Raw genomic sequence first — 227,725 nt, 5'->3', positions numbered from 1 at the left:
CGTCTGGTCGTATGAACTCAGGAGTGGAATACTTGCCTTTCGGCCAACCGGACCGTGCGCATTACTGGCCAATACTGTGGTATTTCGCACAGTCGCCCCCAGAAGGCGGCCATAGGGTTTCCAGGCGCAGCGTCCCGTGCAGGCCTTATCAGACGCGCCCAACTAGGACCATAGTCCTTGAACTTGAGGCGACGACACGAGGCCAAGCCGGGAAAGCGCCGAAACAAAGGCTGATCGAAGCCAATGGAACAGTGTCATGAATCCGTCCGAGTCAAACCACTGGCCCTGCGGGCAAAGTATGCTATTAACCCTCTGCGAATGAAGCGAAGATAATTTTTCCAAGAGTTTTCAGGCATCCTGAACCCGGGCTCTTTGCGAATTCGTAACAACTATAGTGAAGCTTTGGGATTGATCGTTCTTGGAGTGAGAACAGTGGGCCGGCACGCCACCGCAGCCCATTGCTCAGCGCCGCGAGGCGAGCAAGCCAAAGCGCCGGAACGGACAAGGTTGACGGGGGAACAGTAGTCACAGCATGGCCGCCCGCGATGACACGACGGCAAAGCGCAAGGCTCCCCCCAGCGGTTTGAAGTCCGGTAAGGGTGCGGCCGGTTCCGAGGCTTGGCCACCGGACCCGGACCTGACCTTCGGACGCGAGAATCCGGCCACCGAGCCGGACCTGAAGACCGGCGTCTGCCCCTCCAAGGGGGAGAAGGACGCCAGAGAGCCGGACCTGAAGCTGCCGCCGACTTCGGCGGACGTGGATCCGGCAGCGCCTGCACAGGATGCCGAAGCCCCGGAGCCCTCCGAGGACGGCAGCACGAGTTTGATCAAGGGTGTGCAGTCCGACGAAGGAACTGCCGAGAGCAAGGATACAGCTGACGTGAGTGAGGCACTTAATAAGGATCGCGGCGCCCCCGAGGGCGACAGTCTTGCCGAATCCGAAGCTGCGGCACAGGAAGACATCAAGGGCGCCGGCCTTGGCGTGACGCTGCGAGCCAAGGACGTGATCGAAGATGCGTCCGACAAGGACTGGGCGATCGCACCGTCCTCGGTCGACTTCGAGGATCCGCTGGTCCGCTCGCTTTCCCTTCTCGCCGGCCTCCTGCAGCGGCCGATTTCCGTTGAGGCCCTGAAAGCGGGGCTGCCCCATGCCCAGGAGGCCTTCACGCCGGAACTGGCGGTCCGCTCCGCCGAACGCGCCGGCCTCTCCGCCCGGGTGGTGCGTCGGCCCCAGCTCTCGAAGATCCTGCCCGTAACCCTGCCGTGCATCCTTCTGCTGAAAGGCGGGAACTGCTGCGTGCTGATCGAACTCGCCAACGGCCAGGCAGACGTGCTGCTGCCCGAGGCCGGGGGCACCTCGAAGTCTTTGGATATGCGTGCACTGCAGGAGCAGTTCACCGGCTACGCCATCTTCGCGCGCACCGAGGCGCGCTTCGACGAGCGGGCGCCGGAACGCAAGCTGTCGGAGCCGCGGGCCTGGTTCTGGGGAACACTGGCCCAGTTCTGGCCGATCTACAGCCACGTGGTTCTGGCTTCGCTGCTGATCAACTGCTTCGCCATCGCCAGCCCGCTCTTCATTATGAATGTTTACGACCGCGTGGTGCCCAACCAGGCGATCGAAACGCTCTGGGTGCTGGCAATCGGCGTGCTCACGGTCTTCGGCTTCGAATTCGTGATGCGCAACCTGCGCACCTACTTCGTCGACATCGCCGGCAAGAACGCAGACGTCATCATCGCCAGCCGGCTGCTGGAACAGTTGATGTCGACCCGGCTCGACTCCAAGCCGGCATCGACCGGAGCGATGGCCAACAACTTGCGGGAATTCGAATCGCTGCGCGAGTTCTTCACCTCGGGAACGCTGGTGGCGCTGGTCGACCTGCCCTTCATCTTCCTGTTCATCGGTGTGATCTATATCGTCGCCGGCCCGGTCGCCTTCGTCCCGCTGGCCATGGTGCCGCTGGTTATCTGCGTCGGGCTGTTCCTGCAGTTCCCCCTGCGCAACGTGATGGAGAAGAGCCAGCGCGAAGCGAGCCAGAAGCACGCCCTTCTGGTCGAGACCATCGACGGCCTGGAAACCATCAAGGCCACCGCCGCCGAGGGCCGCGTCCAGCGCTCTTGGGAGCGCTTCGTGGGGCTCTCCGCCGAATCTTCGGGCCAGGCACGTTTTATCTCCGGCCTGGCCACCACCTTCGCCCAGATCGCCATTCAGATGTCGACAGTGATCGTGATTGTCTTCGGCGTGTACCAGATCGCCGAGGGCAACATCACCATGGGCGCGTTGATCGCCGCCACCATCCTGACCGGCCGCGCGCTGGCCCCCCTGGGTGCGGTGGCGGCCATGCTGACGCGCCTGCAGCAGTCCAGGGTCGCCCTGCGGTCACTCGACGATGTGATGAAGGCGCCGGCGGAGCGCGCGCAAAACAAGCGCTTCCTGCACCGTCCGCGGCTGAGCGGCCAGATCGAGTTCAAGCAGGTGACCTTCAGCTATCCGGGCCAGGAGACAAAGGCGCTCGACAGCCTCTCCTTCAAGATCAAACCCGGTGAGAGGGTCGGCATGCTCGGCCGCATCGGCTCCGGCAAGAGCACGGTTTCGCGCATGATGGTCGGCCTCTATGAGCCGATGGACGGCGCGATCCTCATGGACGGGACCGACATCCGGCAGGTCGATCCGGCCGACCTGCGCCGCAACGTCGGTTATGTCTCGCAGGACAACTACCTGTTCTTCGGCTCGGTGCGCGACAACATCTGCTTCGGCGCCCCTCATGTGGACGACGAAACGATCCTGCGCGCGGCCGAACTCGCCGGGGTGAGCGACTTCCTGCGCACCCACCCGCTGGGCTTTGACCTGCCGGTGGGCGAGCGTGGCATGGCGCTTTCAGGCGGTCAGCGCCAGTCCGTCGCCATCGCGCGCTCCATGCTTCTGGACCCGCCGATCATCCTGCTGGACGAGCCGACGAGCCATATGGACAACTCCTCGGAGGCCGCCTTCAAACGGCGCCTGGAGGGCATGCTGCCGGGCAAGACTCTTTTCCTGGTAACACACCGCAGCTCCCTGCTGACCCTGGTCGACCGCCTGTTGATCATCGACAACGGCAAAATCGTCGCGGACGGCCCGAAAGACGAGGTACTGCGGGCGCTGCGCCAGGGCCAGATCCGGGCCAGCAGCAGCTGAGCGGGCATCAGGCGTCGCGGCACAGCCCCGACCGATCGATGGTCCGACCCAGATCAATGACAAGGCCGTGCATTTGGGCCAAGCTTAGAAGATCCTGGCGCATCTCTTCCGAACCATCGGGGAGGGCTGGGGTCCGGAAACCAAGGACTGAGTGAAAATGAGCTCTCAAGGCGTCTTCGATCGTGACGATCTCGACTTCATGCCGGATGTCCATGCCGCCGCCCGGGACCGCGGGCGGCGCTTCGCCTACATCCTGACGGTCATCTCGGTTATCTTCTTCATCGTCATGGGCGTCTGGGCCCACTATGCGGTTCTGGACGAGGTCACCCGCGGCGAGGGGACCATCATCCCCTCCTCCAAGACCCAGGTCATCCAGAACCTGGAAGGCGGCATCCTCTCGGAAATCCTGGTCCGCGAGGGCGATATCGTAGAGGCCGGCGACGTTCTGGTGCGGATCGAGAACACCATCGCCACCGCGAACCTGGAAGACGCCCGGTCCCAGTACCTCAGCCTGCAGGCGACCGAGGCCCGTCTGATCGCCGAGCTCGAGCAGCAGGAAGCGGTCGAGTTCCCGCAGTCGGTCTCCGACGAGGCGCCCATCGTGGTTGCCGACCAGAGGCGCCTCTTCAACGCGCGCAAGCGTCAGCTCGCCGCCCAGGTTTCGGTGCTCGAATCCCAGGCCAGCCAGCGCAAGCAGGAAGTCGCCGAGATGGGCAGCCGCCGCCGCCAGCTGGAGCAGAGCCTGCGCCTGGCGCGGGAGGAACAGGCCATCACCGCGCCGCTGGTGCAGAAGGGCATCATGCCCCGCATCGAGCTGATCCGCATCGACCGCCAGGTCGCCGACCTGGAGGGCGAGATCCGCACCATCCGAACCGCCATTCCGCGCCTGCAGTCGGCCCAGAAAGAGGCCGAGCAGCGCATCGACGAGATGGTCCTGACGACGCAGACGGAAACCTCCGACGAGTTGAACCGGATCCGTGCCGAACTGAAGTCGATCTCCCAGTCGCTCTTCGCCGGCCAGGACCGGGTCACCCGAACCGCCGTGCGGTCGCGCGTGCGCGGCACGGTCAAGAACCTGAAGCGCACAACGGTCGGCGGCGTCATCCAGCCGGGCGAGGACATCATGGAGATCGTGCCGCTTGACGACACGCTTCTGGTCGAGGCCCAGGTTCGCCCGGCCGATATCGCGTTCCTGCGTCCGGGACAGGAATCCATCATCAAGGTCTCGGCCTACGATTTCTCCATCTATGGCGGACTGACCGCCAGCCTGGAACGGATCTCCGCCGATACCATCAAGGACGAACAGGGCGAGAGCTTCTACCGTGTCTATCTGCGCACCGAGGAAAGCCACCTGGAGCGCAACGGCGAGACCCTGCCGATCATTCCCGGCATGACCGTGACGGCAGAGATCCTGACCGGAGAGAAGTCCGTTCTGGATTACCTCATGAAGCCCATTCTCAAGGCCCAGGGCTCGGCGCTCCGCGAACGCTAGACCCGGCTTAGGCTTCCGGCCCGGCTCAAGTTTTCGGCCCGGCTCAAGTTTTCGGCTCGGCGCCGCCGCCGCTCCGGTGGCGGCGCTTTTTGCTGCGTTTACCATTCCGCCCGACCGGATAGCCCGCATTTGCGGCAAAAACGCCCGGTATCCGCCTCACCGGGCCGTGACTCGCGTAAACCATCTTTCGAAAACTTCCCTTAAACCAAAGCAGCGATCCTCAAAGGGCAAGGCTTTGAAGCGGCTTCAAAGCCCACGACACCTGTGCATCTGACACCCGTGCGTCCGCGCGGGTCACAGACCCCGAGGGAGCCTGCAGTTGGATCGCCGCGCCTTCCTTCGTTCGTCCGCAGTCGTGCTCGGCACCGCCCTCGGCGGCGCCGCGATCGAGGCCGTGGCGAACCCGGCGGCGGCGCAGTCCCTGGGTGATTTTCTGAAGTCCAGCCGCAACCGCGGCAAAGGCCTCTTCGGCTCCACCGAGATTTCTTCGGCCAATCTGAAGGCGCTGCCGCAATGGGCCCGGGTGCTCTCGAAAATGGAGCAGGAGCGCAGCAGCTTCCATGCCTGCCTGAACAGCGCGGCCGCCTGTACCTCGGCCGGCCTGAAATCCTGGCGGGAGGTTGCCACCGCCGCCAAGGGCCGGCCCCGCCTGGAGATGCTGAAGACCGTCAATCAATACTTCAACCGCTGGCCCTACAAGATCGACCAGGAGCTCTATGGCGTCAGCGAGTTCTGGGCGAGCCCCAAGGAGTTCATGAAGCGCTCCGGGGACTGCGAGGACTATTCCATCGCGAAGTTCTTCGTGCTGCGGGACCTCGGCCTTTCCAACGAGGAATTGCGGGTGGTCATTCTGATGGACCGGATCCGGCGTATCGGCCATGCGGTTCTGGCGGTCTACCAGCCCGATGACATCCTGGTCCTGGACAGCCTCAGCGACCTGATCTTCTCCCACAAGAAGTACCGGCACTACCTGCCCCAGTACTCCATGAACGAGACCACGCGCTGGGCGCACTTCTACGACAAGAAACGCACCGCCGCTTTGTAAATATTCGTTAATTCCTCTATGAGATAAGCCGTTTATGACGAATTCAGGTCCTGAAACGGCTGATCCGCTGGAATTCCCGGCGCTCGATGCCAGACCGGCGCCTCCGGGTCGGTGGCGCATGCTGCTCTGGGGCGGCATTGTGCTGGCAGTTTTCGTTGTGGCGGCCATCCTGGTGCCGCGCCTGACCATAGAGGCCAAGCGGGACCAGCTTATCGAACAGGTGGCCGAGCGCCTGCAGCTGACCGCCGGCGGCCAGGCCGAGGTGCTTTCCACCTGGCTTCAGGGAACCCGGCGCCTCGCCCAGCCGGTCGTCGAAAGCGAGCTCATCCGGCTTTTTTCCGCCGAGATGGACCTGGCCGACGGCGACATGTCGCGCATGGTCGCCCCGCAGAGCGGCGAAGACGGCGGGCTCGGTGTACCGCTGGTCGAACAACTCCCCTTCATCGAACGGGTGATCAGCGACTTCGCGGCAAACGCCGACTTCCTGGCCGCCTACCTGGTCGGCCGCAACGGCGATGCCTTTGTCGCTTCCAGCGGCTCGGCGAGCTTTGGCGCCGAACAGCGCGCGCTGGCGCTGCAGAGCTTCGAGCGCGGACAGACGGTTTTCGGGCCGGCCCGGAGCTTGCCGGCGGGCCTCGTGCTCGACATGGTCATGCCGGTCTTCGCCGCACAGGTAGAACCCGGCGAAGCCAGGCCCGTTGCCGCCCTGGTGCTGGTCGTGCCGCTGACCGCCGGGCTGTCGGACATCCTCTCCGTCGACCCGCTCGCCAGCCCGGGCACGCGGCGCGTGCTCATCCAGTTGGACGACGGCGCCTTGGCCCGCATCGCCCCCGGCGCCGCCGAGCCGGTCAAGGCGGTAACCTTGGACGGCTTCGACCTGGCGGCCGGCGAGGTGCCTTTCGCGGAGCGTCCTTCCCTCACCAAACCGATTCAGGTCTATTCCGCAGGCGCCATGGTCTCCGGCCCCATATGGTGGATTGTGGAGGAACTGGAGGTCACCGTCGCCGAGCGGCCCCTTGCCACCTTCTCCATCGCGGCCGTCCTGGTTGCCGGCCTGGTGGTCCTCGTGGCCGCTGCTGCCTTCGGCGCTTTTTGGTGGCGTCTGTCGAGCCATCACAACGAGACGCTGGCCGTGCAGTATCGCGACCTTGCCGGGCGCATTCAGGCCCAGAAGCAGCTCATGGAAAGCATCAACGGTACGATCTCGGAGCACATTGCTCTGAAGGCACCCGACGGGACCTACCGCTATGTGAACCCGGCCTTCGCCTCGGCGGCGGGCCGCAGTCAGCAAAGCATGATCGGACTGGACGATGCCGCGGTTTTCGGACGCGGTACCGCCAAGCGGCTGGCGCTTACCGACCGGCGCGCCCTCGATGAAGACACGGCCGTCACCACAAACGAAGAGATCTACCTCGACTCGACGAAGCGCTATCTGCAGATCTCAAAGGTACCCTTCCGCGATGCCGAGGGCGCTGCTCCGGGCCTTGTGTCGGTGTCACGCGATGTCACCGAACTGGTCGAGCAGCAAGAGAAGAAGGAACGTGCCATCCAGCAGATGGTCACCGCCCTGGTGCGCGCGATCGAGCTGCGCGACCCCTACCTGGCCGGGCACTCCCGGCGCGTCGCGGACTTCGCGGTGGCCGTCGGCAAACAGCTCGGCTGCAGCGAGGACGACCTGACGACGCTGGAGCTCGCGGCCAATCTCTCCCAGATCGGCAAGCTCGCCGTCCCGGAGGAACTGCTGACCAAACCGGCCCGTCTGACGGAGGAGGAAATCCGCCAGATGGAAACCCATGTCGAGCATGCGGTTCAGCTTCTCGGCGGGATCGATTTCGAGCTGCCGGTCGTTGAAACCATTGCCCAAATGCACGAGCGCCTTGATGGCAAGGGCTACCCAAAAGGGTTAGCCGGCGAGGCAATCCGTCGAACCGCCCGAATTCTGGGGACTTGCGATGTCTTCTGCGCAAGGGTGGAGCCGCGGTCCTACCGCGCGGGCCTTGCACCCGACGCGGTGCTGGATATTCTGCAGGAGAATTCCAGCCGCTATGACCCCACAGTGATCGAGGCGTTGAGACAGGTGACTTCGACTATCTCCGGTGAAAAGCTGATCGCCAGCATCGCGGCCGGCTGATCCTCCATGGTGACTCCCTTCGCGGACCTGCGGGCCGCTGCCAAGTCCATCGGGTTCGTCATTCTGCTCTGTCTGACGGCGGGTCAGGCCTTCGCGCTCGACGGCACTATCCGCACTGCCGGGCGGGTCGAAATCAATGCAATGGAATACCCCTGGAGTGCCGTCGGTCGCGTCAACGCAGGGGGACGCGGTCACTGCACGGGATTTCTGGTGAGCGAGCGGCATGTTATCACCGCTGCCCACTGCCTCTTCGACCCCCGGGCCGGGCGGTGGCGCGGCCCCATCGAGCTGCACTTCATCGCTGGCTATCAGCGCGACCGCTTCATCCTGCATTCCAAGGTGGCCAGCTACCGCCGGGCCGAAAACTACGAGTATGCCAATCCAGTTAGTGCTCGTGCCGCACTGCACGACTGGGCAATCCTCACTCTTGAGAAGCCGATCGGACGCAAGGCCGGCTGGCTCGGCATGAAGAAGCTGGACAGCCTCATGATGTCGCGGATCAAGGCCGGCGATGCCCTGCTCATACAAGCGGGCTACCGCCGCGACCGGGCCCATGTCATGTCGGCCGGCTGGGGCTGCACCTTCCGGGGCTTCATTCAGCGAGGCCGGCTGATCACCCATGACTGCAATGTCATCCAGGGCGACTCGGGTTCGCCGCTCATCCTCTTCGCCGACAGCGACTTCTACGCGATCGGGCTGCATGCCATCGACCTGCGTTCCGACAAGGATGGACCGCTGGCCGGAGTGCTCTCCTTCAGCCTCTTCCATCCCGACGGCGGACGCCGCGACGCGGCTTCGGCTCTCTCCGGCACCTCCGCGCGCTGGGCCCAGGGAATGCCGCCCGGCCAGGGCAGCGAGGCGGCGATGGTGCCCCTGCGCACCATCGACAGCCTTCTGGTCAGCCTGGGCTACCTCCAGCGCAGAGCGGAGCAACAGAGCCAGGAAGCGCGTGTTCAGGCGCTCAAACGCTTTCAGGGAGACCGCGGCCTGCCGAAAGACGGGCGTGCGTCTTTGGACATCCTGGGCAAGCTCCTGCTCGCTGCCACGCGTTAGGCGTTCGCGGCACAACGCCTGAGGGCGCTGGATCGAAGGCCGCAAGCCTGCTATCCACATCGGTCGGCGGGGGCGGTGCCCATCGGGCCGGCGGAGAATCCGCTGCGGCAGCCGCCATTTTCTTCACGCGACCGGCACGGCGCGACTTAGTGCGATTGATAGAAGGAAAGCATATTCATGACCGAATTGTTCGCTGATGGGACAGGCTCCATCGTCGTTTCCAATGGCGTGGTTCGTATCGAGCTGGTGCAACTTCGTAGAAAAGACGACAAGGCAGAGCTTGAGTCGCACACCAGCGGTCACCTGCTGATGCCGGTCGGCTCCCTGAAGCAGCTGACCCTGCAACTGGCCAAGGCCTTGGAGCAGATCCAGGCCCGCGTCGCCGAGAAGGACAGGCTCGACAACGCGCCGAAGGGTGACGATTTGGACGACGCCCTCTCAAATCTTTGACCGGGCCGCGGCCTGCGGCCGCGAAGGTCGGATTGCGTCGTCGGGGCGGTGCCCGCGCAGCCGGCGCGCAACGCGCCAATTGGCCGGGCGCCGCCGCCGCTGCAGAGGCGGCAGCCGGGACCGGGTCCGTTCCGGCCGTTTTTGCCGGCTCCTGGCCGGCGCGGCGCCTTTACGCAAAATTGAGCATCTTGGCCGAATCTGGCGGGGATCCGTATAGAGTGACTGCGCCGCCCCCAAGACCGGGCAACGGGAAGGCCCCAAGCTATGAAATACCTCTTCGTCCATCAGAACATGCCTGGGCAGTACAAGCACATCTGCCAGCGGCTCGCCGCCGACAAAGACAATACCGTGGTGTTCATTACCAAGCGGGAAGGTATCGAGCTTTCGAACATCCACAAGGTGCTCTACAAGCCCAACCGAGAGCCCGCCGCCTCGACCCATCGCTACATCCGAGACGCTGAGCGTGGCATCCTCCACGGACAGGAGGTCGCCCGCAAGGCGCTGGAACTGAAGAGCAAGGGCTTCGTACCCGACATCATCATCGGTCATCCCGGCTGGGGCGAGACGCTGTACCTGAAGGACGTGTTTCCCGACACACCGCTCTTGGGGTTCTTCGAGTTCTACTACCACGCCGTCGGCGCCGACGTTGGTTTCGATCCGGAGAATCCGGCCAGTCTCGACACGCACTGCCGCATCCGGACCAAGAACATCATCCAGTTCATGGGGCTGGAGTCCGCCGATGCCGGAATGACCCCGACCCTCTGGCAGTTCGAGCAGTATCCCGCCGAGTTCCGGCACAAGATCTCTGTTGTTCACGATGGCATCGACACCGCCGTCTGCAAGCGCAACCCCGATGCCTCCATCGAGATCAAGAATACCGACGGCGAGGTCACGACGCTGCGCCAGGGGGAAGAGGTCATCACCTACGTGGTGCGCAACCTGGAACCCTATCGCGGCTTTCCGCAGTTCATGCGCGCAGCCGAGATCATCCTGAGGCGAAGGCCGAAGGCCCGCATCATCATCATTGGCGGCGACGAGGTGAGCTACGGGCGGCCGCTGCCCGACGGCGAGACCTACCGCAAGAAGGCCCTGGAAGAGGTCGATCTCGATCTCAGCCGTGTGTTCTTTCTGGGCCGGGTTCCCTACTCCACCTACCTGAACGTCATTCAGGTCTCCGGCGTGCATGTCTATCTGACGTTCCCCTTCGTGCTCTCGTGGTCCGTTCTGGAAAGCATGGCGGCCGAATGCCTCCTGGTGGCCTCCGCAACGCCGCCGGTTCAGGAAGTCATCAAGGATGGAAGCAACGGCCTTCTCTTCGACTTCTTCGACCACGAGGCCATCGCCAACCGCGTCGACGAGGTGCTGGACCACAAGGACCGCATGGCGGCCATCCGCAAAAAGGCCCGGACGACGGTTCTGCAGAACTACGACCTTGAAAAGTGCATGAAGGAGCAGCTCAAGCTGATCGACAATCTGGTGGCCGGGAAACGCCCACAGCCGGGCGGCAAACCCGGCAAGCCGAGCTTCCGTCTGCCCTCGGGCAGCCGTGGAACGAAGCCTGCGGCGAAGAAAGCCTCGGGCGGGTCCTCGAAGACCGCATCGAACGGCAAGACCAAGGCGGCCGCCAAATCCGGCGGCACCCGCTCGACCGCGCGCAAGAGCAAGGCCAAGAAAGCGCCCGCGAAAAAGGCTTCGAGGGCTAAACCCTCCGGTAAGCCTGCAGGGCGCTAGAAGCCAGGCGGGAGAGCGCCTTTCCGGCGGTCCGGCGAACCACGGGCGCAGCAGGGTCTCGATAGCTTCGGCAAATGGCATACTCCGGATTCCGGGTTGCGAGACCCGATTGGAACGCTTTATCAACCGCCTTGTAGGACGCAACAGGGGACTGGTACCCGGATCGAGGTCCCGGCCCAGCGGCAAGGACTGAACCTTGGCAAGAGTACTCGTTGGATACGAACGCGGTGACAGTGTGGGGCACTACCGCCGGCTGCTGCCGGTGGCGGAGGCCCTGGCCGCGCGGGGGCATCAGGTCACTTTCTTCCTGCGTAACCCCTATGACTGCAGGGCGCAGATCACCAAGAACCCCTTCCCTTTCATTCCGACACCCGACCTCGTGCCGCCCAACCCTGCGGAGCGCGAACCCAAGCGGATGGGCAGCTACAGCGATATCATGGTCTACTGCGGTTTCGGCCGGCTGGAGACGCTGTTCACGGCGACACTGGCCTGGCGGACCCTGTTCGATCAGCTGCGCCCGGATCTCATCGTCTGCGACCATAGCCCGGTGACCTGCTTTGCCGCCTACGGCCGCATCCCGGTGGTGCAGATCGGCGATGGGTTCACCATTCCGCCGGCGCAGGACGACGTCTTCCCGCCGTTTCGCGCGAAGAAAAAGGTCACGGTCGATCCCGACCAACTGGTCTCGGTTATGAACGATGTGCAGGGACGACTGGGCGGCCCCAGGGTGCCCTGCGTGACCGCGCCGCTGCGCACCGCGGGACGACTGATCTGCACCCTGATGGGGCTGGACCCCTACAAGGACCTCCGCGAGGATCCGGTGATCGGTCCGACCGAGGGCCTGCAGCCCCCCACACCGATGCCAAAGACCCAATCGCTCTTTGTCTACCTGGGCATCGATCAAAGGATAACCCCCCGGTTCCTGGAAGTCTTGAAGGCGTCGAAGCTGCCGGCGCGGGCGTACATCCGCGGCATGACCGAGGAAGCCGCCGAGACCTACGCCCGCCCGGGCCTGACCTTCTACAAAGCGCCGCAGCCCATCGATGAAATGCTGCGCGACGCTACCATGACCGTTCATCACGGCGGCAGCGGCATGTGCCTGGCGTCGTGCAGTGCTGGCCGCATTCAACTGGCCCTGCCCATCCATGAGGAAACGCTCTTGAATGCCCGCGCCCTGGGGCGCATCGGCGTGGGCCGCATGGCCACCGGCAAGGAACTCGAGGAGAGCGGCCAGGAGATCCTGGACGAAACCGTCGCCGACCCGAGAAAGGCCGAGCGCGCGCGGATCATTGCCGAAGAGATCAGAGACGTGGGGCCGTTTCGCCCGATGGAGCGGATCATCGAGACCTGCGAGAGTGTCCTGGGCGGTCGCTGAGAGCCGGATGCTGCCGCAGTCTCAACAAAGGCGCTAGGGGAAGATGGCAAAGATTCTCGTCGGCTACGAACTGGGGGCGGGGCATGGGCACGTGCACCGCCTGATGCCGCTTGTGAGAGCGCTGGAAGCCCGCGGCCATGAGGCCGTCTTTTTCCTGCGCAACATCAAGGAGAACGCCGTCCTGCTGGCAAGGGAGAAGCGCCCGATTCTTCCGGTGCCCGACATGGTCGGGCGCATCGCCGGCGCCCCCAAACCCGCGCGCCTCGGCAGCTACCTCGACATCATGTGTCACTCCGGGTTTTTCCGCCGCCAAAGCCTCCATGCCGGCATGCTGGCATGGCGCGGCCTGCTGGAACAGGTGCGCCCCGACCTGGTGATCTGCGACCACAGCCCGATCTGCGTTCTCGCATGTTTTCAGGAATGGCCCGTTGTCCAGGTGGCAGACGGCTTTACCCTGCCGCCCGCGCAGGACGATCACTTTCCGCCCTTCCGCCCGGGCCGCAAGCCCATGGTCGACCCGCAGCACGTGCTGAACGTGATGCAGTACGTTCAGGAGCACAATCGCCGGCCAGTACCCCGCAGCGTGACCGAACCTTTCCGGACGGCGGGTCGGATGGTCTGCACACTGCCGGAACTGGACCCCTACGCCGCGCATCGCCGGGACCCGGTGATCGGCCCTGTCGAGGGCTTGCAGGAACCACGGCCCCTGCCCGCCAATCCGCACTTCTTTGCCTACGTCAGTCTTGAACACAAAAAGACCAAGCCCTTTCTGCGTGGTCTTCGCGCCAGCAGGTTACCGGGTGAGATCTTCGCCCGCGGCATGACCGACGACATCGCCAACTCCCTCAGCCGGCCGGGCCTTACCGTGCATCGCGAGCCCCAGCCCATGGCCGAGGTGCTCCAGCGGGCCAGCCTGATCATCCACCACGGCGGCAACGGCACCTGCTGCGCGGCGCTGAGTGGCGGGCGGCCCCAGGTAACGTTACCGACCCATATGGAGGCACGCCTCAGCAGCGACGCCCTTGTCGATCTTGGCGTCGGGCGGTTGCTCCAGAACAAGGACCTGGACGATGCCCTGCCGGCGATACTGGAGCAGACAGCCGCCGACAACGACATGGCCGAGCGCGCCCAGGCCCTGGCCGCCGACATCAAGGCCCGTGAGACCTACAGGCCCGTGGATCGGATCCTCGAAGCCTGCCTGAAGATCCTCGATGACGCCGCCCCCACGACCGCTTGAGATCGCAAAAAGGTGGCAGCCGGCGTTCCTGTCGGATACAAGCGCCTACCTGCCGCCGGTCACCCTGGAGAAGACGTTCGGCGACGGACTGAGATCGCCGTGGAGAACCTCAAAGTCCGCAGGCAGGACGAGGCCGGAGCGTCTTCGGCAAGCCACCTTGCGCGGGCTCCTGAGAACACCCAGGCTGGCGGGGGAGAGGTTGGCCGCAAAGGTGTCGATGGCCGTCTCACCTGCGGTGTCTGAGTGAAGGACGAGGTTGACCGCCAGCTTTGCGGAAACGTCCGCACCAAGTTCCCACGGAACCGTGCCCGGATACCGAAACTGACCCAGAAGCGCTCCGTCTGTATCCAGAAACGCGCCGGTTACAATCGCGACCAGCGCGCTGCCGACTTCGATCGATTGCTCATAGAGCATCAGAAATCCCCCTGGCGGAATCTGGTGGTCGCCGGGGATCGCTATCTCGATGACTTTCCCGCCCGGGTTCAGCAACTCAACGGTAAGGTCTGCGGAACCGATGGGGACGTCGGACTGATTGTGGAGTTGAAGCACGTTGAGGCGTGGCTGTTCCGGCAGACCGTTGAACGCAGATCCGGCAAGAACGCCGGGGAGCGCAGGACTGGAAACGCCAAGCCCGATCTCGCTGATGATCAGGCGGGGCGGCGCCAGTGGATCCGGACGATCGGCCGGACGGGACCGGGCCGGTCGTGTCCTGCGCCCGGCGGAACCGAAGCTTGATCTGTTGGTTAATGACTCGGCAGAGGGCTCGCCCCCTCTTTGCCCGGTCGTCCTGACCGAGGGTGACGGCGTTTCCGACATGCGGCTTCACTCCAGGGTTCCTCGAGTGCCTTCACTGAGCACTCGCGCCGCGTCTCCCTACGCGCCGGCGATTGACCCCTGGATCTGCAATTCAGTCGAATCACAGAAGACGATGGTTCACCTGTAAGAACGCTCCAGGCCACTGACCCAGCAAACCCACTGAATCAAAACACAAGGTTGTGGCCTCTTCTTCTGATGTTCCTAATTATCCATATAAATCAGATAGTTAATACGCCGGCACGCTCTCGAACGACTACGGCGAAGCGAAGCCCTGCCTGTGCCGGGCCGCACCCCTTCGGCGCTTTCGCGGATGGGGCTTTCAGGTCGTTTGCCAACCCTCCGGTTGCAGCAGGCCGGCGGTGCGGGGGTGCGCCGCGCGGGCGCGCCGGCCTGCGACGCCTTCTCGCAGCAGAGATCGCGCAGCGGCCGGGCCGATGGGTTGGACTGGGAGACTTTCAGTGGCGGGCCGGAAACGCATGCCTCGGTCGCCCTGACCGAAATCGACAAATCGCTCCGCATCGCAACGCTCCAAGGTTTGGCCGAGGTCCCACTTCAGACCTCCGCGTCGCGTATCCCAACGCGACCGTAATCCACCCCTGGATTTGCAGTGCTGTCGAGACTACGCAGCCGCGAATTCAAGTCAATGAAAAAGCGTCGAGAAGAGTGATCCCTTCACAACGGTTCTCGGTGACCGCGCCGGTCTCGCCCGGCTCAGGTTCTCCTCAAGTACCGTCCATACAGGGATACTCCCAAACGCTGGTACTCCTTTTTGCTTTTCCGATCGCCGATTACCAGGGCGCGCGCTCATACCCCTGAAAAGATGCCACGCCGTGTCGGCTTCAGGTCACCACGATGATCTGGGTGGACGGGTCGTTCACCAGATCCTCGACCGAGGTCACGGAGCCTGTGCCCACACCCAGGAACGTGACCGAGGCTCCGTTCGTCAGCGAAACCGTCACATCGTTTCCGGCACCCGCGTCGACAACCGAGGCAATGGCGTTCAGAAGGTCGTCAAGATCGATGTCTGTGTCGCTGTCCTGGTCCGTGACACCCGAAAAAATCAGGCGGTCTTCGGAAGCAGCAAAGTCGGTGACGGTATCGTTGCCCTCGCCCGCCGGGTCTTCGACACGACCGAACAGAAAACTGTCGGCACCGGCCCCGCCGGTCAGCGTATCGTCGCCGAACCCACCGCCGAGCGTGTCGTCGTCTTCGCCCCCAAGCAACAGGTCATCGCCCGAGTCGCCGGCGAGAAGGTCGGCGCCCGCATCGCCATAGATCGTATCGTCACCACCGAGAGAGTCGTCACCGGAGGAGTCGCCAAAGACCGTGTCGGCTCCTCCACCACCCCGGATCAGATCGTCTCCCCCGTCCGACACCTGTGCCACACCGCCGTCCAAGGCCAGGGCATCGCCGCTGATAAGGTCATCCCCCGCGCCGCCGTCGATGGTGTCATCGCCACCCCCGGTGACGGATGCCGTGCCGCCGTCGCTCAAGGCATCTCCGGCGATGCTGTCACGCGACCCACCGCTGCTGATACTGTCATCGCCCGCCGCGGGGCCGTCGTTCATCACCTCCGCAGTTCCCCCGTCAAGCGCCAGCGCATCGCCGGAGATAACGTCCTGGCCCTGTGCGCTGATGATGACGTCGCTGCCGGCCAGGGCGGCCACCGCGACCGAAGTGTTCGTAACCCTTGCTGCGCCGCCGCCCCGCGCCAGCGCATCGCCGGCAATGGTGTCGCGGCCATCGCCGGAAACCAGATTGTCACTGCCCGCCACGCCATCGGCCTGGGCGGTGTTCTCGGCCTCTGCGGAACCGCCCGCCCCCCCATCGGCAAGGGCATCGCCGGCAATCAGGTTGTTGCCCCCCTGCCCGGACATCACGTCGCTGCCCGCCGAACCCTCGGCGGCCGTGTTTTCCGCGCGGGCCTCGGGCGTGCCGGCGGACGCAAGGGCCATGGCATCGCCCGACAGAACGTCGGCCGCACCGTCTCCAGTGATGGTGTCGTCCCCGGCCGCGCCGCCGTCGGTCGCATCGGCACTTGCGGAAGCGCTGGCCGTCGCGCCGCCGCGCGCAAGCGAGTCGCCCGCGATGCTGTCGAAGCCGTCCAGGCCACGGATGCTGTCGTTTCCGGCCGCCGAGCCGCCGCCCTCGGCGAGATTGGTGCCGGTGGCCGTGGCATCGGACCCGCTGATCGCCAGGGCGCCGCCGGACACCAGATCGGCGCCCGATCCGGCGAGGATCGTGTTGCCGCCCGCAATGCCGCCAAGCGCGCTGTTTTCACCCTCCGCCAACGCCGCCCCTCCGGCTGTAACCGCCATGGTATCGCCGGCGACCGTGTCGGCACCGGCGCCGCCGCTGACGGTATCCGCCCCGGCACTGCCGCCCCCTTCGCCAGTGTTGGCTGCGGTCGCCGCCGCTCCCTCCCGGCCGCTCGCAAGGGCATCGCCGGAGGTACGGTCTCCACCGCCGCCGTCCGAAATGCGATCATCGCCGGCCCGCCCCTCGGCGCCGAGCGCTGCGTTGACTGCATCCGCCACTGCAAAACGCGAGACCCCCAGGGCGTCGCCTGCAATGACATCCCTTCCGGACCCACTGCCGATGGTGTCGCCGCCGGAGCTTCCCTGGTCGGCTTGGTTGTACGCCAGGCGGTTGCCGACGAAGCGGGTCGCGTCCAGTCCCGCGAAATCGCCCGAGATCTGGTTGTTGCCGTCACCACCGCGGATCAGGTCATTGCCGGCGGATCCGCCGTCTTCCGACAGGTTTTCCACCGTGCTGTCGAAGCTGGGACCTCTAAAGGACAATAGTTCGCCTGCAAGCGTATCGTTGCCCTCCGTAGCGGTGATCGTGTCGTTGCCGGCCGACGCGGTCGGCCCCAGCGCGTCGTTCGTGGTTACCGCAGCGGGAATGCGGCCGCCGCCCTGAATGCCTTCACCGGCAATGACGTTGTAACCGCTGTCGCCGTCCAGGCTGTCGTTGCCCGCAGCGCCATCGGTCGCCCGGTTCACCACGTCCAGAGCGCTGGAGTCACCACTGGCCGACGAGAAAGCCTCTCCGGCAATGACATCACGGGCGCCCAGGCCGCGGATCGTATCATTGCCGACCTCGCGGCCCTGGTCGGCCGCGTTCTCGACGATCGCCGCTGCGTTGCCGCTTCCGGCATCGGCCAGCGCCTCGCCGGCAATGGTGTCAAAGCCGTCAAAGCCTTCGATGGCGTCGTTGCCGGTGGGACCGGATGGGCCCTCGGCATCGCTGTTCAACACCGACGCGCCCACCAGACCGTTGCCTGCCGCGAGGGCCTCCCCCGCGATCAGATCATCGCCAAGGCCGCCGTCAATGGTGTCGTCCCCGCCGCCGTTGCGCTGCGTGGCCGAAATGGACGCTCCACCATCCGGGTCGGGAAGCCCCAGCGCATCGCCTGCAATGAGATCCGCCTCGGTGCTGCGCCCCAGCCCCGGGTCGAAGTCGTCATCCACGCCGCCGACCGGCGCGACGTAGCCGAACAGCCGGTCGTTGCCAGTGCCGCCTTCGAGTGAGTCCTGCCCGGCGCCGCCGACCAGGTAATCGCCGCCGGAGCCGCCGAAAAGGCGGTCCGCCCCGGCATCGCCGCTGAGAAAGTCGTTGTGGTCCTGCGCATCGAAGACACCGCCGACCAGGGCAGCATCGCTCTGTTGGTCGGCGAGATCCTGGGTGCCGCCATAGAGGCTGTCGTCGCCGGCTGCACCGAAAAGAAAGTCCGGGCCCGCGCCGCCTTCCAGCAATTCCCCCGCCGCCGCGGCAGCCAGGACCGTCTGCCCCGCCAAGGGGTCCGGGTGGGCCTGGCCGGGGTCAAGATTGTCCCGCAGAGGGTCGGCAGGATTGGGGTCGCGGTCGGCCCCATCACCACCGTACAGCGTGTTCAGGGCCCCGTCGGTCGGAATGGTATTGGTCGTCCAGTCGGCTTCGCTGTCACTGTCGATGGGCGCCCCGGAAGCTTCGTCGCGCTCGTCGAAAACCCTCGAGAAGACCTGATGGTCGCCGGTAAAGCGGCTGTTGAAGGTGTCGAGTGAAAGATCCAGGTTATCCGGAACCAGCGGGTTGGGCGTCCAGACGGGGCCGGTCAGCACGCCGAGTTCGGCGGTGGTGAGTCTGGCCGCGAAGGTGTCGAGAGCATCACCATCTCCTGAGATCAGGTTCACTGCGATGGGCGCCGTGGTGTCGTCCCCCAGCAACCAGGGCGCGGCATCGGCAATCTCGAAGCCGTCCACCACGGCCCCGGAAGCATCGAAGACGCGGCCGACGACGGTGGCATCGCCCCCCTCGCCCGCCGCGGCGTCCTGGTAAAGTCCCAGGAATCCGCCGACAGGAATAACGATGCCGTCGGGCAGATCCAGGATCACGACCGCGCCTGCAGGGTTCAGGATCTCGAGCGTGGTGTCGAAGGTCTGGGTGTCGGCGTCCGTGTTGTTGAACAGCTCCACGAAGTCGTAGAGCATGGCGACGTCGGCCAGGACCACCGGCGCGGGGCCGCCGGTGCTGCCGTCATCTTCGGAAAACGGCGGCACGTCCAGCGCGGCGGAGACCCCGACCTCGTTGATCAGCAGGGTTGGCGGCACCCCGACGCCCGGCCCCACCTCCGCAGCAGCCAGCAGCAGCGTCTCCTCATCGACAATCTCGACCTCGGGAATTGCCGGCGCAGCCAGCTCCGGTGCCGTGGCGCCAATCACGTCCTGACCCAGCAGCAGTTCGATGATCGATCCGAGGTTGTCATCATAGACCGAAGCGCCGGAGCCTTGCGCGCCGGGCCCGGCGGCCACCACAAGTTCAAGGTCCGGATCGTTGAGCGCCAGCGCCTGCCCGTAGATCAACTGACCGGCCAGGGTCTGGCCGCCGATCTGAAAGCTCGGCCCTCCGCCCTGGCCGATGGCGTCGGCAAAGTCGCTGAAGACAATGCGCCCGCCGCCGTCCTGGCCGAAATCCAGGATCAGGTCGCGGCCCTCGGTGCTGACGCGGGCGGCGGTCGGGTCGAATTCAACGACATAGCTGTCGCCGGGACGGGACGGAATCGAGATCACCTGGCCGGCGCCCGGCTCGGTGAGCACCTGGGCCGCGCCGGCCTGGCCGAGGACGATGACGGCACCCTGGCCGCCCGCAGTCTCTTCACCGGCCGGCGGCCCGGCGCTGAGCGCCACCTCAGGCCTTGCGGAGACCGGCTCCGCGGGCGGAATGATCAGCGGCGGGGCGACACTGTCTGCGTTCTCCCGCTCGTTCCAGCCTGGAGTTCCGGAATCGGCTGTGCCGCCGGATCGCGGCTCCTGTACATCCATGGCTCCATCTCCCATCGCCAAGACCTCGTCCGCGGCGGTTCGGGACGGACTCCATCACGTCGAGGCGCGCCCTCCCCAGAGCGCCCCACGACCGGCCGCACCGCACCGCTGACGCGAAAATCTCAGGCCGGCGGGCCGAAAAATCGAGAAACCTAAATGGGGCAAGTACGGGGATATGTGTGTGTTCGGACAGTCGCTAAGCCGCCGATTGCATGGCGGCGGCAGCCGTCCGCTTATGAAGCGACGGACGGGCGGAGCACTACACTCCCGCGCGAACGCGCCGGCAGCCCGGGCAATCCGAGGATACCCCGCACGCGAATCCGTAGCGTTTGAGAAGCCGCGGCCGGGCGAGCGCCGGCAAAGAAAAGGGCCCGGCGGCTTCCCGCCGGGCCCATCAAAACTGAGCAAAGATCGCTGAGATAAAGGGTGTCCGTTAACCGTCCACGACAATCTGGGTCAGTTCGTCGAGATCGGCCAAGGTCACACCGTTCAGGGTTACGACGAGTTCCGAGTTAAAGGTACCGCCCCCGGACCCGTCCAGATCGACGGAGACCTCAAGGTTACCCGCCACCTCGTTAAGCGTGACATATCCTTGGGCGATGGCATCGGCGATACCCGTATCGCCAAAGTCGCCCTCGTTGAGTAGATCCGCCAAGTCCAAAATATCTACATTGCCGACACCATCATCGAAGTCTGTGATGGTATCTGCATCAGCTCCGAACCCAGCACTTCCATCGAAAACAAAGGTGTCGGTGTCCGTGAGGCTACCACTGGTCAAGGTATCGGCTCCAGCGCCACCGTTGATGATGTCGTTACCCAACCCACCGTCGATGGTGTCATTGCCGGCCCCGCCGTAGATGGTGTCATTACCCGAACCACCATCGATAAAGTCGTCGCCGGCTCCGCCGTAGATGAGGTCGTTGCCGCTGCCACCATAGATGACATCATCTCCGCCGATCGTATCGTTGACGTCCGAGGAGTCACCGTAAATGACATCGTGGCCTGACCCGCCGTCGATGGTGTCGTCGCCGGCGTTATCGATCAGGATCGCCGTACCGCCGCCAAGCGCCAGCACATCGCCGGAGATCGTGTCGTTGCCAGACCCACCCTCGATCGAGTCATCGCCGCCGTTCGTCGCCGAAGCATTGCCACCGCCGATGGCGAGAGCATCACCGGCGATTACGTCGTTGCCGCCGCCACCAAGGATGGTGTCTTCGCTCACCTTCGCGGTGTTTTCCGCAACCAGATCGTTGAGCACCGTGGCATCGCCGCCGTCGGTGGCCAAGGCGTCACCGGAGATCCAATCCCAGCCGTTGCCGGCTTCGATGAAATCGCTGCCGACAATCACACCGGCTGCGGCGGTGGCAACGGTGTTCTGGACCCTAGCGTTGCCATTCTCGCCTGTGGCCAAAGCATCGCCGGCGATAGACTTATAGCGCCAATCAGATGACTTGATGGTGTCGTTACCGGCCTGACGCTGCCCTCCAAGGGCCTCGTCATCCACCAGAGCCTGATTCAGCACCAGCGCATGACCATACTCACCAGTGGTGAGGGCATCGCCCGCCACATCGGAGTAGCCGCCGACATAGATATCATCGTTACCGGCGGAGGAGCCATTCCCGAAGGCACTGTTCTCGACGACGGCCATGTAGAAGCTGTCATCGTCCGCCAAGCCATCTCCATGAGCGTAGGCGTCACCGGCAATGCTGTGCTCACCTTTACCACCGGAGACGATCTTGTCATTACCGGCAGAAGCGGTGTTCCCATCGCCGTTCCCGTCGTTCACCCGTGCAGTATTCTCCGCCTTCGCGACCGCTTTGTGATTGAGGGTCAAGGCGTCACCGGCGATCTTCTCGTTGCTGTCGAAAGAGCCTGAGTAGATCTTGTCGTTGCCGGCCTCGGCCGTCGCCCCGGAGGCGCCGCTGTGCACGGTCGCTGTGTTGGTCGCCGTGGCGTCGCCACTGTCGTGACCCGTCATGGCGTCGCCGGAGATCGTATCGGAGCCAAAGCGACCAGTGATCCAGTCATTGCCGACCTCGGCCGTAGCGTGGTCGTGAGCATTGGCCGTGTTCTTGGCCGTGGCCTCACCATCCTTACCGGTCGCCAAAGCATCGCCGGCAATCTTGTCACCGATATCGTACAACTCCGGACCACCATAGATTTTGTCGTTGCCGACGTAGACCTCGGAGCTGCCTCTCGCCACGCCCTTGTTGACCGTCTTGGCATCGCTGCCATCGCCGGTCGCCAGGGCGCCACCGGAGATCTGGTCAAAGTCGGAACCACCGTGGATGGTGTCGTTGCCGACCTTCACCGTAGCGTCGTTCCTGCCCTTGCCGGTGTTTTCCGCCTTCGCCAGGGCATCTTCGCCGGTCACCAGGGCCTCACCCGCCAGCTTGCCGCGATCCTTGCCGCCGGTGATGTAGTCGTTGTCGACCTCCACCTTGGCATGGTTGCGGCCCTTGCCGTCGTTATCGGCATAGGCCGTAGCCTCGTCGCCGGTGGCCAGAGCAGCGCCGGAAACCGCGTCGCTGTCGTCGCCGGCATGGATGGTGTCGCTGCCGACCTTGGCGAACGCGCTACCCCTGGCTTCACCGTCGTTGTCCGCCAGCGCCGTCGTACCGTCACCACGGGTCAGGGCATCGCCGGCGATTAGGTCTCTTTCATCACTGAGCCCATCATAGCGCTCATGGCTCCGCGTCTCGATGTAATCGTTGCCAGCCAAGGCTTCGTTGCCATGCTCGCCCTTGGCCTCGGCAAAGTTCGTCGCGGTGGCGTTCCCGCCGTCCTCGGCGGTGCTGGCCGCATCGCCGCCAATGACGTTGTTGTCGCCGTCACCATAGATGTGATCGTTGCCCGCGTAGGCATCGCTCAACCTGTCACCATCCACCTTTGCGGTGTTCTGGGCAATGGCAACCCCATCCTTGGCGGTCGCCAGGGCGTCGCCGCCGATGTAATCGTCGCCGTCGCCGGCGCCGCCGGCATCGCCTTCATCGGCCTTGATGGTGTCGTTGCCGGCAAAGGCGTCCTTGGTGCCCGCCAGGGCCATGGCCATATTCACCGCCAGCGCGGTGGCGCCGACGCCTGCGGCCAGGGCATCGCCGGAGATCCGGTCTTTCCCGTTCTCGCCACTGGCGACGATGTAATCGTTGCCCGCGGAAGAGTTGGCCGTATTGCTGCCGTTCACCTTCGCCGTGTTCTTGGCCGTGGCATCGCCGCTGTCGCTGCCGAAGGACCCGGCATCGCCGCTCAGCCAATCCTCACCAACAACGCCGTTGATGGTGTCGTTGCCGGCCGTGCCGCCGCCGTAGTCGCCGGTGTTGTGTGCCTCCGACTTGGAGCCCGCACCGAAGGCCGCGGCGTCACCGGCAGCCATGTCGTTGCCACCGCCGGTCACGATGTCGTCGCTGCCGGCCGTGGCATTGCCATCGTCCGCCTGGTTGACGACCTTGGCGAGGCCGTTGGCCCCGGTAACCAGGGCGTCACCTGCGATCTTGTCGGAGCCGTGACCCGTGCCGATCCAGTCGTTGCCGGCACCGGCGTGATCGCCATTGGCGGTATTGTTCGCGTACGCCCGGGCGCCGTCATCAGCCGTCTCCAGGGCCTCGCCGGCCACGACATTGTGACCTTCCCCGCCATCGATCATGTCGTTGCCGGCCCCGCTGCCCGCAAAGGCATTGTTGTTGGCCGTCGCCGTGCCGCCGGTCACCACGAGGGAACCGGATTCGCCGGAGATGGTATCGCTGCCGGCACCGCCTTCGATGGAGTCGTCACCAGCCACGCCGCCGTTCAGCGCCATGTTGGTGGTCGTCGCCGAACCCGTGTCACCCATTGCGAGGGAGCCGCCGGCAATGATGTCGGCATCGTCGCCACCGAAGATGGTGTCGTTGCCGGCCAGGTTGCCCGCACCGTTGGCGGTATTTTTGCTCTCCGCCTCGGCATAATCACCGGCGATGGCCTGGGCGTCGCCCGCCAGCTTGTTCAGGCCGTTACCGGCATCGATGTGATCGTTGCCGGCCTGGTTGCCTTCGCCCAGAGCAGTATTGGTGGCGGTCGCCTTCGCATCGTCGTCGGCAATGGCCTGGGCGTCGCCCGAGACCTTGTCGTTGTGCTGACCGGTGACGATCTTGTCGTTGCCGGCCTGGTTGTCCGCCGTGTTGTCGGGCTCGTTATCGTTGCTGTCCGCGTGGTTCGCCGAAACCGCCGTCGCCTCGTCGCCGGCCAGGGCCTGGGCATCGCCCGCGACCTTGTTATCGCCGTCGTAGGCATAGATCTCGTCGTTGCCCGCGCGGTTGTCGTCATCCAGATTGCCGGTGCCGGCGTCGTTCATCTGCTCGGCATAAGCATCGTCGTAGGCAATCGCCTGGGCGCCGCCCGAGATGGTCTCGCTCTGATGGCCGCCATGGATGGTGTCGTTGCCGGCATAGTTGCCGTCAGCACTGCCATCGTCGGCCGCCTCGTTCTTGCCGTAGGCTTTGGCGTCGTCGTAGTACGAAATCGCCTGGGCATCGCCGGCAACCTTGTTGTGGCCGCCATTGACGGTGATCTTGTCGTTGCCGGCACGGTTGCCGCTTTCGTTGTCTCCGCCGGCGCCGGCCAGGTTGGTCTGCTTGGCATAGGCATCGCCGTAGGCAATCGCCTGGGCGCCACCGGAAACCGTGTCGGAGCCGTTGCCCGCAGTGATGGTGTCGTTGCCGGCAGAATTGTCACGATCAGCATCGTCGAAGCCGGCGGTGTTGGTGCCATAGGCCCAGGCCTTGTAACCAGAGATCGCCTGGGCATCGCCGGCAACCTTGTTGTGGCCGCCACCGGCATCGATGTGATCGTTGCCCGCCAGGTTGCCGTCGCCCAGCGCCTTGTTCTCAGACGTGGCCGTCGCGTACTTGTCGGCAATGGCCTGGGCGTCGCCGGAGACCTTGTCGTCATCCTTGCCGGTCACGATCTTGTCGTCGCCGGCCTGGTTGTTGGCGGCCTCCTCGTCCTCGCCCTGGGCGTGGTTGTGCGCCTTTGCCTCGGCGACAGAATGGTCGTTCTTGCCGATGGCCTGGGCATCGCCCGCAACGACGTTCTTGCCATCGTAGGCATAGATCTTGTCGTTGCCGGCCTTGTTGCGGTCGTCGGTCGCGGACTCGCCGGCATGGTTGTTCTGCTCGGCGTAGGCGTTATTGCCTGCAATCGCCTGCGAACCGCCGGAGATGGTGTCGCTGCCCCAGCCCGCATAGATGGTGTCGTTACCGGCCGTGTTGTCGTCGCCGTACTTGGCATTGTTGTTGCCGAAGGCCTTGGCGATGTTCTTGGCGATCGCCTGGGCGTCGCCGGCAACCTTGTTCCACCAGCCGCCGCCGACATCGATGTAGTCGTTGCCCGCGGAGGAGCCGTGACCCGTGGCCAGATTGTCGGTATCCGCCTTCGCAACATCCTTGGCCCGCGCCTGCGTGCCGCCGGAGACCACGTCCTCGTCGGAACCGCCGTAGATATCGTCGTTGCCGGCCTCGGCACCACCCGTCGCCGTGTTGTCGGCATAGGCCTCGGCGTCATCGCCGGTGTTCACCGCCATGGCCTCACCGGCGACATAGTTGTCGCCGTCGCCGGCCTTGATGGTGTCGTTACCGGCATCACCGGTGCGGCCGTCCGCGGTGTTTTCGGAGACCGCAACGGCGTCGTTGTAACCCCAGCCCTTGGAGCGGGCCATGGCGTCGCCGGCTACCTCGTCATCGTCGTCAGGATGCTCGTCGGACCCGATCCAGTCGTTGCCCGCGTCGCCCTTGTCGGCGGCGTTCACCTGTTTGGCGAAGGCCGCCGCAGCTGCAACCGCCATGGCACCACCGGAGATGGTGTCCTTGTCGTTGCCGGACTTGATCGTGTCGTTGCCGGCATCGTTGCCGCTGCCGTCATTGGCGGTGTTCTCGCCATACGCAGTGGCACTGCCGTGCGAGGAGATCGCCTGGGAGTCGCCGGCGATCAGATTGTCACCGTGGCTGGCATCGATGTAGTCGTTGCCGGCCTCGTTGTCGTCGTCACCTTCCGCCTTGTTCTCGGAGGTCGACAGGGCCTTGTCCTTCGCGATCGCCTGGGCGTCGCCAGAAACGCGGTCGCCGCCGTTCTCGCTTATGATCTTGTCGTTGCCGGCCCGGTTGTCTTCATCGTCCTTGGCATGGTTGTGGGAATACGCCGTGGCGTCGTCGTGCGAGGAGTAGGCCTGGGCGTCACCGGCCAGGACGTTGTGGCCCCGGCCCGCGTAAATTTCATCGTTACCGGCGTCGTTGTTATCGTCGTCGCCCTTGCTGCCGCCGGCGTGGTTGATCTGCTGGGCATAGGCATCATCCTTGGCGATCGCCTGGGCACCACCCGAGATGGTGTCGCTGCCGTTACCGGCATGGATGGTGTCGTTGCCGGCATCGTTGTAGTCGCCGTCCTTGGCGTCGTTCCTGCCGTAGGCCTTGGCGTCGTCGTAGTACGAAATCGCCTGCGCGTCGCCGGCCACCTTGTTGTGGCCGTGACCGACATCGATGTAGTCGTTGCCGGCATCGCTGTACTTGCCGAATGCCTTGTTATGAGACGTTGCCTTGGCATCGTATTCGGCGATGGCCTGGGCGTCGCCGGACACCTTGTCGTTTTGGTGGCCAGCATGGATCTCGTCGTTGCCCGCATCGGCTTTGTAGCCGTCGGCGGTGTTGTACGCCTGGGCCACGGCATTGTTGTACGCCCTCTCCTGGGCGTCGCCGGCCACAACATTGTTGCCGCTGCCGGCGTCGATGTAGTCGTTACCAGCCGCGCTGTAGCTGCCAGCTGTGTTGTTGGCCGTCGCCGTACCGCCTTCCACCACGACCGAGCCGGAATCACCGGAGATGGTGTCGCCGCCGGCGCCGCCTTCGATGGAATCCTCGCCGGCCACGCCGCCGTCATTGGCGACGTTGTTCGTAACCGCCGAACCGGTATCACCAGTGGCGAGGGAGCCGCCGGCAATCAGGTCGGCATCGTTGCCGCCGAAAATGGTGTCGTTGCCGGCCGTGTTACCGGCCCCATTTGCCGTGTTGTTGCTCTCAGCGTCGGCATTGCCGTTCTCGGAGTCCGCCTGCGCATCGCCGGCCACTTCGTTCATGCCGTTCCCGGCATCGATGTAGTCGTTACCGGCCTGGTTGCCTTCACCAAGGGCCGTGTTGGTGGCAGTCGCCTTTGCTTCGTCATCGGCGATGGCCTGAGCGTCGCCGGAGACGGAGTCATTGTGCTGACCGGTGTAGATCTTGTCGTTACCGGCCTGGTTGTCCGCCGTATTGTCGTTCTCGTTATCGGTGCTGTCCGCGTGGTTCACCGACACCGCCGTCGCGTCATCGCCAGCCAGGGCCTGGGCATCGCCCGCGACCTTGTTGTGGCCGTCGTAAGCGTGGATCTCGTCGTTACCGGCACGGTTGTCGTCATCCCGATCGCCGGTACCGGCATCGTTCCTCTGAGACGCATAGGCATCGTTATGGGCGATCGCCTGGGCGCCGCCAGAAATGCTGTCGCTCTGATCGCCGGCATAGATGGTGTCGTTACCGGCATAGTTGCCGTCAGCACTGCCGTCGTCCGCCGCCTCGTTCTTGCCGTAGGCATCGGCATTGCCGAAATACGAGATCGCCTGGGCATCGCCGGCCACCTTGTTGTGGCCACCGTTGACGGTGATCTTGTCGTTGCCGGCACGGTTGCCGCTTTCGTTGTCTCCGCCGGCGCCGGCCAGGTTGGTCTGCTTGGCATAGGCATAGACACCGGCCAAAGCCTGGGCACCGCCGGACACCGTATCGGAGCCATTGCCCGCAGTGATGGTGTCGTTGCCAGCGGCATTGTCGCGGTCGGCATCGTCGAAGCCGGCGGTGTTGGTGCCATAGGCCTTGGCAATGCCACCCGCGATCGCCTGGGCGTCGCCGGCGACCTTGTTGTCGCCGCCACCGGCCTCGATGTGATCGTTGCCCGCCAGGTTGCCGTCGCCGAGTGCCTTGTTCTCAGACCTGGCCTCCGCATACTTCACGGCAATCGCCTGGGCGTCGCCCGAGACCTTGTCGTCATCCTTGCCGGTATAGATCTTGTCGTCGCCGGCCTGGTTGTTGGCGGCCTCCTCGTCATCGCCCTGGGCATGGTTGTGGGATTTCGCCTTGGCAACCGACAGGAAGTTCTCGCCGATGGCCTGGGCATCACCCGCCACGACGTTCTTGCCGTCGTAAGCATGGATTTCGTCGTTGCCCGCCCTGTTGTCGTCATCGGTCGCCCACGCACCGGCATGGTTGTTCTGCTCGGCGTAGGCATTATTGCCTGCAATCGCCTGCGAACCACCGGAGATGGTGTCGCTGCCCCAACCCGCATAGATGGTGTCGTTGCCCGCGTCGTTGTCGTCGCCGTACTTGGCATCGTTGTTACCGAAGGCCTTGGCGATGTTCTTGGCAATCGCCTGGGCGTCGCCGGCAACCTTGTTCCACCAGCCGCCGCCGACATCGATGTAGTCGTTGCCGGCAGAGGACTTGTAGCCCGTCGCCAGGTTGTCGGTGTCCGCCTTGGCGAAGTCCTTGGCCCGCGCCTGCGTGCCGCCGGAGACCACGTCGTTATGATTGCCGGTGTAGATCTTGTCGTTGCCAGCCTCGGCACCGTTGGTGGCCGTGTTGTCGGCATAGGCCTTGGCATCGTCGCCGGTGTTCACCGCCATGGCCTCGCCGGCGACATAGTTGTTGCCGCCGCCGGCCTTGATGGTGTCGTTGCCGGCATCACCGGTCCAGCCGTTCGCCGTGTTGATGGAGACTGCAACGGCATCGTTCTTGTCATCGCCCAGAGAGCGGGCCATGGCGTCGCCGGCTACCTCGTCGTGATCGTCCGGCGATCCCAGATCGGACTCGATCGAGTCGTTGCCGGCATCGCCCTTGTCGGCGTAATTGATCTGGTTGGCATAGGCAAAGCCTGCAGCCACCGCCATGGAACCACCGGAGATGGTGTCCTTGTCGTTGCCGGACTTGATCGTATCGTTGCCGGCATTGTTGTCGTCGTCTTCAACAGCCGTGTTCTTGCCGAAGGCCTTGGCCGTCCCGTGCGAGGAGATCGCCTGGGAGTCGCCGGCGATCAGATTGTCGCCGTGGCTGGCATCGATGTAGTCGTTGCCGGCATTGTTGTAGCTGCCGCCTTCCGCCTTGTTCTCGGAGATCGACCAGGCAAGATCTTTCGCGATTGCCTGGGCATCGCCGGAGACCCGGTCCTTGCCGTTGCCGCTTTCGATCTTGTCGTCGCCGGCGCGATTTTTGTCATCGTCGTTGGCATGGTTGTGGGAATAGGCCTTGGCGTCGTTGTGGGACGAGATCGCCTGGGCGTCGCCGGCGAGGACGTTGTCGCCGCGGCCCGCGTAGATCTTGTCGTTGCCCGCGTCGTTGTAGTCGTCGCCGGACCTGTTGCTGCCGGCGTGATTCTTCTGTTCGGCGTAGGCCCAGTCCTTGGCCAGCGCCTGCGCGCCACCGGAGATCGTGTCGCTGTCGTTGCCGGCATGGATGGTGTCGTTGCCGGCATTGTTGCCGTCACCGTCCAGCGCCCGGTTGTCGCCATAGGCATAGGCGTCGTCATGGTACGAAATCGCCTGGGCGTCGCCGGCTACCCTGTTGTGGCCCCGACCGACATCGATGTAGTCGTTGCCGGCGTCGTTGCCGTCGCCTTCCGCCTTGTTGGTGGACCACGCCTTGGCGTCATAGCCTGCTATCGCCTGGGCGTCGCCGGAAACCTTGTCGCTTTGGTGGCCGGCATGGATGGTGTCATTGCCGGCCGAATTGTTCGCGGCCTTGTTGTCGTCGCCCTCGGTGTGGTTATGCGACTTTGCCGTGGCCGTCGAGTAGTAACCCGTGCCGATGGCCTGGGCGTCGCCCGCGACGGTGTTTTCGCCGTTGTAGGCATAGATCTTGTCGTTGCCGGCATTGTTGTCATCGTCCGCGGAGTTTTCGCCGCCGGCATGGTTGCTCTGCTTTGCAAAGGCGGTGTGGCCCGCAATCGCCTGGGAACCGCCGGAGATGTGGTCGGCACCCCAGACCGAACCATGGATGGTATCGTTGCCGGCATTGTTGCCGTCATCGCTGCCGCCGTCGCCGGCAGTGTTTTCGCCATAGGCCGAAGCGCTGCCGTACTCGGCGATCGCCTGCGAATCACCGGCGACCTTGTTTTCGCCACCGCCCGCGTTGATGTAATCGTTGCCGGCTGAGCCCTCGTCGCCATCGACGGCCGTGTTGAAGGCCTTGGACGTCGCAGTGTACTTGCCGAAGGCCGCGGCATCGCCGCCGATGGAGTCGTTGCCACCGGTATAGCCTTCCCCGCCGTCGCCATAGACGGCGTCGCCATAAATCGTGTCGTTGCCGGCCGTGGATGAGCGACCTTCCGCCGTGTTGTAGGCCTTGGCGGTGGCATGATCACCCATGGCCGCGGCGTCGCCGCCGATCCGGTCATTGCCGCCGTACTCGGAGCTGAACTCGGAACCGGAACCGGAGCCGTAGTCGCCGTCGCCCGTGATGTAATCGTTGCCGGCATCGCCCCCGTCTTCGGCGGCGTTGTAGGAAATCGCGTAGGCCGCGCCGCTGCCGCCCTCGCCGCCATCGCCGCCACCGGCAACCGCCAGGGCGTCGCCGCCGATGACGTCGTCGTCATCACCGCCGTCGATGGAGTCGCTGCCGACATCGGCCTTGGATGCGCCGAAGATCGCCAGGTTCTTGGCCACCGCGACCGCCAGACCGCCATAGTCACCGCCGCTGGTGATGGCCGCGGCGTCGCCGCCGATGGAGTCCGCGCCTTCGTCGCCGGAAATGACGTCGTTGCCGAAACCGCTGTCCTCGTTGCCGAAACCGTCTTCCGGACGCTTGATGGAGTCGTCGGAATAGGAGAGCGCCAGCGCCACGTCTTCGCCGGTGGCCAGCGCGTCGCCGGAGACCTTGTCGTCGCCATTGCCGGCGACGATGGTGTCGTTGCCGCCGAGAATGGCGAGCGCCGCACCGATATCAATGTCTTCAGGGATACTGACGACCTGGTCGACCTCTGCGAGCATCATCGACGCCAAAGCAACTTCGGTCTCGCCGTCGTCCTCTTCTTCCTCTTCTTCCTCTTGCTCGTCTTCGGCGAAGAGTGCGCTCACGTTATTCAGCGCGTCACCGGCAATGACGTCGTGGCCTTCGTGGTTCTGGTCGTCGTCCGGCAGTCCGTCCGTGCCTTCCGAGCCATCGCCGTCGATATCACCTGCCCCGTCGCCGTAAATCTGGTCGTCGCCGGTGCCGCCGTCCAGGGAGTCGTCGCCCTGGCCGCCGATCATGAAATCGCCGCCGGAGCCGCCATACATCTCGTCGTCGCCGGCTTCGCCGAACAGGAAGTCGTTGTGGTCGTTGAAGAAGGGCTTGTGATTCAGGCCCGCCGCCCCTTCGAAGCCGTCGCCGTTCAGCGCGTCCTCAAGAAGGTCGATGCCCTGCTCCAGCACCTTCTCCGACTGCTCGAGATAGTCCTCTTCAGAACCGCCGTAGAGGGAGTCAGCGCCCTGGGCGCCGAACAGGAAGTCGGGTCCGCCGCGGCCCTCAAGCTGCTCGCCCTCCGGATCGGTGGCCTGGATGAAGTTCTGGCCCGCCAGCGGATCGTCATTGACCTGACCGGGGTTCAGATCGTCGTTCAGCGGATCCCAGGGGTTCTCGTCGATGCCGACCTGCTGGATCGCCAGGGACTCGAAGCTGAAGCCTGTGGGCAGACCAACAGTGGAGAGGTTGACCGAGGTATCCGGGATCTCGGCGCCGGTGGCCGGATCGACCTGAAAGGCGCGCTCGTTGTTCTCGTCGATCGCCCAGAGCCGGCCAAACGCGTCGAAGGAGAGCCCGAATTCGTCGTCGCCGGAATTCTCGGTGATGACACCTGGCAATTCGGTCACCGTGCCGGTCGATACACTGATGGTGAAGAGTTTGACCGTGCCCCCGCCATCAAGGCCCATCGCATAAAGAATGTCCGGATCGTTGGGGTCTGCCGCCAGGCTCGTCAGTTCGAAACCAGTTCCAAGATTCGCCGCGGTCACCAGTGAAAGGGAGAAGGTGCCATCGCCAGCCAGATTGACTTCAAAAACGCCCTCACCCTGGCCGATGACGTAAAGCTTTCCATCAGACGCGAAGGTGAAGCCCGGCCGATCAATTGCCACGCCTTCGCCATCAAGGGTCCAGACTTCCAGAACTTCGGCAGTCTCCGGATCAAGCTTGACGATGCGGTCATTGTCATCCTCGTAGCCGAAGAGGAAGCAAGCGTCTTCGCCCTGCCCGAAGGTCAGGCCTGCGATGTCAAGGATTTCACCCTCAAAGGTGATGTCGCCGACGGCCGTTGTCTCGCCAGTCTTGAGATCGACCCGCACCAGCCCGGACCCCGGCTCTTCGCCACCGGTGCCCCCACCCGCGGAAAAGGCAACCAGTTCCAGCAGATTGGTGTTGTTCAACAGGCCGTCCGTCGGCGTGTTGTTGGTCGTCCAGTCGCTCTGGCTGTCGGTATCGTCCAGGTCCACCCGCGAGAAGATGTGGTGGTTGCCGGTGAACTGGCCGTTGAAGGTCTCGAAGTTCAGATCAATGAGCGGCGAGCCGAAATCGCTGGGCGCGCCGGCGAAGCTGGGATCGGTCAGGCCGCCCAGTTCGGCCTGGGTGAGATTGGCCGCGAAGGTGTCGGCGGACTCAGCCACACCGTCCTCGTTCTCGAAGACCAGGTTCACCGCGATCGGATCGGTGGTGTCCTCGCCCAGGGCCCAGAAGTCCGCGCCCTCCACGTCGGCGCCGCCGACCACGTTGCCCTCTGCATCGAAGATGCGAACGAAGACGGTCTCACCGTCCGCATCCGGATCGATGGAGGACTGGTAGAACACCACGAAACCGTTGGCCGGCACCACGGTGCCTCCGGGCAGCGTGAAGGTCACGACCTCCCCGGCCGGATTCAGGATCTCGAGAGTCAGACCGCTGGCGTCGAAAGCCTCGCCGGAGGTGTTGACCAGCTCAACGAAGTTGTACTCCCGCGGCTCTTCCTCGCTGTCTTCGCTGGCAACCGAAAAGAGCTGCTCGTCGCCATAATCGCCGGGGGTGCCCGGATCCTCGGTGCCCGGCAGATCCGGCACCTCCATGCGCACGGAGACGCCGATCTCGTTGATCAGCAGCGGCACCTCGACCTCTTCGACCTCGGCGAGAAGGATCTCGTCGGGTTCCACACCGATCAGGCCGAACTCGAGCAAGGTGGGGTCGATCACGCCCAGCGCATCCAGAAGGGTGATGGTTTCGTTGAAATCGTCGCTGTACTGGGTCGCACCCGTGCCCTGCGGCCCCTGGCCGGCCGCGGTCTCCAGCGTCGCGTCGTCCTGACCGGCGAGCGCAAGAGCCTGGTTGAGGAGAACGTCAGCACCCACTTCGGTCCCGGCCACCGTGAAGGTCGGAGCATCACCCGCCTCGACGACCGTCACCAGATCGAGGAAGACAATCTGGCTGTCCGGCGTGCCGTCACCGTTGTCATCGAAAGCAAGGATGAAGTTCTCACCCTGAACCTGAACCTGCGCGCCGCCCGGCGGGAAGGTCAGGTTGTACACCTGGCCGGGCGCGGCCTGGACCTCGACGGTCTGTCCCGGCGCCGGGCGCGCCACGTTGACCGGGGCGGCCGCCTGGCCGACCACGGCCGCGCTGCCTTCGCTGCCGGAGATAAACGTTGTTTCGGGGGTATTCTCGGCGGACTCGGCCGTGATGTCGTCCTGACCCTCATAGCCGCGGGTGAGATCGTCCGTCATTTTCTTCCTCCGTTATGACCAGGCGGGGAGTTCGCACACGCAAAAACGGCGGCGCAGCACTCCCGGGTGCTGATTAATCCAGTTGCTCGCAGTGTCTTTGAACGCTGTGGCAATAACAAGAAAACTTCTGTTAAATACGACAGTGTTATGTATGAGGTTATTGAAACAAACCACGCGATGTCCCACAAAGGGTTAAGGAAATGCCCCAAAAGGGTTAAATCAGACCCGCTCGGGGTGCCCAATGTCCCAAAATTGCCTCGCCCCTCCCGAGCCCGGTTTCCTACTGAAAATGATTAATTTTTACTCGTTAAACGAAACTAGAATCCTCTAAAATAAATCTATAGGGGTATTTCCGGCAGCGTTTTTCCCGGCTGATGACGTCCGGTGCCCCCACCGTCGAGCGGCGCCCTGAACAGGGACGACCACGCCCTTGGGCGCGGTTGTGGCTGGTAGGTGGGTTGTGTCTGGAAAAGGGGTGTTTCCGGGGCCCAGAAGCGGCCGAGGCCATGGCTGATACCGAAAGCCCTTTGGCGGGGTCCCGAGGGGGTAAGGACCAAGGTGCCTGCCGCGGTGATGCCCGAGCCCGCGGAATAGAGGACCCACAGCCGCTCACATGGGCGGCCCCGCAGGCAGATACCCGCGGGGCCAAGTGCGAAGGGGATCAGCCTCAAGCCTCGGCAGCCATCGGGATCCCCGGTCAGGATGCCCGATGTCGCTGTCGGGATCCCGACTATGAAACGACGATGTTGTGCTCCGTCGTATCAAGGATGACCGTTATCGTGTCGCCCTGGATAACGCCGTCGAGGAAGGCGACATCCGTGAACGGGAGCGCACCATCCGTGCTGATCTTCAATGTCGTGCCCGCTCCATCCTGAACCGCCGAGAAGAAGTCGGCGATGGCGTCGCTGCCGTCGCTGAAACTGACAAGATCGCTGATGTCCAGAACATCGCCCTCGTCTCGGTCATAGTCGGTCACGACGTCGAAGTCCGTGCCCACCACGTGATCGGTGAAGACGAAGCTATCCGCACCATCGCCGCCGGTAAGAGTATCTGAGCCCGAGCCACCCACGAGAATGTCATCGCCGGCGCGGCCAAAGAGCGCATCGTCTCCGGCTTCGCCGAAGAGGCTGTCCGCGGCCGCTTCAGCCACGGTGGTCTGCGCAATACCGGTCGAGTCATCGCTATTGCCATCCCGGACGAAGGTTCCCACAGAGGTCGAGCCGTCGGACCACGTGACCGTGAAAGTAACGCCCCCATCCCCGAAGTCGTCACCGTCATTACCACTCAGATCGTCGACGTCGATGTTGAAGCCGAAGCCGTCGCCCGCTGTGAAGCTGTTGGCGTTAAAATCGATCTGCAGCGTAGAGCTGGTGCTGTCAGTCGGCGAGAAGCTGATGTCACCGGCAGCCAGGCCGTTCAGAGTGCCCAGGGTCGGGCCGTAGTCGCTGCTACCGGGGGATCCCGCCGGATCAAAGCGTGCGTCCGAGTCGCCGCCGGCCCTAAGGTCGATAACGATCCGGGTCACGTATTCGCCTGACGCGGCGATCGGCAGGGCGAACTGCAGGAAGTTCGTGTTGCCGGACCCGCCCTCCCCGACGGCACGGCCCACCACCCTGCGGGAGACCACATCGACGGTGTCCCGGCCGATGAGGATCTCATCGTCGGCACCGCCGGTGACGCTGTCGCCGCTCACCCGGATGACGTCAACGTTGGCGTTGCTGGAACTGAGCCCGTCGTTTTCCAGCTTGTAGGTGAAGCTGCGGTCGCCCGTGCCGGACGTCGCCGGATCGAAAACGATATCGCCTCCGGACTGGCCGACCGTGTCGCCACCGCTGGCCTGAAGATCGGTGAAGCTCGGGTCCGGATCGGATGTGTCATTATGGAGCAAGGCACTCTTGGCGACCGGCAAGGGATCGCCGGAGGTGTCATTGGTGATCACGGTGTCGGCTACGGCAATCGGCGGAGCCACGATATCGATGACCAGCGTCGCGGTATCGGTGTCGCCGTCGCCATCGACAACGGTATAGGTGAACGTCTCCTGGTCTGCCGTAGCAACCAGGGGGTCGATGCTGTAGTCGAACGCGCCGGTGGCCAGATTGACGATCAGCGTCCCGCCGGCGGCGGTCGTGAACTCGACCATGCCGTCGTCGGCACCGCCGCCGCTGGTATCGGTGTAGACGATCCCGTTGTGCTCGATCTGGACGATCGGCTCCGGTGCGCCGAAGCCGTCGGAGCCGCCAATGTCGTTGCTCAGCAGATTGCCGATGGCCACGGCGTCGGAGACCAGGCCCTCGATCAAGGTGTCCGCCAGGTCGTCGAAGTCGGTGGCCGTCAGCACATCGTCTTCACTCGCTACAATGTCAGCAGTGAAGAAGGTGACGAAATTGGACGGCGTGACACCGTCGCCGATCGCAACCGGCACCAGATCAATGTCGTTATCAAGGATGTTGTCTTTGTTGGCTGTTGTTATGCCGGCCGGGCCGGAGGTCACATTGCCGTCGCTCAGGAAGAAGATCCGGTCGGCGTGGCCCGGCAAGTCAGCGACATCGTTGCTCAGGAAGTCTGAGCCGCTGCTGAACAGGGTATCAAGCGCCGCATTGAAGTTCGTGGATCCATTGGTGTTGGAGATACCCGACGTCGTCAGCAGGTCGTCGAGGTTCTCGCTGCCGCCAATCTCGTCAAAGTCGTCGAGCCCGCTCCCGGTGCCGTCATAAAGATAGGTCCCGAAATTGGTCGCGCTGCCGGAGAAGGCAACGACGGTAAAGGCCAGATTGCCGGGATTGCCCTGGTCGATCAGCGTCTGGATGAAGGTCCGCACCGCAGCAAGCTCTTGCGCGTACTCGGTGTTGTCGATGGACCCGCTGCGGTCGATGACGATCGCAATGTTCTGCGGCCTTGCCGAGGCCTCGGCCACGGCGGTCGCCGTGTCGTCCACTGCGTCCGGCACCCCGTCCTGGATCTTGATCACAAGATCGGCACTGGACGTGTCGCCGTCGCCGTCGCTGACGACGTAGGTGAAAGTGTCCTCGACCGTCTCGTCGGTTGGCGACCCCGGCGCGCCGTGCTGCACCGACACATCCGGCGTGTAGGTGTAGTCGCCCGCGCTGCTGCCGTTGTGGCTCTCGATCTGGATTTCCAACCGGCCGAGATCGGTCTCGATGGTCAGCAGTTTGGTCGCGTTATCGTAGCTGCCTGTGGCGCTGCTTGGGGTTCCTGACACATCCAAAGTGCCGTCGTCGAGAACCGTGAAGACTTCACCGTTGACTTCGATCGATTCGATCCGTCCAAGGCCATCGGCTCCAAGGATGTCTTCACCCGCGTCGTTGGTGTCCGGCGTGTTGTCCGCACCATCCAGCACATTCCCCGAAACACTGACCGGCGGCGGCACCGTGCCCACAAGCGCATTCGCCAGGTCGGCAAAGTCGGTGACGATCACCGGCGTGTCCGGGTAGGCGACGGCCTGCAGATCCGGGTCGGTTCCGCTGATGCCGGTGCCGACACCGACGGCAATGGCGTTTGCGCCCTTGGAGTCCAGGAATGCCTCCCAAGCGGCCACCTCGCCGGGGGTCAGGCTGCTGCCGGAACCGCCACCGTCATTGACACCGTCGTTGGTCCGGGTCGTCGGCTCGCCATCGGACAGGAAATAGACCGTATTGATGTCGGTCGGCCCTGAGGCGCCCGGTGCGTAATTGGCCTGCGCCTCCGCCAGCGCGTCCTCGTAGTTGGTTGAGGCCGAGTCCGGGTTGGGATTGTTTACGATGTCCTGAACAGCGGCCTTCGCGGCGGCTGCCGTCGTGAAGACCCCTTCGACCGGCACCGCAGTCCCTGCGAAGGTCAGCAGTTGGATCGAGACATCGTTGCTGATGGCGAAGTAGGCGTCGATCAGCTCCTTCAGCGCCTCGCCGGCTGCCTGCAAACGGGTCTGCCCGCTGATTCCGGAGTCATTGTTCATGCTGCCGGAGTTATCCAGAACGAACATCAGATCGTAGCTGATCGGGGTGTTTTCCTGGACCTCCACGCAGTCGTCCATGGCCTGCGGCACGTCATCGACGACGGTGACATCAAAGCTGCCGTTTGCCGGGTCGCCGTCACTGTCGGTAACCGTGAAGTTGGCAGTGAAGTCGAAAGCGCTTTCGAGGTCGTCGCCGATCTGGTGGTCCATCTCCTCCAGCAGGGTGACCTTGTAGTTGTAGGTCACATTGCCGCTGTTTTCGACCGCTCCGGTGATTTCGACCTTGATGATGTCGACACCGCCGATGCTGGCCGTCAGGCTCTGACCGCCGTCCATGGGCGTGTAGGTGATCGTCTCGCCATTGGGCCCGGTCCCCGCGCTGATGCCGCCGGTAAACGCAAAGGCGGCCATCAGGTCGGCCGTGTCCGGCTGATCGCCGAAGAAGTCGACCGTGATGCTGCCCGTGTCCATCGGGCTGCCAGACTGGTCGCTGCCCTCCGGCACCAGATCGTCTTCATCCACCTGGCTTTTCGTCGCCGCGACGACTTCCGGTGTCGAGTCGTTGACCGTCACCGTGAAGGGGTAGACGTCCACGTCGACGTTGTCGCTCTCGTCGCACTCCTCGCCGGAGGCCCCGTTCGCGCCGCCTTCCGTCGCAGCCTCCGCCGTCGTCGTCTCGACCGTCACGGTGATCTCGCCGTCGAAACCCGCCGGCGGCGTCACGCTCAGGCTCTCCACCAGCGCCTGGACCTCTTCAAGCGAGGCCCCGGAGGTGTCGAAGGTCCAGGGACCGGTTCCCGACACGGTGATCGGTGCGGTCGGCGTCCAGCCCAGCTCGCCCGCCGAAAGCGTCACCACGACCTGGGTGATCGACTCCGAGCCGTCCGTGTCCGTCCCGCCCTGCGTCGCCGGCTGGTCCAGGTCCGGGTTCGTCGTTCCGGTCAGGCTCGTGCTGTCGCCGCCGAGGTCGATCTCCAGCTTCAGGGCGATCGGTGCATTGTCGCTGCCGGACACAGGACCGTCCTGCGTCACCTCGGAACCGTCAACAACCGCGTCCACCGGGATCGTCGCCGGCACAGGCGTCGAGGTCGAGGAACTTGACCCGTCCGTTGCCGTCGCCTGGATCGTCAGGTTCGCGTCGACGTCGCTGTTCAGGTTCGGCGTCACATCCACCGTGCCCGTCACCGCGCCAGCCGGCGGGTTGGTGATCGTCACCGTCAGAACGCCCGTCACCGCGTCGTAGGACGCCGAGAAGTCGCCTGGAGACGTCAGACCTGACAGCTCCACAGAGTCTTCGTCAACCGTCCAGGCAACCGCATCAACCGGGAAACCATCGATCACGATCTTCGTGATCCTGTCATCGCCCTCCGGCGTCGCGGAGAACGCCAGCGCACCTTCGGTGTCCTCCTTCAGGCAACCGCCGCCCTCGACACCCAGCGTCGTCTCCGGCGGCTCCGTCGTCGGATTGACCGTCACCGTGAAGGGGTAGACGTCCACATCGACGTTGTCGCTCTCGTCGCACTCCTTGTCCGAGCCGGGGTTCGGCCCGCCCTCCGTCGCAGCCTCCGCCGTCGTCGTCTCCACCGTCACGGCGATCTCGCCGTCGAAACCCGCCGGCGGCGTCACGCTCAGGCTCTTCACCAGCGCCTGGACCTCCTCAAGCGGGGCCCCGGAGGTGTCGAAGGTCCAGGTCCCGGCCGGCCCCACGACAGGCGCCGCGATGTCGCCCGAAACCGGTAGGGTCCAGCCCAGCTCGCCCTCGGAAAGCGTCACCACGACCTGGGTGATCGACTCCGAGCCATCCGTGTCCGTCCCGCCCTGCGTCGCCGGCTGGTCCGTATCCGGGTCTGCTCCGGCCAGGCTCGTGCTGTCGCCGCCGAGATCGATCGCCAGCTCCAGGGCGATCGTCGTGTCCTCGTCACCGGACGCGGGGCCCGTCTGCGTCACCTCGGAACCGTCTACAACCGCATCCACATCGACGTCGATCGTCACCGGGCCGGCCGGCGCGGACACCAGGACACCGTCCTTTGCCGTCGCCGAGACCGAAAGGTCGTCCCCGAGTTCGCTGCGCACGTCGACATCGCTGTTCGCCGGCGGCGTCAGTGTCACCGTGAACACCACGTTCTGGTCGGTTCCATCACCCGTGTAGCCGAAGTCAGGCGCAAAGATGCCGCCTGCACCGTTGTCGGAGACATCGACGCCCCAGCCCGCGTCTTGCAGCGCCTGGAATTGGGTGAAAGTGACCGTATCGACAACGTCGTCGTCCTGCGTCGACACCGTGATGCCGAACACCAGGGAGCCGTCCTCCTTGATGCAGGCCGCGTTGCCCTCAAGGTCCACGTCGATCTCAGGCGGCGTCACCGTCGGATTGACCGTCACCGTGAAGGGGTAGACGTCCACATCGACGTTGTCGGTCTCGTCGCACTCTTCGCCGGAGGTCCCGTTCGCGCCGCCCTCCGTCGCAGCCTCCGCCGTCGTCGTCTCCACCGTCACGGCGATCTCGCCGTCGAAACCCGCCGGCGGCGTCACGCTCAGGCTCTTCACCAGCGCCTGGACCTCCTCAAGCGGGGCCCCGGAGGTGTCGAAGGTCCAGGTCCCGGCCGGCCCCACGACAGGCGCCGCGATGTCGCCCGAAACCGGTAGGGTCCAGCCCAGCTCGCCCTCGGAAAGCGTCACCACGACCTGGGTGATCGACTCCGAGCCATCCGTGTCCGTCCCGCCCTGCGTCGCCGGCTGGTCCGTATCCGGGTCTGCTCCGGCCAGGCTCGTGCTGTCGCCGCCGAGATCGATCGCCAGCTCCAGGGCGATCGTCGTGTCCTCGTCACCGGACGCGGGGCCCGTCTGCGTCACCTCGGAACCGTCTACAACCGCATCCACATCGACGTCGATCGTCACCGGGCCGGCCGGCGCGGACACCAGGACACCGTCCTTTGCCGTCGCCGAGACCGAAAGGTCGTCCCCGAGTTCGCTGCGCACGTCGACATCGCTGTTCGCCGGCGGCGTCAGTGTCACCGTGAACACCACGTTCTGGTCGGTTCCATCACCCGTGTAGCCGAAGTCAGGCGCAAAGATGCCGCCTGCACCGTTGTCGGAGACATCGACGCCCCAGCCCGCGTCCTGCAACGCCTGGAATTGGGTGAAAGTGACCGTATCGACAACGTCGTCGTCCTGAGTCGACACCGTGATGTCGAACACCAGGGAGCCGTCCTCCTTGATGCAGGCCGCGTTGCCCTCGAGGTCCACGTCGATCTCAGGCGGCGTCACCGTCGGATTGACCGTCACCGTGAAGGGGTAGACGTCCACATCGACGTTGTCGGTCTCGTCGCACTCTTCGCCGGAGGTCCCGTTCGCGCCGCCCTCCGTCGCAGCCTCCGCCGTCGTCGTCTCCACCGTCACGGCGATCTCGCCGTCGAAACCCGCCGGCGGCGTCACGCTCAGGCTCTTCACCAGCGCCTGGACCTCCTCAAGCGGGGCCCCGGAGGTGTCGAAGGTCCAGGTCCCGGCCGGCCCCACGACAGGCGCCGCGATGTCGCCCGAAACCGGTAGGGTCCAGCCCAGCTCGCCCTCGGAAAGCGTCACCACGACCTGGGTGATCGACTCCGAGCCATCCGTGTCCGTCCCGCCCTGCGTCGCCGGCTGGTCCGTATCCGGGTCTGCTCCGGCCAGGCTCGTGCTGTCGCCGCCGAGATCGATCGCCAGCTCCAGGGCGATCGTCGTGTCCTCGTCACCGGACGCGGGGCCCGTCTGCGTCACCTCGGAACCGTCTACAACCGCATCCACATCGACGTCGATCGTCACCGGGCCGGCCGGCGCGGACACCAGGACACCGTCCTTTGCCGTCGCCGAGACCGAAAGGTCGTCCCCGAGTTCGCTGCGCACGTCGACATCGCTGTTCGCCGGCGGCGTCAGTGTCACCGTGAACACCACGTTCTGGTCGGTTCCATCACCCGTGTAGCCGAAGTCAGGCGCAAAGATGCCGCCTGCACCGTTGTCGGAGACATCGACGCCCCAGCCCGCGTCTTGCAGCGCCTGGAATTGGGTGAAAGTGACCGTATCGACAACGTCGTCGTCCTGCGTCGACACCGTGATGCCGAACACCAGGGAGCCGTCCTCCTTGATGCAGGCCGCGTTGCCCTCAAGGTCCACGTCGATCTCAGGCGGCGTCACCGTCGGATTGACCGTCACCGTGAAGGGGTAGACGTCCACGTCGACGTTGTCGGTCTCGTCGCACTCCTCGCCGGAGGTCCCGTTCGCGCCGCCCTCCGTCGCAGCCTCCGCCGTCGTCGTCTCCACCGTCACGGCGATCTCGCCGTCGAAACCCGCCGGCGGCGTCACGCTCAGGCTCTCCACCAGCGCCTGGACCTCCTCAAGCGAGGCCCCGGAGGTGTCGAAGGTCCAGGGGCCGGTTCCCGACACGGTGATCGGCGCGGTCGGCGTCCAGCCCAGCTCGCCCTCGGAAAGCGTCACCACGACCTGGGTGATCGACTCCGAGCCGTCCGTGTCCGTCCCGCCCTGCGTCGCCGGCTGGTCCAGGTCCGGGTCTGCTCCGGTCAGGCTCGTGCTGTCGCCGCCGAGGTCGATCTCCAGCTCCAGGGCGATCGTCGTGTCCTCGTCACCGGACGCGGGGCCCGACTGCGTCACCTCGGAACCGTCGACAACCGCGTCCACATCGACGTCGATCGTCACCGGATCGCTGGGCGCCGTATCGCCGCTCTGCGGGTCCTTCGCTGTCGCAGAGACCGAAAGATCGCTGCCCACCACATTCGCCACATCGACATCGCTGTTCGCCGGCGGCGTCAGTGTCACCGTGAAGACCACGTTCTGGTCGGTTCCATCACCCGTGTAGCCGAAGTCAGGGGCAAAGCTGCCGCCTGCGCCGTTGTCGGAGACATCGACGCCCCAGCCCGCGTCTTGCAACGCCTGGAATTGAGTGAAAGTGACCGTATCGACAACATCGTCACCCTGGGCGTCCACCGTCACCGTGAACTGGCCCTCGCCGTCCTCCTTGATGCACAGCGGCTGGCCCTCGAGGCTCACCGAAACCACCGGCGGCAGGGCCGGATCCAGCGTCACCGTGTCGGTCGCCTGCTCCGTAGCCTCGTTGTCACCCGTGTCCTTCTCCTGATCCGGCGCCGGCGTGTTGGTCTCGACCGCCTTGGCCTCCGCAGACCAGGTCACGGGCTGTTCAACCGTCAGCGGATCGTCCGCCTCAACCTGCAGGCTCGCCTCAAGCGTCCCGCCCGTCACCGTCCAGGTGATGGTGTCGCCGACCTGCGTGCCGCCGTCGAAGCCCGTCACCGTGAAGCCCAGGGGGACCGTCACCGTCACCGTGTGCGTCTCCGAACCATCGGTGAAGTCGCCGAAGGTCGCGTTCACCTTCACCGTACCCGCCTCGCCCGGCGCGAAGGCCTTGTCACCGCTGGCGCTCTCGGCATCGATGAAAACCGACACCGCATCGGCAACCGCGTCCACATCGACATCAATCGTCACCGGATCGCTGGGCGCCGTATCGCCGCTCTGCAGGTCCCTCGCTGTCGCAGAGACCGAAAGGTCGCTGCCCAGCACACTCGCCACATCGACGTCGCTGTCCGCCGGCGGGGTCAGCGTCACCGTGAAAACCACCGACTGATCGGTACCATCGCCCGTGTAGCCGAAGTCAGGCGCAAAGCTGCCGCCTGCGCCGTTGTCGGAGACATCGACGCCCCAGCCCGCGTCTTGCAACGCCTGGAATTGAGTGAAAGTGACCGTATCGACGACATCGTCACCCTGGGCGTCCACCGTCACCGTGAACTGGCCCTCGCCGTCCTCCTTGATGCACAGCGGCTGGCCCTCGAGGCTCACCGAAACCACCGGCGGCAGCGCCGGGTCCAGTGTCACGTCATCCTCGGCCGTCGCAACGGCCTCGTTGTTCCGGGTGGTGCACTCGGCATCGCCGGCGTCATGGTCGGTGTTTTCGTTCTGCTCGACGGCTTTCGCCTCGGCTTTCCAGACCACAGTCTCGTCGACGGTCAGGTCGTCGTTGGCGACAACGCCGAGCTGCGCCTCGAAGGTGCCGCCGGTCACCGTCCAACTGATGGTGTCGTCGACCAGATTTCCGCCAGCGAAGTCCGTCACCGTGAAGCCGAAGGGGACCTTCACCGTCACCGTGTGGACCTCGGAACCGTCGGTGAAGTCGCCGAAGGTCGCGTTCACCTTCACCGTGCCCGCCTCGCCCGGCGCAAAGGCCTCGTCGCCACTGGCGCTGACGGCATCGACGCTGACCGTCACCGGATCGGCCACCGCGTCGAGCACTACGTTGATGACAGCGTCGGTGACGTAGGTGTCGACCAGGGCCCCGAAGCCGTCGTCATCGTATTCGGTGGTGGTGGTCTGGATGGCAATCGAGAAATCGTCGTCGCTGTCCTGCGGCACCTTTACGAAGATGCCGGAGACATCCACGGACTCCGGGGCCGGCTCCGCGAAGGTCAGGACCAGCCGGTCGTCGTCAAAGGAGATCACGCCGCCGGAGACCATAGCGTCGACCGCAAGCGGGTCGCCCTCGGCGTCGACGAACATCGTGCCCTCGGCGGCGCCGTCCAGGCTGAAGGTGATCTTCGTGATCCTCTCGGAACCGTCGAAGTCCTGGGCGGCCGCCGAGAACAGGACCGGCACGCTCAGCGGCCCGGCTTCGCCCTGCCCATCGACCGAGCCCGCACCGTCCTCGAAGAGCTTCAGGGTCAGGCTGTTGCCGTCGCCCTGCGGCGTCTCCTCATCGCTGCAGGCCAGCGGACAGCCGTCAAGCTCACTGTAATCACCGAAGGTCACCGCGGCCGGGCCGGCCACGCCCTGCACCTGCACGTCGAAGCTGGTCTCGGTGGTCTTCGAATAGAGGGTGACTCCCCCTTCGGCATTCACCTCGGCGGTGGTCACCGCGAAGTTGACGGTGAAGTCGCTGCTGTCGTCGACCGGCAGCTTCACCCCGATCAGGCCGGAGAGATCCAGGTCCAGCCCCGCCTCAGGCGGATCGAAGGTCAGGGTCAGCACCGGCCCAACGATGGAGACATCGGCGGTGACAGTGCCGTCGCCGACGGGGATATCCAAAGTGTCGACCAGCAGATTGCCCTCTGCGTCGACGAACATCGCCGCTTCGTCGGCGCCTTCGAGCGACAGCACGATCTTGGTGATGGCCTCGGAGCCGTCCTTGTCGATCAGAGCCGCGCCGAGGCTGGAGAGGGGAATCGTCAGCGGCGTTTCACCTGTGTCCTCGCCGTGATTGGCCGGATCGGTTTCATCATCCTCGGCAAAAACCAGAGGCTCGTCCGGAACGGTCAGCTCGGCGCCGTCGGCAATCGCCTTCACTTCGACGTTCAGCACTGCCTGATGCGTGGCTTCGTTGTTCTCGAGGGTCAGCTCGCCGTCGATGTCGAACTCGACCGCCGTCACCTCCAGGTTCAGCTGGAAGTCGTCGTCGCTGTGCTGCGGCAGGCGCACCTGGAACGGGGTCTCGGACTCGCCGGACAGGTCTACGGACTGCACCCGCAATGCCGGATCGAAGGACAGCGTGAGAACACCGTCGACAATCTCGATGGTCGCGGTGGCAGGGCCGCTCGTGCCGTCGGCGAACTCTGCGGAGACCATGACGGTATCGCCGTGGACCAGCACCTGTGCGCCGATCATGAAGTTGGTCGCTGTTGCGTCGGCGACAGCGGACAGCCCAACCGCGAGGCCCTCGGGATCGTCGCCCGGGGAACCGTCTTCGGTGGTCGTCGCCACGGTCAGCTTCGTCAGGCTCTCCGAGCCGTCTTCATCGGTCACCGCCGCAACGAAGCCGGCGCCGAAAATCGGCTCCCGGTCGAGGTAGCAGTCGGCCTCGTCCTTCTGGTCGCGGTCCTGGGAATCGTCGGGGTATTCGTGGTCGCCCCCGACCGGAACACCGTTGTCCTCGTCGTAGGTCAGCGTGGCGGAGGGAACCTTGCAGTCGTCGCCTTCGTGGCCGCCGCCCTCGCCGCCGCCGTAGTCGCCGCCGTAGTCGCCGCCGTAGTCGCCCTGGTAGCCGTCCTGGTAGTCGAGGTAGTCCGGCCCGTCCTCCGCGTCGCCGTCCAGCATGAACTCGGGATTGTCCGCGACGGAGTCGATGATCGCCGTCGCCGAGCCGCTGATCTCGGCAGTCAGGCCGCTGTCGGGGTCGATGATGGTCGCAGTCACCGTCAGCGGAATATCGTCGCCGCTGTCGGGCGGCGGCAGCAGAAAGAGGCCGGAGGCCAGGTCGGCCGGAGTCAGGAGCGGCGAGGACCCGCCCACCACGGGAACTTCATCGGTAATGTCAGGGCCACCGACGAACAGCCGCGCGCCTTCGGGAATGCCGGACAGCGTCAGCGACTGCAGTTCTTCGTTGTCGGCGGGCGTGAAGCCGATGATGACCTCCATGGGCAAGGTCTCGCCCTTGCAGTCATCCTGATTGGGCTGCCAGTCCTCGAAGCCGCCCTCGAAGGTCTCGATGGAGCCTTCGCCGCCATCGGTCCGGAAGGTGAGCGTCAGCGCGCCTTCGGCCTCGTCCAGAATGGTCGGATCGTCGTCCAGGGCGATCAGGCCGAACTCGAGGGCGGTGGGCGGGATGACGCCCTGTGCGGCCAGCAGATCGATGATGCTGCCCAGGTTGTCGACGTACTGGGTCGCGCCACCGCCGATCGCCTGTGCGCCCGCCGCGGTCTCCAGCGTGGTGTCGTCCGTACCGGCCAGGGCCAGGGCCTGGTTGACGAGCGTTCCGGCGGCAATGTCGATGCCGGCGACCTGAAAGCTGGTGCCTTCCGTCGCTGCGTCGGAGGCCAGATCCTCGAAGACAATGCGGCTGTCCGGAACGCCGTCGCCATTATCGTCGAAGCCCAGCACCAGATCGTCGCCGACCAGCAGGACCTGAGCGGCGGCCGGATCGAAGTCCAGCACGAAGGTCTGGCCGGCGGGCTCGGTGATGACAAGGGTGTCGCCCGGCGCGGGTCGGCTCAGCGATTGCGGCGCCTGCGCCTGACCAACGGCCTCTCCGGCCGCTGCGTTAACCAGGCTTTCATCGGCCTCGGCCGTCTCCCCGCCCTGATCGATTCCGCCAAGACGCTCCAGATCTTCGTTGGACATCACCCATCTCCCACCGTTTTAGGCGTCAAAGAGAGGGGCGCACCGAACGCGCCGTTCGGTGCGGTTAACTATGCCTTCGCGTCAGGCGCGAGCACCCCTGCCTTTGAGCGCGAGGAGTTTGTGGCATTAATAAGTTATTTACAAGAAAACTTGGTGCTAATACTATGTATTATTGTATGTGTTTCTCGCGAGACGTGGTTAATCCTGCGTTAGTGCTCGCGAGGCTCGAGATTTCTTCGCTTCTCAGTTAATTCAATCGCTTACAGTTTAGGACTGCCCAGGCTCCAGGCGTCACCCTGGCGGCGGAATCCTGGGATTGTCACAGGATCGGACAGTCCGAGCGGCCGACAACGGCCCCTGCCAGCGCGTCTGCCGAGGTCCGCGGTCGCCGTGATCGCCTTAACCATATTCGCGCCAGGATTGCAGCCACCAGACCTGCAAGGCGATGCCCCTATGCCGGGCCCTTTGCCGGTCTATGAATTGTTGAGGCTCCTTCTTCGGGGAAATCCGGGCGAGTAGGCCGGAAGAGGCAGACCGGAATTTGAGGGGGAGGCAGCGAAGGCGGTCCGTCGACCCACCGATGCCGCTGGAACGCCTGGCATGAGCGCAGGATCGCATGCCACGCGAAACCGCCACATGCGTCCGCCACAGAGGATCGCCACAAGGGGCCGGACCCGGGCATGGACTTCCGTCATGGAACCCCGGCGCCATGGAACCCCGGCATAGAAAAAGCCCCTGCGAAACGCGTCTCGCAGGGGCCTTGTCTGATCGAGCCCGGTCGGCGCTCGCATGAGCGCCAACCGGGACATCGGGTCGTCAGTTCAACTCGATTACGACCGCGCGGTTGCCTTCCTCGCGGACGCCGTCGCCGGTCGGGATCAGCAGCTGGGTTTCACCCACGCCGCGGCCTGAAACGCGGATCGCATCCACGCCGCCGGAAACCAGCTCGTCGATGACGCGGTTGGCGCGCCGCTCGGAGAGGGTCTGGTTATACGCGACCGCGCCCGAGCTGTCGGCGTGGCCGGTGATGTCAACGGAGGCGTTCGGGTTGGCCAGAGCTGCGCGCAGAGCTTCCGAAACGATGGTGGAATTACCCGGCGCGTAGTTGGTGCTGTCGAAATCGAAGAGAACGATGAACTGATCGGCCGTCGGGGTTGCGGCCACCACGGCCGGAGCCGGGGTCTCGTAGTTGATGTCGGAGAGCGCGAAGTTGGCCTGCGCTTCCACCGCGGCCATGGCCGATTCGAATTCGGCGCGGCAGCCCTCGGCATCGCCGGTGCGGCCGTCTTCGGTCGCCTCGATCCAGCAGTCGTACTTGACCTGGGCGAAGGATGCGTCCGCCGGCGCGAGATAACGCGCCCCGCGGTCGAAGCCACTGCGCAGCCGCTCAAGCGCCGTCTGGAAGGTCTCCGCCTGCTCCTCGGTCAACTCCCGATCCATCGGCGCCTCCGGCAGAACCAGCGAGTTCTTGGCTGCCGTGCGGGCCTTGTGATTGAAGTGCTCACCGTCAGCGAAGTCCCAGTCGGCCCCCAGCCAAGCATCCGAGCGCTCCTCGGACAGCTCCGCATAGCCGGCCTGGAGCCCCTGGTTAAAGGCAATCCCGTTGGATTCCAGATCAAGCCCGCTGCGCGTGTCGAACACGCTGCCGAACGGATGATCCCAAAAATCGGTGCCGGGAACGTTGAACGGCGTAATCGCGTAGGCCGGCGCAGCCATCGACACTGCGACCGCCAAGCTGGCGCCAACGAAAAATCCCTTCGCCTTCATATCGGCTTTCCCCTTTAGATAAATCCCCTGCATGCGGCACCCTGCATGGAACGCAGAGCGCCTGACAGAATACATGATTAACACATCGGCTAGCGGTATAGCCAGATTCTCAGAAAGGTGCAAGCAAAGGTCTTGCAAGAGATTGAATTACCATGGATTTGCAAAATTGCGGTCACGGGCCGCGCAACCTCTCGCCTCACGGTCAGTTCACAGCCGACCCACAACCTATAGGATAAAATCAGTTTGCCGGGTTCACCAGGCCGCGGCGCACGAGCCCATCGAGCCTGCCTTTGGCCTGACGGTCCCCCTGTGCGACCGCCAGGCGATACCATTTCGCAGCCTCCTGCGGGTCGGCCGCGACGCCCTGCCCCGTTTCGTAGAGCAGACCGAGGTTGTACTGGGCCTGCTGCAGGCCCTGCGCCGCCGCTTCGCGCCACCACCGGGCAGCCTGGGCCGGGTCCCGCCGCACCCCCTCGCCGTTCATGTAGTAGAAGCCCAGATTCGACTGCGCGCGCGCCTCGCCTTGCTGCGCCGCCATCTCGGTCCAGCGAACGGCCTCCTCGAGGTCCCGGGCTACGCCCTGGCCACGGTAGTACCGAAGCCCGAGGCTTGCCTGGGCCAGCGGGTCGCCGCCCTCGGCGATGCGCCGCAGCCGGTCGAGTTCGCTCTCTCCCGGCAGAGACGCCTGCTGTTCGACCGCCGGAGCCGTGACGGTCCGCTGCTCGGCAACCGCGCGGGCACGGGCCGCGGCCTCCTGGGCGGCCTGCCGCTCGGCGGCCAGACGCTGCTCCTCGGCCGCGCGGGCCGCAGCCTCTGCCGCGGCGCGCTCCGCCGCCTGCGCTTCGGCTTCGGCGCGCGGCCCCGCCGCTTCCTCCGCCAGACCCTCGCGCTCCGCATCGCTCAGGTAGCCGGTCACGTCCAGTCCGGCAACCTGCTGATAGCGTTCGATTCCCGCACGCGTGCCGGGCCCGAAGCTGCCGTCGATCCCGCCGCGATAATGACCCAGAGCCTGAAGGTCCCGCTGAATGTCGCGTTTCTGCTCCCGGCTCAGCTGTGCTTCGGCTGCCTGTAGGGCCAGGAGGCGCAGTTCCACGGCAGAGGGTTGGGGGGGCTGGGGCTCGGCGGGCGCCTCCACATCCTCCTCCGGCGCGCCGGGCTCGGGCAGTGCCGCCACCTGGTCCGCCTCGGTTTCCTCCGCTGCCGCAGCTTCACCGCCGGCTTCGGATGCCGCCACCGTATCCGGGGCTGTCGCTTCGGGGGCTGTCGCTTCTGGAGCCGTTGCTTCGGCAATCGGTGCTTCGGGGATCGCTGCGGGCTCTTCGGCGCCCTCGGGCGCGGCGGCTGCAGTCCGTTGCTCGGCGGGGCCGTCCTCGCCGGAACTGTCCTCTCCGGAACTGTCCTCGCCGGCCTCCGGCGGCGGCCCGCCGGCAGGCGACACTTCCGCAACCTCGTCATTCACCGCTTCCGGCGAGGCAGATGGCTCGGACAGTGGCGCATCGCTGCTCTCCGCCTGGGAGACGGAAACCGGCGGGACGGGCTGAGCCTCGGCCGTCGCAGCTGCCGGTGTCATGACCTCGGCCGCCGGGGTCTCGGGTGTCGGGGTCTCGGGTGTCGGGGTCTCGGGTGCCGGGGTCTCGGCGATCGTGGCTTCCGCGCCCTCGGTTGCGGGAGTCTCCGCCGCACTGCCGGCGGCGTCTGCCGCCGTCTCGCCCGTGTCGGCTTGGCCCGCTTCCGTCGGCGAGGTCGTTGCGCGCTCCTGCGCAACAGCTTCAGCCGTATCGGCCGGCCGGGGCGGTGTTTGCAGACCCGGCTCCGCGGCCTCTTCTGCCGGATCCTCGGGAGAGGAAGCGGCCGTGGTCGCGGGCACTTCGTCCTGCACGGTTGACGCCTCTTCCCCGGCAGGTACAGGCTCAGGGGGCGCAGGCTCGGCGACTTCAGCCGTCTGGGCCGGTGCGGCGGCAGGTTCGGGCTCAGGCTCGGCAACGGTCGGTTCGGGCCCGGCGCTGTCGACTTCCGCGGTGGCCTCCTCGCCTTCCGCGACCGCCGGAGCGTCGGCGCTCTCCGCCGCTGTTACAGCGGTCTCACCCGGTGCAGGCGGTTCGCCCGCGTCGGTCACCAGATCAGCGATACCGCTATCGGCCTCAGCAATCGCTTGCGGTTGATCCCCCTGCTGGGTGGACTGCCAGGCGAAATAGCCGCCGCCGGCGGCCAGGATCACACCGGCTGCCAGGGCCGGCCACAGCCAGGGGCGGTCCGCAGAAGCGGCAGAGGCTGCACGCACCGGCGGGTCCGCAGCCAGCGGTGCGGCTTCGGCCGCAGCCGGTGGGGCCGAAGCCGCGGCGGCCTCGGCTTCGGCCTCCCGGGCCGCCAGGTTCCTATCCAGGCCGATGACTTCCCGCATGCTCTGCGGCCGGTCCGCCGGGTCCGGCTGCAGCATCGCGCCCAGTTCGTTGCGCAGGATTTCGGGGACGGAGGTGAAGTCGGGTATCTGCTTGCGCGCCTCGATCACAGAGACCAGGGATTCGTTGATCTCGCCCATGTTGAGCGCACGGCCGGTGCCCGCAGTCGCCAGCACCAGGCCCAGGCTGTAAATGTCGGAGCGCGCATCGACCTGCCCGCCATAAAGGCCGATCTGTTCCGGCGAGGCGTAGGCGTAGCGGCCGGCGAAGTCGTCGCCGATGATGGTGGTTGCCGAGGAATCCGCCAGCTTGGCGATACCGAAGTCGATGATCTTGGCCTGGGACAGCTCACCTTGGCCGAGGATGATGTTGTCCGGCGACATATCGCGATGAATGACGCCCTTGTCATGGGCTGCCGCCAAGCCATGGGCCAAGCGGTCCCTGAGCGCCCGCACCTCCTCCGGCGAGAGGATACGGTCCGACAGGTATTCGGTGAGCGAAGGCCCGTCGACGAACTCCATCACCAGATAGACCCGGCCCTCTTCGTCCCGCAGCACGCCGTCGTAGCCTACGATGGCGTCATCGCGCACGGTGCGGAGCACCGACGCCTCGCGGCGGAAGAGCTCCATGATCTTCTCGTTGTTGGCGAGGTCGGGCCGGACGATCTTGATCGCGTGCTGGGTGCCGATTTCCGTATGGGTGGTGCGATAGACCTCGCCCATGCCGCCGCGCGCCAGCAGAGCCTCGACCCGGTAGGTATAGCTGATCAGGGTACCGACTTCGAAGATCCCGGGAAGACCGGGGTCGCCGCGCCCGGACGAGCGGCCCCGCGATCCTCCACCCCTCGAATCGTCGCTCATCGACCCTGTCCTCCTGACCAGGCTGAATTACCGCCGGACATGTCTTTGCACCCCTGGGCCCTTCATCCGCAACCCCTCATGCCGCAGTCCCTCATGCCGCAGTCCGGGAGGGCGCCCCGATCAGCACCACTGTGACGTTGTCGTTGCCGCCATGATCCAATGCCATGGCCACCAGCTTGTCGACGGCGCGCTGCCCGCCGGCCTCAGCGGACGGCCCCCCCGTCATCTCGCCGGACAACACCTGCGCGATGTCCTGATCCTCCACCTCCGAGGTCAGTCCGTCGCTGCACAGCAGAATGCCCTCACCCGGGCGCAGCGACCCGGTCACCTGATCGGGAGCGGCGGCGGTGCCGTCCGGCCCGCCCAAAACCCGGGTGATGACGCTGCGGCGCGGGTGGCTGCGGGCTTCCTGCTCCGTAATCAGGCCGGCGTCAACGAGTTCCTGTACGCGCGAATGATCGTGGGACAGACGCTGCAGCCCGTCGCCCCAGAGATAGGCCCGCGCATCGCCAACCCAGGCAACGCTGTAATCGCTGCCGGAAACCTGTGCCGCCACGACCGTGGATCCCATCCCCCGCTTTCCCTCGCCCGACCTGACCGCATCCAGAATCGAGCGGTTGGCCTCGGCAATGGCCTCTTCCAGAGCCAAGCCGCGCTCGACAGAGCGGGTCATTACATCGACGACGATGGAACTGGCCTTGTCCCCGGCGGCGGCGCCGCCCATGCCGTCGGCAACGACCCAGAGGCCCAGGTCTTCCCGCAGGGCATAGCTGTCCTCATTGTGGCGGCGGACCCGGCCCACGTCGCTGAGGTGCCCCAGGGTGGCCGCTGCCGGCCCGCCGGCGGCCGGTCCCGCCATCGCGCCGGCTCTGCTGTCTTGTCTACCGTCTTGCGGCATCGTCCTCTGGCCCGTCAAAGCGGCCCGGCAGGCCTTGCAGGATGCGCGGCACCATCGCGCAAGCCCTCCGCACCACGTCCGCGGTTCGGCCTTCGCTCAACGGCGTTGCCCGCAGTGACAAAACCCACCCCCTGTCTCTCCCAAAGCGATTATGGAACAGCGACTTGCCGTGGTAAAGCCGCCGCTCGGCACGCGCAGTCGCCGCCATCGTCGCGTCGCTCCGCCCGGCGAAGCGAAACGGCAGGGCGCCAGCGGCGAGGCGACCCGCTTCAGATCGGAGTCTTGGTTCAGTGGCCGGGACAAGGCCGGATCAGGGCAGGTTGAATCGGATCTCATCGTCGCCGGCGAGCTCCGGCTCCCGCCCCAGGAAGATGCCGCCGCGGCCGACGAGTTGCACCATCTCGCGCTTCACGTAGGCGACATCGCCGGTCTCGCTGCGCACATAGGTGCCGTTGGTGCTGTGATCCTTGAGGAAGACCTTGCCGCGCACGGCCTGGATCGTGGCATGGCGGCGCGATGCATAGGAACTATCGACCGTCAGATCGCAGCTGTCCTGGCGCCCGACGACGAACTCCGCCATGGGCTCCTCCAGGCTGAAGGTCTCACCGCGGTAGGCCAGATCCAGGCGCAGCCTGTCGCTCTCGGCGGCCAGCAGCGGTCCGCTGATCACCGTGGCGTTTTCGTCTTCGGTGACCACCTCGTAGATCGCGACAGGATCTCTCTTGCCCTTCATCGCCGCCTTGTCGATCCAGCGGGTCGAACTGCGGAAGGGCGGCGAAAGGCGCACCACCGTGTCCTCCGTCACCAGGATCTCGCCCGCCTTGGCGAGGTCCGTCACACGGGCGGCCACGTTGACCGTGTCGCCGTAAAAATCTCCCGAATCCTCGATGACGGGGCCGAAATGGAAGCCGGCATGGATCGACACCTGCCCATGCTTATGGGCGTCGCGCATGAGGGTGGCGGCGCGAAAGGCCTCGTCAGGGGTCGCAAAAACGCACATGACGCCATCGCCGGAGGTCTTCACCACGCGCCCGCCGGCCATCCCGGCCTTGGCGTCGAGCACGGTCAGGCATTCCGCAGTCAGACGATGTGCGGTTTCGTCGCCATAGACCTCGTAAAGCTTGGTGCTGCCGTCGATATCGGCAAACAGCACGGCGAGAGTCTGGCCGTCCTTGTCGGAACCGTCCGAAGACCCGTCATTCATGAAACACTGCAAATCCTTCTTTAAGGAGCGGCGACAGGCGACTGTCTAGCAAAACCCCTTGGCGCTGTGGACCTTTTTTCGCAGATGCAAAATGGATCCGCGCCGACCCCGATGGCTTCCAATCTACCAGCCGCCCCGCTCAAGCCAAAGCGCCACTTGGTCGAGACGGTCATGGCCCCAGAAGGTTTCCCCGTCAACAATAATAAGGGGGGAGCCGAAGACACCTTTGGCTATAGCTCCATCCACTTCCTCGCGCACCCGTTGCTTGAGCGCCGGGTCAGTGAGCGCCGCGGCCAGTTCCTCCGCATCGACGCCGGCACGGGCACAGACTGCCGTCACCTTCGCCGCAGAATTGATGTCCCTGCCCTGTCCGAACGCTTCGCGGAACAGGGTCTTTGCCAGGTCCACCGCCTTGGCCCGGTCGCGATCCAGCATCCAATAGTAGGCGCGCGCCGCTGCGATCGACAGGAAGGGAAAGCTGTCCGGGATGACAAAGGGAACGCCGATCAGCCGGGCAGAGCGCTCGAGATCGTGGCGCGCGTAGTCGCCCTTCATCGGGATGTTCAGCAGCGGCTCGCCGCGTGTCTCCTGGAAGACCGCCCCCAGTAGAAAGGGCCGCCACGCGACGCGGCGCCCGGCGCGCTCGCCGAGCGAGTCGATGGTTTCGGCCGCCAGGTAGCCGTAGGGGCTGGAAAAATCGAAATAGAACTCGATGGGTTCGGGCATTGGCTTTCTTGTCTCCCTTTTCGCTCCCGTCGCAGCAAAGCGCCGGATCGGAGGAGTCAGTCCGTGACGATCTGGCGGGCAATGATGAGCCGCTGGATGTCTGAAGTGCCTTCGTAGATCTGGCAGACACGCACATCACGGTAGATACGCTCCACAGGAAAGTCGGCGAGATAGCCGTAGCCGCCGTGGATCTGCAGCGCGTCGGAGCAAACCCTTTCCGCCATTTCGGAGGCCTGCAGCTTGGCCATGGCCGCCTCCTTCAGGCAAGGGCGGCCGGCATCGCGCAGGGCGGCGGCCTCCAGAACCATCAACTCCGACGCATGGATCTGCGTGGCCATGTCGGCCAGGCGAAAGGCGACCGCCTGATGCTCCATGATCGGCTTGCCGAAGGACTGGCGTTCGCGGGCGTAGCCGAGGGCCGCCTCGTAAGCCGCACGCGCCATGCCGACCGACTGGGCGGCGATGCCGATACGCCCGCCTTCCAGGTTGGCCAGTGCAATCTTGTAGCCCTCCCCCTCTGTACCCAGCAGCAGGTCAGGCGTCAGGCGGCAGTCCTCCAAAACGATCTGGCAGGTGTCGGAGGCCTTCTGCCCCAGCTTCTTTTCCACCGAGGCGACCCTGTAGCCGGGCGTGTCGGTCGGCACCAGAAAGGCGCTGATGCCGCGCTTGCCTTGATCGGGGTCGGTCACGGCGAAGACGACCGCCAGGTCGCCGTTTTTGCCCGAGGTGATGAACTGCTTCACGCCGTTCAGCACATAGTGGTTGCCGTCGCGCTCGGCGCGGGTCCTGATCGCCGCCGCGTCGGAGCCGGCCTGCGGCTCGGTCAGACAAAAGGCGCCGAGCATGGCACCCTGCGCCATGGGTTTCAGAAAGCGTTCCTTCTGGTCCGCCGAACCGAACTTCAGGATCGGCATGCAGCCGACGGAGTTGTGGACCGACATGATGGTTGAGCAGGAGCCGTCGCCGGCAGCGACCTCCATCAAAGCCAGCGCATAGGACACATGGTCGGCGCCAGCGCCCTCCCACTCCGGAGGTACAAGCATGCCCATGAAGCCGAGTTCGCCCATGGCGGCGATGGCCTGCTTCGGAAAGCGGGACTCGCGGTCCCAGGTCGCCGCATAGGGCGCCAACTGATCGCGCGCGAAATCGCGCGCCGTATCGCGGATCAGACTTTGCTCTTCGTTCAGAATCATTTCTTGTCTCGTCGGCTATCCGGCTCGGCACGCCGAACAAAACGGGCGCTGATTATCATGCACAGTGAGCGGCATCGGGCGACCATCTGTGGATTGTCGTCGTCTCCTGCCGTGCCAGACGGCTGCGCGCCGCGTCCCACATCTGCCGCCATGCATCCGGATCGCGCAGAACCGTTTCGGGCGCCCGGGCACTGCGGGCGACGAAAGACGGAAACATCGGCCGGCCGGTCGGTTCGCCGGTCACGTTGTAGCGGATGTCAAAGCTCCAGCGCACGCCTCGAGAGCGGTTCGACAGGGAGCCGTGGATGGTCAGGGGGTGGAACAGCACCACGCCGCCGGCACCGACCGGCAGCGCCTGTGCCTGGCGCCCGGCCATCCTGTCAGCCGGAATGCCCACCTGCCCGGCTTCGGGGCAGTGCGGGATCATCGCGCCCCTGTGGCTGCCGGGAATAACCTGAAGACAGCCGTTCTCCACCGTGGCATCGCTCACCGCCACCCAGGCCGTCACCATCCGGGTCTCGTCGGCCTCCTCCAGTGTCACCGCGCGGTCCTGGTGCCAGTCCGTGGCGGCGATATGCGCACGCAGCTCGTCTTTCCGCAGGTCGACCGCGGGCGGCTTGATGCGGACATGCTGAATGGGGTTGGAGGTGATCTCCGGCCCGATGATCGCTTCGACCACGTCCAGCAGCCTGTCGTCGGTCATCATCGCGAAGACCGCCGGGCCGGCATGAAAGGGTGTCTCCTCGGTGATGCTGCCGGGCGGCAGGGAGATGTCCATGGGCTGGAAGTACTCCAGCCCGGCGGTGTAGGCCGTGACGATACGCTCATCGAAACCTTCGCGGGCATCTCCAGGGTCCAGCGCGCCGGCGTCCACCCAGCCCTGCCAGAGCCTGTCCAGCACGGCTTCGTACTCGGCAATCAGGGGATCGAGCGTCCGCGTTCTGTCGAGCACATTCTCGACGACGAGGAAGCCGTCTTCCTGGAAGCGCCGCAGCTGTTCCGCCGTCAGAGACACGGCTCTAGAGACAGGGCTCTGGGGTGCGCAGCAGCGCAGAGCGCTCGACGGGCCGGCCGGCAGCATCAAAGGGCTGCTTGAAGCTGAAGGCTTCAGGCGTCGGCCCCAGACGGTCGATCAGCGCAACGCGCTCCAGACCGTCTTCAACGGTGGGGATCTCGCCGGCCGGCAACCACCACAGCGCCATGAAGGCGCCACGGGGTTTCTCGAACCATTTGCGCCTTTGCGCCATCACCTTGGTATGGTCGGTCTTGTAGACATAAGTGAAGAGCGATTCCAGGTCGCGCCAGAGGGACATGTTGACGATGAAGTGGGGGTCGGCCGAGACCTGGATGTCGGTCGCATTGCCGCTGTCGCTCTGCAGACGCCAGACAAAGCCGGGATCGCGGTCGGCCAGCGCGTTGATCGCGTCAAGACGCGCGACGAAGTCCGACAGCCTCGGATCGTCAATCGGTGCGACGATGCGGCCGACATTGATTTGTGCCAGGTGAAAACTCTGCATCCCCGTCTCCCTCATCGCATCGGCGCTGCGCCCTACCAGGGGATCTCGCTGCCGTCGTAATTGAAGAACTTGCCGTTGTCCGCCGTCGAGAGTCCTTCGATGACCTTGCGCATGCCGGCAATGGAGGTATCGGCCGGAATGTCGGCGCTCTCACCGCCCATGTCGGTCTGCACCCAGCCGGGATGAAAAGAGATCACGGTAAAGCCCTTGGGCTCCAGATCGACGGAGAGCCCCTTGGTCACCATGTTCAGGGCCGCCTTGGAACTGCGGTAGATGTAGGACCCGCCGCTGTCATTGGAAGCAATCGATCCCATGCGGCTGGAGATGTTGACGATGGTCTTGCGCTCGCCCTTCTCCAGCGTGCCGATGAAGCGCTCCGCCATGCGCAAGGGCGCCACGGTGTTGATCTGCAGCACCGTCCCCCACTCCTGGAAGTCGGTCTCACCAAAGCCTGTGCGCGGTCCGTAGACACCCGCGTTGTTGATGAGGATGTCCAGCGGCTCCTCCGCCAACTCGCGCGCGAGGCTCGCCACCTTCAGGCCATCGGTCACATCCAGCTTGTGGCAGATGACATCGCCCTCCATGGAGCGCACGACCTTGGCTTTCTCCACATTGCGCGCGCAGGCATGCACGCGCCAGCCGTCCGCCGCAAAGGAACGGACGAACTCCAGGCCAAGGCCGCGGTTGGCACCGGTAATCAAGACTGTGGGCAAATCGCTCTCTCCAAAAACACGCGTCCTAAGATATGCCGGGAATCCCAGCCGACCGAGGGAACGGGAGCGGCCGGCGCGGCGCCCGGCGATGCGCTAAGCCAACCTCGGCTCCATCGCGCGCCTCGGCCGGGCCACGAGTTCGCCGCCGCAGTTCGGACAGCGCCGCGACAGATCACCGGCGCAGCCGGGACAGAAGGTGCACTCGAAACTGCAGATATAGGCCTCCCCGTCCATTGCGAGCCCCTTTGAACAGTGCTCGCAGGCCGGTTTCATTGCCAGGGCCATTGCCTGCTCCTCGGACCACCCTGTTTCCCGGGCCTAGAGAACATCACTTGGCCGGATGAGACAACACCTCAGGAAAGGAAGCGGCAGACTACCGGGTTTCCTCGAACAGCTCGCGGCCGATCAGCATGCGGCGGATTTCGCTGGTGCCGGCGCCGATCTCGTAGAGCTTGGCGTCGCGCAGCAGCCGTCCGGCCGGATAGTCGTTGATATAGCCGTTGCCGCCCAGGGTCTGGATCGTTTCCAGGGCCATCCAGGTGGCTTTCTCCGCGGCATAGAGAATGGCGCCGGCGGCGTCCTTGCGGGTGGTCTCGCCGCGGTCGCAGGCCTTGGCCACCGCATAGACGTAAGACTTGGCCGCGTTCATGGTGGTGTACATGTCGGCGATCTTACCCTGCATGAGCTGAAACTCGCCGATCGCCTGGCCGAACTGCTTGCGCTCGTGAATGTAAGGTACCACCAGATCCATACAGGCCTGCATGATCCCCGTCGGCCCGGCGGCCAGCACCACGCGTTCGTAATCGAGTCCGCTCATCAGTACATTGACGCCCTTGCCCTCGGCGCCGAGAACGTTGTCCTCCGGCACCTCGCAGTCCTCGAACAGCAGTTCGCCGGTCGGCGAGCCGCGCATGCCGAGCTTGTCAAGCTTCTGGGCGATGGAGAACCCCTTGAAGCCCTTTTCGACCAGGAAGGCCGTGATGCCCTTGGGCCCGGCGTCCGGGTCGGTCTTGGCATAGATCACCAGGGTGTCGGCCTCGTCGCAGTTGGTGATCCACATCTTGCTGCCGTTGAGGACGTAGCGGTCGCCCTTCTTGTCGGCGCGGGTGCGCATGCCCACAACGTCGGAGCCGGCGGAGGGCTCGCTCATCGCCAGGGCCCCGACGTGCTCGCCGGAGATCAGCTTGGGCAGGTAGCGGCGTTTCTGGTCCTCATTGCCGTTACGGCGGATCTGATTGATGCAGAGATTGGAGTGGGCGCCGTAGCTGAGGCCGACGGAGGCCGAGGCACGGCTCACCTCCTCCATCGCCACGCAGTGCTCCAGATAGCCCATGCCGGCGCCGCCGTAGTCCTCTTCCACCGTCAGGCCGTGCAGGCCCAAAGCCCCCATCTTCGGCCAGAGCTGGCGGGGAAAGCTGTCGTCGCGGTCGACCTCCCCGGCCAGCGGCGCGATCTCCTCGGACGCGAAACTCATCACCGTGTCGCGCAGCATGTCGGCGGTCTCGCCGAGATCGAAGTTCAGACTGGGGATCTGGTTGGGAATCATGGGCCCTGCCGCTCGTTCGGGTTGCTGTTTTCGCGCACTCTAAGCGCTCGGCCGCCCGCCCGCCAGAGGCAAGCGCGGTCGCGGCAAAAGCCGGAGTCCGGGACATCCGGGGTAGCCGCCGGCGCAGGAGGGGCACCACGCCCCCGGCCTCACGAAAAAGCGCTATAATCGGACGTGGAGAGAGCAGAACAGCGGTGTCCGCGCATCGGGCGGGCGCCGCGGGAGGGGATTATGCCATCTGCACCCCGGGAAACGAAGATCTCGGCCGGCATCGCTTCGGAGATCAACGAGTCCTTTGCACTGGACGTGGCAGCCAGGCTTTTCGAGTTCGATCCGCAAGATCGAAAGCAGCCCCAGCCCGGCGTGGAAAGCCTCCAGAAAGCCTTGATCAGCGATGGTTTCGAGATCATCCCCGATGGGGTCCTCGGCAGCCAGACGATCCGTGCCCTGCTGCAGAGCAAGGAGGTGCTGAAACACGCCGGCGGTTCCGCTCCGGAGAGCGGCGGCCTCTCCTTCTCGGCCGCGGAGCCTGAGACCGCGCAATTCGACCGGGAGCCCGGACCCGCCGAACAGCTCCGCGCCGGGGACCTTTCGATGGGGGCCATCCGCCGCAATCAGGACGCAAAGCGCCAGGGACCGACCAGGTCCGGGGCCGAAGCCGCTGCCCAGCCTGGCGAACCCCAACCGGAACCCCAGCCGGAGCCCCAGCCGGAACCCCAGCCGGAACCCCAGCCAGAACCCCAGGACAAACCGGCCGCAGCGGAGCGCAGAAACGAGGAGCCGGCGGCGCAGGACGCCACCGCCCGGCCCATCGCCCTCAGCGACTCTGCCATCGAGGACGTAGAACAGGACCGCCTCGGCTTCCGCCCCTACGTCGAGGCTGTGGCAGACTTCATCCTCGCCGAACAGACCCGCGCGCCGCTCGCCATCGCCGTCAACGCGCCCTGGGGCAAAGGCAAGACGTCCTTCATGAACATGATCGACGCGCACCTGCGCCGCGATGCCGGGGCGACCACCGTCAAAGTCGCGACCCTCTGGTTCAACCCCTGGAAGTACAGCGAGCCGGAACAGGTCTGGGCCGCCTTTGTCGCCAACGTCACGCGTTGCCTGCGCGCCAACCTTACGCCCTGGCAGAGCTGGCGCTTCCGCTTCGAGCGTTTCCGCAAGAAACTCGCCCGGCACTGGGACTTTGCCCTGGCGATCAGGACCCTCGTTGCCGTCACCTTCCTGGGCCTGATAGCCATGCTGGCGCTGATGGACTGGCCCCTGATAGCAGACGTTGTCGTCAAGCAGCATGCGCTGTTCGCCGCCGTCAACGCAGCCGCTGCCAACCTGCCCGCGGGCATTCTATGGTACATTCCTCTGGCCCTGGCCGGGCTGCTCGGCCTTGTCTATCTCTACGTGACCTTCACGAAGAGGCTGGGCCTCAACCTTCTGGAATACGTCGAGAAGACCGATTTCAAAGACAAGATCGGAACCCTCTCACAGTTCGAAGACGAGATGCGGCGGCTCAGCGATGCGGTGCCCGAGAACCTGAAAGTGGTGGTCTTCATCGACGACCTAGACCGCTGCAACGGCCGCGTTCTCGGCGAACTGGTCGAAGCCCTGCAGCTCGCCGACGTCTCGCGTGCCTGTATCTTCGTCATGGGCATGGACATGCAGATCGTCGCCAATGCTATCGAAAGCGAACGCGAGGAACTCGCCCACTCCGTCGACGCGGCGGCCACCGGCATGGAGCACGGCAGCGGCTACAAGTTTCTCGAGAAGATCATCCAGGCACGGCTGTCGTTGCCCAGCTACGGGCCGGAGAGAATGCACGACCTCGTCGCCTCGGCGATGGGCGAGGATGCCTCTGCGGTTTCGTCCAACCCCGCCGCCAGTCAGCCGCAGATCGGCAGCCAAACCCCAGGCAATGCCTCAGATGGGGCGTCTGCCGGGGCATATGCCGGGGATGGCGGCATCCTGCAGTCGACGCTTCAGGCCTTCGGCAACCTTGCGCGACGGCGGCCGGAAACCCACAGCGATTCCGAGGCCGTCATCGTCAAGGCGCAGTACTACGGCAGCCGGCACTTCAACAATCCGCGGCGCTTGAAGCGCTTCATCAACGGCTTTCGCCTGCAGACCTATCTGACGGAGGCGATACAGCCCTCAGGCGGCGGAATCGACCGTATGGCCCGCTTCCTGGTGCTGGCGGAGAAATGGCCGGCCCTGGTGGAGCACATGCTGCAAGCTGAGCTTGGGGCCGATTTCTGGAAGGCGGAGCAGGAAGGTATGTCGACCTCCTCCATCGCCATCGAGATCCGGAACCTTCCCGATGAAGAGCGGAAGAAGCTGATGGAACTGCTCGAAGGCGCGGATGCGGAAGATCCCTTCGAAGCCGAAGGTCTGAAGAACCTCGCCGAGTGGTATGGCTTCTGCTACTACCGCGGCATCGCGACCAACGGGCCCTGATTCCTACCCCGCCGCAGGCATGTCCGGGCGCCCCTGCAGGCACATCAGGGTCTGTACCATATGGGCGCAGGTTCGCTGGCCGCCATTCTTCACGACGATCACCTCCGCCTCGGTCACGGTCAGGGTGCGGCCGGGTTTGATGACCCGGCCCGTTGCCCGCAGCAGATTGCCGTCGGCCGGTGCCAGCAGATTGACCTTGAACTCCACCGTCAGGACGGAGGCATCGGCGGGAAACAGGCTGAAGCCTGCGTAGCCGCCGGCGGAATCCGCGATCGTGCTGGTGACGCCGGCGTGAAAGAAGCCGTGCTGCTGGCAGAGATCCGGCCGAAAAGGCAGTTCGATCTCGACCTCCCCCGGCTCGACCCGCGATATGCGGGCCCCCAGCAGTTCCATGATGCTTTGCCGGGCAAAACTCTCCCGCACCCGGTCGGCGAAGCCCGGGTCCTGGGGCTGATAGACAGACATGATCGGGACACCCTCTCCTGATACGAACAGCCGAACAACTGCGGCGCAATCCGCCACCATAGCCGCCTTTGGCCGCTTGCGAAGCCCCGGGGAAAACGCGATAGTCACCGCCGGCGTCGGCTTCGCCGCCGCTACATTTTTCCGATCTGATTGGACCTGAAGGAATGCCTGCCCCAGCCCGTGTAATCTGCCTGCTGCTCGCTCTGGCGGGGACAGGCCTCACCGCCGCCTGCGAATCGGCGGCCGAGCGTCAGCAGAGGCTGGAGCGCGAGGCCTACATCGAGTCGCTGGACCTGGATGAACTCAAGGGCAGCCTCGATACCGTCAATCCCGATCCTTACGATCAGAGGAAGTTCCAGCCCAACAAGGGCCGGGAGAAGAACTGAGCGCCGCCGCCGGCCGCAGAGCGGATTCCGTTCGAAGCCTCAGAACAACAGCAGAGCCGCGAGTCCCAGGAAGGCGAAGAACCCGATCACGTCGGTGACCGTCGTCAGCACCACGCTGGAGGCGACGGCCGGATCGACTCCCAACTTCTCCAGACCCAGGGGCACCAGGGCCCCGGACAGGGTGGCCACAACGAGGTTGATCACCATGGCCGCGGCGATGATGGCCCCGATCATCGGGGCGTCAAACCAGACCCAGGCCAGCAGGCCCGCCAGCACGGCGAAGATCATCCCGTTGGCCAGTCCGACCAGAACCTCCTTACCGACGAAACGCCAGGCGTTGCCGGCGCTGAGGTCACGCATGGCGATGGCCCGCACCGCCACCGTCAGGGTCTGGGTCCCGGCATTGCCGCCCATGGAGGCGACGATGGGCATCAGCACCGCAAGCGCCACCACCCTCTCGATGGTCTCCTCGAAGATCGCAATCACCAGCGAGGCGGCAACGGCGGTAAAGAGATTGATCAGCAGCCAGGAGAAGCGGGAACGCGTGGTGTCGAGCACGGCGCTGTAGAGGTCGGTTTCCTTGACGCCGGCCAGCTTCAGCAGATCCTCCTCCGCCTCTTCGTCGATGATGTGCACCACGTCATCCACCGTGACCACACCGATCAGCCGTCCGGCGCCGTCAATGACGGGTGCCGACACCAGCCCGTATTGGCGGAACAGGTAGGCGACCTCTTCCTGGTCCATCTCGATCGGAACGACCTTCATGTCGTCCGTCATGATCTCGGTCAGCGCGACCGGGCGCCGGGTGCGCATGGCGCGGCTGAGCGGCACGTAGCCGATCGGCTGGTGCTTCGGATCGACGATGTAGAGGTCGTAGAAGTCGTCCGGCAGATCCTTGGCGGCGCGCATGTAGTCGATGGTCTGGCCCACCGTCCAGGACGAGGGCACCGCCAGCACCTCGCGCTGCATGATGCGGCCGGCGGAGTCTTCGGGGAAGCTGAGGCTTTCTTCCAGCGCGATCCGGTCGGCCCTGGGCAGCGCTTCCAGAACCTCGCGCTGCGCCTCCTCGTCGAGATCCTCGAAGATGTCGACGGCATCGTCGCTGTCCAGGTCGGACAGGGAGTCCGCCAACTGGCGCGGCTCGAGCGCCTCCAGGATTTCTTCGCGGAGCGAACTGTCCAGGTAGGTGAGAACCTCGAGATCGAAATCGCCGCCCAGGATCTGAATCAGACGCGGTCGGTCGTCGCGGTCGAGGTTCTCCAGCAGGTCGGCAAGGTCGGCCTCGTGGAGGTCCGTGGCCACCCGCCGTGCCTCGGCCTCGTCACCGCGCTCCAGGGCCTCCGACACCGTACGGACGAGGTCGGCCGAAATCCCGTAGCTGTCAGGCTGGACTTCCGGCAGCCAGGGATCGCTCTCCTCGCGCTCGGGCGGCGTCTTCGCCATGGGCGGCCCTACTCTTCGATGGTTCGATCCTGTGCGTCAGCAACTGCGATTGCGCTCATGTTTACAATGCCGCGCGCGCTGACAGAAGGGGTCAGAACGTGCGCCGGCGCGGCGGTGCCGATCAGGATCGGTCCGACCGAGAGTCCGCCGCCGGAGGCCTTGACCATGTTGAACGCGATGTTGGCGGCATCCAGGGTCGGCATAACCAGCAAGTTCGCCGCGCCCTTCAGTTTGGAATTCGGGAAGATGTGCTCGCGGATCGACTCGGAGAGCGCCGCATCGGCATGCATCTCACCCTCGACCTCCAGGTCCGGATGGTCGCGATGCAGAATCTTCAACGCCTGGCGCATCTTGCGCGCGGAGGCCGTGTCGCCGGAACCGAAGTTGGAATGGGACAGCAGCGCAACCTTCGGCTGCAGCCCGAAACGGCTGACATGGTGGGAGGCCAGCACCGTCATCTCCGCCAGTTCTTCCGCCGTCGGGTCGGCGGTGACGTAGGTGTCGACGATGAAGTAGGAGCCGCTCGGCAGGATCACGAGGCTGATCGCCGAGCAGTCGCGGGTCTCCGAAGCCTTGCCGATGACACCGGTGACATGATCGAGGTGCCGCTTGTAGCGTCCGGTGGTGCCGCAGATCATGGCATCGGCATCGCCCAGCTTGACGGCCAGGGCGGCGATCACGGTGCTGCGGGTCCGGACGATCTCGCGCGCCGCCTCCGGCGAAACGCCCTTGCGCTCCATCAGGCCGTGATAGGTCTGCCAATAGGTGCGAAAACGCGGATCGTCCTGCGGGTTGATCAGCGGCACGTCCTCACCGGGCCGGATCCTCAGGCCAAGGCGTTTGACACGGGTGGCCACCACATCCGGCCGGCCCACCAGAATGGGCTCGGCCAGCCCCTCGTCGACCACCACCTGCACTGCGCGCAGAACGCGCTCGTCCTCGCCCTCGGCGTAGATCACCCGCTTGGGGTTCTCTTTCGCCCGCTGGAAGATCGGCTTCATGATCAGGCCGGAGCGGAAGACGAAGCGCTGCAGGTTCTGGCAGTAGGCGTCGAAGTCCGTGATCGGCCGCGTCGCCACGCCGCTGTCCATGGCCGCGCGGGCCACCGCCGGCGCGATCTCCAGGATGAGGCGCGGATCGAAGGGGCTGGGGATCACGTAGTCCGGCCCGAAGCTGCGGTCCTCGCCGCCCATCGCCTGGGCCACGATCTCGCTCTGCTCTTTCATCGCAAGATCGGCGATGGCGCGCACGCAGGCCAGCTTCATCTCTTCGTTGACGGCGGTCGCCCCGACATCCAGCGCCCCGCGAAAGATGTAGGGAAAGCAGAGGACGTTGTTCACCTGGTTCGGATAGTCCGATCGGCCGGTGGCGATGATGGCATCCGGGCGCGCCTCCTTGGCCTCCTCCGGCATGATCTCCGGCACCGGGTTGGCCAGCGCCATGATGATCGGCTTGTCGGCCATCGTCTTGACCATCTCCGGCTTCAGGACCCCGGGCGCCGAGAGGCCCATGAAGACGTCGGCACCGGCGATGACCTCGGCCAGGCTGCGGGCATCGGTCGGCTGCGCGTAGCGCGCCTTCCAGCGGTCCATCTGTTCTTCGCGGCCTTCGTAGACGACACCCAGGATATCGGTGACCCAGATGTTCTCGCGCTTGACGCCCAGGGAGACCAGCAGGTCGAGGCAGGCCAGGGCCGCGGCCCCGGCGCCGGAGGTGACCAGCTTGACCGAGGCGATGTCCTTGCCGACCAGCCGCAGCCCGTTGTAGATCGCGGCACCGACGATGATCGCGGTGCCGTGCTGGTCGTCGTGGAACACCGGGATGTTCATGCGCTCGCGCAGGGCCGCTTCGATCTCGAAGCACTCCGGCGCCTTGATGTCTTCCAGATTGATGCCGCCGAAGGTCGGCTCGAGGGCCGCCACCACCTCGACGAAGCGCTCCGGGTTCAGCGCGTCCAGCTCGATGTCGAAGACATCGATGCCGGCGAATTTCTTGAAGAGAACGGCCTTGCCTTCCATCACCGGCTTGGAAGCCAGCGGCCCGATGGCGCCGAGCCCGAGCACTGCCGTCCCGTTGGTCACCACGCCGACGAGATTACCGCGCGCCGTCAGCGCCGAGGCCTGGGCCGGGTCCTCGGCAATGGCCTCGCAGGCCGAAGCGACGCCCGGCGAGTAGGCCAGCGCGAGGTCGCGCTGATTGCCCAGCGGTTTGGTCGCCGAGATCTCCAGCTTGCCGGGTTTCGGTTCGCGGTGATAGGCAAGGGCCGCCTCGCGTAGATCCTTCGCCATGCCATCTCCCCCAGTCTGGTAACCGTCTGATTTCTTTTTCTTTGCACACCGCAAGCCCGGCGCGAAGCGAGGGCCGGTCAGAAGATGACCGCGGCTGCGCTGGAGTGCAAGCCTCTGTCGCCCCTCCCTGCCGAGTGACGGGGCCGGCGCTGGCGGGCCAAGGGGAAGGCGGTGGGGAAAGCGGTGGCAATTCCCCCGTCAGCGGCTATCTTCAAGGGCCATGACCGTGACCGCCATAGATGCCGCCGCCGGAGCGGTAACAGATCCGATGGACGGGCCGCCGGAATGGCGGGTCGAACCCGGGCTCACGCCCTACCCGGAGGCGGTCGCCTTCATGGAGCGCCGGGTGGCGGAGATCCGCGCCGGCAGCGCGCCGGAGCTGATCTGGCTGGTCGAGCACCCGCCGCTCTACACCGCCGGCACCTCGGCCCGGCGCGAGGACCTGCTGCAGCCCGACCGCTTTCCGGTCTTCGAAACCGGACGCGGCGGCGAGTTCACCTATCACGGACCCGGGCAGCGGGTCGTCTACGTAATGCTGGATCTGAAGCGCCGCACGCCGGATCTCAGGCGCTACGTCCACGACCTCGAGGAGTGGATCATCCGCAGCCTCGCGCAGTTCTCAGTCACGGGAGAGCGGCGCGAGGGACGCGTCGGCATCTGGGTCGCCCGCAGCGACGGGGCGCTCGGGCCGCGCGAGGACAAGATCGCCGCCATCGGCGTGCGCATCCGCCGCTGGGTCACCTACCACGGCCTTGCCATCAATGTGGAGCCCGAGCTGGACCACTTCAGCGGCATCGTTCCCTGCGGCGTTTCCGAGCATGGCGTGACCTCTCTGGTCGATCTCGGCCTGCCGGTCGGCATGGTCGACCTGGATGCGGCCCTGCGCGGCACCTTCGACGAGGTCTTCAAGCCCGGCTGAGGTTCGAACCCGGCCGTCAGCGGATGGCCACGCCGGCGAAGACCACCAGGCTCTGCACCACTGTCCCGACCAGCAGCGACCCTGTCAGCGCCACGGCCAGGTACCAGAAGAACACGGTGCGCCGGACCAGGGCGAAAACCGCCATGGCAGCCGGCAGCGAGGTGACGCCGCCGGCGATGAGGAAGGTCAGCGCTGCGCCCGGGGCCATGCCCATGGCCATGAGTTCGCCGATCAGGGGGATTGCGGCGAAGCCATTCAGATAGGCCGGCACGCCGACGACCACCGCGAGGGGGATGGCCTGCCAGCCCTGGCCGCCCAGGGTCTCCGCCACCAGGCTCGCCGGCACCCAGGCCACCATCAGGCTTTCCAGGGCAAAGGCCAGCAACAGCCACTTGCTGAGGAAGAGGGTCGTGCTGCGGGCTTCCCTGGCGAAGGCCTGGCGGCGCGGGGCTTCCGACCAGAAGGCCCAGCGCAGCCCCTGGTCGGGCAGGCCCGGCGTGCCACAGCCACCGCATCCCCGTGCTGCCTTCAGCGGCTCGGCGAAGAAGCCGGCGCGCTGCAGCGCCAGAGTGGCGAAGCCGGCCGCGAGGCCGAGGCCCATGGCCGCCAGGGTTTTGGCCACGGTAAAGGGCAGACCCAGCGTCGCCACCATGAGGACGAACTGCTCCGGGTCCATCAGCGGCGAGGCAACGCAGAAGGCCAGCACCGGCGCCAGGGGCACACCGGCCAGCAACAGTGCCGCCATCAGCGGCACGACACCGCAGGAACAGAAAGGCGAAAGCGCACCGGCGAGGGCCGCAATGACGATGGCCGCCGGCGCCGAGCGGCTGGTCACCCCGGCGATCAGGCCGTCCGCCCCTGCCGCTTTCAGCCAGGCGGCGAGCAGGACCGACAAGAGCAGAAAGGGCAGCAGCCAGAGGAAGGCGTCCACCATGAAACCAAAGCTCGCCACCGCCTGCTGCGGCACGACCAGCGCAAGACCGGCGAACAGCAGCAAAAGCGCAAGCCAGACCCGGTCAAGACTGCGGACCCGGGAGAAAACCCCAGAGGCAACGCCGGTCATGGTGGCAGCAAGGCTGGTCATCGGTGCGTCCTTTCGATTTACTTTCGATCCTTCCAGGATCATCGAATAGTCAGATCAAAAAAAAACCCTATCCGGCTTTGCGCTCGTCCGCTTCCGGCGCCGCACTGCGCTCCAGGCTGCAGCACTCGGATGTCAAAAACGCGATCAGCCCGTCCATGAGCTGGAAGTCCGGGCGGCAGATCAACTGACGCCCTTCGCGCTCCTGCGTCACGAGGCCGGCATTGACCAGGTGGGCGATGTGATGGGAGAGCGTCGAGGCCGGCACCCCCAGGTGCGCCTGGATCTCCCCCACCGGGAGCCCGTCCTGCCCGGCCCTGACGAGAAGCCGGAAGACCTCCAGGCGGAGCGGGTTGCCGAGCTTTTCGAGGCAGCGTGCAGCTTGATTCACTTCCATAACCCGAACGCTAGCCGAAGCTTCGTGCTGAGTCAACGATATTTCTAGAATAATGGAAATAAAGACTGTGGCCTTGTCCCCGTAGGCGCTGCCGGAGGCTCAGGCCGTCGGCTTCACCATGAAACCGGGGTTGATCGGAACATCGTGGTCATAGCGATCCACTGCCGCGACCGCGGCATACTGCGGGCCCTGCCAGCAGGCCTCCACCATGGCCTCCACCGCCGCCGCATCACCGGAGAAGACAGCCTCGACGGAGCCGTCGCGACGATTGCGCACCCAGCCATCCAGCCCCTTGGCCTTGGCGGTGGCTTCCGTCCAGGCGCGGAACCAGACGCCCTGAACCCGCCCCGAGATTTCCACCCGAACCGCCTTGGTCATTGGTCTGTCTCTTGCCCTGCATTGCTGTCCTGCGGGGCAGGATAAAGGGCGGCAAAAGCGATGACCACGGCGCGGCGGGCGCGCTCTTCCCAGAGCGTGCGGCGCATCCACTGGTCCTCCACCGTAAAGGCGGCCTTGCCGGGGTCTTCGTGCACCAACCGGTTGCGCAGGGCGCGCAGCCATTTCCAGTCGCCCTCGCCCACGCCCTCAGGCCGTGCCGCGCGCCTGCTGCTCTGCGCCTCGGCGATGGCATAGGCCAGGATGACGGCAGCGGCCCAGGCCCCGGCGCAGAACACAGCCTGAAGATCGATCATCAGGGCGCAGGCCTGTTCGCTGGGCGCCGGTGCGCCCGCTGCCGCATGCTGCGCCTCCTGCCCCTCGAACCAGGCGCGCCGGTCATCCCAGGTGATCTCCGGCGGGCGTTCGAGTTGGTCCATGGCAGGGCGGCAGGCGGGACGATGGCAGGGTAGCCGCGGTCAGTCGAATTCCAGGATCGCCTGGTCGACGGCCAGGCTTTCGCCCGGTCCCGCGTGCAGCTTGGCGACGCGGCCGTCCCGCTCGGCGCGCAGGATGTTCTCCATCTTCATCGCCTCGACCACCGCCAGTTCCTCGCCGGCCTTCACGTTCTGCCCCTCTTCCACCGCGAGGGAGATCAGCAGACCCGGCATCGGCGACAGCAGAAAGCGCGACAGGTCGGGGGGCTCCTTCACCGGCATCAGGGCGGCCAGGGCCGCGGCCTGCGGGGAGAGCACCAGCGCCTCGACGGTGATGCCCGCCTGGCCCAGGCGCAGGGCCGGTCCGCGCCGCTCGACCTGCACGGTCACCGGGCGGCCGTCGACGAAGCAGGGCAGCAGGAGGTCGCCGAGCCGCCCATTGGTCTCAATGAGATGGTTCGACACCTCGCCGCTGACCCGAAAGGCGCCCAAGGACGGGGTCACGGTGCGCGCATGGGCTTCCTGACCCAGCATCACGACCCAATCGGCGGGTTTGGCCGGGTCGAACTCCGCATGGCCGTCCATCTGACCGGAGATCGCGGTCTCCTGCTCCTTGCGGCGGTGCTGCAGGATGGCGGCGACGGCAATCAGCACCTCTGTCGTCGCCGGGTCGGCTTCGACGCCCTTGAAGCCCTCCGGGTACTCCTCGGCGATGAAGTTGGTGGTCAGACGCCCTTCGCGGAAGCGCGGGTTGGTCATCACCGAGGCGAGGAAGGCGACGTTGTGGTTGATGCCGCGAATGCAGTAGGCGTCCAGTGCCGCCTGCATGGCGGCGATGGCGCTGGCACGGTCCGGACCGTGGGTGACCAGCTTGGCGATCATGGGGTCGTAGAACATGGAGATCTCCGAGCCCTCCTCGACGCCGGTGTCGACCCGCACGGTCAAGGCCTCGTCCTCCGGCGCCTGCGGCTCGCGGTAGCGCACCAGCCGGCCGATCGACGGCAGGAAGTCGCGCAGAGGGTCCTCGGCATAGACGCGGGTCTCCACCGCCCAGCCGTTCATCTGCACGTCTGCCTGCCCGAAGCCCAGGGGCTCGCCCGCCGCGATGCGGATCATCCACTCCACCAGGTCGAGACCGGTGATCAGCTCGGTCACCGGATGTTCAACCTGAATTCTTGTATTCATTTCAAGGAAATAGAAGTTCTTATTCTTGTCGACAATGAACTCGACGGTGCCGGCGGAGCGGTAGTCCACCGCCTCGGCCAGGGCCACCGCCTGGGCGCCCATGGCCGCCCGCGTCTCGGCATCGAGGAAGGGCGACGGCGCCTCCTCCACCACCTTCTGATGGCGGCGCTGGATCGAGCATTCGCGCTCCCCCAGGTGCAGCGTGTTGCCGTGGGCATCGGCCAGCACCTGGATCTCGATGTGGCGCGGCTCCTCGATGAACTTCTCGATGAAGACCCGGTCGTCGCCGAAGCTGGCGCGCGCCTCGTTGCGCGCCGAGCGCAGGCCGTCGCGCACCTCGGCCTCGGAGGCCGCCACCCGCATGCCCTTGCCGCCGCCCCCGGCGGAGGCCTTGATCATCACCGGATAGCCGATCTCGCCGGCGATGCGGACCGCCTCCGCCTCGTCGTCGATGGCGTCGGGATGCCCTGGCACCGTGCTCACCTCCGCCTCGGCCGCCAGCTTCTTCGAGGTGATCTTGTCGCCCATGGCGCCGATGGCCCTCACCGGCGGGCCGATGAAGACCAGCCCGGCCTTTTCCAGTGCCTCGACGAAGGTGGCGTTCTCCGAAAGAAAGCCGAAACCCGGATGGACCGCTTCGGCGCCGGTCCCCTTGGCCGCGGCGATGATCTTGTCGATGACCAGATAGCTCTCCGCCGCCGCCGCCGGACCAATGCCCACCGCCTCGTCGGCGGCGCGCACGTGCAGGGCGTCGGCATCGGCGGCTGAATAGACCGCCACCGTCGAGACCCCCATGCGTTTGCAGGTCCTGATGATGCGGCAGGCGATTTCGCCGCGGTTCGCAATGAGAATCTTTTTGAACATCCGCCCCTAAAACCCTGATTCCGATTATCTTCTACTGGACCCGCGTCTGCCCTTGGGTCCGCGCATGGCCACCGGCACCCACCTCTCAGGCCTTTCGATCATCCGTTGCCCTGAGGCGCCCTGAGAAGGGCACGTAGCCCTCCAAGGCCGGGAAACGGTCAATCCAAGCACGCAGAGCCGGAAAGCGCGAGAGGTCCATGCCCCCCTGATCCGCGACATGCGTGTAGGCATAGAGCGAGACGTCGGCGACGCAGGGGGTATCGCCCAGCAGCCAGTCCTGCTCCGACAGAGTCCGTTCCATCACGCCCAGGGCATCGTAACCGCGTTTCTCCCGCTCGGCCCACTCAGGCTCGTTCTCCCGCGTCCTTTCGGTGTGGCGCGTCCAGAAGCGCAGCACGGCGATATAGGGCTCGTGGCTGTACTGCTCGAAGAACATCCACTGCAGGGCCCGGGCGCGGCCCAGCCTGTCGTCGGGCAGATAGGGCGTTTCTTCGGCGAGGTAGAACAGGATGGCGTTGGACTCGGGCAGGAAGGTGCCGTCCTCCAGTTCCAGAACCGGAATACGCCCGTTGGGATTCTTCTTCAGGAAGTCTTCCTTGCGGGTGGCGCCCTGAATCGCGTTCACTTCCACCAAGTCAAAAGGCTTGCCCAAAAGAGCAAGCAACAACTGAACCTTATAGCCGTTTCCTGAGTCCGGATCGTCGTAAAGCTTCAGCATCCGGGCGACCCTCAGAGCGGCAGGTTGTCGTGCTTCTTCCAGGGGTTTTCCAACTGCTTGTCCCGCAGCATTGCCAGCGCCCGGCAGAGCCGGCGGCGGGTACCGTGGGGCATGATCACGTCGTCGATGAAGCCGCGGGAGGCGGCGACGAAGGGGTTGGCGAACTTGGTGCGGTACTCCTCGGTGCGTGCGGCGATCTTGTCGTCGTCGCCGATATCACCGCGGAAGATGATCTCCACCGCGCCCTTCGGTCCCATGACGGCGATCTCCGCCGTCGGCCAGGCGAAGTTCACGTCGCCGCGCAGGTGCTTGGAGGCCATGACGACGTAGGCGCCGCCGTAGGACTTGCGGGTGATGACCGTCACCTTGGGCACGGTGGCCTCGGCATAGGCGAAGAGCAGCTTGGCGCCGTGCTTGATGATGCCGCCGAATTCCTGCGAGGTCCCGGGCAGGAAGCCCGGCACGTCGACAAAGGTGACGATGGGGATGTTGAAGCAGTCGCAGAACCGCACGAAGCGCGCCGCCTTGATGGCGGAGGCAATGTCCAGACAGCCGGCCAGGACCATGGGCTGGTTGGCGACGAAGCCGACCGTCTGCCCCTCCAGACGGCCGAAGCCGGTGATGATGTTGCCGGCGTAGTTGGGCTGCAGTTCGAAGAACTCGCTTTCGTCGACGACCTTCTGGATCAGTTCCTTCATATCGTAGGGCTTGGTGGGATCGGCCGGCACCAGGCTGTCGAGGGAGGGCTCTTCGCGGTCGGCCGGGTCGTCGCTCGGCCGCCAGGGCGCCGCCTCGCGGTTGGAGGCAGGCAGGAAGTCGAAGAACCGCCGAAGCTCCAGCAGTGCTTCGATATCGTTCTCGAAGGCGAGATCGGCCACACCGGACTTGGTGGTGTGAGTGGTGGCGCCGCCCAGGGCCTCCGCCGAAACCTCCTCATGGGTCACCGTCTTCACCACATCGGGGCCGGTGACAAACATATAGGAGCTGTCCTTCACCATGAAGATGAAGTCGGTCATGGCCGGAGAGTAGACCGCGCCGCCGGCACAGGGCCCCATGATCATGGAGATCTGCGGCACCACGCCGGAGGCCAGGACGTTGCGCTGGAACACCTCAGCGTAGCCGGCCAGGGAGGCGACGCCCTCCTGAATCCGTGCGCCGCCGGAATCGTTCAGACCGATCACCGGCGCACCGACCTGCAGGGCCTTGTCCATGATCTTGCAGATCTTCTCGGCATGAGCCTCCGAAAGGGAGCCGCCGAACACGGTGAAGTCCTGGCAGAAGACGAAAACCAGCCTGCCGTTGATGGTGCCGTGCCCGGTGACCACACCGTCGCCGGCCACCTTCTGGTCCTGCATCCCGAAATCGCTGGAGCGGTGCTCGACGAACATGTCCCATTCCTCGAAGGAGCCCTCGTCGAGAAGGACCTCCAGGCGCTCGCGCGCCGTCAGCTTGCCTTTCGCGTGCTGGGAGTCGATCCGGCGGCGGCCGCCGCCGATCGCGGCCTGATCCCGCTTTTCCTGAAGCTGCCGAAGAATGTCCTGCATCGCCGCTGCCATCCCCTGCCCGAGCGCGGAGTCCTGAAACCGGATTGCCCGCCTTTTTGCTTATTCACATGCGGGGTTGCTGATAGCACGTGGCAGGGGGGAGTGCCAGCGGCAGAAATCTGCGACGCCGCAGCCCTCCCGAAGGTCCAAGAGATCCCAAGGCTGATCAAAATGATTACGATTAGGAGATCGTTAACGACGTCTGGATAGAACTGCTTAAGCCCGATTTCGAGACAGAGATCCCAAGGAAATTCCATGTCCCAGTTCGCCAGCGCGCCCGCTCAGAGCCCCTCGGACGGCCAAGACGCCGAAGCATCGGGAGGGGGAATTGCCGAGCAGATCGAAGCGCTGCGCAGCGAAGTCGCCAATGTGTCCAACATGGCCGGGCAGATCGAGGCCATCGCCAAGCAGACCAACCTTCTCGCGCTCAACGCCACCATCGAAGCGGCCCGCGCCGGCGAGGCGGGCAAGGGCTTTGCGGTCGTCGCCGGCGAGGTGAAGCAGCTGGCCGGCCAGACGAGCAAGGCCACCAGCCAGATCGGCGAAATCGTCGAAAGCCTGACGTCGCGGATCAACGAGCTTTCCCGTCTGAACGACGCCCAGACTTCCAAGACCTCGCGTCCGCAGCCGGCGGCGTCGGTGCCCGCAAAGAGCGCCCCTGTGGCCGCCGCGCCCAGCGCCCCGGCTCCGGCCCCCGCTCCGGCCCCTGTCGCCAGCGCTGCAAAAGCGCCGCCGGCCCCGGCCACCGATACCGGCGGCCCGCTGAGCGCGGCGGAAATCAAAATGGTCCAGGAGAGCTTCGCCAAGGTTGAGCCGATTGCCGAGGACGCCGCAGCCCTGTTCTACAAGCGCCTCTTCGAGATCGACCCCAGCACCAAATCCCTGTTCAAAGGCGACATGGCCGAACAGGGCCGCAAGCTGATGGCCGTTCTGAAGACCGCCGTGGCCGGCCTGGAGAAACTCGACAAGCTGGTGCCGGCGGTCAAGGTCATGGGTCAGCGCCACCACGCCTACGGCGTTCAACTGAAGCACTACGAGAGCGTGGCCAACGCCCTGCTCTGGACCCTGAAACAGGGCTTGCAGGACGCCTTTACCGCCGATGTCGAGAAAGCCTGGGCCAAGACCTACGGCGTCCTCGCGGAAGTGATGATGAAGGGCGCCCAGGAACCGCCCGCAACCCAGGAACTCTGACCGCCCCCACTGGGCCGCCGAAAGGCTGCGCCTAACGCCGGCGGCCCCTCACCCGGCTGCCGCCTCCGCGCGCAGCAGGGCCAGGAACCGGTCGGCGGAATCGATCTCCTGCCGCAGCGCCGCCTGGCGCTTGCGCGCTTCGGCATCCTCGCCCCAGCGTTCCTGCTGATAGAGTTCATCCAGCAGCGAAACCTTCCAGGCCTGCTCCGCGTTCAGCCGGCCCCGGGACAACGCCAGACCGACGACCAGCGATCCGGAAGCCTGAACAACCGCCGCGAGGCCGGTCAGCGCCAGCGGGTCATGGCTTTCGACCGCAGCCTTCAGGGCCGCGAGGCTCTCGGGCGGTTGGTCCTGCGAGACGACCCCGCAGGTCTTTACCAGCGGGGCGCCCAGCGCCTGCGCCGCCCAATCCAGAAGCGGTTGCCAGTGGTCCTGTTGGCGGCGCAGCAGGTCGTCGACCTCGTCGCTCCAATAGCAGATGAGATCGTGGCCGCCATAGCCGGCCAGGTCATCGATGATCTCCCTGCGCCGGGGACCGACGATATCGATCGCTGTGCAGGCCAGATTGTTCAGCGCCATCGACGCCGTGTCGATGTCGTCACCCTGCGCCTGCCATTCCCCCGCAATCGCAGCGGCCAGCGCGCCGGACCGTACCACCAGCGGCACCTTGGCGGGTGTCCGCAACGGGCGGCCGTCGAGCACCACGCCGAAGCCGTCATCGGCGGGTACACTGCCCGCGGTCTTGTAGAAGCGCTTGATCTTCCGCATCGCCGTGGTGTCGCCGCCTAGTCCCCAAAGAGGCCCTGCAGGCCCTTCCTCAGGCTGCGCCCCAGGTCTTCGGTCGCCTCGCCGACGCCCTCGACCAGGCCTTTGGACGACGACGGCTCCTGCGCGCCCCCGGTCGCCTGCCCCGGCGCCGGCCCGCCGGCGGGCGCCACGCCCTGATCCTCCGGGGATGCGGCGGCAAGGCCGATGGCCTCGAGAGCCTCGCCGCAGAGCGTCTGGTCACCGCCGATCCTGCCGATGATCGGCCCCGTCCCGACGAGCCCGCCCAGGGTGTCCACCACCCCGGCGACGATGTTGCCGCCGGTCTCGGCAACGGTCCCGACCGTGCCCACCACATTGCCGGCGGCGCCGATCGGATCGGGGACGACGCTGGGGTCCGCGAGCGGACCGATCACCTTGAAGGGAACGGCGAGGCTCGCAAGGCTTGGCTGGCTGGTCTCGGTGTCGAAGGCCATGCTGACCCGTTCGCCGCCCAGATCGATGCCGCCGCGCCCGGCGACCGCAAAGGTGCCGGTGTCGAGCACCAGCGCCCGGCTTTCCGCCTTGCCGCCTGCGATGTCGAAGCGGGCGATCATGCACTCCAGCCGCGCGCGCTCGGCCGATCCGAACAGCGGCCCGGTGATGTCGCCCAGACCGACGCTGAAGAAACTCAGCAGGGCATTGTCGATCGTTCCGTCCTGCGAGACGGCCTGCAGATGCCCGTCGAGGCCGGAGACCATGGCGTGCAGGCTGTCGCCGCGGCCGCGCAGAGCAAGCTCGGCATCGAGGGCGCCCCCCACCTCTTCATCGACTTCCACCTTGCGCAGCAGTTCGCCGAAGTCCATAGCCGCGCCGTCGAGGGCCAGATCAAAAGCCGCAGGACTCTGCCCGGCATCGACAAGCGCGCGCCCGGAGAGCGCGCCCTCGGCCAGTCGGGCGCGCAGCGGCTCCACCGTCAGGCGGCCGCTCTCGAACTGCGCCGTCAGGTTGAGATCATTGAGAAAGAACCGGGGCGTGAGGCGCGCCTCGGCGGCGCTGAGCGTCACCCTGCCGTCGAGCGCGGCAAGCTCCTCAAGCCCGAGCGGGCTGTCGGAGAAAACGCGGCTGTCGCCGGCCTCGGCCGGCGTCGGAGCGGACGCTGTGCCGGAACTCCCCGTACCTTGCCGGGCGCCGGGGCGGAAGTCGGCAAGATCCAGGGTCTTGGCGGCAAGGTCGGCGGTCAGCCGCGGCCGCTCTCCGCCCAGGTCCAGCGACCCGGCGCCGGCCACGTCGCTTTGTCCGAGTTCCGCGGCGAGGCCGGAAAAAGCGATGCTGTCGCCGGAGACCGCGATATCGCCGGACAGCGCGTAAGGACCGAGGGCCGGCAGCGCCGCACCAACGAAGGGAGACAGCGTCGAGAGATCTTCCCCCGTGGCGCTGACAGCAACCTCGGCAGCGGCCGTCCCGACCAGATCGCCGGCGCTGCCGGTAATCCGGCCGCTGGCGCCGCCAGCCTCGAAGGCCAGATCAAGACCGCTCCTGGCACCGGAAAGGATGTCGCGCAGACTATCGAAGGTGCCGGAGACGCGGAACGGACTGTCGTTGTAGCGGCCGACCAGGGTAAGACTGCGTTCCCCTTGGGCGTCCGGCACGCGGCCAGTCGCTTCGGTCAGAGTGATCGTCAAGGGTTCCTGCCCGCCGGCACCATCGACAACGGTCAGCCGACCGCCAAGGATCGCAAAGTCCTGAATGTCAGGCAGGTCACGCCCCCCGCTGTCCGCCGGGGCGTCGCTCCCCGATGGCGCCGATGCAGACCCGAACTCCCAGTTGCCGGTCCCCTCGGCATCGGTCTCGATCACGATGTCGGGCTCCACCAGGACCAGCCGGTTGACCACGATGTCGCCACCCAGCAACGCCAACAGATCGACCTCAAGTTCCAGGCGGCGCAGGGTCACCATCTCCGCCCGGCTGCCCCAGGAGGCGTTGGCGAAGCGCAGGTCCTGCAGATCGATGGAGGGCGTCAGGGAGATCTGAAGGTCCACCGGCCCGGCGACCACCAGGTCGCGGCCTGTCGCCGCCTTCACCTCCCTCTGCAGCAGCGCGGTCAGATCGTCGAAATTGAGGGTCGACAGAAAGGCATAGGTCGCCACCCCCAGCCCGACGACCACGGCCGCCGTGACGTAGATCACCCGGCGCAGCCTCATCGCGGCGATCCCTCCAGCCGTGTCATGGCCCCTTCGAGTTCGTCAAAACGGTCGATCACGACACCGGCCCCGGCGGCATAAAGCTGGTCGCGGTGATGATAGCCCCAGTCGACCCCGATGGCGTCGCAGCCGGCGGCGCGGGCCATCTCGATGTCGAAGGCCGTATCCCCGATCATGACCGTGTCCTGCGGCTCCGCGCCCACCTCCACCATGGCCATCTGCAGAATCTGCGGATGCGGTTTGCTTGGCCCGTCGTCGGCGGTCTTCAGCGTTGCGAAGTGGTGCTGCAGCCCGTGGTGATCCAGCACCCGCAGCAGGCCGCGCCGGTTCTTTCCGGTCACGATCCCAAGCAACAGCTCCGGGTGGTCCAGGGCGGCCAGCGTTTCGCGGACGCCATCAAACAGCGGGTCATCGTGATCGGGCCGGCCGAGCCGTGCGTGAAAGGCCTCGCGATACAGCCCGGCAACCCTGGGGGCATCGCCCTGCATCTCCGGCGGCAGCAGTTCGGCGACGGCCACTTCCAGGGTCAAGCCGATGATCCCGCGCACCGCCCCCGCGCCCGGCCGCTCCAGACCGACCGCGTCAAAGGCCTCGCCCATGCAGTGAACGATCGTGTGCTGGCTGTCGACCAAGGTTCCGTCGAGGTCGAAGACAATGAATCGATGGCGAAAGGGAATGGGCGTCATAGCGGTCTGTCTCTAGCACGTTGCCCCCTGCGGCTTAAGACGATTCGCAAGGGGAGCGCCTTAACAATTGTGACGGATGCGCCTTATTCCCATGGCCGAACGAAGGAAGCATGAGGCGCTGCTGATAGGCGGGCCCAGGTGGCATGAATCGGGCGAATTGTGGGGGAAATCAAAAGCGACAAACAGTTATCCACAACTGCAGCGTATTGAAATCCCTGAGATATTTATGGGTACGCCACATTTTAGACACGTTTGCCAAACAATTAACAAATAATTAAGATAATAAAAAAGCCCCATCCTTGACTAAACTTGTGACATATATTGGCTTTTACAGATGTCATTTTTGGATGTTAATAATTTTGCAGGAGAAATAAGAAAAAATCATGCCTACACATTGGGCCATCGGGAAACAATCCATAGGGGTGAGGCATGTTTTCGAAGTTCATCACGGGCAAGTATTCTGCTGTCTCTATTGCTGCGGCGGCAGTCATCGCCTTCTCTGTTCCGGCGACGGCGCAGGACTGGTCGAAAATGATGAACCTTCACTATTCGACGACGGAGCAGAGCAAGTATCAGCCCGAAGCCAACTCGGAATGGGGCTTCTCTCTGAAGACCGTCATGAGCGACATGGAATGGCGCAAGAAGACGGCTGCCGCTCTGCGCAACCAGCCGCGGCCGACTGTGACGGACAAGCGCCGCTACTCTCAGTTGGTCCACCGCCCTCAGCAGCCCCGCCGCTACTCGGCTTTCTGATCCTCTCCCCCTGCCCGGCAGCGCAGCGCTTCACACGACGGCCGGTGAGTTCGGCACTGTGTCAGACGCTGCGCCCCCGCCGGGGTGAGTGGCTGAGACCCTCCGCGTAGGTCAGGAGGCCGTCCAGAGCGGCGTCTCCTCTCGCCGGGTCGAAACCCAGAACCTCCCAGCTTTCAGCCATATGGGGCGGCAGGTCCGCGACCACACGCAGGGTCGTGCCGTCCTCCGGATGCGGCAGCGCCAGTTCCCGCGCCAAGAGGTGCAGCGTCTTCGGCAGCGCGGGCTTTGCGGGAAAGGCCGCGCGGCCGCCGTACTTGCCGTCACCGACGATGGGCGCCCCCAGGGCCGCACAATGCACGCGCAGTTGATGGGTCCGGCCCGTCAGCGGCATCAGCACGACCCAGGCAAGCCGGTCCCTATAGGTCTGCACCACGCGGAAGAGCGTCTGCGCCGGCTTGCCCTCCTGCTCGGACGGGGCCATCGCCTCCCGCGTACCCGTCTGGCGTTTGGCGAGGGGAAGGTCGATCAGCCCGCGCTTCTGCCGCGGCACGCCGCTGAGCAGCGCCCAGTAGACCTTCTGGGTTGTCTTCGCGCGGAAGGCCGCCGTCAGGGCCCGCGCGCCGGCCGCGCTGCGCGCCAGCAGCAGGACACCGGCAGTGTCCTTGTCGAGCCGGTGGACAAGCCTGGGCCGCTCGTCGGCGCCCAGCTTCAGGGCCTCCAGCATGCCGTCCAGGTGGCGGCTCTGGCCGCTGCCGCCCTGCACGGCCAGGCCCGCCGGCTTGTCGAAGGCGATCACCGTGTCGTCGCTGTAAAGCACCCGTGCCTTAAGGTCGGCGGCCTCCGCCGCGGAGAGCCTCTGCGGCTTTGGTCCAGCAGGCGGGCGAGCGCCGTCTGCTGCAGGCAGCGGCGGGACCCGGACGATCTGGCCGGCCTCGATCCGGCTGGCGGACTTGGCGCGCTTGCCGTCCAACCGCACCTCGCCCTTGCGCAGCCACTTTTCCAGGCGGCCCTGCGTCACCTGGGGAAACCGCTGGCGGAACCAGCGGTCCAGGCGTTGGCCCGCCTCCCCGGCATCGACGGTGACTTTCTGGACCCCGCTCACGGTCGGAACGCTCAGGCAACCACGGCCCGAACCAGCGCCAGGCCCGCAACGAAACCCGTGATCGAAAGAACGACCGAGGCGCCGATGTAGCCGGCAGCCGGCAGCAATGCGCCGCGCTCGTAGAGCAGAACCGCCTCCATGGAAAAGGTGGAAAAGGTCGTAAAGGCACCCAGCAGGCCGACCGTCAGGAAAGCCCGCAGGGCCTCCGGCGGCGACCAGGCCAGCGCGAAGGCTTCGACGAGCAGGCCCATGGCAAAGGAGCCGAGGACGTTGACGCTGAGCGTCCCCAGAGGAAAGCCGCCGAGCCACGGCCCGAAGGCGTGACTGACCTGGGACACCATGACGTAGCGGCCCAGGGCGCCAAGAGCGCCCCCCAGGGCCACACCGATCAGGATCTGAAGCTGCATACGCCTTGCCTCTTCGCTCGCCGAGCGCTTTCGGAACCGCGGAAGCGGCGCAGCCGCCCCTCGGGGCCTTCTCTAGCTAACAAAGTGGGGTCGGCGGTGCAAACGCCCCGGCGGAAACCCGGATCTTCGGCGGCGCTTACGCAGCCGCCGAACGCGGTCCACCGTTGCCCAGCCAGCTCAGGCAGTTGGCACTGTCCATGAGGTAGATGCCCATGCGCCCGAGTTCGCGGACCGCATCCTCGGTCGCGTTGCACAGGGCATCGGCGACCAGCACGATGCGGAAATCCCGCGCCGAGGCTTCGTAGACCGAGGCCCGGCCGCCGGTCGAGAAACTGAAGCCGCAGATCACCAGGGTCGTGACCTCGAGCGCGCGCAGCCTGGCCTCGAGGCCGGTCTCGTGAAAGGCCCCCCAGCGCGGCCGATAATGGACGAACTCGTTTTCGCCGATCAGCTGAAACTCGCCCGCCAGCAGCACTTCCGGGTCCAGACGCACGCCGGCGCTGGGCTTGACCTCGTCGATCAGCTCCGCACCCAGGGTGCCGGGCATGAGGATCCGCATGCCCTCCTCCACCGCCTGGCGGCGGCAGGCATCGACGTTGGAGCCGTCAGCCTTGTAGAGCCTGACCGAATGGAAGATCGGCGCCCCTTCGTCTCGGAAGGCTCCCAGGAGCTTTCGCATCCTGGGCAAGGCCGAGCGCACGCCGCAGGCCCGCAAGGGCGAGCCCGGCGTTATGAAGTCACGTTGAGCGGAGATACAGAGTAAAGCTGCTTTGCCTTTGTCAGGCACGCAGTAGTTGGCCATATAACGCCCCTATGAGTGAGCCTAGCGATTTCAAATAGGCTGCCCTTCTCGCCGTCTAAGCGGAGCGAGAAGCTTTGTCCCGGTGACAAAGTACGAGCATTGGCCGCAGGAACAATAAGCAAGGCGGAATAGCAGCCGCGCATCAAACGCAAGGCTGTATCAGGAGTCCTCTTCCTCCACCCTATCTTCATCCGCCCTGTGGCGCCGCTCCCGCAGCCGCGCCCAGTAATCCAAGCGTTTGCGGACCTCGCGCTCGAACCCTCGTTCGACAGGATGGTAAAAAAGCTGGCGGCCCAAATTCTCAGGAAAATAGTCCTGCCCTGAAAAAGCTTCCGGCGCATCGTGGTCGTAGTGGTAACCACGGCCATAGCCCAGGTCGCGCATCAGCGATGTCGGCGCGTTGAGGATGTGGGCCGGCGGTGCCAGGGAACCGCTGTCCTTGGCCGAGCGCGCGGCAGCGCCGTAGGCTTTGTAGGCGGCGTTGGATTTGGGTGCGGTCGCCAGGTAGATGACGGCCTGGGCCAGCGCCAGTTCACCCTCGGGTGAGCCTATCCGCTCAAAGGCCTGCCAGGCGGCGATGCTCTGGAGCAGCGCGTCCGGATCGGCCAGGCCGACGTCTTCGACCGCGAAGCGGACCAGGCGTCGGGCGATGAAGTGGGGGTCCTCGCCGCCGGCCAGCATGCGGGCGAACCAGTAGAGCGCGGCATCGCAGTCCGAGCCCCGCAAGGACTTGTGCAGGGCGGAGATCAGGTTGTAGTGGCTCTCCTGCCCCTTGTCGTAGAGCGGCACGCGTTTCTGGACAACGGCCGCCAGGTCGGCGCTGTCGAGAGGCTGTTCCGAGGCCAGCGTCAGCACCTCCTCGGCCAGATTCAGCAGGTAGCGCCCGTCGCCGTCGGCCATGGCGATCAGGGCCGCCCGGGCGTCGGTGGTCAGCGGCAGGTCACGCCCTTCCAGCGCCTCGACCCGGGCCAGCAGTTCCCGCAGGGCGCTGTCTTCCAGCCGTTTCAGAACCAGGACCTGACAGCGCGACAGCAGTGCGGGGTTGAGCTCGAAGGAGGGGTTCTCGGTCGTGGCCCCGACCAGGATGACCGTGCCGTCCTCGACATAGGGCAGGAATCCATCCTGCTGGGCGCGGTTGAAACGATGGATCTCGTCGACGAAGAGCAGGGTGCCGCGTCCACCCAGGCGGCGCTGTTTGGCCCGGTCGAAGACCTTGCGCAGATCGGCGACGCCGGAGAACACGGCGGAGAGCGGCTCGAACTCCAGCGTCGTTTCCTGCGCCAGCAGGCGGGCGATGGTGGTCTTCCCGCATCCCGGCGGCCCCCAGAGGACCAGCGAGGCCAGGCGCCCCCCCTTGACCATGCGCCCGAGCGGCGCGTCCGGTCCCAGCACGTGGTCCTGCCCGACGACCTCCGCCAGTGTCTGCGGCCGCAGCCGGTCCGCCAAGGGCCTGGGGGCCTGACTCTCAAACAATCCCGTCATGACACCGCCGGCCCTGTAGCCCTCTGCCGCTTCACCATCGTTTTCTGCGGGCGGATAGATGTATCCGTCACCGGCCAGCTTTCCACGTTCTGCCGGAGCCCGCCACTTTTCATGATCCATTAAGGGTTTAGCGGCGTATCAGCACAAGGGGATATGAGCAGGTCGGGACTTGCATCCCTGGCAGGTGACGGATGGGAGACGGCAGTCCAAAGTAGTCGCCGAAAAGGCAAGAAACGGCTCGCGGACGAACGGTGCGAACCGGGTTCCTTCAGGTTCCCGCAGGCACCGAAGCCGGATGGGTTGGGGACAGGCAGCGCTAATCGGATTCTAAGAAACTCGGCGACCATAGGGTCCGCAAGTTGCGCCTAGAAGACGCAAGGGATGAGAATGAAAATTGCGGTTGTTGGCAGTGGTATCACCGGTTTGGGCGCGTCCTGGGCGTTGGATCCTTATCACGACGTAACCCTGTTTGAGGCGCAAGACCGCCTTGGCGGGCACTCGAACACCGTGGAAGCCGCCGTCGAAGGCGGCAGCATCCCCGTCGATACCGGCTTCATCGTTTACAACGATCAGGCCTATCCCAACCTGACGCGGCTCTTCGAGGCGCTGGCCGTGAAGACCGAGCGCAGCGATATGTCGTTCTCCGTTTCCCTCGACGACGGACGCCTTGAGTATTGCGGCAGTTTCTCCGGGCTCTTCGTTCAGAAACGCAATCTCCTGAGCCCGCGCTTCTGGTCGATGCTGCGCGACCTGCTGCGCTTCTACCGCGATGCGCCGGGCGCGATGCTGGAAGCGGAGACGGCCGGCATGAGCCTGGGCGAACTGCTTGACCACGGCGGCTACGGCGACGCGTTCACCCGCGACCACCTCCTGCCCATGGGCTCGGCAATATGGTCCGCGCCCCTCGAGGAGATGCTGGCCTTCCCGGCCCGGTCGTTCATTCAGTTCTGCGAGAATCACGGGCTGCTGCTGCTGACAGGGCGCCCGCAGTGGCGCACCGTCTCCGGCGGCAGCCGCGAGTACGTGAAGCGGATCGCTGGCAGACTGAGGGGCAAGGTTCGGCTGGCCAGCCCCATCCTGAGCCTGCGCCGCGCTCCGCAGGGCGTCTACCTTCAGGTGCCCGGCGCGGAGGAAGAGCGCTTCGATCAGGTCGTAATGGCCTGCCATGCCGATCAGGCGCTGCGCATTCTCGGCAAGGAGGCGACGCTGGCCGAACGGGCGGTCCTGGGCGCGTTTCGGTACGAGAAGAACCGCGCCGTGCTGCACGACGATACGACGCTGATGCCGCGCCGCCGCGGGGCCTGGGCCAGTTGGAACTACACCAGCGGCTCGACGGCCGAGGTCCATACCGCAAGCCGTCGCCACCAGCAGAAGGTTTCCGTAACCTACTGGATGAACCGGCTGCAGAACATCGACCGCAGGCACCCGCTTTTCGTAACCCTGAACCCGGAGCGCGAGCCCGCCGCCGACAGTGTTCTGCGTGACCTGACCTACGATCACCCGATCTTCGACGGCGCCGCTCTGCGGGCGCAGAAGGATCTGCCGGATATCCAAGGCATGCGGCGGCTTTGGTTCTGCGGCGCCTACTGCGGGTACGGCTTTCACGAGGATGGCCTGCAGGCGGGCCTCGGCGTTGCCGCGGCGCTGGGTGCCCCGGCACCCTGGGCGCGGGAGATCGTACCGCGCAGTCCCGCCGCTGCGGCGGTGACCCCAGCCTCCGTATTGGAGGCCGCGGAGTGACCAGGCCCGCGCCTGCGCCGGAGGACACGGATGGGAGAGGAACCTCCTCCCCGCTGCGGTCCTGCCTCTACTTCGGGCAGGTCATGCATCGGCGCCTGCGGCCCTTCTCCCATCGCTTCAACTACAGCGTCTTCTCCCTCTTCGTCGATCTGGACGAGCTTCCCGGCCTGGTGCGCCGGCTGCCGCTGCTGTCGCACAACCGTTTCAATATCTTCAGCTTCGACGACCGCGATCATGGTCCGCGCGACGGCTCGGCCTTGCGGCCCTGGGCCGAGACACAGCTCGCAGCCGCCGGTATCGATCTGCAGGGTGGTGCGATCCGGCTGCTCTGTTTTCCGCGAATCCTTGGCTACGTCTTCAACCCTCTGACGCTGTGGTTCTGTCATCACCGCGACGGGTCGCTGCGCGCCATCATCTATGAAGTGAAGAACACCTTCGGAGAGCAGCACTGCTACCTGATTCCGGTGGAAGACGGAAACCGCGGCGGCCGCCCGATCCTGCAGAGCTGCGAGAAGGGTTTCTTCGTCTCCCCCTTCATCCAGATGAAGGCTGCTTACCGCTTTCGTCTACACGAACCCGGCGACAGGCTCTCGGTGCTGATCCGCCAGGCGGTTCCCGATGGCGAGATCCTGCTGGCGACCCTCACCGGCCGCCGCACGGCGATTGATCGCGGCGGCCTGTGGCGCGCCTTCTTCCGCTACCCGCTGATGACCGTGAAGGTGATGGCGGCGATCCATTGGGAAGCGCTGTGGATCTGGCGCAAGGGCGCCCGCTATCACCGCCGTGGCGCACCGCCCGGCGAAGCCGTGACATCGATTGCCCCCTAGCCGTTCCCCGCAAAACCCGTATGGACATCGCGATGAAGCTTAGGCAAAACAGTCTGGTGTCACTCGGTCCTTACAGTCTGCTGATAACCCTGGGCCGTTGTCTACGCGCCGGTTCGGTCATGCTCGAACTGCCGGACGGGTCGCGCCAGATCTTCGAGGGCGCCGAGCCCGGGCCCTCAGCCACGCTCAGGGTGGTGCGGCCCCGCTTCGTGCGCCGGGTTCTGCTCGGCGGCCACAACGGCTTTGCCGAAGCCTACATGGACGGCGATTTCGAGACCGACGACCTGGCGGCGGTGATCGAGGTCGGCGCTCTCAACGAGGCGGCCTGGCAAAAGGTCGTCCACGGCCATCCGGTCATGCGCCTTCTGCACCGCATCCCGCACCTGCTGCGCCCGAACTCCAAGGGCGGTTCCAAGCGCAACATCGCCTATCACTACGATCTGGGGAACGCCTTCTACGAGCAGTGGCTGGACCCCAGCATGACCTATTCCTCGGCGGTCTTCGCCTCGGCAGACGACAGCCTGGAAGCAGCCCAGAAGAACAAATACCAGGCGATGACCGAACTCGCCGAGCTCTCCCCCGACCATCACCTGCTGGAGGTCGGCTGCGGCTGGGGCGGCTTCGCAGCCTACGCGGCCAAGCAGACCGGCTGCAGGGTGACGGGGATTACGATCTCCGAGGAGCAGTACAACTACGCCCGCAAGCGGGTTCACCTGGACGGCCTTGCCGAGCGGGTGGAGATTCGCCGCCAGGATTACCGCGACGTCACCGGCAGCTTTGACCGGGTCGCTTCCATCGAGATGTTCGAGGCTGTCGGTGAACAGTACTGGCCGGTGTTTTTCGACAAGCTGCGCTCGGCCCTGGGTCCGGAAGGACGCGTCGCGCTTCAGATCATAACGATCGATGATGCCATCTGGGGGTCCTACCGCCGCGGCGCCGATTTCATCCAGCGCTACATCTTTCCCGGCGGCATGCTGCCGTCGCAAGAGGCCCTGAAGAGCTGTGTGCAGCAGGCCGGGCTGGAGTGGATGGGCGACAGAGGCTTCGGGCTCGACTACGCCCGCACCCTGAAGACCTGGTCGGAGCGCTTCGAGGCGGCCTGGCCCGGCATCGCCGGCCTTGGCTTCGACGAACGCTTCCGGCGCATGTGGCACTACTATCTCGCCTATTGCGCCGTCGGGTTCAAAATCGGCCGTATCGACGTCCGTCACATCGCGCTGTCCCGCAGCTAGACCGGTGACACAATCGAGCACCGCCGCCGCGGGCCTGTCGCGGTCCGCCCTGTTTGCCTACGGTCTCCCGGGGCTTCCCCTGGCCGCCCTGGGCGTACCGCTCTACGTCTTTCTCCCGGCCTTCTACGCCGAAGACATGGGCCTGGGCCTGGCGGCCGTAGGCGGCGCGCTGCTGGTCGCACGGATCTGGGATCTTCTGACCGATCCTCTCATGGGCCGTCTCTCCGACGCCTTTCCGACCCGCTGGGGCCGCCGGCGCCCGTGGATGCTGCTGGGCGTACCGCTGCTGCTGCTCAGCGCCTGGTTCCTCTTCCGGCCACCGGCCGACGTGGGGCTGCTCTACCTGGCCGGATGGACCATGGCGCTCTATCTCGGCAGCACGATGATCCTGCTGCCCTACTCGGCCTGGGGCGCCGAGCTGTCGCAGAGCTACAACGAGCGCAGCCGGATCACGGCCTGGCGCGAAGCCTTCGTGGTCGTCGGGACCGTCGCAGCCGCGGCGCTGCCGAGCTTCACCGGCGAGGACCGCGCCCTGACCCTGCTGTGGCTCTTGATTGCAGTGATCATTCTATTACCACCTGGAGTTGCTCTCGCCTGCTGGGCCGTCCACGAACCCCGGCTGAGGCCGCCGCCGCCCCTTCCGTGGCGCCGTTCGGTCGCCATTTTGTTGCGCAACGGCCCTTTCCTGAGGCTGGTTTCGGCCTATTTCCTCAATGGGATAGCCGTTGGGCTGCCGGCAACTCTGTTTCTGTTGTTTGTGAAGTTTGCGCTGGACGCGGAATCTTGGACCGGACCACTCCTCCTCACCTACTTTGCCTGCGGGATCGCCGCCCTGCCGCTTTGGCTGCGGCTGGCCGCGCGGATCGGCAAGCATCGCGCCTGGTGCACGGCGATGGCCCTGGCCTGCGCGGTGTTTGTCTGGGTGCCGTTTCTGGGCCCGGGGGACACCTGGGCCTTCCTGGTGATCTGCGTACTTTCCGGCTTCGCCCTGGGGGCCGACCTTGCCCTGCCGCCGGCAATCCAGGCCGACGTGGTCGACCTGGACAGCCTGCGCAGCGGCCAGGAACGCGCGGGCGTTTACTTCGGGCTTTGGGGCGTGGCGACCAAACTGGCGCTCGCGCTGGCGGTCGGGATCTCCTTCCCGCTGCTTGCGCTGGCCGGCTTCGACCCGGCAGCGGAACAGACCGACGGTGTCTGGGCACTGTCCCTGCTCTACGGGCTGGCGCCGGTGGCGTTCAAGGTCGCCGCCGTGGCACTGGTCTGGCGCTTTCCGATCAACGCGCAACGCCAGCTGCGGATCCGCACTCTGATCGACAGGCGCGCCGCACGGCGATCAACAGTTGCAGAGACATGACATGGGTTTTCAGCGTTGGTTCGGAGCACTTTTCCTTCTCTTCCTCACAGCAGGCTGCAGCAGCATGAAACCGGAGCAATTCGACGGGCGCGAACCCCGCCTTCTCATCGAGGACTACTTCGCAGGCAACACCCGCGCCTGGGGAATCTTCGAGGATCGTTTCGGCACCCTGCGCCGCGAGTTCGTCGTGGACATCGAAGGCACCTGGGACGGGGATACACTCACCCTGGTGGAAGACTTCGTCTATTCCGACGGTGAAACCCAGCAGCGCATCTGGACCATTCGCAAACTGGATGCGCATCGCTACGAGGGAACCGCCGCCGACGTCATCGGCGCCGCAGAGGGCGTGTCCTACGGCAACGCACTGAACTGGAGCTACACCCTGGCGCTGCCGATCGGCGAGTCCGTATGGAACGTGCGGTTCGACGACTGGATGTTCCTGCAGGCCGACGACGTGCTGGTGAACCGCGCCAAGGTGAGCAAGTTCGGTCTGGAGATCGGCGAAGTGACGATCTTTTTCCGCAAGGAGCCCGTCCGCTCCGCCCGAGCCTTGGAAAGCCAGGACGTCGCCGCCGAATAGGCGAGAGACGCGCTTCGCTGCGAAGCACCACGCACCTCGGTACCCACAGTCAGGATCAGTCGGGAAGGGTCACACCGCCGCGATCTTGCGGCGGATAAAGCGCATAAGCGAGCCGATCAAAGGCAGGCTTTCATAAAGCTGACTGGCCGCGTCGTAGTGGTCGATGTGCGCGGTCACCTTTCCGTCCTCGCGAAAGTCCACGGTGCACATGCCAAGGATCGTGAGTGTCTGCTTCTTACCGCGCGGCGTGATCCGGAACTCCCAGTTCAGGTAGGCACGGTTCCCATCGACCGCATGATCCAGCACCCGGAAGCGATGGTCGTCCACGTCCGCGAACATCTTTTCGAACACCCGGCGCACCGCCTCCACGCCGCGCGCGTCGTTGAAGGGGTCGCGAAACCGGGCATCCGCCGCGAAGACCTGCTCAAACCGCGGCAAGTCCTCGGGCGTCAGGTTCTCGAAGAAGTCGATGTAGGTGGCAACGGCGTCGCGGGATACCATCCAGGCAGGCCTCAAGGTGATCAGGTTGTTGGGATGACAGACCTACCGGCTGGGGACCGTGCGCCGTGTCAGCGCAAAGAACAGCCGGTAAGGCAGGATCTTCAGGAGCTTCATGAGATAGACAAAGCGCCTTGGAAAGACGATCTCGAAGCGCTGCGACCTTAGGCCGCGGAAGAAGGCCTCTGCAGCGTCGTCGGCCGGCATCAAAAAAGGCATGGGGAAGTCGTTCTTGTCCGTCAACGGCGTCTGCACGAAGCCGGGATTGACTACCTGAACGGTCACGCCCAGGCGATCGAGCTCGGGTTTCAGCGATTCGGCCATGTTGATGACCGCAGCCTTGCTGGCGCCGTAGCCCGCCGCCGTGGGCAGGCCGGCGTAACCGGCAACCGAGGCCACCAGAGCCAGGCGGCCCTGGCGGCGCGCGATCATCCGCGGCAGCAGCGCCTCCAGGCAGTTTGCGATCCCCAGCACGTTCAGCTTCAGCAGGCCCTCCACGTCCCCGGCGCGAAAGGACCCGGCCGAAATGGGACGGTGGGTTCCGGCATTCAAAACCGCAATACCGACCGGGGCAATTTCGGCTTCCACCTGTTGGACTGCAGCCGCCACCGCCTCGGCATCGGTCACGTCCAGCGGACAGGGCGTGATCTCACCGGCCAGATCGGCCGCCTCGGCGGCCAGGCTTTCCAAGTGCTCACGGCCGCGGGCCGAGGCCACCACCCGCCAGCCCTCGCGCGCGCAGCGCAGCGCCAGCGCCCGGCCCAGGCCCAGTGAGGCGCCGGTAATCCAGATACAGTGGTCCTTGGGCAACGACATGGATGCTTTTCGAACTCCGTTACGATGGCCTTGGCAGAACTACCACAACGATCCCGCCTCTTGTGAGAGGCGGGACCGGGCAGCCGGTTCCAGAGAATAGCAGAGGAGTGCGGGGTGCGGGGTGCGGGCCTGCAGGCGGCCTTCCCGCGGTAAGGCTCTAGCGCTGGCTCGACTGGTGCGCAGTCCGCAAGCCGGGATGAGGGCCGACCGGAACATAGTCGATGGTCGAACCGCGGACATCGAAGGCAATCTTCATCCATTCGCCATCCGGCGCATACCAAAGGTCAGCCTTCAGATCGCCGTCCAGCTTGAAGCGGCGTGCATCGACAATCTGCTCCGCTGTTTCGATCACTTCTGACCCCTTGGCCCGGGCGGAAACCGTCAGCAGGCCGCCACGCTGGGTGTCCAGCAGCACGTTTTGCTCGACCGTTGCCGGGTTCCAGTAGCTCGTGGGCAGGATTTCAGCGGGGGCAATGAAGCTGCCCGCCGACCCTTCGACCGACAGGCCCTCCGGCGTCGACGTGGCGCTGACCCAGTACTCGGAGCCGTCGTCGTTGGTGCGGGTCTCCAGGGAGACCAAGCGCCCGTCGCGCCAAATCTCTTTGTTGGTGTGCTCGTAGCGGAACAGCGTGATGAAGGCCAGGTTCACTTCCAGCTCGATATCCACCTCGACATGGAGTTCGTCGCCGACCTCCTCCAGGCGGATCTTGTGGTGGCCGATCTGGGAGCCGTCACGCATGACCTTGAAAGCCAGGGTTTCGCCGGCCAGGAATTCGCTTGCCGGGTTCGCCGTCGTATCGATCATCGGGGCCTCGTTCGCAGCAGCGGGCGCGCTGCAGAGCGCGGCCACCAGGCCAGCGGCAGCCAAGGTATGAAGCTTGGAATTCGAGGTGTGCCTGTCCGTCACGCGCCTTGCTCCCTGCCATCCGAGGGGCTCTATCCGCGGGGTGTCCGCCCCGCAAAGCCCGGTTTACTGATGAAACAAATGCTTATACGCAGGCCGGAGGGCTTTGGATTGGCCTTAATGCGACCTCCTCGCAAGGCCCAAGGGGGCAAAAAAGAGGCCCGGATCAGGCGGGAGCCTTGTCAGGAACCGAAGGAGACCCGGCGGACCTTGCCGCCCCGCTTAAAGGTGATCTCCCAGCGCTCGGCGCTGCGGTCGAGCGCCGCCGCCAGATCGGAGGAGCGGGTGTAATTCTGCCGGTTGAGGGAAAGGATGATGTCGTTGCTGCGGAAGCCGACACGCTGGGCCGGCGTGCCGCGCTGGACGCGGGTGATGATGACCCCTTCCCACTGGCCGTCGAGATCCAACTCTTCCGCCAGGGCGGGGGAGAGGCTGGCAACGATCGCTCCGCCCAGGGGGTGGTGGCCCAGCAGGCGGATTTCGTTGCGCGACGGGGTTTCCGGCGGCGCCTCCAGCGGCAGAACGGCCGAAACCGGCGCGCCCTCGCGGTAGAGCCCGATTTTCACCGTGGACCCCAGCACGCCCGTGGCGACGCGATAGTTGAGCGCCTCCAGATCGTTCACGGGCTTGTCGTCCACCGTCACCACAACATCGCCGGCTTGAATGCCCGCGCGATCCGCCGGTCCGCCTTTGTAGGTCGTACTGATCACGACCCCGCCGGGCCGTTCGAGGCGCAGCCCCTCCGCCAGGTCCGAGGTCAGGGTCTGGCCGGACAGCCCTGTCCAGGCGCGCACCAGGGCGCCACCGGCCCGCGCACTCGCCACCACCGTGCGCACCATGTTGGCCGGAATGGCAAAGCCGATGCCCACCGAACCGCCGCTGCGCGAGTAGATCGCCGTGTTGATGCCGATGAGGCGCCCGTCCATGGTGATCAGCGCGCCGCCGGAGTTGCCCGGATTGATGGCCGCATCGGTCTGGATGAAGAAGCTGAAATCCGTGATCCCAACCTGGGTCCGGGCGAGGGCCGAGACGATGCCGCTGGTGACCGTCTGGCCGACGCCGAAGGGGTTGCCCAAGGCCAGCACCAGGTCGCCGACCTCGACGGTGTCGGAATCGCGGAAGGCGAGGCTCGGCAGCGCTTCCTCGCCGGGATCGACCCGGAGCACCGCAAGATCGGTACGCGGGTCGGCCAAGACCAGCTCGGCTTCGAACTCGCGGCGGTCGCTCAGCACGACTTTGATGAGTTCCGCGCCCTTAATGACGTGCTCGTTGGTAACGATAAAGCCCAGGGGATCGACGATGACGCCTGAGCCGAGAGAAGACTGCTGACGCTGGCGCCGCTGCTCCTCCCCCAGGCCGCCGCCGAAGAAACGGCGGAAAAAGGGATCATCGAGCAGCGAGGTCACCGGGCGCCGCTGGGCCACCTTGCGCCGGGTGAAGATGTTGACGACGGCGGGGGCGGCCTTGCTCACCACCGGAGCGAAGGACAGCATGACCTCGTCGCGATTCTCAGGCACCACCCGGTCCTGCGCCGCTGCGGGCAAGGCCAACGCAGCGGCGAGACTCCCGGCGAGCACCAAACCCAAAGCTGCAAGGCCGTGCCTGAAGGTCCGCAGCCCTACCCAGTCGCAGCCGATCAAGGGCCGTCTCCCGAAGTTTTACGCTTCCCGCACCCCATAATTGGGGCTTCGTCCAGGACGGTCAAACGAGAAAGGCAGCCCCCGCCGGCTGCCTTTCGTCATCGTGATGGGCTGTGAGGCCCGATTTCGGCGGGGTTAGTCCTCCTCGCCGTCGTCCTCTTCGTCCTGGACCGGGCCTGAATCCTGGCCCTTGGCGTCGATGTCGCGGTCGACCAGTTCGATGATGGCCATCGGCGCCATATCGCCGTAGCGGTGGCCGGCCTTCAGAACCCGGCTGTAGCCGCCGTGGCGCTCCTTGTAACGGCCCGCCAGCTCGTCGAAGAGCTTTTCGGTCAGGGCCGTGTCGCGCAGGACGGAAAGCGCCTGGCGGCGGGCATGGAGGTCGCCGCGTTTGCCCAGGGTGATCAGGCGGTCGACGATGCGGCGCAGGTCCTTTGCCTTCGGCAGGGTGGTCTTGATCTGCTCATGCTTGATGAGCGAGGCCGCCATGTTGGCGAACATGGCTTTGCGGTGGCTTGCCGTGCGGTTCAAACGCCGGCCGTGAAGACCATGACGCATGTCTGTTCCTTCCTTCTACCCTGGCCTCGCGCACGAGACCGATCACGTTGCCGCCCGCCAGGCCTGCCTCTTAGGGCTTACGGCCGGTACGGACGGGGGGAGCGGAACGCTCCGAAACTTACGACCCGACCGAATTGGTCCTAAGGGCCGGTCCTAATAAGGCTCTTCCAGGCGCTTGGCCAGCTCTTCGATGTTCTCCGGCGGCCAGCTCGGGATCTCCATACCGAGATGGAGCCCCATGGAGGACAGCACTTCCTTGATCTCGTTCAGCGACTTGCGGCCGAAGTTCGGGGTGCGCAGCATCTCGCCCTCGGTCTTCTGCACCAGATCGCCGATATAGACGATATTGTCGTTCTTCAGGCAGTTGGCCGAGCGGACAGACAGCTCCAGCTCTTCCACCTTGCGCAGCAGGTTGCGGTTGAACGGCGGCTCGCTGGGCGCCTCTTCGTCGTGGCGGGCCTGCGGCTCCTCGAAGTTGATGAAGAGCTGCAGCTGGTCCTGGAGGATACGGGCCGCCAGCGCCACGGCGTCTTCGGGCGTCACGGCGCCGTTGGTCTCGATCTCCATGGTCAGCTTGTCGTAGTCGGTGACCTGGCCGACACGGGTGTTGTCCACCTTGTAAGAGATCTTGCGCACCGGGGAGAAGATCGAGTCGACCGGCACCAGGCCGATCGGCGCGTCTTCCGGACGGTTCTGGGTTGCCGCCACGTAACCCTTGCCGGTGTCGACCGTGAGTTCCATGTCGATGCGCGCGCCGTCGTCGAGCGTGCAGAGCACGAGGCCGGGGTTCATGATCTCGATGTCATGCCCGGTCTCGATCTGGCCGGCGGTCACCTCGCCCGGCCCCTCGGCCCGCAGACGCATGCGCTTCGGCCCCTCGCCGCCCATGCGCAGCGCGATGGCCTTGACGTTCAGCACGACGTCGGTCACGTCCTCGCGCACGCCGGGGATGGAGGAAAACTCGTGCAGCACGCCATCGATCTGGATCGACGTTACCGCAGCGCCCTGCAGCGAAGACAGCAGAACGCGGCGCAAGGCGTTGCCGAGGGTCAGGCCAAAGCCCCGCTCCAGCGGCTCGGCGACCACCTTGGCAACCCGGTGGGCGTCCGGTCCCGGCTGGATGTCCAGCTTTGACGGCTTGATCATTTCAGTCCAGTTTTTCTGCAGCACGCTGGTGCCCTCACGACTTCAAGGCTGTTCGAATTCCTGATCGAGCGACGACGGCTCTGCCGTCTGCTCCGAATGGCGGGATGCCGGCAGCCTCCGGACATCGCCATTGCCTTGGCATCGCGCAGCGGGCGATGCCGGGTCCCCTAAACCCCGGGCCGAAGCCCTGAGGCCGGCCCTAGACGCGGCGGCGCTTCGGGGGACGGCAGCCGTTGTGCGGAATCGGCGTCACGTCGCGGATCGCGGTGATGGTGAAGCCCACCGCCTGCAAGGCCCGCAGTGCCGATTCGCGGCCCGATCCGGGCCCCTTCACATTGACTTCCAGGGTGCGCATGCCGTGCTCCTGGGCCTTGCGGCCGGCGTCCTCGGCGGCGATCTGCGCGGCGTAGGGGGTCGACTTGCGCGATCCCTTGAAGCCCTGACCACCGGCGGAGGACCAGGAGATGGTGTTCCCCTGCACGTCGGTGATGGTGATCATGGTGTTGTTGAAGGTGGCGTTCACATGCGCAATGCCGGAAGTGATGTTCTTCTTCTCGCGGCGGCGCAGACGCGCTTGGGGTTTGGCCATGGCCTTGGTGCTCGTTTCCTGCTGCTAAAGGGCTGCGGTTCGGTTTCTGGGCGCTGTCTCGCTCTGGGCGTTGTCTCGCACTGGGCGTCGTCTAGCGGGCGGCCTTCTTCTTGCCGGCGATCGGACGGGCGGGGCCTTTGCGGGTGCGCGCGTTGGTGCTGGTCCGCTGGCCGCGCACCGGCAGCCCCTTGCGATGGCGCAGGCCGCGGTAGCAGCCCAGGTCCATCAGGCGCTTGATGTTCATCGCCACGTCGCGGCGCAGATCGCCCTCGACGACGTAGTCGCGGTCGATGGCCTCACGGACCCGCACAACCTCGTCGTCGGTCAGTTCGTTGACCCGGCGCTCCCGCGGGATGCCCACCTTCTGGCAGATCTCGCTGGCCTTGGTCCGGCCGATGCCGTGGATGTAGGTCAAGGCGATCTCGACCCGCTTTTGCGTCGGAATGTTAACGCCCGCAATACGTGCCACTTCGCAAACTCCTTAAACGCCGCGCACCCGGGCACGCAAGCACCCGATTATAGTATCTAGACAAGCAGAGGAGTCCGGTCGCCAGAGGCGCCGGAAAGGCTGGATTATAGAAACGGGGAGGCCCGAGTCAACCACTAAGCGGCCCCCAGAGCGTCTTCGATCTGCTCGGTCACCCGATCGATCTCGGTCATGCCGTCGATGGCCTTCAGAACGCCCTTTTCGGCGTAGTAGGGCAGGATCGGCGCGGTCTGGGCGTGGTAGGCCGCCAGGCGGCTGCGCACGGTTTCCGCGTTGTCGTCGCTGCGCCGCTTGAACTCTGTGCCGCCGCAGACGTCGCAGACGCCCTCGACCTTGGGCTGCTGGAAGCGCTCGTGATAGCCGGCGCCGCAGCTGGCGCAGGTGTACCGCCCGGTGATCCGATCCACCAGGATCTCGTCCTGAACCTTCATCTCGATGACCGAGTGCAGCTTCAGGCCCTTCTCCTCCAGCATGCGGTCCAACGCCTCGGCCTGGGGAGTGGTGCGGGGAAAGCCGTCCAGAATGAAGCCGTTGGCACAGTCCGGCTGGTCGATCCGGTCGGAGATCATGGCAATCATCAGGTCGTCCGGCACCAGATTGCCGGCATCCATGATTTCTTTCGCCTTCTTGCCGAGATCGCTGCCGGAGGCCACGGCCGCCCGCAGCATGTCGCCGGTGGAGAGTTGGATCAGCCTGTGCTTCTCTTCCAGGCGCTTGGCCTGGGTCCCCTTGCCCGCTCCCGGCGGACCCAAAAGAATCACATTCATCCCCGCCGCCCCTTCAGTCTCGATTTCTTGATGAGGCCCTCATACTGCTGCGCCAGCAGATGCGCATGGATCTGTCCGACCGTGTCCATCGTGACCGTCACCACGATCAGCAGCGAGGTTCCGCCGAAATAGAAGGGAATACTGTACTCGGAGCGCAGGATTTCCGGCATCAGCGCCACGAAGGCCAGGTAAAGGGCCCCGACGGTGCCCAGGCGCGTCATGATGCGGCGCAGGTAATCCGCCGTGTTCTTGCCGGGGCGGATGCCGGGAATGAAGCCGCCGTGCTTCTTCAGGTTATCCGCCGTGTCGTCAGGATTGAACACAATGCCGGTGTAGAAGAAGGCAAAGAAGATAATCATGGCGGCGTAGAGCGCCAGATAGAGCGGCTGCCCCGGCCCCAGGGTCGCGGTCAGCCACGCCAGCCACTCCGGCCCGCCGGTGCCCGAAAAGCCTGCCACCGTCAGCGGCAGCAGGAGCAGCGAGGAGGCGAAGATCACCGGAATGACGCCGGAGGGATTGAGCTTCAGCGGCAGATGCGAAGCCTCGCCGCCGAACATCTTGTTGCCGACCTGGCGCTTCGGATACTGCACCACGATGCGCCGCTGGGCCCGCTCCACGAAAACGATGAAGGCGACCACGGCGATGGAGCCGACGAGCAGAAGGACGATAACCAGGGCCGACAGAGAACCCACGCGCCCGAGTTCCAGCACTTCGAAGAGCGCGAGCGGCAGGTTGGCGACGATCCCGGCAAAGATGATCAGAGAAATGCCGTTGCCGACCCCGCGCTGGGTGATCTGCTCGCCGAGCCACATCAGGAAAATCGTCCCGCCGGTCAGGGTGATGACCGTCGTCAGGCGGAAGAACATGCCGGGGTCGATCACCGCCGAACCGCTGGGGCCCTGGGTCGATTCCAGGCCGACGGCAATGCCGTAGGACTGAAACACGGCTAGCAGCACCGTGCCGTAGCGGGTGTATTGATTGATGGTCTTGCGACCGGCCTCACCCTCTTTCTTCAAGGCCTCCAGCGTCGGCGACACCGCCGTCAGCAGCTGCATGATGATGGCAGCCGAGATGTAGGGCATGATGTTGAGGGCAAAGATCGTCATGCGGCTGAGCGCGCCGCCGGCGAAAACGTCGAAAATGCCGATGATGCCACCGGCCTGCTGCGAGAAGATCTGCTCCAGGATCTGCGGATCGACGCCGGGAATCGGGATCCAGGTCCCGAGCCGGTAGATGATCAGGGCGCCGAGCGTGAACCAGATGCGCTTTTTGAGCTCCGGCGCCTTGGCGAAAGCGCCGAAATTGATGTTGGCAGCAAGTTGCTCGGCAGCAGAAGCCATGGGCTAGGTCTCTCGCGTTCGGGTTGGGCGCAGCCCCCCGATCATTCCGACGCCGGGGCGGCCTCAGCCGCTTCGCCGGCAGCCACAGGCGCCTTCTGCACCACGGTCACGCTGCCACCGGCCTTTTCCACGGCTTCCACCGCCGCCTTTGAGGCGCCGGCCACCGTGATGTCTATTTTGGCCTTCAACTCACCCTTTGCAAGCAAGCGGATCCCGTCACGCAGGGTCTTCACCACACCGGCCTCCTGCAGCGCGGCGCCGTCGACCGGCTTCTTCGCGTCCAGCCGGCCGGCATCGATGGCGGCCTGCAGACGGCCCAGGTTCACCACCTTGTAGCTCTTGGCGAAGATGTTGTTGAAGCCGCGCTTGGGCAGACGCCGGTGCAGCGGCATCTGGCCGCCTTCGAAGCCTTTGATCGCGACACCCGAGCGCGCCTTCTGGCCCTTATGGCCGTGGCCGGAGGTCTTGCCGGTGCCGGAGCCGATGCCGCGGCCGATCCGCTTGCGCGCCTTCGCGGCCCCGGGATTATCGCTCAACTGATTGAGTTTCATAGCTTTTTGTCCTCAGCGGGGCGGCCTTGGAACGCCCTCCCCCGCCCGTTTCGCGCCTCAGCCTTCGCCTTCGACGCGCACCAAATGGCTGACCTTGTTGATCATGCCGCGCACTGCCGGTGTGTCTTCCAGCTCGCGCGAACGGTTCATCTTGTTGAGGCCCAGGCCCACCAGGGTCGCCCGCTGGTCCTTCGTGCGGCCGATGGGGCTGGCGATCTGGGTGACTTTCAGGGTCTTCTTTGCCGCAGACATGACAGGTCTACTCCCTGGCTTCGGCAGCCGCCGTGTCGCGGCGGCCGAGCACCTCGGCCACCTTCTTGCCGCGGCGCTGGGCGACCATGCGCGGGCTGGCACTGCGGCCAAGCGCCTCGAAGGTGGCACGGATCATGTTGTGCGGGTTGGAACTGCCCACCGACTTGGCGACGACGTCCTGCACGCCGAGCGCCTCGAAGATCGCGCGCATCGGGCCGCCGGCGATGATGCCGGTGCCGGCCTCTGCGGCGCGCAGCAGCACCTTGCCGGCGCCGAAACGGCCGCGGATGTCGTGGTGCAGCGTGCGCCCCTCGCGCAGCGGCACGCGGACCATGTCCTTCTTGGCCTGTTCGGTCGCCTTGCGGATGGCCTCGGGCACCTCGCGCGCCTTGCCATGGCCGTGGCCGACCCGGCCGCGGCCGTCGCCGACCACCACCAGGGCGGCAAAACCGAAGCGTCGGCCGCCCTTGACGACCTTGGCGACACGGTTGATGCCAACCAGCTTCTCGATCAGTTCCGGCTCGTCGTTGTCGCGCTGACGGCGATCGTCGCGTGAGCGTCCCTCGCGGGGTCCTCGTGCCATAGCCTTATCTTTCCTTAGAACGTCAAACCGCCTTCACGCGCGGCATCGGCCAAGGCCTTCACGCGCCCGTGAAAGAGGTAACTGCCGCGGTCGAAGACGACCTCTTTGATGCCCGCTGCCACGGCGCGCTCGGCCACCAGCTTGCCGACCTCGGCCGCTGCCGCCTTGTCGGCGCCGTTCTTGAGCTTTTCCTTCAGCGACGCATCGACGGTGGAGGCCGCCGCAATGGTCTTGCCCTCGCCGTCGTCGATCACCTGGGCATAGATGTGCCGGCCGGAGCGGAACACCGAGAGGCGCGGCCGCCCGCTGGACTTGCGGCGCAGGCCAGACCGAACCCGCTGCTTGCGCCGATTCTGTAGCTGCTGTGAAGTCTTCATCGCCTTACTTCTTCTTGCCTTCCTTGCGCAGGATGACTTCCTCCGCATACTTCACGCCCTTGCCCTTGTAGGGCTCGGGGGGGCGATAGCTGCGGATCTCGGACGCCACCTGGCCGACCTTCTGCTTGTCCGCACCGCTCACCGCGATCGATGTCGGCTTCTCGCACTTGATGGTGATCCCCTCGGGGATCGGATAGGCCACATCGTGGCTGAAGCCCAGCTGCAGGTTCAGGGACTGGCCCTGCACCGCCGCGCGGTAGCCGACGCCGTTGATCTCCAGGTTCCTGGTGAAGCCTTCGGAAACGCCGATCACCATGTTCTGGATGCGCGAGCGCACCGTGCCCCACATGGCGCGGGCGCGCTTGCCGTCGTTGGCCGGCTTGACCCAGATCTTGCCGTCCTCCTGGCTGATGACGACGTCGTCGGTCGCCTCGAAGTCCAGGGTTCCAAGCTTGCCCTTGGCCGAGACCAGACCGCCCGTGATGGCGACTTCGACGCCGCTGGGCACCTCGACCGGGTTCTTGCCTACTCGTGACATGACTGTCAGTCCCTCAAACCTTGCGTCTCTAGAAGACGCGGCAAAGCACTTCGCCGCCGACGTTGGCCGCCCGGGCTTCCTGGTCGGACATGACCCCGCGCGGCGTCGACAGGATGGTGATACCGAGGCCGTTGTAGAACCGCGGCAGTTCCTTGATCTTCGAATACACGCGGCGCCCGGGGCGCGACACGCGGGAGATCTCCTGGATCACCGGCGCACCGTCGTTGTACTTCAGCTCAATCTCGACCTCGCTGAAGCCGCTGTGCACATCCTCGGTCTTGAAACCGCGGATATAGCCCTCGCGCTGCAGAACCTCCAGGACATTGGCCCGCATCTTCGAAGCCGGCGCCCGGACCTTGCTCTTTCCGGTCCGCTGCCCATTCCGGATACGCGTCAGCATATCTCCGAGGGGATCGCTCATCGCCATCGCCCGACTACCTCCTACCAGCTCGACTTAACCATGCCAGGGATCTGACCGACCGAAGCCAGGTCGCGCAGCGAAATGCGCGACAGCTTGAACTTGCGGTAGACGCCCCGCGGGCGCCCGGTCACCTGGCAGCGGTTGCGCAGACGGCCCTTGGCCGAGTTGCGCGGCAATTCAGCAAGTTTCAGATAGGCCTGAAAGCGCTCCTCCGGCGGCAGCGTGCGGTCGCGCGCGATCGCCTTCAGCGCGGCGCGCTTGCCGGAATAGCGGTCCACCATCTTCCTGCGGGCCTTGTCTTTCTGAACGGCACTCTTCTTCGCCATAACTCTTCTTCCTTCCGACCCTAGGCCCGAAACGGCAACTGGAAGCCGCTCAAAAGGGCCTTGGCTTCCTCGTCGCTCTTGGCTGTCGTGCAAATCACGATATCCATCCCGCGAATCTCGTCGACCGAGTCGTAGTCGATCTCCGGAAACACGATCTGTTCCTTCAGGCCCATGGCATAGTTGCCCCGCCCGTCGAAGCTCTTGCCCGAAAGGCCGCGGAAATCGCGGACCCGCGGCAAGGCGATGGTCACCAGGCGATCGAGGAACTCGTACATCCGCTCGCGCCTGAGCGTGACCTTGCAGCCCACCGCCATGCCCTCGCGCAGCTTGAAGCTGGCGACCGACTTCTTGGCCTTGGTCACCACAGGCTGCTGCCCGGCAATCAGCGTCATCTCGTTGACGGCCGATTTGATCTTCTTGGAATCCGCCACGGCCTCGCCCACGCCCATGTTGATGACGATCTTCTCCAGGCGCGGAACCTCCATGTGGTTCTTGTAGCTGAACTCCTGCATCAGGGCGGGCTTCAGCTCGGTATCGTAGTGCTCTTTCAAGCGCGGTTTCATGTTCACTGACCTTCGCTCAGAAATCGATGGCTTCGCCGGATCGCTTGGCGATCCGCTGCTTGTTGCCGTCCTTGTCCAGCTTGAAGCCGACGCGGGTCGCCTGGCCGGACTTGGGGTCGACATGGGCGACGTTGGAAATGTGGATCGAAGCTTCCTTCTCGACGATGCCGCCGGGGGAAGCCTGGGTCGGCGCGGTGTGGCGCTTGACCATGTTGATGCCCTGAACCAGCACGCGGTCGTCGGCGCGCAGCACGCGCAGAACCTCGCCCTGCTTGCCCTTGTCGCGACCGGTGGTCACCACCACCTTGTCGCCTTTCTTGATCTTGAACTTCTTGGCCATCACAGCACCTCTGGCGCCAGGGAGATGATCTTCATGAAATTCTTCTGACGAAGTTCACGCGTCACCGGACCGAAGATACGTGTCCCGATCGGCTCCCCTTGCTTGTTGATCAACACCGCCGCGTTGTTGTCGAAGCGGATGGTGCTGCCGTCGCCACGACGGATTTCCTTGGCCGTGCGCACGATCACCGCCTGGTGGACGTCGCCCTTCTTCACGCGGCCGCGCGGGATCGCTTCCTTCACGGAAACGACGATCACATCGCCCACGCCGGCGGTCTTGCGCTTCGAGCCGCCAAGCACCTTGATGCACTGCACCCGCCGGGCGCCCGAGTTATCGGCGACGTCTAGCTGCGTCTGCATCTGGATCATCGGTCTGGCCCTTTCCTTGCCCTAAGCGGCCTGATCGCCGTCCGCCACAACTTCCCAAGTCTTGGTCTTGGAAATCGGGCGGCATTCGCGGATACGCACGGTATCGCCGATATGGAACTTGTTGCCCTCGTCATGGGCGTGATAGCGCTTGGAGCGCTTGATGAACTTCTTGTAGACGGGGTGCATGACCCGGCGCTCGACCAAGACGGTGACCGTCTTGTCGCCCTTGTCACTCACCACCACTCCTTGCAAGACACGACGCGGCATAGCCTCGTAACTCCTAAGATGCCGCCTGCTGCATACCGCGCAGGATCGTTTTGATTCGCGAGATGTCGCGGCGAACCTGCCGCACCCGCGCCGTATTTTCGAGCTGTCCGCTCGCCTGTTGGAAACGCAGGTTGAACTGCTCCTTGCGCAGGTTGACCAGCGATTCCTTCAATTCGTCGACGGACTTGGTCCGCAGATCTCCGGCCTTCATGACCTAGCCCTCCTCACCGCCAAGGCGGGTGATGAACTTCGTATTCACCGGCAGCTTGGCCGAAGCGAGGATGAAGGCCTCGCGCGCCAGCTCCTGGGGCACGCCCTCCAGCTCGAAGAGCACCCGGCCCGGCTTGACCCGCGCGGCCCACCACTCCGGCGAGCCCTTGCCCTTGCCCTGGCGCACTTCGGCGGGCTTGGAGGACACGGGAACGTCCGGGAAAACACGGATCCACAGCTTGCCGACACGCTTCATGTGGCGCGTGATGGTCCGCCGCGCCGCCTCGATCTGGCGCGCCGAGACGCGGCCCGGGCTGGTCGCCTTGAGGCCATAGGCGCCGAAGTTCAGCGTCGTGCCGCCCTTGGCCTTGCCATGGATGCGGCCCTTGTGGGCCTTCCTGTATTTCGTTCGTTTCGGCTGCAGCATCGCTGTCGTTCCTCAAACTCTACTGATCAGGCCGGGCTCTCAGCGCCCCGCCTGGGCGTCCTGCGCCCGCTTGTCCTGGGCCATGGGGTCATGGGCCAGGATCTCGCCCTTGAACACCCAGACCTTGACGCCGCAGGCGCCATAGGTGGTCTGCGCCGTCGCCTCGCCGTAGTCCACGTCGGCCCGCAGCGTGTGCAGGGGCACGCGGCCCTCGCGGTACCACTCGGTCCGCGCGATCTCGGCGCCGCCCAGGCGGCCGCCGCAGTTGATGCGAATGCCGCTCGCGCCCAGGCGCATGGCCGACTGCACCGCACGCTTCATGGCGCGGCGGAAGGCGACCCGGCGCTCCAGCTGGTTGGCGATGTTCTCGGCGACCAGCCGGGCATCGATCTCCGGCTTGCGGATCTCGACGATGTTCAGATGCACCTCGCTCTGGGTCATCTTCTGCAGGGCGCCGCGCAGCTTCTCGATATCGGCGCCCTTCTTGCCGATGACCACGCCCGGACGCGCGGTGTGGATGGTGATCCGCGCCTTCTTGGCCGGCCGCTCGATGACGATGCGCGACACGCCGGCCTGCTGCAGACGCTGGCGCAGGTACTTGCGGATGCGCAGGTCCTCGTGCAGCAGGTCCGCATAGTTGTCGTCCGCGAACCAGCGGGAATCCCAGGTCCGGTTGATTCCCAGCCGAAGGCCGATCGGATTGACTTTTTGACCCATTACGCCGTTTCCTCGCGCTCACGGACCACCACGGTCAGGCGGCTCCAGGGCTTCATGATCCGTCCGGCGCGACCGCGCGCACGGGCACGGAAGCGCTTCATGACAAAGCTGCGGCCGACCGAAGCCTCGGAGACATAGAGACGGTCGACGTCCAGCTGGTGATTGTTCTCCGCGTTGGCGATGGCCGACTGCAGCGCCTTCTTCACATCGTTGGCGATGCGGCGCTTGGAGAAGGTCAGCTCGGCCAGCGCGGCCTCAGCCGAGAGGCCGCGGATCGAGGCCGCCACCAGGTTCAGCTTCTGCGGGCTGGTGCGCAGGTTGCGCACTACGGTGCGCGCTTCGGTCTCGGACAGACGGCCGGGATGCTTCGGCTTACCCATCGAACTAACCTCTCTTGGCCTTCTTGTCCGCCGCGTGGCCGTAGAAGGTGCGCGTCGGCGCAAACTCGCCGAACTTGTGGCCCACCATGTTCTCGGTCACCAGCACCGGCAGGAACTTCTTGCCGTTGTAGACCCCGAACGTCAGACCGACGAACTGCGGCATGATGGTCGAACGGCGAGACCAGGTCTTGATGATCTCGTTGCGACCCGAGCCGCGCGACGCCTCTGCCTTTTTCAGCAGATAGCTGTCGACGAAGGGACCTTTCCAAACAGAGCGTGACACGGATGCGCTCTCCTATCGCTTCTTGTGACGGCGACGCACGATCAGTGAGTCGGTCTTCTTGTTGCGCCGGGTCTTGGCGCCCTTGGTGGGCTTGCCCCAGGGGGTGACCGGATCGCGGCCGCCCGAGGTGCGGCCCTCGCCGCCGCCGTGGGGGTGATCGACCGGGTTCATGGCGACACCGCGCACCGAGGGGCGCTTGCCGGCCCAACGCTTGCGGCCCGCCTTGCCGAGCTTGGCGTTGGCCTGGTCGGGGTTGGAGACCGCGCCGATGGAGGCCATGCAGTCGGCCCGCACCATGCGCACCTCGCCGGAGCCCAGACGCAGCAGGGCATAGCCGGCATCGCGGCCCACCAGCTGCACGTAGGTTCCTGCGGCGCGGGCGATCTGCCCGCCCTTGCCGGCCTTCATCTCCACATTGTGGACGATGGTGCCGACGGGGATCGACGCCAGAGGCATGGCGTTGCCAGGCTTGATATCCGCGCGCTCCCCGGCGATCACGGTGTCGCCGACCGCCAGGCGCTGCGGCGCCAAGATGTAGCTCTGCTCGCCGTCCTCGTAGTGGATCAGGGCGATGAAGGCGCTGCGGTTGGGATCGTACTCCAGGCGCTCCACCTTCGCCGGCACGTCGAACTTGCGCCGCTTGAAATCGACCAGGCGGTACAGCCGCTTGTGGCCGCCGCCACGCCGCCGCGCGGTGATCCGTCCGGTGTTGTTGCGCCCGCCGTTCTTGGTCAGGCCCTCGGTCAGCTTCTTGACCGGCTTGCCTTTCCAGAGATCTCCGCGGTCGACCAGCACCAGATTGCGCCGGCCGGGCGTCGTCGGGTTGAAGTTCTTCAGCGCCATGGCTCTAGACCCCCGTGGTCACGTCGATGCTGTGACCCTCATCCAGCGTGACGAAGGCCTTCTTGGCGTCGCTGCGCTTGCCGAGCTGGCCGCGGAAGCGCTTCACCTTGCCCTTTTGGCGCAGGGTGTTCACCGCCTTCACCTTCACCTTGAACAGTTCTTCGACCGCCGCCTTGATCTCACGCTTGGTGGCGTCCAGCGGCACCACGAAGGTCACCTGATTGTGCTCGGAACCGAGGGTGGACTTTTCCGTCACCACGGGGCGGCGGATCACCTCGTACATCCGTTCCTTGGAAACCGTCGCGGTCTCTTTCTTGATTGGGCGGGCCCGGCTCATTTCAGTCGCGCCTCCAGCGCTTCCACCGCACCCTTGGTCAGGACCAGGGTGTCGCGGCGCAGGATGTCGTACACATTGGCGCCCTGCTGGGGCAGCACATCCACCAAGGGGATGTTGCGCACCGCCCGCGCAAAGCCGCCGTCAACGGCGGCGCCATCGATGATCAGCGCCGAGGACCAGCCGAGCGCCGCAAACTTCTTCGCGAGTTCCGCCGTCTTCGGCTCCTTGACCGCCACGTCCTCGACCACGATCAGCTTGCCTTCCGCCGCCTTGGCCGACAGCGCGGTCTTCAGGCCCAGCTTGCGCAGCTTCTTGGTCAGGCTGTGGCCGTGGTCGCGCACCACCGGCCCGAAAACCGTGCCGCCGCCACGGCGCTGCGTGGTGCGGGCCGAGCCCATACGGGCGTTGCCCGTACCCTTCTGGCGGTAGAGCTTGCGGGTCGAGCCGGAGACCTCGCCGCGCGTCTTGACCTTGTGGGTGCCGGCGCGGCGCTTGGCCAGCTGCCAGTTCACCATCCGCGCCAGGATGTCCTTACGCGGCTGCAGGCCGAAGACGGTGTCGTCGAGATCGATCTCGCCAGCCTTCTTGTTCTCAAGGGTCGTAACCGGACACTTCATGGTTACTGGTCCTTCTGTTCGTCGGCGTCAGCCGCCGGTGCTTCGGCCTCGGATGACTCGGCCTCAGGCGCCGCTTCCGGTGCCGGGGCTTCTTCACCGGCCGCTTCCGCAGCGGCCGTCTCACGCAGGCCCGCAGGGAAAGGCACGTTCTCGGGCACGCTGCGTTTCACCGCGTCGCGGATCAGCACCCAGCCCCCCTCGGCGCCCGGCACCGCACCCTTGACCAGGATCAGCCCGCGGTCCTCATCCACCGAGACGACTTCCAGGTTCTGGGTGGTGACCCGGCGGTCGCCCATGTGCCCGGCCATCTTCTTGCCCTTGAAGACCTTGCCCGGGTCCTGGCTGTTACCGGTGGAACCGTGGGCACGGTGCGAAATCGAAACGCCGTGGCTGGCGCGCAGGCCGGCGAAATTGTGCCGCTTCATGGCACCGGCGAAGCCCTTGCCGATCGACGAGCCGGTCACGTCCACGTGCTGGCCGGCGACGAAGTGAGCGGCGGAAAGCTCCTGACCCACCTCGAGCAGCGCATCGTTGGACACCCGGAACTCGGCGAGCCGGCGCTTGGGCTCGACCTTCGCCTTGGCGAAGTGGCCGCGCATCGGCTTGCTCACCCGGTTCGGCTTGGCCTTGTCGACACCAAGCTGAACGGCGTCGTAGCCGTCCTTCTCAGAGGTGCGCACCGCCACGACCTGGCAGTTGTTCATCTGCAGCACGGTCACCGGCACGTTCTCGCCTTCCGGCGTGAACACGCGGGTCATGCCCATCTTCTGTGCGATCAGACCGGTCCGCATGGTATCAGCCCTTCAGCTTGATCTCGACGTCCACGCCGGCGGCGAGGTCGAGCTTCATCAGGGCGTCGACGGTCTGCGGCGTCGGATCGACGATATCCAGAAGGCGCTTGTGGGTCCGAATCTCGAACTGCTCACGGCTCTTCTTGTCGATGTGCGGCGAGCGCAGCACCGTGTATTTCTCGATCCGGGTCGGCAGCGGAATGGGTCCGCGCACCTGGGCCCCGGTGCGTTTCGCCGTGCCGACGATCTCCGAGGTCGACTGGTCGAGCACCCGGTGATCAAAGGCCTTGAGGCGAATGCGAATGTCTTGGCTGTCCATAATTCAGCGCCATCCAAAAAATCGGCGCCTGCCCGGGATTGGGCAGGCGCGTCACGAACATCTCTCTTACTTACTGATCCCGGCGACGACGCCGGCGCCGACGGTGCGTCCGCCTTCGCGGATGGCGAAGCGCAGGCCCTCGTCCATCGCGATCGGCGCGATCAGCTCCACCGACATCGACACATTGTCGCCCGGCATCACCATCTCCGTGCCCTCGGGCAGCGTCACAACACCCGTCACGTCCGTCGTGCGGAAGTAAAACTGCGGCCGGTAGTTGGTGAAAAACGGCGTGTGGCGGCCGCCCTCTTCCTTCGTCAGGATGTAGGCCTCCGCCGTGAAGTTCGTGTGCGGCGTGATCGACCCCGGCTTGGCCAGAACCTGGCCACGCTCAACGTCCTCGCGGCCCACACCGCGCAGCAGCGCGCCGATGTTGTCGCCCGCCTCGCCCGAGTCCAGCAACTTGCGGAACATCTCGACGCCCGTGCAGGTCGTCTTCTGCGTCTCCCGGATCCCGACGATCTCAATCTCGTCGCCGACCTTCACGATCCCAGACTCAACACGACCCGTCACAACCGTCCCGCGGCCCGAAATCGAGAAAACGTCCTCGATCGGCATCAGGAACGGCTTGTCCTTCGGGCGGTCCGGCTGCGGGATGTAGCTGTCAACCGCTTCCATAAGCTTCTGGATCGCTTCCTTGCCGATCGCCGCGTCGCCGTCCTCCAGCGCCGCAAGCGCAGAGCCCTGAACGATCGGAATGTCGTCCCCGGGGAAGTCGTAAGACGACAGAAGCTCGCGGATCTCAAGCTCCACAAGCTCCAGAAGCTCCGCGTCGTCGACCTGGTCGACCTTGTTCATAAACACGACAATCGCCGGAACGCCGACCTGGCGCGCCAGAAGGATGTGCTCGCGCGTCTGCGGCATCGGACCGTCGGCAGCCGAAACAACCAGGATCGCGCCGTCCATCTGCGCAGCCCCGGTGATCATGTTCTTCACGTAGTCCGCGTGACCCGGGCAGTCCACATGCGCATAGTGACGGTTCGCCGTCTCGTACTCCACATGCGCCGTCGAAATCGTAATGCCCCGGGCCTTCTCCTCAGGCGCCTTGTCAATCTGGTCGTAAGCCGAAAACTCAGCCCCGCCAGCCTCCGCAAGAACCTTCGTAATCGCGGCCGTCAACGTCGTCTTGCCATGGTCAACATGACCAATCGTACCAACGTTGCAGTGCGGCTTCGTACGCTCAAACTTTTCCTTCGCCATCGGTCCTGCTTCTCCGTAACTCGGCTATTGCGCTCGCCTGTATCCTGATCCGGCCCCTGCCTAGGCCAGCTTGGAGACCACTTCGTCGGCCACCGCCTGCGGCACCTTCTCGTAGTGATCGAAGAACATGGTGTACTGGGCACGGCCCTGGCTCATGGAGCGCAGGTTGTTCACGTAACCGAACATGTTGGCCAGCGGCACCATGGCGTTGATCACCTGGGCGTTGCCGCGGCTGTCCATGCCCTGGACGCTGCCACGCCGGCTGTTCAGATCGCCGATGATGTCGCCCATGTACTCCTCGGGGGTCACCACCTCGACCTTCATCATCGGCTCGAGCAGGACCGGACCCGACTTCGGAATGCCTTCGCGGAAGGCCGCCCGCGCGGCGATTTCGAAGGCCAGCACCGAAGAGTCGACGTCGTGGCTCGCGCCGTCGGTCAGGGTCGCCTTGAAATCGATCATCGGGAAGCCGGCCATGACGCCGGTCTCCATGGCCGATTGGAGGCCCTTCTCCACGCCGGGGATGAACTCCCGCGGGATGGCGCCACCGGTGATCGCGTTCTCGAAGACGAAGCCCTCGCCCGGCTCCAGCGGCTCGAAGACCACTTTGAGGCGGGCGAACTGGCCGGAACCGCCGGTCTGCTTCTTATGGGTGTAGTCGATTTCGTTCGGCCGGGTGATGGTCTCGCGGTAGGCCACCTGCGGCGCACCGACATTGGCGTCGACCTTGAACTCGCGCTTCATGCGGTCGACGATGATGTCCAGGTGCAGTTCGCCCATGCCCTTGATGACCGTCTGGCCGCTCTCGGCATCGGTCGAGACCCGGAAGGAAGGATCTTCCTGCGCCAGGCGGCTGAGGGCCACGCCCATCTTTTCCTGGTCGCCCTTGGTCTTCGGCTCGACGGCCACCTCGATGACCGGGTCGGGGAACTCCATGCGCTCCAGCACGATGGGGCTCTGCGGATCGCAGAGCGTCTCACCAGTCGTGGTGTTCTTCAGGCCGGCGATGGCGACGATGTCCCCGGCGCGCGCCTCTTTCACGTCCTCGCGATGGTTGGAGTGCATCTGCAGCATCCGCCCGACGCGCTCGCGCTGACCCTTCACGGAGTTGAGGATCTGGGTACCGGTGGTGAAGACACCGGAGTAGACCCGCACGAAGGTGAGCGACCCGACGAAGGGGTCGGTCATGATCTTGAAGGCAAGGCCGGAGGCCGGCGCATCGTCGTTGCTGGGCCGGGTGTCTTCCTCGTCGCTGTCCGGCTTCACGCCCTTGACGTCGGGCACCTCGACCGGCGAGGGCAGATAGTCGACCACGGCGTCGAGCAGCGGCTGCACACCCTTGTTCTTGAAAGCCGTGCCGTTCAGCACCGGCACAAACTTCAGCCCGACCGTACCCTCACGGATGCAGCGCTTCAGCGTCGCCTCGTCGGGCTCGTTGCCCTCCAGATAGGCCTCCATGGCGGCATCGTCCTGCTCGACCGCCAGTTCCACCAGCTTCTCGCGGTACTCGGCGGCCTTATCGGCCATGTCGGCAGGGATGTCGGTGACGTCGAAGTTGGCGCCCAGCGACTCCTCGGTCCAGACGATGGCCTTCATGGCCACCAGGTCAACGACGCCCTTGAAATCGGCCTCGGCGCCGATCGGCAGCTGCAGCACCAACGGCTGCGCGCCCAGGCGGTCGACGATCATGTCGACGCAGCGATAGAAGTCGGCGCCGGTGCGGTCCATCTTGTTGACGAAACAGATCCGCGGCACCTGATACTTGTCGGCCTGACGCCAGACCGTCTCGGACTGCGGCTCGACGCCGGCCACCGAATCGAACACCGCGACGGCGCCGTCGAGCACACGCAGGGAGCGCTCGACCTCGATGGTGAAGTCGACGTGGCCCGGCGTGTCGATGATGTTGATGCGGTGGTCGTTCCAGAAGCAGGTCGTCGCCGCGGAGGTAATCGTGATTCCGCGCTCCTGCTCCTGCTCCATCCAGTCCATCGTGGCATTGCCGTCGTGGACCTCACCGATCTTATGGGAGACGCCGGTGTAGTAGAGAATGCGCTCGGTCGTGGTCGTCTTGCCGGCATCGATGTGGGCCATGATGCCGATGTTGCGATAGCGGTCGAGAGGGGTGGTGCGTGCCATGGCGGTCTACTCTGCGTCTGGTTACCAGCGATAGTGCGAGAAGGCCTTGTTCGCCTCTGCCATGCGGTGGGTGTCCTCCCGCTTCTTCACGGCCGAACCCCGGTTGTTGGAGGCGTCCATCAGCTCGCCGGCCAGACGCTCGGTCATGGTCAGCTCGGAGCGCGAGCGCGAAGCCGAGATCAGCCAGCGGATGGCCAGGGCCTGGCCGCGGTCGTGACGCACTTCCACCGGCACCTGATAGGTCGCGCCGCCGACACGGCGGGAGCGCACTTCGATATCCGGCTTCACGTTGTCGAGCGCCTCATGGAAGACCCGCACCGGATCCTGGCCGCCGCGCTCCTGCACACGGTCCAGGGCGCCGTAGACGATGCCCTCGGCGACGGACTTCTTGCCGTCGTACATGAGGCAGTTCATGAACTTGCTGAGAACGATGTCGCCGAACTTCGGATCGGGAAGCACTTCCCGCTTTTCGGCTCTATGACGTCGTGACATGCCTGGATCCCTCGCTTGCTGGGGGCTTACTTGGGCCGTTTGGCGCCGTACTTCGAACGGCGCTGGCGGCGATCCTTGACGCCCTGGGTATCGAGCGTGCCACGGATGATGTGATAGCGGACGCCGGGAAGGTCCTTCACGCGGCCGCCGCGGATCATCACCACGGAGTGCTCCTGAAGGTTATGCCCTTCACCCGGGATGTAGCTGGTGACCTCGAACCCGTTGGTCAGGCGCACGCGCGCCACTTTTCTCAGGGCCGAGTTCGGCTTCTTCGGGGTCGTCGTGTAGACGCGCGTGCAGACGCCGCGCTTCTGCGGACAGGCCTCAAGAGCCGGGACCTTGTTGCGCACAACCTCAGGTTTGCGCGGCTTGCGGATCAATTGGTTGATCGTTGGCATCAGGGTTTCCTATGCGCCCGGTTTTCGAGACAAAGCACCGCAAAGGGCTGAGAATCAGCCCTGCGGATGCCATAGCGCCGTCGAAAACAGCTATATATTTCAATACCGTAATCGCCGGAGGCTGCGTCTAGACCGCAACTGGGCCTACCACCAGCCCCCCGAAAGGTTGGCGCAATATATGGACGCCCCTACCCCTCGTCAAGACCGTTAATCCCCAGAAACCCTACTTTTTCAAAAGCTTCCAAGGATGCGCCGCGCCCCGGAGTCGGCGATCATTTATTTCCGGAGCGCGGCTTTACGGGTAACATCTTTGCAACGATGGCCCGTCAGGCCACCGAGCTTTCCTCCTCCGCCGCCGGCGCTTCGCCGCCTTCGGCCAGCGCGGCCTGCTGGCGGGCCTCGATCAGCTCCAGATCGCGCTCCGCGGCCACCCGCTTCAGGCGATTCATCACCGATCCGGTGCCCGCCGGGATCAGCCGCCCGACGATCACGTTTTCCTTCAAGCCGATCAGGCGGTCTTCCTTGCCGTGGGTCGCCGCCTCGGTCAGCACCCGGGTGGTCTCCTGGAAGGAGGCCGCCGAGATGAACGACCGGGTCTGCAGGCTCGCCTTGGTGATGCCCTGGAGAACCGGGCTGCCGGAGGCCGGCTTGCCGCCCTCGGCGATCACCTTGTCGTTGACCATGTCGAACTCGTCACGGTCGACCTGCTCGCCGACCAGCAGCGTCGAGTCGCCGCCGTCGTGGACCTCCACCTTCTGGAGCATCTGGCGGACGATGACCTCGATGTGCTTGTCGTTGATCTTCACGCCCTGGAGCCTATAGACGCTCTGGATCTCGTCGATCAGATAGTCGGCCAGGGCCTCGACGCCCAGGACCTCCAGGATATCGTGGGGCACCGGGTTGCCGTCGAGCAGCATGTCGCCGACCTGGACGAAGTCGCCCTCCTGCACGGCGATGTGCTTGCCCTTCGGGATCAGATACTCCCGCGATTCCTGCTCTTCGTCCTCGGGCACCACGACGATGCGGCGCTTGGTCTTGTAGTCCTTGCCGAACTCGATCCGCCCCTCGATCTCGCTGATGATGGCGTAGTCCTTCGGCTTGCGGGCCTCGAAGAGCTCCGCCACCCGCGGCAGACCGCCGGTGATGTCGCGCGTCTTCGACGACTCCCGCGGAATACGGGCCAGCACGTCGCCGGCCTTCACATGGGCGCCGTTCTCCACCGAAAGGATGGCGTCGACCGACATGAAGTAACGCGCCTCCATGCCGTTGGCGAGGGTGACGACCTCGCCCTTGTCGTCGCGCAGCGTGATCCGCGGCTTCAGGTCGTTGCCGCGCGGCTGCTGCTTCCAGTCGATCACCACCCGGTTGGAGATACCGGTGGTCTCGTCCATCACCTCGCTGATCGAGGTGCCCTCGATCAGGTCGACGTAGTTGGCCACACCCTCACGCTCGGTGATGATGGGGATGGTATAGGGGTCCCACTCGGCCAGCTTGTCGCCCAGTTTGACCTCTGCACCCTCGTCGACCAGCAGCTTGGCGCCATAAGGCACCCGGTGGCGGGCCCGCTCGCGGTTCTGCTCGTCGGTGAGCACGACCTCGAGGTTGCGGCCCATGACGATGGGCACGCCTTCCGAATTCAGCACCACGTTGCGGTTGGCGATGGTGACATTGGCGTCGGCCGCCGCCTCGACGGAGCTCTGCTCCGCGCCGCGCTGCGCCGCGCCGCCGATGTGGAAGGTGCGCATGGTCAGCTGGGTGCCCGGCTCGCCGATCGACTGGGCGGCGATGACGCCGACCGCTTCACCGACGTTCACCCTGGTACCCCGCGCCAGGTCGCGGCCGTAGCAGGCTGCGCACATGCCGCCCACCGACTCGCACATCAGCGCCGAGCGGATGAGGATCGAATCGATCCCGGCCCGCTCGATCTGATCGATTCTGTCCTCCTCGATCAGGTCGCCGCGCTTCAGGATGACCTCGCCCGAAAGCGGATCGACGATGTCCTCCTGCGCGGTGCGGCCGAGAATGCGCTCGCCCAGCGAGGCAATGACCTCTCCGCCGTCCACCACCGCGCTGACCCGCAGGCCCTTTTCGGTGCCGCAGTCGTCTTCGATGATGATGGCGTCCTGGGCCACGTCCACCAGCCGGCGGGTCAGGTAACCGGAGTTGGCGGTCTTCAGGGCGGTGTCGGCCAGACCCTTACGGGCGCCGTGGGTGGAGTTGAAGTACTCCAGCACGGTGAGGCCCTCTTTGAAGTTCGAGATGATCGGCGTCTCGATGATCTCGCCGGAGGGCTTGGCCATAAGGCCGCGCATGCCGGCGAGCTGCTTGATCTGCGCCGCCGAACCGCGGGCGCCGGAGTCGGCCATCATATAGACCGCGTTGACGTCGCGGCCGCGCGAGCCGGAGATCACCTTCATCATCTCGTCGGCCACCCGGTCGGTACACTGCGACCAGACGTCGACGACCTTGTTGTACTTCTCACCCTGGGTGATCAGGCCGTCGAGGTACTGCTGTTCGAATTCCTTGACCTTGGTCTGCGCCTCTTCGACCAGGCCCGCCTTGGCATCGGGGATCATCAGATCGTCCTTGCCGAAGGAGATGCCGGCCTTGCAGGCGTAGCCGAAGCCCAGCGCCATGATGCGGTCGCAGAAAATGACGGTGTCCTTCTGGCCGCAGTGGCGGTAGACGATATCGATCAGCTCGGTGATTTCCTTCTTGGTCATCACCTTGTTGAGCAGGCTGAAGGGCACCTTGGGGTGCCGCGGCAGCACCTCGGAAAGCAGCATGCGCCCCGGGGTGGTGTCGACCACCACGTTCATCGGCTTGCCGCTCTCGTCGACCGTGGCGTAGCGCGCCTTGACCTTGGCATGCAGGGTCACCGCGCCGGACGACAGTGCGTGGTCGATCTCGCCCATGTCGCCGAACAGCATGCCTTCGCCCGGCTCGCCCTCGGCTTCCATGGAGAGGTAGTAGATCCCCAGCACGATGTCCTGCGAGGGCACGATGATCGGCTTGCCGTTGGCCGGCGAGAGGATGTTGTTGGTCGACATCATCAGCACGCGGGCTTCGAGCTGGGCTTCCAGCGACAGCGGCACGTGGACCGCCATCTGGTCGCCGTCGAAGTCGGCGTTGAAGGCGGTGCAGACCAGCGGGTGCAGCTGGATCGCCTTACCCTCGATCAGCACCGGCTCGAAGGCCTGGATGCCCAGGCGGTGCAGCGTCGGGGCCCGGTTCAGAAGAACCGGATGCTCGCGGATCACCTCTTCCAGGATGTCCCAGACCTCCGGACGCTCCTTCTCGACCATGCGCTTGGCCGCCTTGATGGTGGAGGCCATTTGGTAAAGCTCGAGCTTCGAGTAGATGAAGGGCTTGAAGAGCTCCAGCGCCATCTTCTTCGGCAGACCGCACTGGTGCAGCTTCAGCTCCGGGCCGACCACGATCACCGAGCGGCCGGAGTAGTCGACACGCTTGCCGAGCAGGTTCTGGCGGAACCGGCCCTGCTTGCCCTTCAGCATGTCGCTGAGGGACTTCAGGGGCCGCTTGTTGGCGCCGGTGATCACGCGGCCGCGGCGGCCGTTGTCGAAGAGGGCGTCGACCGCCTCCTGCAGCATCCGCTTTTCGTTGCGCACGATGATGTCGGGCGCGCGCAGCTCGATCAGCCGCTTCAGGCGGTTGTTGCGGTTGATCACACGGCGATAGAGATCGTTGAGGTCGGAGGTCGCAAAGCGGCCGCCGTCCAGCGGCACCAGCGGGCGCAGTTCCGGCGGGATGACCGGAACCACGTCCAGGATCATCCACTCCGGCCGCGCGCCGGACTCTAGGAAGGCCTCGATCAGCTTCAGGCGCTTCACAAGCTTCTTGCGCTTGGCTTCGGAGCCCGTCTCGCGCAGCTCGTCGCGCACGTCGACCCGCTCTTCCTCGAGATCGAGGGAGGCCAGCATCTTCTTCATCGCCTCAGCGCCGATCATCGCCTCGAAGGCGTCCTCGCCGTACTCTTCCTGGGCGGTGAGGAACTCCTCCTCGGTGAGCAGCTGATGCATCTTGAGCGGCGTCAGACCCGGCTCGACGACCACGAAGTACTCGAAGTAGAGCACCCGCTCCAGATCCTTGAGGGTCATGTCCAGCAGCAGGCCGATGCGGCTGGGCAGCGACTTCAGGAACCAGATGTGCGCCACCGGGCTGGCCAGTTCGATGTGGCCCATACGCTCGCGGCGCACCTTGGAGAGGGTCACCTCGACACCGCACTTCTCGCAGATGATGCCGCGGTACTTCATGCGCTTGTACTTGCCGCAAAGACACTCATAGTCCTTGATCGGACCGAAGATGCGCGCGCAGAACAGGCCATCGCGCTCCGGCTTGAAGGTACGGTAGTTGATGGTCTCCGGCTTCTTGATCTCGCCATAGGACCAGGACCGGATGCGCTCAGGGCTGGCGATCGAAATGCGGATCTGATCGAAGCTCTGAGGGCCGGTCGGCTGGCCAAAGATATTCATCAACTCGGTCATCGGTTTCTCCCGATCGATTTACTGTTGTTGCAGAGGCGAAGGCAGGGCGCTGACGCTCCCCCGCTCAGGTGCTCTGCTTCAAGTCCACGTTGAGGCCCAGCGACCGCAGTTCCTTCACCAGAACGTTGAAGGACTCCGGAATGCCGGCTTCGAAGTTGTCGTCGCCCTTGACGATAGCCTCGTAAACCTTGGTGCGGCCGGAGACGTCGTCCGACTTCACGGTCAGCATCTCCTGCAGGGTATAGGCGGCGCCGTAAGCCTCCAGCGCCCAGACCTCCATCTCGCCGAAGCGCTGGCCGCCGAACTGCGCCTTACCGCCCAGCGGCTGCTGGGTGACGAGGCTGTAGGGGCCGATGGAACGGGCGTGGATCTTGTCGTCCACCAGGTGGTGCAGCTTCAGCATGTAGATGTAGCCAACCGTGACCTGGCGTTCGAAGGACTCCCCGGTACGCCCGTCGATCAGGGTCACCTGCCCGGAAACGTTGAGGCCCGCCTTGTCGAGCATGACGGAGATGTCCTCCTCGCGGGCGCCGTCGAAGACCGGCGTCGCGATGGGCACGCCCCTGCGCAGGTTCCCGCCCAACTCGAGCAACTGTTCGTCGCCCATATCGGCGATGTCGTCCTTGAAGGCCTTGTCGCCGTAGACGTCCTTCAGCTTCGAACGCAGGGGGTCGACCTTGGCGCCGCGCCCGATCTCATCGAGCATCTGCCCGATCTGGGTACCCAGGCCGCTGCAGGCCCAGCCCAAGTGGGTTTCCAGGATCTGACCGACGTTCATGCGGCTGGGCACGCCCAGCGGGTTCAGCACGATGTCGACCGAGGTGCCTTCCTCGGTGTAGGGCATGTCCTCGATCGGGACGATCTTGGAGATCACGCCCTTGTTGCCGTGGCGGCCGGCCATCTTGTCGCCGGGCTGCAGCTTGCGCTTCACGGCCACGAAGACCTTGGCCATCTTCATCACGCCCGGCGGCAGTTCGTCGCCACGCTGGAGCTTGTCGACCTTGTTCTCGAAGCGCTTGTTGAGCTCGTCGATCGACTCCTCGAACTGATTGTTCAGGGCTTCGAGGTCGAGCTGGCGCTTGTCGGCCTTGATGGCGATCTGGCGCCATTGGCCCGGCGTGAAGTCGCTCAGCACCTTTTCGGTGATCTTGGTGCCGGCCTTCAGCCCCTTGGGTCCGGAGACCGCGGTCTGGTTCAGCACCAGATCCTTCAGGCGGCTGTAGAAGCTGCGCTCCAGGATCGCGCGCTCGTCGTCGCGGTCCTTCGCCAGACGCTCGATCTCCGCCCGCTCGATGGCGAGGGCACGCTCGTCCTTGTCGACGCCGCGGCGCGAGAAGACCCGCACGTCGACGACGGTCCCGGTGACACCCGGCGGCACACGCAGCGAGGTGTCCCGCACGTCAGAGGCCTTCTCGCCGAAGATCGCCCGCAGCAGCTTTTCCTCCGGGGTCATCGGCGATTCGCCCTTCGGCGTCACCTTGCCGACCAGGATGTCCCCCGGATTGACCTCGGCGCCGATGTAGACCATGCCCGCCTCGTCGAGGTTGCGCAGGGCATCCTCGCCGACGTTGGGAATGTCGCGGGTGATCTCCTCCTGGCCCAGCTTGGTGTCGCGGGCCATGACCTCGAACTCCTCGATGTGGATCGAGGTGAAGACGTCGTCGCGCACGATGCGCTCGGAAATCAGGATCGAGTCCTCGAAATTGTAACCCTGCCAGGGCATGAAGGCGACCAGCACGTTGCGGCCCAGGGCCAGCTCGCCCAGGTTGGTCGAGGGACCGTCGGCAATGATGTCGCCGCGCGCCACCTCGTCACCCACCTTCACCAGCGGACGCTGGTTGATGCAGGTGTTCTGGTTGGAGCGCTGGAACTTCAGCAGGTTGTAGATGTCGACCGCCTGCTCGCCGCTGGAGGTCTCCTCCGTCACGCGGATGACGATACGCGTCGCATCGACCTGATCGACCACGCCGGCACGCCGGGCAGAGATGGCGACGCCCGAATCCCGGGCGACCGTGCTTTCCATACCGGTGCCGACCAGCGGCGCCTCGGACTGCAGCAACGGCACCGCCTGGCGCTGCATGTTGGAGCCCATCAGCGCACGGTTGGCGTCATCGTTCTCAAGGAAGGGAATGAGCGCCGCGGCAACAGAGACCAGCTGCTTGGGCGAGACGTCCATGAAGTCGATCTGCTCCGGCAGGCCCATGATGTAGTCGCCGCCCTGCCGGCAGGAGATCAGGTCCTCGGTGAAGCGCCCCTTGCCGTCCAGCGTGGCGTTGGCCTGGGCAATGGTGTAGCGCCCCTCTTCCATGGCGGAGAGGTAGTGCACCTCGTCGGTCACCTTACCCTTCTCGACCTTGCGATAGGGGCTCTCGATGAAGCCGTACTGGTTCACCCGGGCATAGGTCGCCAGGGAGTTGATGAGGCCGATGTTCGGGCCTTCCGGCGTTTCGATGGGGCAGATCCGGCCATAGTGGGTCGGGTGGACGTCGCGCACCTCGAAGCCGGCGCGCTCGCGCGTCAGGCCGCCCGGGCCGAGCGCCGAGAGGCGCCGCTTGTGAGTGATCTCCGACAGCGGGTTTGTCTGGTCCATGAACTGGGAGAGCTGGGAAGAACCGAAGAACTCCCGCACCGCCGCCGCCGCCGGCTTGGCGTTTATCAGGTCGTGCGGCATGACCGAGTCGATCTCGACCGACGACATGCGCTCCTTGATCGCCCGCTCCATGCGCAGAAGACCCAGACGATACTGGTTTTCCATCAGCTCGCCGACAGAGCGGACGCGGCGGTTGCCGAGGTGGTCGATGTCGTCGATCTCGCCGCGGCCGTCCTTCAGGCCCACCAGGACCTTGAGGATCTCCAGCATGTCCTGCTTGCGCAGGGTGCGCATCTGATCGTCGGTCTCGAAGCCCATGCGGGCGTTCATCTTCACCCGGCCGACGGCGGAGAGGTCGTAGCGCTCCGCGTCGAAGAACAGGCCGTTGAACATCGCTTCCGCGGTTTCCAGGGTCGGCGGCTCGCCCGGGCGCATCACCCGGTAGATGTCGATCAGCGCCTCCTCGCGGCTGGTGTTCTTGTCAACCGCCAGGGTGTTGCGGATATAGGCGCCGACATTGATGTGATCGATCGCCAGCACGGAGAGCGCCTTGGCGCCGGCCTCCACCAGGGTCTCGATCAGGGATTCGCTCAGTTCGTCGCCCGCCTCGCAGATCACCTCGCCGGTCTTCTCGTTGATGAAGTCCCCGGATATGTAGCTGCCGACCAGCTGTTCGTTGGTGACGAAGTAATCCTTCAGGCCGCCCTCGACCAGCTTCTTGGCCAGGCGCGGCGTGATCTTCTGGCCGGCCTCCGCGACCGCCTTGCCGCTGTCGGCGTCGATCAGGTCGGTGGCCAGCTTCACGCCACGCATCCGCTCGGTGTCGAACTTGGTGCGCCAGCCCTTGCCGGAGCGCTTGTAGGCGACGTGCTCGTAGAAATAGTCGAGCACGTCTTCCGGCGTCATGCCCTGAGCCTCATGCGGCTCCAGCCCGCCGCCGTCTTTCGCCCGCTCGACACGCAGCTTCTCGGTGTCATCGGAATCGAGCGCCAGCAGCAGCGTGGTCGCAGGCAGCTTGCGCCGGCGGTCGATGCGCACGTAGACGAGGTCCTTGGCGTCGAACTCGAAGTCCAGCCAGGAGCCGCGGTAGGGGATGACGCGGGCGGCGAAAAGATACTTGCCGGAGGAATGGGTCTTGCCGCGGTCATGGTCGAAGAAGACGCCCGGGCTGCGGTGCATCTGGGAGACGATGACACGCTCGGTCCCGTTGATGACAAAGGTGCCGTTGCGCGTCATCAGCGGCATGTCGCCCATGTAGACGTCCTGCTCCTTGATGTCGCGGATCGAGCGCGAGCCGGTGTCCTCGTCGACATCCCAGACGACAAGGCGCAGCGTCACCTTCAGCGGCGCCGCGAAGGTCATGCCGCGCTGCTGGCACTCCTCGACGTCGTACTTCGGCTCTTCCAGTTCGTAGCGCACGAACTGCAGTTCCGCCCGCTCGGAGAAGTCGCGGATCGGGAAGACCGAAGTGAAAACCTCCTGCAGGCCCGTATTGCTCCGCTCCGAAATCGGAGTGCCCAACTGAAGAAACTGGTCGTAGGAGGTCTTCTGGACCTCGATCAGGTTGGGCATCTCCGCCACCTCGGCAATCTTGCCGAAGGTCTTGCGGATGCGCTTACGTGCGGTCAGGGAATTCGCCATGTTTGTCGTGTCCTCGTTCACGTCGCTGAGCCGAACGTCCAAGCGTGGCCGGCACCGCGCTTCTCCGCTCTTGTCACCGGACCCTCAGCTTCGGCCCGGCTCGGGGATTGCTGGCCGGGCCCAATCCCCAAGGCCCTTTCCCACAGCCCGAACACCGGGTCGCGGGTAAAAACGCTGCGTCAGCCCCGAAAGCCCTGGGGCGACGCCGAAAGCCGGCGCGGCGCGCGCCCAAGGGGCGCCCGCCGGCCGGGTCTTCCGATTGTGCGGTCGGGCAAGCTACTTGAGCTCGACCGACGCACCAGCCTCTTCGAGCTTCTTCTTGAGCTCTTCGGCTTCGTCTTTGCCGACGCCTTCCTTGACGGGCTTCGGCGCACCTTCGACCAGATCCTTCGCCTCCTTCAGGCCCAGGCCGGTGATGGCGCGAACCTCTTTGATGACGTTGATCTTCTTGTCGCCGGCAGAAGCCAGAACGACGTCGAACTCGTCCTTCTCGGCCGCCGCAGCACCGCCTTCGGCCGGCGCACCGGCAACGGCGGCCACAGCCACCGGAGCCGCCGCGGAGACACCCCAGGTGTCTTCCAGCTTCTTGGCCAGCTCGGCCGCCTCGATGACGGTGAGCTTCGACAGCTCATCAACCAGTTTATCCAAATCAGCCATGTCTTACTTTCTCCTAGGCTTGAACTCTCGTCGTTGACGAGGCTTACGCGGCCTCTCCCTCAGAGCCGTAAGCGCTGAACACGCGGGCAAGCTGAGACGCGGGGGCCTGCGTGACACCGGCCAGCTTGGTGGCCGGGGCCTGCAGAACACCGATCAGCTTTCCGCGCAGTTCGTCGAGCGACGGCAGGGTGGCAAGAGCCTTGATCGCATCCGGATCAAGCTGGTTCTCGCCCATTGCACCGCCGACGATGGTCAGCTTCTCGTTGCCTTTCGCAAACGAGACGCAGACCTTGGCAGCCGCCACCGGGTCCTCCGAAACGGCAATTGCCGTCGGCCCGGTGAACAACTCCTTCAGCGCTTCGAACTTCGTACCCTCGAGGGCAAGACGCGTGAGCCGATTCTTCGTCACCTTGTAGCTGGCACCCGCCTCGAGCATCTGACGCCTCAGCGACGAAGCCTCGGCCACCGTCATCCCGCTTTGCTGGGTGACGATCACCAAGGTCGTCTCGCTGAACGTGCGATGCAGACTGGCGACCAGCTCTTCTTTTTGAGATCGGTCCACGAGTCACTTCCGCTCTAGTTGGTCGGACCGCACCATCGCGGTCCTTCCGGTTTCAACGAGGACCACCGGACATAAGGCTCCGGCAATCCGGCTCGCCTGTCCCGGAAGTTCAAGCCTCATGACAAGCTGGGGTATCCCCCCGCCTGCCGTGAAACCCTGTGCTCCCGTCTATGCAGGCCCGCTGGGGCTTAAACCGCCCCCGGAACCGCCCTCTTGTCGAGCACGGATCCGAGAGCAGCACCTGCAGTCTCGGACAGGTCGGACGACGGCTTGCCGCCGCCCACTCCAGCCTCGAACCCTGAAAGGCCCGCAGCCGGAATTCCTGTGTGGCAGTCAGACCCGATCAGGCCTGGATGCTGCCCAGTTCCACACGCAGCCCCGGCCCCATGGTGGAGGAGAGGGCGATGCGCTTGATGTAGGTTCCCTTGGCGCCGCTCGGCTTGGCGCGGGAGATGGCCTCGACAAAGGCCTTCACGTTCTCGACCAAGGCTTCTTCGCCAAAGCTTGCCTTGCCGACGCCGGCATGGACGATTCCCGCCTTCTCGGCACGAAACTCCACCTGGCCGCCCTTGACGGCCTGGATCGCCGCGGTGACGTCGGCGGTCACCGTGCCCAGCTTGGGGTTCGGCATCAGGCCGCGCGGGCCCAGCACCTTACCCAGGCGCCCCACCACCGGCATCATGTCCGGCGTGGCGATGCAGCGGTCGAAATCCATGTCGCCGCCCTGGATCTTCTCCGCCAGGTCCTCGGCGCCGACGATGTCGGCCCCCGCCTCGCGCGCCTCGTCGGCCTTCGGGCCCTTGGCGAAGACGGCGACCCGGACGGTCTTGCCGGTGCCGTGTGGCAGCGACACGACGCCGCGCACGTTCTGGTCGGCATGGCGCGGGTCGACGCCCAGGTTCATCGAGATCTCAATGGTCTCGTCGAACTTCGCCTTGGCGCGCTCCTTGATCAGCTTCACCGCTTCACCGACGTCGTAAACCGCCTTGCGGTCAATCCCGTCGTAGGCCGACTTCAGCCGCTTTCCCTGAAATCCCATGGCCTTACTCCGTCACTTCGATGCCCATCGAGCGCGCCGAGCCCATGATGATCTTGGCGGCGGCGTCGATGTCGTTCGCGTTGAGGTCCTGCATCTTGGCTTCGGCGATCTCGCGCACCTGGGCCATGCTGACCTTGCCCACCTTGTCCCGGTTGGGCACCGAAGAGCCCTTGGAGACCTTGGCCGCCTTGCGCAGGTAGTAGCTCGCCGGGGCGGTCTTGGTCTCGAAGGAGAAGGAGCGGTCCGAGTAGGCCGTGATCACGACCGGCGTCGGCGCGCCCTGCTCGATGTTCTGGGTGGCCGCGTTGAAGGCCTTGCAGAACTCCATGATGTTCAGGCCGCGGGCACCAAGCGCGGGACCCACCGGCGGCGAGGGGTTCGCCTGACCAGCCGGGATCTCCAGCTTGATGTAGCCTGCTACTTTCTTTGCCACTTGCTATCCCTTTCATACGTCTAGGGTTTTGCGGTACGGCCCGGCCCCGTGGACTTTAGTCGGGCAAGGCCTCCCGCAGATTCGGACAGTCCCGTCCGAATGGTTAACAAATCGTTACAGCTTCTCGACCTGCGAGTACTCCAGTTCCACCGGTGTCGAGCGCCCGAAAATCGAGACCGCCACCTTGAGGCGGGCCCGCTCCTCGTCGACCTCCTCGACCATGCCGTTGAAGGAGGTGAAGGGGCCGTCGGCCACCCGCACCTGCTCGCCGATCTCGAAGATGATGGAGGGCTTCGGCCGCTCCACGCCTTCCTGAACCTGGCGCAGAATGCGGTCGGCCTCCTTCGCGGAGATCGGCGTCGGCTTCCGGTTGCCCAGGAATCCGGTCACCTTCGGCGTGTTCTTGACCAGATGCCAGGACTCGTCGGTCAACTCCATCCGCAGCAGCACGTAGCCGGGAAAGAACTTGCGCTCGGCATTCACCTTCTGCCCGCGGCGCAGCTCCACGACCTCTTCGGTCGGCACCAGGACCTGCTCGAAGAGGTCTTCCATGCCCTTCTGGCGGGCCTGTTCCGTGATCGCCTCCGCCACCTTCTTCTCGAAGCCGGAGTAGACGTGCAGGACATACCAATGCATTGCCATCGGATCAGCCCCCAAATCCCAGAACCAGCTGCACGGCGTTGGACAACACCCAGTCGACCACGAAAAAGAAGATCGCCGCGAGAATCACCATGATCAGCACCATGATGGTGGTGACCGTGGTTTCCTTTCTGGTGGGCCAGGTCACTTTCTTGACCTCGCCCAGCACCTCTCGGACGAACTGCGCCGGGTTAATCATCGCCATCGGCTTTTTCTGTTTCCTACAACACGTAAACCGCGCCGATCAGCGCGGTCCTGACTGCCACGACATCGCCTGCCCTGCGGACCCGGGGCCGGCCTTCTGCCGGCCACCCGCCCCCTGGGCTTGCAACTGGTCCGCTCCGGCGCCTGCGCTGGCAGGAGTGGAGGGACTCGAACCCACAACCCCCGGTTTTGGAGACCGGTGCTCTGCCAATTGAGCTACACTCCTTCGCACCGCGTGGCAGGCTTGGGGGTTCTTGAACTGCGCCTCACTTTTTGAGGGCGCCCGCCCCCGGCCGCCTGACCTCCGGAGCGTCGCCGGCGGGCCTGCCGCTCCCCACAGACTTCTATATAGGAAGCGCGAACCCGCAGACGACCTAACGACTGACTTTCAAACTTACTTACTGATCCCGGCGACGACGCCGGCGCCGACGGTGCGTCCGCCTTCGCGGATGGCGAAGCGCAGGCCCTCGTCCATCGCGATCGGCGCGATCAGCTCCACCGACATCGACACATTGTCGCCCGGCATCACCATCTCCGTGCCCTCGGGCAGCGTCACAACACCCGTCACGTCCGTCGTGCGGAAGTAAAACTGCGGCCGGTAGTTGGTGAAAAACGGCGTGTGGCGGCCGCCCTCTTCCTTCGTCAGGATGTAGGCCTCCGCCGTGAAGTTCGTGTGCGGCGTGATCGAGCCCGGCTTGGCCAGAACCTGGCCCCGCTCAACGTCCTCGCGGCCCACACCGCGCAGCAGCGCGCCGATGTTGTCGCCCGCCTCGCCCGAGTCCAGAAGCTTGCGGAACATCTCGACGCCCGTGCAGGTCGTCTTCTGCGTCTCCCGGATCCCGACGATCTCAATCTCGTCGCCGACCTTCACGATCCCAGACTCAACACGACCCGTCACAACCGTTCCACGGCCCGAAATCGAGAAAACGTCCTCGATCGGCATCAGGAACGGCTTGTCCTTCGGGCGGTCCGGCTGCGGGATGTAGCTGTCAACCGCTTCCATGAGCTTCTGGATCGCTTCCTTGCCGATCGCAGCGTCGCCGTCCTCCAGCGCCGCAAGCGCAGAGCCCTGAACGATCGGAATGTCGTCCCCGGGGAAGTCGTAGGAAGACAGAAGCTCGCGGATCTCCAACTCCACAAGCTCCAGAAGCTCCGCGTCGTCGACCTGGTCGACCTTGTTCATGAACACGACAATCGCCGGAACGCCGACCTGGCGCGCCAGAAGGATGTGCTCGCGCGTCTGCGGCATCGGACCGTCGGCAGCCGAAACGACCAGGATCGCGCCGTCCATCTGCGCAGCCCCGGTGATCATGTTCTTCACGTAGTCCGCGTGACCCGGGCAGTCCACATGCGCATAGTGACGGTTCGCCGTCTCGTACTCCACATGCGCCGTCGAAATCGTAATGCCCCGGGCCTTCTCCTCAGGCGCCTTGTCAATCTGGTCGTAAGCCGAAAACTCAGCCCCGCCAGCCTCCGCAAGAACCTTCGTAATCGCGGCCGTCAACGTCGTCTTGCCATGGTCAACATGACCAATCGTGCCAACGTTGCAGTGCGGCTTCGTACGCTCAAACTTTTCCTTCGCCATTACCTTATCGTTCCTGTCGTCGTCTCAGGCGCGCCATTGAGTTGCATGCCGGCCCGGGCCCTTCGCGGCCCGGTTCTTCTGAATCTGGAGCGGGTGGCGGGAATCGAACCCGCGTAGCCAGCTTGGAAGGCTGGAGCTCTACCACTGAGCTACACCCGCAACGCCCCCGCACCCAGCCTCTGCGCGCTCCGCATCCCATCCGGAGGGATCTGATGGTGGAGGGGGTTGGATTCGAACCAACGTAGGCATAGCCAACGGGTTTACAGCCCGTCCCCTTTAGCCACTCGGGCACCCCTCCAGCCGACGCAACCGGTGGTGCGATGGAGTTGCGAAATATGTTGATTTAATTCAGCCTGTCAACTTCTAAACACGGCAATAGCGCCCCTTTCCGACCATTTTCATCGGCTGGTCGAAAGGAGCGCAGAGAAACGCTGCTGCCTGTCTATTAAATAGTAGGTCTCGAGATGGCCAAACGCAAGCCCAAGCTCGCCTCCGGCGCCGGCCGCAAACACCGGGGTACCGGGCGTTCCGCCCCCTCCGGCCGCGACTCCGCGCGGCGGCGCAGCGCCGGGACGTCCTCCGCCGGCGGCCTCTGGCTCTACGGCGTCCACCCGGTGCTTGCCGCCCTCGCCAACCCGCGGCGGCGCATCCAGCGGCTGCTGCTCAGCCCGGAAGCGGCCCAGACCTGGGGACAGCGCCTGCGCCAGGAGCGCGCCGCGGCCCACGCACAGGTCGCCGCCGAGACCCTGAGCCGCCCGGAAATCGAGGCTTTCCTCCCAGAAGGCGCGGTCCACCAGGGCCTGGCGGCCCAGGTCGCGCCGCTGGACCAGCCGTTTCTGGAGGAGGTCGCCACCGGCGGCGGACAGGATGCAGCCGCGCGGCGGGTCATCCTGCTGCTGGACCAGGTGACCGATCCCCACAACGTGGGGGCCGTCCTGCGCTCCGCCGCCGCCTTCGGCGCCCTCGCCGTGGTCAGCCTGGACAAGGGCGCGCCGGAGGAGAGCGGCACCCTGGCCAAGTCCGCCTCGGGCGCGCTGGAGGTGGTTCCCTATATAAAGGTCACCAATCTGGCCCGGGCCCTCGACAGCCTGAAGGAGGCCGGCTTCTGGTGTCTCGGCCTCGCCGGCGAGGCCCCCGGGTCCCTGGCCGGCAGCGATCCGGCCGAAGCCGTGGCCCTGGTGCTGGGCGCCGAAGGCAGCGGGCTGCGCCGGCTGACGCGGGAGCGCTGCGACCTTCTGGTGCGGCTGCCGACCCGCCCGCCCATCGAGTCCCTGAACATCTCCAACGCCGCCGCCGTCGCTCTTTACGAACTGCTGGGACGCGGCTGACCGCCCTTCCCCGAAGTCCAAAGCCCGCCCGGTCCGCTTGCCAGTCGCGCGAAGGCCGTGTTAGCGGTTTGCGCAAATCAACACGCAGGTGATCATGAGTTCCGCCATCGAAGCCTTTTTGAAGGACAACCGGATCGACGAGGTCGAATGCCTGGTGCCGGACATGGCCGGCATCGCCCGGGGCAAGATCCTGCCGGCCAAGAAGTTCCTCGACGGCATGCGCCGCCACGGACTTCGCATACCGGAGGATGTTTTCGTCCAGACCGTGAACGGCGACTATCCCGAAGACCCCAGTTCCGTCGTCAGCGCCTCCACCAAGGACGTCTACCTGGTCCCGGACGAGGAGACGATCCGCATCGTCCCCTGGTACGAGGAGCCAACCGCCCAGGTCATCTGCGATGCCTTTCACTTCAGCCACGAGCCAGTGGAGATCGCCCCGCGGCGCATTCTGAAGCAGGTCCTGGAACTCTACGCCGCGCAGGGGTGGATGCCCACCGTGGCCCCGGAGTTGGAGTTCTTCCTGGTCGACGTGAACACCGACCCGGATTACCCGCTGGAGCCGCCGATCGGCCGCTCCGGGCGCCGCGAGACCAGCCGCCAGGCCTACGGCCTGGACGCGGTCAACGAGTTCGATCCGATCTTCGAGGAGGTCTACGACTTCTGCGAGGCGATGAACATCGACATCGACACCCTGACCCACGAGGGCGGGGCGGCTCAGATGGAGATGAACTTCAACCACGGCGACGCCCTGCGCCTCGCCGACCAGGCCTTTCTCTTCAAGCGCGCGGTGCGCGAAGCCGGCCTGCGCGGCAAAGTCTACGCCACCTTCATGGCCAAGCCGATGCAGGGCCAGCCGGGCAGTTCCATGCACGTCCACCAGTCGGTGCTGGACGCCAAGACCGGCCGCAACCTCTTCGCCACAAAGTCGGGCAAGGACACCGCGCTCTTCCGCAAGCACATCGCCGGCCTGCAGCGCTACCTGCCGACGGTAATGCCGCTTCTGGCGCCCAACGTGAACAGCTACCGCCGGCTGATGCCGGACTACGACGCGCCGATCAACACCCACTGGGGCTACGACAACCGCACCGTCGGCCTGCGGGTGCCGAACTCGGGCCCCGAAAACCGCCGGGTCGAGAACCGTCTGGCCGGCGCCGACGCCAACCCCTATCTGGCGATCGCCGCCTCGCTGGCCTGCGGCTTCCTCGGCATGACGGAAAACCTGAAGCCACGCGCGCCCATCGAGGGCAGCGCCTACCGCCTCGCCCGCACCCTGCCGCGCACGCTTTATGATGCGCTGGAACGCTTCAATTCCACGAAGGCACTGAAGCCGGTGCTGGGGGCACTCTTCATTCAGGCCGTCACCCTGGTGAAGTATGAAGAGTTGGACGCCTACCAGCAGGTCATCTCGTCCTGGGAGCGCGAGCACCTTCTCTTGAATGTCTAGGGCTGGTAAAATCCGCACTCGACGCAGGTGGCTGAGGCCTGTCGAACAGGGATTTCGGACAGCGGCATGAGCACGATGGCAAGCGCCAGACGGTCAGACGGGAAAGCGAGCGGGGACAGCGGCTGCGGCGTATCCCTGCGCTGCCGGCTGGCCGAGTTGCTGCTGAACTGCGCAAGGATCGGCTTCAATCCTTAGACCGCCAGGGGCCCGGCACCGCCGGGAAGAGGATCCAACCCTGGTGACCTGAATAGGATTGTCGTCATGTCCACCCAAGCTCTGCGCAACTCCACCGCCGTCTGGCGCGCTGCCGACAGCCGCCACCACTTTCATCCCTTCACCGACTTCAAGGGCCTCGCCGAGGAAGGCGGCAGCCGGATCATCACCCGCGCCGAGGGCGTCTGGCTGGAGGATTCCGAAGGCAACCGCATCCTCGACGGCATGTCCGGCCTGTGGTGCGTCAACGTGGGCTACGGGCGCGAACGCCTGGCCAAGGCCGCCTACGACCAGATGCTGGCCCTGCCCTACTACAACACCTTCTTCAAGACGGCGACGCCACCCTCCATCGAGCTGTCGGAAAAACTCGCCGCCCTGACGCCGGAGGGGCTGAGCCGGGTCTTCTACGCTTCCTCCGGCTCGGAAGCCAACGACACCATCGCCCGCATGGTCCGGCGCTTCTGGAAGCTGGCGGGCCGGCCGGAGCGGCGCAACATCATCAGCCGCACCAACGGTTACCACGGCAGCACAATGGCCGCCGCCAGCCTGGGCGGCATGCAGCCCATGCACGAACTCGACGACCTGCCGCTGCCCGGCTTCCACCACGTGCGCCAGCCCTACTGGTTCGCCGGGGGCGGCGACATGGACCCGGCGGACTTCGGCATCGCCGCGGCCAGGGCGATCGAGGACAAGATCCTGGAACTGGGCCCGGAAACCGTGGCCGCCTTCATCGGCGAACCCATTCAGGGGGCGGGCGGCGTGATCATTCCGCCGGAAAGCTACTGGCCGGAAGTGCAGCGCATCTGCCGGGAGCACGACATCCTATTGATCGCCGACGAGGTGATCTGCGGCTTCGGGCGCACCGGCCACTGGTTCGGCAGCGACCGCTTCGACATCAAGCCGGACATGATGACCCTGGCCAAGGGCATCACGTCAGGCTACCAGCCGCTCTCCGCGGTCATGCTCGGCGACCGGGTCGCCGAGACCCTCTGGTCCATGGGCGGCGAGTTCGCCCACGGCTTCACCTATTCCGGCCATCCGGTCGCCTGTGCGGTGGCGCTGGAGAACATCGCCATCATGGAGGAGGAAAGGCTGGTCGAGCGGGTCCGTGACGACACCGGGCCCTACCTGCAGGGTCTCCTGCAGGATCTGGCCGAGCATCCCCTGGTGGGCGAGGTGCGCGGCGTCGGCTTCATCGGCGCGGTCGAGCTGGTCTCCGACAAGGCCAGCCGCAGCCGCTTCTCGCCGCGCGGGCGCGCCGGCACCCTCTGCCGCGATCACTGCTTTGCCAAGGGCGTGGTCTCGCGGGCCGTCGGCGACGCTATGGTGCTGGCCCCGCCCCTCACCCTGACGCACGAGGAAGCCGACGAACTGGTGCGCCGGCTGCGCCTTGCGCTCGACCTGACGGCGGCAGACCTGAACATCCGCTGAGCGGGCGCTGAAGGGAGGGCACAAGATGCGCGAGGTTACGGTGGCCGCCACCCAGATGGCCTGCGACTGGGACCGTCAGGCCAATCTCGACAACGCCGAAGCCCTGGTGCGCGAAGCTGCCGCAGGCGGCGCCCAGGTGGTGCTGATCCAGGAGCTCTTCGAAACCCCCTACTTCTGCGTCGACCAGAAGCAGGAGTACTTCGCCCTCGCCCAACCCGCCGAGGATCATCCGGTCCTCGAACGCATGAGCGCTCTGGCCGCGGAGCTGAATGTCGTCCTGCCGGTCAGCTTCTTCGAGCGCGCCAACAACGCCCACTACAATTCCCTGGCGATGATCGACGCCGACGGCCGCAGCCTCGGCATCTACCGCAAGTCCCACATCCCGGACGGCCCGGGCTATCAGGAGAAGTTCTATTTCAATCCCGGGGACAGCGGCTTTCGCGTCTGGCAGACCCGTTACGGCACCCTGGGCGCCGGCATCTGCTGGGACCAGTGGTTCCCGGAGTGCGCGCGAGCGATGGCGCTGATGGGCGCGGAGATCCTGTTCTATCCCACGGCCATCGGCAGCGAGCCCCAGGATCCGAACCTCAAGTCGAAGGACCACTGGCAGCGCACCATGCAGGGCCATGCCGCCGCCAACCTGACGCCGCTGGTCGCCTCCAACCGCATCGGCCGCGAGGAGGGCGACGCCGCCGGCATCACCTTCTACGGCGCCTCCTTCATCGCCGACGCAACCGGCGCCAAGGTGGCCGAAGCGAACGAGCACGAGCGTGCCGTCATCACGGCCACTTTCGACCTCGACGCGCTGCGCGCCCAGCGTGCGTCCTGGGGCCTGTTCCGAGACCGCCGCCCGGACCTCTACGGCCCGCTGATGACGCTGGACGGCGGCGCTTCGGATCCCTGATGGCCGCATCCCCCGGCACCATCCGGCCGGCGCGCGCCGCCGACCAGGCGCGTATCGAGGCCATCGTCGCGGCGGCTTACACTCCCTACATCGCGCGGATTGGCAAGCGCCCGGGGCCGATGCTCGACGACTACGCCAGGCGCATTGCGGACGGGCAGGCCTATGTGTTGGAAGCGGAGGGACGCATTGCCGGCATCCTGGTCCTGGAGCCAGGCGACGGGTCTCTGCTGCTGGACAACATCGCCGTCGACCCGGCCTGCCAGGAGGCCGGCCACGGAAAGACCCTGATGGATTTTGCGGAGGACGAGGCACGCCGGCGTGGCTACGGCCACATTCTGCTCTACACGCACGAAGTCATGACGGAGAACGTTGCGATCTACGCCAAGCGCGGATACCGCGAGACCGAGCGCAAGACCGTCGGCGGCTATGACCGCATCTACATGGAAAAGCGTCTCTAACCGGGGGGCCCGCGTCTACGGAGCCGTCGGACCTCAGTCGAGGTCTTCGCCCTCCGTCAACACCAGGAAGCCGGCGCTGTCTTCATCGAGGCCCAGGTCCTGGCTGCCGCGCGAGAGCACGTCGTCCACTTCCAGCCATGCCGTCTTGAGGCCCTGGCGTGCCGCTGCTTCGCGGAAATCAATCACGTTCATATCGTTGCCCTTCATGACCCCGCCTCCCCGGCATTGCACCAGACGGGCGGAGTCGCTGCCCATACATGACAAAATGTAGAAGCGGCGGCCCCGCAACGCTGGGACAAACCTGGGGCAAGTCCGCCCTCTTAAGCTGCATTTACGCAAAGGATACTGGAGTGAATTCGCGCCCCGGCAATACTATGGGAATCTTTCCCCTGAAAGGCGACGCCACAAAGAAAAGCGGCGGAGCCCGTCAGGGCTCCGCCGCTTCTGCGTGGATACTTGCCGTCGCGACTAGTGCAGCTCGATCCAGACGGTCTTCACTTCGGTGTACTTGTCCATGGCGTGGAGCGACTTGTCGCGGCCGAAGCCGGACTGCTTGAAGCCGCCGAAGGGGGTCGACATCTCGCCGGCATCGAAGCAGTTCACCCAGACCACGCCGGAGCGCAGCGCCTTGGCCGCCTTGTGGGCCTTGTTGATGTCGCTGGTCCAGACCGCGGCGGCAAGGCCGTAGATGGTGTCGTTGCCGATGCGGATGGCCTCCTCCGGGTCGGAGAAGCTGATGGTCGAGAGCACCGGCCCGAAGATCTCTTCCTGCGCGATGGTCATGTCGTTCTTCACGTCGTCGAAGACCGTCGGCGCGATGTAGTAGCCGCCGGTCTCGGTCATGATGCGCTCGCCGCCCATGGCCAGTTTCGCGCCCTCGCTCCGGCCCTTTTCGATGTAGCCCAGCACCCGCTCCATCTGGGTGTCGTCCACCATGGCGCCCATCTGGGTCGACGGATCGAGAGGATCGCCGACTCGCATTTTCTGGCCGACCTTCATGATGCGCTCCAGCAGTTCGTCCTTCACGCTTTCCTCGACCAGCAGGCGGGAGCCGGCGTTGCAGACTTCGCCCTGGTTGAAGAAGATCGCCCAGGCCGCCGCCGTCGCCGCGGCGTCGAGGTCGGGCGCGTCGGCCATGACGATGTTGGGGGTCTTGCCGCCGCACTCCAGCGACACCCGCTTCATGTTGGACTCGCCGGAGTACTTCATGAACAGCTTGCCGACTTCGCCGGAGCCGGTGAAGGCGATGGCGTCCACGTCCATGTGGCGGCCGAGCGCCTGGCCCGCCGTCTCGCCGAAGCCGGGGACGACGTTCAGCACGCCTTCGGGCAGGCCCGCCTCGACCGCCAGCTCCGCGGCGCGGATCACGGTCAGCGGCGACTGCTCGGCCGGCTTCACCACCATGGAATTGCCGGTCGCCAGCGCCGGGCCCATCTTCCAGGCTGCCATCAGCAGCGGGAAGTTCCACGGCACCACGGCGCCGACGACGCCCAGCGGCTCGCGCAGCATCATGGCCACCGCGTTGTCGCCGGTGGGCGCCACCTCGTCGTAGATCTTGTCGATGGCCTCGCCGTACCAGCGGATGCAGTTGGCGACGGCGGGGATGTCGATGCGGCTGGAATCGCCGATCGGCTTGCCCATGTCGAGGGTTTCCAGCAGCGCCAGTTCGGTGGCGTGCTCCTCGATCAGGTCGGCCCAGCGCTGCAGCACCTTCTTGCGCTTGGCGGGGTGCTGGCGCGACCAGCGGCCGTCTTCGAAGGCGGCGCGGGCGGCTTTCACCGCGCGGTCGACGTCTTCCGCGTCGCCGGCGGCCACCGCCGTCAGCACCTTGCCGTCGACAGGCGAGACGCAGTCGAAGGTCTTGCCGGAGGCGGCATCGGCGAACTGGCCGCCGATGAAGGCCTGGTTGCGGAAGGACAGGCCCTGGGCCTGGGTCTTGAGGGATTCGATGGAGAGGGCCGCTGACATGGCGCTGATGCTCCCTGGTGTCGGCCACGGGCTGTGGCGCGTTTGGTTGGCTGTTTGCTGGTCGGCTGTTTCCGGGGGGCCGAAAGGCCTGCGTTCCCGGACCTTAAGCCCGCCCCGTCAGCCAAGGCAAGCCTCGGCGGAGTGCGGCATAGCCGCCCCGCATGCACTGCATGGGCGCATCCTGGCGGTCCGCCCGACGCCGGCACGGCGGCCAGCGACCTTGCGGCGCGGCCCCGCCCGCCCTATCTTGCCGCCGAACGGCGCAGGCCATCGCGACTGCCCGAGGCAACGCCGTCCGGGGCCGGCTTAGCTCAGCTGGTAGAGCATCTGATTTGTAATCAGAGGGTCGGGGGTTCGAGTCCCTCAGCCGGCACCAGAGTTCGCCGCGGGCCATCAGTGCCTGCGAGGCGGTCAGCCATCTAACTGTTCCAGCCCAAACCGCTCCAGCACCGCCGCAGCCATCGCCTCCCCGCTTTCATAGGCGCATTCGACGCGGGCGCCGAGGCACCAGTCGCCGCCGATGAGCAGGCTGCCGTCGCCGGTGGCGAGGTAGGGTCTGCCCAGCGGCGCGGTGGTGAGGGCATAGCGCCAGCGGTGGGCGACGGCGTGGTCGATGGGCGGCAGATCGCGCCCGAACGCAGCCGGCAGCAGCGCGACGATCCGCGCCGCGGCCTCTTCCCGCTCCAGTTCGAGGTTCTCGCGGCTCCAGTCCGGACTCGCGTGGATCACCCAGGTATCGCGGGCCGCCGCGCGGCCGGGCTTGGAGCTGTTGCGCGCGATCCAGGCCAGCGCCTCCCCGTCCGGGCGGCAGGCGTCGAAGCCGGGATCGAAAAGTTCGGAAAACGTCACCATCAGGGCCCAGCAGGGGGCGATGCGGACGGCGGCGAGGTGTTCCACCAGCGCCGCTTCGTCCGCCGCCAGGGTCTGCGCCTGCGGCGCCGGCACCGCGCAGACCACGGCGTCGAAAGGCCGGCCCGCTTCATCCTCCACGCCCTCCAGATGCCAGCCGCCGAGCGCGCGGCGCAGCGCCGTGACCTGGCTCTGCTGACGGATGTCGAGCCCCTCGGCCAGGGGGCGGACCAGGGCGTTCATGGCCGGGGCGCCGACCAGCCAGTCCTCGCTGCGCTCCTCCATCCCCGGCGCGAGACGCGGGCGCCAGAGATCCGCTTTGCCCGCCTGCCGCGCGCGCCCCAGCATGGCGCGGAAGCTGGGATTGCGTGCGGTGATGTATTGGGCACCGTGGTCGAAAGTGCGGTTGTCCTCGGCGCGGCGGGTGGCCAGCCGGCCGCCGAGACCGCGGCTCTTCTCGAAGACAACCGGATGGAGACCGGCGTCCTGTAGACGGCGGGCGCAGAGCAGCCCGGCGAGACCGGCCCCGATCACGGCAATCCGTGCTGCGCGCTCATCCCCCATCGCGCATTCCCTAACGGTAAAACGCGATGGCGCAGAGGGCGAGATCGGCGGTAAAGGCACGGCCGATGGCGACGAGGCCGACGCGGCGCAGGCGGCTGACGTCCAGAGGCTTGTCGATGCGGTGGGGCTGAAAGGCCGTGAAGGGAATCTCCAGTGTCACCGCCTCCGGGCCCGCCGTGAAGCTGGCGCGGTAGGACTGCCAGGGGCGGGTGTTGTCGGCGCTGCGCAGATGCAGGCCGTAGCCTTCGCCGTTGCCGCGCACGGTCAGGCGCAGGCCGCTATAGGCGGAGGCATCGAAGGTCCCGCCGGACGGCGTCAGGTCAAGGCCGGCCTGCACGAAGCCGCCGTTGTTCTCCAGCCGCACGTCCCCGCTCAGCCGCAGGCAGGCCGATCCGTTATCGACTTCGCGGGTGACGGAGGCTTCTGAGATGCCGCCCATCACCCGGTCGCTCACCGCGCGCCACGGCGTGCCGAGACGCGACACGAGGCCAGGGTCGGCGAAATCGTCGATCACCAGGGAATCGTCAGCCACGGCCCTCTGATCCGATACGGCGGCACCGCCACAGGCCGCTACAAGAACCAGCAGCGGCCCGAGCAAGAGCCGCACACCACGCCGCAAGGTCACAGCACTCCCCCTGCCGCACGCCCTAAACCCGCCGCACGCCTTACACCCGCCGCACGCCTTACACCCGCCGGGCAAGGGCGACCGCCAGGGCCGAGCCGCTGCCGACGGTGCGGCACCAGAGGGTCATCAGCGCGCCGGGTTCGGCGTCGAGAGCTTCCCGCGCCTCGTCGCGGTGATGCACCTCGTCCAGGCGGCAAGTTTCCAGCAGGGCGCGCAGCGCGGCGTGCGCGCCCTCCGGGTCCAGGCGCTCGATCTGTTCGGCGTAGTGCCTGTCGACGAAGGTTTCCACGGCGGCGATGGTGGCATAGACGGCCCGCGGCCCGAAGAGCGCGGGCAGCGCCCCGGTCAGGAAACCGGCGACGCGCCACAGCGGCAGACAGCGGCTGCGGTCCCGCGGCGGCAGCACGGCCTCGATGTCGGCCAGGTGGCGGCGTTCGGTTTCCAGATGCGCCTCGGCGAAGCGCCGGATCTCTTCGTTGCGGGTCACCGTAAGGATGCCGCGGTAGATCGCGACCGCCCCCGTCTCCCCGGCATGGTCGGAGCGCAGGTCGCGGACCAGCCACTTGGGCCGCACAGCTCCATCGGTCTCGCTGCCGGCGATCCTGCTTCTGCCGTCTTCAGCCCTGTCGTCTTCGGCCCTGTCGTCTTCAGCCCGCCGCGCCAGCCACTGCAGGCCGGGGCGCAGGTGCAGGAAGAGATCGTAGCTGCGGTCGATGAGCCAGCGCAGCGGCGGGTGGCGGAAGGCCCGGCCAAGGCTGCGAAAGGCGGGCATCTCCTCCCAGAGCCGCGCGAAGGCGGCACCACCGGACATCAGCCTGCCGGAAGCGTCGCGCACATGGAAACGGGCCAGGGCCGCATCGCGGGAGAGGCCGTCGGTGACCTCCGGGGCGTCGACTGTGCTGACGTCGCACCACGTCACCGTCTCCGCCCCGCGCCGTCCCCGGTAGAACGCAATCTCGCGCCGGCACAGCGGGCAGGCGCCGTCGTAGAAGACGGTCAGTCTTTGCGGTTCGGACATTGTGCGGGCGGTCAGGCGCTCTGTTTCGCCGCGCCGCCCCCGGCATCCGGCGCATCGGGCTCTGCATGATGGTCGTGACCTCCGTGATGGTCGTGACCCTCGTGCGCGCGGTCCTTGCGCATGCACGACTTGGCGGCGCAGGCCGCCAGCGCCCCGAAGGCGACGCCGGCCAGCAGGTGGGCGCCGAAGTTGAGCCCCAGGCGCAGGATCATTGTGCCCGCCTCCGCGCCCTGGCCTTCATGCAGCAGCGGGCCATCGCGGCGGCGGCGAGGCCCATGGCCGTTCCCACGAGAAAGCCTTTGGTCGCAAAGGTGTAGCTGGTGAGGAGTCCCATCCCGAAGTCCTTTCCGGCGCCTCCGGGCGCAAGCGGCCCGGCGAGGCGTAAAGTCCTGAATTCTCTAACACACGACCTAGCGCGAAAGGGGTCCCGGTCAAGCCGGCGGCAGGGCTGGGGATGGGGGCTGGGCATCGGGCAGGGACGCGCTAGTTTCTTGGTAGGACCTGCAAAACGACCACCAAGCACCATGCCCCTGACCGAAGATCCCCGTCGCGACCCCGCGCCGCGCGCCGAACCTCCGCGGCAGCAGCCCTTCTACGACGATCTGGAGGCGGCCCTGGCGGCGGCCTGGGCCCAGCTCCGGCGCGGCGCCGCCGACCGGCGGGCCGCCTTTCATACGCCCTGCCTCGCCACGGTGCGGGCGGACGGCACCCCCTCCGCCAGAACGGTGGTGCTGCGGGCCGCCGACCAGAAGACCGCGACCCTGCGGTTTCACACCGACCGGCGCTCGGCAAAGGTCGACGAGATTGCCGCCCGGCCGACGGTCGCGCTGCAGTTCTACGACAGCAGCCGCAAAATCCAGCTTCGCGTCGAAGGTCTCGCGAGCCTGCACCGCGACGACCCCGTCGCCGCCGCGGCCTGGCAGGCGACCCGGCCCTTCAGCCGCGCCTGCTATCGCGTGCCGCAAGCGCCCGGCGCGGTGATCGACAGGCCCCTGCCCGCGCAGCTCGGACCGTCGCACCTCGGCCATGCCGGGCAAGGCGAGGCTGGGCAAGGCGAGGCCGGCGTCGAGCACTTCGCCGCCGTCACCGTGGCGCTGCGCAGCATCGAGTGGCTTTACCTCGCCGCCCAGGGCCATCGCCGGGCGCGGTTCATCAGAACCGGCGACACCTGGGAGAGCGCCTGGCTGGTGCCCTGAGCACCCCCCACAGGAGAACCTGCGCAGCAGGTCAGGTCAGCCCGCCCGGGCCGGCGTGACGTGTAGGCCGAGCCAGACGGTCGGGCGGTCGGGATCGGTCCAGGCAACCCGATGACGGCAGTGGGCCGGCAGCAGGATCGCATCGCCGGGCACCATGTCGCGGTCCTCCGGCGCGCCGCCGGCGACTTCCACGGTCAGGCGCGCCGCACCCGCCAGCAACAGCACCCATTCATCGCGGTCCTGGTCGTACCAGTCGTCTTCCGGCGTCGTCTGCCCTTCGGAGACGATGCGTTCCAGTTTCACGCCCGGCCGCTCCAGCAGGGTTTCGAAGACTTCGCCCGCGGCGGCGGACGGCAGATCGCGTAACAGATTTGTGACGGGGATCATCTTCATGGTGGGCGTCATGTTCATGGCGGGGGTCATTTGTATGAAGGCGGTCATGGCGGCCTTCCTTCGAACCTGAGCGCCCCGAAGAAAGGCGAACACTGTGATCCAAGTCTGGTGATCCAACACCGGCCCGGGTGCCGTAAGGTATGGTTGAGGTCCCAGAGATGGCATACACTCTCACGCGACGCGATGATAGGGTAGAGACATGACGACAGCCAGTCACCGCACCGGGCTCGGGGTTCTCGCAACCGCCCTGCTCTCCACAACCATCGTCACTGGTGCCATCGTTACCGGCGCCTATGCTGCCGAAACCACCGCAACGAAGCCTGTGACAGCCACCTACGAAGTTTACTTCGGCGGCTTTCACGTGCTGAACGCCGAAGCCACCCTGGAAAACGGGGGCGAGAACTACCGCGTCACCGCAGCGGCGGAGACCCAGGGCTTTCTCTCCTGGTTCACGAGTTGGAAGGGTGAGACCGAGAGTGTCGGGCGCGTCGACGCCGACCGCATCGTCCCGCAGTGGCACGACAACCGTGGTACGCTGGACGACCTGGAGCGGATCGTCAGCCTGCGCTACGACGAACAGGGCAACATCATCGAATCCCAGGCGGTTCCGGAGCAGGACTGGGAAGGCCGCCACCCGCTGCCCGAGGATGCCGGCAACGGAACGCTGGACCCGCTCAGCGTCATCGCCGGCATTGCGCAGTTGCTGCAGAACGGTGGCAGCTGCGAGGGGCGCTTTGCTGTTTTCGACGGGCGCAAGCGCTATGACCTGAAGGTCGCCGACGCCGGCACCAAGACCCTGGAACCCAACAGCTACTCGATCTTCGACGGCGAAGCCCGCGGCTGCCAGATCGACTACGAGATGCTGGGCGGCCACCAGATCGAGCGGAGCAAGTATGCCGCCACTGCGCGCGAGCGCCTGATCTGGGTCGCCCGCCCGTCGGCGGACGCCCCGCTGATCCCCGTACGCCTGCAGATCGAAACCGGCTACGGCACCGTGATGGGCCACCTCACCGGTTACAGCATCGACGGTCAGCCCCCGCTCACGGACTGACCCGCCGCCCCCTCACCCTCCCGCCCAACCTCCTTCTCAGGCGTGGGCCCCTCCCTCTCCCACGAGGGGAGAGGGAACAATGAGGCGCCTCGCCCCTGCTTTCTTACCCCTCTCCCCTGGCGGGAGAGGGTTGCGCAGGCTTGGTGAGCGCAGCGAACTTAGCCGGAGTTGGGTGAGGGGGACCCTTCTCGCCCGTTCAGGGCGCGCGCCTAGGGCACGGGCCGGGCGAGGCGGAGGCCGGGGCCGAGGCCCTCGCCGGCGTCGATGAAAACGATCCCGCCCTCTTCGAAGACGAAGCGCAGAATCCGGGCCGTGCTGTCCTTCACGCTGTTGTGCCCGCGCTCGAAGGTGCGGATGGTCACCGCGCTGATGCGGGTGCGGGCGGCGAGGTCGGCCTGGCTCCAGCCCAGCATGGCGCGGGCGCCGCGGCACTGCTGACGGGTGAGGATGGGCGCGCGCGGATCTGGGGGCCCGGCAGGCTGTGAGGGTGGAGGCCCCGGCGGCGGGTTTCCGGAAGGCGGAGTCCCCGGCGGAAACCCCGAGGGCGGGCGGCCCGGGGGGCCGGAGGCCGTCATGACGTCCCCCCGGAATGAAAGCGCAGGTTGTGAGGAAAGCGGGAATCTGTGTTAAGGCTGACCGCAGCCATGGCCGGACTCCTCTGAAGTCTGGGTGTGGTCAGGCGCGGGTTGGTGTTCCAGCACCTTCTCGCGCCGTCCGGAAAGGCCAGGGTGGTGCGGAGCGCAGGACGCTGGCCGTGGGGCCGGGATCGCGGGGGATCGTCAGTCGTCGGATCGCATTGAGACCTCCATGATCCCTGCCGGGGAACGGCGCTGCGCCGGATGCAGCGTTCGACCGCAGGTCTAGCTAGGGTTTGGCATCTGATACGATAACGATCATTTTACGCATGATGTTTCCTGAAATCCAGCATGAACTTGCATTTTCAGGATTGATTGTGCATGTTTCTGGTATCGAAAATGAAAAATTATGGCGAAAAACAGCTCTGACGAGGCCCCTGAGGGCAAAGGCGGGCGCGGGGCCGGCTACGGCGTTCCCGGGCCGGACTCCCCGATGCACGACCGGATACGCCATGCCATCACCCTGGCCGGCGGCGACAAGCGGGTTTACGAGCGTTGCGGCGTCAGCGTCCGAAACCTGCAGAACTACAAGTCCGGCGGGGCGAAGCCGAACGCGGAGACCATCGGCCGGATCGCCAAGGGGACCGGCGTCTCGCTGCTTTGGCTGGTCTACGGCCAGGGGCCGATGCGCGCGGGGCTGGCGGAGCAGCAGAGCCCCTACAGCGCCGCCGGCGCCCCACTCTTGGATGAGCAGGCCCTGGATGAGCGGCCCCTGGACGAGCGAACACTGATCGACACCATCGTCGTGGTCGAGGAGGTTCTGACCGAAGCCGGGCTGACGCCGTCGCCGCAGGCCAAGGCCGAGAAGGTGCTGGAGATCTACAAGGCGACCATGGCGGCCAAGGCAAGCGGCGAGACCCTCTCCCCCGTCCGCATCCTGCGCATGGTGCGCGAGCGGGACGAAGAGACGTGAGGAAACGAAAGGGCGCGTGTGAGAGCAGAAGCGTTCTGCCGCCCTCCCCGTCTCGTCATGCCCAGGCTTGCCCTATCGCGCCCGGACGACACAGCAGCGTCCCGCCACGGCAAGCGGCTTTCCGCTGAACCGGAGTCACCCCCACCCCAACCCTCCCCCATCGAAGGGGGAGGGAGTTTTTTAAGGCGGCTCATAACAACGCCTCCCCCTTTGACGCAGAGGACTCGCATGTGGCGGCGTGATGCTTCGAGACGCCGGCTTCGCCGGCTCCTCAGCATGAGGGCGTGTTTGCGGTTGTGGGATTTCCTCCCGGTGAGGAGGCCAGCCTTCGGGACAGAGACCGGGCGCGAGGCTGGCCCCTCCCGACTTCCCGCTATCAAGGGGGGCTCCTTAGGTTGCCGCAACGCTGTCCCCCTCCCCCTTGATGGGGGAGGGTTGGGGTGGGGGTGACAGCGGTGCCGCTTCGAGCCCTTCGCGCTCCGCGAACTAGTCCACCGCAATCGCCTCGCGCCGGAAGGGCGCGACGTCGGGATCGATGTCCTCGCCGAACTCCCGGGCGTAGCGGTGGCCGGCGAAGACGGCGGCGGCGATGGTGCCGGGGGCGCGGGCATCGCCGATGGTCTGCACACCCAAGAGCCCGGCATCGGCCCAATCCGCTTCCCGCGCCTTCAGGTCGAGGGTCAGGGTTTCGTTCGGCAGACGCGCGGTGACCAGAACCAGGGCAGCGCAGTCCAGAGCCTCCGGCGCTTCGGTGTAGCTGCAGGCCAGTTCGAGCCGGTCTGCGTTGCGCGCCGTCAGCACTGTGTTCAGCCGGATGGTCACGCCACACTCCACCAGGCGCCGGTGGATGCGCGGCTGGTCGAGGGCGTGCTGGGTCCAGGCGGAGACCAGGGGCGCCGGCGTCACCAGGGTCACGGCGCAACCGGCCCTGGCCAGCAGTTCCGCCATCAGCCCGCCCATGACGTAGCCGTCGTCGTCGTAGACCACGATCGGGCCGGCGGGCAGCGCGGCCGCATCGAGAGTTTCGGCCATGACGTCGTCGGGCGTCAGCAGCGGCCCGGCGTCGAGTCCCGGGAGCGCGGCATGGCGGCTGCGCCCGATGCCGTCGCGCCGCCAGACGGACCCGGTCGCCAGCACCACATGGGCGATGCCGTAGCTGAGGATGTCGTCGGCCGTCAGGGCGCTCGCCAGATACATCTCCACATTGGCCAGCTTGTGCAGCTGGCCGAGGCGCCAGTCGCGCACCCGGCCCCAGGAGGCGAGGCCCGGCAGGCGGCTTTCCCGGGCGACGCGGCCGCCCCAGTGTTCACCCGCCTCCGCCAGCACCACCTCCAGCCCGCGCTGGCCGCAGGCCCGCGCCGCCTCCAGCCCCGCCGGCCCGCCGCCGACGATCAGCACCTTCTCGCGCGCCGTCACTGCGGGGATCGCCTCCGGGTGCCAGCCGCGCCGCCACTCCTCCCCCATGGTGGGGTTCTGGGTGCAGCGGATCGGCGCCGAGAAGTTGTCGCCGGTGACGCAGATGTTGCAGCCGATGCACTCGCGGATGTCGTCGATGCGCCCCTCCTCGATCTTCTTCGGCAGGAAGGGATCGGCGATGGAGGGCCGCGCCGCGCCGATCAGATCCATGACGCCCTGCTTCACCGCCCGCACCATGGCATCGGGCGAGGTGTAGCGCCCGACCCCCACCACCGGCTTGGTGGTCAGCGCCTTCACGAAGCGGGTGTAGGGCTCCTGGTAGCCCTCCTCCGCGAAACGGGCGGTCTGGCTGTCGTTCGACCAGTCCGAGACATTCACATCCCAGAGGTCCGGCAGTTCCGCCAGCATCGCCACGGTGTCGTGCCCCTCCCCCTGCGCCGTGATCCCGTCGTCGCCGAGCAGTTCGTCGACGGCGAAACGAAAGGCCACAGCGCAGCGGTCGCCGACGGCCTCCTTCGTGTCGGTGAGCACCTCCCGGATCAGGCGGACCCGGTTTTCCAGGCTGCCGCCGTATTCGTCGGCGCGGTCGTTGTGGCGGCGCGAAAGAAAGTGCTGCAGCAGCGCCATGTCGTGGCCTGCATAGACGTAGACGATGTCGAAGCCGGCTTCCTTCGCGCGCAGCGCCGCGTTGCGGTGCCAGCGCCGGAAGGCGGCGATGTCGGTCTTGTCCATGGCGCGGGCCTGCACCGGGTCGCCTGAGTCGACGGGGCGGTGCGACGGCCCCATCGGCACCTCGCGGCTGTAGTGGTTGGGGCTGTGGTGGCCGTTGTGCACCAGCTCGATGCCCGCAAGCCCCCCTTGCGCATGCACCGCCTCGGTGAAGGCCCGCAGGTGCGGCAGGTCCTGGGCATCCCAGATGCGGTTTTCGACATAGGGGCTGATCTCGGCGGAGGGATGGATTTCCGCCTCCTCGGTGCAGACCACGGCCCAGCCGCCCTCGGCCTTGATGCCGCGCATGGCGGCGTTGGAGCTGGGGAAGCGGTAGCCCATGCCGGCGCAGTGCGGCACCTGGTAGAAGCGGTTGCGGGCGGTCACCGGACCGATGGGCACCGGTTCGAAAAGAACGTCGTAACGGGGATCGCGCATCGCTGGGGTCCGGGCCTCTCTCTGAACGGTGTTGACGTCTTAGTCCGGCGCGGCGGCGCGCACCACCGGAAATGCGCCCCGCATCGTCATCGGCCCCGCATCGTCATCGGCCCGGCGTTGATCGCCACCAGCAAAAGCAATAGACAGAAACGCGACCGAAACCGGCAGCAGGGACCGACGCCATGCGCAGAGACCACAGCGCCCAGCGGGGCAGCCTTCATACCCTTGTTCTGGAGTCGGAGCTGCTGCGCGGCAACCTGCTGGGCGATCCCTCCCTGCGCGACGTTCCGGTCTACATCCCGGAAGGCCACGACGGTGCCGGACTGCCGCTTCTGGTCGATCTCGTCGGCTTCACCGCCGGCGGACCCGCCCATGTGAACTGGAAGAACTTCGGCGAGAACGTGCCGGAGCGCCTCGACCGGCTGATCGCCACCGGCGCCATGCCGCCGGCGGTCGTCGCCTTCCCGGACTGCTTCACCCGCCTGGGCGGCAACCAGTACATCAACTCCGAGGCGCTGGGCCCCTGGGAAGACGTGCTGATCGAGGAGGTGGTGCCGCTGGTGGAGCAGCGCTTCGGCTGCGGCGGCGACGGGCGGCGCGGGGTCTTCGGCAAGTCCTCCGGCGGCTACGGCGCCATCGTTCACGCCCTGCGCCGGCCCGACTGCTGGGCCGCCGCCGCCTGCCATTCCGGCGACATGGGTTTCGAGCTCTGCTATCTGCGGGAGATGCCGGCGATGCTGCGGGCCATCGCCAAGAAGGGCTCCATCGAAGCCTTCATCAAGGACTTCGAGGCGGGGCCGAAGTGGAAGGGCGACGACATTCATCTGCTGATGACGCTCGCCATGTGCGCCACCTACGACCCGGACCCCGCCGCCTTCTGCGGCGTGCGCCTGCCGGTGGACCCGGAGACCTGCGAAGTGATCGAGGAGCGCTGGCAGAACTGGCGGCGTTGGGACCCGGTGACGATGGCCGACAGCCACGGCGCGAACCTGAAAAAACTGAAGGCGCTGTGGATCGACTGCGGCGACGTCGATCAGTACGACCTGGTCTACGGCGCGCGGCGGCTGCACCGGAAACTGAAGGCGGCGGGGATCGATCACGTCTACGAGGAGTTTGCCGACAACCACTCCGCCGTCGACTACCGCATGGACATGAGCCTGCCGTTCCTCGTCAAGGCGCTCGGCTAGTCCCAGGCCGAGCAGGCGCCGGCGCCGCGACCCCAGATCCCGGCGTGCGCAGACCCTGGCGTGCGCAAAGCCCGGCAGGCGACGCCAACCCCGAACAGAACGGCCCCGGACAGAAAAAGGGCCACCGCCTGGGTGGCCCAAGTTTAGGGAGGAAACGCCCGAAGGGCGTCGTGAATTGGCGCTCAGCGCCGATTCACGCTCTTAATATGGCCATTTCGATGGCAACCTACAAAGCAAAATTTCCATTTGCTGAAAATTTGATCACCTCTTCCAATTCATAGGCAGCCGACTGGTGCAAATCTGCAACAAACCGGGGCGGCGGGCGGAATCCGCCCGGATTCTGCCACAGGGGTTTGTTCGCCCTCTATCGGTTGGACCGGCTGCCCGCCGGTCTTATTCCCAACCATCGATTCCCCGGGCCCGTCGGCGGAGCGGCGCGATCATCGGCGCGCCCGGCGGGTGCGTCTTCCGTAATCCGAGCGGCGGCTTGTGGAGCGTCGCCAGAGGCCGGTGGTATCAGAGGCAGGTGGGATCAGAGTCCAGTAGGGTCTTTTTCCTGCGGCGGCGCACTCCCGTCCACCTGGTCCGCCGTATCAGCCATGGGCAGCTGCGCGCCCTCGGCCAGGGCGTTGAACTCGCGGGTCAGCGCCAGGGCGGCGGGAAGATCGTGCTTCTGCAGCAGGGCCCAGACCACGTCCATGTTGGCCTGCACCCGCCGCTCGCCGGCGAGATAGGCGCGGCCGTACCAGCGGTAGGCCTCGGCATAGTCGCGCCGCACCGAGGCGCCCTGCGCATAGAGAAACCCGAGGATCTCCATCGCCTGGGGATCGCGCCGCTGCACCGCCCGCCGGCGGATGACCGCGACGTCGTCTTCCGACAGGGCGGCCGGGTCGGCCTGCTCGAGGAAGGCGAGCCAAGCCGCGTCCTGTTCGGTCAGCGGCGGCCCCTGCGTGTCGGGCAGCGGCGCTTTCGACGGCAGCGTGCGTTCCTCCGCGCACCACGTCGGCGTCCGCCGGGCATGGGAACAGACGTAGATGCGCATCATCGTCGTGGCGCCGCTCCAGAGGTCGTGCTCCCAGGGCGAGCCCTCGCTGGGGCCGGTCTCGGCTTTTGCGGAGCCGGGGGGTTCGGAGGCCTCCGGCGCCGGGCTCTTTAGCCCGCCGCCCGGCTCCGCAGCCTCTACGCCGTGGCTCCCGCAGGCCAGCACCAGCAGCAGAACGGCAAGGACGAACGGCCGCCTGCGCGCGCTTTGGCGCAGGCGTTCTTGGCACTCTCCAGGAATGCAACTGCGGCCGGGGGCCGGCATGGCAACACCCCGACTAGCAGGCGTTGGCAGCCGCCGGGCGGTGCGCTTCGAGAGCACCGGGCAGGACCGCGAGCACGTCATCGATCAACTGGCCTTGCGCCAAAGGCTGCCACGCGGCGTCGAGGGCGTAGTACCAGCCCTGGGACTTGCCGAAGGCGCAGATCAGGCATTGATGGTCATAGTCGAGCAGGGCGATCACCAGTTCGCCTGCCTCGGTCTCCACCGGCACGCAGGCGCCGGCAAGACCACGATCGACCATTTCACAACCCTTGTTCAGCAGGACATGAATATCTGCCCGTGTGAACTCCTGATGACCAATAGGCAATACAGCCATTGGGGGGCTCCGTCATTCTGGCGGTTCCCAACAGCTTCCCCCGGAAACGTAACCATGGAGTAAACACTGCGGACGGTTTTCAGGCCGCGCGGCAGGCCTTCGGCACTATGGTTAAGAAGAGGTTGATTTGCGCCCCTGGGAGGCGCCGGGCGGAAGCCCGGGCCGCGGCCCGGAACGGAACCGCGGGAGGCGCAGTCGGGGCCGCAGAAGGGGCCGCAGTTGGGGCCGCAGCCGAACTCAGTCCCGGAAGTTCTCGTACTGCAGCGGCTGCTCGATGCCCATGTCCTTGACCATGGCGATGGCGTCCTGCAGGTCGTCGCGCTTCTTGCCGGTGACGCGCAGGGTGTCCCCCTGGATGGCCACCTGGACCTTCAGCTTGCTGGACTTCAGTTCCTTGACGATCTTCTTGGCAAGATCCTGGGCGATGCCCTGCTTGATGGTCACGGTCTGGCGGATCATGTTGCCGCCGGCCTTTTCGGGCGTCCCCAGGTCGCAGGCGCCGGGATCGACACTTCGGCGCGTCAGATAGGTGCTCAGGAGGTCGTGCATCTGGCGCAGCTTCAGATCGTCGTCGGCCATGATCGTCAGGACGCCCTCCTTGCGCTCGATCGAGCACTTGGAGCCCTTGAAGTCGTAGCGCTGGCCAATCTCCCGCTGCATGCCCGCAAGGGCGTTGTCCACCTCGGTCAGATCGGTTTCAGAGACGATGTCAAACGAAGGCATGCTCTCGTGTCTCCTCGGCTGTGCGGCCCTGTATCTGCGCTGCCCTGTATCTGTGGGGGCCTGTATCTGTGGGGGCCTGCGGCTGTGCGGCCCTGGGCCGGCGGGCCGTCCCTGCCTGACTACGCCCCCTCAACCGATTCGTCCAACGCCTTCTTTTTGCGCCCCGGGGCAGCCGCCGCAGCGGGCCATGCCCCCGGCGCCCCTCCGCAAGTTGAATGCGGGCGTCTGAAAATCTCCCAACAACCGCCAGAGCAAAGATGGCGGCGCTCCATGAAGGCTGGGGTTGAGACAGAGAAGCCGAATCCGGCGAAGCCCCGGCGCCCAGGTGTCCGTCCAGTGAATTCTTTTTCGGTCACAGAATAATCACGCGAAGGACTCAGGCGAATACACGCGGTGAACAATCGTATCTATCGGCTCTCTTTCTTTCAGTGGGGTTTTTCTGAGCTTCAGTGCCGGTATTAGTGTCCTGTTAATAAATCGACCGTTACCATCCACAGCTAGGTTATGCCCAATGGCTGCGAATGGGAGTTCATTATGAGCTCGAAGGTTGGTCCGGAGCATCTGCGCGATTTCGAACGGCGGCGCTCGCTGCGCTTCGTTCTGCCGCGCCAGGAGCCCGTTACGCTGACTGCCGCCGGCAAGCAGTATCGGGGAAGCCTTGAGGACGTCTCGATCGGCGGCGCCAAGCTGCGGTTCGAAGGCGGCATGCCCCCGCCGGCCGATGTCAGCTTCGAACACTCCGAGGCGGGCGAGATCAGCGGTACCTGCATGTGGCACGACGGCGAGAGCATGGGCATCGCCTTTGCTCTGACCGATTCCGCCCTGCGCCTGATCTCACACTGCCTGCGTCAGGGCCTTCCCAGCAGCGACGTGACCGCGGCCTGACGCCGCGGCGCGCTCTGCCGAAGGCCTGCAGCCTGTCGATGGCTGCCTCCAAGCGATAACGGCCCGCAATTGCGGGAGCCCGCAAGTTCGGACCGGCTGTGACGGGACGCAAGCGCCCTGCCCGTCAGCTGCCTTCGCGTTTCACGATCTCTGAGATTTCGATGGCGATGCGGTCTTCGACGACCACGACCTCGCCCTTGGCGACCAACTGATCGTTGATTCGCATTTCGATCTCGTCGCCGAGCCCGGTTTCCAGTTCGACCACCGCGCCGCGGCCCATCCGCAGCAGCTGGCTGACCGGCATGGAGGCGGTTCCCAGAATGGCGTAGGCCTCGAGGGAGACCTCGTGGATCGCGGGGGTCTTCTCCGCGGGGCCGGCGTCCTCGCTCGCCTCTTCGGCGGCCTCGTCGGCCTCCTCTTCGGCGGCCATGGCCTCCCACTCGGCCATCATGGCCTCCTGGTCGACTTCCTCGTCGCCAGCGGTATCCAGCTCTGCGTCCTCGCTCGCCATCGTCGGTTCCACGCGATTCGATCGGAAGGGGCCACGAGGGAGCCGTGACGCTGCGCCCGCGGCCCCCACGCCCTATCATTCTCTCAGCCATGGTTAACGAACGGTAAGCGCGGCCTTCCAAAATGGGCCTTAGCCTGAGGTGCGGCTTATGGCAGGCTCGCCGCCATGATGTCTTTCCCGACTCCGCTCCGGCTGTGGCGCCTGCTGCCCGCCCTCGCCCTCACCCTCGCCGTGACAGCCATGGCGGCTGCGCCGGCTGCCGCACAGGTGGAGAACCCGGTGGAAGGCCGGGGCCCGCAGGTGATCGACACGGCCACGCTGGACTTCGCGGGCCGGCAGGTCCGCCTGTTCGGACTGCAAGGCATCGCCGAAGCGCAAAGCTGCAGCGCGGGTACACGGGTCTGGGCCTGCGGGCGGGAAGCGCTCTGGGCCGCCCGCAACCGTATTGCCAATCACTGGGTCCACTGCCGGCCGGTACCGGGGGCGGCCCAGGCAGCCTCTGCCGAGGCGCCGCTGGTCTGCGACCTTGGTGGCCGGGGCGGCCCGGAACTCAACGCCTGGCTGGTCGAACAGGGCTGGGCGCTGGCCGACCGCGCCGCATCCGCCGCCTATGCCGACCACGAGGACGCCGCACGGGCGGCCGGGCAAGGCGTCTGGCGTAGCCGCTAGGCCGGCGCGAGGCCGGAGCAGCGGCAAGCCGAAGCGGCGGGAAGCATCCCAAACCCGTTAACGCGCGACCGGGCCTTGGAGCCGGAATGCCGCTACCGAAAAGACAACTGCAGAAATATCAAGCACCTCTAAAGTAAATGATCACATTTAAGAAAAATTCGAAACGAATCTATAGTTAAATACTTAATAAATATAGTTAATCTCTGGCATTTCTATTGATTTTCATCTGACCGGCTGCTATGTTCTATTCACTGCTTTGCCAGTACTAGGTTCGATACGGCGTCAGCGACCTTAGCCGTGGGACCTACCTTAAAGCCACGATTAGCCCTCTCGGCCCCGGGTATCTACCCGGGGCCGCTTTTTCCTTGGCAGCGGCAAGCGGCATGGACCAGGCCGTGCAGCCATCACTGATGAGGAAGGCTGCGGCGCAGGCTCATTGCGCAGCACCGTTACCGGTCGAATTCGCAACAGCGCTCACTTGGATGTCTTGAGCATGACCGTCCCGATCAGCGTGACGGCCGTGGATGCCAGCCGCGCCAGGTTGAGGCGCTCCTTGAGGACGAAGACGCCAATGAGCACTGCGAAAACCATGCTCGTTTCCCGGACGGCGGAGACCAGCGCCAGTGGCGCCTGCGTCATCGCCCAGATGACAATCCAATACGCCAGGAGCGATATGACGCCTCCGAGCACGCCGACCTTCCAGGTCTTCCGCAGCGACACCAAAACCTGACCCCTGCGCAGATAGAGCGCCAGGAGGGTTATCGGAATGCCGTTGAAGAGGTGGACCCAGAAGGTGTAGCTGTGTGCGCTCTCGGCAAGGCGTGCGCCCAGACCGTCTACGACGGTGTATCCGGCTATGAATATGCCCGTGCCCAGGGCATAGAGCATTGGCCTGGGGTCCCTGAAGCCGCCTGCGCCGCGCGTAAGGGCAAGGCTCATGATCCCGAGCGCGATCACGACGACCGACAGGCCGGCCTGGCGGCTCAGTGTTTCACCGACCACTGCCACGGATATGACCGCAACGATGAGCGGCGCGGAACCCCGGGAGATGGGATAGACGTGGCTCAGATCGCCATACCGATAGGCGTTGATCAGAAACACGCAGTAGGCCGTGTTCAGAACCGTCGAGGCCCAGATGTACGGCCAGCTTTCCGCTGTCGGAAACGCCACGAAGGGGACCACCATCAAGGCAACGGCAACCTGGCTCATCATCATGATCGCTATCATGACAAGCCGATCCGCATTCACCTTGACCAGGGCATTCCATGCCGCGTGCAACAGAGCTGCGCCAAGCACCATGGCAAACACGCCGGTCGTCATATCAGGCCCCCTGTCCGGTCGTGTTCATTCCCGGTGTGGCCTCGGCACATGAGCCCGGCCCGAACCGTGAACTGCGGCATGTGCAGCGGAAGATACGCGCTTCTTCGACAGGATCAAAGGCTGTCGGCGCATCGCGACCAGATACGGGAAGCGCGCGGCCATCCGCCTCCGGTCGCGCGTTTATGAGTCTGCTATGAGTCTGCTATGAGTCTGCGGCGGAGAGACTTTGCAGCCTCGAAAGATCGGGCGCGACACGGGCCATGCCCGGCTCGTCCGCAAGGGCCCGCTCGAGCGCCAGGCCGAGGCTGAGCAGCCGCCGGTCCTGCCCCTTGCGCCCGACGATCTGAAGGCCGAAGGGCAGACCCGCGGCATCCAGACCGCAGGGTAGCACCAGCACCGGATGGCCCACCAGCGTCAGCGCATAGGTGATGGCGACCCAGGAGATGTAGGTGGCCAGCGGCTGGCCGTCGATCTCTTCCGGGAAGAGCTGCGTCTTGTCGAAGGGCTGCACGGAGGCGACAGGACAGATCAGCAGATCGTAGCCTTCCATGAAGCGAAGGAAGCGGTGGTAGAGGCGGGTCTGCGCAACCATCGCTTCGGCCACGTCGGCAGCCGAGAAGGTGAGCCCCAGCTTCACGTTGGCCGTCACGTTCGGCCCGACCAGCTCCGGCGTCTGCTCCACCATCGTCCTTGCATCGCCCAGGAAGCCGACGGCGCGCAGCACCTCGAAGCAGCGGTCCACGTCGCCCAGGGCGGGATCGGCCTCCTCCAGGTCCAGGATGCCGGCGAGCCCTTCGCAGCGGTGCCGGAAAAGGGCGCGCACCTCCCGGCTGACGGTCACGCCGCCGAGGTCTTCGGAGACCGCGACCTTGAGCCCGTCGAGCGGTGCCGGCTCGACCGCCTCAAACGCGGCGGCCTCGGCAAAGCCGGAGAGCGGGTCGCGCGGATCCTCGCCGGCAACGGCGGACAAAAACAGCAGCAGATCGGCGACAGAGCGCGCCATGGGTCCGTCAGTCCAGAGCGGCGACCAGCCGATGGTCTTGCGCGCCGTGGGTACCAGGCCCGGCGTCGGCCGGAAGCCGACGATCCCACAGTAGGCCGCCGGCGTGCGCAGGGAGCCGCCCAGGTCCGACCCCGCCGCCAGTGGAAGCATGTCCGTCGCCAGGGCTACCGCCGAACCGCCGGAGGAGCCGCCGCAGGTCAAGGCGGTGTCATAGGGATTTGCGGTCACCCCGTAGACGGCATTGACGGTGTTGGCGCCGGCACCGAACTCCGGCGTGTTGGTCTTGCCGGCAACGACACCCCCGGCCGCCCTGACGGCGGCAACAAAGGCGTCGTCTTTCGCCGGGACATGGTCGCGAAAGGCAGGCGAGCCGAAGGTGGTGCGCAGCCCGGCGGTCGCATTCAGATCCTTGATGCCGACCGGCAGCCCCAGCAGCGGCGCAGCGGTCTCGCCGCGCAGGATCGCGGCCTCGGCCTGCGACGCTTCTGCCTGCGCCGCATCGCGGTCCTCCGCGACGACGGCATTGAGCACCGGGTTCACAGCATCGATGCGCGCATGACAGGCCGCCATCAGTTCGACCGGCGAGACCTCTTTCGCCAGCATCAGCCGGCGCAGGGCCACCGCCGACATCTCGCAGAGCGCCCCGTCCCCCGTTTTCGTTTCCCCGGTCATCGGCCCCCTTCCCCGTCGACGGAGGTCACACGACCTCCGGGTATCCGTGCTGCACCGCCTCCGCCTCCATCGCGTCGATCCGGTCGTATGCTTCGAGCGGTTTCACTTCGACGTCAGCCAGAAGCAGGCTGTCGCGCAGCCCCTGGAGTGCGGGATCGTCGAAGGCGTGCCGCAGCCCGGCCCGCAGCCGCTCCAGATCGGATTCCGGAATGTCCCGGCGGGTGATGTAGGGCAACGCCGGTGCCGAAGGGCTGCGGGCGATCGGGTGGAGTTCGGCCCTCAGATCCGGATGCAGCCTGGCCAGCAGCGCGAAGGTCACGCAGTCGACGGCGCAGACATCGGCGCCGCCCTCCGCCACGACCGTCATGGAGTCGAGGTGGCTGCCGCTGATGCCGACGTCGGCGAAATAGGGCATACCGTCGGCGAGGGGCGCGATCACCGCGCGCAGGGCCGCATAGCCGGACTGCGATCCGGGATCGTTCACCACTGCCCGCGCACCCTTGAGCGCCCAGAGGTCGGCATAGTCCCCGCCTTTGCGCACCAGGATCTCGCTGTGGTAGCGGCCGCCGCTGCAGCCGTCGCAGGCGTAGCCCGGCGTGGCAAGCAGGGTGACCTGCCCTTTCAGGCTGTGGGTCAGCGGATAACCGCAGGTCTGGCTGAACAGCAGGTCGGGCGCCGTCCAGAGACGGGCGAGTTCTGTTCCGCGATCCAGCGCCGCGGGCACATCGGCCAGGCCCTCGGCCCGAAAGGCTGCGGCCAGCGCAGCCCACCAGGCGTCGGTCTCCGCCTCCAGGCCAGGCAGGTCGTACATCGGCAGCGAGGCACGCAGCATCAGCGCCCGCCGGCCGGCGGCCCACCGGTTCCATCCGCTGCCGCGTCGTCCTGCGGCCAGGGATCGGACTGTCCCTGGGGCAGACACTCCAGGCCGTCGCCGAGCTCGTAGAAGTCCGCTTTGTCGGCGGTAAAGATGTGGCGGCGCGTGCGGAGCCCGCTCGGCTGATCCAGGGCACCCGCCGAGACGGAGACGAAGTCGTTGCCGGCGTTGTCCCAGAACAGCGCGCTGCCGCAGCGCGCGCAGAAACCGCGCCGCACGCCGGGCGAAGACTCGAACCAGGCCAGTGCCGCCGCGCCCTCGATCGCCAGATCGCCGCGCCGCGCTGCCGAGTAGGCGGCGAAGTTGCTGAGCACCCGGCGGCACTGGCCGCAGTGGCAGGCGATCACCGGGCGCAGCGGCCCGGACACGGTGAACCGCACCGCGCCGCAGAGGCAGCCGCCGTGCTTTGCCTGTGCGGCGCTCTTGTCCTTTGTCATCGTGTCCCCCGCATCATCACGTCGCCGGTCAACTGGCCTGTCCCCGCTTGGGCTCCCGCTGCTCCCGCGACTCCAGTTCGTTCAGCAGGCCGCTCAGCAGCTTGCCGACATCGGGGGGCTGCACCACGGCGCCGCGGATCAGGTTGTCGAAGTGCTGGGTCAGTGCGCGGATATGTTCGGTTGAATTGAAGACGAAGTACATGTTGCCGATGTAGGCCGCCGCACGGCTCGGCCCGAAGATGGTGATCGGCGCCGAATAGTGCTTCAGGCCGTCGAAGAGGAACCAGCGGAAGGTCGGATAGAGCTCGTCCAGCAGCGCGATCATCCAGGAGAGCTGCAGCTTGCGGTCGGCCAGCGGCAGGGTCGACCAGATGCCCTCGCCCCGCGCGAAGGCCTCCAGCGACTGGATCGACGAGCAGGCCTCCAGGTCGGTTTCCGGCCGCCGGCTGTAGGCGAGGCGGGCCTCGGCCTGTTCCATGCGAAAGGCCGGGACCGCACTGCCCTGCTGGCGGTACTCGAAACGGATGACCTCCTCGCCCTTCAGCAGGTCCGGCAGCGTCGAGGGGACGTAGCGGATCTTGTAGCCCACCGCTTCCGCGCGCCAGCGCGCCAGGCGCTCGTCGGTGTAGTCCGAGGCGCCGCGCGCGATCTCCGGCGCCTCGCTGAGGATGTTGGTCCCGATCTTCTCTTCCTGCACCAGCCCGAGCAGCCAGTCCGTGGAGACCTGCTCGTGCTCGGCGATGGAGGCGATGGTCTCGGCCCGCGGCAGGCGGTCGTTGCCGTCCGACAGCAACTGGGACAGCGTCGAGCGGTCGAGCCCGGCCTTGCGGGCAAAGGCCGAGCGGCTCAACCCCGAGCGCTCGATCACCTCCGTCAGGCGTTCGCGAAAGATTTCAACGGTTTGACGCCGATCCATCGGACCCCCAAGCCAACAGCTTACCCAATGATCTATCTCTGCGTGTGATGATTTTACACACTATTGGTGATATTACAAACATATTAGATCTTAAGAACGGCAATTGTAAACATTGCAGATAAGAATCTGCGAAAAGTGCGCAGTCCCGCATTGTTGTCCCTTCCCCTTTTTTGTCACACTTCCGCAATCAGGCAATGGAAGCCGTCACTAATCGGGAAGGAGACACGGTGGAGTCGCGTAGTAGTCGTTCTGTGCAGAAACCCGGCCAGGGCCCCGGAAAGGCCCGGCTTCCGGCGCGCCCGGAATGGCCGACCGTGATCCTGGCGGCGGTGATCTACGGCGCCTTCGGCGCCCTGACGTGGTTTCATGAGGCCCTCGCCTGGTGGCTGCTGCTGCCGGCCGGCGCCATCGTGGTCGCCTGGCATGGCTCCCTCCAGCACGAGGTGGTGCACGGCCACCCGACCACCCGGGCCTGGCTGAACGAGGCGCTGGTGCTGCCGAGCCTCTGGCTGTGGATCCCCTTCCGCCTCTACCGCGACTCCCACCTGGCTCACCACAACGACGACAGCCTGACCGACCCGCTGGACGATCCGGAATCCTTCTACGTGACGGCCGAAGCCTGGGCTGCCGCCGGCCCGCTCAAGCGCGCCCTGCTCTGGGCACACAACTCCCTGGCCGGGCGCATGGCGTTGGGGCCGCTGTACTGCGTGTGGACGTTCTACGGTGCCGAGATGCGGCGTGCGCTGCGCGGCGACCTCTCCCACGCCAGGGCCTGGGCGCTGCACGCCCTCGGCGTTGCGGTGGTGCTGACCTGGGTGCTGGCGGTCTGCGGCCTGCCGCTCTGGCAGTACCTGCTGTTCTTTGTCTATCCGGGCGTGGCGCTGACGCTGGTGCGCTCCTTCCTGGAGCACCGCGCGGTCGCCAAGCCGAGCGAGCGCTCCGCCATCGTCGAATCCGGCCTCTTCTTCTCGTTGCTGTTCCTCAACAACAACCTGCACATCGTCCACCACGCCAAGCCGGGCCTCGCCTGGTACCGTATTCCGGCGCTCTACCGCGCACAGCGCGCCGCCTTTCAGGCGGCCAACGGCGGCTATGTCTTCAAGGGTTATGGCGAAGTCTTCCGGCGCTACTTCCTGCGCGCCAAGGAAGCGCCTCTCCACCCGGCGCAGAGTGCAACGCGCGCACCGAATACCATGGCTCTGCACGCCGCCGAGTGAACGACACGGCCTAGTCGTCTTCGAGGAAAACCAACTTCTGGCGCTCGCTGTTCCAGAGGACGACCGCCAGCCTGCCGATCAAGCTCTCCAAAGGGATGTAGCCGAAGTGTTCAAGCATTCGGCTGTCCATACTGTTGTCACGGTTGTCGCCGAGAGCAAAGTACTGTCCTGACGGCACCTCGAAGACCTCAGTATCGTCGTGGGGAAAGGTGTTGCTGTACTCCTGGATCAGGTGGCTACGGCCGTCGGGAAACGTCTCCCGATAGACCTGCCCGGAGCCGGGCTCTTCGCGCGGCTGAGAGGACTCCAGAGGCTCCAAGCCAACAGGATTGTCGTTGATGTAGAGAACGCCGCCCCGCACCTGAAGGCGGTCGCCCGGCAGTCCGACAATGCGCTTGAGGAACGGCTGGCCATCTAACGCCGGAACGACGAAGACGGCGACATCACCGCGTTGCGGCCCCCTGTCAGCCCCATAGGCGTACTTCGACACGAAGAGGTAGTCCCCGCGCAGCACCGTCGGTTCCATGCTCGACGAGGGAATGCTGAAGGGCTCCCACAGATGGCCGCGCACGGCCATCGGCACGCCGTAACCGAGCACGAGGACCGCACCGGTGACAAAGTACCAGCGCGCATACCAGGCTACCGGTGCCAGCCCGGACAGTCGGGCGGCGATCCGGTGGCCATGAACCACCCCAATAAGCTGGACGGCGATTAAGAGAAGCAGCATTGCGGTTTCCGCCGCCAGCGGCAGCAGTTCGAAATGAGCGGCAAGAAAAGAGGCCGGCAGGAGCGCGAAGGTGACAAGCAGATAGCAGACCGCAAGCCAGCCTCTACCGAGAAAGAGCATTACGATGGACGGACCAAACACCAATGCGATGAGGGCCGCAGCCCAGGGCCGCCGATTTCTGAAGGCGCTGATCATGTAGATCGCTGGCTCCTTACTCCGCCGTCTGCGCTGCCTCCGCCTTCAGAACCTTGCGTTCCCGGTAGAAGGTATAGATGCCGGTGACGACGATAATGAGGCTGCCCAGCAGGGTCCAGGCATCCGGCACCTCGCCGAAGAGGATGAGCCCGAGGATCATCGCCCAGAGCAGCACCGTGTAGCGGAAGGGCGAGATGTAGCTGACCTCGCCGACGCGCATGGTCATGACGGCGAAAAGATAGCCGAAGAAGAGGAAGGCGGCGGCAGCAAGCAGCAGGCCAAGGGACCCGCCGCTCACCGGCTGCCAGGGCTCGGTCAGGGCCAGCAGGCCGCTCACCGCCGTGATCGCCAGCGAGGAGGTCAGGGCGACGAAGGCCGAGGGCGCGGCGGGGCTCAAGCCCCGCGTCGAGAGATCCCGCAGCACGATGAAGGCGACGGCGGCCACGGCCCAGAGCGCATAGGCGTTGAAGCCCTCACCCCCCGGCCGCACGATGATGAGGACGCCGGCGAAGCCCACCAGGATCGCCGTGTAACGCCGCCAGCCCACCGCCTCCCGCAGGAACAGCGCCGCGGCCAGGGTGACCGCGAGCGGAATGGACTGCAGAATCGCGGTGGCATCGGCGATCGGCATGTTGAAGAGCGCGGTCAGAAAACACAGCGTGGCGCCGATGTCCGCCACCGCGCGCCAGCTCATGGCCCGCGTATCAGCGCCCGACGACCGATGGAACAGGCAGCCCTGGTGCCAGGCCAGCAGCCCCATGAGCAGGCTGGCGAAGACGCCACGCAGAAAGATGATCTGGTAGAGCCCCAGGTCCCCCGCCACCAGCTTGGCGGTGGCGTCGTTCAGCGCGAAGCCCGCCATGCTGATGACCATGAAGAGGGCGCCGCGCAGGTTGTCGGAGAACCGGCTCATGGCGCCAGAGACTACCCGAGGGCGCGGCAGCGCAGCTATGCTGCTTCTGCACCCCCCTCCTCCGTGCGGCGCGCGACGAAGGCATCCAGTTCTTCCCTGATCGCCGGGTCCAGCGGCGGCGGCGTGAAGTCCGCCAAGACCGCTTTGAAGAGGCGGTTGGCGCGCTGGGTGGCGGTTTCGCTGCCGCCCTCTTCCCAGGTCTCGAAGTTGCGCCAGTCGGAGAGGATCGGGTTGTAGAACGCGGTCTCGTAGCGCGCCAGCGTATGGGCGGCGCCGAAGAAGTGGCCGCCCGGTCCCACTTCGCGGATCGCCTCCAGGCCGATGGAGTCCTCGCTCACCTCCAGCGGGCGCAGGAACTCGGCCATCATCTGCAGCATCTCGGCGTCGAGGACGAACTTCTCGAAGGAGGCGCAGAGCCCGCCTTCCAGCCAGCCGGCGCCGTGCATGATGAAGTTGGCGTGGCCCATGACCGCGCCCCAGATCGACATCTGCGATTCGTAGGCCGCCTGGGCGTCGACGCAGTTGGCCGCGTTGGCGTTGGAGGAGCGGTAGGGAATGCCCAGATGGCGGGCGAGCTGGCCGCCGGCCAGGGCCGCGCGGCTGTACTCCGGCGTGCCGAAGGCCGGTGCCCCGGACTTCATGTCCACGTTGGAGGTGAAGCCGCCGTAGATCACCGGCGCGCCGGGTTTTACGAGCTGGGTGAAGGCGAGCCCGGCCATGGCCTCCGCATGCTGCTGGGCGAGCGCTCCGGCCACCGTCGCCGGGCTCATGGCGCCGGAGAGGGTGAAGGGCGTAATCACCACGGCCTGGTTGTTGCGCGCCAGCTCCATCAGCCCCTCGATCATCGGACCGTCGAGCCGCAGCGGCGAGGAGGTGTTGATGATGGAAAAGAGGCAGGTCTTCTCAGCCAGTTCGGACTCCGTCAGACCATGACCTATGCGCACCAGTTCCAGCGCATCGAGGATGCGGGTGCGGCCGAGGGAATAGGCGTGAAAGACCTTGTCGGTCAGGGTCAGGCAGTCGCGCAGACAATCGAGGTGGCGCGTCTGCGGCGCGCGGTCCACCGGCTCCACCGGATAGCCGGCGATGAAGTGGACGATGTTGAAGGCCTGCGCCAGGCGCAGCAAATTCTGAAAGTCCTCGGTGTTGCCGGGCCGCCGCCCGCCGTCGAGGTCGGAGGCGTTGGGTGCGGAGGCGATGCTGCCGAAGACCACGTTGCGGCCGCCGACCTGCAGGTTGTGCGCCGGGTTGCGGGCATGGAGGGTGAAGTTCTGCGGGGCGGAGGCCAGCGCCTCTTTCACCAGGCCGCGGTCGAAGCGCACTCGCTCGCTGCCGGGCTCCACCGCGGCGCCGGCCTTTTTCAGGACATCCAAGGCTTCGGGGTCGAGGAAGTCCATGCCGACCTCTTCCAGAATGCGGAAGGCGGCGTCGCTGATCATCTCGACCTGCTCGTCTCTGAGCACCCGGATCGGGTCGTAGGGGTTTTCCAGGGCCTGCCAGCCCAGCTGCTTCAGGCCGGATGCCGGCCGCCGTTCACCCTGGCCGCGCCGCCCGCCGCGGCGTGACGTCTCCCTTGCCATATGCTCTCCCCGGCCCGTACCTGGGGCCGTTTCCTGGGGCGCGGCTCCGCGCCCGGTTTTCGGGGTCGGGCGCTCCTGCGCGCCCCGGCGGCGCCGGCCCCCTGCAGGACCGGCCGCCTGCATCCAAATTGTATATACAAGCCGCGAAAGTCTCGTGTATAGACGACAGTCGCTTGTCGCTCCGGCCCAAAACGCGCAGGGCATCGGCGGATCTGACCCGCCCGGCGGCCGGCGAGAAAGGGTCGGAGGCTTTCCGCCCGGCGCAGACGGGAAGACAGGCGCGGTCTTCCTAGCGGGCCAGACGGTCAAGGTGGGCGCCGGGAGGCAGGTCTCCGTCGATCAGACCTGACAAGGAACTCCACCATGACCGTACTTCCGGAATCGAAAACCTATGTCATCGCCGGGGCCGGCATTCACGGCCTCTCCACCGCCTGGCACCTGGCCATGGAGCTGGAGGCCCGCGGCAAGGGCTCCGGCAAGGACATCGTCGTCCTCGACAAGACGGCGCCCGGCGCCGGGGCCAGCGGTATCGCCTGCGGCTGCGTGCGCAACTTCTACATGACCGAGGCGCTGCACCCCATCCTGCGTCACTCCGTCGACGTCTGGATGGAAGACCCGGTGCGCTTCGGCTTCCAGCAGGTCGGCTACATCTCCGTCGGCGAGGAAAACCAGATCGCCGACTACGAGCGCATGACCAAGAGCCAGAACGCCGCCGGCTATCACTCCGACGTTTACACAGGCAAGGAAGCCAAGGACTTCCTGAAAGGCTACTGGCCGGACTTCAACACCGACCAGGTGGGCGTGGTGCTGCACGAGCGGCCCTCGGGCTACGCCGGTACCCGCCAGGCTATCGCCGGCCTCGCCGAGAAATGCGCCCAGCACGGCGTACAGATCCTCGCCGGTGTCGAGGTGACCGGCTACGACGTCACCAACGGGCGCATCTCCAAGCTGCACACCAACCTGGGCGACATCGCCTGCGACGTGGCCGTGCTCTGCTACGGTGCCTGGATCGGCAAGCACTGGGAGATGCTGGGCAAGGCCGACACCATCGAAGCCAAGTATCCCGACGGCGGCACCAACACCCTGGACATGTGGACCTACTGGCGCCTGCTGGAGGGCGAGGTCTACATCGACCAGCCCTACCGCGACAGCCGCGACCTCGATCCGCCGGTGCTGCACGTGGAAATGATGAACACGCCGGTGATCAACGAAGAGACCGGCGCGGAAATCTCCGACCATCTTTATGTCTACTGGAAGAACGGCGCCGAACGCATGGAGCGCGCCGGCGTGCAGGGCGGCACCATCCCCATCAAAATCGGTCCCAAGGCGATGGTCGACCCCTACGGCTGGGACAACGAGGAGTACCAGGCCGACGACTGGTTCGCCGACTACCTGACCGCGGCCATGGGCTATCTCATGCCGCGCTTCAAGGGCCACCGGAGGAACTTCAAGGACCGGCCCAACGGCGGCATCGGCGCCTTCACGCCGGACAACGTGCCGATCTTCGACTGGATCATGCCCAACGCCTACATGATCGCCGACTCAAACCACGGCTTCAAGATGACCGGGGTCGGCAAGCTGGTGGCGCGGATCCTGGCCGGCGACAACCGGGTGGCGGAGCTGGAGCCCTTCGCTTTCTCGCGCTTCGCCGAGGGCCGCACCTTCGGCGCCTCCAACAGCCACTGCCCCTGGGTTTAAGCAGAAGACAAGGACGTATCGTGAAACCTCACCCTTCGAGACGCGGCCCTCACGGGCCGCTCCTCAGGGTGAGGCTTCTTTCTCATCCTTCATGCGGAGGAAACAGCCCCAAGTCATAGACTTAGCTGACGCCTTGCAGTGCGGGCTTGTCGTCAGCCGCCTTGTTCCTGAATAAGACGTCGCACTTTCTGCAGCCATAAGTCATCTTCACTGCGGACGATCTCGTAGGACGACCAGTGCCTATCATCCAAAACGATGAGATAACTCTCGCCTGCGATGAAAACCGGCACGAGACTGCAGTCTCCACCCGTGAAATGATAGCGGTGATTGCCGGAAGACGGTTCACCACCGCGATGCCCGTCAAAGTCGTCGGTCAAGGCAGGGTCGGTTCCAGGACTCCAGAACGTTGGTTCCTTCAGTTCGATGTACGTGCTGCCGTCAACCGTGAACTCGGCCGGCACCTCGCCTTTCAGAACCTCAATCACCTCGAACCGTGCCCACTCCCTGAAAGCGCCACGCTCGTCGGCATCGTTTCTTGGCTCGAGGGCACGCGCCCAGGCGACTTTCTGAGCATCGCCCACCACGTCCTCGGCCGTGCGGGCATCATTCGCCCAGACCGGAAACTGACAGGCCACTGCGTGGGTCGTCTGCGCCAACAGAGCGAAGGCAGCAAGCACTCCGGCAACTCTGCGCATCGAATGCATCTCCCGATCAATGGGGCAGACGGGAGCTTAGATACGCCAGGAGAATTGTGCACCTACAGAAATTATCAAGGGGCGTCATCGCGCGATGCCGCCCTTTTTGCTGGACCCGCCTGAACGGCTTCAGGCCGGGTAGCGGTCGTGCAGGCGCACCCAGTCCATCAGGTCGTGGCGCGGGCCGGTCTCGTTGCGGCCTTTGGGCGTGAGGTCGAGATAGTTGTAGGCGCCGAGCAAATGTTCGTCGCCCCGGGCGTAGCAGGAATAGGTGTGGAAGACGGCGCCGGTCTCGTCCCTGGCGAAGACGCTGGTGCCGGCCAGTTCCTCGCATAGGAACTCGCTTTCCTCGAAGTTGTAGACGACCCGTCCGCGCGCCTGGTCCTCGGGGGTAAAGGAGACCTGGAAGTCATAGTTGAAGTCGCTGCCAAAGGAGGAGACCCAGGGGAAGCGCCAGCCCATGCGGGTCTTGAAGGCCTCGATTTCCGAAATCGGCGCGCGGGAAATGGCCACGAAGGAAACATCGTGGTGGCGCAGGTGAAGATTGGCGCCGTCCACGTGATCGGCGCAGAAGGAGCAGCCGATGCAGCCCTCCTCCCAGCCGGGCCCCAGCATGAAGTGCTGCACGATCAACTGACTGCGCCCGTCGAAAAGGTCTGCCAGCGTCTGCCGGCCGTCCGGTGATTCGAAGACGTAGGGCTTCTCGATCCTGACCCAGGGCAGCGCGCGGCGTTCGGCGGCCAGCGCGTCGCGCCGCCGCGTCAGGTCCTTCTCCTTCGCCAACAGCGCTTTCCGTGCCGCGAGCCAGTCTTCGCGGGAAACGATCTTCTGCGATGTCATGGTCCTTCCTCCTGAACAAAGTGCAGCCGCTTGTGCCTGTCAGGGCGTGTCGGCTAGGTAGTCGTCGAGCCTGTCGAAGCAGCTTTCCCAGCCGCCCCGATGCGAATCGCGGGCGCTTTCGCTGGTAAAGAGGGCCTGGTGGAAGCGCAGCCGCGTTCTGTCGCCTTCGGCGATGAAGACGGCGGTCACCAGCGTGTCGTCCTTGACCGCGCCGTCCTCGCCTTCCCAGCCGTGGGTGAAGACCAGGCGCTCCGGCGCCACGATCTCGCGGTAGACGCCGCGCAGCCAATGCTCCTCGCCCGCTTCGCTGGTCATGCAGCAGCGGTAGGCGCCGCCGGGCCGGATATCGAAGTCGCAGGCGGAGAGCGTGAAACCGCGCGGCGCGAACCAGCGCACCAGGTGCTCCGGCTGGGTCCAGACCTTAAACACCAGCGCCCGCGGCGCCTCGAAGAGACGCTCGATCACCAGAGTCCGCTCGGCGGGTTCAACGATGCTTGCTGTGGCTTTCATATCGTTGGTCCTCAAGAGAAACAGGGGTGTCTTCACACGGCCTGCAGTTCCCGCACCGCCGCCGGTTCGCCGCGCTGCAGCACCGCCAGGCGCGCGGCGACCCGGTCGAAGCAGGCGGCCATCGCCACGGCGTGGACATCACGTTCCGCCGCGCCATCGAAGCGACCCTGGCGCAGCGACAGGCGGGTTAGGGGCCCGCGCCCGTCACCGAGACTCCCGCCGACATCCTCGAAGGTGACGGTGACCAGGGTCTCCCGGCCGGATACGCCGGTGTCGCCCGAAGCCGTGAAGGTGGAGACTAGGCGTTCCGGTGGTGTCACCGCACAGTAGACCCCGCCGAGACGAAAGGTGCTGCCATCGGGCGAGCGGAGGCAGCAGGCATGGCGGCCGCCACGGCGCAGATCTTCCTCGCAGGACAGGAGGCTGAAGCCCGGCGGCACGGCCCAATGGACGATGTGCTCCGGCCGGGTCCAGACCTTGAACACGAGGTCGCGCGGCGCATCGAAAACACGGGCGATGAAAAGCGCGCGGTCCTCGGCGGCGATACCGGCGGCCTGCAGGTACATCGGACCCGCCCTCCGCTCAGAGCTCGCGGAGGTAGGCCGCGAGGTGGTCCAGGCCGTCAGTCCAGCCCGGCTCCATGGCCGCCGCCAGGGGTGCCGCCGCCGGATCGTGAAGCTTTTCGACGGCGGCCTCGAGCGTCAGCCGCGTGCCACCCGCTTCGTCGGCGAAGGTTATGGTGGCAGCGGCGTCGAACAGCGGTGTCAGCGGGCCGTCCGGGGGCATGCGGGACAGGATCGCGTTGGCGACAACGATGCGCTCCGGCGTGACGATCTCCCGATAGCGGTTGCGCCAGTGGAAGAGCTCACCCTCCGGCGAGCGCATGACAACCTCGGAGCTGCCGCCGACGCGGAAATCCACAACACAGTCGACCACCGTGAAGTCCGCGGGATAGGACCAGCGCGACAGGTGGTCGGCGGTGGTCCAGGCCTCGAAGACCAGCGCGCGGGGCGCAGCGAAGTGCCGGGTCAGGGTCAGCGGCGGGATCTCAACTGTGTGGCGATCGGCCAGGGCTGTCATGGTCTTCTCCTTTGTTGGGGGGATCGGAGGGCTACGCGCTAACTCTTCTTCTTCGGCGTGCGGCTGCTTTGCAGTTCCTTCAGGTAGTCGTCCAGGCGGTCGAAGCTCTGCTCCCAGAAGCGGCGGTAGCGCTCCAGCCAGTCGGTCGCATCCTTCAGCGGCCCGGCCTCGAGCTGGCAGGGGCGCCACTGCGCCGCGCGCCCGCGGGTGATGAGTCCGGCCCGCTCCAGCACCTTCAGGTGCCGGGAGACCGCCGGCATGCTCATCTCGAAGGGCTCGGCCAGTTCGCCCACCGTCGCCGCGCCGTCGGAAAGCCGCGCCAGGATCGCCCGGCGCGTGGGATCGGCAAGGGCGGCGAAGGTCGTACTGAGGGCGTCGCTGGGCATGCTGTATTAAACCATCATGTTAATTAATAGATCTGTTAAATAAAGCATCCAGCTCTGCGAGTCAAGCCGGCCGTCGCGGCAGGCAGGCGGCTGCGCGGGCAGCCGGCTACGGCGCCGGGCAGGATTTCCGGAAGAAAGGTGTGATGGCGGCGACTATGCCGGTTAGGACAGCAGGTCCCGGAGGACGGCGCGGTAGCGCTCCAGCACCGCACGCTCGTCCTTATGGGAGCCCTCGCAGACCACCCACTGGCCGCCGACCATGACGTCGCGCACCGGGTTGCGGTTGCCGGCAAAGACCAGGGCATCGAGCAAGCGCTCACGCGGCAGGTCGCTGAGCGGCGGCGCGGCGCCATCCAGAACCACAAGGTCGGCACGCCGCCCGGTCTCGATGGCACCGATGGGCCGGCCGAGGGCCTGCGCCCCGCCGGCGAGCGCGTCCGTGTAGAGCCGGTGGCCGAGGGCCGCGGCCGGTCCCGCCTCGCCCGCCAGCACGTTGCGGCGCCGGGTCGCCGGGCGCTCGCCGTACTCCAGCCAGCGCAGTTCCTCGACCGGGCTGACAGAGATATGGCTGTCGGAGCCGATGCCCCAGGCGCCACCGGCGCGCAGATAGTCCGCCGCCGGAAAGAGGCCGTCGCCGAGGTTGGCCTCGGTGGTCGGACAGAGCCCGGCGACCGCCCCGCTGGCCGCCAGGTCCGCCGTCTCCTGCGGGCTCATGTGGGTCGCGTGGATCAGGCACCAGCGGCGGTCCGGCGCATGGTTGGCAAACAGCCATTCCACCGGGCGCCTGCCGGACCAGGCGAGGCAGTCCTCCACCTCCTTGATCTGCTCGGCGATGTGCAGGTGGATCGGCGCCGTCGCATCCAGCGCCGTGAGGCCGCCCACCGCTTCATCCAAAGTCTCAAGTGTGACCGCGCGCAGGGAGTGCGGCGCCAAGCCGATCCGTACCTGCGGATCGCCTTCATGTGATTTCTGAAGCGCCTCAACGATGACCAACAAGCCTTTGGGATCGTTCAGAAATCGTTTCTGGCCTTCACCGGCTGTCTGAGCGCCGAAACCGCCGTAGCCGTAGAGCACCGGCAGCTGGGTGATGCCGATCCCGGTCTCGCCGGCGGCGGCGATGGTGCGCCGGGACATCTCCGCCCGGTCGTCGTAAGGGCGCCCGTCAGGCCCATGATGCAGATAGTGAAACTCGCCGACCGCGGTGTAGCCCGCCTTTAACATCTCGACATAAAGCTGGGCCGCAATGGCCTGGACCTGATCGGGATCGAGGCGGCCGACGAAGCGGTACATCACCTCCCGCCAGGTCCAGAAGGAGTCTTCGGCGGTAGCGCCTGCCGGCCTGTGTTCGCCGAGGCCGGCGATGGCGCGCTGGAAGGCATGGCTGTGCAGGTTCGGCATGCCCGCCACCACCGGCCCGGCCAGCCGGACGGCCTTGTCTGGCAACGCCTGGGCGGCAACTCCTCGCGTGATCTGACCGAGGTCGCCCCGGGCATCAACCTCCAGAAGCACGTTGTCGGCCCAGCCTTCCGGGAGCAGAGCTTGGGACGCGAAAAGCGTATGGAATGTCATCTTGACCTGCTATGGGTAGAAACGGCTGCGCTTGCGTGATGGGCAAAGCAAGCGTATGCCAGGCAGGTTGTATATACAACTTACGCCGCAAAATCGGTATCGCCGTGAAATGGGGAAGCGGCAGCCTATGTGGGACCATCTCTGGACCGGCGCGCGCCTGGCCACCATGGCGTGCGGCGAGCCCGACAGCGAGCGCGCGCCCTATGGCGCGGTCGAAGACGCCGCCCTGGCCGTGGCTGGCGGCGAGATCGCTTGGCTGGGCCCCGCCGCGACCTTGCCAGGCGCAGCCGCCGATCTGGCCTCTGAAGTGCACGATGCCGGGGGGTGCTGGATCACCCCCGGCCTCATCGACTGTCATACCCACCTGGTGTTCGGCGGCGACCGGGCGCGCGAGTTCGAGCTGCGGCTGAAGGGGGCGTCCTACGAGGAGATCGCCCGGGCCGGCGGCGGCATCCGCTTCACCGTTGCCCAGACCCGCGCGGCCAGCGAAGACACGCTGTTCGACGCCGCGCTGAAACGCCTGAGGGCTTTCATGGCCGAGGGCGTGACCACCATCGAGATCAAGTCCGGTTACGGCCTGACGCTGGAAGACGAGTTGAAGATGCTGCGGGTGGCGCGGCGGCTCGGCGCCGCCGAACCCGTCACCGTTCGCACCACGTTCCTGGGCGCCCACGCCCTGCCGCCGGAATACGACGGCCACCCGGAGGATTACATCGACGCGGTCATCGCCATGATGCCGGAGGTCGCGGCCTCCGGTCTCGCCGACGCGGTGGACGCCTTCTGTGAGCGCATCGCCTTTTATCCGGAGCAGGTTGCGCGGGTCTTCGAGGCCGCCCAGGCTGCCGGCCTGCCGGTGAAGCTTCATGCCGACCAGCTCTCCGACCTGCACGGCGCCGCGCTCGCCGCCCGCTTCGAGGCGCTCTCCGCCGACCACCTGGAATACACCGGCGACGACGGCGTGCGCGCCATGGCGGCGGCGGGGACCGTCGCCGTGCTGCTGCCCGGCGCCTTTTACTTCCTGCGCGAACGCCAGCGCCCGCCGCTGGAGGCGCTGCGCGGCGCCGGCGTGCCCATAGCGCTCGCCAGCGACTGCAACCCCGGTTCCTCGCCGGTCACCTCACTCCTGCTGATGCTGAACATGGGCTGCACCCTCTTCCGCCTGACCCCGGAAGAAGCGCTCACCGGCATAACGCGCAACGCCGCCCGCGCCCTGGGCATGCAGGCGACCCACGGCACCCTGGAGGTCGGCAAGGCCGCCGACCTGGCGTTCTGGGACATCGACCACCCGGCCGAACTCGCCTACCGCTTCGGCGCCAACCCCTGCAAGCAAGTGGTGAAAGCCGGAAAGATCGTGCTTGGGGGCTGACAAAGCTCCCCCTCACCCTCCCGCTTTGCGGGATGCTGATCTCCCCCTCACCCTCCCGCTTCGCGGGCCCCTCCCTCTCCCAAAAGGGGAGAGGGAGAAAGGGCAGACGCACCACACAGACAAACCCTCTCCCCTGGCGGGAGAGGGTTGCGCAGGCTTGGTGAGCGCAGCGAGCCCCTTGCAGTAACGATGGGCCGAAGCTGGGTGAGGGGGACATTGGTTCTGCTCTCAGGCCGCCAGGTCCGATGACCATCTCGGTCTCCTGCCGCAGCCGGAACAGGCCCGGGACAGGGACGGTCCAACTAGTCGTCCACCGCCATCTCCGCCCAGGCGAGCATGGTCTGCACCAGGCCGGCCAGCACCGGGCGCACCTGCTCCGCCAGCTCCTCGCGCAGGGCGAAGGGCGGGTCCTCGTCCATATAGGTGATCTGGGAGAGTTCCAGTTGCACCGCGTGGATGCCCGCTTCAGGCTGGCCGTGGTGGCGGGTGATGTAGCCGCCCTTGAAGCGGCCGTTGGCGGCGTGGCTGTAGCCCACCGCCTCCGCCTCCCGCGCCACCGCCGTCAGGATGTCCAGCAGTTCGGGCGCCGCTGCGGCGCCGTCGCCGGTGCCCAGGTTCAGATCCGGCAGCCGCCCATCGAAAAAGCGCGGCACCTGGCTGCGGATCGAATGGGCGTCCCACAGCAGGGCGATACCGTGGCGGGCCTTCAGCGCCGCCAACTCGGCGGCGATGCGGTCGTGGTAGGGCTGCCAGTAGGTCTCGCGCCGCTCGATCACCTCCCCCGGCGTCGGCGCCTCCCCCTTCAGGTAGATCGCCTCGCGGTCGAAGGTGGCCGTCGGGCAGAGTTCCGTGTTGTCGGCGCCGGCATAGAGCACCGCGCCGTCAGGCGCACGGTTCAGGTCCACCACATAGCGCGCGTGAGTGGCCTGCAACACCGAGACATCGAGGTCGGCGAGGAAGTCGTAGAGCTGGGGAATATGCCAGTCGGTGTCGGGAACCGCGCGGCCCGCATCGGTCATCCGCGCCGCGATCTCCGGCGGAATGTAGGTACCGCTGTGGGGCATGGAGACCAATAGCGGCAGCGCCCCTTGTGTAAAGGTGAACAGCTCCATGAACATCCTTCCCGACAACGCCGCCGGCCCGCGACGGTCACCTGACCCGTAGCGCGCTGGCCAGAACGGCCGCGCTTTTGTATACCGGTCTTGTATATACAAGTTTGCGCCCCCGGGTCACCCGCGAAGGGAAACCTTTACGCCCCATGTCCTCTTCCGCTTCCGGTTCCGCGTCGACCGCCGCCAGCCTGCGCGACGACCCGCCGCTCTATCAGCAGGTCAAGGACTACATCGTCGGCCGGATCCTCGCCGGCGACTGGGCGGAGGGCGCGCGGGTGCCCTCGGAGAACGAGCTGACCCGCGAACAGGGCGTCAGCCGGATGACGGTGCACCGCGCCCTGCGCGAACTGACGGCGGAGGGCTGGCTGGAGCGGGTGCAGGGCGCCGGCACCTTCGTGGCCGCCGCCGCCAAGCCGCAGTCTGAAGTGCTGGCGATCCGCAACATCGCCGAGGAGATCGCCAGCCGCGGCCACAGCCATGCCGCCGAAGTCTGCCTGCTGCGGCGGGAAAAGGCGCGTGCGCTGGAAGCGCGGCTGCTGGGCCTGGAGCGCGGCGCAACGCTGTTTCATTCGATCATCGTGCACCGGGAAAACGGCCTGCCGATCCAACTGGAGGACCGCTACGTCAACCCGGCCGCGGCGCCGGACTACATGGCGCAGGACTTCACGGCGATCACGCCGCACCACTATCTGATGGAAGCGGCGCCCTTGAGCGAGGCGGAGCATGTTGTCATGGCCGTCGCGCCGAGCAAGGAGGAACGCCGGCTGCTGGAGATCGCCGCAGGCACGCCCTGCCTGCTGCTGCGCCGTCACACTTGGTCGCGCGGTCTGCCGGTCACCTGGGCGCGCCTGCTCCATCCCGGCGACCGCTACCGCCTGGGCGGCCGCTTTGCCGCCGGGCAGGCGGACAGCTAGGGCGACGCCCGGACTGCCCGGGCGCAAAGGCCTTCAGTCGCCCGCAGCCATGAAGTCCTGGATCACCGCAAAGTAGCCGGGCAACAGGGCACGCAGGCGCTTGCGCCCCTTCGTGGTCAGGGTCACCCAGCGCGCGCGCCGGTCTTCGGGATTTTCCGTGATGTCCAGCAGGCCCTCGCCGGCCAGCGCCTTCAGCGTGTTGCTGACGATCGGCTTGGAAATGTCCAGCTTATCGGCGATCGCGGTGGCGCTGAGGCCGTGAACGCCGGGGTCGCGGTCGAGCAGGATGAGGATGAGGAAGCGGGTCTGGGACAGACCCCGGGCAGCGAAGTAGCCCTCCAGGTCCCGCAGCAGCAAGCTGGCGCGGCGCAGCAGCTTCAGGGCGTCCTCGACGGTCGACGGGTCCATGGCAGGAAAGCGCGCCGCGTAGCCCTGCAGCATGTCCTGGGTCGGCAGATCCTTCAGGAAGAACACGGCCAGTCACCCTCCCGGCGACGCGGCTATTCCGCAAGCCGCGTCAGCTTGGTGATCTCCACCGGCTGGGCGAGCCAGTCCTGGTAGCGGGAGAAGACCGCGCGGGTATAGGGCCGGGCGTAGTGCGCCGCCAGCGCCGCGTCGTCGTCCCAGGTCTCGTAGAGAAACAGCTGGCCGCTGCCGTCGCGCGCCTCGTGCAGCACGAACTCCCGGCAGCCGGGCTCCTGCCGGGTTGCCGGAACGATCTCCAGAATGGCCTCGCGGGCCGCCGTGAAGTATTCCGGCTTCGGCGTGATCCTGGCGATAAGGGAGAAGACCTCTGGCATACCCGGCTCCTAAATACTTAGCGTGATAACTATATAGGCCTGAAGCTGGCGGACTGCAAGCGCCGTGGCGCGTCACGGCGCCGGGCCGGCGCAGCGGAAGCCGACCATGTCGAGCGCGAAGTGCGGCGGATTGCCGTGGCGGTAGGCTGCGCGCAGGCCGTAGGGGTTGTTGCCCCAGCCGCCGCCGCGGATCACCCGCTGGGAGGGCCGGCCCGGGAAGAGGCTCGCGGTCCACTCCCAGACGTTGCCGGCCATGTCGTCGAGACCGAAGGGCGAGCGCCCGGCGGGATAGCTGCCCACCGGGGCCGTACGCACATAGCCGTCGCTGTCGTCGGGCGCGCAGCAGTCCTCGGTGCCGAAGTTGGCCACCAGCTGCCGGCCGTCCTGCACCGGCGGCACGGCGCCCCAGACGTAACGCAGCGACTGCGGCCCGCGGGCGGCAAAGGCCCACTCCTCCTCCGTCGGCAGGCGCAGGCCATGAAAGGCGCAGAAGGCCTCGGCGTCATGGGCGGAGACCTGCACCACCGGATGGTCGTCAAGCCCGGCGATGGAAGAGTCCGGTCCCTGCGGATGGCGCCAATCGGCATTGGCGACCAGGCGCCAGCGCTGGCTCCAGACATAGCCGCTGCCGCGCACCTCGGCTTCGCTGACCCGGTCCTGCGCGGCGACGAAGGCCGCGAACTGCGCATTGGTCACCTCCCGGCGCATCAGGCTGAAGGCCCCGACCGTGACTTCGCGGCGCACCTCGTTGGCATCGCCCCCCGCGTCGCCGGTGACGAAGCTGCCGCCCGGGATTGCCACCAGATCGAGCCCGGGAGCGGCGGCGGCGGCCTGCAGGGCCCAGATCGCCCAGACTGCGAGAACCGCAACGACGCAGCGGCTTGTGACGAACATGCGCATCCCGGAAGTGAGCCATTGGGAGCCCTCGCCTGCCAATCACAATCCAGTGCGCCGGGCGCGTCAAAGTTGCGGCATGCGTTCCTGCAGCAAAGCGCCCTGACAGGGTTTCAGCGACCGCTTGTGCAGGCCGGTCGGCGGTCCCTGGACCGCAAAGCCCAAACGGCCTAAAAGGATGGCATCTGAGTCGCCGATGAACCGCATGCTGGAGCTATCATGACGCGACCCGGACTCTCCTGCCGATCTCCTTCCTTCCGTCTCTTCGTCCCCGCACTCATCGCCCTTGCGCTCATTGCTCTTGCTGGACCGCGTCCTGCCGCAGCAGCTTCGCTGGTCGAAAGGCTTGCCGGCACCTGGGCCTGCCAGGGCCAGGAAACCGGGATCGACGCACCCACCGAGATGACCCTCCACTACCGGGCAAGCGGCGGCTGGATCATCGGCGAGATGGTTCAGGAGAACGGTGAAATCCTGCTCGACGTCTGGCGCCGCGGCGCGTCTGGCGATTTCACCGATCGCCGCATCCTCTCCCACGATGCGACGATGGAGATGGAGCTGAGAGACGTCTCCGGCGATCACCTGAACCTGGAGGGCGAGATGCGTCACGTCCTCGGCGACAGCGCGCCGATCCGCGAGGTCCTGCGCTTCATCGACAACGACCGCTTCGACGCCATTTGGGAGATGGAGACCGAGGGCCACTGGGCGCCGATCCTGACACGCGTCTGCACCCGGACCGGATAGTTCAGGTCGTAGTCTGGGCCGTCGACTCCGAGACCAAAGTTGTATATACAACTTTGGTCAATCCGGAGACTGCCTTTCATGCCCGCTTCCACCGCCACCGATCCGCGCCGCGACAACGCCCGGGTGATCCGCAGCCCTCAGGGGACCGAGCTTTCGGCCAAGTCCTGGCTGACCGAGGCCCCCTTGCGCATGCTGATGAACAACCTGGACCCGGAGGTGGCGGAAAAGCCGGAGGAGCTGGTGGTCTACGGCGGCATCGGCCGGGCGGCGCGCGACTGGGCGAGCTTCGACACCCTGGTCGCCAGCCTGCGGGACCTGAACGAGGACGAGACCCTGCTCGTGCAGTCCGGCAAGCCGGTGGGGGTGTTCCGCACCCACCCGGATGCGCCGCGGGTGCTGATCGCCAACTCCAACCTGGTGCCCCACTGGGCGGATTGGGAGCACTTCAACAAGCTCGATAAGGTCGGCCTGATGATGTACGGCCAGATGACCGCCGGCTCATGGATCTACATCGGCAGCCAGGGCATCGTCCAGGGCACCTACGAGACCTTCGTGGAGGTCGGCCGCCAGCACTACGACGGCAACCTGAAGGGCCGCTGGATCCTGACCGGCGGCCTCGGCGGCATGGGCGGCGCCCAGCCGCTGGCCGCAACCATGGCCGGCGCCTCCATGCTGGCGGTGGAATGCCAGCCGAGCCGCATCGAGATGCGCCTGAAGACCGGCTACCTGGACCGCCGCTGCGACAGCCTCGACGAGGCGCTGGCCGTCATCGACGAGGCCTGCCGCAAGGGTGAGGCCGTTTCCGTCGGCCTGCTGGGCAACGCCGCCGAGATCTTTCCCGAGCTGGTGCGCCGTGACATCAGGCCCGACGCAGTGACCGACCAGACCTCGGCCCACGATCCGCTGAACGGCTACCTTCCGGCGGGCTGGGGCCTGGAGCGCTGGGAGGCGGAGAAGACCCGGAACCCCGAGAGCGTGGTGCAGGCGGCCAAGGAGTCCATGGCCGTGCAGGTGCGCGCCATGCTGGAATTCCATGCCCGCGGCGTGCCGACCCTGGACTACGGCAACAACATCCGCCAGATGGCCCAGGACATGGGCGTCGACCACGCCTTCGATTTCCCCGGCTTCGTCCCGGCCTACATCCGCCCGCTGTTCTGCCGCGGCGTCGGACCCTTCCGTTGGGCCGCCCTCTCCGGCGATCCGGAGGACATCTACAAGACCGACGCCAAGGTGAAGGAGTTGATCCCCGACGACCCGCACCTGCACACCTGGCTGGACATGGCGCGCGAGCGCATCCACTTCCAGGGCCTGCCGGCGCGCATCTGCTGGGTGGGCCTGGGCCAGCGCGACCGCCTCGGCCTCGCCTTCAACGAGATGGTGGCCAGCGGCGAGCTGTCCGCGCCCATCGTGATCGGCCGCGATCATCTGGACTCCGGCTCCGTCGCCAGCCCCAACCGCGAAACCGAAGGCATGATGGACGGCTCCGATGCCGTCTCCGACTGGCCGCTGCTGAATGCGCTCTTGAACACCGCCAGCGGCGCCACCTGGGTGTCGCTGCACCACGGCGGCGGCGTCGGCATGGGTTACTCGCAGCACAGCGGCATGGTGATCGTCTGCGACGGCACGGAGGCCGCGGCCAAACGGATCGCCCGCGTGCTGTGGAACGACCCGGGCACCGGCGTCATGCGCCACGCCGATGCCGGCTACGAGATCGCCATCGACTGTGCCCGCGAACAGGGTCTGAAGCTGCCGATGCTGGGCTCATGATCCGCCTGCGCCCCGCCGTCGAGGAAGAGCTGCCGGCGTTGAGCGCACTCTGCCTGCGCTCAAAGGCCGTCTGGGGCTACGACGACGCCTTCATGGCAGCCTGCCGCGAGGAGCTCACCCTGACGCCCGCGGACCTGCAGAACGATCAGCTGCAGGTCGCCGAGGATGACGAAGGCGTCGTCGGTGTCGTCAAGCTGGACATCGAGAGCGAAAGCGCGGAACTCTCGAAGCTCTTTATCGAGCCTGCGCGGATCGGCAGCGGCGCCGGGCGGGTGCTTTTCACCTGGGCGGTGGAGCGGGCCCGGGGCTTGGGCGCCAAGACCATGCGGATCGAGTCCGATCCGGACGCCGCCGCTTTCTACCGCCACATGGGGGCCGAGGTCGTCGGCACGGCCCCCTCCGGCTCCATTCCCGGGCGTGTGCTGCCGCTGCTGACGCTGGACCTTTCCGGTGCCGGCAGCGACGCCGGACACTGACCGCAAACCCTGTCGCCGCCAGACCCGAGAGAGCAAGCCGCCTGATGAGCAACACCCCCGACATCGCCGGCCACTACACCAAGGGCGATCTCTTCGACCGGCTGCAGGCCGCCCTGCGCGAGGACGGCGTCGACCCCGACAACCCGAGCGTCGCCACCCTCGCCCCATATGACCAGTTCCACGGCCGCGGCCTGGAGGTCACCGAGGAGATCGCCGAGACCCTCACCGTCACGCCGGACGACCATCTGCTGGATATCGGCAGCGGCATCGGCGGGCCCGCGCGCTACATGGCGGCGCGCTTCGGCTGCCGGGTGACCGGCATCGACCTGACGGAGGAGTTCTGTGCCGTTGCACGCCGCCTCACCGTCCTGCTCGGCCTCGAGGCGCGCGTCGACTTCCACCAGGGCAACGCCCTTGCCATGCCCTTCGACGATGCCGGCTTCGCCGGCGCCTACTCCATGAATGTCTCGATGAACATCGCCGACAAAGGAGCCTTCTACGGCGAGATCCATCGCGTCCTGAAGCCGGGCGGCTGGCTGATGCTCTCTGAAATCGCCCTGGGCCCGGGAGGCGATCCGGGGGGCGGACCGGATTACCCCACGCCCTGGGCGGCGACAGCGGCATCGAGCTTTCTGGTCACGCCGCAGCAGACCAAAGAGGGTTTGAAGGCCGCCGGCTTCGCGGACATCCGCCTGCGGGAAACGCGTGAGGAGGCGCTGGCCTTCGGCGCGCGCTCGCGCGAGCTGGTGGAGCGCGGCGAGAAGCCGCCGCACCGTGCGGTGCAGTTGGTGCACGGCGCCGCGGCCGCCGTCATGGCCGCCAACACCGCCCGCGCCTTCGCCGATGCCGCCATCCTGCCGGTCGAGGTGCACTGCCGAAAGCCTGCGTAGAGCCGCGCCCGACAAGGGCCCGTAAAGAGCCACACAACCTGACGCTGCTGGACGGGCGGCGCGGGAGACAAGTAGAACCGATCCAACGCGAAACCGATTTCTTGGGGCAAACACAAGGGAGACTGACGATGAAAAGACGTGCGTTCCTGAAAGCCGGCGGGGCCGGCGCCGCGGCCGCTGCAGCCGGCACCTTGGCGGCACCGGCCATCGCGCAGGGCACGATGCAGTGGAAAATGGTCACCGCCTGGCCGAAGAACCTGCCCGGGCCGGGCGTCGCCGCGCAGCTTCTGGCCGACCGCATCACCGCCCTTTCCGGTGGCCGCATCGAGGTGGAACTCTTCGCTGCGGGCGAACTGGTACCGGGCCGCGGCGTCTTCGATGCCGTCTCCGAAGGCACCGCCGAGCTCTATCACGCCGTCCCCGCCTACTGGGGTTCCAAGTCCAAGGGCATCCTGCTGTTCGGGTCCCAGCCCTTCGGCCTGCGCGCCGACGAGCAGGTGGGCTGGCTGACCCACGGCGGCGGCCAGGCGCTTTACGACGAGATGTACGCGCGCTTCGGCCTCAAACCCTTCCTCTGCGGCAACTCCGGCCCGCAGTGGGCCGGCTGGTTCCGCAATGAGATCACCTCGGTCGACGACCTCAGGGGCCTGCGCTTCCGCACCACGGGCCTGGCGTCGGAGATGTGCGCCAAGCTGGGCATGGCGGTGCAGGCCATGGGCGGACGCGACATGTTCCAGGCGCTGCAGTCGGGCGCGCTCGACGCCGGCGAGTTCATCGGTCCCTGGACCGATTCCGCGCTCGGCTACTATCAGGTCGCCAAGAACTACTACTGGCCGGGCGTGGGCGAGCCCTCCTCCGCCGAGGAGTGCGGTGTCAACCTGCAAGCCTACGAGGCCCTGCCCGACGACCTGAAACAGGCGGTCGCGCTGGCCTGCGAGTCGCTCTACAACCCGGTCTGGACGGAGTACACCACCAAGCATGCCGCAGCGCTGCAGAAGCTGGTGGCCGAGCAGGGCGTGCAGGTGAAGATGCTGCCGGAAAGCGTACTCGTCGCCATGGGCAACGCCGCCGGCGAAGTGATGACCGAACTGCGCGAAGACAGCGACGAGCTGGTCAAGCGCATCGTCGAGAGCTTCCTCGCCTACCGCGCCTCCATTTCCGATTACATGGTCTACGCCGACAACGGCCAGATGAACGCCCGCGCGCTGGACTACACGTACTAGACGGGTCTCGCGACCGTCCTGCCTCGCCCTTCGAGACGGACCTATCGGTCCTCCTCAGGGTGAGGCAAGATGGCGCCAGGACCTCATGCTGAGGAGACCGCTATAGCGGTCGTCCCGAAGCATGGGATCGGGGGCACCTTCTGGAAGCAAAGATGCAGCTTTGGATCGACCGGCTTGAGGCGGTGAACCGCGCCGTCGGCTCCACGGTGCGCTGGCTGGCGCTGGCCATGGTGCTGCTGCAGTTCGCCGTGGTGGTGCTGCGCTATGTCTTCGGCATCTCCTTCATCTTCCTGAACGAAGGCGTGCTCTACATGCACGCCGCCCTCTTCATGGCCGGCGCCGGTTACACGCTGCTGGTCGACGCCCATGTGCGGGTCGATATCTTCTACAGCCGCCGGCCCAAGCGCGGGAAGGCCATGGTCGACACCTTCGGGGGCCTGCTCTTCCTGCTGCCCTCCATGCTGGTCCTGCTGTGGTTCACCTGGCCCTCGGTGCGCAACGCTTGGGCGGTGCTCGAAGGACCGATCTCCGTCGGCGGCATCCCCGCCTCCTTCCTGCTGAAGTCCCTGACCCCGGCGTTCTGCATTCTTCTCATCCTCCAGGGCCTCGCCTGCCTGCTGCGCGATCTTCTGCGGCTGCGCGGTGAGCAGGAGTCCGCGTGAGCGAATACCTCGACGTTCTGATGTTCGCGGCGCTGATCGGCGCCATCCTGCTGGGCTATCCGGTTGCCTTTACGCTGACCGGCATCGCCGTGGTCTTCGCCGGCCTCGGCTGGGCCTTCGGCGTGTTCGATCTCAGTCTCCTCGGCGCCCTCGGCCAGCGCATCTTCGGCCTGCTGACCAACGACGTGCTGATCGCCATTCCGCTGTTCGTCTTCATGGGCGTGGTGCTGGAGAAAAGCCGCATCGCCGAAGACCTGCTGGAAACCATGGGCCGGCTGTTCGGCAGCCTGCGCGGCGGGCTCGGCGTTTCCGTCATCCTGGTCGGCGCCCTTTTGGCCGCCTCCACCGGCATCGTCGGCGCCACCGTCGTCGCCATGGGCCTCATCGCGCTGCCGACCATGCTGCGCAACGGCTACAATCCGCGCCTTGCCTCCGGCGTGGTCTGCACCGCCGGCACCCTCGGCCAGATCATCCCGCCCTCGACCCTGCTGATCATCCTGTCGGACGTGATGTCCAATGCCTATCAGCAGGCGCAGTTCCGCCAGGGCCTCTTCACCATCGACACCATCTCGGTCGGCCAGACCTTCGCCGCGGCGCTGCTGCCCGGCCTCGCCCTCGTCGTACTCTACGCGATTTACATGCTGGCGAAGGCCTGGATCACGCCGGCCGCGGCGCCCGCCCTCGCCCGCCCGGAGGCAGCGCCGCCCCGCGCCAAGGTGCTGGCAGCCCTGCTGCCGCCGATGATCCTCATCGTCGCCGTGCTGGGGTCGATCCTGGGGGGTGTCGCGACCCCCAGCGAGGCGGCCTCGGTCGGGGCCATCGGCGCCCTGCTGCTGGCCGCCCTGCGCCAGAACGGACGACCCGGACTGATCTATGCCGGCGGCGCGGCCCTGTTGGCGCTCGCGGTGCTGGCGCGCTTCGCGCCGGTGCGCCTGCAGCGCGACGACGTCACCGCTCTGGACTGGGCGCTCGGCGCCCTTGCGGTGGCGCTGGTGGCCGTGGCGGTGGCGGCCATTGGTCTTGCACTGCGACGCGCCTGGCGGGCGGAGATCCTGAAACCGGTGATGACCAGCACCCTGACGGTGACGGCGATGATCTTCGCCACCATCCTCACCGCCAGCGTGTTCTCGCTGGTCTTCCGGGGCCTCGGCGGCGATGCCCATGTGGAGGAGATCATCGCCGCCATGCCCGGCGGTCCGGACGGCGCGCTGCTCTTCGTCATGGCGATGATCTTCGTGCTCGGCTTCTTTCTCGACTTCGTCGAAATCTCCGTGATCCTGTTGCCGCTGGTTGTGCCGGCGCTGATCCTCATGGGCCATGACCCGGTCTGGCTGTCGATCCTGATCGCGATCAACCTGCAGACGTCCTTCCTGACACCGCCCTTCGGCTTTTCGCTGTTCTACCTGCGCGGCGCGGCGCCAAAGGAGATTACAACCGGCCAGATCTACACCGGCGTCCTGCCATTCATCGGCCTGCAGATCCTCGGCATGCTGGTGCTCTGGCAGTGGCAGGGGCTGGCCACCTGGCTGCCCGACTGGCTGTTCTGAGTCCTCTGCCCGAAATTCAGAAAACACTAATGCAGCAGAGAGTTCCCCGCGGGCCGGAGGGTCACAGAAAAGTCATGGGCATTGCTCGGGATCGGGCTTACATAGCTGCGCATCGGGAGACGGCCCGAACGTCGGGCCGGTATCGGGGAGTGGGAGCAGATCATGACGAAGCGGATTGCCGTGCTGGGTGCCCTGGGCATCCTGGTCGTCCTCGTGGCCTTCAGCCAGACCAAAGAGGGTCAGAGCACCCTGGCGCAGATCACCGGCGGTGAACCGGAGTCCGAAGCCTTGGTCAACCCCAACTCAGGCGAAGCGGTGACGCTGGAAGCCATCCAGAACGAAGCGGAGTGGCGCAAGGACACCGCCGAGAAACTCCGCAACCTCGACTGATCGGGACTCCCGAAACCGGACGGTGAAGCGCCGGCAGCGGCGCTAGTTGAGTTCCACGGCGATCCGGCGCGCGTTGCCCGGGCGCACCTCCACCGTCGCGCGGCCTTTCCACCGACCACGGCTGGCCAGCACAACATAGCGGCCCTCCCGCAAGAGGAACTCTCCGTTGGCGGCGCTGCGTGTGGTCACCGGCGCGCTGAACGTCTTGTCGCTCGCCTTGAAGACCTTCCAGTCGACCGTTTCGTTGACAACCGGTCCGCCACGTCCGCGCAGCGCCGAGAACGCGACCGCACCGGCGTTCAGATCCAACGTGTACTTGTAGGTATGGCCGGCGGCGATCTCGATCGTGTGCCTGGCCACGGCATCGGCGGTCCGGGCCACCACGAGGTAATGCCCCTGCGGCAGTATGACTTGGGGGTTGGGGCTGCGCACTGCAGCCACTTGACGCCGCTGTCCGCTGGCATCGCGCCCGTAGGTCAGGATCTGCCAGTCGATCGCAGAGGCAAGCGGCTGGGCGCCACGATGAGGAATGACGCGCAGCTGGGCCCAGCCGGCATTGAGGTTCACGCGGTGCGTGACCGCGCGGCCCGAAACATCAAAGACGGAGAGCGCGCTTGCGTCGCCGTAGCGCGCCTCGACCCGATAGCGCCCGTCCGCAAGCGTCGTCTTCAAGGGTGCACCGACCTCTTCCGCCAGCGGCTCAAGCAGCCCGCCCGGACCGATGCGGGCAATGGAAAAGGTGACGGCCTCGCGCAGCGGCTTGGCCCCTTCGGCGACCGCCGCTTCCAGGGTGACCGCCCGCTCCTCTCCAGCGGCAGCCGCCGCGCCGGCAAAACCTGCGAAGCCCGCGCAGATCAGCAAAGCGAGCCGCATTTGGAAGAACCCATTTGCCCGAAGCATAAGCCCTCACCCCTATCACACTGCCCGACCTGACCGCCGCACTATGCCGGAGCCGCGGTTTAAAAGCGATGAACGGATTCCGCCAGTTGTGACAAATGCGAGCCAGTTTGCCGGCAGCGTCGCGAAACCGATAAGCGAGTGCGCGATGTGGAAAGGCACGAGAGGAACGGCGGTGGCGCAGGACCGGGCCCGTGTCGCCGCTTGTGCTATCCGGGGCAGTCAGCAACCGCTAGACTGGCCGGATGCCGTCGTTACTCTCTGGGACCGCCTTGGTGGCGCTGATTGTTTTCCTGTCTTTCGCGCCGCGGCCCGGATGGACGGAACTGCGCGATGCTTCAGCGACGGAACGCCGACTTGTCCACCTGGAACTGGTGCTGGCTGTGGACTCTTCCTCCAGCGTCACGGATGACGAGTTCGTGCTGCAGATGGAGGGCATTGCCGGCGCCTTCGAGGATGCTGCTGTGCTCCAGGCCATCGCGGAGACTGCACCCGATGGCATCGCCGTCAGCCTGCTGCAGTGGTCCAGTGCCGGCGCTTACGCCGTGGCTCTGGACTGGCGACACGTTGCGAGCGCCGAAGATGCTTTGGCCTACGCCCGGCAGGTGCGCCGGAGCGGTCGGCTGGTCGGCGGCGGGGCGACCTCCATAAGCACGGCCCTCACCCAGGCCATGGTGATGCTGGAAGGCAACGCCTATCACGGCAAACGGCGCGTCATCGACGTCTCCGGCGACGGCCGCGCCAACGAGGGCGACTCCCCCGCGCTGACCCGGGCGCTGGCCAACCAGGCCGGCATCACGATCAATGGATTGGCAATCCTGAACGAAGAACCGGACCTGGCCAGCTATTACCAGGCCTGGGTGGTGGGCGGTCCGGGCAGTTTCCTGCTCACCGCCGACGACTTCGCCGACTTTGCCGTCTCGATGAAGCGCAAACTCTACTTCGAGATCGTTGGCCCGGCGATCGCACACAGTCCGGCGGACGACTTCGATGGCGCGCGACCGGACGCGACGGCACAGGCAGATACACAGCGCCTGCGCTAGCTTTCGTCGGCGCTCGCCGCGTCCACCAGGAAGTCGCGAAAGACCTTCACCTTCTGGCGCTCGAGTGCGCTGGGCAGATAGACGAGGTGATAACCGAGGTCGCTGGACATCGTGAGGTCGAAGGGCTTCACCAGCCGGCCGGCCGCCAGATCCTCGCCGATCAAAGAGCTGCGCCCCAGGGCCACGCCCTTGCCCTCGGCGGCGGCATGCAGGATGACCGTGGAGTCGTCGATGACCGGTCCGCGGCGCGCGTCGACGCTGTCCACTCCGGCCACGGCAAGCCACTGGACCCAGCCGCTGTGATCGTCCTCATGCAGAAGGGTGTGACGGCACAGGTCCTCGGGCCGCTTCAGCGGGTTGTCACCCTCCAGCAGGCTCGGACTGCAGACGGGGACGTAGTCCACCCGCAGCAGAAACTCCGACACCAGACCTTCCCAGTGGCCGGCACCGAAGCGCACGGCAATGTCGACGTCGTCCTGGCGCAGGTCGACGGGCTGAATGGAGTGGTGCACGCGCACGTCGATCTCCGGATACTCCTCCCAGAACCGCGGCAGATGATAGATCAGCCACTTGGCACCGAAGGCCGGGGTGATCGACACGGTCAGGGTGCGGCTTTCCGCCCCGTCGCTCTTCAGCCGCGCCGCCGTATCGGAAATGCGGGCAAAGGCATCCCGGACGACCGGGTGGAGAACCCGCCCCTGCTCGGTCAGTGCCAGCTTGCGGGTCAGCCGGCGAAACAGCGCAAAGCCGAGGTGTTCCTCCAGGGCCTTCACCTGATGGCTGACGGCTGCCTGGGTGACATGGAGTTCCGCCGCCGCCTTGGTGAAGCTGAGGTGTCGGGCGCCGGCCTCAAAGGCCCGCAAGGCGTTCAGGGGAGGCAGATCCTTCATCGCTTTATACCCAAGAAATTCTAATTCATTGCATTAGAAAGCATCGATTGCCCCCTATGCATCACTCCATACTTTATTGGATAGAAGCCAATTTCAAGCATGCAAATTCGACAGAGACTCAACCTCAGTCGACTTTTTGAATGAGGAAAATTATGTCTGAAATTCTCTTGTACAGCATCGCCCGCGCCGGCGGCAGCCTGCCGCCTCCCGGCATCAGCGAGCCCTTCGCCCCGCGGTTCCGGCCGGTCCGACCCCGCCGCCCGCGCCGAACCGCCAGGGCCCTGTTGCGCCTGCGCCGCTTCGCGGGACAGCACCTTCTCGCGATCGGCGCCCGGGCCCAGCGCCTGGGGCAGCGCTGGGCCGCGCCGCTCGGCGAGGCAGGAGGTGGACCGCGGCTGATTGCGGTGAAATAAGCTGCGCCGTCAGGCGAGCCAGCGCTCCAGAAATCCGCGCAGCCAGGATTCCAGCGGCTCGTCGTACTGTGCCGCGTCGGCGAGCTGGCGGTCCCTGGCGTGCGCGCCGGGCTCCTCGAGCATGTGCGCAGCATCGCGCAGCCAGCGCGCCATGACCGCTTCCGAGACCTCGGGATGGAACTGGATCGCGTAGGCCTTGTCGCCGTAGCGAAACGCCTGGTTGGGAAACACCGGGCCGCTGGCCAGCAGTTCGGCCGAGGACGGCAGTTCGAAGCCTTCGTTGTGCCACTGATAGACGTGCATGGCCTCACCGAGGAAGCCGTCCGAAGCCGGGGTCGGATCGATCTTCACATAGCCGATCTCGTGGATGCCGTCGCCATGGCGGGCCACCGGCGCCCCCAGCGCCCGGGCCAGCATCTGCCCGCCCAGGCAGATTCCAAGAAAGGGGCGGCGGCTCTCCGCCCAGGCTCCGATCCAGTCGATCTCGGCGCGGATGTAGTCCTTGGCCTCGGCGTCGTTCACGCTCTCGGCGCCGCCATAGACGATGACCGCCTCATAGTCCGCCTGCAGCGGCGGCAGACTGTCGCCCTTGCCCGGCGAACACCATTCGATTGCGTAGCCCATCTCCTGCAGCATCTTCGACGCCCGATCGTCGCGCTTGCCGACGGGATGATCGATCAAGAGGATGGTCCGTTTCATCAAGACTCCGTCTCAAAGGTTTGCAGTTCGGATTGGGCTGCCACGAAGGCCTGCATGTGAAAGGCCGCCTGCGGTGGCGCATAAAGGTATTCGCTCCCGACCGGGCAGGCCCGGCGCGCCAGGCAGCCGCCGGTCAGGCAGTCATCGCCGGCCGCAACACGCAGATGGCCGACACAGGCCGGAACGTCACAACCGGACTCGGAGAAGGCGTCCACCGGGCAGGCCGACAAGCAGGGTTTTTCCGCGCAGGTGTCGCAAGGATGCGCGGCCGGCCGCTCATGCGGCAGCGCGAGGGTCTCGGGCAGGGCAAGGGCGCCGCGGTAGGCGTGCCAGAGCCCGTAGACCGGATGGATCAGCATGCCCAGCGGCGAAGGCTTGAGGCCCTCCGCCTTCTGGGCCCAGCGCAGAAAGGGGAGATAAGGCGGCCCGCCGAAAGGAAACAGCGCCAGACCGCCGAAGCGTTCGGCCAGGGCGGCGGCGACCCGCAGCGACCAGCGGTTCATGGGGTCCGGCCTGCCGTCGGCGAACTCCGGCCCCGCCGCGAAGTCGGGCCAGAGGCTGCCGCCAAGATTGCCAAGCAGAACAAGGCTGCGGCTGGGCCGACCGTCGGGCTGCGGCGGCACCGCATCGTCCGGCACCGCGATGAAAGCGCCGCGCAGATGCAGTCCGACCGCGCCGGCAGCCGCTGCAATCTCCGTGAGTGTCGGCGCCGCCGCTGTCATCGTTCAACCCTCATGGCTCGCCTGTCACGGTTCGCCTCTCATGATTCGCCTCTCATGATTCAGGGGCATCCTCCGTTTCGGGCCAATCGACGATATGGTCCTCCAGTTCGGCGTCGGCCACCCTCTGCTCGGAGACCACCTGACCGCGCACCGAGATCCCGGCTGCATGGACCGTATTCGGGTCGCCAGAGACCAGGGGGTGCCACCAGGCCAGGTCGCGGCCTTCGGCAAGGCGGCGGTAAGCGCAGCTCGGCGGCATGAAATTCAGACCGGCGACGTTCTCCGGCGAAAGCTGAACACAGTCGGGCACCCGTGCCTTGCGGTTCGCATAGTCGCCGCAGCGGCAGGTTTTCAGATTCAACAGATGGCAGGCAACATCGGTGTGCACGATCTCGCCATCGTCCGGGTCTTCCAGCTTGATCAGACAGCAGCGCCCACAGCCGTCGCAGAGAGATTCCCACTCCGCGGTGGTCATCTCCGAAAGCGATTTGCGCTGCCAGAACGGAACCTGGTCCATATCGGCAGCCTAGCCTGCCGGCCGTGCTCCTCCAAGCGCAGCCGTCAGGCGGCGGGGCGCATGGCCCGGACCGGCAGGACGATCTCGAAACGCCGGCGCAGCTCCGCGTCCAGATCCGGTGAAATGGGCTGCGGCCAGTGCTCGGCCAGTACCTTGCGCGCCTTTTCGCGCGCCGCTTCGCGAAGGTCCCGGGCGCCCTTCTGCTCCCAGTCGTCGCGGTTGTCCCGGTCCAGAAGGCTCGGGTAGAGGTACTCGCTGTTCATCAGGGCCAGGGTCTGCGCATGGCCCAGGAAATGCCCCGGGCCCTTGCAGACTTCGTCGATCACGGCGATGGAGAGCGACTCTTCCGTCACCTCGATGCCTTTCAGCATGCGCATGATCTCGCCGTTGACGTCATTGTCGATGACGTACTGCTCGTAGGCGACCGTGAGCAGGCTCTCCAGGAAGCCCGCGGAGTGATGAATGTAATTGGAGCCAGCCAGAGCCGCAGCGAGGCCCGTGACACCCTTCTCCGCCCCGGCCTGCGCATCGGGGACCTTGGAGTCCGAGATTCCGGAGGAGTTGTAGATCGGGATCTCCAGATGCTGGGCGATCTGGGCGCAGGCGGCATTGAGCAGCGCGAACTCGGCCGAGCCGCCGACGAAGGCGCCGCTGCGCAGGTCGGCCTGGGCCGGCACGCAGCCCATCATCAGCGGGTGGCCGGGGTTGAGGAGGTTCACGTAGGTGATGCCGGAGAGCTGCTCGGCGATGATCTGCACCAGGGTTCCGGCCAGCGCCGCGGGAGAGGTCGCCCCCGCCTGGGGGGCCGAGGAGATGGCGACCGGAAGTCCATGCGCGACGATCTGGTCGAGAATCTCGACGGTCTCGGTCGCATAGCGCAGCGGGCTGACGGTCCAGCAGTTGCTGTAGGAGATGATGGGCCGGCGGTCCAGCGCCTCGGCCCCGCCGGCCAGGACCTCCGCCATGGCGCGCTGCTCCGCCACCTTCTCCGGCAGATAGGCGTTGGCCATCACGTGTTTTTCGGTGGCCGCCAGGCAGGCATAGAACTGATTGATGTCGATCTGCTCGTTGGGCAGGTCGCGCGGCACCACCGGGCGCATGTAGAAATGGATGTGTTCCAGTGTGTCGCAGAGGCGGCCGATATCGTAGTTGTCGCTCAGCCGGGTCTCGCGGACGGTGCCGTCGAGATCGAGGATCTTCACCGCCTGGCCGCCGGTGCCCATGTAGACCCGCTGCCCGCCCAGTTCCAGATCGTGCTGCGGGCTGCGCCCGGCGAGAAGGACCTTGCGGGCCGCCGTCTCGAGGCTCCGCTCGACCAGCTTGTGACCGATGTAGACGCGGTCGGCGTCCTCATCGATGCGGCAGCCGGCGGCGCGGAACACCTCGCGGCAGGGACTGGGGTGAACTTCGATGCCGGTGCGCTCCAGCACCTCCATCGCCGCCCCGACGATCCGTTCCACATCGCCTTGCCGCAGAGGACGGTAGGCGCCGCCGGAAAGTCCGGCCGGGGCCACGGCGGGCGAAGAGCGTTCGGCGGAAGCGGTTCTGCGCCGCGCCGCGCCGCGCCGGCCGCCCGCGCGCTTGTTCTCAGCCCCTGCCCGCCGCTTGCCGCTCATCCCGCACCCGTCCGTTTCCGCCGTCCGATGGCCCAATTCCGCCTGCGCAAACCCAAGCTTGGCGCGGCGCGGCGCAATCGCTGTTCCGCAACCGACAGATAGTATCGCGGAGGACGGAAGCCCCCAAACAAGACGGGCCCCGACAAAGCCGGGGCCCGCTTGAGAAAAACGGGTGCGTGTTCGAGGCCGCTAGGCCGCACGCACTTTCGCGATGAACTGTTCCACTTCGCGGCGCAGACCTTCGGACTGGGTCGAAAGCTCGCCGGCGGCGCTCAGCACCTCGCTCGCCGAGCTGCCGGACTCCCCAGCCGTCTTGGTGACCGCGGCGACGTTGCCGGCGACCTGCTGCGTGCCGGCCGAGGCCTGTTGGGCATTGCGCGCGATCTCCTGGGTGGCCGCCCCCTGTTGCTCCACCGCGGCGGAGATCGAGCCGGCAATCTCGTTGATCTGTTCCACCGTCTCGCCGATGGAGCGGATGGCCGCGGCGGCATCGGTGGTCGCGGTCTGGATCTCGCCGATCTGCTGGGAGATCTCCTCCGTTGCCTTGGCGGTCTGGGTGGCCAGGGACTTCACTTCGTTGGCCACCACGGCAAAGCCTTTGCCCGCCTCACCGGCGCGCGCCGCCTCGATGGTGGCGTTGAGCGCCAGGAGGTTGGTCTGCTCGGCAATGTCGGAGATCAGCTTCACGACCTCGCCGATCTTCTGGGCGGCGTCGACCAGCCCCTCGACCTTGCCATTGGTTCCACGTGCGTCGTCCACCGCCTTGCTGGCCGTTTGCGACGAACGGGTGACCTGGCGCCCGATCTCTTCGATCGACGCGGAAAGCTCTTCCGCGGCCGAGGCCACGGTCTGCACGTTGCCCGAAGCTTCGTCCGAAGCGGTAGCGGCGGCACGGGCCTGCTCTTCGGTCTGATCGGCGGCAGAAGACATAGACTGTGCCGTGCCCTGCATCGTGCCGGCAGTCGCGGAGACGGAGTCGACGACCGACTTCACACTGGCCTCGAAGCCGTCGGCAAGCTGGCGCATGGCCGCGCGCTTCTCCTCCTCCGAGCGCGCTGCCGCTTCACGGTTCTCCTGCTCCAGGCGCCTCTGCTCCTGCGCGTTACTCCGGAAAACCTCTACCGCATCGGCCATCTCGCCGATCTCGTCACGGCGGCCGGCGCCGGGCACCTCGACCTCCAGATTGCCCGCCGCCAGCGTGCGCATGCTACCGACCATACCGGCGATGGGCCGCGTAATGCTGCGGGCGATGAACACGGAGATGATGGCGATGCCGACCAGGATGGCGGTGATGGTGCCCGCGACAAACACGGCCTCCTTCCAGAAGATCGCCTTCAGGTCATCGATGTAAACACCGGTGCCGATGACCCAGCCCCAGGGATCGAAACCCTTGACGTAGGACTCCTTGTCGACAGGCACATCACTGTTCGCCTTCGGCCAGAGATAGCGCACGTAGCCTGAGCCCGAGGCGCTGACGACCCTGTTGAACTCAACGAAGATCTGGGTGCCGGCCTTGTCCTTCAGTTGGCTCAGATCCTTGCCGTTCAGTTCCGGCTTGGCCGCATGCATGATCATCACCGACTGCCGGTCGTTCACCCAGAAGTATTCATTGCCGTTGTAGCGGATATCCCCGATCGCGGTCAGCGCCAGGCGCTGCGCCTCCTCCGTCGACAACTCGCCGGCCTCGGCGCGCTGGTGATAGGCGGCAGCGATGGCGACCGCGCTTTCCACGAGCTGGCGCAACTCGTTGCGCTTCTGGTCCACCAGCGAAGCGCGTAGATCGACCAGCATGATGCCGCCAACAAACACCATTCCAAGGGCGGAAAGCGCAATCAGCAGCGATATGCGATGCGCGATCCCAAACGATCGAACGGCCCTCATCAACATTGAACGCCCCCATGAGCAAATGGTCTTGAATGAGCGAAAGCTAACCGCCGACACCTTAAACAAGCGTTTAATCTAAGCGTCTGCTTCAGAAGGACTTTTTAAGAGTAAGCATCAACGATACGACTACTCGATATCGTCTTTTCTGACTGCGGCACTGGGTCATGATTTCAAGGATTTACGCGAATTCTGGGTTAAAGGTCCTACAATCCAAAAGCGTGTAAAACCTCACAACTTCAGGCCTGCGCTGCGCGCTCCGGCAGCCGCCACGGTCCGGCATCCGGTGCTTTATGGCCGCTGCAAAGAGTGCTATGACGGACGAAGTTGTATATACAACTTTGGGAAGGGAGGATCGCGCCAGTGCCAGGGGACCGCTTCACACTTACGGCCGGGGCGCTGACGCTGCAGGACCTGCGCAGCTTCTGGGAAGCGCCGCGCCCGCTGGACCTGGCGCCCGCAAGCTACGACGCAATCCGGGCCTCGGCCGAGACCGTCGCGGCGGTGGTCGCCGAGGGCCGCACGGTCTACGGCATCACGACGGGCTTCGGCAGCCTGGCGCGTCAGACCATCTCCGCCGACCAGGTGGCCGAACTCCAGAGCCGGCTTGTGCGCTCCCACAGCACCGGCGTCGGCCCGGCTCTGGACGACCGCGTCGTCCGCCTGATCCTGCTGACCAAGATCAACGCCCTGGCGCGCGGCCATTCGGGCATCCGCGCCGCGGTCATCGACCGGCTGATCCTGCATCTGAACGAAGGGCTCTACCCGGTCATCCCGGCCAAGGGCTCGGTCGGCGCCTCCGGCGACCTCGCACCGCTCGCCCACCTTTCCGGCGTGCTGCTCGGCGAGGGGCAGATCCGCCTGAACGGCGAACCGCGCCCGGCGCGGGCGGTTATGGACGAACACGGCCTGGCCCCGATCGAACTCGCCGCCAAGGAAGGGCTCGCCCTGCTCAACGGCACGCAGGTCTCGACGGCGCTGGCTCTGCACGGGCTGTTTCAGGCTGCGGACATCTTTGCCGCGGCCCTGGCCGCCGGCGCCCTCTCGGTCGACGCGGCGCTGGGCAGCGATACGCCCTTCGATCCAAGGATCCACGCTCTGAGAGGCCACGAAGGCCAGATCGATGTCGCGGCGCGGCTGCGCGCACTGCTGCAGGGCAGCGAGATCCGTCAATCCCACCTCGACTGCGACCGCGTGCAGGACCCCTATTCCCTGCGCTGCCAGCCCCAGGTCATGGGCGCCGCCCTGGACGTCATGCGCAGCACGGCGCGCAGCCTTACGATCGAGGCCAACGCCGTCTCCGACAATCCGCTGGTCTTTCCCGACAGCGGCGAGGTGCTCTCCGGCGGCAACTTCCATGCCGAGCCGGTGGCCTTCGCGGCCGACATGCTGGCAATGGCGATGGCAGAGATCGGCGCCCTTTCGGAGCGCCGCACCGCGCTCCTCGTCGACGCGACCATGAGCACCCTGCCCGCCTTCCTGGTTGCCGAACCCGGCCTCAACTCCGGCTTCATGATCGCCCACGTGACCGCCGCCGCCCTGGCCTCCGAGAACAAGATGCTGAGCCACCCGGCCAGCGTCGACAGCCTGCCGACCTCCGCCAACCAGGAAGACCATGTCTCCATGGCCGCACATGGCGCCCGCAGGCTGTCGGACATCGCCCAGAATGTCGCCGGTATCGTTGCCATCGAACTGATGGCGGCGGCCCAGGGCATCGATCTGCGCCGGCCGCTGAAGACCTCCCCGAAGCTGATCCACGCGATGGAAGCGGTGCGGGCCGAGGCAGCCTTCCTGGAAGACGACCGGCTGCTGGCTCCGGACATCGAGGCCCTGACCGAACTGGTGCTGAGCGGCTGGTTCTCCGCCCGCCTGCTGGAGGACGACCTCCTGTCCTGAGGCCAGCTCCTGAGCCAGGCCGTGAGCTCGGCCCTGAGGCCGGGCCCTGAAGCTGGTCCCTGAAGCTGGTCCCGGAGTCGAGCGGCCCCCTGATCAGGGCGCATCCCGCCGGACTCTAGCCGCTGGACGACCGCGCGGGACGCCCTATATACTTGGTGTGGCAGAGGATTTGTTGGCACTCAAACGAATCGCAAAAGACGATCATCGGGTTGCCTTACCGCGGTTTTAAACTCCTTGGGAGTGACCAACTTGTCCAGCTTACCCGAACAGACTGACGTCTCCACGGCGCCGCCGGTGCGTACGTTTATCCTGGACGACCAGGTCCAGCACCTGCTGCGCCGGGCGCATCAGCGGGCCTCGTCCATTTTCCTCTCGGTCCTGGCCGATGCTCAACTGACGCCGACACAGTTCTTCGCCCTGGCGCGCCTGCACGAAACCGGCAGGCTCTCCCAGAACCGGCTCGGCCGGCTGGCGGCGATGGACCCGGCGACAATTCAGGGCGTCATACGGCGCCTGCAGGAACGCGGCCTGATCGAGCGCCTGCCGGACCCCAACGACCGGCGCCGCATGCTGCTGAGCCTGTCGCCCCTCGGGCAGGAAACGGTGTCCGGCCTCCTGGCTGATGCCAAGACCATCGGCGGCGAGATCCTGGCCCCTCTCAATCCCGAGGAGCAGGATCAGTTCATGGCCTTGCTGAGAAAGCTGGTCTGAACGGAACGCTGATCTAGGCGGAAAGCCGATCTAAGCAGACGGGCGGTTCCGCTCTGCGATCTGCCCTTGCGGTCTGCGCTAGTCGACCGTCCAGGTGGGGCCCTTCTGCAGAAGCTCGGCCAGCTTGCCCGGACTGGCTTTCTGGGCCGCCGCGACCTCGCCGGCAACAGAGGCTTCATAGCTGGCCGGCGCCGGATCGCAGTACAGCACACCCAGCGCGACCGGCAGGTGGGGCGGCTCCATGGCCGCCAGAAGGCCGGCCATGGTGCGGTCCGTTTCGTCGTGGACCAGGATATCGGCCTCGCTGACACCGTCTTCGTCGAGGGTGACCGCCTCTAAGGCCAGACGGCCGGGCGCCAGACGCAGCCCTTGGGTGCGCTCCTTGCCGAAGAGCATGGGCTTGCCGTGCTCCAGAAGGATCTGCGCATCGGCGGCGACCGCGCGGTCGGTAAAGCCGGAGAAGACGCCGTCGTTGTAGACGATGCAGTTCTGGAAGATCTCCACCAGTGACGCGCCGCGATGCTGGCGCGCCCGCTTCAGCACCTCCGGCAGGTGCTTCTGCTGCGTGTCGACCGAGCGCGCAAAAAAGCGCGCGCCGGCGCCCAGAGCGAAGGCGCCGGCGGAGACCGGCGTGTCCAGCGAGCCGCGCGGCGTCGAGGGCGAGCGGGTGCCGACCCGCGACGTCGGCGAGTACTGGCCCTTGGTGAGACCATAGATCTCGTTGTTGAACAGCAGGATCTGCAGATCGACGTTGCGGCGCAGAACATGCAGCAGGTGATTGCCGCCGATCGAGAGCGCATCGCCGTCGCCGGAGACCACCCAGACGTCGAGCTCCGGATTGGTCAGCTTCACGCCGGTGGCGATGGCCGGCGCACGCCCGTGGATGGTGTGGAAGCCGTAGGTCGCGAGGTAATAGGGAAAGCGGGCGGCACAGCCGATGCCGGAAATGAAGACGGTCTTCTCGGTTTCCGCCTGCAGCTCGGCCAGGGTCTTCTGCACCGCTTTCAGGATCGCGTAGTCGCCGCAGCCCGGGCACCAGCGCACCTCCTGGTCGGAGGCATAGTCCTTGGCCGTCTTCACCGGCGGTGTCGTCACATTCATCTCAGCTCTCCAGGCGGGCGCGTACCGCCGCCTCGATCTCGGCAATCTTGAAGGGCTTGCCGGTCACCTTGTTGACGCCCTCCGCCGGCACGAGGAACTCGCTGCGCAGCAGGGTCACAAGCTGGCCGTCGTTCATCTCCGGCACCAGGATGCGGTCGAAGGCGGCGAGCAGATCGCCCAGGTTGCGCGCCAATGGCCAGATGTGCCGCAGGTGCAGATGGGCGACAGACACCCCCTCCTGGCGCAGGTTGTCGACGGCGCGGCTGATCGGTCCGTAGGTGGACCCCCAGCCGACCACCACCAGGCTGTCGTCGGTGCCGCCCTGTTCGAAGACCTGTTCGGGGATGTCGCCGGCAATGCCCAGGATCTTGTCGCGGCGCAGGTCGGTCATCCGCTGATGGTTCTGTGCATCGTAGGAGATGTTGCCGCTGTCGCTAGCCTTCTCGATGCCGCCGATGCGGTGTTCCAGGCCGGGCGTGCCGGGGACCGCCCAGTTGCGGGCCAGAGTCTCTGAGTCGCGGCGGAAGGGATGGAAGCCTTCCGGATCGATGTCGAAGCTGGCCGGGAAGCGCGGCAGGGCGTTGACGTCGGGCAGGGCCCAGGGCTCCGCCGCGTTGGCGATGTAGCCATCGCTCAGCAGGATCACCGGCGTCATGTAGCGGGTGGCCAGACGCACTGCCTCCATCGCCACCTCGAAGCAATCCGCCGGAGAGCGCGCCGCCAGCACCGCCAGCGGGCTGTCGCCGTTGCGCCCGAAGACGGACTGATAGAGGTCGGACTGCTCGGTCTTGGTCGGCATCCCGGTCGAGGGGCCGGCGCGCTGGGAGTTCACCACCACCAGCGGCAGCTCGGCCGAGATGGCAAGCCCCAGCGCCTCGGTCTTCAGGGCCACGCCCGGACCGGAACTGGACGTCACCCCGACGCCGCCGGCATAGGAGGCGCCGATGGCCGCGCAGACCGCGGCGATCTCGTCCTCGGCCTGAAAGGTGACGACCCCGTGGTCCTTGAGCCCGGCAAGGGAGTGCAACAGCGAGGAGGCGGGGGTGATGGGATAGGAGCAGAAAACGAGTTTCAGCTCCGCCGCCGCCGCCCCGGCAACCAGGCCCCAGGACAGCGCCTCCGCTCCGGTGATGTTGCGGTAGAGACCGGGCGCGATCTTGGCCGCCGGCACGGAAAAGGCCGCCAGGTCCTCGCCCATCTCCGCCGTCTCGCCGAAAGCATGGCCGGCGTTCAGGGCAGCGATGTTCGCCGCCGCAATCTCCGGCCGCTTGGCGAACTTGGCATTCAGCCAGTCCTGGGTCGCCTTGCGCTGGCGCCCGAACATCCAATAGACCAGCCCCAGCGCCCACATGTTCTTGCAGCGCAGGGCCTCTTTCTTCGTAAGGCCCTGGTCCTTCACCGCATCCTGGGTCATCTGCGACATGTCGACGGCGACGATCCGGTAGTCGTCCAGGCTGCCGTCCTCGCGCGGATCGGCGGCGAAGCCCGCCTTGGTGAAGTTGCGCTCGGTAAAGGCGCCGGAATCGATGATCAGCAGACCGCCGGCCTTGAGGCTAGGCAGATCGACCTTCAGGGCCGCCGGGTTCATGGCGACCAGAACGTCCAGGTCGTCGCCGGAGGTCTTGATCACCCGGGCGCCGAAGTTGATCTGGAAGGCGGAGACGCCGAAGGTGGTGCCGACCGGCGCACGGATTTCGGCGGGAAAGTCCGGAAAGGTGGCAAGGTCGTTCCCGGCCAGCGCGGTGGACAGGGTGAACTGACTGCCGGTCAGCTGCATGCCGTCGCCGGAATCTCCGGCAAAGCGTACCACCGCCGAGTCGAGCACCCGGCGGCCTGAGGGTTCGGCTTTGAGCGCCGTCGAACCTTCCATTCCTGGACCTCTCATTGAACGTCAGGCGGAGCGGACGACAGGCCGGGCCCCATCCGCTCTGCCGACCCGGCGTGAATATGGCCCTGCGGAAGCGCATTTGCCAACGCCAAGTTCGAAAAACATCCTAATCCGCAGTGAAATACATAAAAATCACAATTTCTGTATGTGTATATAGCCTGCCAGAGCGTTCGAACAAGCGCTTCGCAGATCACTCCCCGGGCGAGGACGGGCCGCCCAGAACCGCCAGCATCTCGGCGATGCTGATCAGCTTTTTGCGCGGCATGCCCGGAGCCGCGGCCTCTATTTCCGCGGCCTCGATGGCCTTCCAATCGTCGAAGCTGACCCAGGTGACGCCCCGCTCGGCCAGCAGATCCTCCAGCGCGGCACGCCCGGTGCGGTGCCCGGGCGTCGCCTTGGCGTCGGTCAGGTCCGCCTCGATGTGGCGGGCGATTTCGTCGGCGTCGGGCTTATTGGTGCCGATAACGCCGGTGGGACCGCGCCGCGCCCAGCCCACGACGTAGAGGCCCTTGGCCACGCGGCCGCGGCGGTTGACCACGGTTCCGCTGCGGTCGTCGAAGGGCAGACCCTCCAGCGGCTGGGCCCGGGTGCCGATGGCGGCGATGACCGCGCCGCAAGGCAGGTCGATGGTCTCTCCGGTGCCGACGACCCGCCCCTCCTCCAGGCGAGTGCGCTCCAGACGGAGGCCCTCCACATGACCGTCGCCCAGAACCTCCAGCGGGCGCAGGAAGAACTGGAAATGGACCCGCTTGCGCTGGCCCTCATCCCCGCCCTTGTCCTCGAGTGTTGTGAAACTGCGCAGGGTCTCCAGGTTCTTGGCCTGCAGACGCTGGTCGCGCTCGCTTGCTGCCGGGTTCGGGCCCGCGGGCAGCTGACCGCCGTCGACCACCGGCAAGGCGTCCGACAACTGCCCCATCTCGCGCAGTTCGACGTTGGTGAACTTCGCCTCCAGCGGACCGCGGCGCCCGATGAGATAGATGTCCCGCACCGGCGCGGCGTGCAGCACCTCTGCGGCATGCTCCGGCAGATCGGTGTTGGCCATTTCCGCCGGCGTCTTCACGAGCACCCGGGCGATGTCCAGCGCCACGTTGCCGTTGCCAATGACGGCAACGGCGGTGACGTTGAGATCCGGTTCGAGATCGCGGTGGGTCGGATGGCCGTTGTACCAGCCGACGAAGGCGGCGGAGCCATAAACGCCGGTCTTGTCGCCGCCCGGGAGACTCAGGTCCCGGTCGAGCGGCGCTCCGACGGCGATCACCACGGCATCGTAGAGGCGGCGTAGCTCGGCCAGCCCGACGTCCCGGCCCACCTGGACATTGCCGTAGTAGCGCACGGCCTTGTCGGCGGCCGTGCGCTCGTAGCTGCGGGCAACGCGCTTGGTGGATTGATGGTCCGGCGCGACGCCGGAGCGGATCAGCCCGAAGGGTGTCGGCAAGCCCTCAAGCAGGTCGATCCGATAGTCGCGGTCCAACCGCCGCAGCGCCTCTGCCGTATAGAAGCCACTGGGCCCGGCCCCAATAATCGCCACGCTGAAGGGCATGACAGTCCCGAAGTCGACGAATCCAGTCGTCCCCTGAGGGCAAATCCTTCCACCGGTGTTCCGCCTTGGCAAGGGCGCAGGTGGCGATTGCGGTCAGCCTGCGCCTTACCGCCGCAGCGGCAGGCCGCGTCCTTGTATGGGTTTTCTGTCCTGCCGGTGGTCAGCACGGGAAATACCCCGGGAGGATCGGGCTGCCGGAACCCGCCAGCGACCGGCCAGAACCCGCGCAACCCCTTGAGTTCCCTATCGTTCCCCGGTGTCGCGATTCAGACACGATCAGTCGCCAAAGGTGAAGCTGAAGAAGGCCCATAAACGTCAAAAATAAGACATAGGGGGCCATCGGCCCCCCATCTGTGCCTGCAACTGGGATCTTGCCTTAGGGATTACGCGGATGGCCGAAGAAGACGATCTCGATCTCAACAGCCTCGACGACGAAGAACTCGTCAAGCAGATGCACGACGACCTCTACGATGGCCTCAAGGAGGAGATCGAGGAGAGCGTGCACATTCTCCTCGGCCGCGGCTGGGAGCCCTACCGTGTCCTCACCGAGGCGCTGGTCGAGGGCATGCGGATCGTCGGCATCGATTTCCGCGACGGCATTCTCTTCGTGCCGGAGGTGCTGCTGGCCGCCAACGCAATGAAGGGCGGCATGACGATCCTGCGCCCGCTGCTGGCCGAGACCGGAGCACCCAAGCTCGGCACCATGGTGATCGGCACCGTAAAGGGCGACATTCACGACATCGGCAAGAACCTCGTCTCGATGATGATGGAGGGCGCCGGCTTCGATGTGATCGACCTGGGCATCAACAACCCGGTCGAGAACTACCTGGATGCGCTGGAAGAGCACAAGCCGGACATCCTCGGCATGTCGGCCCTGCTCACCACGACCATGCCCTACATGAAGGTCGTTATCGACACCATGAAGGAGAAGGGCATCCGCGACGACTACGTGGTTCTGGTCGGCGGCGCACCGCTGAACGAAGCCTTCGCCGAAGCCGTCGGCGCCGATGCCTATTGCCGCGACGCCGCCGTGGCGGTGGAAACCGCCAAGGACTTCATGAAGCGCCGCCATAACCAGAAGGGCGCCGCCTGAGCGCCGGCCCCAGCCGCCAAGGACAATTGCCATGGCCGTGGTTCAGCCGATTGTGGACTGCCCGGAGCGCACGCTGCTCATCGCCTGTGGCGCACTGGCGCGCGAGGTGGTCGAACTCATCCGGGTCAATGCCTGGCGCCATCTGACCGTGAGCTGCCTGCCGGCGGCATGGCACAACACGCCGGAGAAGATTCCCGGCGCTGTGCGCGAGCGCATCCAGGGTGCGAAGGACCGCTACGACCACATCTATGTCCTCTATGGAGATTGCGGCACCGGCGGCGAGCTGGACCGGGTCCTGCGCGAGGAAGGCGTCGAGCGTATCGAAGGTCCGCACTGCTATGCCTTCTATGCCGGCGGAAAGGTCTTCGAAGCCCTGGCCGAGGCCGAAGTGGGTACCTTTTATCTGACCGACTATCTGGCGCGCCACTTTGACCGGCTGATCATCCAGGGCCTCGGCCTCGACCGCCATCCGGAACTGCTCGAGCTCTATTTCGGCAACTACAAGAAGCTGATCTTCCTGGCCCAGACCGAGGACAAGGATCTGCAGGCCCGCGCCGAGCAGGCCGCCCGGCGCCTGGGGCTCGCCTATGAGTACCGCTTCACCGGCTACGGCGAGATGGCCAGCTTTCTCGAAAACAAGGTCGAGCTGCCGAAGGAGCCCGCGTCATGGCTCAGCTGACTGTCGTCTACTGGCGCGACATCCCGGCCCAGGTGATCGTCAAGGCCGGCCGCAAGAACGCCAAGATCCAGCTGACCGAGCGCTTCGAAAAAGCGATCGACCGCGCTGCCATGCGCGCCAAGCTGCACGGCAGCGACGCCTACCTCGAGGAGTGGCGCCGGGGCCATCCCAGCGAATGCGGTGACGACCTGGAGGCCGAAGCCTCCGCCGCGGCCGCGCAGCTGGAAAACGACTACGACGACACCCGGCTGGCCGAACTGGTTGCCGCCGGCGGTCAGGAAACGGCGTGATCGGATAGAGGGATACTGGGATGTTTGCCGTGAGCAAGGCTGATGCGGTCGACCTGGCCGCCGAGGAGACCCGCCACCAGATCGTCGATCTGATGCAGGACTTCACCATCGAGACGACGCCGGGATCCGCCGCGAAGATCGCCGACTATCGCGACCACCTGCGCCCGGGAACGCGCGTTGCCGTCACCTTCCTGCCCGGCTCCGACTTTGCCGACACGCTGGCGACCGCCGCCCGCCTGAAGGCCGAAGGCTTCGAGCCGATGCCGCACTTTGCAGCACGGTCCATCCCCAGCCGGCAGGCACTGGAAGACTACCTCAAGGCCCTGAAGGACGCAGTCGACCTGAAGCACGTAGTCGCGCTCGGCGGCGCCGTCGACTCGCCGCTTGGACCCTTCGACAGCTCCATGGCAATGCTGGAAACCGGTCTCTTCGACGCCTACGGCGTGGAGACCATCGGTGTCGCCGGCCATCCGGAGGGCAGCCCCGACATCGCGCCGGCGGCCCTGCAGCAGGCGCTGGACTGGAAAAACGCCTTTGCGGCACGCAGCGATGCCAGCCTCTACATCGCAACCCAGTTCTGCTTCGAGGCGGCGCCGATCATCGCCTGGGACAAGGCGATCCAGGCCGCCGGCAACAGGCTGCCGATCCACATCGGCGTGCCGGGCCTCGCCACCATCAAGACGCTGATCAACCACGCCAAGGCCTGTGGCGTCGGGCCCTCGATGCGGTTCCTCACCAAACAGGCCCGCAACGTGGCAAAGCTGATGACGGTGAACGCGCCCGACAAGCTGCTGCTCGATCTCGCGCGCTACAAGGCCATGGACCCCGGCTGCGGCATCGCCCGCGTGCACATGTATCCCCTGGGCGGACTGCGCCGCTCGGCTGCCTGGAGCTACGCCGTGGCGGACGGGGAACTGGAGCTGAAGCCGAAGGACAAAGGCTTCAACGTGACCCGGTCCATCGACTGACCGCCGTAAAGGCCGGGAATCGCCGGAACCTTGCGCGAACTGGCCAGTCTCGGTCGCCCCTGCGCCAGCCCGGCGCCGCGGAACGGGGACTAAATCCCTTCGTCTTTCGGGTTTCAGCGGCTTGGCCGGCAAGAGACGGATTCAAGCCCGCCGCGGACTTGCTGACGAGGGTCCGCTGACATTAGGAGTAAGGGCAGCATGGCAGACACGGTTGTAAGCTCGGCAACCAAGGAAGTGGTAATCGGCTTCGACCGCCCCTTCTGCATCATCGGTGAGCGCATCAATCCCACCGGCCGCAAGCTGCTGGCCGCGGAAATGGCCGCCGGCGACTTCAGCCGGGTGGAAGCGGACTGTCTGGCCCAGGTCGCCGCTGGCGCCCACATGCTCGACGTCAATGCCGGCATCCCTCTGGCGGACGAGCCGGCGATCCTGGCCGAGACCGTTAAGCTGGTCCAGTCGCTCACCGACCTGCCGCTCTCCATCGACTCGTCTATCGTCGAGGCGCTGGAAGCGGGCCTTAGCGTCTACCAGGGCAAGGCCTTGGTGAACTCGGTGACCGGCGAAGACGAGCAGATGGAACGCGTGCTGCCGCTGGTGAAAAAGCACGGCGCCGCCGTCGTTGCGATTTCCAACGACGAGACCGGCATCTCCGAAGACCCGGACGTGCGCTATGCCGTTGCCAAGAAGATCGTCGAGCGCGCCGCCGACTACGGCATTCCCGCAGCCGACGTGGTGGTCGATCCCCTGGTCATGCCGATCGGCGCCATGGGCACTGCCGGGCGGCAAGCCTTCGCCATCGTTCGCAAGTTGCGCGAGGAGCTGGGCGTCAACACCACCTGCGGCGCTTCCAATATCTCTTTCGGTCTACCCAACCGCCACGCCCTGAACGCCGTCTTCCTGGCCATGGCCGCCGGCGCCGGCATGACCTCGGCGATCATGAATCCGCTGCACCAGGAAGAGTTGACGGGTATCATGGCCGCTGACGTTCTGAACGGCCATGACAGGGACTGCCGTGCCTGGATCAAGAAGTTCCGTGAACCCGCCGCTGAAGGCGCGGGTGGCGAAGCCGCTGGCCGGCGTGGTGAGCGGCGGCGACGCAGAGGCTAAGCCGCCCGGAACCAGCTTCCGGGAACCAAACCGCCGGGAACAGGACGCCCGTGATTGAGAAAGCCCTCGTTGTCTTCACGCCCTCCGGAAAGCGCGGTCGCTTTCCGGTAGGCACGCCGCTGCTGAAGGCGGCGCAAAGCCTGGGCGTGGATATCGACTCGGTCTGCGGCGGGCGCGGGCTCTGCGGCCGCTGCCAGGTGACGGTCGGGACCGGCGAGTTCGCCAAGCACGGCATCACCAGCCGCGAGGAACACGTCAGCGCAAGGCGCGCGACCGAAGAGCGCTATGCCGCCAAGAAAGGCATGGCCGAGGGGCGTCGCCTCTCCTGCCAGGCGGTGCTCCTGAAGGACGTCGTCATCGACGTCCCCGCCGACAGCCAGGTTCACAAACAGGTGGTGCGCAAGCGTGCGGAGGTCCGGGACATCGAGCTCGACCCCGCCATCCGCCTGCACTACGTCGTGGTCCAGGAACCGGACATGCACAACCCCACCGGCGATCTGGAGCGCCTGCTCGCGGCGCTGGAGGACCAGTGGGGCCTGACCGGGCTGGAAGCCGATCTGCGCATCCTGCAGAACCTGCAACAGACCCTCAGGGCGGGCAACTGGCAGGTCACCGTCGCGGTCCACCGCGGACAGGTGATCACGGCGATCTGGCCGGGCTTCCACGACCGCCCCTTCGGCCTGGCCGTCGACGTCGGTTCCACCACCATCGCCGCCCATCTCTGCAACCTGTCCACCGGCGAGGTGGTGGCCTCCTCCGGCATCATGAATCCCCAGATCCGCTTCGGCGAAGACCTCATGAGCCGGGTCTCCTACGTGATGATGAACCCCGGCGGCGAGCAGGAAATGACCGCGGCGGCGCGCCAGGCCATCAACGACCTGACCGATGCGGTCTGCGCCGAAGGCGCGGTCGAGCGCGAGGAGATCCTCAACGCCACCTTCGTCGGCAACCCGGTGATGCACCACCTGCTGCTCGGCATAGATCCGACGGAACTGGGGGGCGCGCCCTTTGCGCTGGCCGCGAACTCCGGCATCACCCTCTGGGCCAGCCAGCTCGACCTGCGCTTCCACCCGGACGCCCGGGCCTATGTGCTGCCCTGCATCGCCGGCCATGTCGGCGCCGACACGGCCGGCGTCATCCTCTCCGAGACGCCGCATCTGACCGACAAAATGACCCTCGTAGTGGATGTCGGTACCAATGCCGAGATCGTGCTGGGCAACCGCGACCGTCTGCTCGCCTGTTCCTCGCCCACGGGACCGGCCTTCGAGGGCGCGCAGATCTCCTGCGGCCAGCGCGCCGCACCGGGCGCCATCGAACGGGTGCGCATAGATCCAGAAAGCCTGGAGCCGCGCTTCAAGGTGATCGGCTGCGACCTCTGGTCGGACGAAGACGGCTTCGCCGAGGCCACCGCCAAGAGTGGCGTCACCGGCATCTGCGGCTCCGGCATCATCGAGGTGCTGGCCGAGATGTTCCTGGCCGGCGTGCTCACCCGCGACGGCACCATCGACGGCACCCAGGCGGCCCGCAGCCCGCGCATCCAGCCGGACGGCCGCACCTTCTCCTACCTGGTGCACGAGGGGACGCCGGAAATCCGTATCGTTCAGAACGACGTGCGGGCAATCCAACTCGGCAAGGCGGCCCTCTATGCCGGCATCCGCCTGCTCATGGACCGCCTGGGCATCGACGCGGTCGAGCAGATCATGCTGGCCGGCGCCTTCGGCAGCCACATCGACACCAAATACGCCATGGTGCTGGGGATGATCCCCGACTGTCCGCTGGAGAACGTCTACTCGGCGGGCAACGCGGCGGGCACCGGGGCGCGCATCGCCCTCCTGAATCAGCAGGCGCGGGACGACATCGAAGACGTCATCCGCCGGGTCGAGAAGATCGAGACTGCGGTCGAGCCTAACTTCCAGGCGCACTTCGTCGAGGCCATGGGCCTGCCCCACTCCTCGGCCGCCTTCCCGAACCTCTCAGCCGCCGTGAAACTCCCGGCAGCCACGGCCCCCGCAGCGGCCAACGACGCTGCCCCGGGCGGCGAGCGCCGCCGCCGCCGGCGGCGCCCGGCCTAAGCAGGCGCTCACAGCCAGTCTTTTTAGCCCCGCGGCATCCTTCGAGACGGCCCTTCGGCCTCCTCAGGATGAGGCATGCGCGCAGGGAATTGACCTCACGCTGAGGAGCGGAGCGTCTCGAAGCGCGAGGTCAATGGGGAGCAGGTCTCCTGCGTGGTCGGTTTACTGGGCGGCGCGGGACTGTTCGTCTTCCGGCTGCAGGGGCAGGCCCCGTTCCTTGCGCGGCGTACGCCCGAAGAAGTCGCGGTAGCACTTGGAGAAGTGGGAGGCGGAAACAAAACCGCAGGCCAGCGCCACGTCGATGACCGACATGTTGGTCTGCAGCAGCAGGAGCCGGGCCTTGTTAAGCCTCAGCTCCAGGTAGTAGCGCGCCGGCGAGCGGTTGAGGTACTTCCGGAACAGGCGCTCCAACTGGCGGGTCGAGAGATCCGCCTCCCGCGCCAGCTCGCTGCGGGTCAGCGGCTCCTCCAGGTTCTGCTCCATCAGCGCGATGACCGAAAGCAGCTTGGGGTGGCGTACCCCCAGACGCGCCGGCAGCGAGATCCGCTGGCGGTCGTGGTGGTCGCGGATGCGCTCGTGCATGAACTGATCGGCGACGCTGGCCGCCAGCTCGTGGCCGTGCTGGCGGGCAATGACGTTCAGCATCATGTCGATCGCCGCGGTGCCACCGGAGCAGGTGAAGCGGTTGCGGTCGATCTCAAAGAGCTCGGTGGTCACCTCGATCTCCGGGAACTGCTCGCAGAAGCCGGCCAGGTTCTCCCAGTGGATGGTGCAGCGGAAGCCTTCCAGGAGCCCCGCCTGCGCCAGGATATAGCTGCCGGTGCAGATGGCGCCGACATCCACGCCGCGGCGATCCATCTTGCGCAGCCAGGCCTGCAGGGCCTTGTCCTGATGCAGATGAACGTCCAGCCCGCCGCAGATGATGATCGTCCCGCAGGCTTCGGCCTGCGACAGGTCGCCGGCCACGTTCAGGGCGATCCCGTTGGAGGCAGTCACCGGCTGGCCGTCGGTGGAGACCAGCAGGCGCCGATAGAGCTCCTGGCCGCTCAGCCGATTGGCGAGGCGAAAGGATTCCACCATCCCGGTGAAGGGCAGGAATGAGAAGCGCGGCACCAGCACCAGGGCGATCTGCTGGGGCAGCTCTCGCGGAACGTTACCGAACATAGGGCGACGCCGAATCCTTGTGCATTAGAGACCATTGATAACGGGGAACTTTGGCATAACTGGCGGTGTCGCGAACAGAGAATTTTCCGCCGGGCAGCGGCAAGCCCAGGGACCGCCGATCGAGTGCCCTGGCGGCGCACAGGGAGCCCGGACTTCCGCCGCCGGGACAGGCTGCCGTTGCCAAGGCCGGGGCCGGATGCCAGCATGGAGAAAGGGCCGTCGCGCGTGGGGCGCAAAGCCCGGTCGGGAGGACTCGGTCAGTAAGACCGGGCCCGGGGATGAGCCAGGGGATACGGTTAACAGGGAAGCCAGCCGCGGATGAAATCGCGTTACTCCGTCTTCAGCCTGCTGCGCAACGCCGCCTCCTATCACGAGAACTGGCCGCAGGCTTGGCGCAGCGCCGAGCCCAAGCAGCGCTACGACGTGGTGATCGTCGGCGGCGGCGGCCACGGGCTGGCCACCGCCTACTACCTGGCCAAGAACCACGGGATCACCAACGTCGCGGTCGTCGAGCGCGGCTGGCTGGGCGGCGGCAACACCGGGCGCAACACCACCATCGTGCGGTCCAACTATCTCTGGGACCAGTCGGCAGCACTCTACGAGCACGCCCTGAAGCTCTGGGAGGGGCTATCCCAGGACCTGAACTACAACGTCATGTTCTCCCAGCGCGGGGTCCTGAACCTGGCCCACAACCAGCATGACCTCAGGGAGGTTTCGCGCCGCGTCAACGCCAACCGGCTGAACGGCATCGACTCCGAAATCCTCAGCGCCGCCCAGGTGAAGGAGATGGTGCCCATCATCGACCTGCGCGCCGGCGGCCGCTATCCGGTGCTGGGGGCCAGTCTGCAGCGCCGCGGCGGCACCGCCCGTCACGACGCGGTCGCCTGGGGCTACGCCCGCGCCGCGGACGCACTGGGCGTCGACATCATCCAGGAGTGCCCGGTCAACGGCTTCCGCATCGAGGGCGGCCGGATCACCGGCGTGGAAACCGGCAAGGGCCTGATCGAAGCCGGCAAGGTCGGCGTGGTCACCGCCGGACACTCCAGCGTCATGGCGAACATGGCTGGCTTCCGCCTGCCGGTGCAGTCCCTGCCCCTGCAGGCCCTGGTCTCCGAACCGGTGAAGCCGGTCATCGACACCGTGGTCATGTCGGGCGCCGTCCACGCCTACATCAGCCAGTCCGACAAGGGCGAGCTGGTGATCGGCGCCGGCGTCGACAGCTACATCGGCTACGGGCAACGCGGCAGCCTGCCGGTCACCGAGGAGACCCTGGCCGCCATCTGCGAGCTGTTCCCGCTGTTCCGGCGCATGCGCATGCTGCGCCAGTGGGGCGGCATCGTCGACGTCTGCCCCGACGCCAGCCCGATCCTCTCCAAGACGCCGGTGGAGGGCCTCTACTTCAACTGCGGCTGGGGCACCGGCGGCTTCAAGGCGACGCCGGGCTCCGGCTGGGTTTTCGCCCACACCATCGCCCGCGACGAGCCGCACGACCTGAACGCGGCCTTCAGCCTCGACCGCTTCCGCAGCGGCTTCCTCATCGACGAGCACGGCGCCGCAGCCGTGGCTCACTGAAAGGCACCTTCCGGCCATGCTGCTGATCCCCTGCCCCTACTGCGGACTGCGTTCGGAAACCGAGTTCTCCAACGGCGGAGAGGCGCACATCGCGCGCCCGGAGAACCCGGAGGCCTTGAGCGATGCCGAGTGGGCCGAGTTCGTCTTTCTGCGCGACAATCCCAAAGGCGTGCTGCTGGAGCGCTGGAACCACGCCCAGGGCTGCCGCCGCTGGTTCAACGTCGCCCGCGACACCGTGACTTACGAAATCCTGGCGGTCTATCCCATGGGCGCGGCCCCGCCCGCGCTCGACCGCCGGCGCGTCGTCTGAGGGAGGAAGAAAGACCTTGTCCGGACGCATGCGCCTGCCTCACGGCGGTCAGGTCGACCACAACAAGCCGCTGCGCTTCACCTTCAACGGCAAGAGCTATCAGGGTCTGGCCGGCGACAGCCTGGCCTCGGCGCTGCTGGCCAACGGCGTCCATCTGGTCGGCAGAAGCTTCAAGTACCACCGCCCGCGCGGCATCGTCACCGCCGGCCCGGAGGAGCCCAACGCCCTGGTCCAGGTCGGCGAGGACCCGCGCACCGACCCCAACATGAAGGCGACCCAGGTGGAACTGGTGGAGGGCCTCAACGCCAGATCCCAGAACGCCTGGCCCTCGGTGGAGTTCGACATCGGCGCCGTCAACAGCCTGGGCGCAAGGCTGATCCCGGCCGGCTTCTACTACAAGACCTTCATGTGGCCGGCGAGCGCCTGGAAAGCCTACGAGCACTTCATCCGCCGCGCCGCCGGGCTGGGCACCGCCCCCAGCGGGCGCGACCCGGACCGCTACGACAAGACCTTCGCTCATTGCGACGTGCTGGTGGTTGGCGCCGGCCCGGCCGGGCTGGCCGCGGCCCTGGCGGCCGGGCGCGCCGGCGCGCGCGTCATCCTCATCGAGCAGGACGCCCTGCTGGGCGGCGCGCTCCTGAGCGCCAGCGCGGAGACGATCGACGGCCGCCCGGCGCTCGACTGGGTGCGCGATGCCCAGACCGAGCTGGCGGCCATGCCCGAGGTGCGCATCCTCACCCGCAGCGTCGTCTACGGCGCCTTCGATCACGGCTTCTACGGCGTGATGGAGAACGTCACCGACCATCTGCCCGAAGCGCCCGACCACCTGCCGCGCCATCGCCTGTGGAAGCTGCGCGCCAAGCAGGCGGTCTTCTGCACCGGGGCCATTGAGCGGCCTATGGTCTTTGCCGACAACGACCGCCCGGGGATCATGACCGCCTCGGCGGTGCAGAGCTACCTGAACCGCTACGCCGTGAAGCCGGGCCGGCGCGCCGTGGTCTTCACCAACAACGACAGCGGCTACGGCGCGGCTCTGGACCTGACCGCCGCCGGCGTCGAGGTCGCCGCCGTGGTCGATCTGCGCGCCGCCCCCGGCGGGCCGCTCACCGAACGGGCGGAGGCCGCCGGCCTGCGCATCCTGGCCGACCACGCTATCATCGGCACCGAAGGCAAGAAGCGGGTCAACAAGGTGCGCGTCGCCGAGCTGAGCGCCGAGGGCGACGCCGTGGTGGGCGCGGTGGAGGAGATCGACTGCGACCTCCTGGCCGTCTCTGGCGGCTGGAGCCCGACGGTCCACCTCTTCTGCCATGCCAAGGGCCAGCTCGTTTGGGATGCCGAGCAGGCCTGCTTCCTGCCGGGCCAGGCCCAGCAGCCGGGCCAGCGCGCCGCCGGGGCGGCCAACGGCGGCTTCGGCCTGGCCAGCTGCCTGGCCGAAGGCGCGGCGGCGGGGGCAGCGGCAGCCGGAGAAGCCGGCTTCGCCGCCGGCGCCGCAGTGACAGCCAGCGCCGAGGACAGAGGCTGCCTGCCGGGGCGCTGGCTCTGGCTGGTCCCCTCCGACAAACCCTTGGGCAAGAAGGCCAAGCACTTCGTCGACCAACAGAACGACGTCACCGCCGCCGACCTGAAGCTGGCCCTGCGCGAGGGTTACCGCTCCATCGAACACGTGAAGCGCTACACCACGACGGGCATGGCCACCGACCAGGGCAAGCTGGGTAACGTGAATGCCATCGGCATCGTCGCCGACGACTTCGGCCGCCCGCTGCCGGAGGTTGGGGTCACCACCTTCCGCCCGCCCTACACGCCGGTGAGCTTCGGCATCTTTGCCGGGCGCGACGTGGACGACCTGCTGGACCCGATCCGCCGCACGCCGATGCATGCCTGGCACGAGCGCAACGGCGCCCTCTTCGAGGACGTCGGCCAGTGGCGCCGGCCCTGGTACTATCCCCAGTTCGGCGAAGACATCCACGCCGCGGTGAACCGCGAGGTCAAGGCGGTGCGCGAGTCCCTCGGTGTGCTGGATGCCTCGACCCTCGGCAAGATCGACATCCAGGGGCCGGACGCCGCCGAGTTCCTGAACCGCGTCTACACCAACGCCTGGAAGAAGCTCGACATCGGGCGCTGCCGCTATGGCCTGATGCTGGGCGAGGACGGCATGGTGATGGACGACGGCGTCACCACGCGCCTCGGCGAAAACCACTTCCTGATGACCACCACCACCGGCAATGCCGCCCCGGTGCTGGCCCATCTGGAGGACTACCTGCAGACCGAGTGGCCGGACCTCAAGGTCTTCCTGACCTCGGTCACCGAGCAGTTCGCCACCATCACCCTTTCCGGGCCCAACGCCCGGCGCCTGCTGGCCGAGCTGAGCGACGCAGAGCTTTCGGCCAACGCCCTGCCGCACATGGGCTACACCGCCGCGCGGGTGGCGGGCGCCCCGGCACGCATCTTCCGCATCTCCTTCACCGGCGAGCTGTCCTACGAGATCAACGTGCCCGCCTCCTTCGGCATGGCGGTCTGGCAGACGGTGATGACGGCGGGCGAACGCTACGGCATCACCCCCTACGGCACCGAAGCCATGCACGTGCTGCGCGCGGAAAAGGGCTACATCATCGTCGGCCAGGAAACCGACGGCTCTGTCACGCCCCTCGATCTCGACATGGGCTGGATCGTCTCCAAGACCAAGGACTTCATCGGCAAACGCTCCCTCACGCGCGAGGACATGGCGAAGCCGGACCGCAAGCAGCTCGTCGGCATCCTGACCACGGACCCGGACGAGGTGCTGCCGGAGGGCGCGCAGCTCGTGGAGACCGTGCAGGCGCAGCCGCCCATGGCGATGCTGGGCCATATCACCTCCAGCTATTACAGCCCCAACTGCGGCCGCTCCATCGCCATGGCCCTGGTCAAGGGCGGCCTTGCGCGCAAGGGCGAAACGCTCTACGCGCCCCTGGTGGGCGGCAGGGTGGTGCCCTGCGTCGTGGCGGACAGCCCGGTGTTCTTCGATCCGGACGGGGAGCGGATGCGTGGTTGAGAGCTACCTCAGACAGAGCGCGCTGGCGCACCTCGGCCTGGAAGCCCGCGACCCGAGCGGCCAGGAGGCCGCGCCGGTGCGTCTTCAGGAAAAGACTCTTCCAGCGGCGGTGAACCTGCGCGGCGATCCTTCGGACGAGGGTTTCCTGTCCGCCGTCCATCAGGCCCTCGGCGTCGCCCTGCCCCTGGAGCCCAACACGGTCGCAAGCAGCGAGCGGACCGCCGTGCTCTGGCTGGGCCCGGACGAGTGGCTCGCGGTCAGCCACGACGACGAGCCGACGGCCGAGAGCCGCCTGGCCGAACGCCTGCGCGAGGCCCTCGCGGACTTCCACGCTTCGGTGACCGAGGTGGGCGAGAGCCTTGCCTGCATCCACATTGCCGGCCCGCGCGCCGCCGATGTCATCGCCAAGGGCTGCCCGCTGGACCTGCACCCAGGCGTCTTCGCCGCGGGGCACTGCGCCCAGAGCCACGTCGCCAAGGCCGCCGTCACCCTGCACCGGGTGAGCGATGCCGGCGCGCCCGGCGCGGCAAGCGGGCCGGGCTACGACCTCTACACCCGCCGCTCTTTCTCCGACTACCTCTGGCGCTGGCTGAGCGACGCCGCGCGGGAGTATCTTGGGGCGTAACCCCGCGCGCCGCGGTCTTCGCGAAGGGCTTCACTCCGCGGTTCCGTGAGAATCGTCAACGCATCCGCTGTCGGAATCAGCCCGTGCGCTTCGTCTAGGAACTGTCAGGCCGCTGGAAGCGGCGGCTGCAACCCGAGACGGAGGACAGCATGCGCATCTTGTACGAATGGCCGCCCACCCGCTCCCAAAGAGCCCGCTGGGCGTTGGAAGAACTGGGCCTCGACTACGAAAGCCATCCGGTCAAGCTGATGGAGGGCGAGCAGAACGGCGCGGACTATCGCGCCATCCATCCCCTGGGGGTGGTCCCCGCCCTGAAGGCGAACGGCTACACCATGTTCGAGTCGGTGGCGGTGGTGATGCAGTTGATCGACGAGCATCCGGAGAAGACCCTCGCGCCGCCGCCCGGAAGCCCGGAGCGTGCACTTTACTACCAGTGGTGCACCTTCGCCTGCGCGGAGATGGACCCGGCTTTGATGGCCTACTTCGACAACGCGGTCAGGCCGCTGGAAGCCATGCGGCCGCCGGGCCGCCAGCACAATGCCGAGTTCGCCGACTATGGCCGGCGCGACTTCGCATTGCGCGCCGAGGCGCTGTCAAAGGCGCTGAGGGGGCGCGACTACCTGCTCGGGCCCGCGTTCACCGGCGCAGATATCCTGATCGGCCATAGCTGCTTTATGGCAGCGCATCTGGAACTCATCGGCGACTACCCCATCCTGCAGGCCTATCACGGGCGCCTCAAGCAGCGCCCGGCCTACCAACGCAGCTATGAAAGCTGAACAAGGGCGCAAAGGGAGTAATCGGTGAATCTTTTTTTAGGGGGTTCAACAAACTTGGGCAGTTAACCCGGCCTCCCCTTCCGGCATAGGCTGCGCGCAACTTGCAACCAAGGGTAACCGACCGCGCCGCCGCCGTCGATTGGGGAGGTTGAGTTGTTTCAGGAACTGGATCTGGCCTGGAATGCCGGTCTGCTGGTTCACGCCGCCGCGCTGCTTCAGATTTTCGGTCTTCTCAATCGCAATCAGCTGGTCCTGCGCGGCCTGGTGCTGGCCGGCAGCCTCATCTACACCGCCTACTACTATCTCTTTCCGATTGCTCCGCTTTGGGGTGCCATGTTCTGGAGCACCGGCCTGGCCGCGGCCAACCTGATCGGCATCGCCCGGGTGGTCCTGGACCGAAGGCTGAGCCACGGCCTCGAGCACGAGGACTGCTTCGTCGACATGCTGAAGGTGCTGACCCCCGGGGAGTTCCGACGCCTGATGCAGATGGCGGAGTGGCATACCGCCACCAAGCCGACGCAACTCACCGTCGAGGGCGAAGCCGTGCCCAGCCTCTATTTCGTCATCGACGGAGACGTCGAGATTCAAAAGGCCGGCCGCACGTTCACGCTGCCGGCCGGCCTCTTCATCGGCGAGGTCTCGTTTCTCCTCGGCGGCACCGCGACCGCCAGCGTCTCCCTGCCGCCGGAGGCTAAGTACATCGAATGGCCCAAGGCAGCGCTGCAGAAAGCCATCGACCGCACGCCGTCGCTCGGCAGTTCCATGGAAAGACTGTTCAACCAGGAACTGGCCCGCAAGGTCGCCATATCCTGGAGTTGAGGTTTCTGGTTCCCCGCATCTACGGCCAGGCCCGGCGCCGCCCCCGGCAACGCCAAGAGGCCGTCCTGAGAGCGGCCGCGCTGCGCTTCGACTTTGAAAGCCTGCGATCAGGCCTCCGCCGGCTCGTTTGCGGCAAAGGTTTCCATCTGCGCCCTCAGCGCTCTCCCAAAGGCCGGCCGGGCAAGACAGCGATCGAGATAGGCCACGAGGCGGGGGAAGCGCGCCCAAAGGGGTTCCTCTTCCAGGGCTCTCAGGACGGAGGCCATGACGATATCGGCGACGCTGAACCGGCCCGTCAGCCAGTCGCGCCCGTCCATCCACTTCGACAGTGCTTCAAGCCGCATCTCGAGAACCGCCTCGGCATGGGGCCGCCACCCCTCGATCCATGGCTCTCCGGCGTAAAAGATCGACGGGAAGACGAGGTTGTCGACCTTGGGTTCGATCGAGTTGAGCGCCGCAACGACCCAGGCCTGGATCTGCGCCGCATCCTGCGGGTCGCGCGGGGACAGCGCCTTCGACTGCGCAGCAATCCGAAGAACGATCGCCCCGCTTTCGAAGAGTTCGACTTCGTCGTCCCGATAGGCCGGCACCTGACCGAACGGCTGCCAGGCACGGTACGCAGGCGCGTTCTGGTCGTCACCGGACAAAGTCCGGACCTCGTAATCGAGCCCCGCCTCTTCCAAAGCCCAGCGGGGCCGAAGGTCCTTCACATAGCCCTGCGCGAACGGCGGCACCCAAGCAAAGGCGCTGATCTCGATCATTATGCGGCATCTCCCTCTTCCAGCAGAAATCCGCTTACAGAGGTCATTGCGGATGCTCCCGTTTCTTGCTTACAGAGACAGCTTGACAGATTTTTACGTTGATATCAACTTAATTACCATGATGCGAGATGACCTGCCTCTTTCCGTCACGCATGAGGTGCGTGACCGCTGTCTCTGCCTGCATGTCCAACGCGCCGCGCGGGCGCTGGCGCGCAGGTTCGACACCGCGCTGCGCCCCTTCGGTCTGACCAACGGGCAGTACTCGATGATGATGGCGCTGAACCGGCCCGAGCCGCCGCGGATCGTCGATCTCGCGCCCTTCCTGGCGATGGACCGCACAACGCTGACTGCCGCACTGAAGCCGCTGGAGCGCAGGGGCCTGGTCAGCATCGTCCCGGACCCCAAAGATTCGCGATCCAAGCGTTTGGCCCTGACGGACAAAGGCCGCAGCCTTTTGGTCGAGGCCGTGCCCGTGTGGCGCGCGACCCATGACGCGGTCGACGCAGAACTCGCCAGCCCGGACCCCGACCAGTTGCGGGCGGACCTGCGTTCACTGGCTTAAGATCCGAACACTGAGCGCGCAGATTACACTCAATGCATTTAGTGAGGTAATCGCCTAACTGTCTTGTGGCTCTGAAGCGGCTCTGATAAGTTAGGCATATGCCTAACCAAGAAGTTGTTCTCGACACTGTCTTCCGCGCTCTTGCCGACCCGACACGGCGCGCGGTTATCCAGCGCCTGAACCAGGGACCCGCTTCGGTGACGGAACTGGCCGAGCCCTTCGACATGGCCCTGCCATCCTTCCTCCAGCACCTGAAGGTTCTGGAGGAGAGCGGGTTGGTGCGCTCCAAGAAAGTCGGAAGGGTCCGTACCTGCTCGGTCAAGCCGCGGGAGCTGGCAAAGGCCGAGCGCTGGCTGGCGGGCCAGCGCGCGATCTGGGAAGCGCGCTTCGACCGCCTGGATGCCTACCTCAACAGTCTGCAGGCCAAGGGGACGGGCGATGACGGCTGAGCCAAGCAGCGGTACAGCACGCGGCAGCGTCAGGAGAACGCCTTCAAGGGAGCCGGACGCATGACGGGACGCAGAGTCGACCACGACACCTTTACCATCGAGCGCAGCTTCGCAGCGCCGCCGGAACGTGTCTTTGCCGCCTGGGCGGACCCCTCCGCCAAGCGCCGCTGGTTTGCCGAAGGCGAGGGCTTCAAGCTCAAGACCCACAGCCTGGATTTTCGCATCGGCGGCGCGGAGGTCTGCGACGGTCTGGAGCCCAGCGGCCGATCCTTCCTCAACGAAACGGTCTACCACGACATCGTTGCGGACCGCAGGCTGGTGTTTTCCTATCGAATGGTGATGGGTGGCGTACCGATTTCGGTGTCCTTGGCGACCGTCGAGCTGGAGCCGGCCGGAGAGGCGACCCGCATGGTGTTTACCGAGCAGGCCGCTTTTCTCGACGGCGGCGACACGCGGGCGGCGCGCGAGGGTGGCTGGAGCTGGTTGCTTGGCCGGCTCGCCGACCACCTGGCCGAGCAGGCCGTGGCGTCATGAGCGATCTTGCTGAACGCAGCCTGACGATCACCCGGTGCTATCGCGCGCCGCGCGCGCTCGTCTGGCAGGTCTGGACCGATCCGGAACACCTGGCCGCCTGGTGGGGACCCTTCGGGCCGGAGAAGACCACGGCGCGCCTCGACCTCGTCATCGGCGGCCTCTTCGAGGTCGTCATGCACGCCCCCGACGGCAGTGCCCACCCGAGCCGCGGCGTCATCAGGGAACTGGTTCCCGGGCAACGTCTGGTCATAGAGGGCGACGCCGAAGCGCCGGATGCCTGCGGCGCCGGACTGCCGCCCCGTGCCATGGTAACGGTGCTCTTCGAGGACGATGCGGAAGGAACCAGGGTGACGCTGGATGCCGTCTTCGTCTCCGGCGAAGCGCGCAGGGCGGCCCATGCCAGCGGCTATGAAGACAGCTGGCGGGAGACCCTGGAAGCCCTCGACGGCTACCTGCAGCGCATCCCAGCGACACAGGAGCAACAGCAATGAGCGCTGCGGCAAAGGTCTCCACCTGCCTGTGGTACGACAGTCAGGCCGAGGAAGCGGCGCGCTTCTACGTCTCCCTGCTGCCCGACTCCGGAATCACCGAGGTCATGCGACCGGACCCGGACGGCCCGGCCTTGATGGTGTTCTTCACCTTGGCAGGCGCGCCCTATCAGGCCCTCAACGGCGGACCGCACTATGCCCTCACACCAGCGGCCTCGATTGCGGTGACGACAAAGGACCAGGAGGAGACGGACCGCCTCTGGGCCGCGCTCGTCGCCGAGGGCGGCGCCGAAGGGCACTGCGGTTGGCTGACGGACCGCTTCGGCCTGTCCTGGCAGATCGTGCCGGAAGCCCTTCCCCGTCTTCTGGCTTCGCCAGACCGGGCCGCCGCCGAACGCGTGCAGCAGGCCATGCTGCAGATGAGCAAGATCGATATCGCCGCGCTTGAGATGGCCCACAACAAGAAATGAAGGAGACCCTTTGATGGCCTATGTGGATGGCTTCGTCGCCGCGGTGCCGAACGACAAGAAAGCGGACTACCTGAAACACGCCGAGGAGTCCGCAGCAGTCTTCAAGGAGTTCGGTGCCTTGAAGGCCGTGGAGTGCTGGGGCGACGACGTGCCGGACGGCGAACTGACCTCCTTCCCCATGGCGGTGAAGTGCGAAGCCGGCGAGACGGTGGTCTTCTCCTGGGTCGTCTGGCCCTCGAAAGCGGCGCGCGACGAAGCCTGGCAGAAGGTCATGGAGGACCCGCGCATGCAGCCGGACCACAACCCCATGCCCTTCGACGGCAAGCGCCTGATCTACGGCGGCTTCGAGATGATCATGGATCGGTAAGGCTACGGCAGCTGCGACAGCGCTGCGGAGCCGCCGCCGTGACAAGCAGACCGGCTTTTACGCGACCCTAGTCCCCGAAGTCCGCGATCAGACGGTTCACCTCGCCGGCGGCCTCCATATGCGGCATGTGGCCGATCTGCTCCAGGATCCGCAGGCGCACGTTGTCCGGCATGCCCTCGCTCTGGGCCGGCGGCAGGATGGCGTCCGCATCGCCCCAGATCACCTGTACCGGCATGGCCAGGCTTGCGAGTTGGTCTTTCATCACCAGCGCCTGATGGCCGCCGGGGAAGACGCTGTCGGCGAGGCCCCGCAGCGACGGCTTTACCCCGTCCAGACGTTTGAACTTCTGCACCTTGTCGACCATGTCGCGGCTCACCAGTTCCGGATCGGCAAAGAGCTGGCCCAACAGCCCCTTGATCTCCTTGCGCCGCTCGGCGGCGATGAAGCCTTCGATGAAGTCCATATTGAGCTCCGGGCCGAAGCCCGCCGGCGCCAGCAGGCTCAGGGCCGTCACCCGCTCCGGCTGATCGAGGGCCAGCTTCAGCACGATCCCGCCGCCGAGGGAGAGGCCGACCAGATGGGCGGGGCCGGTCTCGGCGGCGTCCATGTAGTCGGCCAGCAGCATCGCCAGGGTAGCGACGTCGAGGCCTTCAACACTTTTCTCCGCACCGCCGTGGCCGGGCAGTTCGAGGGCATAGACCCGGTGGCTTTCCGCCAGGACCGGCTGGTTGAACAGCCAACTCTCGATGTCGCCGCCGAAGCCATGCACCAGGATCACCGCCGGGCCTTGCTCCGGCCCCATGCGCAAATGGCGGAGCTGGCGCCGGGCGACGGTGATCATCTCCGGTTCCGGCGCCTCGGCCGCATCGCTGGCCTCGACCACAAAGTTGGCCTGGAAATCGGCGATGAAGGCTTCGATGGCGTCCTCGGGCGTGTCGGCTGCCGCCGCAACGCCCAACAAAGCGCCGACAGGCACCGTTTCGCCCTCGGCCACCACGCGGCGGCGCAGAGTGCCGGCGACCGGAGACTCGAAAACGTTGGTGATCTTCGTGGTCTCGATCTCCAGGATCTCCTCGCCGCTGTCGATGGCCGCGCCTTCCTCGGCCATCCAGGCACTCACCTTGCCCTCCTCCATCGCCAGGCCCCACTTGGGCATGGTAATGGCCTGGATTGCCGCCGCCTCGCTCATAGACTGAATCCTCTCATGCTTGATGGGCCATGACGCTCCGCACGGCTTCTTCGATACGCTCGGGGTTGGGAATGTAAAGGTCCTCCAGCTCGGCGGCGAAGGGGACCGGCGTATGGGGCGGCGTCACCTTGCGGATGGGTGCCTTCAGGGCGCCGAAGGCCTGCTCCGAGACCAGCGCCGCAACGTCGGTGGCGATGTTGCAGCGCGGACTGGCCTCGTCGACGATGACCAGCCGTCCGGTCTCCTCCACGCATTCCAGGATGGTGTCCTCGTCCATCGGCGAGGTGGTGCGCGGATCGACCACGGTGCAGCTGATGCCCTCGCCCTCCAGCTTGTCGGCTACCTGGTTGGCGAACTGAACCATGCGGCCGAGCGCAACGATGGTCACGTCGTCGCCTTCGCGGGTCAGGTTGGCCTCGCCGAAGGGGATGGTGTAGGCCTCGTCTGGCACCTCCTCCTCGTCGTCGTACATCACCTTGTGTTCGAAGAAGATCACCGGATCGTCGTCGCGGATCGCCTGGATCAGCAGGCCCTTGGCCTCGTAGGGCGAGGAGGGAATCGCGACCTTCAGGCCCGGCATATGGGTGAAGACGGGATAGAGGCACTGGCTGTGCTGGCTGGCGGCGCGGAAGCCGGCGCCGTACATGGTGCGCACCACCATGGGCGTCACGGCCTTGCCGCCGAACATGTAGCGGAACTTGCCCGCCTGGTTGTAGATCTGATCGAGGCAGACCCCCATGAAATCGACGAACATCAGCTCCGCGACGGGGCGCAGGCCGGTGGCCGCCGCACCGGCAGCGGCACCGATGAAGGCGCTCTCGCTGATCGGCGTATCGAGAATGCGGTCGCGCCCGAACTCCGGCATCAGCCCCTTGGTGACGCCCAGCGGGCCGCCCCAGGCGTCGTCCTCCCCGGCTGCACCGGCCCCGCCGGCCACGTCCTCGCCCATCAGCACCACTGTTGGGTCGCGGCGCATCTCCATGGCCAGGGCCTCGTTGATCGCCTGGCGAAAGGATTTCTTCGGCATCGCACCCTCCCCTAGTAAGAGACGTAGACGTCGGTGGTGAGGTCGTCGCGGGTCGGCGGCGGCGCGGTCTCCGACTCGCTGACCGCCTCGTCGACCAGACCGGCGACCGAGCGGTCGATCTCATCCATCTCCGCCGCTTCCAGCAGGCCGGTTTCCGACACCCGCTGGCGGAAGATCTGCAGGCTGTCCCGGCTTTCCCGCAGCGCATCCACCTCGCCGTCGCCGCGATAGGTCATGGCGTCGCCCTCGAAGTGGCCGAAGTAGCGGTTGAGCTTCACGTGCAGCAGGCTGGGCCCGCCGCCGTCGCGGGCCTTGGCGATGACGTCGCGCGCCGCCTCGTAGACCGCGAAGAAGTCGTGGCCGTCGACTTCGTAACCCTCCATGCCGAAGGCTTCGGCCCGCTTGATCTGGCTGCCGGCCACCGACCAGGCCGAAGCGGTGGACTCGGCATAGCCGTTGTCCTCCACGACGAAGATCGCCGGCAGATTCCAGACCTTGGCGAGGTTATAGGATTCCAGCGTCGTGCCCTGGTTGGAGCCGCCGTCGCCGACGAAGGCGACCGCCACGCCGCCGGTGCCCAGGGTCTTGGCGCTGAGCGCGGCGCCGCAGATCAGCGGCGGTCCGCCGCCGACGATGCCGTTGGCGCCCATCATGCCCTTGGAGAGGTCGGCGATGTGCATGGAGCCGCCCTTGCCGCCGCAAAGGCCGCCCCGGCGTCCGTAGATCTCCTGCATCATGCCCTTCACGTCGCAGCCCTTGGCGATGCAGTGGCCGTGCCCGCGGTGGGTCGAGGCGATATTGTCCTTGTCATTCAGGTTCATGCAGACCCCGACGGCCGAGGCTTCTTCTCCCGCATAGAGGTGGACGAAGCCCGGAATGCCGCCGCCGGCAAACTCCTCATGCACCCGTTCCTCGAAATCGCGGATCGTGCGCATCTGCGTGTACGCCTTGACGAGATCTTCTTTGCTCAATTGAAGCATTGGCGTCGTTCCTCCCAATTGCCGGCCTCTGTCGGGCCTGGACCTGCCTTTCCGGACCCCGAAGAAGGGTCCGGACGCTGCGATGTCGGGTCGACGCAAGAACACGAAAAGCGAGAGCGGAAGGTCCGAACTTCAGATCCCTCCGCGGACAGGGCCGACTCACACCGAGACAGCGTTAGGTGCTTTTGGCTGTAGTGTGACCGAGGTCCCAATCGCGATCAATGGACATTTGTAAGAAACGCGTTTCATTCGTTCTTCAACTGTGTGTGCAGCGTTTCACAAGTGGGAAGACCGCGGTATCGTTTTTCTCTCAACGCCCGCGGACTTATGCTTTTCCGAACCATTGGAGGACTCACGCCGGGCGACGACTATCGCTCCCCCTTCACCACGACCGACGGCCGCCAGAGGGGTTCTTGAGTCAGGCCGCCAGCAAGCGGGCGTCGAGGCGGGCGATGTGCGCAGCCGCCAGGCTGTGCATCCGGTCTCTCAGATTTGCCGCGAGCGCAAGGATGTCGGCGTGCAGCCCGCTCAGGCTGACGTCCCCGGCGTCGATCCGCGGCTCGATCGCAAAGACCGGCTCGAACTGAGACCCGCAGTGCACCGCGGCGACCTGCCAGGTGTGCTTCAGGACGCGCTTCGCCGACAGCGCTGCGAGAGCCTCGGCGAGCAGGCTCGGGTAAGCCAGCGCGTGGCAGGTGAACCAGACGCTCGGCAGGCGATGCAGCCTGCCCTCCGCATCAAGATGGCCCTCACAAGACCAGCAGGGCGAGAGTGCCGGCACCTCGGACAGCGCGAAGACCAGAGGCAGAATGCCCGCTTCGATGGGAAAGCGCTCAGGGTCGGAAGAGAGTTGCCGGGCCAGCCGCGACCAGTCCAGCCCGCAGCCGCAGGCGCTGCCCGTCGCGGAGGCGGAGCCGCAGTTGCCGCAGGGCTTTCGCGACGAGACAGAGGACTGCGCAAGCAGACCTTGCAGGTCGCTCCTTTGCGTTTCGATGACTTCTCGGTCCCGTGCTTCGAAGCTGATAAGCATGACCCGCCCTCACTCCTGATCCGAGCGGGCCCGCGAAAGCGGTTCTGCCCGACCGGGTTGTCACATGGTTAGCGAAGGGTTAAGGCAGGCTGCCTCTCCGCTTCGCATCGAGGATGCCGGGGAGGGGCTGAAGGCAGCCGTTCCTGCTGCGCCTTGGCCTGCCTGGCCGGTCATCTCTTCTTTTACGGAGATCGCATGGAACTGGACCACCTTTTCATCTTCATCGCGCCGGACGGCCCGGAACCAGGGCGCCTGGAATCCCTGGGATTTGAGGAGAATTTTCGCCGTTCCCATCCCGGGCAGGGAACGCGCAACATCTGCTATGTCTTCGACAATGCCTATCTTGAGCTTTTATGGCTGGAGAACGAGGCCGAGGCCCGCTCGCCGGCGGTCGCCCGCACCCAATTGGCAGATCGGGCGCGCTGGCGGGAGAACGCCGCCTCACCGCTCGGCGTCGCCTTGCGCGGCTACGGGCCGCAGGTCCCCCTGCCCTTCGAGACCTGGGACTATCACACGCCCTTCCGACCGACAGGGCGCAAGGTGCTGCCCATCGCCGCCTTCAGCGACGACCTTGCCCAGCCCCTCGTCTTCGGCTCCCCCGGAGATCTGCGCCCGGACCACTGGCCCGACGAGCACCAGTCCGCGCGCCAGAGCGCCATGGGAATCCGCGAGATCGCGGAGGTCGAGGTCGTCCTCCCCGATACCGTCGCGCCGGCTGAAGAGCTGCAGACCCTCGCGGATCAAGGGCTCCTGAAGCTCTCTTCGGGACCAGCGCAAGGCATCATCCTGACACTCAACCGCGAGGACGGTGCCCTGCTGCGTCTCAGCCTGCCGGACTGCACGCTGCGTTAGGAAAACGCGTCGGGCATGGAGTCCTTGCGCTCGCGGATGAAGGCCTGGAGCGCTTCGTCGAGCGCCGGGTCGAGCGCCGGGGCCTGGTAGTCCGCCAGCATCTTCTTGTAGATCCCATTGGCGCGCTGGTAGGCATCCTGCGCGCCCTCGGCCTCCCACTGCTCGAAGGAGTTGTTGTCGGCGATCGACGACCGGTAGAAGGCGGTCTCGAAGTTGGCCTGGGTGTGGGCGCAGCCGAGAAAGTGGCTGCCAGGTCCCACCTCGCGCAGCGCGTCCATGGCCTGGCCGTTCTCGCTGAGATCATAGCCCTGGGCGAAGGTCTGCATCATGCCGAGCTGGTCGGCGTCGATGACGAACTTCTCATAGGACGACACCAGGCCGCCCTCCAGCCAGCCGGCGGAATGGAGAACGAAGTTCACCCCGCCGAGCACGGTCGGCAGCAGGGTCTGGGAGCTTTCGTGGGCCGCCTGGGCATCGGGCACCTTGGAGCCGCAGAGCGAACCGCCGGAGCGGAAGGGGACGCCCAGGCGCCGGGCCAGGGCCGCCATGCCGTAGAGCACCAGCGCCGGCTCCGGCGTGCCGAAGGTGGGCGCGCCCGACTGCATGGAGATCGAGGAGGCGAAGCTGCCGAGCACAGCCGGGGCGCCGGGGCGCACGAGCTGGGAGAAGGCAAGCCCGGCCATCGCCTCGGCCAGGGTCTGGGTCATCACACCAACGGGCGTCACCGGGGCCATGGCGCCGGAGAGGATGAAGGGCGTGACGATACAGGCCTGGTTGTGGCGGGCGTAGACCTTCAGCGCGCCCAGCATGGTGTCGTCGAAAGTCATCGGCGAGTTGGCGTTGATCAGGTTGATCATCACGGTGTTGTTCTCGACGAAGTCCGCGCCGAACACGAGCTTCGCCATGGCCACCGAGTCCTCCGCCCGCTCCGGCGCCGTGACCGAGCCCATGAAGGGCAGGTCGGAGTAGCGCAGGTGGGCGTAGACCATGTCCAGATGACGCTTGTTCACCGGGATGTCGACCGGTTCGCAGACCGTGCCGCCGGAGTGATGCAGCGCCGGCGCCATGTAGGCCAGCTTCACGAAGTTCTGGAAGTCCTCGATGGTGGCATAGCGGCGCCCGCCCTCCAGATCGCGCACGAAGGGCGGACCGTAGACCGGCGCGAAGACCGTGTTGTTGCCGCCGATGACAACGGAGCGTTCGGGATTGCGGGCGTGCTGGATGAAGCTGGAGGGGATGGTCTCGCAGAGCTTGCGGCAGAGCCCGCGGGGAAAACGCACGCGCTCCCCCTCGACATCGGCGCCGGCATCCTTCCACATCGCCAGCGCCTCGGCGTCGTCACGGAACTCGATGCCGATCTCTTCCAGCACCGTCTCGGCGTTTTCCTCGACCAGGGCCAGCCCTTCTTCCGAGAGGATTTCGTAGGGCGGGATCTGCCGCTCGATGAAGCGGTTCTTGCCCGCCGTGCCGCTGCCGCGCAAAGCGCGCCGCGCTTCCGCACCGCCGCCGCCCCGGCCGCGCCGTCCGCGCGCCCGGCCGCCGTCGGAGGGCATGATCCCCTCGCCGCTTGCCAACCTTGCCATGGTCCGATCCTCACCCTTGGGACGAGCCGGATTATCGGCATCGGCGCATTTCGCGCTCTGTCGCACGCGCGACCGGGTCGGGCGAAAATGCGCCAGTACGCGCCCCGGCGACCCGCCCCGAAGCCCCGGAATTCCGCCGCTCCCGGCCGATGCCACGGGCGGCGGGCAAAGGTGTCGGAGATACGACAATTGCGGTCGCGCAGACAGGGAGCAGCCGGCCGGCTTCGGGAAAGAATAGGCCCCTTGCGGAGGCGGAGCGGACGCCGAGGCCAATCGGGCGGCACAGGCCCGCCAGACGGAGACGGAGTGAATGGCAAAGGTCCATAAGAGCGCGAACGTCGTGATCATCGGCCAGGGCGGCATCGTCGGGGCCTCCGTTGCCCATCACCTGATCGAGCGGGGCTGGGACAACATCATCGGGATCGACAAGTCGGGCATCCCGACCGACATCGGCTCGACCGGTCATGCCTCGGACTTCTGTTTCAACACGATGCACGACCAGATCACCATCTTCACAACCCGGTACAGCATCGACTTCTTCGAGAAGCGCGGACGCTACGCACGTATCGGCGGCATCGAGGTCGCCCGCAAGGGCGACGACGAGCGGATGCGCGAACTCGAACGCCGGGTCAGCTCCGGCCGCGCCTTCGGCAACCGGGTCGAAATGATCACGGCGAAGCGGGTGAAGGAACTGATGCCGCTGGTCGAGGAAGACGTCATCCAGGGCGGGCTGTGGGACCCGGATGCGGGTCTGGTGATCCCGCGCTCCCAGGTCGTCGCCGGGGAGATGATCCGCGACGCCGAGGAAACCGGCAAGCTGGAAACCCTGGCCAACACCCCTTGCACCGGCCTCGATATCGAGAACGGCCGCATCAAGGGCGTCCACACCACCCGCGGCACTATCGAGACAAATCACGTCGTGGTCTGCGCCGGTTTGTGGGGCCGCCTGATCGCTGCCATGGCGGGCGAGGACCTTCCGGTCATGCCGGTCGACCATCCGCTCACCTTCTTCGGGCCGTTCAACGAATTCGCCGGGACGGGTAAGGAGATCCGCTATCCGCTGCTGCGCGACCAGGGCAATTCCGCCTATCTGCGCGACACCGGCGACCCGAAGACGACCGAGGGCGGCCAGATCGAATGGGGCTACTACGAGGAGAAGGCGCCCCGCCTCGTCCATCCGCGCGACCTGCTGGAGAAGGAGGAGGCCCGCCTCTCCCCCTCCCAGCGCGACCTCGAGATGGAGCAGGTCATCGAGCCGCTGGAGCGCGCAATGGAGCTGACCCCGATCCTCGGGGAGCTCGGCTACAACGAGAAGCACTCCTTCAACGGACTGCTGCAGGTGACCGCCGACGGCGGGCCCTCCATCGGCGAGTCGCCGGATGTGCGCGGCCTGTGGTACGGCGTCTCCGTCTGGATCAAGGACGGACCCGGAACGGGCAAGCTCATTGCGGACTGGATGACCGACGGCCGGACCGAGTTCGACCATCACAGCATCGACTACGCCCGCTACTATCCGATTCAGAAGACCGAGCCCTTCATCTACGACCGTTGCTACGAGACGGCGTTCAAGATCTACAATCCGCCCGTCCACAACCGGGAGCCCTACTCCAAGGGCCGGAACCTGCGGTGCAGCCCCTTCTATCTGCGGGAAAAGGAGCTGGGCGGCTACTTCATGGAGATCGCCGGCTGGGAGCGGGCGCATGGCTACGCTTCCAACGAGGAGACGCTGCTGGCCAAGCACGCCAACCGGGTCCCGGAGCGGCTGAACGAATGGGACGCCAGGCACTTCTGGCGGGTCTCCAACGCCGAGCATCTGGAGCTCTCCGAGAACGTCGGCATGATTAACCTCTCCCACTTCGCGGTCTACGACGTATCGGGCCGCGACGCGGAACGGCTGATGGAGTACGTTTCCTCCTCGAAGGTCGCCGGCGACACAGCCGTCGGCAAGGGCGTCTACACCAACTTCCTCGACGACACCGGTGGCGTGCTCGCGGACCTCACCGTCCTGCGCCTGGCCGAGGACCGCTTTCGCGTCATCGACGGCGCGGACGCCGGCCATCGCGACATGACCTATCTGCGGCGCATGACCCAGGACAAGGAATGGTCGGTCTTCGTCGAAGACCGGACCGATCACTTCGGCTGCATCGGCGTCTGGGGACCGAACGCGCGCGAGAGCCTGAAGAAACTGGCCGACGATCCGGCAGGCCTCGATCCCGAGAATTTCCCCTTCGCGGCCAGCCGCGACTTCACCCTGCGCGGCGTGCCGGTGAAGGGCTTCCGCATCTCCTATGTTGGCGAGCAGGGCTGGGAGCTGCACTTCCCGCTCGCCTACGGCCTGGCGCTGTGGGACATGTTCCGCGAGGTCGGCATAGCCCCGATCGGGATCGAGACCTACGCCAACAGCCGCCGGCTGGAAAAGAGCCTGCGCCTGCAGAACGCCGACCTGCTGACCGAGTACAATCTGGTCGAGGCCGGACTCGCCCGCCCCAAGGTCAAGGCCGCCGATTTCCACGGCAAGGCCGCCTATCTGAAGCAGCGCGAGCGCAGCCAGCAGCCGGCGATGCTCTGCACCCTCACGGTCACGGACAGTGTCGACAAGGACGGTGTGACGCGCTTCCCGCTCGGCAACTGCCCGATCGTCGATCCCCGAAACGACGACGTGCTGATCGACTCGCTCGGCCGGCGCTCCTACACCACCAGCCTGGCCTACGGTCCGTCTGTCGGAAAGACCATCGCGCTCGGCTACCTGCCGAAGGACTACTGCGAGGAGGGCCGCCAGCTCGAGATCGAGTACTTCAATCAGAAGTTCCCCGTCGAGGTCGCAGCCGTCGGCATGAAGGGGCTCTACGATCCGACCAATGAACGGATGCGGTCGTAACGCGGGGGACTCACCCCCTCCCCATCCCTCCCCCATCGAGGAGGAGGGGGACATCAGGCGGCCTGCTCGGAAGGTATCCCCTCCCCCCTTGTGGGGGAGGGTTAGGGTGGGGGGTCCCGCCTTGCCCTCTCTCAAGGAAGGGCCTATCGTCCGCGACCCACATCTGAAGGACCTGTGAAGCGCTTATGGCCGACCGCCTGACCGACCTGCTGGAAACCCGCCCCTGGCTGCTGGCCGACGGTGCAACCGGCACCAACTTCTTCGCCATGGGCCTGCAGCACGGCGACGCGCCGGAGCTCTGGAACCTGGAGCGCCCGGACGATGTGGTGCGCCACTACCGCTCCTTCATCGACGCCGGCTCGGACGTCATCCTCACCAACACCTTCGGCGGCACCGCCAACCGGCTGAAGCTGCACGGCGCCCAGGACAAGGTCTTCGAGATCAACAAGGCCGCCGCCGAGCTGGCCCACCGCGCCATCGCGGAAAGCGGACGGAAGGACGTGATCGTCGCCGGCTCCATGGGCCCGACCGGCGATCTCTTTCAGCCGCTGGGGCCGCTGACCGTCGAGGAAGGCGCAGCGGCCTTCGCCGAGCAGGCCAAGGGCCTCGCCGCCGGCGGCGCCGATCTCGCCTGGATCGAGACCATCTCCGCCGTCGACGAGGTGCAGGCCGCCGTCATGGGCGCCAAGGCCGCCGCCCTGCCCTACGCCGTCACCCTCTCCTTCGACACCAACGGGCGGACCATGATGGGGGTGACGCCGGCACAGTTCGCTACCCTGGCTCACGAACTGGAACCGCGCCCCGTCGCCTTCGGCGGCAACTGCGGCACCGGCGCCTCGGAGCTGATGGCTGCCATCCTCAACCTGGAAGAGGCCAAGGACACCGCCGACGTGTTGATCGCCAAGAGCAACTGCGGCATCCCGGAATACGTGGACGGTGAGATCCACTACACCGGCACGCCGGAACTGATGGCCGACTATGCCCGCCTGGCGCTTGACGCCGGGGTGCGTATCATCGGCGGCTGCTGCGGCACCACGCCGGAGCACATCCGCGCCATGCGCACCGCCTTGGAGGCCCACGAGAAGGGAGCCCCGCCGGAGATGGCCAGCGTCATCGCCAAGCTGGGCGAGATCTCCAAGGGCGCCGAGCAGCAACAGGCGGGGCCGTTGGGTGCTGTTCCGGAAGCGCCGGCTGGACGTGAGGGCCGTCGCCGTGGCCGGCGCGGGCGGGCAGCGGGATAATCCCCAAATGAGCGGCACCCGCCTGCCCGTCATCGACATGGCGCCACTGTTCGGCGGCGGGCGGGCGGAGCGCGCGGCGGTCGCCGAGGAGATCCGCGCCGCCTGCCGCGCCCACGGCTTTTTCTATGTCAGCGGTCACGGGGTCAGCGACAGCGTTCTGGCTGCGCTGGAGACCGCCAGCCGCCGTTTCTTCACGCTGCCGGAAGAGACCAAGGCCGCCATTGCCATGAGCAAGGGCGGGCGCGCCTGGCGCGGGCACTTCCCGCTGGGCGGCGAGCTGACCTCCGGCCGCCCGGACCTGAAGGAAGGGCTCTACTTCGGCAGCGAGCTGCCCGCCGACCATCCCCGCGTCGCCGCCGGCTGGCCGCTGCACGGCGCCAACCTCTGGCCGGCAGAGGTGCCGGAACTGCGGCCCGCCGTGGAGGCCTACATGGGCGCCGCCACCCGCGCGGGCCACGCCCTGATGCGCGGCATGGCCCTCAGCCTCGGCCTTGAAGAGGACTACTTCGACCGCACCTACACCGCCGAGCCGACCATCCTGTTCCGCATCTTCCACTATCCGGCCAGCGCGCCGGCGCACCTGAAGACGGCGGAGAGCTGGGGCGTCGGGGAGCACAGCGACTATGGCCTCCTGACCCTGCTGGCGCAGGATGCCAAGGGGGGCCTGCAGGTGAAGACGCCCGGCGGCTGGATCGCCGCCCCGCCGCTGCCCGGCACCTTGGTCTGCAACATCGGCGACATGCTGGACCGCCTGACCGGCGGCTGGTACCGCTCGACGCCGCACCGAGTGCTGAACGAAAGCGGCGCCGACCGCCTCTCCTTCCCCCTCTTCTTCGATCCCGACTTCGCCGCGGCGATGGAGCCGCTGCCGCCCGAGGCGAACATCGGCCAGGTCGCCCCCGGCGAGCCGCGCTGGGACGACGCTGACCTGCAAGCCTTCACAGGGACCTACGGCGACTACCTGTTGGGCAAGGTCTCGAAGGTGTTTCCGGAGTTGGGCGGGGACGTACTCTAGTTGACCCCTACGCTGTCATGCTCGGGCTTGACCCGAGCATCCATCGCAAAGGCGGGTTCGAGCCTCTCCGCCTGGGCTCCAGCGGGTGACTCCATAGACCCTCGGGTCAAGCCCGAGGGTGACATCAGAGGGGCGGCAGACTAGGAGGAAAGGTCAGCTACTCTTCGGCGGCGCCGCCAAGCCGCCCAACAACGCCTCCAGTTCCACAATGCTATCCAGCACGTGGTGGGCGTGGGGGGCGAGGTCGTCGTGGGCGGCGCTGCCGGTGAGCACGCCGACCAGCAGGCCGGCGCCGGCATTGCGGCCCATCTCCATGTCGTGGCGGCTGTCGCCGACCACCGCGACGGCCTCGGGCATTAGGTCCATCGCCTGACAGAAGCCCTGGACCATGCCGGGGCCGGGCTTGGCGCCGTGGCCGGAATCGTAGCCGGCGACGAAAGGGAAGTGGTCCAGCACGCCGAAGGGCCCCAGACTGTTGTAGGCCCCCTCCTCGCTGTCGTTCGTGGCGACTCCGAGCACAAGGCCCCGGGCCGCAAGCGCGGTGAGAGTCTCGGCCAGTCCGGCGACGGCCACCGCCGTGGCGGCGCTGCCCGCCTCGAACAGCGCGGAAAGGCGGTCGGTGAGCTCCGCCGAATCGGCATCCAGGATCTCCGCCCAGCAGGCGCCGAGATCGTCGTTGCTGCCGCTGATCAGCACCGAATCGGGGACGATACAGTCGTTGGCGGCATCGTAGCCACCAGCCGCCAGCAGCCGCTCGGCCAGCGCCGGATCGCCGCCTGCCGCGGCCAGCGCCGCCTGCCGGTTCAGCGGCATCCAGGTGGCGTGATAGTCGAGCAGGGTGCCGTCCTTGTCGAAGAGGATGCCCGCGATGGTCATTCGAAGAGACTTCTCCGCATTTGCAACGCCCTCCCCAGCGCTGCCCGGCGAAACCGCCGTCACACCCCAAACACTCTCAAGGCATGGCGATGGAACCGCGAGAGGTGCTTCCGATGTGCATACATCCATGAAACTGCGCTTGTATTCAACAGTTTACTTGCACCCGGATACTCCACTTCCAGATACGGGCGAAAACCCCGGCGTCTGCGCCGCCTTCCAGCGGGATCGACGCTTGATCTCCCTGCAAAAACCTTGAATAACTCTAGCGGTGCCGGCCGGAGCCGGCGTTGGCCGCGCTACCCGACATTGCTTCCCTGACACAGGTCCCATGGCAGAAAACGTCTCGAATGTGGAGGTCAAACCCGGCTCCGAGCGCGGCTTCGGGTTCGTCTTCGGCGTGGTATTCCTGATCGTTGGCCTCTGGCCGCTTCTCGGCGGGCAAGGGCCCCGGCTCTGGGCCCTCGGGATCGCCCTGGGTTTCGTCGGCCTCGCGCTGATCGCACCCGCAGTCTTCAAGGTGCCGAACCGGCTCTGGTTCAAGTTCGGCATGCTGCTCGGATCGGTCGTGGCCCCGGTTGTCATGTTCCTGGTGTACGTAACGACCTTCGTGCCCATCGGCTTCGCTCTGAGGCTATGGGGCAAAGATCTTTTGAACGTCAAGCTGGACCTGGACGGGAAGAGCTACTGGATCGACCGCACCGACCCGCCGCAGAGCATGAAGAACCAATTCTAGGGGCGCCCGGCATGTCATTCATTATGGAACTGTGGAGTTTTCTCAGGATCAGGAAAAAGTTCTGGCTGTTGCCGGTTTTGGTGGTCCTGGCGCTCTTTGGCGGGCTGATCGTGCTGAGCCAGGGCTCAGCCGTTGCGCCCTTCATCTACACGCTGTTCTAAAGCGTGACCTACATCCTGGGGATTTCGGCGCTCTATCACGACAGCGCGGCCGCACTCATTAATGAGGGGACGATTGTCGCGGCAGCACAGGAAGAGCGCTTCACGCGGCGAAAACACGATCCGCGCTTCCCCAAACACGCGATCGATTACGTGCTCGGCGAGGCCGGGATCGACCTGAGCAGCGTCGAGCACATCGTCTTCTACGACAAGCCGTTCCTGAAGTTCGAGCGCCTGCTGGAAACATATCTGGCGACCGTTCCGAGAGGCTTCCAATCCTTTCGGATGGCGATGCCCGTCTGGCTGCGCGAGAAACTCTTCCTCAAGGACCTGCTGATCAAGGATCTGCGCGCCTTTGAAAAACAGTTCAACGGCGATCGGCTGATGTTCGCCGAGCATCACTTCAGCCACGCCGCAAGTGCGTTTTATCCTTCACCCTTCGAAGAAGCCGTTGTGCTGACGCTGGACGGCGTCGGCGAGTGGGCAACAACGACCGTCGCGGTGGGCCGCGGCAATCAGCTGGAGATCGTAAAGGAGCTGCACTTCCCGCACTCCCTGGGCCTGCTTTACTCCGCCTTCACTTACTATACGGGGTTCAAGGTCAACAGCGGCGAGTACAAGGTCATGGGCCTCGCCCCCTATGGCGAGCCGAAGTACAAAGACCTGATACTGGAAAACCTGGTCGACTTGAAGGACGACGGTTCGTTCCGCCTGAACCAGTCGTTTTTCAACTATACCTCCGGCCTGACCATGACCAGCGACAGCTTTGCGGCGCTGTTCGGACAACCGGTCCGCAAGCCCGAGAGCGATCGGCTGTTGCCGTTTCACATGGACGTTGCCGCTTCGGTCCAGGCGGTCACGGAAGAGATCGTGCTGCGGATCACACGCTCGCTGGGGGCGGAGTACGGAATCCCAAATCTCTGCATGGCGGGCGGTGTCGCACTCAACTGCGTTGCAAACGGAAAGATTTTGCGCGATGGCGCATTCAGCGGCCTCTGGGTTCAACCGGCTGCGGGCGATGCCGGCGGCGCCCTGGGTGCGGCCCTGGCTTGCTGGCATCAGGAGCTTGGCCACGAGCGCAGCGTCAACGCCGGGGACAGCATGCAGGGGTCCTATCTTGGTCCTGCCTACGCAGACGAGTCGGTTGCCGCGGAGCTTGAGACCCTGGGCGCCGTGTTCGACACCGCCGGGGACGACGATCTGATTGACACAACGGCCCGGGCACTCGCCGACGGCAAAGCTGTCGGCTGGTTCCAGGGGCGTATGGAGTTTGGCCCCCGGGCCCTGGGCAGCCGGTCGATCCTCGGGGACCCCCGTTCGGAAACCATGCAGAAGACGCTCAATCTGAAGGTCAAGTTCAGGGAAAGCTTCAGGCCCTTTGCGCCCTCCGTCTTGCGCGAAGACGTCCACAAGTGGTTCAAGCTCGACTGCGACAGCCCCTATATGCTCCTGGTGGCGGATGTGCAGGACGCGATCCGCCGGGATATGAGCGCAGAGGAAAAAGCGCTGTTCGGTATCGACAAGCTCAACGTCAAGCGATCCGAAATACCGGCGGTGACACACGTCGACTATTCGGCGCGCGTTCAAACCGTCCACGCTGAGACCAATCCGAAGTACCATGCCCTGCTCAGCCGCTTCGGTGCGCTGACCGGATGCCCGGTAGTCGCAAACACCTCCTTCAATGTACGCGGCGAACCGATCGTCTGCACACCGACGGATGCGTTCCGGTGCTTCATGGGCACGGACATCGATGTTCTGGTCGTCGGCAACTGCATTCTGCATAAGGACCGTCAGGATCAGGCGCTGCGCGAAGACTACAAGGACAAGTACGAACTGGACTGAGCAGTGCCGCTCCGCCCTGGGCGCCAAGACCGAAGCTCCGGACCCTGCGCCGAGGCGGGCCCGGGCCGGCGTTGTGGGAACCTAGAGAATGAAACGTGTTTTCAAGATACTCGGCATCAATGCGGCAATCTTCATTGCTCTGCTGTTCGTGCTGGAACTGTCCTTGGCCGCCTTTCTGGGACCCGTCTACCTGAGAAGCGACCCGACCTGGATTGCCGATGGTCACACGAAGGGCCGTATCCGGCCCAATTCGACCATCGAGGGCGCCGGCGGTCACAACGTGCTGAATCCGATT

At 66.0% G+C, this 227,725-nt stretch carries 199 protein-coding genes, 4 tRNA genes and 1 pseudogene (1 of these 204 cut by a window edge); 74 read left to right on the top strand and 130 right to left on the bottom strand.

The window, feature by feature from the left end; all coding sequences use genetic code 11:
- Positions 1–532: 532 nt before the first annotated feature.
- From ACO06P_RS23190 to ACO06P_RS23150, 9 genes are all read left to right on the top strand, one after another.
- Positions 533–3,172 (top strand): type I secretion system permease/ATPase, encoded by a 2,640-nt coding sequence (locus ACO06P_RS23190; RefSeq protein ID WP_420347590.1) that lies wholly within the window; start codon positions 533–535, stop codon positions 3,170–3,172.
- A gap of 157 nt (positions 3,173–3,329) precedes the next feature.
- Positions 3,330–4,664 (top strand): HlyD family type I secretion periplasmic adaptor subunit, encoded by a 1,335-nt coding sequence (locus ACO06P_RS23185; RefSeq protein WP_420347589.1) that lies wholly within the window; start codon positions 3,330–3,332, stop codon positions 4,662–4,664.
- Between the two features lie 319 nt (positions 4,665–4,983).
- On the top strand, positions 4,984–5,709 hold the full coding sequence (locus ACO06P_RS23180) for a transglutaminase-like cysteine peptidase (RefSeq protein ID WP_420347588.1): 726 nt from the start codon (positions 4,984–4,986) through the stop codon (positions 5,707–5,709).
- Between the two features lie 34 nt (positions 5,710–5,743).
- On the top strand, positions 5,744–7,840 hold the full coding sequence (locus ACO06P_RS23175) for an HD domain-containing phosphohydrolase (RefSeq protein WP_420347587.1): 2,097 nt from the start codon (positions 5,744–5,746) through the stop codon (positions 7,838–7,840).
- Positions 7,841–7,846: 6 nt separating this feature from the next.
- Positions 7,847–8,893, top strand: a complete 1,047-nt coding sequence (locus ACO06P_RS23170; RefSeq protein ID WP_420347586.1) for a trypsin-like serine protease — start codon at positions 7,847–7,849, stop codon at positions 8,891–8,893.
- A gap of 177 nt (positions 8,894–9,070) precedes the next feature.
- Positions 9,071–9,343 (top strand): hypothetical protein, encoded by a 273-nt coding sequence (locus ACO06P_RS23165; RefSeq protein WP_420347585.1) that lies wholly within the window; start codon positions 9,071–9,073, stop codon positions 9,341–9,343.
- A gap of 264 nt (positions 9,344–9,607) precedes the next feature.
- Positions 9,608–11,074 (top strand): glycosyltransferase family 4 protein, encoded by a 1,467-nt coding sequence (locus tag ACO06P_RS23160; RefSeq protein WP_420347584.1) that lies wholly within the window; start codon positions 9,608–9,610, stop codon positions 11,072–11,074.
- Between the two features lie 196 nt (positions 11,075–11,270).
- The gene (locus tag ACO06P_RS23155; RefSeq protein ID WP_420347583.1) at positions 11,271–12,449 is read left to right on the top strand and encodes a nucleotide disphospho-sugar-binding domain-containing protein; all 1,179 of its coding nucleotides are present in this window, start codon (positions 11,271–11,273) and stop codon (positions 12,447–12,449) included.
- Between the two features lie 43 nt (positions 12,450–12,492).
- Positions 12,493–13,686 (top strand): glycosyltransferase, encoded by a 1,194-nt coding sequence (locus tag ACO06P_RS23150; RefSeq protein ID WP_420347582.1) that lies wholly within the window; start codon positions 12,493–12,495, stop codon positions 13,684–13,686.
- Positions 13,687–13,731: 45 nt separating this feature from the next.
- Here ACO06P_RS23150 and ACO06P_RS23145 read toward each other — a convergent pair whose 3' ends face one another.
- The 15 genes from ACO06P_RS23145 to ACO06P_RS23075 all read right to left on the bottom strand — a co-directional run bounded on the left by ACO06P_RS23145 (position 13,732) and on the right by ACO06P_RS23075 (position 59,447).
- Complete coding sequence (locus tag ACO06P_RS23145; RefSeq protein ID WP_420347581.1) at positions 13,732–14,502, bottom strand: hypothetical protein; 771 nt, start codon at positions 14,500–14,502, stop codon at positions 13,732–13,734.
- 839 nt (positions 14,503–15,341) lie between these two features.
- Positions 15,342–19,805, bottom strand: coding sequence for a hypothetical protein (locus ACO06P_RS23140; protein WP_420347580.1), 4,464 nt, complete (start codon positions 19,803–19,805; stop codon positions 15,342–15,344).
- Between the two features lie 433 nt (positions 19,806–20,238).
- Positions 20,239–33,564, bottom strand: a complete 13,326-nt coding sequence (locus ACO06P_RS23135) for a beta strand repeat-containing protein (protein ID WP_420347579.1) — start codon at positions 33,562–33,564, stop codon at positions 20,239–20,241.
- Positions 33,565–34,294: 730 nt separating this feature from the next.
- Positions 34,295–46,624, bottom strand: a complete 12,330-nt coding sequence (locus ACO06P_RS23130; RefSeq protein WP_420347578.1) for a VWA domain-containing protein — start codon at positions 46,622–46,624, stop codon at positions 34,295–34,297.
- An 816-nt stretch (positions 46,625–47,440) separates the two neighbouring features.
- Positions 47,441–48,391, bottom strand: a complete 951-nt coding sequence (locus tag ACO06P_RS23125; protein ID WP_420347577.1) for an OmpA family protein — start codon at positions 48,389–48,391, stop codon at positions 47,441–47,443.
- Between the two features lie 238 nt (positions 48,392–48,629).
- On the bottom strand, positions 48,630–51,650 hold the full coding sequence (locus ACO06P_RS23120) for a protein kinase domain-containing protein (RefSeq protein WP_420347576.1): 3,021 nt from the start codon (positions 51,648–51,650) through the stop codon (positions 48,630–48,632).
- Positions 51,651–51,741: 91 nt separating this feature from the next.
- Positions 51,742–52,509, bottom strand: coding sequence for a PP2C family protein-serine/threonine phosphatase (locus ACO06P_RS23115; RefSeq protein WP_420347575.1), 768 nt, complete (start codon positions 52,507–52,509; stop codon positions 51,742–51,744).
- Between the two features lie 349 nt (positions 52,510–52,858).
- Positions 52,859–53,752 carry an adenylate/guanylate cyclase domain-containing protein gene (locus ACO06P_RS23110; protein WP_420347574.1) on the bottom strand — a complete coding sequence of 298 codons (894 nt, stop codon included), beginning with the start codon at positions 53,750–53,752 and terminating at the stop codon, positions 52,859–52,861.
- Between the two features lie 123 nt (positions 53,753–53,875).
- Positions 53,876–54,478 carry a 2-hydroxychromene-2-carboxylate isomerase gene (locus ACO06P_RS23105; protein WP_420347573.1) on the bottom strand — a complete coding sequence of 201 codons (603 nt, stop codon included), beginning with the start codon at positions 54,476–54,478 and terminating at the stop codon, positions 53,876–53,878.
- A gap of 56 nt (positions 54,479–54,534) precedes the next feature.
- Entirely contained in the window at positions 54,535–55,671 is a 1,137-nt protein-coding gene (locus ACO06P_RS23100) for an acyl-CoA dehydrogenase family protein (protein WP_420347572.1), read from the bottom strand.
- Between the two features lie 55 nt (positions 55,672–55,726).
- Positions 55,727–56,686, bottom strand: coding sequence for a phytanoyl-CoA dioxygenase family protein (locus tag ACO06P_RS23095; protein WP_420347571.1), 960 nt, complete (start codon positions 56,684–56,686; stop codon positions 55,727–55,729).
- Positions 56,687–56,690: 4 nt separating this feature from the next.
- Entirely contained in the window at positions 56,691–57,188 is a 498-nt protein-coding gene (locus ACO06P_RS23090) for a DUF3291 domain-containing protein (RefSeq protein WP_420347570.1), read from the bottom strand.
- A 32-nt stretch (positions 57,189–57,220) separates the two neighbouring features.
- Complete coding sequence (locus tag ACO06P_RS23085) at positions 57,221–57,901, bottom strand: SDR family oxidoreductase (protein ID WP_420347569.1); 681 nt, start codon at positions 57,899–57,901, stop codon at positions 57,221–57,223.
- A gap of 93 nt (positions 57,902–57,994) precedes the next feature.
- Entirely contained in the window at positions 57,995–58,135 is a 141-nt protein-coding gene (locus ACO06P_RS23080) for a DUF1272 domain-containing protein (RefSeq protein WP_421938208.1), read from the bottom strand.
- Positions 58,136–58,274: 139 nt separating this feature from the next.
- A complete protein-coding gene (locus ACO06P_RS23075; RefSeq protein ID WP_420347568.1) occupies positions 58,275–59,447 on the bottom strand; it encodes an isovaleryl-CoA dehydrogenase in 1,173 nt (390 codons plus the stop codon).
- A gap of 231 nt (positions 59,448–59,678) precedes the next feature.
- Between ACO06P_RS23075 and ACO06P_RS23070 the strand changes: the two genes are divergently transcribed.
- Positions 59,679–61,898 carry a KAP family P-loop NTPase fold protein gene (locus tag ACO06P_RS23070; RefSeq protein WP_420347567.1) on the top strand — a complete coding sequence of 740 codons (2,220 nt, stop codon included), beginning with the start codon at positions 59,679–59,681 and terminating at the stop codon, positions 61,896–61,898.
- A 3-nt stretch (positions 61,899–61,901) separates the two neighbouring features.
- Here the strand turns inward: ACO06P_RS23070 and ACO06P_RS23065 are convergent, their stop codons facing one another.
- Complete coding sequence (locus ACO06P_RS23065) at positions 61,902–62,363, bottom strand: PaaI family thioesterase (protein WP_420347566.1); 462 nt, start codon at positions 62,361–62,363, stop codon at positions 61,902–61,904.
- A gap of 164 nt (positions 62,364–62,527) precedes the next feature.
- Here ACO06P_RS23065 and ACO06P_RS23060 point away from each other — a divergent pair, with 164 nt between their 5' ends.
- Positions 62,528–62,749 (top strand): hypothetical protein, encoded by a 222-nt coding sequence (locus tag ACO06P_RS23060; protein WP_420347565.1) that lies wholly within the window; start codon positions 62,528–62,530, stop codon positions 62,747–62,749.
- A 39-nt stretch (positions 62,750–62,788) separates the two neighbouring features.
- Here the strand turns inward: ACO06P_RS23060 and mgtE are convergent, their stop codons facing one another.
- Together mgtE and ACO06P_RS23050 are read right to left on the bottom strand one after the other, a co-directional pair.
- Positions 62,789–64,192: a magnesium transporter gene (mgtE, locus tag ACO06P_RS23055; RefSeq protein WP_420347564.1), complete on the bottom strand. Its 1,404-nt coding sequence runs from the start codon at positions 64,190–64,192 to the stop codon at positions 62,789–62,791.
- Positions 64,193–64,200: 8 nt separating this feature from the next.
- Complete coding sequence (locus ACO06P_RS23050; protein WP_420347563.1) at positions 64,201–66,480, bottom strand: NADP-dependent malic enzyme; 2,280 nt, start codon at positions 66,478–66,480, stop codon at positions 64,201–64,203.
- 268 nt (positions 66,481–66,748) lie between these two features.
- Here ACO06P_RS23050 and lipB point away from each other — a divergent pair, with 268 nt between their 5' ends.
- Positions 66,749–67,399 carry a lipoyl(octanoyl) transferase LipB gene (gene lipB / locus ACO06P_RS23045; protein WP_420349670.1) on the top strand — a complete coding sequence of 217 codons (651 nt, stop codon included), beginning with the start codon at positions 66,749–66,751 and terminating at the stop codon, positions 67,397–67,399.
- A 16-nt stretch (positions 67,400–67,415) separates the two neighbouring features.
- Here lipB and ACO06P_RS23040 read toward each other — a convergent pair whose 3' ends face one another.
- The 7 genes from ACO06P_RS23040 to ACO06P_RS23010 all read right to left on the bottom strand — a co-directional run bounded on the left by ACO06P_RS23040 (position 67,416) and on the right by ACO06P_RS23010 (position 74,000).
- Positions 67,416–68,483 (bottom strand): permease, encoded by a 1,068-nt coding sequence (locus tag ACO06P_RS23040; RefSeq protein WP_420347562.1) that lies wholly within the window; start codon positions 68,481–68,483, stop codon positions 67,416–67,418.
- Positions 68,484–68,550: 67 nt separating this feature from the next.
- Complete coding sequence (locus ACO06P_RS23035; protein WP_420347561.1) at positions 68,551–68,877, bottom strand: ArsR/SmtB family transcription factor; 327 nt, start codon at positions 68,875–68,877, stop codon at positions 68,551–68,553.
- A 99-nt stretch (positions 68,878–68,976) separates the two neighbouring features.
- The gene (locus ACO06P_RS23030; RefSeq protein ID WP_420347560.1) at positions 68,977–69,255 is read right to left on the bottom strand and encodes an acylphosphatase; all 279 of its coding nucleotides are present in this window, start codon (positions 69,253–69,255) and stop codon (positions 68,977–68,979) included.
- Positions 69,252–69,692 (bottom strand): hypothetical protein, encoded by a 441-nt coding sequence (locus ACO06P_RS23025; protein WP_420347559.1) that lies wholly within the window; start codon positions 69,690–69,692, stop codon positions 69,252–69,254. The genes ACO06P_RS23030 and ACO06P_RS23025 overlap by 4 nt, the downstream gene beginning before the upstream one ends.
- A 39-nt stretch (positions 69,693–69,731) precedes the next feature.
- A complete protein-coding gene (locus ACO06P_RS23020) occupies positions 69,732–71,738 on the bottom strand; it encodes an acetyl-CoA carboxylase biotin carboxylase subunit (RefSeq protein WP_420347558.1) in 2,007 nt (668 codons plus the stop codon).
- Positions 71,739–71,823: 85 nt separating this feature from the next.
- Positions 71,824–72,456, bottom strand: a complete 633-nt coding sequence (locus ACO06P_RS23015) for a glutathione S-transferase family protein (protein ID WP_420347557.1) — start codon at positions 72,454–72,456, stop codon at positions 71,824–71,826.
- A gap of 11 nt (positions 72,457–72,467) precedes the next feature.
- Entirely contained in the window at positions 72,468–74,000 is a 1,533-nt protein-coding gene (locus ACO06P_RS23010) for an acyl-CoA carboxylase subunit beta (RefSeq protein WP_420347556.1), read from the bottom strand.
- Positions 74,001–74,384: 384 nt separating this feature from the next.
- Here ACO06P_RS23010 and ACO06P_RS23005 point away from each other — a divergent pair.
- A pseudogene (locus tag ACO06P_RS23005) lies at positions 74,385–74,540 on the top strand (methyl-accepting chemotaxis protein); the annotation flags it as partial.
- A 243-nt stretch (positions 74,541–74,783) separates the two neighbouring features.
- Entirely contained in the window at positions 74,784–75,191 is a 408-nt protein-coding gene (locus ACO06P_RS23000) for a globin family protein (protein WP_420349669.1), read from the top strand.
- A 48-nt stretch (positions 75,192–75,239) separates the two neighbouring features.
- On the opposite strand, the gene ACO06P_RS22995 is transcribed toward ACO06P_RS23000, so the two are convergent.
- Genes ACO06P_RS22995 through ACO06P_RS22985 form a run of 3 tightly spaced genes read right to left on the bottom strand, consistent with a single transcriptional unit; the run spans position 75,240 to position 78,825 of the window.
- Positions 75,240–75,959 carry an ATP12 family chaperone protein gene (locus ACO06P_RS22995; protein WP_420347555.1) on the bottom strand — a complete coding sequence of 240 codons (720 nt, stop codon included), beginning with the start codon at positions 75,957–75,959 and terminating at the stop codon, positions 75,240–75,242.
- A 17-nt stretch (positions 75,960–75,976) separates the two neighbouring features.
- Positions 75,977–78,139, bottom strand: coding sequence for an AsmA family protein (locus ACO06P_RS22990; RefSeq protein WP_420347554.1), 2,163 nt, complete (start codon positions 78,137–78,139; stop codon positions 75,977–75,979).
- On the bottom strand, positions 78,136–78,825 hold the full coding sequence (locus tag ACO06P_RS22985) for an HAD-IA family hydrolase (protein WP_420347553.1): 690 nt from the start codon (positions 78,823–78,825) through the stop codon (positions 78,136–78,138). The genes ACO06P_RS22990 and ACO06P_RS22985 overlap by 4 nt, the downstream gene beginning before the upstream one ends.
- Positions 78,826–79,254: 429 nt before the next feature.
- Here ACO06P_RS22985 and ACO06P_RS22980 point away from each other — a divergent pair, with 429 nt between their 5' ends.
- Positions 79,255–79,578: a hypothetical protein gene (locus ACO06P_RS22980; RefSeq protein ID WP_420347552.1), complete on the top strand. Its 324-nt coding sequence runs from the start codon at positions 79,255–79,257 to the stop codon at positions 79,576–79,578.
- A gap of 61 nt (positions 79,579–79,639) precedes the next feature.
- On the opposite strand, the gene ACO06P_RS22975 is transcribed toward ACO06P_RS22980, so the two are convergent.
- The 4 genes from ACO06P_RS22975 to ACO06P_RS22960 all read right to left on the bottom strand — a co-directional run bounded on the left by ACO06P_RS22975 (position 79,640) and on the right by ACO06P_RS22960 (position 83,371).
- The gene (locus ACO06P_RS22975; protein WP_420347551.1) at positions 79,640–80,680 is read right to left on the bottom strand and encodes an RluA family pseudouridine synthase; all 1,041 of its coding nucleotides are present in this window, start codon (positions 80,678–80,680) and stop codon (positions 79,640–79,642) included.
- 11 nt (positions 80,681–80,691) lie between these two features.
- Positions 80,692–81,087: a fluoride efflux transporter FluC gene (locus ACO06P_RS22970; protein ID WP_420347550.1), complete on the bottom strand. Its 396-nt coding sequence runs from the start codon at positions 81,085–81,087 to the stop codon at positions 80,692–80,694.
- Positions 81,088–81,223: 136 nt separating this feature from the next.
- Positions 81,224–81,889: an isochorismatase family cysteine hydrolase gene (locus ACO06P_RS22965; protein WP_420347549.1), complete on the bottom strand. Its 666-nt coding sequence runs from the start codon at positions 81,887–81,889 to the stop codon at positions 81,224–81,226.
- A 159-nt stretch (positions 81,890–82,048) separates the two neighbouring features.
- Positions 82,049–83,371 carry a replication-associated recombination protein A gene (locus ACO06P_RS22960; RefSeq protein WP_420347548.1) on the bottom strand — a complete coding sequence of 441 codons (1,323 nt, stop codon included), beginning with the start codon at positions 83,369–83,371 and terminating at the stop codon, positions 82,049–82,051.
- A gap of 387 nt (positions 83,372–83,758) precedes the next feature.
- Between ACO06P_RS22960 and ACO06P_RS22955 the strand changes: the two genes are divergently transcribed.
- The 5 genes from ACO06P_RS22955 to ACO06P_RS22935 are packed head-to-tail and all read left to right on the top strand — an operon-like array spanning position 83,759 to position 89,104.
- Complete coding sequence (locus tag ACO06P_RS22955; RefSeq protein ID WP_420347547.1) at positions 83,759–85,111, top strand: NAD(P)/FAD-dependent oxidoreductase; 1,353 nt, start codon at positions 83,759–83,761, stop codon at positions 85,109–85,111.
- Positions 85,108–85,938, top strand: a complete 831-nt coding sequence (locus ACO06P_RS22950; protein WP_420347546.1) for a DUF1365 domain-containing protein — start codon at positions 85,108–85,110, stop codon at positions 85,936–85,938. Before ACO06P_RS22955 ends, ACO06P_RS22950 begins: the two co-directional genes overlap by 4 nt.
- A gap of 32 nt (positions 85,939–85,970) precedes the next feature.
- Positions 85,971–87,170: a class I SAM-dependent methyltransferase gene (locus ACO06P_RS22945; RefSeq protein WP_420347545.1), complete on the top strand. Its 1,200-nt coding sequence runs from the start codon at positions 85,971–85,973 to the stop codon at positions 87,168–87,170.
- A 4-nt stretch (positions 87,171–87,174) separates the two neighbouring features.
- Positions 87,175–88,524 (top strand): MFS transporter, encoded by a 1,350-nt coding sequence (locus tag ACO06P_RS22940; RefSeq protein ID WP_420347544.1) that lies wholly within the window; start codon positions 87,175–87,177, stop codon positions 88,522–88,524.
- 1 nt (position 88,525) lies between these two features.
- Positions 88,526–89,104, top strand: a complete 579-nt coding sequence (locus ACO06P_RS22935; protein ID WP_420347543.1) for a DUF3833 domain-containing protein — start codon at positions 88,526–88,528, stop codon at positions 89,102–89,104.
- 69 nt (positions 89,105–89,173) lie between these two features.
- Here the strand turns inward: ACO06P_RS22935 and ACO06P_RS22930 are convergent, their stop codons facing one another.
- From ACO06P_RS22930 to ACO06P_RS22700, 47 genes are all read right to left on the bottom strand, one after another.
- Positions 89,174–89,605, bottom strand: a complete 432-nt coding sequence (locus ACO06P_RS22930; protein ID WP_420347542.1) for a nuclear transport factor 2 family protein — start codon at positions 89,603–89,605, stop codon at positions 89,174–89,176.
- Between the two features lie 42 nt (positions 89,606–89,647).
- The gene (locus ACO06P_RS22925) at positions 89,648–90,418 is read right to left on the bottom strand and encodes an SDR family NAD(P)-dependent oxidoreductase (protein ID WP_420347541.1); all 771 of its coding nucleotides are present in this window, start codon (positions 90,416–90,418) and stop codon (positions 89,648–89,650) included.
- A 157-nt stretch (positions 90,419–90,575) separates the two neighbouring features.
- Entirely contained in the window at positions 90,576–91,325 is a 750-nt protein-coding gene (locus tag ACO06P_RS22920) for a DUF6134 family protein (RefSeq protein WP_420347540.1), read from the bottom strand.
- Positions 91,326–91,504: 179 nt separating this feature from the next.
- Positions 91,505–92,839 (bottom strand): DegQ family serine endoprotease, encoded by a 1,335-nt coding sequence (locus tag ACO06P_RS22915; RefSeq protein WP_420347539.1) that lies wholly within the window; start codon positions 92,837–92,839, stop codon positions 91,505–91,507.
- Positions 92,840–93,097: 258 nt separating this feature from the next.
- Entirely contained in the window at positions 93,098–93,520 is a 423-nt protein-coding gene (gene rplQ, locus ACO06P_RS22910; RefSeq protein ID WP_420347538.1) for a 50S ribosomal protein L17, read from the bottom strand.
- A gap of 153 nt (positions 93,521–93,673) precedes the next feature.
- Complete coding sequence (locus ACO06P_RS22905) at positions 93,674–94,690, bottom strand: DNA-directed RNA polymerase subunit alpha (protein WP_299397262.1); 1,017 nt, start codon at positions 94,688–94,690, stop codon at positions 93,674–93,676.
- Between the two features lie 175 nt (positions 94,691–94,865).
- Positions 94,866–95,255: a 30S ribosomal protein S11 gene (gene rpsK / locus ACO06P_RS22900; RefSeq protein ID WP_299397260.1), complete on the bottom strand. Its 390-nt coding sequence runs from the start codon at positions 95,253–95,255 to the stop codon at positions 94,866–94,868.
- Between the two features lie 91 nt (positions 95,256–95,346).
- Positions 95,347–95,724, bottom strand: coding sequence for a 30S ribosomal protein S13 (gene rpsM / locus ACO06P_RS22895; RefSeq protein ID WP_299397258.1), 378 nt, complete (start codon positions 95,722–95,724; stop codon positions 95,347–95,349).
- 134 nt (positions 95,725–95,858) lie between these two features.
- Positions 95,859–96,509, bottom strand: coding sequence for an adenylate kinase (locus ACO06P_RS22890; RefSeq protein WP_420347537.1), 651 nt, complete (start codon positions 96,507–96,509; stop codon positions 95,859–95,861).
- Entirely contained in the window at positions 96,506–97,849 is a 1,344-nt protein-coding gene (gene secY / locus ACO06P_RS22885) for a preprotein translocase subunit SecY (RefSeq protein WP_420347536.1), read from the bottom strand. Before secY ends, ACO06P_RS22890 begins: the two co-directional genes overlap by 4 nt.
- A gap of 41 nt (positions 97,850–97,890) precedes the next feature.
- Positions 97,891–98,400, bottom strand: a complete 510-nt coding sequence (gene rplO / locus ACO06P_RS22880) for a 50S ribosomal protein L15 (protein ID WP_420347535.1) — start codon at positions 98,398–98,400, stop codon at positions 97,891–97,893.
- Positions 98,401–98,457: 57 nt separating this feature from the next.
- Complete coding sequence (gene rpmD, locus ACO06P_RS22875; RefSeq protein WP_420347534.1) at positions 98,458–98,652, bottom strand: 50S ribosomal protein L30; 195 nt, start codon at positions 98,650–98,652, stop codon at positions 98,458–98,460.
- 7 nt (positions 98,653–98,659) lie between these two features.
- Entirely contained in the window at positions 98,660–99,235 is a 576-nt protein-coding gene (gene rpsE / locus ACO06P_RS22870) for a 30S ribosomal protein S5 (RefSeq protein ID WP_299397250.1), read from the bottom strand.
- Between the two features lie 14 nt (positions 99,236–99,249).
- Positions 99,250–99,612 carry a 50S ribosomal protein L18 gene (gene rplR / locus ACO06P_RS22865; RefSeq protein ID WP_420347533.1) on the bottom strand — a complete coding sequence of 121 codons (363 nt, stop codon included), beginning with the start codon at positions 99,610–99,612 and terminating at the stop codon, positions 99,250–99,252.
- A 4-nt stretch (positions 99,613–99,616) separates the two neighbouring features.
- Positions 99,617–100,150 carry a 50S ribosomal protein L6 gene (rplF, locus tag ACO06P_RS22860; RefSeq protein WP_420347532.1) on the bottom strand — a complete coding sequence of 178 codons (534 nt, stop codon included), beginning with the start codon at positions 100,148–100,150 and terminating at the stop codon, positions 99,617–99,619.
- A 28-nt stretch (positions 100,151–100,178) separates the two neighbouring features.
- Entirely contained in the window at positions 100,179–100,577 is a 399-nt protein-coding gene (rpsH, locus tag ACO06P_RS22855) for a 30S ribosomal protein S8 (RefSeq protein WP_420347531.1), read from the bottom strand.
- Between the two features lie 14 nt (positions 100,578–100,591).
- On the bottom strand, positions 100,592–100,897 hold the full coding sequence (gene rpsN / locus ACO06P_RS22850; protein WP_420347530.1) for a 30S ribosomal protein S14: 306 nt from the start codon (positions 100,895–100,897) through the stop codon (positions 100,592–100,594).
- Positions 100,898–100,917: 20 nt separating this feature from the next.
- Positions 100,918–101,460: a 50S ribosomal protein L5 gene (rplE, locus tag ACO06P_RS22845; RefSeq protein ID WP_420347529.1), complete on the bottom strand. Its 543-nt coding sequence runs from the start codon at positions 101,458–101,460 to the stop codon at positions 100,918–100,920.
- Positions 101,461–101,476: 16 nt separating this feature from the next.
- Positions 101,477–101,800 carry a 50S ribosomal protein L24 gene (rplX, locus tag ACO06P_RS22840; RefSeq protein ID WP_299397239.1) on the bottom strand — a complete coding sequence of 108 codons (324 nt, stop codon included), beginning with the start codon at positions 101,798–101,800 and terminating at the stop codon, positions 101,477–101,479.
- Positions 101,800–102,168 (bottom strand): 50S ribosomal protein L14, encoded by a 369-nt coding sequence (gene rplN, locus ACO06P_RS22835; protein WP_299397237.1) that lies wholly within the window; start codon positions 102,166–102,168, stop codon positions 101,800–101,802. Before rplN ends, rplX begins: the two co-directional genes overlap by 1 nt.
- A 21-nt stretch (positions 102,169–102,189) precedes the next feature.
- On the bottom strand, positions 102,190–102,435 hold the full coding sequence (gene rpsQ, locus ACO06P_RS22830; RefSeq protein ID WP_420347528.1) for a 30S ribosomal protein S17: 246 nt from the start codon (positions 102,433–102,435) through the stop codon (positions 102,190–102,192).
- 13 nt (positions 102,436–102,448) lie between these two features.
- The gene (rpmC, locus tag ACO06P_RS22825) at positions 102,449–102,646 is read right to left on the bottom strand and encodes a 50S ribosomal protein L29 (protein WP_420347527.1); all 198 of its coding nucleotides are present in this window, start codon (positions 102,644–102,646) and stop codon (positions 102,449–102,451) included.
- A gap of 3 nt (positions 102,647–102,649) precedes the next feature.
- On the bottom strand, positions 102,650–103,072 hold the full coding sequence (rplP, locus tag ACO06P_RS22820; RefSeq protein WP_299397233.1) for a 50S ribosomal protein L16: 423 nt from the start codon (positions 103,070–103,072) through the stop codon (positions 102,650–102,652).
- 39 nt (positions 103,073–103,111) lie between these two features.
- Positions 103,112–103,789, bottom strand: coding sequence for a 30S ribosomal protein S3 (gene rpsC, locus ACO06P_RS22815; RefSeq protein WP_420347526.1), 678 nt, complete (start codon positions 103,787–103,789; stop codon positions 103,112–103,114).
- The gene (rplV, locus tag ACO06P_RS22810) at positions 103,789–104,169 is read right to left on the bottom strand and encodes a 50S ribosomal protein L22 (RefSeq protein ID WP_420347525.1); all 381 of its coding nucleotides are present in this window, start codon (positions 104,167–104,169) and stop codon (positions 103,789–103,791) included. The genes rpsC and rplV overlap by 1 nt, the downstream gene beginning before the upstream one ends.
- A gap of 4 nt (positions 104,170–104,173) precedes the next feature.
- Entirely contained in the window at positions 104,174–104,452 is a 279-nt protein-coding gene (gene rpsS / locus ACO06P_RS22805) for a 30S ribosomal protein S19 (RefSeq protein WP_299397228.1), read from the bottom strand.
- A gap of 12 nt (positions 104,453–104,464) precedes the next feature.
- Complete coding sequence (rplB, locus tag ACO06P_RS22800; RefSeq protein WP_420347524.1) at positions 104,465–105,295, bottom strand: 50S ribosomal protein L2; 831 nt, start codon at positions 105,293–105,295, stop codon at positions 104,465–104,467.
- Between the two features lie 4 nt (positions 105,296–105,299).
- Positions 105,300–105,632 carry a 50S ribosomal protein L23 gene (locus tag ACO06P_RS22795; protein ID WP_299397225.1) on the bottom strand — a complete coding sequence of 111 codons (333 nt, stop codon included), beginning with the start codon at positions 105,630–105,632 and terminating at the stop codon, positions 105,300–105,302.
- Positions 105,629–106,249, bottom strand: a complete 621-nt coding sequence (gene rplD, locus ACO06P_RS22790; RefSeq protein WP_420347523.1) for a 50S ribosomal protein L4 — start codon at positions 106,247–106,249, stop codon at positions 105,629–105,631. The genes ACO06P_RS22795 and rplD overlap by 4 nt, the downstream gene beginning before the upstream one ends.
- Before the next feature lie 2 nt (positions 106,250–106,251).
- Complete coding sequence (gene rplC / locus ACO06P_RS22785; protein ID WP_420347522.1) at positions 106,252–107,040, bottom strand: 50S ribosomal protein L3; 789 nt, start codon at positions 107,038–107,040, stop codon at positions 106,252–106,254.
- Between the two features lie 4 nt (positions 107,041–107,044).
- Positions 107,045–107,359 (bottom strand): 30S ribosomal protein S10, encoded by a 315-nt coding sequence (gene rpsJ / locus ACO06P_RS22780; RefSeq protein WP_167231680.1) that lies wholly within the window; start codon positions 107,357–107,359, stop codon positions 107,045–107,047.
- Positions 107,360–107,425: 66 nt separating this feature from the next.
- Positions 107,426–108,616: an elongation factor Tu gene (gene tuf, locus ACO06P_RS22775; RefSeq protein WP_420347511.1), complete on the bottom strand. Its 1,191-nt coding sequence runs from the start codon at positions 108,614–108,616 to the stop codon at positions 107,426–107,428.
- A 60-nt stretch (positions 108,617–108,676) separates the two neighbouring features.
- The gene (gene fusA, locus ACO06P_RS22770) at positions 108,677–110,752 is read right to left on the bottom strand and encodes an elongation factor G (RefSeq protein WP_420347521.1); all 2,076 of its coding nucleotides are present in this window, start codon (positions 110,750–110,752) and stop codon (positions 108,677–108,679) included.
- A gap of 21 nt (positions 110,753–110,773) precedes the next feature.
- The gene (gene rpsG, locus ACO06P_RS22765; protein WP_420347520.1) at positions 110,774–111,244 is read right to left on the bottom strand and encodes a 30S ribosomal protein S7; all 471 of its coding nucleotides are present in this window, start codon (positions 111,242–111,244) and stop codon (positions 110,774–110,776) included.
- A gap of 26 nt (positions 111,245–111,270) precedes the next feature.
- A complete protein-coding gene (rpsL, locus tag ACO06P_RS22760; RefSeq protein WP_167224145.1) occupies positions 111,271–111,642 on the bottom strand; it encodes a 30S ribosomal protein S12 in 372 nt (123 codons plus the stop codon).
- Positions 111,643–111,968: 326 nt separating this feature from the next.
- Positions 111,969–116,147 (bottom strand): DNA-directed RNA polymerase subunit beta', encoded by a 4,179-nt coding sequence (gene rpoC / locus ACO06P_RS22755; protein ID WP_420347519.1) that lies wholly within the window; start codon positions 116,145–116,147, stop codon positions 111,969–111,971.
- Positions 116,148–116,211: 64 nt separating this feature from the next.
- Complete coding sequence (gene rpoB / locus ACO06P_RS22750) at positions 116,212–120,378, bottom strand: DNA-directed RNA polymerase subunit beta (RefSeq protein WP_420347518.1); 4,167 nt, start codon at positions 120,376–120,378, stop codon at positions 116,212–116,214.
- A 276-nt stretch (positions 120,379–120,654) separates the two neighbouring features.
- Positions 120,655–121,035 carry a 50S ribosomal protein L7/L12 gene (rplL, locus tag ACO06P_RS22745; RefSeq protein ID WP_420347517.1) on the bottom strand — a complete coding sequence of 127 codons (381 nt, stop codon included), beginning with the start codon at positions 121,033–121,035 and terminating at the stop codon, positions 120,655–120,657.
- Between the two features lie 43 nt (positions 121,036–121,078).
- Positions 121,079–121,597 (bottom strand): 50S ribosomal protein L10, encoded by a 519-nt coding sequence (rplJ, locus tag ACO06P_RS22740; protein WP_420347516.1) that lies wholly within the window; start codon positions 121,595–121,597, stop codon positions 121,079–121,081.
- A gap of 343 nt (positions 121,598–121,940) precedes the next feature.
- Positions 121,941–122,636 carry a 50S ribosomal protein L1 gene (rplA, locus tag ACO06P_RS22735; RefSeq protein WP_420347515.1) on the bottom strand — a complete coding sequence of 232 codons (696 nt, stop codon included), beginning with the start codon at positions 122,634–122,636 and terminating at the stop codon, positions 121,941–121,943.
- Between the two features lie 4 nt (positions 122,637–122,640).
- Complete coding sequence (gene rplK, locus ACO06P_RS22730) at positions 122,641–123,069, bottom strand: 50S ribosomal protein L11 (RefSeq protein ID WP_420347514.1); 429 nt, start codon at positions 123,067–123,069, stop codon at positions 122,641–122,643.
- A gap of 114 nt (positions 123,070–123,183) precedes the next feature.
- Entirely contained in the window at positions 123,184–123,711 is a 528-nt protein-coding gene (nusG, locus tag ACO06P_RS22725; RefSeq protein ID WP_420347513.1) for a transcription termination/antitermination protein NusG, read from the bottom strand.
- Between the two features lie 4 nt (positions 123,712–123,715).
- The gene (gene secE, locus ACO06P_RS22720) at positions 123,716–123,913 is read right to left on the bottom strand and encodes a preprotein translocase subunit SecE (RefSeq protein ID WP_420347512.1); all 198 of its coding nucleotides are present in this window, start codon (positions 123,911–123,913) and stop codon (positions 123,716–123,718) included.
- 149 nt (positions 123,914–124,062) lie between these two features.
- Positions 124,063–124,138, bottom strand: a tRNA-Trp gene (locus ACO06P_RS22715).
- 168 nt (positions 124,139–124,306) lie between these two features.
- The gene (gene tuf, locus ACO06P_RS22710; protein ID WP_420347511.1) at positions 124,307–125,497 is read right to left on the bottom strand and encodes an elongation factor Tu; all 1,191 of its coding nucleotides are present in this window, start codon (positions 125,495–125,497) and stop codon (positions 124,307–124,309) included.
- Between the two features lie 85 nt (positions 125,498–125,582).
- Positions 125,583–125,656: transfer RNA gene (locus ACO06P_RS22705), tRNA-Gly, on the bottom strand.
- 54 nt (positions 125,657–125,710) lie between these two features.
- Positions 125,711–125,795: transfer RNA gene (locus tag ACO06P_RS22700), tRNA-Tyr, on the bottom strand.
- 166 nt (positions 125,796–125,961) lie between these two features.
- On the opposite strand from ACO06P_RS22700, the gene rlmB reads away from it, so the two are divergent.
- The 5 genes from rlmB to ACO06P_RS22675 all read left to right on the top strand — a co-directional run bounded on the left by rlmB (position 125,962) and on the right by ACO06P_RS22675 (position 131,275).
- Positions 125,962–126,825, top strand: coding sequence for a 23S rRNA (guanosine(2251)-2'-O)-methyltransferase RlmB (gene rlmB, locus ACO06P_RS22695; RefSeq protein WP_420347510.1), 864 nt, complete (start codon positions 125,962–125,964; stop codon positions 126,823–126,825).
- A 94-nt stretch (positions 126,826–126,919) separates the two neighbouring features.
- Complete coding sequence (locus ACO06P_RS22690) at positions 126,920–128,269, top strand: glutamine synthetase family protein (RefSeq protein ID WP_420347509.1); 1,350 nt, start codon at positions 126,920–126,922, stop codon at positions 128,267–128,269.
- A gap of 261 nt (positions 128,270–128,530) precedes the next feature.
- Positions 128,531–129,913 (top strand): aspartate aminotransferase family protein, encoded by a 1,383-nt coding sequence (locus tag ACO06P_RS22685; protein ID WP_420347508.1) that lies wholly within the window; start codon positions 128,531–128,533, stop codon positions 129,911–129,913.
- A gap of 25 nt (positions 129,914–129,938) precedes the next feature.
- Positions 129,939–130,817: an N-carbamoylputrescine amidase gene (gene aguB, locus ACO06P_RS22680; protein WP_420347507.1), complete on the top strand. Its 879-nt coding sequence runs from the start codon at positions 129,939–129,941 to the stop codon at positions 130,815–130,817.
- Complete coding sequence (locus ACO06P_RS22675; RefSeq protein WP_420347506.1) at positions 130,817–131,275, top strand: GNAT family N-acetyltransferase; 459 nt, start codon at positions 130,817–130,819, stop codon at positions 131,273–131,275. Before aguB ends, ACO06P_RS22675 begins: the two co-directional genes overlap by 1 nt.
- Positions 131,276–131,308: 33 nt before the next feature.
- On the opposite strand, the gene ACO06P_RS22670 is transcribed toward ACO06P_RS22675, so the two are convergent.
- Entirely contained in the window at positions 131,309–131,482 is a 174-nt protein-coding gene (locus tag ACO06P_RS22670; RefSeq protein ID WP_420347505.1) for a hypothetical protein, read from the bottom strand.
- A gap of 261 nt (positions 131,483–131,743) precedes the next feature.
- The gene (locus tag ACO06P_RS22665) at positions 131,744–133,243 is read right to left on the bottom strand and encodes an aldehyde dehydrogenase (protein WP_420347504.1); all 1,500 of its coding nucleotides are present in this window, start codon (positions 133,241–133,243) and stop codon (positions 131,744–131,746) included.
- 300 nt (positions 133,244–133,543) lie between these two features.
- On the opposite strand from ACO06P_RS22665, the gene ACO06P_RS22660 reads away from it, so the two are divergent.
- A tRNA-Thr gene (locus tag ACO06P_RS22660) sits at positions 133,544–133,619 on the top strand.
- Between the two features lie 35 nt (positions 133,620–133,654).
- On the opposite strand, the gene ACO06P_RS22655 is transcribed toward ACO06P_RS22660, so the two are convergent.
- From ACO06P_RS22655 to ACO06P_RS22635, 5 genes are all read right to left on the bottom strand, one after another.
- Complete coding sequence (locus tag ACO06P_RS22655; protein WP_420347503.1) at positions 133,655–134,656, bottom strand: NAD(P)/FAD-dependent oxidoreductase; 1,002 nt, start codon at positions 134,654–134,656, stop codon at positions 133,655–133,657.
- A 10-nt stretch (positions 134,657–134,666) separates the two neighbouring features.
- Positions 134,667–135,188 (bottom strand): CIA30 family protein, encoded by a 522-nt coding sequence (locus ACO06P_RS22650; protein WP_420347502.1) that lies wholly within the window; start codon positions 135,186–135,188, stop codon positions 134,667–134,669.
- A 151-nt stretch (positions 135,189–135,339) separates the two neighbouring features.
- The gene (locus ACO06P_RS22645; RefSeq protein ID WP_420347501.1) at positions 135,340–136,299 is read right to left on the bottom strand and encodes a demethoxyubiquinone hydroxylase family protein; all 960 of its coding nucleotides are present in this window, start codon (positions 136,297–136,299) and stop codon (positions 135,340–135,342) included.
- Between the two features lie 11 nt (positions 136,300–136,310).
- Positions 136,311–136,511 (bottom strand): hypothetical protein, encoded by a 201-nt coding sequence (locus ACO06P_RS22640; RefSeq protein WP_420347500.1) that lies wholly within the window; start codon positions 136,509–136,511, stop codon positions 136,311–136,313.
- The gene (locus tag ACO06P_RS22635; protein ID WP_421938154.1) at positions 136,508–136,633 is read right to left on the bottom strand and encodes a hypothetical protein; all 126 of its coding nucleotides are present in this window, start codon (positions 136,631–136,633) and stop codon (positions 136,508–136,510) included. Before ACO06P_RS22635 ends, ACO06P_RS22640 begins: the two co-directional genes overlap by 4 nt.
- Positions 136,634–136,823: 190 nt before the next feature.
- Here ACO06P_RS22635 and ACO06P_RS22630 point away from each other — a divergent pair, with 190 nt between their 5' ends.
- The gene (locus ACO06P_RS22630) at positions 136,824–137,495 is read left to right on the top strand and encodes a pyridoxamine 5'-phosphate oxidase family protein (RefSeq protein WP_420347499.1); all 672 of its coding nucleotides are present in this window, start codon (positions 136,824–136,826) and stop codon (positions 137,493–137,495) included.
- Positions 137,496–137,531: 36 nt separating this feature from the next.
- Here the strand turns inward: ACO06P_RS22630 and ACO06P_RS22625 are convergent, their stop codons facing one another.
- A complete protein-coding gene (locus ACO06P_RS22625; RefSeq protein WP_420347498.1) occupies positions 137,532–137,936 on the bottom strand; it encodes a cupin in 405 nt (134 codons plus the stop codon).
- 151 nt (positions 137,937–138,087) lie between these two features.
- Between ACO06P_RS22625 and ACO06P_RS22620 the strand changes: the two genes are divergently transcribed.
- Complete coding sequence (locus ACO06P_RS22620) at positions 138,088–138,939, top strand: DUF3108 domain-containing protein (protein WP_420347497.1); 852 nt, start codon at positions 138,088–138,090, stop codon at positions 138,937–138,939.
- Positions 138,940–139,148: 209 nt separating this feature from the next.
- Here ACO06P_RS22620 and ACO06P_RS22615 read toward each other — a convergent pair whose 3' ends face one another.
- Complete coding sequence (locus tag ACO06P_RS22615; RefSeq protein WP_420347496.1) at positions 139,149–139,352, bottom strand: helix-turn-helix domain-containing protein; 204 nt, start codon at positions 139,350–139,352, stop codon at positions 139,149–139,151.
- 571 nt (positions 139,353–139,923) lie between these two features.
- On the opposite strand from ACO06P_RS22615, the gene ACO06P_RS22610 reads away from it, so the two are divergent.
- Positions 139,924–140,487 carry a helix-turn-helix domain-containing protein gene (locus tag ACO06P_RS22610; protein ID WP_420347495.1) on the top strand — a complete coding sequence of 188 codons (564 nt, stop codon included), beginning with the start codon at positions 139,924–139,926 and terminating at the stop codon, positions 140,485–140,487.
- Between the two features lie 486 nt (positions 140,488–140,973).
- Here ACO06P_RS22610 and ACO06P_RS22605 read toward each other — a convergent pair whose 3' ends face one another.
- Entirely contained in the window at positions 140,974–143,049 is a 2,076-nt protein-coding gene (locus ACO06P_RS22605) for an FAD-dependent oxidoreductase (RefSeq protein WP_420347494.1), read from the bottom strand.
- A 182-nt stretch (positions 143,050–143,231) separates the two neighbouring features.
- Here ACO06P_RS22605 and ACO06P_RS22600 point away from each other — a divergent pair, with 182 nt between their 5' ends.
- Entirely contained in the window at positions 143,232–144,236 is a 1,005-nt protein-coding gene (locus ACO06P_RS22600; protein ID WP_420347493.1) for an alpha/beta hydrolase, read from the top strand.
- A gap of 532 nt (positions 144,237–144,768) precedes the next feature.
- On the opposite strand, the gene ACO06P_RS22595 is transcribed toward ACO06P_RS22600, so the two are convergent.
- The 3 genes from ACO06P_RS22595 to ACO06P_RS22585 form a co-directional block, all read right to left on the bottom strand.
- Positions 144,769–145,542, bottom strand: coding sequence for a hypothetical protein (locus ACO06P_RS22595; RefSeq protein WP_420347492.1), 774 nt, complete (start codon positions 145,540–145,542; stop codon positions 144,769–144,771).
- A gap of 13 nt (positions 145,543–145,555) precedes the next feature.
- Positions 145,556–145,801 carry a hypothetical protein gene (locus tag ACO06P_RS22590; protein WP_420347491.1) on the bottom strand — a complete coding sequence of 82 codons (246 nt, stop codon included), beginning with the start codon at positions 145,799–145,801 and terminating at the stop codon, positions 145,556–145,558.
- 312 nt (positions 145,802–146,113) lie between these two features.
- Positions 146,114–146,599, bottom strand: a complete 486-nt coding sequence (locus ACO06P_RS22585; protein ID WP_420347490.1) for a YajQ family cyclic di-GMP-binding protein — start codon at positions 146,597–146,599, stop codon at positions 146,114–146,116.
- 534 nt (positions 146,600–147,133) lie between these two features.
- On the opposite strand from ACO06P_RS22585, the gene ACO06P_RS22580 reads away from it, so the two are divergent.
- Entirely contained in the window at positions 147,134–147,484 is a 351-nt protein-coding gene (locus tag ACO06P_RS22580) for a PilZ domain-containing protein (RefSeq protein ID WP_420347489.1), read from the top strand.
- 124 nt (positions 147,485–147,608) lie between these two features.
- On the opposite strand, the gene ACO06P_RS22575 is transcribed toward ACO06P_RS22580, so the two are convergent.
- Positions 147,609–147,995, bottom strand: coding sequence for a FliM/FliN family flagellar motor switch protein (locus ACO06P_RS22575; protein ID WP_420347488.1), 387 nt, complete (start codon positions 147,993–147,995; stop codon positions 147,609–147,611).
- Between the two features lie 165 nt (positions 147,996–148,160).
- On the opposite strand from ACO06P_RS22575, the gene ACO06P_RS22570 reads away from it, so the two are divergent.
- On the top strand, positions 148,161–148,664 hold the full coding sequence (locus tag ACO06P_RS22570) for a thermonuclease family protein (protein ID WP_420347487.1): 504 nt from the start codon (positions 148,161–148,163) through the stop codon (positions 148,662–148,664).
- 474 nt (positions 148,665–149,138) lie between these two features.
- Here the strand turns inward: ACO06P_RS22570 and ACO06P_RS22565 are convergent, their stop codons facing one another.
- The 5 genes from ACO06P_RS22565 to ACO06P_RS22545 all read right to left on the bottom strand — a co-directional run bounded on the left by ACO06P_RS22565 (position 149,139) and on the right by ACO06P_RS22545 (position 153,886).
- A complete protein-coding gene (locus tag ACO06P_RS22565; protein ID WP_420347486.1) occupies positions 149,139–149,984 on the bottom strand; it encodes a DMT family transporter in 846 nt (281 codons plus the stop codon).
- A gap of 202 nt (positions 149,985–150,186) precedes the next feature.
- Positions 150,187–151,659, bottom strand: a complete 1,473-nt coding sequence (locus ACO06P_RS22560; RefSeq protein ID WP_420347485.1) for an amidase — start codon at positions 151,657–151,659, stop codon at positions 150,187–150,189.
- A 25-nt stretch (positions 151,660–151,684) separates the two neighbouring features.
- The gene (locus ACO06P_RS22555; RefSeq protein ID WP_420347484.1) at positions 151,685–152,491 is read right to left on the bottom strand and encodes a phosphate/phosphite/phosphonate ABC transporter substrate-binding protein; all 807 of its coding nucleotides are present in this window, start codon (positions 152,489–152,491) and stop codon (positions 151,685–151,687) included.
- Positions 152,491–152,970, bottom strand: coding sequence for a GFA family protein (locus ACO06P_RS22550; RefSeq protein ID WP_420347483.1), 480 nt, complete (start codon positions 152,968–152,970; stop codon positions 152,491–152,493). The genes ACO06P_RS22555 and ACO06P_RS22550 overlap by 1 nt, the downstream gene beginning before the upstream one ends.
- 28 nt (positions 152,971–152,998) lie before the next feature.
- Entirely contained in the window at positions 152,999–153,886 is an 888-nt protein-coding gene (locus ACO06P_RS22545; protein ID WP_420347482.1) for a helix-turn-helix domain-containing protein, read from the bottom strand.
- Between the two features lie 251 nt (positions 153,887–154,137).
- On the opposite strand from ACO06P_RS22545, the gene ACO06P_RS22540 reads away from it, so the two are divergent.
- Positions 154,138–155,103: a fatty acid desaturase gene (locus ACO06P_RS22540; protein WP_420347481.1), complete on the top strand. Its 966-nt coding sequence runs from the start codon at positions 154,138–154,140 to the stop codon at positions 155,101–155,103.
- A 10-nt stretch (positions 155,104–155,113) separates the two neighbouring features.
- On the opposite strand, the gene lepB is transcribed toward ACO06P_RS22540, so the two are convergent.
- From lepB to ACO06P_RS22525, 3 genes are read right to left on the bottom strand one after another with little or no spacing between them, the layout of a single operon-like run.
- Positions 155,114–156,025, bottom strand: a complete 912-nt coding sequence (gene lepB / locus ACO06P_RS22535; RefSeq protein ID WP_420347480.1) for a signal peptidase I — start codon at positions 156,023–156,025, stop codon at positions 155,114–155,116.
- Between the two features lie 16 nt (positions 156,026–156,041).
- Positions 156,042–156,938: a DMT family transporter gene (locus ACO06P_RS22530; RefSeq protein WP_420347479.1), complete on the bottom strand. Its 897-nt coding sequence runs from the start codon at positions 156,936–156,938 to the stop codon at positions 156,042–156,044.
- Positions 156,939–156,973: 35 nt separating this feature from the next.
- On the bottom strand, positions 156,974–158,518 hold the full coding sequence (locus ACO06P_RS22525) for a trimethylamine methyltransferase family protein (protein ID WP_420347478.1): 1,545 nt from the start codon (positions 158,516–158,518) through the stop codon (positions 156,974–156,976).
- Between the two features lie 363 nt (positions 158,519–158,881).
- Here ACO06P_RS22525 and ACO06P_RS22520 point away from each other — a divergent pair, with 363 nt between their 5' ends.
- On the top strand, positions 158,882–160,216 hold the full coding sequence (locus tag ACO06P_RS22520; protein WP_420347477.1) for an NAD(P)/FAD-dependent oxidoreductase: 1,335 nt from the start codon (positions 158,882–158,884) through the stop codon (positions 160,214–160,216).
- 152 nt (positions 160,217–160,368) lie between these two features.
- Here the strand turns inward: ACO06P_RS22520 and ACO06P_RS22515 are convergent, their stop codons facing one another.
- From ACO06P_RS22515 to ACO06P_RS22485, 7 genes are all read right to left on the bottom strand, one after another.
- Positions 160,369–160,911, bottom strand: coding sequence for a hypothetical protein (locus tag ACO06P_RS22515; RefSeq protein WP_420347476.1), 543 nt, complete (start codon positions 160,909–160,911; stop codon positions 160,369–160,371).
- Positions 160,912–161,040: 129 nt separating this feature from the next.
- Positions 161,041–161,751 (bottom strand): DUF899 domain-containing protein, encoded by a 711-nt coding sequence (locus tag ACO06P_RS22510; protein ID WP_420347475.1) that lies wholly within the window; start codon positions 161,749–161,751, stop codon positions 161,041–161,043.
- A gap of 39 nt (positions 161,752–161,790) precedes the next feature.
- The gene (locus ACO06P_RS22505; protein WP_420347474.1) at positions 161,791–162,261 is read right to left on the bottom strand and encodes an SRPBCC domain-containing protein; all 471 of its coding nucleotides are present in this window, start codon (positions 162,259–162,261) and stop codon (positions 161,791–161,793) included.
- Between the two features lie 32 nt (positions 162,262–162,293).
- Positions 162,294–162,827 (bottom strand): SRPBCC domain-containing protein, encoded by a 534-nt coding sequence (locus ACO06P_RS22500; protein ID WP_420347473.1) that lies wholly within the window; start codon positions 162,825–162,827, stop codon positions 162,294–162,296.
- Positions 162,828–162,843: 16 nt separating this feature from the next.
- A complete protein-coding gene (locus tag ACO06P_RS22495) occupies positions 162,844–163,341 on the bottom strand; it encodes an SRPBCC family protein (RefSeq protein ID WP_420347472.1) in 498 nt (165 codons plus the stop codon).
- Positions 163,342–163,379: 38 nt separating this feature from the next.
- Complete coding sequence (locus tag ACO06P_RS22490; RefSeq protein WP_420347471.1) at positions 163,380–163,727, bottom strand: ArsR/SmtB family transcription factor; 348 nt, start codon at positions 163,725–163,727, stop codon at positions 163,380–163,382.
- Positions 163,728–163,889: 162 nt separating this feature from the next.
- A complete protein-coding gene (locus ACO06P_RS22485) occupies positions 163,890–165,296 on the bottom strand; it encodes a formimidoylglutamate deiminase (protein WP_420347470.1) in 1,407 nt (468 codons plus the stop codon).
- Between the two features lie 127 nt (positions 165,297–165,423).
- Here ACO06P_RS22485 and hutI point away from each other — a divergent pair, with 127 nt between their 5' ends.
- Positions 165,424–166,662, top strand: coding sequence for an imidazolonepropionase (hutI, locus tag ACO06P_RS22480; protein WP_420347469.1), 1,239 nt, complete (start codon positions 165,424–165,426; stop codon positions 166,660–166,662).
- Positions 166,663–166,964: 302 nt separating this feature from the next.
- Here hutI and hutG read toward each other — a convergent pair whose 3' ends face one another.
- The gene (hutG, locus tag ACO06P_RS22475; RefSeq protein ID WP_420347468.1) at positions 166,965–167,774 is read right to left on the bottom strand and encodes an N-formylglutamate deformylase; all 810 of its coding nucleotides are present in this window, start codon (positions 167,772–167,774) and stop codon (positions 166,965–166,967) included.
- A 146-nt stretch (positions 167,775–167,920) separates the two neighbouring features.
- On the opposite strand from hutG, the gene hutC reads away from it, so the two are divergent.
- The gene (hutC, locus tag ACO06P_RS22470; RefSeq protein WP_420347467.1) at positions 167,921–168,688 is read left to right on the top strand and encodes a histidine utilization repressor; all 768 of its coding nucleotides are present in this window, start codon (positions 167,921–167,923) and stop codon (positions 168,686–168,688) included.
- A 33-nt stretch (positions 168,689–168,721) separates the two neighbouring features.
- Here the strand turns inward: hutC and ACO06P_RS22465 are convergent, their stop codons facing one another.
- The 3 genes from ACO06P_RS22465 to ACO06P_RS22455 all read right to left on the bottom strand — a co-directional run bounded on the left by ACO06P_RS22465 (position 168,722) and on the right by ACO06P_RS22455 (position 170,382).
- Complete coding sequence (locus ACO06P_RS22465; protein WP_420347466.1) at positions 168,722–169,162, bottom strand: MarR family transcriptional regulator; 441 nt, start codon at positions 169,160–169,162, stop codon at positions 168,722–168,724.
- A 26-nt stretch (positions 169,163–169,188) separates the two neighbouring features.
- A complete protein-coding gene (locus ACO06P_RS22460; RefSeq protein ID WP_420347465.1) occupies positions 169,189–169,488 on the bottom strand; it encodes a putative quinol monooxygenase in 300 nt (99 codons plus the stop codon).
- 72 nt (positions 169,489–169,560) lie between these two features.
- On the bottom strand, positions 169,561–170,382 hold the full coding sequence (locus ACO06P_RS22455; RefSeq protein ID WP_420347464.1) for a formylglycine-generating enzyme family protein: 822 nt from the start codon (positions 170,380–170,382) through the stop codon (positions 169,561–169,563).
- A gap of 219 nt (positions 170,383–170,601) precedes the next feature.
- On the opposite strand from ACO06P_RS22455, the gene ACO06P_RS22450 reads away from it, so the two are divergent.
- The 8 genes from ACO06P_RS22450 (at position 170,602) to ACO06P_RS22415 (ending at position 178,078) form a co-directional block, all read left to right on the top strand.
- Entirely contained in the window at positions 170,602–171,123 is a 522-nt protein-coding gene (locus tag ACO06P_RS22450) for a hypothetical protein (RefSeq protein WP_420347463.1), read from the top strand.
- 78 nt (positions 171,124–171,201) lie between these two features.
- Positions 171,202–172,890, top strand: coding sequence for a urocanate hydratase (gene hutU, locus ACO06P_RS22445; protein ID WP_420347462.1), 1,689 nt, complete (start codon positions 171,202–171,204; stop codon positions 172,888–172,890).
- Positions 172,887–173,366, top strand: coding sequence for a GNAT family N-acetyltransferase (locus tag ACO06P_RS22440; protein WP_420347461.1), 480 nt, complete (start codon positions 172,887–172,889; stop codon positions 173,364–173,366). Before hutU ends, ACO06P_RS22440 begins: the two co-directional genes overlap by 4 nt.
- Positions 173,367–173,410: 44 nt before the next feature.
- Positions 173,411–174,256: a class I SAM-dependent methyltransferase gene (locus ACO06P_RS22435; protein WP_420347460.1), complete on the top strand. Its 846-nt coding sequence runs from the start codon at positions 173,411–173,413 to the stop codon at positions 174,254–174,256.
- A gap of 128 nt (positions 174,257–174,384) precedes the next feature.
- Positions 174,385–175,479, top strand: a complete 1,095-nt coding sequence (locus ACO06P_RS22430; RefSeq protein WP_420347459.1) for a TRAP transporter substrate-binding protein — start codon at positions 174,385–174,387, stop codon at positions 175,477–175,479.
- 152 nt (positions 175,480–175,631) lie between these two features.
- Complete coding sequence (locus ACO06P_RS22425; protein WP_420347458.1) at positions 175,632–176,141, top strand: TRAP transporter small permease subunit; 510 nt, start codon at positions 175,632–175,634, stop codon at positions 176,139–176,141.
- Positions 176,138–177,688, top strand: coding sequence for a TRAP transporter large permease (locus tag ACO06P_RS22420; RefSeq protein ID WP_420347457.1), 1,551 nt, complete (start codon positions 176,138–176,140; stop codon positions 177,686–177,688). The genes ACO06P_RS22425 and ACO06P_RS22420 overlap by 4 nt, the downstream gene beginning before the upstream one ends.
- A gap of 162 nt (positions 177,689–177,850) precedes the next feature.
- On the top strand, positions 177,851–178,078 hold the full coding sequence (locus ACO06P_RS22415) for a hypothetical protein (RefSeq protein WP_420347456.1): 228 nt from the start codon (positions 177,851–177,853) through the stop codon (positions 178,076–178,078).
- A gap of 42 nt (positions 178,079–178,120) precedes the next feature.
- On the opposite strand, the gene ACO06P_RS22410 is transcribed toward ACO06P_RS22415, so the two are convergent.
- Positions 178,121–178,951: a hypothetical protein gene (locus ACO06P_RS22410; protein ID WP_420347455.1), complete on the bottom strand. Its 831-nt coding sequence runs from the start codon at positions 178,949–178,951 to the stop codon at positions 178,121–178,123.
- Positions 178,952–179,250: 299 nt separating this feature from the next.
- On the opposite strand from ACO06P_RS22410, the gene ACO06P_RS22405 reads away from it, so the two are divergent.
- On the top strand, positions 179,251–180,018 hold the full coding sequence (locus ACO06P_RS22405; RefSeq protein ID WP_420347454.1) for a DUF1194 domain-containing protein: 768 nt from the start codon (positions 179,251–179,253) through the stop codon (positions 180,016–180,018).
- Here ACO06P_RS22405 and ACO06P_RS22400 read toward each other — a convergent pair.
- Entirely contained in the window at positions 180,015–180,908 is an 894-nt protein-coding gene (locus tag ACO06P_RS22400; protein ID WP_420347453.1) for a transcriptional regulator GcvA, read from the bottom strand. The genes ACO06P_RS22405 and ACO06P_RS22400 overlap by 4 nt on opposite strands.
- Positions 180,909–181,060: 152 nt before the next feature.
- Between ACO06P_RS22400 and ACO06P_RS22395 the strand changes: the two genes are divergently transcribed.
- Positions 181,061–181,321: a hypothetical protein gene (locus ACO06P_RS22395; protein WP_420347452.1), complete on the top strand. Its 261-nt coding sequence runs from the start codon at positions 181,061–181,063 to the stop codon at positions 181,319–181,321.
- 9 nt (positions 181,322–181,330) lie between these two features.
- Here ACO06P_RS22395 and ACO06P_RS22390 read toward each other — a convergent pair whose 3' ends face one another.
- From ACO06P_RS22390 to ACO06P_RS22370, 5 genes are all read right to left on the bottom strand, one after another.
- Positions 181,331–182,020 carry a glutamine amidotransferase-related protein gene (locus ACO06P_RS22390; protein ID WP_420347451.1) on the bottom strand — a complete coding sequence of 230 codons (690 nt, stop codon included), beginning with the start codon at positions 182,018–182,020 and terminating at the stop codon, positions 181,331–181,333.
- Positions 182,020–182,742: a ferredoxin gene (locus tag ACO06P_RS22385; protein ID WP_420347450.1), complete on the bottom strand. Its 723-nt coding sequence runs from the start codon at positions 182,740–182,742 to the stop codon at positions 182,020–182,022. The genes ACO06P_RS22390 and ACO06P_RS22385 overlap by 1 nt, the downstream gene beginning before the upstream one ends.
- Positions 182,743–182,794: 52 nt before the next feature.
- Complete coding sequence (locus tag ACO06P_RS22380; RefSeq protein ID WP_420347449.1) at positions 182,795–183,259, bottom strand: YcgN family cysteine cluster protein; 465 nt, start codon at positions 183,257–183,259, stop codon at positions 182,795–182,797.
- A 44-nt stretch (positions 183,260–183,303) separates the two neighbouring features.
- Positions 183,304–184,875, bottom strand: a complete 1,572-nt coding sequence (locus ACO06P_RS22375) for a trimethylamine methyltransferase family protein (RefSeq protein WP_420347448.1) — start codon at positions 184,873–184,875, stop codon at positions 183,304–183,306.
- Positions 184,876–185,064: 189 nt separating this feature from the next.
- Positions 185,065–186,666, bottom strand: coding sequence for a methyl-accepting chemotaxis protein (locus ACO06P_RS22370; RefSeq protein WP_420347447.1), 1,602 nt, complete (start codon positions 186,664–186,666; stop codon positions 185,065–185,067).
- A 453-nt stretch (positions 186,667–187,119) separates the two neighbouring features.
- Between ACO06P_RS22370 and hutH the strand changes: the two genes are divergently transcribed.
- Together hutH and ACO06P_RS22360 are read left to right on the top strand one after the other, a co-directional pair.
- Positions 187,120–188,652, top strand: coding sequence for a histidine ammonia-lyase (gene hutH / locus ACO06P_RS22365; RefSeq protein ID WP_420347446.1), 1,533 nt, complete (start codon positions 187,120–187,122; stop codon positions 188,650–188,652).
- 249 nt (positions 188,653–188,901) lie between these two features.
- Entirely contained in the window at positions 188,902–189,363 is a 462-nt protein-coding gene (locus ACO06P_RS22360; RefSeq protein WP_420347445.1) for a MarR family winged helix-turn-helix transcriptional regulator, read from the top strand.
- Between the two features lie 78 nt (positions 189,364–189,441).
- Here the strand turns inward: ACO06P_RS22360 and ACO06P_RS22355 are convergent, their stop codons facing one another.
- The 3 genes from ACO06P_RS22355 to ACO06P_RS22345 form a co-directional block, all read right to left on the bottom strand.
- The gene (locus ACO06P_RS22355; RefSeq protein ID WP_420347444.1) at positions 189,442–190,464 is read right to left on the bottom strand and encodes a 2-oxoacid:ferredoxin oxidoreductase subunit beta; all 1,023 of its coding nucleotides are present in this window, start codon (positions 190,462–190,464) and stop codon (positions 189,442–189,444) included.
- Position 190,465: 1 nt separating this feature from the next.
- Positions 190,466–192,334: a 2-oxoacid:acceptor oxidoreductase subunit alpha gene (locus ACO06P_RS22350; protein WP_420347443.1), complete on the bottom strand. Its 1,869-nt coding sequence runs from the start codon at positions 192,332–192,334 to the stop codon at positions 190,466–190,468.
- Between the two features lie 208 nt (positions 192,335–192,542).
- A complete protein-coding gene (locus tag ACO06P_RS22345) occupies positions 192,543–193,892 on the bottom strand; it encodes an FAD-dependent oxidoreductase (protein WP_420347442.1) in 1,350 nt (449 codons plus the stop codon).
- Between the two features lie 391 nt (positions 193,893–194,283).
- On the opposite strand from ACO06P_RS22345, the gene ACO06P_RS22340 reads away from it, so the two are divergent.
- The 6 genes from ACO06P_RS22340 (at position 194,284) to ACO06P_RS22315 (ending at position 200,101) form a co-directional block, all read left to right on the top strand.
- Positions 194,284–194,985: a corrinoid protein gene (locus ACO06P_RS22340; protein WP_420347441.1), complete on the top strand. Its 702-nt coding sequence runs from the start codon at positions 194,284–194,286 to the stop codon at positions 194,983–194,985.
- A 31-nt stretch (positions 194,986–195,016) separates the two neighbouring features.
- Complete coding sequence (locus ACO06P_RS22335) at positions 195,017–195,664, top strand: DUF1638 domain-containing protein (protein WP_420347440.1); 648 nt, start codon at positions 195,017–195,019, stop codon at positions 195,662–195,664.
- A complete protein-coding gene (locus tag ACO06P_RS22330; protein ID WP_420347439.1) occupies positions 195,652–195,954 on the top strand; it encodes a virulence factor in 303 nt (100 codons plus the stop codon). The genes ACO06P_RS22335 and ACO06P_RS22330 overlap by 13 nt, the downstream gene beginning before the upstream one ends.
- 29 nt (positions 195,955–195,983) lie before the next feature.
- Positions 195,984–196,922 carry a metFprotein gene (locus ACO06P_RS22325; RefSeq protein ID WP_420347438.1) on the top strand — a complete coding sequence of 313 codons (939 nt, stop codon included), beginning with the start codon at positions 195,984–195,986 and terminating at the stop codon, positions 196,920–196,922.
- A 198-nt stretch (positions 196,923–197,120) separates the two neighbouring features.
- Entirely contained in the window at positions 197,121–198,029 is a 909-nt protein-coding gene (locus ACO06P_RS22320; RefSeq protein ID WP_420347437.1) for a methyltetrahydrofolate cobalamin methyltransferase, read from the top strand.
- A gap of 50 nt (positions 198,030–198,079) precedes the next feature.
- Entirely contained in the window at positions 198,080–200,101 is a 2,022-nt protein-coding gene (locus ACO06P_RS22315; protein WP_420347436.1) for an ASKHA domain-containing protein, read from the top strand.
- A 162-nt stretch (positions 200,102–200,263) separates the two neighbouring features.
- On the opposite strand, the gene ACO06P_RS22310 is transcribed toward ACO06P_RS22315, so the two are convergent.
- Positions 200,264–201,265: a GlxA family transcriptional regulator gene (locus ACO06P_RS22310; RefSeq protein WP_420347435.1), complete on the bottom strand. Its 1,002-nt coding sequence runs from the start codon at positions 201,263–201,265 to the stop codon at positions 200,264–200,266.
- Between the two features lie 318 nt (positions 201,266–201,583).
- Here ACO06P_RS22310 and ACO06P_RS22305 point away from each other — a divergent pair, with 318 nt between their 5' ends.
- From ACO06P_RS22305 to ACO06P_RS22280, 6 genes are all read left to right on the top strand, one after another.
- Entirely contained in the window at positions 201,584–202,837 is a 1,254-nt protein-coding gene (locus ACO06P_RS22305; RefSeq protein ID WP_420347434.1) for a sarcosine oxidase subunit beta family protein, read from the top strand.
- Positions 202,838–202,853: 16 nt separating this feature from the next.
- Complete coding sequence (locus tag ACO06P_RS22300) at positions 202,854–203,147, top strand: sarcosine oxidase subunit delta (RefSeq protein WP_420347433.1); 294 nt, start codon at positions 202,854–202,856, stop codon at positions 203,145–203,147.
- A 16-nt stretch (positions 203,148–203,163) separates the two neighbouring features.
- The gene (locus ACO06P_RS22295) at positions 203,164–206,175 is read left to right on the top strand and encodes a sarcosine oxidase subunit alpha family protein (protein ID WP_420347432.1); all 3,012 of its coding nucleotides are present in this window, start codon (positions 203,164–203,166) and stop codon (positions 206,173–206,175) included.
- On the top strand, positions 206,168–206,800 hold the full coding sequence (locus ACO06P_RS22290; protein WP_420347431.1) for a sarcosine oxidase subunit gamma: 633 nt from the start codon (positions 206,168–206,170) through the stop codon (positions 206,798–206,800). Before ACO06P_RS22295 ends, ACO06P_RS22290 begins: the two co-directional genes overlap by 8 nt.
- Before the next feature lie 149 nt (positions 206,801–206,949).
- Positions 206,950–207,576 (top strand): glutathione S-transferase family protein, encoded by a 627-nt coding sequence (locus ACO06P_RS22285; RefSeq protein WP_420347430.1) that lies wholly within the window; start codon positions 206,950–206,952, stop codon positions 207,574–207,576.
- A gap of 153 nt (positions 207,577–207,729) precedes the next feature.
- On the top strand, positions 207,730–208,395 hold the full coding sequence (locus ACO06P_RS22280) for a Crp/Fnr family transcriptional regulator (RefSeq protein WP_420347429.1): 666 nt from the start codon (positions 207,730–207,732) through the stop codon (positions 208,393–208,395).
- A 107-nt stretch (positions 208,396–208,502) separates the two neighbouring features.
- On the opposite strand, the gene ACO06P_RS22275 is transcribed toward ACO06P_RS22280, so the two are convergent.
- Positions 208,503–209,156, bottom strand: coding sequence for a glutathione S-transferase family protein (locus ACO06P_RS22275; RefSeq protein ID WP_420347428.1), 654 nt, complete (start codon positions 209,154–209,156; stop codon positions 208,503–208,505).
- 82 nt (positions 209,157–209,238) lie between these two features.
- On the opposite strand from ACO06P_RS22275, the gene ACO06P_RS22270 reads away from it, so the two are divergent.
- The 6 genes from ACO06P_RS22270 (at position 209,239) to ACO06P_RS22245 (ending at position 212,026) form a co-directional block, all read left to right on the top strand.
- On the top strand, positions 209,239–209,718 hold the full coding sequence (locus ACO06P_RS22270; protein ID WP_420347427.1) for a MarR family winged helix-turn-helix transcriptional regulator: 480 nt from the start codon (positions 209,239–209,241) through the stop codon (positions 209,716–209,718).
- Between the two features lie 98 nt (positions 209,719–209,816).
- On the top strand, positions 209,817–210,167 hold the full coding sequence (locus ACO06P_RS22265) for an ArsR/SmtB family transcription factor (RefSeq protein WP_420347426.1): 351 nt from the start codon (positions 209,817–209,819) through the stop codon (positions 210,165–210,167).
- A 60-nt stretch (positions 210,168–210,227) separates the two neighbouring features.
- Complete coding sequence (locus tag ACO06P_RS22260) at positions 210,228–210,701, top strand: SRPBCC family protein (RefSeq protein ID WP_420347425.1); 474 nt, start codon at positions 210,228–210,230, stop codon at positions 210,699–210,701.
- Positions 210,698–211,192, top strand: coding sequence for an SRPBCC family protein (locus tag ACO06P_RS22255; protein ID WP_420347424.1), 495 nt, complete (start codon positions 210,698–210,700; stop codon positions 211,190–211,192). Before ACO06P_RS22260 ends, ACO06P_RS22255 begins: the two co-directional genes overlap by 4 nt.
- A complete protein-coding gene (locus ACO06P_RS22250) occupies positions 211,189–211,659 on the top strand; it encodes a VOC family protein (RefSeq protein WP_420347423.1) in 471 nt (156 codons plus the stop codon). Before ACO06P_RS22255 ends, ACO06P_RS22250 begins: the two co-directional genes overlap by 4 nt.
- Positions 211,660–211,672: 13 nt before the next feature.
- The gene (locus ACO06P_RS22245; protein WP_420347422.1) at positions 211,673–212,026 is read left to right on the top strand and encodes a DUF1428 domain-containing protein; all 354 of its coding nucleotides are present in this window, start codon (positions 211,673–211,675) and stop codon (positions 212,024–212,026) included.
- Positions 212,027–212,093: 67 nt separating this feature from the next.
- On the opposite strand, the gene ACO06P_RS22240 is transcribed toward ACO06P_RS22245, so the two are convergent.
- The 4 genes from ACO06P_RS22240 to ACO06P_RS22225 all read right to left on the bottom strand — a co-directional run bounded on the left by ACO06P_RS22240 (position 212,094) and on the right by ACO06P_RS22225 (position 216,252).
- Complete coding sequence (locus tag ACO06P_RS22240; RefSeq protein WP_420347421.1) at positions 212,094–213,215, bottom strand: acetoin dehydrogenase dihydrolipoyllysine-residue acetyltransferase subunit; 1,122 nt, start codon at positions 213,213–213,215, stop codon at positions 212,094–212,096.
- 13 nt (positions 213,216–213,228) lie between these two features.
- Positions 213,229–214,242 carry an alpha-ketoacid dehydrogenase subunit beta gene (locus ACO06P_RS22235; RefSeq protein ID WP_420347420.1) on the bottom strand — a complete coding sequence of 338 codons (1,014 nt, stop codon included), beginning with the start codon at positions 214,240–214,242 and terminating at the stop codon, positions 213,229–213,231.
- A gap of 11 nt (positions 214,243–214,253) precedes the next feature.
- Complete coding sequence (locus ACO06P_RS22230; protein ID WP_420347419.1) at positions 214,254–215,222, bottom strand: thiamine pyrophosphate-dependent dehydrogenase E1 component subunit alpha; 969 nt, start codon at positions 215,220–215,222, stop codon at positions 214,254–214,256.
- A gap of 418 nt (positions 215,223–215,640) precedes the next feature.
- The gene (locus ACO06P_RS22225) at positions 215,641–216,252 is read right to left on the bottom strand and encodes a hypothetical protein (protein WP_420347418.1); all 612 of its coding nucleotides are present in this window, start codon (positions 216,250–216,252) and stop codon (positions 215,641–215,643) included.
- Between the two features lie 195 nt (positions 216,253–216,447).
- On the opposite strand from ACO06P_RS22225, the gene ACO06P_RS22220 reads away from it, so the two are divergent.
- Positions 216,448–217,104 carry a VOC family protein gene (locus ACO06P_RS22220; protein WP_420347417.1) on the top strand — a complete coding sequence of 219 codons (657 nt, stop codon included), beginning with the start codon at positions 216,448–216,450 and terminating at the stop codon, positions 217,102–217,104.
- On the opposite strand, the gene ACO06P_RS22215 is transcribed toward ACO06P_RS22220, so the two are convergent.
- Positions 217,101–218,687 carry a trimethylamine methyltransferase family protein gene (locus ACO06P_RS22215; protein ID WP_420347416.1) on the bottom strand — a complete coding sequence of 529 codons (1,587 nt, stop codon included), beginning with the start codon at positions 218,685–218,687 and terminating at the stop codon, positions 217,101–217,103. The genes ACO06P_RS22220 and ACO06P_RS22215 overlap by 4 nt on opposite strands.
- Positions 218,688–218,997: 310 nt before the next feature.
- Between ACO06P_RS22215 and ACO06P_RS22210 the strand changes: the two genes are divergently transcribed.
- From ACO06P_RS22210 to ACO06P_RS22200, 3 genes are all read left to right on the top strand, one after another.
- Positions 218,998–221,565 (top strand): GcvT family protein, encoded by a 2,568-nt coding sequence (locus ACO06P_RS22210; protein ID WP_420347415.1) that lies wholly within the window; start codon positions 218,998–219,000, stop codon positions 221,563–221,565.
- A 185-nt stretch (positions 221,566–221,750) separates the two neighbouring features.
- Positions 221,751–222,806, top strand: a complete 1,056-nt coding sequence (bmt, locus tag ACO06P_RS22205) for a betaine--homocysteine S-methyltransferase (protein WP_420347414.1) — start codon at positions 221,751–221,753, stop codon at positions 222,804–222,806.
- Positions 222,807–222,813: 7 nt separating this feature from the next.
- Positions 222,814–223,821 (top strand): isopenicillin N synthase family dioxygenase, encoded by a 1,008-nt coding sequence (locus tag ACO06P_RS22200; protein WP_420347413.1) that lies wholly within the window; start codon positions 222,814–222,816, stop codon positions 223,819–223,821.
- 153 nt (positions 223,822–223,974) lie between these two features.
- Here the strand turns inward: ACO06P_RS22200 and ACO06P_RS22195 are convergent, their stop codons facing one another.
- Positions 223,975–224,697: an HAD family hydrolase gene (locus ACO06P_RS22195; protein ID WP_420347412.1), complete on the bottom strand. Its 723-nt coding sequence runs from the start codon at positions 224,695–224,697 to the stop codon at positions 223,975–223,977.
- A gap of 328 nt (positions 224,698–225,025) precedes the next feature.
- Here ACO06P_RS22195 and ACO06P_RS22190 point away from each other — a divergent pair, with 328 nt between their 5' ends.
- From ACO06P_RS22190 to ACO06P_RS22175, 4 genes are all read left to right on the top strand, one after another.
- Entirely contained in the window at positions 225,026–225,430 is a 405-nt protein-coding gene (locus ACO06P_RS22190) for an SxtJ family membrane protein (protein WP_420347411.1), read from the top strand.
- Positions 225,431–225,441: 11 nt separating this feature from the next.
- Positions 225,442–225,591, top strand: a complete 150-nt coding sequence (locus ACO06P_RS22185; RefSeq protein WP_420347410.1) for a DUF5989 family protein — start codon at positions 225,442–225,444, stop codon at positions 225,589–225,591.
- A 3-nt stretch (positions 225,592–225,594) separates the two neighbouring features.
- Positions 225,595–227,430, top strand: coding sequence for a carbamoyltransferase (locus tag ACO06P_RS22180; protein WP_420347409.1), 1,836 nt, complete (start codon positions 225,595–225,597; stop codon positions 227,428–227,430).
- Between the two features lie 88 nt (positions 227,431–227,518).
- Positions 227,519–227,725, top strand: partial view of a hypothetical protein gene (locus tag ACO06P_RS22175; RefSeq protein WP_420347408.1) — the 5' portion only. The gene runs 855 nt beyond the window's last position; 207 of the gene's 1,062 nt are visible here — the first part of the coding sequence; its start codon is at positions 227,519–227,521; its stop codon lies beyond the right edge, outside the window.

The organism is Pelagibius sp. (assembly GCF_965227505.1).
Classification (GTDB): Bacteria; Pseudomonadota; Alphaproteobacteria; order Kiloniellales; family Kiloniellaceae; genus Pelagibius.
This window is presented reverse-complemented; position numbering and strand designations above follow the sequence as displayed.

What these genes read in the sequence shown, in the direction of transcription:
- ACO06P_RS22610 (WP_420347495.1), top strand. Translation starts at nt 139,924, where the DNA reads ATGGCGAAAAACAGCTCTGACGAGGCCCCTGAGGGCAAAGGCGGGCGC.
- ACO06P_RS23050 (WP_420347563.1), bottom strand. Translation starts at nt 66,480, where the DNA reads ATGGCGAAGGATCTACGCGAGGCGGCCCTTGCCTATCACCGCGAACCG.
- rpsJ (WP_167231680.1), bottom strand. Translation starts at nt 107,359, where the DNA reads ATGGACAGCCAAGACATTCGCATTCGCCTCAAGGCCTTTGATCACCGG.
- secY (WP_420347536.1), bottom strand. Translation starts at nt 97,849, where the DNA reads ATGGCTTCTGCTGCCGAGCAACTTGCTGCCAACATCAATTTCGGCGCT.
- rplB (WP_420347524.1), bottom strand. Translation starts at nt 105,295, where the DNA reads ATGGCGCTGAAGAACTTCAACCCGACGACGCCCGGCCGGCGCAATCTG.
- ACO06P_RS23105 (WP_420347573.1), bottom strand. Translation starts at nt 54,478, where the DNA reads ATGCCCGAACCCATCGAGTTCTATTTCGATTTTTCCAGCCCCTACGGC.
- ACO06P_RS22955 (WP_420347547.1), top strand. Translation starts at nt 83,759, where the DNA reads ATGAAAATTGCGGTTGTTGGCAGTGGTATCACCGGTTTGGGCGCGTCC.
- ACO06P_RS22890 (WP_420347537.1), bottom strand. Translation starts at nt 96,509, where the DNA reads ATGAATGTGATTCTTTTGGGTCCGCCGGGAGCGGGCAAGGGGACCCAG.
- rplN (WP_299397237.1), bottom strand. Translation starts at nt 102,168, where the DNA reads ATGATCCAGATGCAGACGCAGCTAGACGTCGCCGATAACTCGGGCGCC.
- ACO06P_RS23020 (WP_420347558.1), bottom strand. Translation starts at nt 71,738, where the DNA reads ATGTTCAAAAAGATTCTCATTGCGAACCGCGGCGAAATCGCCTGCCGC.
- ACO06P_RS22645 (WP_420347501.1), bottom strand. Translation starts at nt 136,299, where the DNA reads ATGTCCGAACCGCAAAGACTGACCGTCTTCTACGACGGCGCCTGCCCG.
- rplE (WP_420347529.1), bottom strand. Translation starts at nt 101,460, where the DNA reads ATGAAACCGCGCTTGAAAGAGCACTACGATACCGAGCTGAAGCCCGCC.
- ACO06P_RS22685 (WP_420347508.1), top strand. Translation starts at nt 128,531, where the DNA reads ATGTCCACCCAAGCTCTGCGCAACTCCACCGCCGTCTGGCGCGCTGCC.
- ACO06P_RS23190 (WP_420347590.1), top strand. Translation starts at nt 533, where the DNA reads ATGGCCGCCCGCGATGACACGACGGCAAAGCGCAAGGCTCCCCCCAGC.
- ACO06P_RS22945 (WP_420347545.1), top strand. Translation starts at nt 85,971, where the DNA reads ATGAAGCTTAGGCAAAACAGTCTGGTGTCACTCGGTCCTTACAGTCTG.
- rpmC (WP_420347527.1), bottom strand. Translation starts at nt 102,646, where the DNA reads ATGAAGGCCGGAGATCTGCGGACCAAGTCCGTCGACGAATTGAAGGAA.
- rplD (WP_420347523.1), bottom strand. Translation starts at nt 106,249, where the DNA reads ATGAAGTGTCCGGTTACGACCCTTGAGAACAAGAAGGCTGGCGAGATC.
- rplL (WP_420347517.1), bottom strand. Translation starts at nt 121,035, where the DNA reads ATGGCTGATTTGGATAAACTGGTTGATGAGCTGTCGAAGCTCACCGTC.
- ACO06P_RS22925 (WP_420347541.1), bottom strand. Translation starts at nt 90,418, where the DNA reads ATGTCGTTGCCCAAGGACCACTGTATCTGGATTACCGGCGCCTCACTG.
- ACO06P_RS22960 (WP_420347548.1), bottom strand. Translation starts at nt 83,371, where the DNA reads ATGACGGGATTGTTTGAGAGTCAGGCCCCCAGGCCCTTGGCGGACCGG.
- ACO06P_RS22410 (WP_420347455.1), bottom strand. Translation starts at nt 178,951, where the DNA reads ATGCGGCTCGCTTTGCTGATCTGCGCGGGCTTCGCAGGTTTTGCCGGC.
- ACO06P_RS23120 (WP_420347576.1), bottom strand. Translation starts at nt 51,650, where the DNA reads ATGAGCGACGATTCGAGGGGTGGAGGATCGCGGGGCCGCTCGTCCGGG.
- ACO06P_RS23160 (WP_420347584.1), top strand. Translation starts at nt 9,608, where the DNA reads ATGAAATACCTCTTCGTCCATCAGAACATGCCTGGGCAGTACAAGCAC.
- ACO06P_RS22435 (WP_420347460.1), top strand. Translation starts at nt 173,411, where the DNA reads ATGAGCAACACCCCCGACATCGCCGGCCACTACACCAAGGGCGATCTC.
- ACO06P_RS23080 (WP_421938208.1), bottom strand. Translation starts at nt 58,135, where the DNA reads ATGGACGGGGAGGCCTATATCTGCAGTTTCGAGTGCACCTTCTGTCCC.
- rplF (WP_420347532.1), bottom strand. Translation starts at nt 100,150, where the DNA reads ATGTCACGAGTAGGCAAGAACCCGGTCGAGGTGCCCAGCGGCGTCGAA.
- rpoB (WP_420347518.1), bottom strand. Translation starts at nt 120,378, where the DNA reads ATGGCGAATTCCCTGACCGCACGTAAGCGCATCCGCAAGACCTTCGGC.
- ACO06P_RS22330 (WP_420347439.1), top strand. Translation starts at nt 195,652, where the DNA reads ATGGCTCAGCTGACTGTCGTCTACTGGCGCGACATCCCGGCCCAGGTG.
- ACO06P_RS22230 (WP_420347419.1), bottom strand. Translation starts at nt 215,222, where the DNA reads ATGCTTCAATTGAGCAAAGAAGATCTCGTCAAGGCGTACACGCAGATG.
- ACO06P_RS23150 (WP_420347582.1), top strand. Translation starts at nt 12,493, where the DNA reads ATGGCAAAGATTCTCGTCGGCTACGAACTGGGGGCGGGGCATGGGCAC.
- fusA (WP_420347521.1), bottom strand. Translation starts at nt 110,752, where the DNA reads ATGGCACGCACCACCCCTCTCGACCGCTATCGCAACATCGGCATCATG.
- ACO06P_RS22250 (WP_420347423.1), top strand. Translation starts at nt 211,189, where the DNA reads ATGAGCGCTGCGGCAAAGGTCTCCACCTGCCTGTGGTACGACAGTCAG.
- ACO06P_RS22390 (WP_420347451.1), bottom strand. Translation starts at nt 182,020, where the DNA reads ATGAAACGGACCATCCTCTTGATCGATCATCCCGTCGGCAAGCGCGAC.
- ACO06P_RS22385 (WP_420347450.1), bottom strand. Translation starts at nt 182,742, where the DNA reads ATGACAGCGGCGGCGCCGACACTCACGGAGATTGCAGCGGCTGCCGGC.
- rpsH (WP_420347531.1), bottom strand. Translation starts at nt 100,577, where the DNA reads ATGGCGATGAGCGATCCCCTCGGAGATATGCTGACGCGTATCCGGAAT.
- ACO06P_RS23070 (WP_420347567.1), top strand. Translation starts at nt 59,679, where the DNA reads ATGCCATCTGCACCCCGGGAAACGAAGATCTCGGCCGGCATCGCTTCG.
- secE (WP_420347512.1), bottom strand. Translation starts at nt 123,913, where the DNA reads ATGGCGATGATTAACCCGGCGCAGTTCGTCCGAGAGGTGCTGGGCGAG.
- ACO06P_RS23090 (WP_420347570.1), bottom strand. Translation starts at nt 57,188, where the DNA reads ATGCAGAGTTTTCACCTGGCACAAATCAATGTCGGCCGCATCGTCGCA.
- ACO06P_RS22440 (WP_420347461.1), top strand. Translation starts at nt 172,887, where the DNA reads ATGATCCGCCTGCGCCCCGCCGTCGAGGAAGAGCTGCCGGCGTTGAGC.
- ACO06P_RS22195 (WP_420347412.1), bottom strand. Translation starts at nt 224,697, where the DNA reads ATGACCATCGCGGGCATCCTCTTCGACAAGGACGGCACCCTGCTCGAC.
- ACO06P_RS22990 (WP_420347554.1), bottom strand. Translation starts at nt 78,139, where the DNA reads ATGAGGCTGCGCCGGGTGATCTACGTCACGGCGGCCGTGGTCGTCGGG.
- ACO06P_RS22555 (WP_420347484.1), bottom strand. Translation starts at nt 152,491, where the DNA reads ATGCTGCGTGCCTCGCTGCCGATGTACGACCTGCCTGGCCTGGAGGCG.
- ACO06P_RS23010 (WP_420347556.1), bottom strand. Translation starts at nt 74,000, where the DNA reads ATGCAGGACATTCTTCGGCAGCTTCAGGAAAAGCGGGATCAGGCCGCG.
- ACO06P_RS22395 (WP_420347452.1), top strand. Translation starts at nt 181,061, where the DNA reads ATGTCTGAAATTCTCTTGTACAGCATCGCCCGCGCCGGCGGCAGCCTG.
- ACO06P_RS22260 (WP_420347425.1), top strand. Translation starts at nt 210,228, where the DNA reads ATGACGGGACGCAGAGTCGACCACGACACCTTTACCATCGAGCGCAGC.
- ACO06P_RS22675 (WP_420347506.1), top strand. Translation starts at nt 130,817, where the DNA reads ATGGCCGCATCCCCCGGCACCATCCGGCCGGCGCGCGCCGCCGACCAG.
- rlmB (WP_420347510.1), top strand. Translation starts at nt 125,962, where the DNA reads ATGGCCAAACGCAAGCCCAAGCTCGCCTCCGGCGCCGGCCGCAAACAC.
- ACO06P_RS23175 (WP_420347587.1), top strand. Translation starts at nt 5,744, where the DNA reads ATGACGAATTCAGGTCCTGAAACGGCTGATCCGCTGGAATTCCCGGCG.
- ACO06P_RS23030 (WP_420347560.1), bottom strand. Translation starts at nt 69,255, where the DNA reads ATGACCAAGGCGGTTCGGGTGGAAATCTCGGGGCGGGTTCAGGGCGTC.
- ACO06P_RS22665 (WP_420347504.1), bottom strand. Translation starts at nt 133,243, where the DNA reads ATGTCAGCGGCCCTCTCCATCGAATCCCTCAAGACCCAGGCCCAGGGC.
- ACO06P_RS23185 (WP_420347589.1), top strand. Translation starts at nt 3,330, where the DNA reads ATGAGCTCTCAAGGCGTCTTCGATCGTGACGATCTCGACTTCATGCCG.
- ACO06P_RS23060 (WP_420347565.1), top strand. Translation starts at nt 62,528, where the DNA reads ATGCCTGCCCCAGCCCGTGTAATCTGCCTGCTGCTCGCTCTGGCGGGG.
- ACO06P_RS22415 (WP_420347456.1), top strand. Translation starts at nt 177,851, where the DNA reads ATGACGAAGCGGATTGCCGTGCTGGGTGCCCTGGGCATCCTGGTCGTC.
- hutC (WP_420347467.1), top strand. Translation starts at nt 167,921, where the DNA reads ATGTCCTCTTCCGCTTCCGGTTCCGCGTCGACCGCCGCCAGCCTGCGC.
- ACO06P_RS23065 (WP_420347566.1), bottom strand. Translation starts at nt 62,363, where the DNA reads ATGTCTGTCTATCAGCCCCAGGACCCGGGCTTCGCCGACCGGGTGCGG.
- ACO06P_RS22515 (WP_420347476.1), bottom strand. Translation starts at nt 160,911, where the DNA reads ATGCGCAGAGTTGCCGGAGTGCTTGCTGCCTTCGCTCTGTTGGCGCAG.
- ACO06P_RS22530 (WP_420347479.1), bottom strand. Translation starts at nt 156,938, where the DNA reads ATGAGCCGGTTCTCCGACAACCTGCGCGGCGCCCTCTTCATGGTCATC.
- ACO06P_RS22350 (WP_420347443.1), bottom strand. Translation starts at nt 192,334, where the DNA reads ATGGAAGGTTCGACGGCGCTCAAAGCCGAACCCTCAGGCCGCCGGGTG.
- ACO06P_RS22550 (WP_420347483.1), bottom strand. Translation starts at nt 152,970, where the DNA reads ATGACAAAGGACAAGAGCGCCGCACAGGCAAAGCACGGCGGCTGCCTC.
- rplC (WP_420347522.1), bottom strand. Translation starts at nt 107,040, where the DNA reads ATGCGGACCGGTCTGATCGCACAGAAGATGGGCATGACCCGCGTGTTC.
- ACO06P_RS22985 (WP_420347553.1), bottom strand. Translation starts at nt 78,825, where the DNA reads ATGACGCCCATTCCCTTTCGCCATCGATTCATTGTCTTCGACCTCGAC.
- ACO06P_RS22500 (WP_420347473.1), bottom strand. Translation starts at nt 162,827, where the DNA reads ATGTACCTGCAGGCCGCCGGTATCGCCGCCGAGGACCGCGCGCTTTTC.
- ACO06P_RS22625 (WP_420347498.1), bottom strand. Translation starts at nt 137,936, where the DNA reads ATGACCGCCTTCATACAAATGACCCCCGCCATGAACATGACGCCCACC.
- ACO06P_RS22570 (WP_420347487.1), top strand. Translation starts at nt 148,161, where the DNA reads ATGATGTCTTTCCCGACTCCGCTCCGGCTGTGGCGCCTGCTGCCCGCC.
- ACO06P_RS22430 (WP_420347459.1), top strand. Translation starts at nt 174,385, where the DNA reads ATGAAAAGACGTGCGTTCCTGAAAGCCGGCGGGGCCGGCGCCGCGGCC.
- ACO06P_RS22560 (WP_420347485.1), bottom strand. Translation starts at nt 151,659, where the DNA reads ATGACCGGGGAAACGAAAACGGGGGACGGGGCGCTCTGCGAGATGTCG.
- ACO06P_RS22355 (WP_420347444.1), bottom strand. Translation starts at nt 190,464, where the DNA reads ATGAATGTGACGACACCGCCGGTGAAGACGGCCAAGGACTATGCCTCC.
- ACO06P_RS22575 (WP_420347488.1), bottom strand. Translation starts at nt 147,995, where the DNA reads ATGGCGAGCGAGGACGCAGAGCTGGATACCGCTGGCGACGAGGAAGTC.
- ACO06P_RS22485 (WP_420347470.1), bottom strand. Translation starts at nt 165,296, where the DNA reads ATGACATTCCATACGCTTTTCGCGTCCCAAGCTCTGCTCCCGGAAGGC.
- ACO06P_RS22935 (WP_420347543.1), top strand. Translation starts at nt 88,526, where the DNA reads ATGGGTTTTCAGCGTTGGTTCGGAGCACTTTTCCTTCTCTTCCTCACA.
- ACO06P_RS22375 (WP_420347448.1), bottom strand. Translation starts at nt 184,875, where the DNA reads ATGAGCGGCAAGCGGCGGGCAGGGGCTGAGAACAAGCGCGCGGGCGGC.
- ACO06P_RS22380 (WP_420347449.1), bottom strand. Translation starts at nt 183,259, where the DNA reads ATGGACCAGGTTCCGTTCTGGCAGCGCAAATCGCTTTCGGAGATGACC.
- ACO06P_RS22620 (WP_420347497.1), top strand. Translation starts at nt 138,088, where the DNA reads ATGACGACAGCCAGTCACCGCACCGGGCTCGGGGTTCTCGCAACCGCC.
- ACO06P_RS22310 (WP_420347435.1), bottom strand. Translation starts at nt 201,265, where the DNA reads ATGTTCGGTAACGTTCCGCGAGAGCTGCCCCAGCAGATCGCCCTGGTG.
- ACO06P_RS22795 (WP_299397225.1), bottom strand. Translation starts at nt 105,632, where the DNA reads ATGAGCCGGGCCCGCCCAATCAAGAAAGAGACCGCGACGGTTTCCAAG.
- ACO06P_RS22655 (WP_420347503.1), bottom strand. Translation starts at nt 134,656, where the DNA reads ATGGGGGATGAGCGCGCAGCACGGATTGCCGTGATCGGGGCCGGTCTC.
- lepB (WP_420347480.1), bottom strand. Translation starts at nt 156,025, where the DNA reads ATGATCAGCGCCTTCAGAAATCGGCGGCCCTGGGCTGCGGCCCTCATC.
- rpsG (WP_420347520.1), bottom strand. Translation starts at nt 111,244, where the DNA reads ATGTCACGACGTCATAGAGCCGAAAAGCGGGAAGTGCTTCCCGATCCG.
- ACO06P_RS22220 (WP_420347417.1), top strand. Translation starts at nt 216,448, where the DNA reads ATGGAACTGGACCACCTTTTCATCTTCATCGCGCCGGACGGCCCGGAA.
- ACO06P_RS22200 (WP_420347413.1), top strand. Translation starts at nt 222,814, where the DNA reads ATGAGCGGCACCCGCCTGCCCGTCATCGACATGGCGCCACTGTTCGGC.
- ACO06P_RS22670 (WP_420347505.1), bottom strand. Translation starts at nt 131,482, where the DNA reads ATGAAGGGCAACGATATGAACGTGATTGATTTCCGCGAAGCAGCGGCA.
- ACO06P_RS22640 (WP_420347500.1), bottom strand. Translation starts at nt 136,511, where the DNA reads ATGATCCTGCGCCTGGGGCTCAACTTCGGCGCCCACCTGCTGGCCGGC.
- ACO06P_RS22520 (WP_420347477.1), top strand. Translation starts at nt 158,882, where the DNA reads ATGACCGTACTTCCGGAATCGAAAACCTATGTCATCGCCGGGGCCGGC.
- ACO06P_RS22185 (WP_420347410.1), top strand. Translation starts at nt 225,442, where the DNA reads ATGTCATTCATTATGGAACTGTGGAGTTTTCTCAGGATCAGGAAAAAG.
- ACO06P_RS23140 (WP_420347580.1), bottom strand. Translation starts at nt 19,805, where the DNA reads ATGGATGTACAGGAGCCGCGATCCGGCGGCACAGCCGATTCCGGAACT.
- rpsC (WP_420347526.1), bottom strand. Translation starts at nt 103,789, where the DNA reads ATGGGTCAAAAAGTCAATCCGATCGGCCTTCGGCTGGGAATCAACCGG.
- ACO06P_RS22965 (WP_420347549.1), bottom strand. Translation starts at nt 81,889, where the DNA reads ATGGCCAACTACTGCGTGCCTGACAAAGGCAAAGCAGCTTTACTCTGT.
- ACO06P_RS22490 (WP_420347471.1), bottom strand. Translation starts at nt 163,727, where the DNA reads ATGCCCAGCGACGCCCTCAGTACGACCTTCGCCGCCCTTGCCGATCCC.
- rplX (WP_299397239.1), bottom strand. Translation starts at nt 101,800, where the DNA reads ATGGCCAAGAAGTTCAAGATCAAGAAAGGCGACAAGGTGGTGGTGACC.
- ACO06P_RS23130 (WP_420347578.1), bottom strand. Translation starts at nt 46,624, where the DNA reads ATGTCCAACGAAGATCTGGAGCGTCTTGGCGGAATCGATCAGGGCGGG.
- ACO06P_RS23100 (WP_420347572.1), bottom strand. Translation starts at nt 55,671, where the DNA reads ATGATTCTGAACGAAGAGCAAAGTCTGATCCGCGATACGGCGCGCGAT.
- tuf (WP_420347511.1), bottom strand. Translation starts at nt 125,497, where the DNA reads ATGGCGAAGGAAAAGTTTGAGCGTACGAAGCCGCACTGCAACGTTGGC.
- ACO06P_RS22400 (WP_420347453.1), bottom strand. Translation starts at nt 180,908, where the DNA reads ATGAAGGATCTGCCTCCCCTGAACGCCTTGCGGGCCTTTGAGGCCGGC.
- hutI (WP_420347469.1), top strand. Translation starts at nt 165,424, where the DNA reads ATGTGGGACCATCTCTGGACCGGCGCGCGCCTGGCCACCATGGCGTGC.
- tuf (WP_420347511.1), bottom strand. Translation starts at nt 108,616, where the DNA reads ATGGCGAAGGAAAAGTTTGAGCGTACGAAGCCGCACTGCAACGTTGGT.
- rplO (WP_420347535.1), bottom strand. Translation starts at nt 98,400, where the DNA reads ATGAAACTCAATCAGTTGAGCGATAATCCCGGGGCCGCGAAGGCGCGC.
- bmt (WP_420347414.1), top strand. Translation starts at nt 221,751, where the DNA reads ATGGCCGACCGCCTGACCGACCTGCTGGAAACCCGCCCCTGGCTGCTG.
- ACO06P_RS22455 (WP_420347464.1), bottom strand. Translation starts at nt 170,382, where the DNA reads ATGTTCGTCACAAGCCGCTGCGTCGTTGCGGTTCTCGCAGTCTGGGCG.
- ACO06P_RS23000 (WP_420349669.1), top strand. Translation starts at nt 74,784, where the DNA reads ATGGTCCAGGAGAGCTTCGCCAAGGTTGAGCCGATTGCCGAGGACGCC.
- ACO06P_RS23015 (WP_420347557.1), bottom strand. Translation starts at nt 72,456, where the DNA reads ATGCTGAAGCTTTACGACGATCCGGACTCAGGAAACGGCTATAAGGTT.
- nusG (WP_420347513.1), bottom strand. Translation starts at nt 123,711, where the DNA reads ATGGCAATGCATTGGTATGTCCTGCACGTCTACTCCGGCTTCGAGAAG.
- ACO06P_RS23165 (WP_420347585.1), top strand. Translation starts at nt 9,071, where the DNA reads ATGACCGAATTGTTCGCTGATGGGACAGGCTCCATCGTCGTTTCCAAT.
- ACO06P_RS22240 (WP_420347421.1), bottom strand. Translation starts at nt 213,215, where the DNA reads ATGAGCGAGGCGGCGGCAATCCAGGCCATTACCATGCCCAAGTGGGGC.
- ACO06P_RS22565 (WP_420347486.1), bottom strand. Translation starts at nt 149,984, where the DNA reads ATGACGACCGGCGTGTTTGCCATGGTGCTTGGCGCAGCTCTGTTGCAC.
- ACO06P_RS22425 (WP_420347458.1), top strand. Translation starts at nt 175,632, where the DNA reads ATGCAGCTTTGGATCGACCGGCTTGAGGCGGTGAACCGCGCCGTCGGC.
- ACO06P_RS22615 (WP_420347496.1), bottom strand. Translation starts at nt 139,352, where the DNA reads ATGCTGGGCTGGAGCCAGGCCGACCTCGCCGCCCGCACCCGCATCAGC.
- ACO06P_RS22335 (WP_420347440.1), top strand. Translation starts at nt 195,017, where the DNA reads ATGGCCGTGGTTCAGCCGATTGTGGACTGCCCGGAGCGCACGCTGCTC.
- ACO06P_RS22245 (WP_420347422.1), top strand. Translation starts at nt 211,673, where the DNA reads ATGGCCTATGTGGATGGCTTCGTCGCCGCGGTGCCGAACGACAAGAAA.
- ACO06P_RS22450 (WP_420347463.1), top strand. Translation starts at nt 170,602, where the DNA reads ATGACGCGACCCGGACTCTCCTGCCGATCTCCTTCCTTCCGTCTCTTC.
- ACO06P_RS22340 (WP_420347441.1), top strand. Translation starts at nt 194,284, where the DNA reads ATGGCCGAAGAAGACGATCTCGATCTCAACAGCCTCGACGACGAAGAA.
- lipB (WP_420349670.1), top strand. Translation starts at nt 66,749, where the DNA reads ATGGACGGGCCGCCGGAATGGCGGGTCGAACCCGGGCTCACGCCCTAC.
- ACO06P_RS22510 (WP_420347475.1), bottom strand. Translation starts at nt 161,751, where the DNA reads ATGACATCGCAGAAGATCGTTTCCCGCGAAGACTGGCTCGCGGCACGG.
- ACO06P_RS23125 (WP_420347577.1), bottom strand. Translation starts at nt 48,391, where the DNA reads ATGAAGGCGAAGGGATTTTTCGTTGGCGCCAGCTTGGCGGTCGCAGTG.
- ACO06P_RS22370 (WP_420347447.1), bottom strand. Translation starts at nt 186,666, where the DNA reads ATGCTGGTCGATCTACGCGCTTCGCTGGTGGACCAGAAGCGCAACGAG.
- ACO06P_RS22635 (WP_421938154.1), bottom strand. Translation starts at nt 136,633, where the DNA reads ATGGGACTCCTCACCAGCTACACCTTTGCGACCAAAGGCTTTCTCGTG.
- rpsL (WP_167224145.1), bottom strand. Translation starts at nt 111,642, where the DNA reads ATGCCAACGATCAACCAATTGATCCGCAAGCCGCGCAAACCTGAGGTT.
- ACO06P_RS23115 (WP_420347575.1), bottom strand. Translation starts at nt 52,509, where the DNA reads ATGGCGGGACCGGCCGCCGGCGGGCCGGCAGCGGCCACCCTGGGGCAC.
- ACO06P_RS22190 (WP_420347411.1), top strand. Translation starts at nt 225,026, where the DNA reads ATGGCAGAAAACGTCTCGAATGTGGAGGTCAAACCCGGCTCCGAGCGC.
- ACO06P_RS22275 (WP_420347428.1), bottom strand. Translation starts at nt 209,156, where the DNA reads ATGATCGAGATCAGCGCCTTTGCTTGGGTGCCGCCGTTCGCGCAGGGC.
- ACO06P_RS23040 (WP_420347562.1), bottom strand. Translation starts at nt 68,483, where the DNA reads ATGACCAGCCTTGCTGCCACCATGACCGGCGTTGCCTCTGGGGTTTTC.
- mgtE (WP_420347564.1), bottom strand. Translation starts at nt 64,192, where the DNA reads ATGGCGAAGACGCCGCCCGAGCGCGAGGAGAGCGATCCCTGGCTGCCG.
- rpsN (WP_420347530.1), bottom strand. Translation starts at nt 100,897, where the DNA reads ATGGCGAAGAAGAGTGCCGTTCAGAAAGACAAGGCCCGCAGGAAGATG.
- ACO06P_RS22980 (WP_420347552.1), top strand. Translation starts at nt 79,255, where the DNA reads ATGTTTTCGAAGTTCATCACGGGCAAGTATTCTGCTGTCTCTATTGCT.
- ACO06P_RS22690 (WP_420347509.1), top strand. Translation starts at nt 126,920, where the DNA reads ATGAGTTCCGCCATCGAAGCCTTTTTGAAGGACAACCGGATCGACGAG.
- ACO06P_RS23145 (WP_420347581.1), bottom strand. Translation starts at nt 14,502, where the DNA reads ATGTCGGAAACGCCGTCACCCTCGGTCAGGACGACCGGGCAAAGAGGG.
- rplQ (WP_420347538.1), bottom strand. Translation starts at nt 93,520, where the DNA reads ATGCGTCATGGTCTTCACGGCCGGCGTTTGAACCGCACGGCAAGCCAC.
- ACO06P_RS22545 (WP_420347482.1), bottom strand. Translation starts at nt 153,886, where the DNA reads ATGGATCGGCGTCAAACCGTTGAAATCTTTCGCGAACGCCTGACGGAG.
- ACO06P_RS22210 (WP_420347415.1), top strand. Translation starts at nt 218,998, where the DNA reads ATGGCAAAGGTCCATAAGAGCGCGAACGTCGTGATCATCGGCCAGGGC.
- rpsQ (WP_420347528.1), bottom strand. Translation starts at nt 102,435, where the DNA reads ATGCCGCGTCGTGTCTTGCAAGGAGTGGTGGTGAGTGACAAGGGCGAC.
- ACO06P_RS22930 (WP_420347542.1), bottom strand. Translation starts at nt 89,605, where the DNA reads ATGGTATCCCGCGACGCCGTTGCCACCTACATCGACTTCTTCGAGAAC.
- ACO06P_RS22300 (WP_420347433.1), top strand. Translation starts at nt 202,854, where the DNA reads ATGCTGCTGATCCCCTGCCCCTACTGCGGACTGCGTTCGGAAACCGAG.
- ACO06P_RS23135 (WP_420347579.1), bottom strand. Translation starts at nt 33,564, where the DNA reads ATGACGGACGATCTCACCCGCGGCTATGAGGGTCAGGACGACATCACG.
- ACO06P_RS23035 (WP_420347561.1), bottom strand. Translation starts at nt 68,877, where the DNA reads ATGGAAGTGAATCAAGCTGCACGCTGCCTCGAAAAGCTCGGCAACCCG.
- ACO06P_RS23170 (WP_420347586.1), top strand. Translation starts at nt 7,847, where the DNA reads ATGGTGACTCCCTTCGCGGACCTGCGGGCCGCTGCCAAGTCCATCGGG.
- ACO06P_RS22995 (WP_420347555.1), bottom strand. Translation starts at nt 75,959, where the DNA reads ATGCGGAAGATCAAGCGCTTCTACAAGACCGCGGGCAGTGTACCCGCC.
- ACO06P_RS22215 (WP_420347416.1), bottom strand. Translation starts at nt 218,687, where the DNA reads ATGGCAAGGTTGGCAAGCGGCGAGGGGATCATGCCCTCCGACGGCGGC.
- ACO06P_RS22595 (WP_420347492.1), bottom strand. Translation starts at nt 145,542, where the DNA reads ATGCCGGCCCCCGGCCGCAGTTGCATTCCTGGAGAGTGCCAAGAACGC.
- rpsE (WP_299397250.1), bottom strand. Translation starts at nt 99,235, where the DNA reads ATGGCACGAGGACCCCGCGAGGGACGCTCACGCGACGATCGCCGTCAG.
- aguB (WP_420347507.1), top strand. Translation starts at nt 129,939, where the DNA reads ATGCGCGAGGTTACGGTGGCCGCCACCCAGATGGCCTGCGACTGGGAC.
- ACO06P_RS22600 (WP_420347493.1), top strand. Translation starts at nt 143,232, where the DNA reads ATGCGCAGAGACCACAGCGCCCAGCGGGGCAGCCTTCATACCCTTGTT.
- ACO06P_RS22590 (WP_420347491.1), bottom strand. Translation starts at nt 145,801, where the DNA reads ATGGTCGATCGTGGTCTTGCCGGCGCCTGCGTGCCGGTGGAGACCGAG.
- ACO06P_RS22585 (WP_420347490.1), bottom strand. Translation starts at nt 146,599, where the DNA reads ATGCCTTCGTTTGACATCGTCTCTGAAACCGATCTGACCGAGGTGGAC.
- ACO06P_RS22345 (WP_420347442.1), bottom strand. Translation starts at nt 193,892, where the DNA reads ATGCCCTTCAGCGTGGCGATTATTGGGGCCGGGCCCAGTGGCTTCTAT.
- rpmD (WP_420347534.1), bottom strand. Translation starts at nt 98,652, where the DNA reads ATGTCTGCGGCAAAGAAGACCCTGAAAGTCACCCAGATCGCCAGCCCC.
- rplV (WP_420347525.1), bottom strand. Translation starts at nt 104,169, where the DNA reads ATGGGTAAGCCGAAGCATCCCGGCCGTCTGTCCGAGACCGAAGCGCGC.
- ACO06P_RS22495 (WP_420347472.1), bottom strand. Translation starts at nt 163,341, where the DNA reads ATGACAGCCCTGGCCGATCGCCACACAGTTGAGATCCCGCCGCTGACC.
- ACO06P_RS22320 (WP_420347437.1), top strand. Translation starts at nt 197,121, where the DNA reads ATGGCAGACACGGTTGTAAGCTCGGCAACCAAGGAAGTGGTAATCGGC.
- ACO06P_RS22580 (WP_420347489.1), top strand. Translation starts at nt 147,134, where the DNA reads ATGAGCTCGAAGGTTGGTCCGGAGCATCTGCGCGATTTCGAACGGCGG.
- ACO06P_RS22970 (WP_420347550.1), bottom strand. Translation starts at nt 81,087, where the DNA reads ATGCAGCTTCAGATCCTGATCGGTGTGGCCCTGGGGGGCGCTCTTGGC.
- ACO06P_RS22285 (WP_420347430.1), top strand. Translation starts at nt 206,950, where the DNA reads ATGCGCATCTTGTACGAATGGCCGCCCACCCGCTCCCAAAGAGCCCGC.
- rpoC (WP_420347519.1), bottom strand. Translation starts at nt 116,147, where the DNA reads ATGACCGAGTTGATGAATATCTTTGGCCAGCCGACCGGCCCTCAGAGC.
- ACO06P_RS23075 (WP_420347568.1), bottom strand. Translation starts at nt 59,447, where the DNA reads ATGATTCCCAACCAGATCCCCAGTCTGAACTTCGATCTCGGCGAGACC.
- rplR (WP_420347533.1), bottom strand. Translation starts at nt 99,612, where the DNA reads ATGAAGACTTCACAGCAGCTACAGAATCGGCGCAAGCAGCGGGTTCGG.
- ACO06P_RS22305 (WP_420347434.1), top strand. Translation starts at nt 201,584, where the DNA reads ATGAAATCGCGTTACTCCGTCTTCAGCCTGCTGCGCAACGCCGCCTCC.
- ACO06P_RS23025 (WP_420347559.1), bottom strand. Translation starts at nt 69,692, where the DNA reads ATGGACCAACTCGAACGCCCGCCGGAGATCACCTGGGATGACCGGCGC.
- hutU (WP_420347462.1), top strand. Translation starts at nt 171,202, where the DNA reads ATGCCCGCTTCCACCGCCACCGATCCGCGCCGCGACAACGCCCGGGTG.
- rplP (WP_299397233.1), bottom strand. Translation starts at nt 103,072, where the DNA reads ATGCTGCAGCCGAAACGAACGAAATACAGGAAGGCCCACAAGGGCCGC.
- ACO06P_RS23110 (WP_420347574.1), bottom strand. Translation starts at nt 53,752, where the DNA reads ATGAATGACGGGTCTTCGGACGGTTCCGACAAGGACGGCCAGACTCTC.
- ACO06P_RS22460 (WP_420347465.1), bottom strand. Translation starts at nt 169,488, where the DNA reads ATGCCAGAGGTCTTCTCCCTTATCGCCAGGATCACGCCGAAGCCGGAA.
- ACO06P_RS22235 (WP_420347420.1), bottom strand. Translation starts at nt 214,242, where the DNA reads ATGCCGAAGAAATCCTTTCGCCAGGCGATCAACGAGGCCCTGGCCATG.
- rpsK (WP_299397260.1), bottom strand. Translation starts at nt 95,255, where the DNA reads ATGGCCAAACCCCAAGCGCGTCTGCGCCGCCGCGAGAAGAAGAACATC.
- rplA (WP_420347515.1), bottom strand. Translation starts at nt 122,636, where the DNA reads ATGGGATTTCAGGGAAAGCGGCTGAAGTCGGCCTACGACGGGATTGAC.
- ACO06P_RS22255 (WP_420347424.1), top strand. Translation starts at nt 210,698, where the DNA reads ATGAGCGATCTTGCTGAACGCAGCCTGACGATCACCCGGTGCTATCGC.
- ACO06P_RS22605 (WP_420347494.1), bottom strand. Translation starts at nt 143,049, where the DNA reads ATGCGCGATCCCCGTTACGACGTTCTTTTCGAACCGGTGCCCATCGGT.
- ACO06P_RS22265 (WP_420347426.1), top strand. Translation starts at nt 209,817, where the DNA reads ATGCCTAACCAAGAAGTTGTTCTCGACACTGTCTTCCGCGCTCTTGCC.
- ACO06P_RS22630 (WP_420347499.1), top strand. Translation starts at nt 136,824, where the DNA reads ATGCCCCTGACCGAAGATCCCCGTCGCGACCCCGCGCCGCGCGCCGAA.
- hutG (WP_420347468.1), bottom strand. Translation starts at nt 167,774, where the DNA reads ATGGAGCTGTTCACCTTTACACAAGGGGCGCTGCCGCTATTGGTCTCC.
- ACO06P_RS22225 (WP_420347418.1), bottom strand. Translation starts at nt 216,252, where the DNA reads ATGCTTATCAGCTTCGAAGCACGGGACCGAGAAGTCATCGAAACGCAA.
- ACO06P_RS22505 (WP_420347474.1), bottom strand. Translation starts at nt 162,261, where the DNA reads ATGAAAGCCACAGCAAGCATCGTTGAACCCGCCGAGCGGACTCTGGTG.
- ACO06P_RS22525 (WP_420347478.1), bottom strand. Translation starts at nt 158,518, where the DNA reads ATGGCAAGGGAGACGTCACGCCGCGGCGGGCGGCGCGGCCAGGGTGAA.